Consider the following 225,285-nt stretch of genomic DNA (forward strand, 5'->3'; position numbering starts at 1 on the left):
CATCGCCCCTTCGCCCACTGACGTGTGTGGGCGAGACGAGATGACGCAGGCACAGCTCGCGCGGGGGACATCGCCCCTGCTCGCGGTTCGCGACGTCAGCGTCGTGTTCGGCGGCATCATCGCGCTCAACGGCGTGTCCTTTGACATGCACAAGGGCCAGATCCTCGGATTGATCGGCCCCAACGGTGCCGGCAAGACCACGCTCTTCAATTGCCTCTCGCGGCTCTATCAGCCGTCGTCGGGCGACATCCTGATGGAAGGCGTGAGCATCCTGTCGCGGCCTCCGCACCGGATCGCCGAGATCGGCATCGGCCGCACCTTCCAGAACGTGGCGCTGTTTCCGAACCTCTCGGTGATGGACAACGTCCGCGTCGGCGCCCATTCGAAGACCTCCAGCGACATCATCAGCGACTCCCTGAGGCTCGCCTGGGTCCGGCGCAGCGAGACCGAGGTCAACAAGAAGGTGCAGGAGATCCTCGCCTATCTCAAGCTCGAGGACGTCGCCCACACCATCGTGTCCGGCCTGCCCTTCGGCACGCAGAAACGCGTCGAGCTGGCGCGCGCGCTCGCGGCCGACCCGAAGATCCTGCTGCTCGACGAGCCGGCCGGCGGCCTCAACCACGAGGAAGTCTATCTGCTCGGCGACCTCATCCGCCGCATCCGCGACGACCGCCACATGACCGTGCTGCTGGTCGAGCACCACATGGGCCTCGTGATGTCGATCGCCGACCACGTCGTCGCGCTGAATTTCGGCAAGAAGCTCGCGGAAGGCACGCCGGCCCAGGTGCAGGCGGACCCCGACGTCATCAAGGCCTATCTCGGGAGCAAGGACCAATGACGACGCTGCTCAACGTCAAGGACCTGCGCGCCTATTACGGCCAGGTCCAGGCGCTCCATGGCCTGTCCTTCTCGCTCAACGAGGGATCGTTGACGACGCTGCTCGGCGCCAATGGCGCCGGCAAGACCACCACCCTGCGCGCGATCTGCAACATGGTGCGTTCCACCGGCGCGATCGAGTTCGAAGGCAAGCCGCTCAGCAACCGCTCCACCGAGAGCATCGTGCGGTTCGGCATCGCCCACGTGCCGCAGGGCCGCGGCACCTTCACGACCATGACGGTCGAGGAGAACCTCCAGCTCGGGGCCATCACCCGCAAGGACAGCGCCGGCATCGTTTCCGACATCGAGCGCATGTACGCGCATTTCCCGGTGCTGAAGCAGCGCCACACCCAGCAGGCCGGCACGCTCTCGGGCGGCGAGCAGCAGATGCTCGCGGTCGCCCGTGCGCTGATGCTGCGGCCGCGCCTGATGCTACTCGACGAGCCGTCCTTCGGACTGGCGCCGCTGGTCGTGCGCGACCTGTTCGGCATCCTCGGCAAGATCAATCGCGAGGACAAGGTGTCGATCCTGGTGGTCGAGCAGAACGCCCAGCTCGCGCTCGAGCTCGCCGACCAGGCCTATGTGATCGAGACCGGACGCATCGTGATGTCGGGCAATGCCAAGGACATCGCGAACAACGAAGAAATCCGCAAATCCTATCTGGGTTACTGAGGAGCCGGCACGATGGAGCTGTTCACCAACCAAGTGCTGGCCGGCATCGCCACGGGCGCGATCTACGCCTGCATGGCGCTCGCCGTGGTCATGATCTACCAGGCGATCGACCATCTCAACTTCGCGCAGGGCGAGATGGCGATGTTCTCGACCTTCATCTCGTGGCAGCTGATGCAGTGGGGCGTGCCTTACTGGGCCGCCTTCATCCTCACGCTGGCGCTCTCCTTCGTCGCCGGCATCGCGATCGAGCGCATCCTGTTCAAGCCGCTGGCGAAAGCGCCGGTGCTGACCAACGTCGCCGGCTTCATCGCCCTGTTTGCGATCATCAACTCCTCGGCCGGCCTGATCTGGGACTTCACCATCAAGCAGTACCCGACCCCGTTCGGCTCCGCGCCGTTCCTGGGAAGCCAGCTGATCTCGACCCACCAGGCCGGCATGATCGGCGTCACGGTGCTGCTGCTGCTCGGCCTCTACTTCTTCTTCCAGTACACGCGCATCGGCCTGGCCATGCGCGCGGCCGCCTCGGTGCCTGAATCGGCGCGCCTCGTCGGCATCAACACGTCCTGGATGATCGCGCTCGGCTGGGGCATGGCGACCGCGATCGGCGCAATCGCCGGCATGCTGATCGCCCCTGTCGTGTTCCTCGAGCCCAACATGATGGGCGGCGTGCTGATCTACGGCTTTGCCGCCGCGGTGCTCGGCGGTCTCACCAGCCCGTTCGGCGCCGTGGTCGGCGGCTTCCTGGTCGGGATCTTCGAGAACCTCGCCGGCACCTACATCCCCGGCGTCGGCAATGAGCTGAAGCTCCCGATCGCGCTCGCGCTGATCATCTCCGTCCTGGTCGTCAAACCCGCTGGCCTGTTCGGCCGGCACATCGTCAAGCGAGTTTGATCATGAGCGCTGCAGAAGAAGTCGTTGCAGAAGGCCACGAGGCGGTCGAGGCTGTTCCGAAGCGGGCCATGACGCTGGGCACCGGCACCTCGCTGGTGGTGCTCGCGGCACTGCTGATCGCACCCGTTTTCGTCAAGAACTTCATCATCTTCCAGATGACGATGCTCCTGATCTACGGGCTCGCGGTGCTGGCGCTGAACATCCTGACCGGCGGAAGCGGCCAGTTCTCGCTCGGCCAGAGCGCGTTCTACGCGGTCGGTGCCTATACGACAGCGGTGCTGATGGAGCACTTCAACGTCAATTACGCGCTGACGCTGCCGATCGCCGGCGTCGTCTGTTTCGGCTTCGGCTTCCTGTTCGGGCAGCCGGCGCTGCGGCTCTCCGGCGTCTACCTCGCGCTTGCGACCTTCGCGCTCGCCACCGCCATGCCGCAGCTCCTCAAGCTGAACTTCCTCGAGCACTGGACCGGCGGCGTGCAGGGCCTCGTCGTCACCAAGCCGGACGCGCCGTTCGGGCTGCCGATGTCGCAGGACATGTGGCTGTATTACTTCACGCTCGTGGTCGTGATTGCGATCTACATCTTCTCGGTGAACCTGCTGCGTTCCCGCTCGGGCCGCGCCTTCATGGCGATCCGCGACAACGAGATCGCGGCCTCCGCGATGGGCGTCGACGTCGCGCTGTACAAGACGCTGGCCTTCGGCGTCTCCGCCGCCATCACCGGCATCGCCGGCTCGCTCGGCGCCATCGCGGTGCAATTCGTCGCGCCCGACAGCTACACCATCACGCTCGCGATCTCGCTGTTCCTCGGCATGGTCGTCGGCGGCGTCGGCTGGCTGCCCGGCTCGATCGTCGGCGCTGCCTTCATCATCTTCGTGCCGAACATCGCGGAGGGCATCTCCAAGGGCCTCTCCGGCGCGGTGTTCGGCGTGCTCCTGTTCCTCGTCATCTACCTCGTGCCGCATGGCGCAAGGCAAGTCGCGATCCTGGGCCAGCAACTCGCCGGTCGGCTCAGGAAGAACTGAAACGTCCATCCAGACTGTTGTTTTAACCAAGGAGACCCAATTGCTTTTCGGAAGAATACTGCGAACCACCGCACTCGTAACGGCGGTCGCGACCCTCACCTCCGGCGCGGCACTTGCCCAGAAGAAATACGACACCGGCGCGTCCGATACCGAGATCAAGATCGGCAACATCATGCCGTACAGCGGTCCGGCGTCGGCCTATGGCATCATCGGCAAGACCGAAGAAGCCTATTTCAAGATGATCAACGACAAGGGCGGCATCAACGGCCGCAAGATCAACTTCGTCACCTATGACGACGCCTATTCGCCGCCGAAGGCCGTCGAGCAGGTCCGCAAGCTGGTCGAGAGCGACGAAGTCCTGGCCGTGTACAATCCGCTCGGCACGCCCTCGAACACCGCGATCCAGAAGTACCTGAACGCCAAGAAGATCCCGCAGCTGTTCGTCGCCACCGGCGCCACCAAGTGGAACGACGCGAAGAACTTCCCCTGGACCATCGGCTGGCAGCCCTCCTACCAGAGCGAAGCGCAGATCTACGCGAAATGGCTGATGAAGGAAAAGCCGAATGCCAAGGTCGCGATCCTCTACCAGAACGACGATTTCGGCAAAGACTACCTCAAGGGCACCAAGGACGGTCTCGGCGCCAAGGGCGCGTCCATGATCATCATGGAAGAGAGCTACGAGATCTCCGAGCCGTCGATCGACGGCCACATCGTCAAGATCAAGGCCGCCAATCCCGACGTGCTGCTGATCTACGCGACGCCGAAGTTCGCGGCCCAGACCATCAAGAAGACCGCCGAGCTCAGCTGGAAGCCGCTCCAGATCCTCACCAACGTGTCGATCTCGGTCGGCAGCGTGATGAAGCCGGCCGGCTTCGAGGCCTCGCAGGACGTGCTGTCGGCGGCCTATGCCAAGGATTCCACCGACCCGCAGTGGAACAACGATCCCGGCATGAAGAAGTGGAACGAGTTCGTCGACAAGTACATGCCTGGCGCCGACAAGACCGACACCGGCATGGTCTACGGCTATGGCGCGGCGTCGACCCTGGTCAAGACGCTGGAAATGTGCGGTGACGACCTCACCCGCGCCAACCTCATGAAGCAGGCCGCTTCCTTGAAGGATTTTGCACCGGACACGCTGCTGCCCGGCGTCAAGATCAACACCAGCGCCACCGACTTCGCCCCGATTTCGCAGCTCCAGATGCAGCGCTTCAAGGGCGAGAAGTGGGAACTGTTCGGCGAGATCATCAGCGGCGACGTCGCTTCCGAGTGACGCTGACGCAATAGTCCAAGCCTGGTCAGTTCAAGTCTAGTCAAATCTGACAAAGCCCCCGCGGGCGACCGCGGGGGCTTCTTGTTGACGTCAGGCGTCAATCTTGTTCAATGCGGCGCCGATCCATTCCGGGTGGAGAAAGATGACTGTCGTTCGATTTCAGGTTGCGGCCGTTTCGGCCGCGCTCGCGTTGTGCACTGCGGTGAGCAGCCCGGCACTGGCGCAAAAGAAATACGACAGCGGCGCTTCCGATACCGAGATCAAGATCGGCAACATCATGCCCTATAGCGGGCCGGCCTCCGCCTATGCCGCGATCGGCAAGGCCGAGGAAGCCTATTTCAACAAGATCAATGCCGAGGGCGGCATCAACGGCCGCAAGATCAAGTTCATCTCCTACGACGACGGCTATTCGCCGCCGAAGACGGTGGAGCAGGCGCGCAGGCTGGTCGAGAGCGACGGCGTGCTGCTGATCTTCGGCTCACTCGGCACCTCCACCAACGGCGCCATCCGCAAATACATGAACGAGAAAAAGGTGCCGCAGCTGTTCGTGGCGAGCGGCGCCTCCAAGTGGAACGATCCGAAGCAATATCCGTGGACCATGGGCTGGCAGCCGAGCTACGCCAGCGAGGCGCGCATCTACGCCAAATACATCATGAAGGAGAAGCCGGACGCGAAGATCGCCGTGCTCTACCAGAACGACGATTTCGGCAAGGACTATCTGAAGGGGCTGAAGGACGGCTTAGGGGCCAAGGCGTCGATGATCGTGCTCGAAGACGGCTACGACACGTCGGAGCCCGCGATCGACGAGCACGTCGTGAAGCTGAAGGCCTCGGGCGCCGACGTCTTTCTCAGCATCACCACGCCGAAATTCGCCGCGCAGGCGATCAAGAAGGCGGCCGAGATCAACTGGCATCCGATCCACATCATCTCCAACGTCTCGGCGTCGGTCGGCGGCGTGCTCGAGCCCGCGGGCCTGGAGATCTCGCAAGGCATCCTGTCGGCGAGCTACACCAAGGACGGCTCCGACCCGCAATGGAATGCCGATGACGGCATGAAGAAGTTCTATAATTTCCTCGCGCAGTACGACCCCAAGGCCAACAAGCTCGATGCCGGCGTGGTGTTCGGCTATGCCGCGGCCCAGACCATGGTGAAGGTGCTGCAGATGTGCGGCGACGAGCTCACCCATGAGAACGTCATGAAGCAGGCCGCTTCCTTGAAGGATTTCGAGCCCGACACGCTGCTGCCCGGCATCAAGATCAACACCTCCGCCGATAATTTCGCCCCGATCGAGCAGCTCCAGATGATGCGGTTCAAGGGCAGGAAATGGGAGCTGTTCGGCGACATCATCTCGAGCGAGCTCGGCCACTGAAGCCGCGCAACTCAAAATCGCCTCCGACTGGTTAATCAACTCAAGACAGCGGCACCGTCTCGCAGTCGCACACGAGCGCGCGCCGGTCCTTGACTACTAAAGGAGCAGCCCCTGCGACACAGCCGCGGGGGCTTTCTGTTGAAGGCTCCCGGTAAATCGTATTGAATTGCCTCCGCGCCGCCAAAAATCATCAAGCCAAGAAAAGGGACGCACACACACCAAGAAAATAGGGAGATAGGAATGCCCGCTGTCACCGGCAAACTTGCGGCCGCGTCACTGGCGCTTGCGCTCATTGCGGCCTCGGCCTCCACTGCATCGGCCCAGAAGAAATACGATACCGGCGCGACCGACACCGAAATCAAGATCGGCAACATCATGCCCTACAGCGGACCGGCCTCCGCCTACGGCATCATCGGGCGGACCGAAGCCGCCTATTTCAAGAAGATCAACGACGAGGGCGGCATCAACGGCCGCAAGATCAATTACATCTCCTATGACGACGCCTACTCGCCGCCGAAGACGGTGGAGCAGGCCCGCAAGCTGGTCGAGAGCGACGAGGTGCTGTTCATCTTCAACTCGCTCGGCACGCCGCCGAACTCGGCGATCCACAAATACATGAACTCGAAGAAGGTGCCGCAGCTGTTCGTCGCGACCGGCGCCACCAAGTGGAACGATCCGCAGAACTTCCCCTGGACGATGGGCTGGCAGCCCAATTACCAGAGCGAGACGCAGATCTATGCGAAGTGGCTGCTCAAGAACAAGCCGGACGCCAAGATCGCGGTGCTTTACCAGAACGACGATTACGGCAAGGACTATCTCAAGGGCCTCAAGGATGGCCTCGGCTCGAAAGCCGCCTCGATGATCGTCATCGAAGAGAGCTACGAGACCTCCGAGCCGACCATCGACAACCACATCGTCAAGCTGAAGTCGACCGGCGCCGATGTCTTCATGAACATCACGACGCCGAAATTTGCCGCGCAAGCGATCAAGAAGAATGCCGAGATCGGCTGGAAGCCGCTGCACTTCCTCAACAATGTCTCTGCTTCCGTCGGCAGCGTGATGAAGCCGGCCGGCTTCGAGAATGGCCAGGACATCATCTCGGCCGACTATCTCAAGGACGTGTCGGATCCCGCGTGGAACAACGATCCCGGCATGAAGGAGTTTCTGGCGTTCATGACCAAATACTTCCCCGAGGGCGACAAGCTCGATAAGGGCACGATCGTCGGCTATGCCGTGGCGCAGACACTGGTCCAGGTCTTGAAGCAGTGCGGTGACAATCTCACGCGCGAGAACATCATGAAGCAGGCGGCGAACGTGAAGGACTTCCGCACCGAGGCGCTGCTGCCGGGCGTGAAGGTCAACACCTCGCCGACCGATTTCGCGCCGATCAGCCAGCTTCAACTCGAGAAGTTCAAGGGCGAGAAGTGGGAGCTGTTCGGAGACGTGATCAGCGCCGACGTCGGCGGCTAACCCCAAACGACAGAGAGCCCCCTGCGCAGCCATCGCAGGGGGCTTTTGCTTGCGCGCGGATTATGATCACGCGATTGCACAATCGAATGATGGTAAAGCCCGCTTACGCTTTGGCGCCTGATGCGGTAGGCAGGGAGCCGGCGATTTTGTCGCCATCATTTCAGTTCGCTGAAGGCCTTCGCCATGACCGACCGACGTCCCCTGCTCCGCGCGCTTTACGACGCCGCCGTTGCCGCCGCCCATCCCAGCACGATTCTGGCGCCGCATTTGCGTCCCGCGCCGAAAGGGCGTGTGATCTGCCTCGCCGCCGGCAAGGGCGCGGCTGCGATGGCCGCGGCCGCCGAACGGCATTATCTCGACACGCTCAAGCTCGCGCCGGAGCGCCTCGTCGGCATCGCCACCACGCGCCACGGCTACGGCGTGCCGACGCGCCGCATCCGCGTGGTCGAGGCCGGTCATCCCGTTCCCGATGAAGCCGGCCTGAAGGGCGCCGCCGATACGCTCGCGCTCGCTGGCGAGGCCGGGCCCGACGATCTGCTGCTGGTGCTGCTCACCGGCGGCGGCTCGGCGAACTGGATCGCGCCGGTGGACGGCATCAGCTTCGCGCAGAAGCAGGCGGTCAACAAGGCGCTGCTCCGCTCGGGCGCGCCGATCGGCGAGATGAACACGGTCCGGAAACATTTGTCGCGGATCAAGGGCGGCCGGCTGGCGCGCGCCGGCAAGAATGCCGCCGAGATCGTGACGCTCGCGATTTCCGACGTGCCGCACGACGATCCGTCCGCCATTGCTTCCGGCCCCACCGTGCCCGATCCGACCACGCTGGCGGATGCGCGCGCGATCGTCGCGAAGTACAAGCTCGCCATCGACGACGCCGTCCGCCGCGCGCTCGACGATCCCGCCAACGAAAGCGCCAAACCGGGTGATGCCGCCTTTGCCCGCGCGCATTTCGAGCTGATCGCGCGGCCCAAGCAATCGCTCGACGCCGCGGTGAAGCTCGCCAAGGAAGCCGGCTACGAGACCATCGATCTCGGCGCCGATCTCGAAGGCGAGGCGCGCGAGGTCGCCGCCGATCACGCCAGGCTCGCGCTTGAAGCACGCGCGCAAGGCAAGCGCCTGGCGATCCTCTCCGGCGGCGAACTCACCGTTACCGTGCGCGGCAATGGGCGCGGCGGCCCCAACCAGGAATACGCGCTGGCGCTCGCCGGCCTGCTGAAGGACACGCCTGACATTTCCGCTCTCGCCGGCGACACCGACGGCGCCGATGGCGGCGCCGGCCATCCCACCGATCCCGCCGGCGCGCTGATTGATGCTGCGACGTTCGCGAAGATAAAGGCGCTGGCGCTTCAGCCGCAGGCGTATCTGGACAACAACGACGCGACGACGTTCTTCGAGGCGACCGGCGATCTGCTGATGCCGGGACCGACGCTGACGAACGTGAACGATATCAGGGTGATTTTGGTGGATTGAGGCGCCTGCCCAGGTCTCGCTGTCATTCCCCGCGACCCGGCTACGCCAAGGCTTCGCCGGGGTTGAGGTCCAGGGGCGCCGAAGCTTTAGCGTAGGCGGCAGGCGGGGAATCCAGTACGCCGCGGCCTATCGGTTCGATCACAAACGTCTCGGAGTACTGGATCGCCCGGTCAAGCCGGGCGATGACAGCCGGGCCTCAAAACTCGTTCGCGATCTTCGAGAGCATCCCGATCAGGGCTTCGCGGTTGGCCTGCCCGAGCAGCTCGTTCAGCCGGGACTCGTGCTTGGTGGCGACGAGCTTTTTCGCCCGGGTCAGCACGGCCTTGCCCTTGTCGGTCAGCACCAGGATGTGCGAGCGGCGGTCGTTGGTGGAGCGGATCCGCGCGCAAAGGTCGCGGCTCTCCAGATTGTCGAGCATCGCCACGAAGTTCGGGCGCAGGATGCCGAGGGTCGAGGCGATCTCGGTCTGGTTACGGCCCGGGTTCTTCTCGACCAGCAGCAGCACGGAGAACTGCGCGGGCGTGAGCTGGAGCGAGGCCATGCAGCGCAAAAAGTTCTCGAACACCTTGAGCTGCGCCCGCTTCAGCACGTAGCCGAGCTGTTCGGAGAGCTCGCCAAGCTGGAGGGCTTCAGGCTGGGCCTCGGCCGCGTCCTTGCGGCCCTTGGCCGCGTCGCCGGGCTTTTCAGAAGACTTTTCAGCGGTTTTGGAAACGGTCATCGCCTCGTGCTCGTGATCCCGCTAAATTCGGGGCGGGTCGTCCGCCCACCCTTGAAGTTATATTTGATAATTGTTATGGACCATATCAAATATCGTCAGCGTTTCAATGGCTGTGAGCGGACCGTCCACCGCAATTGCGGAGGCCGGTCCCGATCTTTGAGGGGGAGCGTCCGGTCTTGAATACCACCATCATGCTGTTCCTGGTACAGGACGGCATCACCAATGGCGCGATCTACGCGCTGCTCGGCCTGGCGCTGGTGCTGGTGTTCGCCGTCACGCGCGTCATCCTCATTCCCCAGGGCGAATTCGTCACCTACGGCGCGCTGACCTATGCCTCGCTGGCCGCGGGCCAGATGCCGGGCACGGCAAAACTCGCGCTGGCACTGGGCATCGGCGCCTTCGTGTTCGACCTGTTCGTGGCGCGCAAGGCGCTGCACGGCCGCTTGATTGTGCGCAGCTTGGTCACCAACGTCGTGCTGCCGGCCATCGTGCTGGCGCTGACCATCTACTTCGCCGCCCAGAAGCCGCCGGTGGCGGTCTGCATCGCGCTCTCGCTGGTGATCGTCGCGATGATCGGCCTCTACCTCTACCGCATCGCGTTCCAGCCGCTGGCGCACACCTCCGTGCTGGTGCTGCTGATCGCATCGGTGGGCGTCCACCTCGCGCTGCAGGGGCTGGGCCTGCTGTTCTTCGGCGCCGAAGGCCAGCGCGGGCCTGCCGTGCTATCAGGCTCCTTCACCGCCGGCGCACTGCGCTTCACCGGCCAGAGCATCACCGTCTACGGTATCACCATCGCCTTCATCGTCGGGCTCTGGCTGTTCTTCGGGCTGACGCTCTACGGCAAGGCGCTGCGCGCGACCGCCGTGAACCGGCTCGGCGCCCGCCTTGCCGGCATCCGCACCACGCTGTCCGGCCAGATCGCCTTCCTGCTGGCGTCCGTCATCGGCGCCCTGTCGGGCATCATGATCGTGCCGATCACGACGCTCTATTACGACTCCGGCTTCCTGATCGGCCTGAAAGGCTTTGTCGCCGCGATCATCGGCGGCCTCGTCAGCTACCCGCTTACCGCCGTCGCGGCGCTGGTCGTCGGCATCGTCGAGGCGTTCTCGTCCTTCTACGCCTCCAACTACAAGGAAGTGATCGTCTTCATGCTGCTGATCCCCGTGCTGCTGCTGCGCTCGCTCGCCGCGCCCGCGGTCGAGGAAGAGAAGGACTGACGCGCATGCAGAGCCGGCTTCCCATCCTCATCTTCGCGCTTCTCATGGCGGCGATCCCGCATCTCCCGGGCATGCCGCCGTTCTGGATCGTGCTGCTCGACAATATCGGCCTTGCCGCCCTCGTCGCGATGGGCCTCGTGCTGCTCACCGGCGTCGGCGGCCTGACCTCGTTTGGCCAGGCGGCTTTCGTCGGCTTCGGCGCCTACACCACCGCGGTGCTGTCGACGGCCTATGGCCTGTCGCCGTGGCTGACCTTGCCGCTGTCGCTGGTGGTCAGCGGATCGTTGGCGGTGCTGCTCGGGCTGGTGACCGTCCGTCTCTCCGGGCACTATCTGCCGCTCGGCACGCTCGCCTGGGGGCTCGGCCTGTTCTATCTCTTCAGCAAGCTGGAATTTTTGGGGAGAAACGACGGCATCTCGGCGATCCCGCCGCTGTCGATCGGCTCGTTCAAGATGCTCTCGCCCGGCTCGATCTATTACGCGATCTGGGTTGCCGTGATCCTCTCGGCTCTGCTCACCATGAACCTGCTGGATTCCCGCACCGGCCGCGCCATCCGCGCGCTGCGGCGCGGACACGTCGCAGCCGAAGCGTTCGGCGTGCACACGCCGCGCGCAAAGCTGCTGGTGTTTATCCATGCCGCCGTGCTCGCCGGCCTCTCCGGCTGGCTCTACGCGCATCTCCAGCGCGCGGTGAACCCGACGCCGTTCGGCGCGCAGGCCGGCATCGAATATCTCTTCATCGCGGTGGTCGGCGGCGCCGGCTATGTCTGGGGCGGCGTGCTGGGCGCGGCGATCGTCGTGGTCCTGAAGGAGGTGCTGCAAAGCTATTTGCCGCTGATCCTGCCCGGCTCCGGGCAGGTCGAGACCATCGTGTTCGGCATCATGCTGGTGGCGCTGCTTCAGCTTGCGCCCGGCGGCGTCTGGCCCTGGCTGATGTCGTTCCTGCCCGAGCCTACCCGCGGCAGGAAGCCGGACACCTCGCTGAAACTGGAGCAGCGCACCCGCGCGGCCGGCCAGTCCGGCGTCCTGCTTCAGGTCGAGAAGGCGCGAAAACAGTTCGGCGGCGTAATCGCGGTCAACAACGTCTCCTTCGACGTGCAGGCGAAAGAGATCGTCGCGTTGATCGGACCGAACGGCGCCGGCAAGAGCACGACATTCAACCTGATCACCGGCGTGCTGTCGGCAACGTCGGGCTCGATCTCGGTGCTCGGCAAGAAGGTCGACAGGGCGCCTCCGCAGGAGATCGTCAAGCTCGGCATCTCCCGCACCTTCCAGCATGTGAAGCTCGTCCCTGATATGACCGTGCTGGAGAATGTCGCGATCGGCGCGCATCTGCGCGGCCATTCGGGACCGATCTCCTCGATGCTGCGGCTCGACCGCGCCGATGAAGCGAAGCTGCTCGCGGAGGCCGCCCGCCAGATCGAGCGCGTGGGCCTCGCCGAGCAGATGCATCAGCTCGCAGGCTCGCTCTCGCTCGGCCAGCAGCGCATCGTCGAGATCGCGCGTGCGCTGTGCGTCGATCCGATGCTGCTGCTGCTCGACGAGCCGGCCGCCGGCCTGCGCCACATGGAGAAGCAGCGCCTTGCCACGCTGCTGCGCGAGCTGCGCGACGGCGGCATGAGCGTGCTTCTTGTCGAGCACGACATGGGCTTCGTGATGAACCTCGCCGACCGCATCGTGGTGCTCGATTTCGGCACCAAGATCGCGGAAGGCACGCCCGCCACGATCAAGACCAATCCCGAAGTGATCAAGGCCTATCTCGGAGTGGCGGCATGAGCGCGCTGTTGTCCGTCGCCGACGCACATGTCGCCTATGGCAAGGTCGAGGCCGTGCGTTCGGTCTCGCTCGAGGTCGGCGCCAACCAGATCGTCACCATCGTCGGGGCCAATGGCGCCGGCAAGACCACGCTGCTCTCCGCCATCATGGGCATCTTGCCGCTGAAGGGCCGCGTCGCCTTCGCCGGGCAGGATCTGTCACGGCTCGACATCGAGGACCGCGTCGCGATGGGGCTCGGCCTCGTCCCCGAGCACCGCGAATTGTTCGTGACCATGAATGTCGAGGACAATCTCGAGCTGGGGGCCTTCCGCATCGAGCGGAGCAAGGCGAAAACCTCGATGGAGCGCGTCTACACGCTGTTTCCGCGGCTGAAGGAGCGGCGCAAGCAGTTGGCGGGCACGCTCTCCGGCGGCGAACAGCAGATGCTCGCGATGGGCCGCGCGCTGATGGGCGAGCCGAAGCTCTTGATGCTGGACGAGCCGAGCCTCGGCCTCGCCCCGATCATCGTCGCCGACATCTTCCGCATCGTCACCGAGCTGCGCGCCAGCGGCGTCTCCGTGCTGCTGGTCGAGCAGAACGCACAGGCCGCGCTGAAGATCGCGGACCAGGCCTATGTCATGGAGCTCGGCGAGTTCGTGCTCAGCGGCAAGGCGAGCGATGTCGCGGCGAACGAGCGCGTCGCGGCCAGCTATCTCGGTTTCCAGCACGAAGGCGCGAGTGTGATCTGATTTCTTGGCTAGCTCCGCTTCCCTTCTCTCCTTGCGGGAGGAGGCGGCTTAGGCGGTCTTCGGCCGCCGTTCTTAAGAACGCCGATGCTTCGCATCGGCTATGGCGCTGGATGAGAGGTTCTCTCCGCGAATTGCGACGTGGGACCATCGCAGGCGGAGAGAAACCCCTCATCCGTCTCGCGGCTACGCCGCGAGCCACCCTCTCCCGCAGGGGGAGAGGGTGTACCGTGCGAGCTGCGCTAGCTTTCGCTTGAAGGCAGACTCGCTTTTCCCTTCAACGCCGCGACCTCCGCTTCCAGCTCTGCGATCCGCTGGTCCCTCGCCGCCAGCGCTGCCGCGACATCCGGCGCATCAAACTTCTGCGGAATGTGCTGCGGGCAGTTGGTGTCCCAGGCTGTGATCTTGAACAGGATCACCTGCTCCGGGCGCGCGCGGTACCCCTTCGGCATCAGCGACGTTGTCCGCGCCTCGTCGTCCTCGACGACGCGCGCCTCGCCCCAGATCTTCACACGGCGGCGATGGGCGTAGTCCATCACGAAGATATAGGCCTTGGGATTCTCGGACAGGTTTCCCTGGGTGACGTATTGCCGGTTGCCGGCGTAATCCGTGAAAGCCAGCGTCTGCTTGTCCAGCACCTTCAAAAACCCCTTCGGGCCGCCGCGGTGCTGGATGTAGGGCTGGCCATCGGCCGAGGCGGTGGCAAAATAAAAGCTATTGGCGTCAGCCAGGAACGCCGCGAGGTTCTCATCGACCTCGGTGCGCCAGCCGCGCTGCTCCGCATGCGCATAGCCTTCGCGCGATCCCTTTCGGGTCTGGATCGATTTCACCGCCGGCGTGAACGCCACGTCGCTGGCGTAGGTGTGAGTTGCCGTCATCGGAACATCTCCTGAAATCCCGGCGCATCCCTGCGTCTTTCGCGATTTAAAATGGACCTTTCGACAGCCAAAACAATCTGGCCGCTTGACACTTCATCATTGCAATATATGCAATAATAGCATGGACCGCCTCGAAGCCATGCACGTCTTCGTCACCGTCGCCGATCTGCGCGGCTTTGCGCCGGCGGCGCGCAAGCTGCAGCTGTCGCCATCGGCCGTGACGCGGCTGATCGCGGCGTTGGAGGACCATCTCGGCGCGCGGCTGCTGCAGCGCACCACTCGGCAGGTGAGATTGACCGATGTCGGCACGCGCTATCTGGAGCGCGCACGGCGCATCCTCGCCGATGTCGAGGAGGCCGACGGCTCCGCGCGCGAGGAGCGCAACCGGCCGAGCGGCCGTCTGGTGGTGTCGGCGCCCCTCGGCTTCGGGCGGCTGCATGTCTCGCCGGTCATGACCGATTATCTCAAGCGCTATCCGGAGGTCACGGCCGAGCTCAGGCTCTCGGACAACCTCGTCAATCTCGTCGAGGACGCGGTCGATGCCGCGGTGCGGATCGGCCATCTCGCCGATTCTTCGCTGGTCGCACGCCAGGTCGGCGAGATGCGGCGGATCACGGTGGCGACGCCGGGCTACCTGAAGCGCCACGGCGAGCCGAAGACGCCACAGGAATTGCTCGCGCACCAGACCATCGCGTTCGGCCCCTACGCCAATTGGCACTTCGTGCAGGACGGCCGCGATATCGAGTGGACGCCGACGCCACGTTTTACCAGCAACAGCGCCGACGCCGCCCTGCAATATGCAGAAGCTGGCGGGGGCATCACGCGGGTGCTGGCCTATCAGGCCGCGGAGGGCCTGAAGCGCGGGCGGCTCAAAATCGTGCTGGCGAAATACGAGCAGCCGGCGCTGCCGATCCATATCGTCTATCCGACCTCGCGTTTGCTGTCGGCCAAGGTGCGGGCGTTCGTCGATCTCGTGGTGGAGACGGCGGAGTGGAGGTTTGGGTGAGGTCTCCCTCTCCGTCATGGCCGGGCTTGTCCCGGCCATCCACGTTCTTTGACGCGGAAAGTCAGAACGTGGATGCCCGGGACAAGCCCGGGCATGACGACGGAAAGGGCGGGGGCTCACCCCTTCTTCGGCACCACGCGGAACGTCCCGCTCGCGCGCGCAATCACGGCGTCGTCGGCCTTTGCGAGACTCTGCGCGAAACAGATCGTCTTGCCGGTCCGGATCACGTCGCTCTCGATCGCGAGCCACTGACCGATCTCGGCGGAGCCGACGAAATCGACCGTGAGCGAGATCGTGACGAACGAGGTGGTCCAGTTCGTCATCTGCGCGCAGCTATAGCCCATGGCGTTGTCCGCGAGTGCGGCGATGAGGCCGCCATGGATCAGGCCGCGGCCGTTGGTGTGCGGCCTGGCAAGACGCAGGCCGATGATCACGGCCTTGTCGGTTTTCTTCGCGTAGAGCGGCTCCCACGGCTCGGTGAGCGGACTCTTGCGGGAAAGCGGCTCGAAGCCGTCAGGGATGTCGGTGTCGGTCATATCGTGTCTCGCGTTGCTGGCTGGCGCCATTGAACGCGATGTGGATGACAGTTTCACCGCCTACAAAGTTTTAAACGGAATTTGCGCGGGTGTTTGAAATGGGCACTCCCGTCATTGCGAGGAGCGAAGCGACGAAGCAATCCAGACTTTCTCCGCGGAAGCAGTCTGGATTGCTTCGCTTCGCTCGCAATGACGATGTGGAGAAAGCATGCGATGCCGTAGGGTGGGCAAAGGCGCATAGCGCCGTGCCCACCATCTCGTAGCAAACGCAAAAGCTGGTGGGCACGCTGCGCTTTGCCCACCCTACGGCACCCTCCTAAAACGGCAGCCCCACATAGTTCTCCGACAGCGACGTCATCGCGGCCTGCGACTGCGTGACGTAGTCGAGCTCGGCGAGCTGAATGCGCCCGCCGATGGTGCCGGTGTCGGGGAATTTGTGCAGCATCGAGGTCATCCACCAGGAGAAGCGCACCGCTTTCCAGACCCGCGCCAGCGCCGTGGTGGAATAGGCATCGATGCCGGCGTTGGATTTCTCGTCGTAGAATTCGCGAAGTGCGTTCGACAGATAATGCGCATCGCTGGCAGCTAAGTTCAGCCCCTTCGCGCCGGTCGGCGGCACGATGTGGGCGGCGTCGCCGCACAGGAACATCTTGCCGAACCGCATCGGCTCGGCGACGAAGCTGCGCAGCGGCGCAATGCTCTTCTCGATCGAGGGGCCCGTGACCAGACTGTCGGCCGCCTCCTGGTCGAGCCGGCGCTTCAATTCGTCCCAGAAGCGGTCGTCCGGCCATTGGTCGACATGGTCGTCGAGCGCGCACTGCACGTAGTAGCGGCTGCGCTTGGTCGAGCGCATGGTGCATAACGCAAAGCCGCGGGCATGGTTGGAATAGATCAGCTCGTGGCTGACAGGGGGCGTCTCCGAGAGGATGCCGAGCCAGCCGAACGGGTAGATCCGCTCGAACTCCTCGATTGCCGTGGCCGGGACGCTGGCGCGGCTGACGCCGTGAAAGCCATCGCACCCGGCGATGAAGTCGCAATCGATCGTGTGGGTGGCCCCGTCCTGGACATAGGTGACGCGCGGCCGACTGCCGTCGAAATCATGCGGCTGCACATCCCTGGCCTCGTAGACCGAGGTGAGACCCGCGGCCTTGCGCGCATTCATCAGGTCGAGCGTGACCTCGGTCTGGCCATAGATCATGACCGTCTTACCGGTCGCGGCCTTCATGTCGATGCGGTGACGGCGGCCGGAAAAGGCGAGCTCGATGCCTTCATGCACCAGGCCTTCGGCATGCGCCCGCGCGCTGGCGCCGATCTGGTCGAGCAGCGCGACGGTTCCCTCCTCGAGGAGGCCGGCACGGATGCGGCCGAGCACGTAGTCCGGGCTCTGCCGCTGCAGAATCACATTGTCGATGCCGTATTGGTGCAGAAGTTGCCCAAGCAACAATCCGGCCGGCCCGGCCCCGATGATTGCGACTTTTGTCCGCAATACTTGCTCCTCCCGATCCTGTAGGTTTTCGCCGCGGCTCGCTTGTCGCGTCGGTCCGCGCAAGATAATTATATCATATAATCGTTGGGCAAAAGGGGAGTGCGCCCGAGCAGCGACAAATCCATGCAACATGGCTGACGTAGATGACGCGGCGGCGCGCCGCGCCAGTTCCGGCTTGAACGCGCCGGCAAATTAGATAACATGTTAATTAATGAGACCGGGCCATCGAAGCCCGCCGTCGAAACAGGGAGAGACGACCGATGAGGAAAGCCTGTCTGGCGTTGCTGCTGGCAGCAAGCGTGAGCCCCGCGTTCGCGCAGGACAAGACCTTCGATTTGAAGGTCTCGCACTGGGTGCCGGCCTCGCATCCGCTGCAGAAGTCCCTGGAAGACTGGGTGGCCGCGGTGAATAAGGATTCCGGCGGCACCATCACGGGCAAGGTGTTTCCCGCCCAGCAGCTCGGCAAGGCGTTTGACCATTACGACATGGCGCGCGACGGCATCGCCGACGTCACCTACGTCAATCCCGGCTATCAGCCCGGCCGCTTCCCGATCGTCGGCGCCGGCGAATTGCCGTTCCTGATCTCGGACGCCAAGGGCGGCTCGATGGGCCTGGACGCCTGGTACCGCAAATATGCCGAGAAGGAGATGAAGGACGTCAAATACTGCCTCGCCTTCGTCCACTCGCCTTCGTCGTTCCATTCCAAGACGAAGAAGATCGTGATGCCGGAGGACGTGAAGGGCCTGAAGATCCGTCCCGCGCACGCCACCATGGCGAATTTCGTCACCTCGCTCGGCGGCACCAATGTGCAATCCTCTGCGCCTGAGGTCCGCGACATCATCGAGCGCGGCGTCGCCGACGGCGTCACCTTCCCCTGGGGCTCCCTCGTGCTGTTCGGCATCGACAAGGTGACCAAGTACGACATGGAGGCGCCGCTCTACACCACGACCTTCGTGTTCGTGATCAACAAGGACAAATACAACGCGATGTCCGACAAGCAGAAAGCCGCGATCGACAAGAACTGCTCGACCGAGATGGCCGGCGTGGTCGGCGAGCACTGGGGCAAGTTCGAGGATGCGGGCATTGACAAGGTGAAGGCCGAGACCGGTCACGAGGTCTACAAGCTGACGCCGGAGCAGACCGCCGCCTGGAAGAAGGCCGCCGATCCCTTGGTCAAGACCTGGGGCGAAGGCGCCAAGAAGGCCGGCGCCGATCCGGACGCGGCGCTTAGCGAGCTGAAGGCGTCGCTGAAGAAGTACAACGCGCTGGCGGAGTAGCGCCAAGCTGCGGCCGCGGCCGGCTCTCTTCTTCCCCCTCTCCCCGTTCTTACGGGGAGAGGGTTGGGGTGAGGGGCTGCTTCCGCAGAGACGGTGACAGCTCGATTCGCGGAGAGTCCTCTCACCGAGCGACGCTCGAATTCGACCTCTCCCCGCAAGCGGGGCGAGGTGAAGTGCGCGGCGAGACCGAGATCAAACAATGACAGCACACGACGTGACACCTCCCATGAAGCGCTCCTGGATGGACCGCATCATCGACACGATCGAATGGATCGCGGCTGGCTTCGTCGGCATCGTCGCGCTCGACATCTTCCTGTCGGTGCTGCTGCGCAACACGCTGAACTACTCGATCCCCGATTCGTTCGATATCGGCCGCATGCTGCTCGGCATTCTCATCTTCTGGGGCATCGCGGCGACGTCCTATCGCGGCACCCACATCACGGTCGACCTTGTCTGGGGCAATGTTGGGCCGCGCTATCAGCGCTGGATCGACGTGTTCGCAACGCTGGTGCTGCTGTTCGTCGTCACCGTGCAGACCTGGACGCTGTTCGACAAGGTGCGCGGCACCTACAACGACAACGTCCAGACCTTCGACATGCACATGCCGACCTGGCCGTTCTTCGCGGTCGCGTGGATCGGTGATGCCGCGGCCGTGCTGCTGATCGCGATCCGCACCTACCGCCTGATCTTCCATCCCGAAGACATGCACGATCCCAAATTGAAGGCGACGGAGTAATCATGAGCACCGATGCCGTCGCCTTAATCGGCTTCGTTTCCCTGTTCGTCCTGATGCTGCTGCGCGTGCCCGTCGGCATGGCCATGGGCCTCGTCGGCGTGACCGGCTTCGCCTATCTCGTCAACGGGACGGCGGCGCTGAAGCTGGTCGGCCAGACCTCGATGCGCACGGTCACCGACTACACCTTCGGCGTCATCCCGATGTTCCTGCTGATGGGCTCCTTCGTCAGCAATTCCGGCATGAGCCGCGAGCTGTTCCGCGCCGCCAACGGCTTCGTCGGGCATCTGCGCGGCGGGCTCGGCATCGCCACCGTCGGCGCCTGCGGCGGCTTTGCCGCGATCTGCGGCTCCTCCGTCGCGACCGCTGCGACCTTCTCCGCCGTCGCCTACCCCGAGATGCGCCGCTTCGGCTATCCGCAGTCGTTCGCCACAGGCGTGATCGCCGCCGGCGGCACGCTGGGCGCGATGCTGCCGCCGTCCACCGTGCTCGCGGTCTACGGCATCATCACCGAGCAGGACATCGGAAAGCTCTTCATCGCCGGCATCATCCCGGGCCTCCTGGCGATGACCATGTACATGATCACGATCTTCCTGATCGGTCATTTCCGCCCGGACTTCCTGCCCAAGGGCAAGGTGCTGCCGTGGCGCGAGCGCTTTGCGGGCCTGAAGGACATCTGGGCGCCGGTCTTGCTGTTCGTCTTCGTGATCGGCGGCCTCTACGGCCTGCCCTTCCTGCCACGCTTCACGCCGACCGAAGCCGGCGGCGTCGGCGCCGCGGGCGCCTTCATCATCGGCGTTGTCACCGGGCGGCTCGACCGCGAGAAGATCCTGGCCTCGCTGCTGCAGGCGACGCGCACCGCGGCCGCGGTGTTCACCGTGCTGATCGGCGCGCTGATCTTCGGCTACTTCCTCACGGTGACGCAGACGCCGCAGAAGGTCACCGAATTCCTCACCGGTCTCGGCCTCGGCCCCTACGGCGTGCTGGCGCTGATCATGGTGATGTATCTCGTGCTCGGCTGCCTGATGGACGCCATGGCGATGATCATCCTCACCGTGCCGATCATCTTCCCCGTGATCACGCATCTCGGGTTTGATCCGATCTGGTTCGGCGTCATCATCGTGATGACCGTCGAGCTCGGCCTGATCCACCCGCCGGTCGGGATGAACGTCTTCGTCATAAAAAGCGTGGTGAAGGACGTTTCCTTCTCCACGATCTTCAAGGGCGTGATCCCGTTCGTGGCGACGGATCTGGTGCGGCTGGTGATTTTGATCGCGTTCCCGCTGCTGGCAACCTGGCTGCCGACACGGATGATGGCGCACTAGTGAACGCCTACGGCGCGACGCGCTGTTGTCCCCTCTCCCCTTGTGGGAGAGGGTGGCTCGTCGCGATAGCGGCGAGACGGGTGAGGGGTATCTCTCCGCCCGCACACCTGCGTTTGCGGAGACAACCCCTCATCCGGCGCTTCGCGCCACCTTCTCCCACAAGGGGAGAAGGAAGAGCACTGCGCTTGGCGCAATAGATCGGAGAGAAGCGATGACCACACCGGCGCTCGAGACCAAATACGTCTTCACCGTCACCGCAAAAATCGGCGACGTCATCACGGCCGGCGAGACCGGCATCGGCGTCCGCCGCATCATCCCGATTATCGGCGGCGAGGTGACGGGCGCGATCACCGGCAAGGTGCTGCCGTTCGGCGCCGACTTCCAGACCATCCGTCCCAACGAGCTGATCGATCTCGAAGCCAAATACGCCTTCGAAACGGATGACGGCGCCATCGTCTATGTCGAGAACAAGGGCATGCGCTTCGGCCCGGTCGAGCTGCTGCAGAAGCTCAAGCGTGGTGAGCCGGTCGATCCGAAGCTGATTTACTTTCGCACGGTCCCGAAATTCGAGACGGGGCACGAAAAATATCGCTGGCTGATGCAGCACGTTTTTGTCGGCTCAGCCGCACGCCATGCGGATCGCGTGGTGATCGACGTGCATCAGGTGGTGTGACCACACACTCCGCCGTCGTCCCTGCGAAAGCAGGGACCCATACCGCGTGATCTATCAATTGCGATCGGCAGGAGTACCGAACGGCGAGTCTTCGCCAAACAACTCCCTAGGGTTATGGGTCCCTGCCTGCGCAGGGACGACACCGGGTTTGGGGTAGGGATCTTACCCACCTGACTTGCTACATCCTCAGGGACCGCACCGTCCCTCCTTGACTCCCCCAGAATTCGTTATACAACATAACTATTCTGACAAGGACGCAAATGACACAGGGAAACGCCGAGACCGCTAACGCGGGCGCCTCCGGGCTTTTGAGGATCGAGCGGGCGGACCGGGTTCTGACCGTGGGCCTGAACCGGCCGGCCAAGCGCAATGCGCTCAATGACGGCATTATCCTCGAAATCGGCGAGTGCTTTGCCTCCCTGCCCGAGGATATCGGCGCGGTCGTCATCCACGGCATCGGCGATCATTTCTCCTCCGGCCTCGACCTCTCCGAGCTTCAGGACCACGACGCCACGGGCGGCCTCCTCCATTCCCAGATGTGGCACCGGGTGTTCGACCGCATCCAGTACAGCCGCGTGCCCGTGATCGCTGCGCTCCGGGGCGCGGTGATCGGCGGCGGGCTGGAGCTTGCCTGCGCCGCCCATATCCGCGTCGCCGAGCCCTCGACCTATTTCGCCCTGCCGGAAGGGCAGCGCGGCATCTTCGTCGGCGGCGGCGGCTCGGTGCGGCTGCCGCGGCTGATCGGCGTTGCCAGGATGATGGACATGATGCTGACCGGCCGCGTCTACAGCGCGACCGAAGGCGCCTCCTACGGCTTTACGCAATATGTGACGGAGGCCGGCAACGGGCTCGGCAAGGCGCTGGAGCTTGCAACCAAAGTCGCCTCCAACGCGCCGCTGACGAACTTCGCCGTGCTCCAGGCACTGCCGATGATCGCGGAGGCCAATCCGCAGGCCGGCCTGTTGATGGAATCGCTGATGGCAACGGTTGCGCAGAGCGACAAAGAGGCAAAACGCAGGATCCGCGAATTCCTCGAACACAAGACCGCAAAGGTGAAGCCGAAGTCATGAGCGGACAGCCGTCCTCTTCCAGCATGGAGCGCGGCGCGAGCACTTCCCCGCTGCGGCCCATTTCGTTCGGCGATCCCGTCGTCAACATCGAGCGGCGCGACGACGGCACGATTTACCTGCGGCCCAAACAGCCGCTCGGCGACTATCCGGTCCGCCTCACCGACCGCCTGCATCATTGGGCGACGACGACGCCGGACCGCGTCTTCATGGCCGAGCGCGAAGGCGGCCGCGGCTGGCGCAAGATCACTTACGCCGAGCTGCTCGCCGCGAGCCGGCACATTGCCTCCGGCCTGATTGCGCGCGGTCTGTCGGCGGAGCGGCCGGTCGTCATCCTCTCAGGCAATTCGATCGACCACGCGCTGCTCGCGTTCGGCGCGTTCTATGCCGGAATTCCGTTCTGCCCGGTGTCGCCGGCCTATTCGCTGGTGTCGAAGGATTACGGCAAGCTCTCTTACCTGATGAAGCTGCTGACGCCCGGCCTCGTCTTCGCCGAGGACGCCGGCAAGTTCGCGGACGCGCTCACCGCCAATGTCTCTGATGGCACCGAGATCGCCGCGTCCTGGGGCAGCGTGCCGGGCCGCAACGTCACCCTGCTCGCCGACCTCATGGCGACGCCGCTCCACGGCGATCTCGACGCGATACACGACAAAATCGGCCCCGACACGATCGCGAAGTTTTTGCTGACGTCGGGCTCGACCGGCAACCCCAAGGCCGTCATCAACACCCAGTGCATGATCTGCGCCAACCAGGTGATGCTGCGCGAGACGCTCGCCTTCCTCAAGGACGAGCCGCCGGTCATCATCGACTGGCTGCCCTGGAATCATACCTTTGGCGGCAACCACAATATCGGGCTGACGCTCTACAATGGCGGCTCGATGTATCTCGACGCCGGCAAGCCGGTGCCGGGCGGCATCGAGGAGACCGTGCGCAATCTCCAGGAGATTTCGCCGACGGTCTATTTCAACGTTCCCAAGGGCTATGAATCGCTGCTGCCGTATTTGCGCGACGACCAGGGCCTGCGCGCAAAGTTCTTCGACCGGCTGCACGCGATGTTCTTCTCGGGCGCCGCGCTGTCGCCGTTCGTCTGGAACAGCCTCGACGAGCTCGCGGTGAAGGAGAAGGGCTACCGCGTGCCGATGCTGACCGGCCTTGGCGCCACCGAGACCGCGCCGTTCTTCATGTCGGTCAATCCGCGCACCAGCCGTTCCGGCCATGTCGGGCTGCCCGTGTCGGGCAATGACGCCAAGCTGGTGCCGAACAACGGCAAGATGGAAGTGCGCGCCAAGGGGCCGAACGTGATGCCCGGCTATTGGCGCCAGCCCGACATCACCGCAAAATCCTTCGACGAGGAAGGATTCTACAAGATGGGCGACGCGCTCAAGCCCGTCGATCCCGACGATCTCAACGCCGGCTTCGATTTCGACGGCCGCGTCAGCGAAGACTTCAAGCTCGGCAGCGGAACCTGGGTCAGCGTCGGCCCGCTGCGTGCGCGCTTCGTCGCGGCCTGCGCGCCGCTGGTGCGCGACGTCGTCATCGCCGGCATCAACCGCGACGAAATCTCCGCGCTGGTGCTGCTCGATCTCGACGGCTGCCGGCTGATCAACCCGACGCTGCCGGCCGACGATCTCACCGTCACCGCCCGGGACCGGCTGGTGCGTGAAGCCTTCCACGAGCGCCTGACGCGCTTTCTGGCTTCGGCCACCGGTTCCTCGACGCGGATCACGCGCGCGATCCTGCTGGATACGCCGCTTTCGATCGACAAGGGTGAAGTCACCGACAAGGGCTCGATCAACCAGCGCGCGGTGCTGGAACATCGCGACGCGCTGATCGAGGAGCTCTACGCTGCCAATCCATCGGACCGTGTGATATCGGTCGGCTAAGAAACCATCGCCAAAGGAGAACGCCATGTTGTTGAAGGATCAGGCAGTCATCGTTACCGGCGGTGCATCGGGACTGGGCGCGGCGACCGCGCGAAAGCTGGCGGCGCAGGGCGCCAAGGTCGCGGTGTTCGACCTCAATGCCAAGCTCGCGGAGACCGTCGCCGCCGAGCTCAAGGGCGTTGCCGTGACCTGCGACGTCTCCGATGCCGCCTCGGCTGAAGCTGCGATCACGCAGGCGACCAAGGCGCATGGACCCGCGCGCGTGCTGGTCAATTGCGCCGGCATCGGCGTCGCCAAGCGCGTGGTCGGCCGCGACGGGCCGATGGCGCTTGCCGATTTCGACAAGGTGATCAAGGTCAACCTCATCGGCACCTTCAACATGCTGCGCCTCGCCGCGACCGAGATGTCCAAGCTCGAGCCGCAGGCGACCGGCGAGCGCGGCGTTATCATCAATACGGCGTCCGTTGCCGCCTATGACGGCCAGATCGGCCAGTCGGCCTATTCGGCCTCCAAGGGCGGCATCGTCGGCATGACGCTGCCGATCGCGCGCGAGCTCGCGCAGTTCGGCGTCCGCGTGCTGACCATCGCGCCCGGCCTGTTCCTGACGCCGCTGCTGGCCAACCTGCCGCAGGAAGCCCAGGACTCGCTCGCCGCCGCGATCCCGTTCCCGCGCCGGCTCGGCCACGCCGACGAGTTCGCCGCGCTCGCGCTGCACATGGTCGAGAACTCGTACCTGAACGGCGAAGTGGTGCGCCTCGACGGCTCGCTGCGCATGGCGCCGAAGTAAGGCGCAACGAAAGCAGGGTCATCGCATGTTCGTGAACCGGCGCGACGTCCAGATCCAGTGGGGCGACTGCGACCCCGCCAACATCGTCTATTACCCGCGCTATTTCGCGATGTTCGACGATTCGACGTCGACCCTGTTCGAGGTCGCCGGATTCTCCAAGCAGGATTTGGTCCGCAAATACGGCCTGGTGGGCATCCCCATGGTCGACACGCGGTCCAAGTTCTACATCCCCTCGACCTATGGCGACTGGATCACCATCGAAACGAAGATCGAGAGCATCAAGCGCTCGAGCTTCGAGGTGAAGCACAACGTCTACAAGGGCGAGGCGCTGGCGATCGAGGGTTTTGAGACCCGCGTCCTGGTCCGCCGCGATCCCGTTAACCCCGACAAGCTGAAATCGGCACCGTTTCCGGCGGAAATGGTAGCCAAATTCACGGGGAGCTAGGTCTGGAGCTAAATCGCCGCATCACCAAAAGAGGGGGCTGAATTACCCCCCGATTTCTGCTTTCAAAGAAACACGTCAAGGGAGGAATAGATGAAACGCTTTTACCTGACCGCCGCCATCGCCGCGGCGACGCTTGCCCTGCCGGCTCTGCCTGCGCTGGCCCAGACCAGCGAAATCACCATCGGCATCACCACCACCACGACCGGCCCGGGCGCGGCGCTCGGCATTCCCGAGCGCAACGCGCTGGAATTCGTGCCGAAGGAGATCGGCGGCGTGCCGCTGAAGGTGATCGTGCTCGACGACGGCGGCGATCCCACCACGGCGACCACCAACGCCCGCCGCTTCGTGACCGAATCCAAGGCCGACATCATCATGGGCTCGGCGCTGACGCCGCCGACCATCGCCGTCTCCAACGTCGCCAACGAGGCCGGCATTCCGCATTTCGGCCTGGCGCCGTTCCCGATCACGCCTGAGCGCATGAAGTGGTCGGTGGCGATGCCGCAGCCGATCCCGATCGTGGGCAAGGTGCTGTACGACCACATGAAGTCGAAGGGCGTGAAGACCGTCGGCTATATCGGCTATTCCGACTCCTATGGCGACCTCTGGTTCAACGACCTGAAGGCCCAGGCCGTGCCGATGGGCATCACCATCGCCGATGAGGAGCGCTTCGCCCGCCCTGATACGTCAGTGACCGGACAGGTGCTAAAGCTTGTCGCCGCCAACCCCGATGCGATCCTGGTCGGCGCTTCCGGTACCGCGGCCGCGCTGCCGCAGACCGAACTGCGCGAGCGCGGCTATCAGGGCCTGATCTACCAGACCCATGGCGCCGCCAGCATGGACTTCATCCGCATCGCCGGCAAAGCAGCGGAAGGCGTGCTGATGGCCTCCGGTCCCGTCATGGACCCCGAGGACCAGCCCGACGAGGCCGCCACCAAGAAGCCGGGCCTCGCGCTCAACACCGCCTATGAGGCCAAGTACGGCCCGAACAGCCGCAGCCAGTTCGCCGGTCATTCCTATGATGCGTTCGAGATCCTCAAGCGCATCATTCCGACGGCGCTGAAAACCGCAAAACCCGGCACGCCGGAATTCCGCGAAGCGATCCGTCAGGCGCTGCTGTCGGAGAAGGAGCTGGCAGCGAGCCAGGGCGTCTACAACTTCACCGAAAAGGACCGCTACGGCCTCGACGAGCGCTCGCGCATCCTGCTCACGGTGAAGAACGGCAAGTACACGCTCGTGAGGTAAGGCGCGGCGAAAGTTCTGAGACGACGAGAGCCGGCCTGATGGCCGGCTCTTTTGTTTTTCTTCTGGGGCGAATTGCCTACCGAGGTCGTCATGCCCGGGCTTGTCCCGGGCATCCACGTTCTTTGCACCGTACCGCAAGGCGTGGATGGCCGGGACAAGCCCGGCCATGACGGTGTGGAGAGTTCAGCGCCTCGAGAACTACGGTCTTGCGAGCGCTAAGCCGCCTGCCGCAGCGGGGTCCAGGCGAACTCCGGATAATAATCGTCCATCATGCGGTCGACATAAGCGGTGAGGTTCGCAAATCCCTCGGCGCGCTGACGCAGGCCGGATTCGAAGAAGGGCGTCAGGATTCCGGCGAGCGCGCCGAAGGCGGTGGCATCGACACCGCAGGGCTTGTTGCCCATCAGATAGGACTTGTCGCCGAGCTGGACCGAGAGCGCAAACAGCGAACGCACCGCGAGATCGACGTCGTCATCCGGCGCGTGGCGGCCGAGGCCGGAGAGCAGATAGTTCTCGGCGACACGAAATTGCGCATCCTCGCGCAACTTTTCGCGATTGTGCTCCGGCGCGCCGTCGAAGAAATGCGAGGGCCCCTTGGCGAAGTTGACCGGATCGACCCAGCGCGCCCCGACCAGCGCCCAGTAGACGTGATGCTCGATCATGCGCTCGAACGCCCAGGCCTGCGCGCGCTCGGAGAGCGACAGCCCGGCGTCGAAATCGAAGCCATAGCGGCGCTCGATATGGGCGCGAATGAAGGTGGAATCGGCCACCGCCTCGCCGCCGTCGTCGATGAACGGCAGCTGCCCCTTGGGCGAGGCCGGCGGCATCGCCCGCTCCTTCCGGTAGGGCAGTCCCGCCATCTTGAGCTGCACCTCGGTCTTGGTGACGAAGGGGCTGATTTCCGGCAGGCCGAAGCCGGCGCCAAAGCCATAAAGCGTGATCATGCGAACTCTCTCCTGGACCTGCGAAATTTGGGCTTGCGAAATTTGGACTTGCGAAACTTTGAGGGAACCTAGTGACCGGCTGCTGCCACCATGGTGGCAGCAGCCGTGATATCTTCTGCGAAACGGGCCCCCCGCCAGGCGCGGGCCATGACACTACGAACGACATGGCGGGCCAGCGCGTCCGCAGCCTGGGTCAGCAAGCGTGCCATCACGCTTGCGAGAGCAAATCGGAGGTGGACGGCCATGAGATCGAGCGAAACGAGGCGGCCGAGCGCCCAGGCGGACCAGACCTGTGCCCGCAACATCGGAATCGCCGGGCCGAAATGGGTTGGAATGATCATGGACAAATCCTCTTCAGTCGATGTGTTGTCCCGGTATAGACACCCCCTGCTGCCAACATCCTGTCAGCAGCAGCGCGCCATTTTCTGATCCGTCACCCGATAAGAGAATTGCCATGAGACGCGCCGACCGGCTGTTTCAGATCATCCAGGTGCTGAGGCGCACGCGTAAGCCGCTGACCGCGGACGCGATCGCGGCCGAGCTCGAGACCTCGAAGCGCACCATCTATCGCGACATCGCAACCTTGATCGGCCAGCGCGTGCCGATCCGCGGCGAAGCCGGCATGGGCTACATCCTGGAGAAGGGTTTCGACCTGCCACCCTTGATGCTGACACCCGACGAGATCGAGGCCGCGGTGCTGGGCGCGCAATGGGTCGCGGGCCATGCCGATTCCGCGCTGGCACGCGCGGCCGAAGATTTGATGGCCAAGATCGCCGACACCGTGCCTGAGCGCTTGCGTCCCTTCGTGCTGGAGCCGGCAAGCCGCGCGCGGCCGAGCTGGAACAGGGAGCCGGATCGCCTCGACATGGCGCGCACGCGCACCCAGATCCACGAAGGCAAGAAGATCATGCTGCGCTATCGCGACGAGCAGGGCCGCCCCAGCGAGCGCATGATCTGGCCGATCTCGGTCGGCTATCTCGAAGCCGTGCGCCTGCTTGCGGCCTGGTGCGAGCTGCGCGGCGACTTCCGCAGCTTCCGCACCGATCGCGTCGTGGATGCGAACTATCTCGACGATAAATATCCGGAGCGGCGCGACGTGCTGCGCGCAAGATGGCGGCAGAGCCTGGTCTGGGGCCCGCCAAAGGACACGTGAGCGCGATGGAAGAGACCTCCCCCGTCGATCTGTCGAGCTGGTGCCAGAGCTGCGGCGCCTGCTGTGGCTATTCGGAGAACTGGCCGCGCTTCTCGATCGAGAGCGACGAGGAGCTTGCCGCAATTCCCGAGACGCTCGTCAACGCGCGCCAATCCGGCATGCGCTGCGAGGGCGATCGCTGTTCGGCGTTGCGGGGGGAGATCGGAAAGCAGACGGCCTGCGGCATCTACGAGGTGCGGCCGGAGGTGTGCCGCACCTGCATGCCGGGAGACGCCGAATGCGCGATGGCGCGGCGGAAATTCGGACTGCCGGTAATCGAGGTCGCTTAGGCCGGAACGGCTACAGCTGGAACGGCTTCGCTGACCTCGTCGTCGAACCCGTCCTCAAGCGGTGCAAGCACCGAGAGCGGCTTGGTCGACAGCGTGATCGGCTTGCGGCCCCCCGACAGTGACGGCGACGATTTGACCGTGCTTTCGCGCGACAGCGCGTAGAGCGTCGAGCCGACGCGGCCGCCATTGTCGATCAGGTCACGCTCGTTGCAGCTGGCTGCGATTGCGACCGCAAGCGAGTGCAGATGGCTGCGGCGATAGCAGAACAGCGCCAGCCTGGCGCGCGCGTCAGGGGAAACACTCTCAACCAGCCTCGGCAGGCCACTCTCGCTGGCGCGATACATCTCGCCAAGGAGCTCATCGCGGACCGGGCAGAAATCGCTTTCATATGCGTCGCGGCTTGAAAACATTGCGGTTCTCCTCGTTGCCGAAGATGCAGCGCAATTCTCTAATGAAAGGTTAACCACGCCGCCCGGTAGTCACCCGGGGTCCTTGCGCCCTGGTCGCGAATCGGAGGCGACCGAATGGGGGTCGGGCCACCACATCTGAGCCGATAAGTCGGGACGCCAATGCCTCCACGGCGTCATCGCCGGGCATAGCCGTCCGAAGGACGGCGTCGCTTCCGCTCGCCTTTGTCCCGGCCATCCACGGCTGGCCACGCGGCATGAAGAACGTGGATGCCTGGGCCTTCGCCGCGCCGAAGCGGCTTCGGCCGCGCAGGCGGGACAAGCCCGGGCATGACGACCTCTTGTGAATGCCGATCGACGACTATCCGCGGGCCCGCCGGCCTCAGTTCGCCGCCATGAAGATGGAAAGGCCAAAGCCAGTCAAATGATGCAGGGCCTGGTCGACGCCGATCAGGGTCCAGAACCAGGGATGCGCCAGGTCGACACCGAAATTGGCGGAGACGAACCCCTTGGCGCGGTCGATGGTGATGTGGATCGCGAAGTCGATGAACGCGACGAACCAGAATCGCGGCGCCACCAACAGGATCAGCGGCAGCGCAACCGCGAGGTGAATCAGGCAATGCACCAGAAGCGGCAAAGCCCAGCCGTGCTTCTGGTCCTTGCCGTGCGCCATCCAGGCGGTCTGGAGCACGAAATCGGCGATGATGTGCTTGAAGGTGAGCAGCAACATCCAGCCAATGAGCGCTTCGACCGGAACCGCCGATGACATGGGTGGAAACGACAAGCTGACGCCCTCATTGACGTGACAAGAAAGACCGGAGCGTTCAGCGCAACTTCTTTTTGGACCGGTCAAATCGCCGGGACGTGTGATTTATGACATCTCCCGCGACGGAATGCAGCCGGGGGGAACTGGAAAATCGCCAACTGTGGCTAACTGGTGATAGGATGACCAATCGCCGCGGCCAGATCGAGTAAGGTTACCTCCGGCTCGAATTTTGCATTCCGGTACCGGCGCGCTATCATTGTCGGCAGAGAATATCGTTCTTTTTTCAGACGTTTAGGAATTGCAGGGCGCCCGCCGCGATCGCATCCGCGAGCCGTCCGCCACTCAGGAATAGGGCCGGAGTGCTGCCATGAGTACTGAAGGCCCAACCTCGTCACCGACCGAACCGCCGCCGCGGCGCCCCAAGGTGATCAAGACCAATCAGCAGCAGGTCCTTCTCTACGTCGTGCTGACCCTGCTGCTGTCGCTCGCCACCGTCTGGGGCGGCCGCGCCATGCTGCACAATTCGGAGACGCTGACCTTTGCCGTCGGCACCCCCAACAGCGACGAAGCGCTGTTCGCCGCCAAGCTCGCCACCTTGCTGAAGAACAACGCCTCGCGCTTCCGGATCAAGATCGTCAACAACGCAGACAATGCCAAGGCGCTCGCACAATTCGACCGCAAGCAGGCCGACCTCGCCGTCCTTCGCACCGACGCCAAGGTGCCGCTGCGGGCGCGCACGCTCGCGATCCTCGAGCACGATCTGGTGCTGCTGCTCGGTCCCGGCAACAAGAAGATCAAATCGCTCGCCGATTTGAAGAAGAAGAAAGTTGCGGTCCTCGCCGAGAACGAATTCTCGCTCGCCTTCGTCCGTAGCATCCTCGACATCCCCGACGGTCCGGACGCCGCGAAGATCCAGATGGCGCCGCAGGGTGCAACGCTCGACAAGCTGTTCGCGCCGGCGAGCGGCTTTGGTGCGGTGATCGCCATCGTCCATGCCTCCAGGGCGGTGCGGGACAAGGCCTATGAGCAGGTCGCCAAGCGCGGCGGCTTCACGCTGAACGCGATCGACGAGGCCAAGGCGCTGGCGCGCAAGATTCCCGGCATTTCCAGCGAAACGCTGACTGCGGGCACGCTGTCTGCGTCGCCGGAAATTCCCGACGACGACCTCGACACGATCGGGCTCGAATGGCTGCTGGTCGCGCAATCCAGGATGTCGGCGAGCACGGCGGGCGAGCTCGCGCGCGTCGTCTATGAGAACAAATCCGCGCTCGGGCTCGACAATGGCTTCGCCAGCCGAATCGAGCCGGCCTCCGTCGAGAAGGATGCCTACGTGATGGCGCATCAGGGGGCGGCCGACTACATCAACGACGACACCAAGTCGTTCATGGATAAGTACAGCGACCTGATGTATCTGGGCGCCGCCGCGCTCAGCGTGATCGGCTCGATCTTCGCCGCGATCTACGCCAAGATCACCCGCATCGCGCCGGAGAAGGCTGGCGAGCTTTCCACCGCCGTCCTCGACATCGGCGAACGCATCGAGCACGCGCATTCGCTGGACCAGCTCGAATGTCTCCAGGACGAGCTGGAGGGCATTCTGCGCGGCGCGGTCATAGGTCTCAGGGACGGCACGATCAGTACCGACGGGCTCGACACCTTCAAGCTCGGCTACGAGTTCGTCCGCGACGAGATCGGCATGCGCCGCGACTATCTCAAACGCCACTGCGGCGAGGCCGACAAGGTCGCCCAGGATACGGCCCCTCCCCAGCAGGACGAGAGCAAGATCGTCGTGGTGAAGACAGCTCAGAGTGCCTGACCTATCGATTTGACGGGTCTCGCAGCGGCGCCTTGCCGCGAATCCCCGGGCTGAAACCGGGAACCGTCCCCCATCCACAACCGTTTGCTCCCGGATACAACCGGAGCACGCGCGATGCGTACACTCCTCGTCATAATCCTTCTGGGCATGCTGGTAGCGGCTGGATATTTCGCCTATTCCGCAATGGCGATCGAGGGCGAGCCGATCCCGACGGAAGGCTATGTGGCGTTGGCGCTGGGAGCGGGTTTCGCCATCGTCGTCGGCATCGGCCTGATGATGTTGCTTTTTTCAGCAGCCGCCGCGGCTACGACGAGCCGCCGCATTTCAGGTAGCGCCCCGGATCCACCACGGCACCGGGCTTGCCGCGTGCCTGTCCGACGATGCTGCGGGCAGCCCCCTGCCCGTCGTTGACGGCTCCTGCCCGGGCGGGCACTTTGGCGGCGGCGTCCCAGCCGGGACCGCAAGAGACACGACCGAGCCCGCCTTCCCGCATGTCCAAGCCGCTGATCCCCGCATTGGCCCAGTTCGTGGCCGCCACGGCCGGCCGCAACATGACCAAGGCGGCCTATGTGGCGGTCGGGCTCGGCGTGGTCAGCATGGTGCTGTTGACGGTCAACCCGGCCTATGAGACGGCGCACCGCTGGGTCGACGCCCTGCTGTGGGCCTGCCTCGTCTATTTCGTGTTCGAATGGGTGGTCCGGCTGCGCCACATGGCACAGACGGGGCGACTGTCGCTCTACATGACCTCCTCGGCCGGAGTGGTCGATGCTCTGGGCGCGCTGGCGGTGCCGGCCGCGCTCCTGATCGGCATCGAGCCGAAGACGGCGTGGCTGCTCAGCGTGCTCTGGGTGTTGAAGGTGGTGCCGGGCATTCCGGGCCTGCGGCAGCTGCGCCGGGTGCTGGTGCTGGAATCGGGCCCGCTGGTCAGCGTGCTCGTGATCTTCCTGATGGTGGTGTTCCTCGCGTCCGTCGCCGAATATTTCCTGGAGCGGGACGTGCAGCCGCAGACTTTCGGCAGCGTCCCCGCCGCGCTGTGGTGGGCTGTCGTCACGCTGACAACGACGGGCTATGGCGACGTCGTGCCGGTGACGCCGCTCGGGCGCATCGTGGCGGCGATGGTGATGATCTCCGGCCTCGGCGTGTTCGGACTGTGGACTGGTATTCTGGCGACCGGCTTTGCCGCCGAGACCCGGCGCGACAATTTCCTCAAGACCTGGGAATCCGTCAGCAAGGTGCCGTTCTTCGCAGCGCTCGGCCCTGCCGCCATCGCCGACGTCACCCACATGCTGCGCACCATGGAGCTGCCGGCGCGCACCATGATCATCCGCAAGGGCACGCAGGGCGACTGCATGTATTTCATCGCCGCCGGCGAGGTCGAGGTCGACCTGCCCGGCAAGAAGGTCCAGCTCGGCGAGGGCGCGTTCTTCGGCGAGATGGCGCTGCTCGGCAACAACAAGCGCGGCGCCAGTGTCTCGACCACGAAGGTGTCGCGGCTGCTGGTGCTCGACCTCGTCGACTTCCGCGTGCTGATGGCGCGGCATCCCGATCTCGCCGAGACCATCGATGCGGAAGCCAAGCGCCGCACACTCGAAAACAAATAAATGGAGACAAGAATGTCGGACACCGCCGACGCAGCCTCAGGCCCCGTGCTCGAACGTGACGGCGCACGCGCCACCATCCGCCTCAACCGGCCCAAACATCTCAACCGGCTCCAGGCCGAGGATCTCGGCGAGCTGGTCAGACTTTTCGACCGGATCGAGGCCGATCCTGATATCCGCGTGCTGGTGCTGACCGGCACGGGGCGGGCCTTCTCGGCGGGCTATGACCTCAACTCGGTTGCCGAGCGCGCGGTCAGCGCCAACGAGCAGCAGAGCGCGGGCTCGGCGTTCGAGGTCGTCGTCAACCGGCTGGAGGATCTCGGCGTGCCCACGATCTGCCGGCTCAATGGCGGCGTCTATGGCGGCTCGACCGACCTCGCGCTCGCCTGCGATTTCCGCATCGGCGTCGACACGGCCGAGATGTTCATGCCGGCGGCGCGGCTCGGGCTGCACTACTACAGAAGCGGCATCAAACGTTACGTGACGCGGCTCGGCGTCGACAACGCGAAGAAGCTCTTCCTCACCGCGCAGAAGATCAGCGCGCCGGAGATGCTGCGCATCGGGTATCTCACCGCCATGGTGCCGGTGGAATTCCTGGACGAGGAGGTCGACAAGCTCGCCACGGTTCTCGCCGGCAACGCGCCGCAGGCAATGGCCGGCATGAAGCGCGCCATCAACGAATTCGCCCGCGGCGAATTGGACGAAGCGGCCGCCGATCAGCGCCACCGCGACAGCATGCGCGGCGACGAGATCAAGGAGGGTATCAAGGCGTTTGGGGAAAAACGGCCGCCAAAATTCTGATCACGCCCGCTGCGACCGCATCGCGCGCACCTGCGTGAGCTTGGGATCGCGGACGAGCGCCTGGTAGCGTTTGCTGTCGACGGCGTAAATCGCGATCCGGCCCTCACTGTCGGCATGAACGCCCCAGCCGAAGCGCTTGCCCAGGCTCGACGCCCGCATGCACGCCTGGCCCCGGGAGAAAAACGCTTCACGGGCCGCATGCTTCTCCGTCTTCGTCGCCGTCACATCGAGCTCACGTCCCGGCGCAGACGTCGCGAAGATCACGTCGTCGGACGTGTGCTTGTAGGGCGCCTTGGCGATCATCTCGTATTGCAGGCATGCCACCGTCGACTTTCCCGCGCGCAGCGGCGGCTCCTCGCCAGTATGCGCGGGACAGTCTTCAGCGACCCGGATGAAGGTATTGAAGCAGTTGGTCGTGTGCATCGACTTTGTCATCTGCAACCCTGGATCATTCAACCACCTGCAGCCGCGGCATGCTGCGCCGCCATCTCATCGTCGGCGGCATTGATCCGCTGGAACGCAGGCCGCGAGGTCATGCGCTCAGCATAGCGAACGAATACATCTTTTTTCGGCACGATGCCGAACATCATGGTCCAGCTGAACGCGACGCCCCACAAGATATCGGCAGCCGTCATCCGCTCGCCGAGCAGATACGGTCCTTTCGAAAGCTGCGCCTCGAGCGCGCCCAGCATGGTGTCGTAATCGGCGTAGGGCGACTGCATGATCGGCGCCGGCTCGCGCTGCATGAACTTGTCGATCAAGGCCGGCTCGAAGGATGCGCCGTAATAGGCGATCCAGCGCAGGTAAGGACCGCGCAGCGGATCGTTCAGCGCGGGCGTCAGCCCCGCCTGCGGAAACAGATCGGCGAGATAGATGGTGATCGCGACCTGCTCGGTCACCAGCGCCTCGCCGTGGCGGACCGCCGGCACCTTGCCGAGCGGATTGATGGCGAGATAGGCGCCCTGGCGCTGCTCGCCGGCCTTCATGTTGAGGACGTGGAGATCGTAGGGCGCGCCCAGCTCCTCCAGTAGCACCCGCGTGCCGGTGGCGCGGCTTTGCGGCGAATAATACAGGGTGATGCGGTTTTGATCGGTCATAACAGGTCTCCATCTGGCCGGCTGGCGATGGCGCTTGTAGCGGACCATACCTGACATCCTGTGTCAGGTATGGTTTAAGGGATCATGCGCGCGAGCAGAATGCTGTCGATCCTCACCACCCTCCAGGCTAGGGGGCAGGTCACTGCGCCCGAGCTTGCGGAAGCCTGCGAGGTCTCGGTGCGCACGATCTATCGTGACATCGACGCACTCGCGGCGTCCGGCGTCCCTGTTTACGCCGACCGTGGCGCGGAGGGCGGCTATCGCCTGCTCGACGGTTATCGCGTGCGTTTGAACGGCCTGTCGCAGAACGAGGCGGAGGCTCTGTTCCTTGCAGGACTACCGGGGCCGGCCGCGGCGCTCGGGCTGGACGCGGCGATGATCGCCGCGCAGAACAAGCTGATGGCGGCACTCCCTGCCAACCTTCGCGAAGACGCCGGGCGGATGCAGGAGCGTTTTCACCTGGACGCGCTCGGCTGGTTCGGCGAGACGGAAGAGCCCAAACATCTGCGCACCATTGCCGGCGCCGCTCTGCGCGGGACGCTGATCAGGATCCGCTACCAGAGCTGGCGCGCGGAGAAGCAGCGCCGCGTCGCACCGCTCGGGCTCGTGCTGAAGGGCGGCAGCTGGTATCTCGCCGGTCACGTCGACGGCAGCACGCGCACCTATCGCATCGCGCGCGTGCTGGACTGTACCGCGCTCGACGATCGCTTCGATCGTCCCGCCGCGTTCGATCTCGCCGCCTATTGGCAGGCCGCGACGCTTCGCCTCGAAGCCGAGATGCATCCCAATGTCGCGATCGTGCGGCTGTCGCCGTTCGGCGTCAAACTGCTCGACGCGCTGAGCCAGCCTTACGTCAAGGCGCGCACCCAGCTTGAAGAGACCGCGGATGCGGACGGCTGGCGCATCGCGCGCGTTCCGACCGGCAAGACGTCATGGCACGCGGCATCCGAATTGTTGCGGCTGGGGTCCGAAGCCGAAGTGCTGGAGCCCGCCGATCTCCGCGAGAAGATGGCGGAGATGACGCAGGCGATGGCTGCGCGCTATCGCGCAGCGGCGCGAAAAGCCTGACAGCGGCGCATTTCACCGAAGCCCACGAAACATTCCTGAAACACGATTCCTGCCTCGCGCCCTGAACGCGTTCGCGTCTCAGCCCGACGGAGAAGCAGGGACACAACAACGGCCTTAGCGCCACACTGGAGAATGAAAATGTTTCGTAAGCTTGCTCTTGGTCTGATCGCCGCTGGTTCGCTTGGTGTTGCCGCTCTCGCGCCCACCGCGGCTTTGGCCCACGGCTTCCATCATCACTGGGGTCCCGGCTGGGGCTTTGGCGGCGTCTACGTCAACACCGGCGTCAGCAACTGCTACCAGGAGCGCGTCGTCCGGACCCGCCATGGCCTGCGCGTCCGCGTCGTGAATGTCTGCGCCTACGGGATCTACTGATATCTGATGCCCTCGACAAAGCTCCGGTCGCACTGCGGCCGGAGTTTTGCATTGGGTTAACCAATCTGCCGATGCCGGCGAAACCAGGCCCAGGTCTCGCGCGTCGTCCTGATATAGCCGCGGCCGCGATAGACGATCTCGTCGTCGACGATCTCGTTCAGCTTCGGCAGCGCGTGAAACGGGATCGAGGGATAGGCGTGGTGCTCGACGTGGTAGGGCATATTCCACGCGAACCATTTGACGATCGCGCTGGTGTAGGTGGTGCGCGTGTTCTGAAAAGCGCTGCGGGTACGGTCGCAGCCGGTGTGCTCGGCATAAAGATAGGGCCGCAGGAAGGACTGCCCGATGATCAGCGGGACAATCCAGACCCAGAGCAGCAACGCCGAGGAAAACCACAGCGAGAGCGTGAGCAACAGCGCATAGAGCCCGGCATAGGCGCGCGCCTCGCGCACGATAGTGGCGCGCTTGTTTTCGGGAATCCAGGGCACGGTGACCTTGCCGGTGACGGCGTGGCCGAGCATCAACCGGAGGCGGCCGGCGACCTGAAGCAGGCCGCTATAGGCGAGCGCAAGCTGCGTGTCGGATTTCGGCTTCACGCCGACGATCAGCTCCGGGTCCTTGTCCGGATCCTGGGTGTAGCGGTGATGGTCCCAGTGAAACAGGCAGTAATATTCGTAAGGTTGTCCGATGATGAAGGCCGAGGGATAGCCGACCGCAAGGTTGAGGCCACGGCTCCTGAACGCGGTCTTGTGCGCGGTCTCGTGCAGCGCCATGAACAGGAAGGCGACGAAATAGCCCTGCACCGCCATCAGCGGCAGCGCCCATAACACGCCCCAGGCTGAAGAGACCTTCCAGACCAGCGCGCCGAGCAGCACGACCAGGCCGTAATGGCTAAGACTTTTCGCGGCCCCCCTGAGATTGGAGCGCACCGACAATTCGCGCAGCATGGCCGGGCTCAGCGGCTTCAGGCGATGGCCGGGCTCTGAAACGGTCGCGTCGGTCATCATCGAAGGCTCGTCCTATTTGCTGAGAAGCTCTGCGACCTCGGCCTTGAGGAAGGCCTGGTCGCGCGGATTGTTGACGGGGTTGCCGGCGCGATGGCCGTGCAGCGACGGGATCGGATGCAGCACCGCCGATTTTGCGTTGACCAGCCTGCCGAGCTCGTCCTCATTGTCGCGGACATCGAAATAGCGGTCGGTCGCACCCGGCATCAGCAGCATATGCGCCTTGATCGCGGCCAGCGCCCGATCGAGGTCGCCATCGAATGAAGCGCAACGACTGATGTCACCGCGCTGCCAGATCCCGGCCTGCGCGAGGAGATCGTTGGCATCACGCCGGGCAAAGGTCGCGTCCCAGTTCCGGACCAGATAGTCCTCGAGCGAGGCGAAGCCCGCCTCGCGCCAGAGCTCGTCGCGATAGAAGCCGTGCGACATCGCCCAGCCGGCATAGACGCGCCCCATGGCGCGATAACCGGCAACGGGCTTCTCGACGAAGCGGCCGTCACGGAAGGCGGGATCACCGGTCAGCGCAGCCTTCACACTTTCGAGGAAGACGTAATTATAGGGCGCGCAGCGCGCACTGCCGCAGACCACCGCGGCCCGCGCGACCATGTCGGGATGCAGCGCCGCCCAATGATAGGTCTGCATGCCGCCCATCGACCAGCCATAGACCAGCGCCAGCTTTGTGATGCCGAAGCGCTCGGTCAGCAGCCGGTGCTGGACCGCGATGGCGTCGTGATAGGTGATTTGCGGGAATGGCGCCTCGCCGGAATTCGACGGCGAGGACGACAGGCCGTTGCCGAACAGGTTCGGGATGATGATGAAGTAGCGCGTAGGGTCGAGCACGCCATCGGGCCCGATCAGCCATTCCGTGTCGTAGTGTTGGGCGCTGAACGAGGTCGGGTAGAGGATAACGTTGTCCCTGGCCGGGCTGAGGGTGCCGTAGGTCTTGTAGGCGAGCTTCATCGCGGGGAAGACGGCGCCGGATTGAAGCATGACGTCGCCGGCCTCAAAGATCTCGTAGTCGCGCTGCCCGGTCATGCGTCCAACTCCCGCTCACGCGGCCGCAACATGCGCCCGCCGAGACAACGATGCATTGTTCGTGCCGGACCGGCAAACGCATCGTTGCGTCGCGCTTAATATCTGTACTTATAGTACAGTTATTAGATCAGAACAAGGGGGGTTTGGTCGTCGCGCGTCAGGCGATGGCCGCAATGTATCGCTGCACGGACGCCGCGAATGCGGCCTTGGCACCGGAGGCGATGTTGCGGCCCCACCAGGCGCCGTAGATGCGGTCAAAGGCGAGCGGCTCCACAGCGGCTGCGATCCGCCGCACCGGGGCGGCGTTGAGCGGCATGTAGTTCGGATAGGAGTACATGAAGCTGACGAAGCGCCGGTCCATCGTCACCTGCGCGATGTCGCCGGTGAGCAGCGCGCCCTTGCCCTCCGCACCGCGCGCATGGTGCAGCATGGTGGCGCCCGCGAAATGACCGCCGGTACGCAGCAGCAGCACATCGTCGGAGATGCGCTGCTGATCGCCGGTCCAGTGCACGATCGAGGGATGCGGACGCGTCACCCATTGGCGATCGTCGGCATGAAGATAGACCGGCACGCCGCCGAACGCCTCGCTCCAGTCGGCAAGCGCGCCATAGTAGTGTGGATGCGAGATCGCGATCGCCTTCAGCCCGCCGAGCGAGCGCACATGCGCGATGGCTTCCGGCGTCGCCAGCGGGACGCAGTCCCACATCAGACAGCCGTCGCCGAGCGGCACCAACAGCGCGCGCTGGCCGATGGCGAAGCTCGGCTCGGACCCGACGCCGGTGAGGCCGAGATCGTCCCGCCAGGCAAGGCGGTGCCGTTCCGCCAACGCTTCGCGTGTGAGGAAGGTTTGGCCCTTCCAGTTCACGAACTGCCGCTCGTCCTCGCAGATCGGACAGGATGCGGGCGGTTTTTCGCTTTCCGGAAATTGCGCGCCGCAGGTTTCGCAGGTCCAGAGGGGCATGGCCGTGATCCAGAAGAAGGAGGGGACACTCACGAGATGACGCCGTGGCCCTCCCACCGCAAGGGCGGAGGAACCAACCCGCTAGCACATGTTACTTTCCGGTCCGCCCCGGCGCCAGTTGGCCGGTCATGTCAGCCCGTCTTGTCAGCCCTGCTTGTGCAAGACCATTTCCGCCGGCAGTCGCTCAACGTCCCGATGGCATCGCGCTCTCCTCGCCGCCTCTGTCGGGCTATCTCGGCTACAAGTTCGGCTGTGTTGCCGTGTTCGCGCTGGCGGCCGTGTTCGGCGCCATCGCGATCGCCTGCGTGCTGATGATCCCCGCAAAGGCGATCGACGCGCCTCGCGCGGCTGCAAGGAGAATGACCCCGACAGCGCGCCGGATGCGTTCACCATGCTGCTCAAGCACCGGGCGCTGCTCGCACTCGCGCTTCTTCATCTCGGCACACCGGGCTGCGGCACCAGGTCGCGGTCACAGCGCGTCATTGCGAGTGGCTTATCACGCAATCCGGCGCTTTTGCGGTTGCGGAGCACCGGCCTGACGATACAACCTGCCGTAAATCGCCAACTAACCTGCCCTTCCCGATCGATGATCCAGCCTCAACTCTCATTCGATGGCGACCCGAATGGCCAGGCCTATGAAAGATGGCGCGAGCAGTTTTGCCGCCAGGTCGCCGACGTCGATTTCGTTCCGATCGGGGAAGGACGTGTTCACCGGACCATTTCGCCGGCCATCCTTCCGCGCCTCCGACTCTCGGCCTCGTTCGGCACGCCGATGTCCTTCGTATCGCTGGGGACGAACGACGAATTGGTGATCACGATGTCGCCGAATTCGGCGCTGAGCGGGGTCATGGGACGACGTCCGCTGGAGGTCGCCGCCGGCGACGTCACGATCGGCGACCCCTCGATCAAGGGCGCCCATATCACCCAGACGACGCACGGCAACTTCCAGACCGCGCTGCTGCCGCGCAAGGCGCTGCTGCGCGCGTGCCCGAATGCCGAGGACCTGATCGCGCAGTCGATCCCCGGCGCCAATCCGATCACGTCGATGTTCCTGCGATATTATGACCTCGCGCACACTTATGCCGACAAGCTCGCGCCCGCGGAGCTCGATGCGGTCTCGCAGCATTTGTTCGACCTCTCCGTGCTGATGATCGGAGCGCGCGGCGATGTCGCCGAGCAAGCTCGCATGCGCGGCCTTGCGGCGGCGCGTCTCGAAACCCTCAAATCCGACATCCTGGCCCAGCTCGACAACCCCGCGCTGTCGCTCACCGTCCTTTCAGCCGCGCACCGGATCAGCCCGCGCACGATTCAGTTGATGTTCGAGCAGGCCGGCATCACCTATAGCGGCTTCGTGCTGGAGCAGCGGCTGCTGCGCGCCGAGCGGCTGCTTCGAAATCCAAACCTGCGCGCGCGCAAGATCATCGAGATCGCGCACCTCGCCGGCTTTCACGACGTTTCCTACTTCCACCGCGCATTCCGCCGCCGCTTCGGACGGACGCCCGACGACGTCAGGAAGCTCTCCGGCGAGATGGGCTAAGGAAACTCAACCACGATCTTGCCGAAGTGACCGCCCTGCTGCATCAGCCGCAACGCGTCCGGCACGGCATCGAAGCCGAACGCACGGTCGATCACCGGCTTCATGCCGTTGCGGCCTATCGCGGCCGTCATCCCCTCGAACATCCGACGGCTGCCGACTGACAGGCCGATGACGTGCAGGTTCTTGGAGAACAGGCTCGGTATCGCGATCTGCTGCGAGACGCCGGTGAGCACGCCGATCACCAGAATGTTGCCACCGACCCTGATAGCCTCGAGCGACTGCGCAAAGGTATCCTTGCCGCCGACCTCGACGACGTGGTCGACGCCGCCGCCGGTCCAGTCGGCCGCCGCCTTGCCCCATTCCGGCACCGAACGATAGTTGATGGTGTGGTCGGCGCCGAGCGTTTTGGCACGTTCGAGCTTCTCGTCGCTCGACGACGTCACGATCACGCTCGCGCCGGCGAGCTTTGCGAATTGCAGCGCGAAGATCGAGACACCGCCGGTGCCCTGCACCAGCACGGTGTCACCGGGTTTCACCCTGGCCTCCTCGAACAGCGCGCGCCACGCCGTGAGCCCGGCGCAGGGCAGCGTCGCCGCTTCCAGGAATGAAAGGTGCGATGGAATGCGGCTGACGCCCTCGGCATCGAGCAGCATCACCTCCTGCAACACGCCCGGCCGCGTACCGCCGAGCGCATAGCGGCGGCTTGTCGCCGACACCTTTCCGTCGATCCAGGACTGGAAGAACATCGGACAGACGCGATCGCCAACCGCGACGCGGGCAACGCCGTCGCCGACCGCGATGACTTCGCCGGCACCATCCGAGAACGGGATCAGCGGCAATCGTGAGACGCCGCCCTTGCCCTGCACCGTGAGCAGATCACGGTAGTTGAGCGATGCCGCCTTCATCCGCACCGCGACCTGGCCCGGACCAGGCGCGGGCTCGGGCAGATCGGCCAGCTCCATCCCCTCGATCGACCAGTCGCGCGCGACCTGCCAGACCTTCATGGCGACCGCTCCATGCTTACGTCCCAAAATTCTTCTGGATCGCCTTGTCGAGCGTCTCGCCGCCGACGAAGCGCTGGCGCAGCTCGCGCTTGAGCAGCTTGCCGCTCGGGTTCTTCGGCAGGCTGTCGACGAAGATGACGCGCTTGGGCACCTTGAAATGCGCCATCTGGCCAGCGCAGTGCTTGATGACGGCGTCCTCATCCAGCGTCTCGCCGGTCTTGACCACGACGATCGCGGTCACCGCCTCGATCCAGCGCGGATCGGGCAGGCCAACCACGGCAACCTCGGAGACCGCAGGGATGCGGTAGACCATCTCCTCGACCTCGCGACTCGCGACATTCTCGCCACCGGTCTTGATCATGTCCTTGACGCGGTCGACCACAGTGATGTGGCCCTCGGCATCGACGGTGGCGAGATCGCCGGAGTGAAACCAGCCGCCCGTGAAGGCCGCCGCGGTCTTCACGGGGTCATTATAATATCCGGAGAGCAGATGCGGCGAGCGGTGCACGATCTCCCCGACCTCGCCGACTTTCACATCGTCCATCGCCGTGTTGACCACACGCGTCTCGACATTGAGCACGGGCTTGCCGGCCGAGCCGGCCTTGCGCAGCTGGTCCTCCGGCCGCAGCACGGTCGCCAGCGGCGCAATCTCGGTCTGGCCGTAGAAATTCCAGAATTTGACGTTGGGCAAGCGGCGCTGCAGCTCGAGCAGCACCTCCACGGGCATGATCGAGGCGCCGTAATAGCCCTTCTGAAGCGTCGACAGATCGGTCTTGTCGAAGTTCGGCGAGCGCAACATCGCGATCCAGATCGTCGGCGGCGCGAAGAACGAGGTGATCTTGTGCGCCTGGATCAGCGCTAGGATGTTGTCGGCGGTCGGTTTGCCCGTGATCACGCCGGAGGCGCCGAGATAGATCTGCGGCCCCAGGAAGACGTCGAGCTGGGCGCAATGATAGAGCGGCAGCGCGTGCAGGAACTTGTCGTCCGCGCTCATGCCGCCGTCGATGATGCAGCTGACGTACTGCCACATCACGGCTTCATGGGTCAGCATCGCGCCCTTGGGCAGCGATTCGGTGCCGCTGGTGTAGACGATCTGGGCGAGATCGCGGCTGTCGACCGAGGCCTCCAGGAACGAGCCATCGGGGCTGAGGAGATCGTCGAAAGTGGTGATGTCCGCGGGCGACGTGGCCGGATCCTCGCCCGGCAGCCAGATCATCTTCTCGACCGCGCAATCCCTGGCGCTTGCGGCCTTTGCCGGCTCGACGAAATCGGGGCCGGTCGCAAGCAGCTTCGCGCCGGAGCTTTTCAGGATGAAATTGATCTCATCCGGGTTGAGCATGAAGTTGATCGGCACCAGCACCGCACCGATCCGCGCCAGCGCGAAGCGCAACGCCGCAAACGCATGCGAATTGCGCGAGAGCACGGCAACGCGATCGCCCTTGCTGACGCCGAGACTGAGCAGGCCGCGTCCGAGCCGGTTGCAGATCGCGTCCATCTCGGCAAACGTCCAGCTCACATCGCCGCAGCTCACTGCAAGCTTGTTCGGCTCGCGCCCCGCCGAACGGCGCAAGAGGTCGCCGATGGAATGCTCGCGCGCTTTCGAGATGGTGGCCGCGATGTCGCCGGTCATGTGCTCCTCCGTGTGATGTCTTTATTTGTTGGATTTCTTGGCTGAAATCTTGCGTCTTCATCAGGCGCCTATCTGCGCCGGGCCGCCTGGGCGTGCTCCATGTACATGTGCTCGACCGACCGATCGAGCGAGGCGATTTTTTCGAAACCGCGCCGCCAGTCCTGCAAGTGCCGGCGCGTCCAGAGCACGCCCGCCTCGCGGTCGCGGCGGCGGATCGCGTCGATCAGATGGCGGTGCGCGGCGACGAGGCGTGGGCCGCCCTCGGCAACGCCGGTCACGATCATCTCTGTGGTCGGATAGAACAGCTGCGCCGCCGGCTCGCGTGCGAGCTGGAGCACGCGGTTCTGCGAGGCCTTGGCGACCAGCACGTGGAATTCGGCATCGCATTCGGCAAGTGTGGCGGGATCGCCGACCACGGCCTCGCTGCGCACGAGATTGTTGGTGAGCTCGGCGAGGTTCTCTTCGGTCGCGCGCTCCACCGCGCCTTCGATGCTCGCCACCTCCAGCGTCATCGAGGCCTCGTAGAGCTCGCGGAACGTCACCTCGTGCAGCACCAGTGCGCGGCTCAGGCGGCTTGCGAGCTTGGTGTAGCGCGGCAGGCAGGCGTGCAGACGGCGCGAGGAATCGCGGCTGATCAAGCCGCCCTCCTCCAGCACACGGATGCCTTCGCGAATGGTCGAGCGGTTGACGCCGAACTGGCGCACCAGATCATGCTCGGTGCCGATGGGATCGCCGGGCTTGATGCGCCCATTGACGATCTCGCGCTCGATGGCGTCGGCGACTTTCTGATAGGCCGGCGCGACATCGATCGGACGGAAGAGCGGCGAAATCGGCACGGTAGCCCCCAATGGCGATTGTCCGACAAACTATAGGATCGCCCCGAAGACGCGTCAAACTGCGTCATTCATGCCGCAGATGCAGCAAATTGACTCCTTGGGAACCTCGCTCTAACTTTGTCCGACAAAGGGACAGAATAGTCCCGTACAAGAGGAAACGTATCCATGAGACCTATCGCAGCACTCGTGTCTGCGGCCGGCTTGCTGTCGGCTGCCCTGATCGTCCCCGCCTCCGCCCAGCAGACCCCGCTCAAGATCGGCGTGCTCTCCGACTTCTCCTCGGTCTATTCCGACATCGGCGGCCAGGGGAATGTCGAAGCCACCAAGATGGCGATCGAGGATTTTGGCGGCCAGATGTTCGGCAAGCCGATCGAGATGGTCGCAGCCGACGTGCTCAACAAGCCCGACGTCGCCTCCACCATCGCGCGAAAGTGGTGGGAGACCGAGGGCGTCGACATGATCATCGACCTGCCCACTTCCGCCACCGCGCTCGCGGTGATGGAGTTGTCGAAGCAGTACGAGAAGGTGATGATCGTGACCGATGCGGCAAGCTCCGACATCACCGGCAAATCCTGCTCGCCCTACACCGCGCACTGGACCTACGACACCTATTCCAACGCCCACACCGTCGGCAGCGCCATCGTCAAGAACGGCGGCGACAGCTGGTTCTTCCTCACCGCGGACTACGTGTTCGGTCATTCGATCGAGCGCGACACCGGCGATGTGGTAAAGGCAGCCGGCGGCAAGGTGCTCGGCAGCGTCAAGCATCCGCTCAACACGGCCGATTTCTCGTCATTCCTGCTGCAGGCCCAGGCCTCCAAGGCCAAGATCATCGGGCTCGCCAATGGCGGCGGCGACACCATCAACGCGATCAAGCAGGCCAGCGAGTTCGGCATCGTCGCCGGCGGCCAGAACCTGGCTGCGATCGTGATGTTCATCTCCGACGTGCACAGCCTGGGCCTGAAGCTCGCGCAAGGCCTGATCATCACCGAGGCCTATTACTGGGACCTCAACGACAAGACCCGTGCCTTCGGCAAGCGTTTCCAGGAGCGCATCAAGCGCATGCCGACGATGAACCAGGCCGCGACCTACAGCGCCACGCTGCACTACCTCAAGGCCGTGCAGGCCGCCGGCACCAAGGACACCAAGACCGTGATGGCCAAGATGCGCGAGCTGCCGGTGAAGGATGCTTTCACCGACAACGGCATCCTGCGCGAGGACGGCCGCATGGTGCACAGCATGTTCCTGTTCCAGGTGAAGAAGCCCGAGGAATCCAAGGGCCCTTGGGACTATTACAAGCTGCTCGCGGAAGTGCCGGCCGACCAGGCCTTCCGGCCGCTGAAGGACGGCGGCTGCCCGCTGGTGAAGTAACGCTGACGATGACGGACCTGCATCGCCGCGCGCGGTGCAGGTTCTCTAGCGCCGTCGCAGGTCGGACGGGCTATGGCCGAACTTCCTGCGGAACACCGTGCTGAAATAGGACGAACTGCTGAAGCCCAGCTGATAGGCGACCTCGGTGATCGACAGCGAGCGCAACTCGGGACGCGTCAGCACGTCGTAGCAGCGCTGCAGCCGGCGATCCAAAATCCATTCGGACACCGAGACATCGGTCAGCCGAAAGAGATAATGCAGATGCCTGAGCGAGACGCCATTGCTCTTCGCAATCTTCTCCAGCGACAGATCCGCATCGGTGAGGTGCGCCTCGATCCAGGCCTTGACCGAGCGCAGGCGGGCCTGCGCAGCGCTCGCATCCTCGGAGAATTCGTCCCGCGCGCCCATGTCGAGCGCGAGCGCCAGCACGTCCATCAGCTCACCGCCCAATCGCGTTCTCGCGGTCTCGTCCAGCGGCGCGCCCTCCGCGGCGAGCGTCGCGCAGAACTCGGCGGCAATCCGGCCAAGTCCGCGGCTCGTCGCCATCGTCGTGACGACCGGCAGCCGTCCCTCGCTGAAGCGCGCCGAAAATTCCGCGCGCGGGATTTCCAGATAGAGCGATCGTACCTTGCCGACGCATTCGAGATCATAGGCCTCGGAGGCCGAGAAGATCGCGCTCACGCCGGGATTCGACAGCAGGGTCTGGCCGGCCTGAAGCACGTTGACCCGGCCCTGCTGGACGAATTCGACGTAGTAGCAATCCTTGTCGAGCTTTGCGATATGCCGTTCGCGGCGCGAGATGCGCTGCTCCGACAGCAGGACGTCGGTCATCGTCACGGCGCCGAACCGCGCCTCGCGAATGAAGCCGTGATAGTCGGACCGCTCCTCGGCGTTCACGTCGACATGGACGTAGACATCGCAGATCGCACCTTGCCACGCGGCGTAGCGTTTGGACGGCTCCAGATCGTCTGTCGAAAACACCAGGTTCATCGTCCGCCCATCCGTTGCGCCGCCATGATGAACGTCGTTTGTGCATCGCACAAGCTGGCCACGCGTCGAGATTCTAGAGGGCCGCCGCCTACACGCAAGACCGTTTGCGCGGAGAAGCAAAAGCTTTGCGCTCCGGAGCAAGCCGCGCTCCGGCATGTGGCCTATGAAGAACAAAAAGCAGTCCACAAAATAGGCGGGAAACGTTCGCTTGCGTCAGGTCCAGTCAACTGCTGCACAGCTTGCCGTGCCGCCCGAATGGCGATGCCCGTGAGCAGGGCCTTGTCATCGCAAATCACAACGCGGTTCACGCAGCCAGTCAAAACCATTGCCGATATCGAGGCGTTGGAGCAGCGGCCTTACGATTCGCTGGTCCCTTCCCGCAATCTGCTCGATCTCTTCGAAGCCACGGCGCACCTGCATCCCGATCGGCCCGCACTGACGGTGCTGACCAAAGGCTCGCGCGAGCCGGGCGACGCGACGCTGACGCACCGGCAATTGCTTGCGGAGATCATCCGCGCGGCCAATCTGTTCCGGTCGCACGGGATCGGCGAGAGCGGCGGGACCGCCGCGTTCCTCTGTCCGATCCTGCCGCCACTGTTCCCCGCATTGCTCGGCGCCCAGGTCGCGGGCGTCGCCAGCTCGATCAACTATCTCCTGAACGAAGACGCAATCGCCGACCTGCTCGAGGCGCAGAATGCGACTGTGCTGGTGATCCCGGCCGAAGCGGCCGATCGCGCGATCTGGACCAAGGCGGCCAACGTCGCGAAACGCGTCCCGTCGCTGAAGGCCATTTTTGTGATGGGCGCGACCGGTCCGCTGCCTGGAGGATTTCTAAACTTCAATGAGACGGCCGCGAGCCCGCGCGGCACACTGGACTTCGCACCTTCGACCGATCGCAATGCCATCTGCGCCCTCTTCCACACCGGCGGGACCACCGGACGACCTAAGCTGGTTCGGCTGACACATGGCAACCAGATCCATGCGGCCTGGAGCTTTGCGCAGGTCCACGGACTGGATGAGCTGGATGCCGCCGTGAACGGTTTTCCGCTGTTTCACGTCGGCGGCACCATGACGCTCGGCCTGTCGATTCTCGCTGCCGGCGGTCATGTGATCATTCCCTCCCCGTACAGCCTCAGAAGTCCCGAAGCGATCCGCGACTATTGGCACACCGTGGAGCGCTTCCGCGCGACCATCGTGAGCGGAGTGCCGACGTCGATTGCTGCTCTTGCCGAGGTGCCGATCGGGTCCTCCGATGTCAGCACCGTTCGCATGGCGCTCACCGGCGGGGCCGTGGCGCCCAAGGCTGTCAGCGACAGGTTTCAGGCGCGGACCGGGATTACCCTGTTCGAGACCTACGGGATGACAGAAACCGCGGCCGCGATCGCTTTCAATCCCGGCCGTGGCACTCCCGTGCAAGGCAGCGTCGGCTTCAGGGCGCCGTTCGCAAAGACCAAAATCGTCGCTCTGGCCGATGCCGAACTGAAGACAGAGTGTCCGCCTCTCACCAGCGGTCTTGTCCTCGTGAGGGGACCGCAGGTGTTTCCCGGATACGTCGATCCCCAGCACGACAAAGGCGTGCTCACCGACGACCACTGGATCGTCACCGGCGACGTCGGCTATCTCACCCCGGATCAACGCCTCGTGCTGACGGGGCGCGAGAAGGACCTCATCGTACGAAGCGGTCACAACATCGACCCTGCCGCAATCGAGGACGTCGCGAACGCCTTCCCCGGTGTCCAGATGAGCTCGGCCGTCGGCATGCCCGACGCCTACGCGGGAGAGGTTCCAGTTCTCTTCGTGGTGCCCTCCCCCGGACAGACAATCGATCTGGCGCAATTGCGCGAGCATCTCGAACACAACGTCAATGAGCCTCCTGCGAGGCCAAAGCGCGTCGTCCTGCTCGAAGCTCTTCCGGTTACCGCCGTCGGGAAGATCTTCAAGCCCACGCTTCGCGATCTCGCCGTCCGGGAAAAGGTCAGGACCGAGATCGATCGCATCTTCGGCCCCGACACCGCGGCAGATATCCTCGTCGAGAAAGACGAGAAGCTCAACACAGTCGTCAGCATCTCGGTCCATTCCGGTGATCTGGATCGAACAAAGATGCTCGTCGAAAGCCTTGCAACGCTTCCACAAACCTATCGCATCGAGAACCGATCGTCCTGACGGTCGCGCAACAGCCGGGTCGAAGAAAGGCAAGACGGGGATGAAGCGCTTTCGTTTCAATCAGCAAGAGATCGTCTTCGCAGTCTTTGCGCTGCTGTTCCTTGTGTTTTCGATCTTCCTGCGCGGCTTTCTGACGGCGGACAACATGCTGACGCTGCTCCAGAACGTGGCAGTGCTCGGCATCCTCGGCCTTGCCATGGCAATCGTCGTGATCGGACGCGGCATCGACATCTCGCTGATCGCGGCCCTTGCGGTGCCGCCCGGACTGGTGCTCCAGATGGTGCAGAACGGTCATTCGCTACCGGCCTCGCTGCTGACCGCCGTCCTGCTCACGATTGCCTTTGGCCTCGTCAACGGCTGGCTGATCGCCTATGCCGAAGTCCCTTCGCTGTTTGCGACGCTGGCAACGGGCCTGTTGCTGGCCGGGCTCGGGCAGACCGCGCTGTTCCAGCTCGACGTCGTGCAATGGAGCCCGGGCATGGACGGCTTCGAGCGGCTCGGACAAGGCACCATTCTCGGCATTCCGACGTCGATCTGGATGTTCGCAATCGCCTGCATCGTGGTCGCGTTCCTGCTGCGCCAGACGCGCTGGGGCGCCTATATCTATGCGATCGGTGACAACCCCTATGCCGCGCGTGTCACCGGCATTCCCTCTCGCCCGATCATCGTCCTGCAATATGTGATCACCGCCCTGATCGGCTGCTTTGCCGGCCTCGTGATGGCGGCATCCGTCAACTCGATGCCGACCCGCATCTTCAACTCGACGCTCATCTATGACGTCATCCTGGTCGTCGTGCTTGGCGGCATCGGGCTATCAGGCGGCCGTGGCGGCGTGCTCAACGTCGTCATCGGCACGCTCGTTATCGGAACGATGCTCAACGGCATGACCATCATGGACATCTCCTACGCCGGGCAGAATCTCATCAAGGGCGTGGTGCTGCTGCTCGCCGTCATCACGGATTCCTTCCTGAATCCGCGCAACGAGGAAACGGCACAACAGGGTGACATCTAAGCGATCCAACAATAACGACGACCACAACCAAGGAGGAAGCAATGAAGCATTTCGGCAGCCCGACAAAGACAATCGTTGCCGCACTGGGTCTTGCGGCAATGACCGCACCGGCCCTCGCCCAGCAGGGTCTGGATGAGCCGTTCCAGAAGCCGTTCAAGGAGGCGCTGGCCGGCAAGACCGTGGCCTATGTGCCGGTCGCCATGAATTTCGACCTCACGGAGGGCTGGTATGCCGGACTAAAGAAGGAGCTCGAGCCGTTCGGCGTCAAGTTCGTGATCCGCGACGCCAACTGGAACACCAATGCCGGCGCGCAGGCCGTCACCTCGCTGATCTCGGAGAAGCCGGCGGTGATGGTGGTTCATAATCCTGATGTGCAGACCTACGCCAAGCTGCTGCAGCGCGCCGAGAACGAAGGCATCTACGTCATCCAGATCAACATGGGCTCTGCCTATCGCAGTTCGGCCTTCGTCGGTGCCAATTGGGTCGAGATCGGCGAACGCCAAACCGAAGGCGTGGTCAAGGCCTGCGAGGGCAAGTCCAACAAGATCGCGATCATCCAGGGTGCGCTGTCGGCCGCCGCGAGCGCCTATACGCTGAAGGGCGTCGAGAACGTGCTCGCCAAGCATCCTGAAATCAAGGTGGTGTCGAGCCAGGCCGCCGATTGGGACGCCGCCAAGGCCAAGGCGATCACGCAGACGGTGCTGAAGCAGAATCCCGATCTCTGCGGCATCGTCGGCTTCTGGGACGGCATGGACATCGGCACGGCGGCGGCCGTCAAGGAGGCCGGCCTCACCGGCAAGGTGTTCGTGGCAACTTCCGGCGGCGGCGAGCGCAAGGGCGCGTGCGAACTGGTGAAGTCGGGCGCGTTCGATCTCAACATGAGCTACGACGTGCCGACCCAGGCCGCGCAGATGGCCGGCACCATCAAGTGGCTGCTGTCGTCGGGCATCAAGCCCGGCTCCGTCAAGGGCTCGGAATACACCACGCTGATTCCGATCACCAAGGAGAACGCCGATAGCCAGATGGCCTGTTGGAATCTCAGCGACCTCAAGAAATAATTGTCGCGACGCAAGACCCTGGCGTCCCGGACGATCTCACGTCCGGGACGTAATCTCGAAACTTGCAAGGTCCCGGAATGCCGATGCGCGACACTCTGACAAGCCTGCGTTACCGCTACTGGCCCGATCATCTCCTCGGTGAAATCCTGTCCAAGCGATGGACCGAGACAGCGATCCCGGTCATCCTCCTCCTGATCGTCGGCCTCGCGCTCAGCCGGTCCATCGACAATTTCCTGTCGCCGGCGAGCCTTGCCGACACCGCGCGCCAGGCTGGAGAGATCGGTTTCATCGCGCTCGGGCTGGCGCTGGTCGTCATCGTCGGCGGCATCGACCTCTCCGTCGGTTCGATCTTCGCACTGACCGATTTCTGTGCCCTCTATCTTCTCGACGTGCTGGGCTGGCCGGTCCCGGCGGTGGTGGCCGCCACCCTGCTCTGCGGCGCACTGCTCGGCGCCGTCAACGGCATCCTGATCGGATATTTGCGACTGCGGGCCTTCATCACCACGCTGATCACCCTGATCATCTACCGCTCGGCCTACGATCTCCTGATCCAGCGCTACTCCAACGCGATCGCGTCGGCCTTCCCCGACATCCCGTCCTGGGATTTCATCGGCAGCGGCAGCGTCTTCGGCATTCCGACCGTGGCGCTCGTCTATATCGTCATCGCCATCTTCGGTCATATCTTCATGACCCGGCTGCGCCCGGGCTGGCACATCACCGCGATCGGCGGCTCACGTCGTTCAGCTTACAATTCCGGCATTCCCGTCCGCCGCACCATCGCGCTCTGCTACGTCGCAAGCGGCGTGCTGACCAGTATCGGTGCGCTGTTCTTCGCGTCCCGGCTCGGCACCGTCGGCGGCGACATCGGCGTTGGCCTCGAGGTGATCGTGCTGACGGCGACGGTGCTGGGCGGCATCACGCTCGGCGGCGGCAAGGGCTCGGTCGCCAAATCGGCAGTCGGGGTGCTGATCGTGCTCCTGATCACCAATGGCCTGACGACCATGAATGCACGTGGCGGCGTCAACCGGATGGCGCTCGCCGGCATCCTGCTGGTCGCCGCGATGGTCGATATCCGCTGGCAGAAGAATCGGACGCGCATCATCAGCAAGGTCTACGTGGCCCCCACCTATCACGCGCTGCCGCCACCGCCGCCGACCGAGATCGGGCAAGGCGGCCCGTTCGAGCAGAACGACAAGCTGCGCAACGTCGAGTCGATCGGCCTCGGCCGCATCGAGGCGCCTGAGGACGTCATCCTCGATCGCCACGACAATCTCTATGCGGGTTCGCGCCATGGCGACATCATGCGCTTCCTCGCGCCCGACTATCAGAAGATGGAGGTGTTCGCCCATATCGGTGGCCAGCCGCTCGGCATGGCCTTCGACCGCGAGGACAATCTCTACGTCTGCATCGGCGGCATGGGGCTCTATCGCATCAAGCCTGACGGCACGGTGGAAAAGGCGACCGACGAGACCAATCGCAGCATGCGCTCGGTCAACGACGACAGCCGCCTGCGGCTCGCCGACGATCTCGACATCACCGACGACGGGCTGATCTTCTTCTCCGAGGCAACCGTGCGTTACGAGATGGACGAGTGGCCGATCGACGGCCTCGAGGCGCGCGGCAATGGCCGCATCATCTCCTACGACACCAAGACCGGCGTGACGCGCACCGAACTGCGCGGCCTCAAATTCCCCAACGGCATCTGCGTCGCCAGCGACGGCCAATCGATTCTATTCGCCGAAACCTTCGGCTGCTCGATCAAGCGCTATTGGTTCGCAGGATCGAAGAAGGGCAAGGTCGAGGTCGTCATGGACAATCTGCCGGGCTACCCCGACAACATCAATCTCGCCTCGGACGGAAATTACTGGCTGGCGCTGGTCGGCATGCGCAGCCCCTCGCTGGACCTCGCCTGGAAGATGCCCGGCTTCCGCCGCCGCATGGGCAAGCGCGTGCCTGTCGACGAATGGCTATTCCCCAACATCAACACCGGCTGCGTGGTCAAGTTCAACGAGCAGGGCAAGATCGTCGAATCCTTCTGGGACCTGCGCGGCGAAAACCATCCGATGATCACCTCGATGCGCGAGCATCGCGGCTATCTCTATCTCGGCGGCATCCTCAACAACCGGATCGGTCGTTACAAGCTCGACAATGCCGATCCGAACTTCGTCCAGTATGACAAAAGGTGGGGGAAGCCGTCGTGATCGCGGCCGTCAGGGAGTTCGCCAACCGCTTTCTCGGGCGCGGCGACGCCACCATCACCGTGCCGTCCTTCGACGGCGCGTTGAAGCCCAACCAGAAGCTGGAATCGGCCGAAACCTTGCTGACATGCGAGGCGCCGCAGGATCTCGCCACCGACGGAAGCAACCTCTTCATCGCGGACGGCCAGCGGCTGATGTCTCTGAATGACGGCACGGCATCGGAGATCCGCAGCTTCGAGCGGCCGATCTCGGCACTCTGCGCTCTCCCCGGCGGCGGCCTCGCCGTCGCGCTCGGGGGACGCGAGGTGCGGCTCTACGCAAGCCCCTCGGCAGAGCAGCCAAGCGTGACGTTAGCAGATAGTGCGTTCAATGCAGTCAACGCACTGACGCTCGCGAGCGACAACACGCTGATCGCGACGGACGGCTCGGCGACATGCGGCGTCGATGACTGGGCACGCGACCTGATGGAGCTCAACCGGAGCGGCCGGGTGTTCAGGCTCGATCCCGCCAGCAAGACCGTGACACCGCTGGCTCAGGGGCTCGGCCATGCCTTCGGTGCCTGCGCGCATGGCAACGGCGTGCTGGTCAGCGAGAGCTGGCGTCACCGCCTCGTTCTCGTGGCGCCGGGCGCAGCGCCGCGGACCGTGCTCGCTCACTTGCCCGTCTACCCCTCGCGGCTGTCGAAGGCCGCGGGCGGCGGCTACTGGCTCACCGCCTTCACCGCGCGCACCCAGCTGATCGAGTTCGTGTTGCGCGAGCCGGCCTACCGCAAGCGAATGATGGCCGAGATCGATCCGGCTTACTGGGTTGCGCCGCGCCTGCGCTCGGGCTTCTCGTTCAAGGAGCCGATGCAGGGTGCACACATCAAGACCATGGGCGTGGTCAAGCCGTGGGCGCCGCCGCGCTCCTACGGCCTCGTCATCCGACTCGATGCAGATGGCCAGCCGCTCTATTCGCTGCACAGCCGGGTCGACGGCGCCAATCACGGTATCGTCGCGGCGATCGAGATGGGCGGCGATCTCGTCCTGATCGCCAAGGGACCGGGTCGCGTGCTGCGACTGCCGCTGTCCGGTCTTGCCGAGGAGTTCCGCTCATGAGCGACATCGCACTCTCGCTGCGCAAGGCCACAAAACTTTACGCCGGCGTGCCCGCCATCGACGGGGTCGACTTCGACCTCCGCCGCGGCGAGATCCACGCGCTGGTCGGCGAGAACGGCGCCGGCAAATCGACACTGACCAAGGTGATGGCCGGCGTGGTGACGCTGACGTCCGGCACCATGACGGTCGACGGCGCCGACGTCGCGCCGCGGACGCCGCTGGAGGCGCGCAATCTCGGCATCGCCATGGTGTTCCAGGAAAACAGCCTGGTGCCGACCATGACTGTCGCGCAGAATCTGTTTCTCGGGCAGGAGAAATTCTATAACCGCCTGCGCGGCATCTACATCGCTGCGCAACAGTTCCTGCAATCGCTCAATTTCGACGTCACGCCGACCGCCACCGTCGGCGGCCTCGGCGCCGCCAAGAAGCAGATGGTGGAGATCGCGCGCGCGGTTTTGCACCGCGCCAAGGTGATCATCTTCGACGAGCCGACGGCGTCGCTGACGCCGGAAGAGAAGAAATACTTCTTTGACCTCGTCCGCGATCTCAAGAAGCGCGGCGTCTCGATCGTCTTCATCTCGCACGCCCTGGAAGAAGCTTTGCTGCTTGCCGACCGCATCACGGTTCTGCGCGACGGCAAGCACGTCGTCACCGACGATGCCACCAACTTCGACCGTGCGGCGATCGTGCAGGCCATGGTCGGGCGCGACCTCTCCAACACGCTCTACGGTGCGCGAAAGAGCAGCGTGCGGCCGCCCGGCGCGCGCGTGCTCACCGTGCAGAACCTGAAGATGGCGCCGATGGTGAAGAATAATTCCCTGTCGGTATTCGCGGGACAGATCACCGGCGTATTCGGCCTCGTCGGGGCCGGCCGCACCGAAACGTTCAAGATCGTCTCCGGCGTGCTGAAGCGCGACTTCTTCCATGGCGGCGAGATCCTGCTGCACGACAAGCCGGTGCGCTACCGGGTGCCGGCGCCGGCGGTGCAGGCCGGCATCGCCTATGTGACTGAAGACCGCAAGGTCGAAGGCTTCTTCGAGACGTCCTCAATCGCACGCAACATCTATCTCGGCCTTCTATCGAAATTTCCCAAGGGCCGCATGATGCTGTCGCGGCGAGAGAACGAGGCGATCGGCAGGACCTGGATCGAACGGCTCAAGGTTCGCGCGATCGGCAACGACGGCAAGGTGGTCGAGCTTTCCGGCGGTAATCAGCAGAAGGTCGTGATCGCCAAATCGCTGGTTCAGGAGCCCGATCTGATCATCTTCGACGAACCCACGCGCGGCGTCGACGTCGGCGCCATCGTCGAGATCCACGAGTTGATCAACCAACTCGCCGACGAGGGCAAGGCGGTCGTGGTCATCTCATCCTACCTGCCCGAGATCATGGCGCTCTCCGACCGCATCCTGGTCTCGCGCCAGGGCAAGGTCGTGGAGGAATTCTCCGCATTGGAGGCGACGGAGGAGAGGATCATGTACGCCGCGATTCACTGAGCATGACGGTCTACGGCTTGTGCGCTTTCTGGCGCAGCGCCTCGATGAGGCGCAGCTTTAATTCATCTGCGGCCTTCTGGCTGACGTCCTGGCCGATCTGCGCGCTCGCCTGCGCCAGCGCATCGGACTTTTCCATAAACTTCCGGCCAGCAGGCTGGGCATAGAACGCCTCGATCTGGCGCAGCTCGTCGACGGTGAAGTTTTGGGCATAGAGCGCGGCGATCTGGTCGATCATCGAGGCAAAGAACGGCGCGTAGATGTCGGAGCCCGGCGCCGTCATTGCGTCATAGTCGCGCTCGATCTCAGGCCGGTCCTGTGCGACCACGGGTCTCAGCTTGAGCAGGAGCTGCGGGAGCGCCGCGCGATACTGATCTGCGATCTTCAGCGTGGCGACGAGTTTTCGCGCAGCATCCATCGCCTCGGGCGACGGCCCTTGCGCCGACGCGTTGCAGACGAGGAGCAGGAGGGCGCCGGCAATCGTCAACAAAAATCTCGACATGCATCTCTCCCGAAAAATCGTCCCGGCGACGCGATGTGTTCTCAGCGGCGAGCCGGAGCCGCGCCGATGACCGTTACCGGCGCGCCTTCGGCGGCGGCCTCCCGCTCGTCGTCGACATCCGTCACCTTGACGAAGAGGCTGGGCACCCGCTCGGCGCGGTCGAGCAGCCACGCCGCCCCGAACATGATGACGAAGCCGGCGAACGAGACGGCGAGTTGCTCCCAGACGCCCCTGGTGAATTGCATCAGGATCCAATGCGCCGAGAACGACAGGAACACGCTGAGGCAAAAGATCGGCAGCGAATGCTGGCCGCAGAGGATGACCGGGTGCAGCCATTTCGAATGCAACGCCTTCCAGTGGCGCGGGATAAAATAGATCACCCAGACCGCCAGCGCCAGAAAGTGCGTGAAGCGCAGCATGTCGAGGTCGGTCTTGTCGATCGGGTAGATCGCCTTGATCATCCATTTCGGGATCAGCGCCTCGAGCGCAGGGATGTGCCAGGTCATCACGATCAGGAATGCGAAGGCGAGCCAGGCCGCCGCCAGCGTCATCGCCGCCTTCGACCACACCCATGTTGCGATCTTGTCGATCTGGCCGACGCCACACCAGGCGGCGAACACGAACATCAGCTGCCAGCAGAACGGGTTGAAGTACCAGGTCGTGCCCGGCGGATAGGAGGCGATGTTCCAGTCGAACCGGCGCGCCAACACATACAACACCACGGAGGCAGCCAGCGTCAGGTTCGGCCGGCGCACCAGGCCCCACACGATGAAGGGCGCGGCGAGCACCAGCGTGATGTAGAGCGGCAGCACGTCGAGATTGACCGGCTTGTAGCGCAGCGAGAGCGCCTGACCTATCAGGATGTCCGGATGGTCGAGAAAATTGTGAACGTTGAACTCGTCCGCATACATCGGGTTGTCGAACCTCCTGACCGTGCGCGCGATCTGCGCAGTGAACAGCAGGAACAGCATGATGTGGGCAACGTACATCTCGCCTGCGCGCCGCCACAGCCGCTTCAGCGCGGCGAGAAACCAGCCGCCGGCGACGATCGGCCCGTAGATCCAGCCGACCAGATAGCCGGAGATGAAGACGAAGAACTCGGCGGCGTCGCTGAAGCCGTAGTTGCGCAAGGTGAGCCAGGCCACGACGTCGTGCGGGATGTGATCGAGGAAGATCATCCACAACCCGACGCCGCGGAAGAGATCGAGCCGCAAATCGCGCTCGACCGGCGCCAACAAAGCTGACTGGTCCCGTGTGATCATGGCCCCGCCTCGTCCGGTGAGCGTCGCGCCGCCGCAGAATCGGATGCTAAAAACTGTAAATCAAAAGTCACCTGACCCTGCGGCTAGTGCCGACGGTAGCCGACCTTGGCGTCCGTGCAAGGGGCTTCGTCATCAGGGCGGGCAGACCGCGTCCTGCAAGTCATGAGACCTTGAACGGCGCCGGCGGGAGGTGGTGGTCATCCCTGCAAAATGTCGAAAACAACCCCATGCACAGTAGAGACGGTCTCTTAAGTCCTTGCTTTGCCTGCGAAACTCAAACGGCCCGTCGGGCAAAAAAACAGCCCGGCGGTACGATCGCACGCCAGGGAGGGAGCAGGGTCAGGTCAGCTCGCCGCCCCGCGCGAGCATCCCGGTCAGCATCGCCTCGGCCTTGTGCTGGAGCGGCAGCGCGCCGCTCTCGGAGGCGATCGCGATGGCCGCGCGCAAGGCGACGATGATCGCGGCCTTGTTCGCCGCATCCGTTGGCGGCGTCACCACGGCCTCGCCGAACAGCGCCTCGGCCTCGAGGCCGGAAAACCCCTGCTGGCGAGCGGTGTTGCGCGCCTCGCGCAGCATGTTCTGCGCGGCCTGGACGTCGCCGAGGCGGAAGGTTGCGAGCGCAAGGTAGATCGAGCTGCGCAGCACCGCCGAGGTATAGCCGACCGCCTTCGCCTCCTCGCGCGCCTCGGCCAGCATGCCGCGCGCCCGGTCGAACAGCCCCTGCTCCAGATAGGCGATGCCGAGGTGACAGGCGAGCACCGGCACGAACAGCCGGATGCCGTGCTTCTGCGCCAGCACAAACCCGTCTTCGAGAATGGCAGCGGCCGCGGCCGGCTCATTGCGGCCGAGCATCAGCCAGCCGCCGCTATAGGCGGCGGCAACGCGGTCGTAGGGGCGGTTGGTCTCTTCCGCGATCGCCGAAGCTTGTTGCTGGAACTGCTCGGCGGCGTCGAGTTCGCCCATGACGGTGTGGGTGAAGCTTTTCATCATGCAGCAGAGGAGCAGTGTGTATTTTGGGGGAGTGGCAAACGGCGCGCTCGCTTCGGGTCCCATGAGATTAGCGCGGCCTTGCGCCAACATCTGCTCCGCTTCGCGATATCGACCGGCGAGAAAATAGGCCTGTCCCAGATTGTATTGTGCAAGGTTGCGCCAACCCGGGTTGCCTGACTTCTCGGCGAGGCCAACGACCTCCTGGCCGAGCGCAACCGCTTCAGTTGGCGTTCCGTAGAAATTCTGTCCACCCGCCATGACGGTCATGGCGGCGACCTTTCTTCCGATGTCGTCAATTCCACTAGCCCGGCGTTCGGCCTCTTTTCCGAGATCGATCCACTCGGCAACCTGACCGGACCAGATGAATGCCATTCGCGCCTCCATCCGGAGGTCAATTGCATCTGCCTCCCGCGAGAGAGTCATCGGCATCTTGTCGAGCGAACTCATCGCGATCCCGAAATAGTCGACCGCATCGGCATACGCCGAGCGCACAAGACATTTCTGCGCGGCACCTCTCCCGTACCCGAACGCTTTCAGCCAATCCTTCGCGCGCATCGCGTGGTAGCAAAGCGTGTCAGGACCGTCGCTCCATGTCTCGTCGCTTTCGAAGGCCGCAAGTATTCGCCCATGTATGTTCTCGCGCACCTTTTCGACCATCGACTCGTAGGTCACTTGGCGGACCATCTCGTGCTGGAACTCGATCGAGTCCTCAAGTTCACTATCGATCCTGACGAGGATCTCGGCTCGGTCGAGCGCTCCGAGGCAATCCTGGAGAATGTCTTCGGGCAGCGCGGTGACGTTCCGCAGCATCATCACGCTTGAGCGCGGCCCCAGCGCCGCCGCTATTTGGAGAACCGAGCGCTCCTGCCTTGAGACACGATCGAGCCGCGCCGCAATCACCCCCTGAATGCTGGTAGGGATGCCGAGCTCGTCAATAGGTCGAACGAGCGCAAGGTCACCCCACTGACCGCGAAGCGTGCCACTATCTTTCAGTCCACGGCAGACTTCCTCGAGAAATAGAGGAACGTTGGCAGTATGAGAGATGATCCGGTTCTTCAAATCGGTGTTCATCGCCGACGGTCCGAGCATATCGGCCAACATGGCCAATCCCGAATCGTCATCCAGGGGGCGCATTGCAATCACTTCCGCATGGCAGCGTGCGATCCACTCGGGCATGCCGTTCGGCCTGCTCGTGAGAAAAACTATCAGGTTGGGACTCTGTAACGACGCGATTGCAGCAACAACCGCATCGCTGGCTCGGTCGATCCAGTGCAGGTCCTCGATGAGAAGAACCGTACGCTGTTGAAAGGCCAGGCTTTGCACGATGGCGCAACTTGCATCGGAAATGGCACGCGCGCGCGCGTAAGGCTCCAGCTCACTCCAGCGATGATCCGCGACCGGAATATCCAATATGGAATCGATCGCGAGCTGATGGATTGCCGGCAACTCCTTTCGGATGTCGACCAGACTATCCGAATCTCTGGCGGCAACTTCGAAGATCGAAAGTATGGTGCGCTTGAGCGCGCTGAACGGCACGCCCTGAAGGTTCGGACTACACTCGGCGTCAATCAGCCGCCAGCCATCGGCCTTGAGCTCCTGGGCGAACTCATGCGCGAGCCGCGATTTTCCGATGCCTGCATCGCCGATCAGCAGGACCGTCTGCCGGCTTGCACTGGACCTCTCCGCGGCACGTGCCAAAAGGGCCCGCTCAGTCGTGCGATCGACAAACCGCGAAACGCTCCGCGCTCGTCGCACCCGCCAGCTTGAAAGGTCGCTCGCTCCGACGACACGGTAGACCGGCAGCGGCTCGTTGAAACCGCGCAGCACCTTGCGACCCAAGGCTTCGAATCGGACATGTCCATCCGCGAGTTTCTGGCAGGCCTCCGACACGTAGATCCGATTGGCCTCGGCCGCGGCCTCCAGCCTCGCGGCAAGATGCTGAGCGGCTCCTCCGATCTCGTAGACCTTGGAAAATTCGCTGGCGACCATATAGGCGACGACGTGCCCCGAATGGAGGCCGACCCGAACCTGAAGTCCGGGATCGCCAAGACTGCCGACCCGCCGGACAAGCTCGATGGCCGCATGGCAGGCCAGCGGAGCATGGTTGTCGTCGGCGATCGGGGCACCAAAGACAGCGGCCAAGCCGTCCCCCAACTCCTTGCTGACGATGCCGCCAAACTGGCGTACCGCGCCCCTCATGGCCGCCAGCGCTGGCTCCAGGCGTGAGACGGCCTCCTCCGGCTCCAATTCGGCAACAAGCCCTGTGGAGTCGATGACGTCGGCTCGGAGAATTGTCACAAACCGCCGCTCGCTGTCGGGATCAGCACGCCGACGTACCGCCGCCCCACACTTGGAGCACCAGCTATCGTCCGAATCAATCGCCGACTGGCACGCGAAGCAATGCATTCCTGCGCCTTCAAGGATCGCGGCGTCGCTGTCGTCCAGCGCCCGCGAGCAACTCGTGGTAAGAATACCTATCAAGAACCGCTTAGCAATCGGACTTGCCCATCGCCGTTAGCGGAGCACGGTGCGGTTGGCGATCTGGACGAAACACAGTCCTGAGTGGTAGCCTATGCAAATCCCAGCAAAGATGGGGCATATATTCGGTGAAGCCGGGTTGGCAAAACTAACCGGCGTCGCGGAGCTGTATGTATTTTCACAAAGCCAAGGACATATTGAGGGAAAAGACGATGGGGTCGAGAACTTACACCGGGGCTTCATTCAAAGATTTGATGAACGACAATTATTTCCCCCAGGAAAACATGCAGAGGAGCGTGGACATCCTCAAGGCGTCGCCGGACATCCACGTGCCGACCCTGGAGTACGGCCAGTACCATCTGATCCTGACGCCGGCGGACAAATGGCCGGACGGGAGCGCGGCGTACTGGCACAAGGAGAAGGGACGGGCTCGCGTCGACCTCACCACGCAGTTGAATACGGTCCCGCTGTCCAAGGACGAGCCCGGCGTGATCCCGCTGACGCGATGCGCGCTGCTCGATGCCTGCGTGCGGAAGTGCTTCAATTCCGAGCCGCCGATCCCGATGAAGACGAACATCATCACCCACGCGGCGAGCGACGCCTATGCCGACCGGCACGAAATCCGGCTGGAGTGGGAGTACGACAACGGCGAGGACCAGGCGCCGACGCTGCTCCACCTAACGATGGTCTGTCCGTACCGTCCCTGATTCCGAGCGGGAGCAGCAGCGCGGAGGCTTCCGCACCAATCGAAGATGGTCCGTCGTCGCCACAGCATGCGTTGCACGACGGACCAATCATGCCCCGCCCTCTCCGCTCGAAGGCCGCGCTGCACTGTCTCGCGGCCGCGCCCCGTCACGGGCCTGTCGCACGAAGATGATCCGCTACCTGCCAGTGCGCGTGCGAGTCGCCTGCTTGAGGCGACCGCCGCGTTCGTTTGACAGGAGCGCCCGATGCCCGTTGGACTGCTGGAGGTCGTAGGCACCATCGATGTCGGCCAGTTCTGGCCGGAGGGCCGGTCGGACGCCGACACCACCAAGGTCGTGGTGAATGTCGCCCCTGACGCGATCCGCTTCCGCAAGAACGACCAGGTGCCGTTCCAGCCGACCCACGTCTTCGAGGGCGCCAAGGTCAAGGGCCGGACCGCGACGGCGCCGATCAAGAACGGCAGGCTCACCATTCGCCTTCAGGGCATCGACGCGCCGGAGCTGCATTCGCCGCTCTCGGCCGCCGAGAAGAAGGGCCTGAGCGACGCCAAGCGGCAGGCCTATCACGAGGTCACGCACCCCTACCGGCAGTTTCTTGGCGCGACGACGAGCAAGGCGCTGCATGACTTCCTCAGCAGCGCCGGCGGGCCGACGCTCGCCTGCCGCGTGTTCACCCATGTCGATGCGCCGAACGAGGTGTTCGACACCTATGGCCGGCTGGTCGGCGACATCGAGGTGACGGTCGCCGGCAAGACCATCGACATCAACCACTGGCTGGTCGAACAGGGCTTTGCCTATCCAACCTTCTACTCTTCGATGAACGACGACGAGATCAAGGCCTTCCTCGCGCTCGCGAAGCCCGCACGCGCGCAGAAGCTGCCGGTCTGGAAGCATCTCGCCAAGACGATTCCCGCCTTCGACTTCGACCTGCGCGAACCCAGGAAGAACGAGACCGACGTGCTCGCGACCGACAAGGGCCCGGTGATCCTGCCAAAGCTCTATCGCCGCTACACCAACTGGTCGGCGCGCAAGAAGGCGAAGGTGACGAGCCAGACCTTCCAGAAATTCTTGGGCGAAGGTTCCGGCGGCAAGCCCGACACCTGCTACGAGATCGACGACTTCCTGACCAACGGTGTGCACTCGGCCACGCCGCGCAATTTCGCCGACTTCGTCGAAGGCGGCAAGACGATCAAGTTTCAGCCGGAGGGGCTGGTGTTCGGCGAGGCGCCGTCGAGTCTCGTCGGGGCGGACGGCAAGCCGATCACGACGTTCTGAGGACGCGCGCGGCCGACCGGGATCAACGGCGTTTTGTCGCAGATTGTTGCCGGCCGTGAGCTCGTACGTTCATGCGCCGCTATTGTCCTGTCGTTGCAGGCATTTCCAGCGGCCGAGCCTGGCCGATCAAAGGCTGCTCGCGCTAACGGTTAGAATTCGCCACTACACAACCATAGATTTTTCGTCTATTTTCCTGGTCGCGGCGATTGCGGAGCGTCCTCGGTGAAGTCCGAGTGACCCAAGAGGCCGGCTCTCAAAGCGAGCTGGTGGATGAGAGGAAGATCAATCCGGCGGAGCCGCCTGCCCGTTCTCTCGGCGGGCCGGCGCCGCAGTCAAGCGAGAAGGAGAACGACATGCTTGTTCGACAGAACGTGTGGGAGCTTGGCGGCGACTGGGCAGATCCGATTCTCTGGTACGCGCGCGCGGTTGGCGCATTGAGGCCGAAGCCGCTCAACGATCGAACCAGCTGGCGCTTCTGGGCCGGCATGCACGGCTATCATCAGGGCCTGTGGGAGTTCTACGGCTACAAGGCGCCCGCCGAGCAAGTTCCTGCCCAGGCCGACTTCAACGAGTTCTGGCAGCAATGTCAGCACGGCAGCTGGTATTTTCTGCCGTGGCACCGCGGCTATCTCATTGGGTTTGAGAAGCTCATTCGCTCGACCGTCGTGACGCTCGGTGGGCCGCCTGACTGGACCTTGCCCTACTGGAACTACTTCAAACCCGGTCAGGATGGCTTGCCGCCGGCATTCGGCAGCCCGGACTGGCCGGACGGCACAGGCAACAATCCCCTCTTTATCGAACAGCGGTGGGGACCCGGCGATCCTTCGCAGCCCGGCAAGATCTTCGTCCCGCTCGATGCCGTGAACCTGGATGCGATGGACGTTCACGAGTTCACCGGTGTGGCAAGTGGCGGCGACCGCGGCTTCGGTGGCATCGACACCGGCTTCGAGCACGGCGGCACCAAGCATGGCGACATCGAAAGTCAACCGCACGACCAGGTTCACGGCCTTGTCGGCGGCGAGAAGATGTTCCCGGAGGCGAGCACGAGGCCATTGCCGGGACTGATGTCGTCACCGGTGACGGCCGGTCTGGATCCCATCTTCTGGCTGCACCACGCGAATATCGATCGGCTGTGGCAAAGCTGGAGGCAGGGCGATTCCCTAAACACGGATCCGGAAGAAGCCAGTTGGAAGAAGGGACCTGCCAGCCTCGGCCAGCACAAATTTGTCGTTCCTCTCCCCGACGGCTCGCCGTGGGAGTACACGCCGGAACAGATGTCGGACTTTGCCGGGGTGGGCTATACTTACAGCGATTTCTCGCCGGCAGGCGCGCCATTGGCGGCCGTCGCCGGCAGGACAGCGACACCACCCGGAGCGGTCGCGATGGCGAGATCGACTGGAGCAACAGTTGAGGTGCTTGGCGCCAATGCCCAATCGCTTCCCGTCGCAGGGAAAGGTGCCGAGACCTCCGTGCAACTCGATGCGCGTACGCATACGAAAGTTGCCGCCAGGCTGGCTGCCGGCCCTGCGCCCGGGGCACGCGCTGAGCAGGTCTTTCTCAATCTGGAGAATGTGCGCGGATATTCCGACGCCACCGTGCTGCAGGTCTATCTGCAGTTTGCGGGGAAGGACGGCGCGCCGTCCTTCGAGCGGCAGGTCGGGAGCATCGGGCTCTTCGGCGTCACCAAGGCGACGGAGAGCGATACCGGGCACGCGGGAGACGGCTTGTCGTACGCGCTGAACATTACCAAGCCCTATTCGGAGTTCGCCGGTTCGGGCAATGCCGATCCCGCAAAGGTCGGCGTTCGCCTCCAGGCCGTCGCGCCGGTGCAGCAGTCGGCCGACGTGAGTGTCGGCCGCATCAGCATCGTCCGACAGGGCGATTGACGGCCGCTCATGACGCCCGCGGCCTACGAGCGTCTGCAAATCCGTATTCCGCTCACCGTCGCGGCTGCCGCCGCGTGGGCCGCCGTCGTGGCGTTGTCGGACCAGCGCAGGCTCGTCGCCTTCTGCAACAGCGATGTCTGGCCGGCACTGTCACTCGATCAGCTCGCCCTTGCCATGACGTTCTATTCGCCGGCAACACTCGCCGGCGAATGGATGCTGATGGTCGCGGCGATGATGATGCCGATGCTCGCGGGCGCTCTTGGGCACGTGCGTGCGCGAAGCCTGCCGCGCCGACGCATGCGGTCGATGGCGCTCTTCATGATCGGATATTGCGCCATCTGGGCTGCCTGTGGCATTCCCATCGTGCTGGCCGTGCTGGCGCTGCAACTGATGCAATCATCATCGATCGTCACGATCGCATTGGCGGGATCGCTCGTCCTGGTCTGGCAATTCTCCCCCGGGAAACAGATTTGCCTGAACCACTGCCACGACCAGCCGCCGCTGGCGGCGTATGGGATCAGGGCCGACCTGGCTGCTCTCGGATATGGCGTCACCCAGGGTATCTGGTGTTGCGGAGCCTGCTGGGCGCTGATGCTCGTTCCGTTGGTGACGCAAGGCGGGCATTTGGCGGCGATGGCCGCGACCAGTGCATTCTTGATCGCCGAGCGCCTGGACAAACCGCGGCGCCCGGCCTGGGAGGTGCGATGGCCATCGACCGCTGCCAGGCTGCTATGGTTCAGGCTTGGCCTTTGGCGACGCTCGGAGAGCGCCGGAGTGAAGGCAACCTGATCGGTGCCGACGGCACGCGCGACGACGCGATTCCCGTAGGCGACCGGGCAAACTTTGCCGGCGACACCGCCGCACCGGCAATTTTTTCAAGCTGCCGATGAGCGCGTGCCCGGAAACATCGGGAAATCGAACGAAAAGATTTGGCACGTACGTTGCTTGCCCTTCGCGATCGTCTCGAGGGGCCGAACATGCAAGTCACGCCAGGAGCTTCAATCTTCGGCTACCAGCCTGCGAAAGCCGGCTCATCGACCGGTGCATCGAAGCCGTCGGTGACCGACAATAGTGGGCCCTCGCAAGCAAGCGAAGATGGCGCATCGGGCGACAGCAGCGTCGTGCAGGAGTTCCTGAAATACGCGAAGATGAATCCCTTCGACCGTATGCGGGCTGCCATTCTGAAGAGCATGAATCTCAGCGAGGCCGACCTCGCCAACATGACCCCGGACCAGAAAGCGGCGGTGGAGCAGAAGATCCGGGACGCCATCGAAAAGGAGCTGGAGAAGAAGGGCCAGCAGCCCGGCAGCCTGGTCGACCAGTCAGCGTAACGACCGCGCATCACCAGTGGAATGTCGCACCTTTTCCAATCTCGCAATCGAATGCCGTATCCTTGAGAACGGCGTCATTGACGGCATCCAGGACCATCGTGCGCGCCTCGATCCTGCCGTTTGGGTGCACCCTGAACGACAGGAATTCCCTGACCGCCTTGTCCGGTCTCACCGTGAAATGGGTCGTTGCGAAAGCGATCGTCCCGTCAGGCTGGATCATGTATCCGTCAAACCGCATGCTCGCCTTGACCGGAGGTCCCGCCGCGCCCGTGCCGTGAACTTGACAGGCTGAAAGGTCGACGAGCATGCGAAATTCCTTGCCGTCGACGATCGCCTTGTTCAGCGCCGCATAGTCGGCGTTTCCGGCTTCGTCCGCGATCGCGGGGTGCGTCCAGAAGCTTGCCACGATCGCCAGCGCGGCGGCGCAGCTGCGCAGATCATTCGACAAATGTGGCTCCCAGGGTTGGCGGCTCTAGCCGGCTCCCGACTCGAACTTCACCGCCTCATGATTGGTGATGACTTCTCGCACGACCAGGGCATGCAGCTTCCGGGTAAAATCCGGATCGAGCCCGCTCTGTGCGGCGAGGATGCGAAGCCGTTTCAATTGCGCCGCTTCACGTCGGGGATCCCGGGATTCCAGTCCATGCCTGGCCTTGAGCTCTCCGATCGCGTCCGTACAGCGAAAGCGCTCTGCGAGCAGGTGCACCATCGCCGCATCCAGATTGTCGATGCTGCGGCGCAGCCTGGCCAGATCGCCGGCAAACTCCTGGTCATCATCCGTCATCGATCGGCACCTACAGACAGCGCCGCGGCGGACAACCCGCCCTTCTGCAGAATGAAGCCCGCAATCTCATCGACACCTTGGCCACTCTTCAGATTGGAGAAGATGAACGGTCGCGCGCCTCGCATCCGCCGCGCGTCCGCTTCCATGATCTCCAGATTCGCGCCCACCATGGGAGCCAGATCGATCTTGTTGATCACCAGCAGATCGGATCGCATGATCCCCGGCCCTCCCTTGCGCGGGATCTTCTCTCCTGCGGCGACGTCGATCACGTAAACGGTCAGGTCCGCAAGCTCTGGGCTGAAGGTGGCGGCGAGATTGTCGCCGCCCGACTCGACGAAGCAAAGCTCCGCGTCCGGAAACCTCAGGTTCATGTCGTGGATCGCCGCCAGGTTCATCGAGGCGTCCTCCCGTATGGCCGTATGCGGACAGCCACCCGTCTCCACCCCCATGATGCGCTCCGCCGCCAATGCCTGCGCGCGGGTCAGAATGAGCTGATCCTCCTTGGTGTAGATGTCGTTGGTGATGACGTAGATCTCGTAGAAATCGCGCAGGCGCTTGCACAGCGCCTCGACCAGCGCCGTCTTTCCGGAACCGACAGGGCCGCCGATGCCGACGCGCAGTGGCCCGTTGGTTGCCGAAATGCCGGGTGTGCGGAGAGACCTGCTCTCGCGTTCAATCGTCTTCATGACCGGAACAACCTCGTATATTGGAGCTCGTGCGCGATGGACGCGAGCTCAACCATCAGGCCCGCCGAACCGAGATCGTCGACCGTCTCGCGGCTTGCGATTTCACTGCGCGACAGGATCGGCAGCTCGAGCGCCGCGATGGCGAGCTGACCATCGGTTTGACCGAGAGGCACCAACCGCACGCCCGCGCTCACCAGATTGGCGACATAGCTGTGCAGGAATGCCGGCAGCGCGACTTCGACGGCAATCCGTTCGCGCGCGGCTCGCGCTCCGAGCAGGACAGCCAGCACCGGCGGGCATTTCGGGTCGGAGAACATGTCCAGAATTCGATCCGGCCAGACACTGCGAAGGGTCGTAAGGCACGCAGACGATTGCTGTTCGGATTCGAGCACGAATTCGGATGTGCCGCGGGATGCGGCTGCGAGTTCGGCCAGTTCCGGGAGCTGGTCCTCGGCGCTCTCGGCTACGCATCGGTAGGCTTCGCTGAAGAAGATGGCTTCGTTCCGGCCGGAGCCGTAGCAAAGGTCGGCCTCGAGCCAATCGATCAGGCTGCGCCGATCGGAGACATAGCCGGCCTCCACCGCCCACTCCAGTCCGTGCGAGTAGCTGTAGGCCGCGTTCGGGAACGACGGCGAGAGCCAGCTCTGCAGCCTCAGGAACGCCAGCGCCGTATGTCCATAAGTCTGGTCTGTCATCGCACCACCATGCCGGCAACGCGTCAGTACATGAAATAGCGCTGCGCCATCGGGACCACATTCACCGGCGGACACGTGAGCAGCCGTCCGTCGGCTCGCACCTCGTAGGTCTCGGGGTCGACCTCCATGAGAGGCAGCGCGTCGTTGAGGATCATGGAATGCTTGCCGATCGATCGCGTGTTCGAGACCGGCAGGAGTTGCTTGGCCAGGCCCAGCTGCCTCGTCGTTTCGAGCGAGGCCTGACTGACGAAGGTCACCGAATTTCTGCCGGGAGAACGGCCGAAGGCACCGAACATCGGCCGGTAATATTCCGGCTGAGGCGTCGGTATCGATGCATTGGGGTCGCCCATGATCGCGGCGACGATCATGCCTGATTTCAGGACCATGTCGGGCTTGATCCCGAAGAACGCCGGATCCCAGACCACGATGTCCGCGAGCTTTCCGACCTCGACCGAACCGACATGGCGTGACATGCCCTGCACGATGGCCGGATTGATCGTGTATTTCGCGACGTAGCGCCGCGCCCTGAAATTGTCGTTCTGCCCGGTCTCCTCCGCCAACCGCCCGAACTGCTTCTTCATCTTGTCGGCGGTCTGCCAGGTCCGCGTGATCACCTCGCCGACGCGCCCCATCGCCTGGCTATCCGACGACACGATCGAGAACGCGCCGAGATCGTGCAGGATGTCCTCTGCGGCGATCGTCTCCTTTCGAATGCGGCTCTCCGCGAAGGCGACATCCTCCGGAATGCGGCGGTCCAGATGGTGGGTCACCATCAGCATGTCGAGTGCTTCGTCGAGCGTGTTCGCGGTGTAGGGGCGCGTGGGATTTGTCGAGGCTGGAATGACGTTGCTCTCGCCGCAGACCTTGATGATATCAGGCGCATGCCCGCCGCCGGCCCCTTCCGTATGGGCCGCATGGATCGTCCTGCCCTTGAACGCGGCGATCGTGCGCTCGACGAACCCGCCTTCGTTCAGGGAATCGGTGTGGATCATGACCTGCACGTCCATGTCGTCGGCAACAGAGAGACAGCAGTCGATCGATGCGGGCGTTGCGCCCCAGTCTTCGTGCAGCTTCAGGCCGCACGCGCCGGCTTCGATCTGCTCGACCAGGCCCGCGGGTACGCTCGCATTGCCTTTGCCGAAAATGCCGAAGTTCATCGGGAACCCATCCAGCGCCTCGAGCATCCGATGGATGTGCCATGGCCCCGGCGTACAGGTCGTCGCCGTCGTCCCAGCGGCTGGTCCGGTGCCGCCACCCATCATGGTCGTGACGCCCGAGAAGAGCGCCTCGTCGATCTGCTGCGGGCAGATGAAATGAATGTGCGTATCCATTCCGCCGGCGGTGATGATCTTGCCCTCGCCCGCGATGATTTCCGTCCCCGGCCCAATGATGATGGAGACACCCGGCTGGATGTCGGGGTTGCCCGCCTTGCCGATGGCGGCAATGAGCCCGTCCCTGATCGCGATGTCGGCCTTGACGATTCCCCAGTGATCGAGGATCAGCGCGTTGGTAATGACCGTATCGACCGCCCCCTGCGCGCGCGTGAGCTGCGATTGTCCCATGCCGTCGCGAATGACCTTGCCGCCGCCGAACTTGACCTCCTCGCCATAGATCGTGAGGTCCCTCTCGGGCTCGATGAACAGGTCGGTGTCCGCCAGGCGCACCCTGTCGCCGACCGTCGGGCCGAACATCTGCGCATAGGCCGCGCGGCTCATCGTGTGGGACATGTCTTCCTCACCTTATTCGTTGGCGCCGGACGCATCGGTCCCTGATTCCAGAGGTCCCATCACGCCGCCGCTGAAGCCGTAGATGCGCCGCGCTCCGGCAAACGGGATCAATGAGACCTCGCGCGACTGGCCCGGCTCGAACCGCACGGCCGTCCCGGCCGGGATATCGAGGCGGCACCCACGGGCAAGGGATCGATCGAACACGAGTGCGGCGTTCACTTCGGCGAAGTGATAATGGCTGCCCACCTGGACCGGCCGGTCGCCGGTGTTGGCTACGGCAATCGACAGTGCCGTCCTGTCCCCGTTCAGGACGATGTCGCCTTTGGCCGGAATGACCTCCCCGGGAATCATGCCACGCCTCCAAGCAGCAGCAGCCCCACAAGGCCGGCACAAACGCCCGCCGCGCGAAGCAAGCTTCTTCTGGCGGCGTTTCCTCCTGAGAACCCGATGACCATGCCGGTCAGGAGAAGTGCGGCGGTCGCCGTCGTGAAGCCGATCACGTAGGGAACAAGCATCGCGGCGGCTTCAGTTCCGTGGGCGTGACCATGGAAGAACGCGAACAGGCCGACGGCCGCCGCGCCCAGCATGACGGGCATCCTGAATTCGAACGCAACGAACGCTGCCAGCGCCACCACCGAGAGGCTGATCGCCGCCTCCACAAATCCCAGCTCAAGTCCTGCGCTTGCCGCGGCGAAGCCGCCCAGCATCGCGATCAGAAAGGTCAGCGGCCACACGGCTCTCGCGGATCCGCCCACGAGCGCGCTCCACGTTCCCACCAACGTGACCGCAATCAGATGATCGGCGCCGCTGAACGGATGGACGAGACCGGCGTCGAACGAACTGCCCGCGCCCGGAATGGGATGAGCGAAGGCCGGCGCCGCAAGCAGGCTCAACGCAGCGACGCAAATCGGGATGATGCGCATCATCGGCTCCTATCGGATCGGGTTGTGCACCGGGACAAGCTTGGTCCCGTCCGGAAACGTTGCCTCGACCTGGATCTCGCGGATCATTTCCGGGATGCCCTCCATGACCTGGTCGCGGCGCAGCAGCCGGCCACCTTCGGACATCAGATCCGCGACCGATCGTCCGTCGCGGGCGCCTTCCATGATGGCATCCGAAATCAATGCGATGCTTTCGGGATAATTCAGCTTGACGCCTCGCGCGAGCCGGCCACGCGCAACGATCGCGGCGAGGGCTATCATCAGCTTGTCTCGTTCCCGTGGCGTCAGATTCAAGATGCTCCTCCCACCTGGCCGCGCTGCTAACAGGACCACATCTTCGGCACTCCGAAGGGACCGGATCCGAGCTCATGGTCGAGTTGATCGAGGAAGCGGCGCAGACCTCGCCTGAGGTCCACGCTTGCAATCGCGGCGACCCGGACCACGATGATCGCGCCCACGATCGTGACGCCGCACGCGCATTCCAGCGAAGCACCGATCTCGCGCAATCTCTCGAGCCGGGCCTCGAGACCCGGACCGAAATAGATCATTGTCGCGATCGCCTTCCAGTTCGAGAGCAGCGCCGTCTTCCGAAGCTGCGGGAGCGCCTGGTCTGAGGCGAGGAAGCCATCCGCCCACACCAGACGGCCGTCGACCCTGACGCGCCAATTGTCCAGGATATGTCCGGCAAGAACCTCCTCGCCGCTTTCGATGCGGCCAAGAACCAGCCACTCGAGGGCAATCAATTCGGTACCCGAGTTCACATCGATCTCGGTCTGCCGCGCGATGCGCGCCTGGTTGAAGACGATCGTCTCTTGCGGAAGCCACGCAAGCCGGGCATTTCCCTCAGCCCTTAACCGCGTCCGGATTCGCGCAGGCCGATCCAGCGCCCGATAGACCTTCTCCGCGGCCTGCGTGGTCACCGCGACCGACGCATTCCCTTGAGCGACCACCTCGATCCTGATCTCGTCGCCGCCTGCGACACCGCCCGAGGTATTGATGAGGACCGCCTCCTTGCGCCGACGATCGTCGACATTCGGGAAGGCAACGGCCATCGGAAACTTCTGATAGACGTTGATGATCTCCGTGCCGTTTGCGGCGCCGGAGAACACCACGCGAGCTTCCCCGGCAGCGCGCTGCAGATCGAATTTTTCCGTGGCGCTCTGCCCTTCTCCCGGTTGGCCGGGATGAGCCGCGGATGTCCCGCGAGAGCGCTCGTGAATTGCTTCAAACATCCGTCTCGGGGCTCATGATTGACCGTGTGTGTCTCGCATATCGGCGAGGGAGAGGCCGGGCGTGGAACGGCAATGCCGACCACGCCCGGACCTCATGTCGCGAAACCGGGATCAGAAACCCGCAAGACCCTGGGAGCCGTTGTACGGGATCTTGACGCTGCCGATCTCCTTCAGCGAACCGTCCGGCTGGGTGCTGTAGCTGACCAGCTTCGAGGCGTTGCCGTAGATCTGATAGAGATAGGCGCCGTCCGGCGAGATCCAGCTATCGCTGGGACCGCTCGTCACGGTCCCGTTCAATCCCCTCGCGGTGCCGTCGCCGGGAACCTTCGGGCACGCCGGATCGCACGCAATCTCCAGGCCGCCACCATTGATGCGGTAGCTGCTGATGTTGCTGTAGCCGAAGTTCGTTGCGTAGATCGTGCGATCATCGGGAGCGACGGCCAGCCAGCACAGCTCGGACGGCAGGCCCGCGCTGGTGTCGATCTTGACGAGCGGGCCGATCTTGATCGAGCCGTTCTTCTCGATGGTGCAGATGGAGCATCCGTCGCCGACGGCATAGCCGATCACGAACGTATTCGGACGCTGATTCAGGAACGCGATGTAGAACGGAGAACCGCCCTTCGCATCGTAGAACCTGGCCGTGCCGAGCGAGCCGTCCTTTTGCAGGGCGAACACGGCAAGGCCGTCCGGATCCGGTGCATTCGACGCAATCGAGTGCAACGCGCCGCCGGCGCGCTGGACCCAGAGAATCGGCGAGCCGTCGGGATACAAGCCGGTGAGCGCGATCGGCTCATCGAAAGTGGTGCCGACAAGCACGAGCTCCTCGTTGGGCGAGACCACGACCATGGTGGAGACACGGTTCCGCTTGCTGTACGTATTCACCGTGTATCGCTCGGGCCGCGTCTTGAGCATGCCTTCGGCATCGACCGACATCAGCCGAAGATGATCCGGTCCGAACGCGTGCAGCACGAAGAGGGTGCGCGTCGACGGAGCGAAAGCCAGCGATTTGGCCGTGCCACTCCTGCCCTCGACCGGGTTGCCGGTCGACTTCACGTCGAGCAGCGTGAGACGACCGTCGCTCTCCAGGCGGAAGCTCGAAACGGAATTGTCTCCGCCATTGGTCGCAAACAGAAAGCGCCGATCGGATGTAATGATGACGCTTCCTGCACCCTCGTAAGAGTTGGGCGCGCTGTCCTGGCCGCTGATCGGCTTGAATTCACCGGAGCCGGCGCCGCCCGTCTTGATACGCGCGACCTCGGCCAGCTTGCCGTCCGCCTGCCGCGTGTAGTGAATAATGGCGTTATCGATCTCATTGGTCTGGATATAGAGATGGCCAGTCTGCCCCTTCGACATTCCCATCTCGCTCGCCGTCGCTTCTTTAGCCATCTCTCGCTCCTTTGATGATTGGCTTTGGTAAATCGAATGACTTTCGGTGACCTGCACCATTGCTATGGCTTCAGCGGAGGGTATCCATCGACGTAAACCCAGTCGGACGCCCGCACGGGTACATGGCACGCCTGGCATTGCGCCCTGTAATTCGTCGTCGTCGTTTTCGAGCGATCGCCCGCGTCGAACCAGGACCATCCCCAGCCGTCGCCCCACAACGCGCTCTCCGGGTGACGGTTCGCGGTGTCCTTCACCATGACGAACCATCCCTTCAAAGCATCGGCGCGGCTGACGGTACCGGTCGTCATTTCAGAGGTTGCCGCCTTGAACACTTCCTTGACCAGCACCGCACCGTCCGGGAAGCGCTTGTCCTTCCGATAGGCGTCGATCACTCCGGGCGAGGCGTACACGACGTGAAGCTCCTTCGAGCCGTGAGTGTCGTCTGCCGCAATCGCCCAGCTTCCGAGGAGCTGATAGGTCGTACGATAGTCATCGGGCACGTGCAGATGCCCGTCGCGGTCGGCGACACTCGCACCGGTCGAAACGCCATCCGCCGCGTTCGCCGGCAGCTGTGACTGCCTGACCGCGGCCGCGATCCCGAGGATCACGACGACGGCGACACAGGCGGCTTTGAGGATTTTCATGCCGATCTTCCGCCGATTACGCGGTCACCGCGCGTCCTTGTTGTCCAGCAGCGGATAGAACTGGGTCCAGACCTCATCCTTCTTGGCGTTGGCGATATGGCAGTAGGCGCACTCGTCCTTCGACTTCACCTTGGCCGTCGGCGCCTTCGGTTCGTGGTGATTGAAGTTGAAATAGCCCCACCCGTTGGTGTCGGCGAAGCGCTTCGAATCCTTGACGGTCACGTCGGCGCCGTTCCACTTGCCCGGGAAGTAGCCCCGTCCCGACGCTTCCGTTCGCGAGCCGTCGGCGTTCTCCTGCGGCAACGTCAGCTGCAGCTCCTTGAACAGGATCGTCCCTTCGGGGAATTCGCTGGTCTTCTTGTAGATCGCGTACGAGCCCGGCTCGATATAGACGTTGTGGAATTCCGGGAAGTTCGCCTGTCCGCCGTTGAGGGCGTTCGGCGTCAGCGGCGAGCCGACATAGACCCACTCGTGGAAATTCTTCGGCAGGAGCAACTGCCCGTCCGCGGTGTATTCCGGCAGATAGCGCGTATTGCTCTGGGCATTGCTATCCCTAAGCGATCCGAAGAACAGAATCGTTGCGACCGCACTGCCTACGATGACCGCCGCTGCTGCCTGGACTCTCACGCGCATTGTCTTCTCCCGCGACTGCGGCCGAACGCGCGAGGCGCCGGCACAATTGACCTGTCGAGAGATGACTTAGCCAGTCGCGGAGGATCCTGCGCGCTGGGGATTGCTTCCGCTTTGGCCATCTTGATGCATTCCGTGCCGAACCTGCGATCGGTGAAGAGGTTGACGCTGCGGAAGCAGGACGCGCGGCCCCAATCGGCGCCGCGATCGCGGCGCGGACGGCCATGGAAGCGACCGAGAGGGTGCAAGGTCAGCGGGTGAGGTCTGAAAGCGGGGCTGTTCTCAGGGGGCGCTCGCGGCAGATCCGGTAGTTGTCCTGCCAGGGACGAAGCCGCTCGAAAGCCGCGCTCGCCGCCAGCACGTCGAAGTCGGCGTTTCGCCGACCTATGATCTGCATCCCGACCGGAAGCCCGTCGGACAGACCTGCTGGAATTGAGGCTGCCGGATGGCCCGTAAAGTTGACGAAGTAGGTCAGGGCCCATCCGATCAGAGGATCTATCTCGACACCATTGATCGACTTCGGCCCAGCCGTGTTGCCGTCGCTGGCGTTGTCGACCGGCGGGCACGCGACGGTCGGCGTGACCAATAGATCGAATCTTTCAAGGACGTTCTGGAAGGCATCGTAGACCTCCGACCGGACAGCCTGGTCGCGGAAGAAATCGAGCCCCGACACGCGATTGGTCTTCTCGACCCAATCCATGTATTCAGGCGGAAAGTCGTCGCGATGCTTGCCGAACAGATCGATGCCGTCGCGCTTCATGTTCTCGATCGCCTGCAGGTTCAGAAGCATGTAGAGACGCGACCAGACGTCGCTCAGCTCCCGTTGCGAGCGAACGATGCCGAGCTTCACTTCCTCCACATGAGCGCCGGCTTCCTCGAACGCCTGTACCGCGCGGCGGACCGTCGCCGCGACTTTTCCGTCGACCGGAAAGACGTCCAGATCCGGACTATAGGCAATCTTGAGGCCACGGATCGAACGACGGGTCGCCGCGGTGAAGTCGACGGGCGGCTCGATCAGGCTGAAGGGATCTCGCGGATCAGGGCCGGCAAGTACGTTCAACGCAATTGCGGCATCTTCGACCGTCCGCGTGATGGGCCCTTCGAACAGGAACGGAGAGTCGGCCACGCCGAACGCGTTGGGACGCACGAGGAACGGCACGCGTCCGAACGACGCCTTGTAGCCATAGACCCCACACCAGGCCGATGGGATTCGTATCGAGCCGCCGGCATCCGTGCCTTCTGCAATGGGTAGCAGTCCATCGGCGACCGCCGCGGCGCTTCCTCCGGATGAGCCGCCCGTGTTCTTGGCAAGATTGAACGGGTTGCGCGTGGGACCAAACAGGTAGTTGTCGCAGGTGCCCCGGAATCCCATGAGAGGGCTGTTGGTCTTGCCGAGGAACACGGCACCCCCACGCTTCTCCATGCGCTCGCAGAACACGCAGTAACCGTTCACGACGTGGTGCTTGAGCGCGCGGATGCCGCCCAGGCTCGCAGGCCAGCCCGGCTTGAAGTCGAACAGATCCTTGAGCGCCGACGGAATGCCGTGCAGTGGGCCCCACGACTCGCCTGCGACCAACGCGCGCTCGGCCTCTTTCGCCCTCGTGCGGGCGCCGTCGAAATCGAGATAAACCAGCGCATTCAGGCTCGGGTTGCGCGCTTCGATGCGCCGGATGAACGCATCGACCACGTCAACCGGCGACAGATCACGTCGCCGGATGCGAGCTGCCAGTTCGTGCGCGGTGAGGTAAGCGAGTTCGTCGGAATGCAAGGACCGGCTCACGCTCGACATCGTCTCCTCCTTCTGAACCACTTCAGGACGAAGCCGCATTTGACATTGAAACAGTTCTTGCCTGCGCAGCCGTGATTGCTTCGTCTTTCGCAATCTTGATGCATTCACCGCGACGGCCATCGACAAGGCATCGATCAGGGTTCATGTGCGCTGACGTGGGCTGCAGGTTACGCCGACGCGCGTTGGCACATCCCGCGCGTCACCGCACAAGGGCACGCTTCCATGGACCGACCTCCCGTTTCTCGCGGCTTCAAATCCAGGCGACAGGCACCCGAAGCCGCCCGGCTGCCGCCGGGTCAGTATCTGACGACCGACTTCCCGGTGCTGTCCGCCGGACCCACGCCGGATATCCGTGTCGCCGACTGGAAGATTGCGCTTCAACTCGGCGGATCGTTGCTGGGGAAATGGACCTGGGACGAATTCGAGGCACTGCCCCAGACCACGATCGCGGTCGACATTCACTGCGTCACCAAATGGACCAAGCTCAGCACGGTCTGGCAGGGCGTCAGCTTCGACGACCTTCTCAAGGTGGTCGGGCTGAGCGAGCCGCCGAACGCCTATGTCATGGCGCATTGCGACGGCGGATACACGACGAACCTTCCGGTGACCGACCTGGTCGCGGGAAAGGCGATGATCGCGACCCGCTATGAGGGCCTGCCGCTCGCCCCGGCGCACGGCGGCCCCGCGCGACTCCTGGTGCCGCATCTCTACTTCTGGAAGAGCGCAAAGTGGCTGCGAAGGCTCCGCTTCATGCCCAAGGACGAGCCCGGGTTCTGGGAATCGCGTGGTTATCACAATTATGGCGATCCCTGGCGGGAGCAGCGCTATGACGGCGACTGATGCGCCTCTGCAGCAGCCCAGCATCGCGTGGCAGACCGGTCGCGTGCAGGCCATCGTGACTGAGACAAGCCGGGTGAAGAGCATCATCCTGCAGCCGGCCAACTGGTCCGGGCACTGGCCCGGCCAGCACGTCGACATCCGTCTCACCGCCGATGACGGCTATCAGGCCGAACGAAGTTACTCGATCGCATCGCCTCCGGAAGAGAAACTGCTCGCTCTCACGGTGGAACGGGTCGAGGACGGTGAGGTGTCCTCCTATCTCCTCGACGAATTGCGGGTTGGTGATGCTCTCGAATTTCGGGGGCCCATTGGGCTGCATTTCATCTGGAGTCAAACGCGCGGTGGACCGATTTGCCTGGTCGCGGGCGGTACCGGGATTACGCCTTTGATGGCCATGTTGCGCCACCGCAGGAGGTCGCTCGCACGCATACCGGCATCATTGATCTATTCGGCACGCAGCCTTGCCGACGTCGTGTATCGGGATGAACTCGCTACGATGGCTCGCGGCGATCGCGACCTCCGCCTGGTCTATGCGCTCACCCGCGAGCATCCGAGCGACTGGAACGGACATCGGGGACGGGTCAACGAGGCGCTGCTCGCAGAGAACAGCTTTACGCGCGAGCAGAATCCCACGTTCTTCATTTGCGGTCCCACCGGGTTTGTCGAGGGCATCTCGAGCATGCTCGTGAAGCTCGGCTTCGACCCTCTCGCCATAAGAACCGAGCGTTTCGGGCCAACAGGAGCATGATCGCCATGGCAGACAACATCGCCGACCTCATTCTTGGCGGTGACCCCGGCACACATTTGCTTCAAGAAGCCTTTGCCTTTGACATCACCCTGACGAAGATCCGGTGCGCGGCATGCAACACCGTGTCCTGCCTTGGCTCTCTCGCCGTCGACGGCGGGCCGCTGGAGGCGCTCGTCAAATGCGCCGATTGCGGAAGCGATCTGATGAAGGCGACGCGCACTCAGAGGGGATGTGTCCTTGAAATGCACGGTGCCCGGCACCTGTACTTCTGAATGCCGCGCCCGATCGCCCGCCAAGCCCCGAAATCAAAGACCCGCCATGCACGGTGAAGACATCCACCTCGCTGAAATCGAGCGCCAGATTGCCGCCACGGCGGCGAAGCTTCGCGAGCTGATTGAACAGTCGGCCTCACATGTCGCCGCGATGAGCGAAGAGCTCGTCGGCCAGCGAATTGACGATCAGGCCGCGCGGCTCGAGATTCTGATCAGGCGCCGCGACGAGCTCCTCAGAGCCAGATCTGGCGAAGACTGAAAAGGACGGCCGGGGCAGATCGGGAAGCGTCAGCCGTGAAATTTCAACCCGTCGACGATCTTGTCGATCACCTTGCGCTCGGCGCGCATCGAAATCCCAACCAGATTCAGGTCTGTGCGGGAAACGGCCTTCACGACCTCGCGGTTGGCGGCGTCGTGAGCGGTCCTGAACATGTCCTCGGTATAGAGCCCCGGCGTCACTCCGCGCGTCAGTGCGCGATCGAGCGCGCGAGATAGCGCCGCGCGGTCGGCGCCATAGATCAGGATGGGCTGGCCGATCAACGGCAGATATTTCGTCCCGGAGCCGTCTTCGTAGGGGTCGCCGATGCAGGCCGGAAAAGCCGCCGCGATCCCGCTGGCGAGGAAAGAGGCCACGTTCAGCTTCTGCCACGGCTCAAGGTCGGTGCGGACCACGACCGCGATCTTGGTGTCAAACTGCATGACGGTTTTGCCGCTATTCCTCAGCGCTCGCGAAGAGCGAAAGAGCCCTTACTCCATGCTTGCGCGCATCGAACGCTTTTGCAAGTGGGCCACTTCCGCGGACGGCCTTCGGGTGAAAACCGATTATATCGATTTCACCTCGCCGCCGTCCATCCGCAATGCCGAGCCGGTCATCCAGCGCGCGCCGGGCGATACGAGGAACGCCATCAACTCGGCAATCTCTTCCGGCTCACCGTAACGCGCGATCCCGGCGTCCTTGGGAAACTTCGCCGTGGCTTCCTCGACGGTCATGTTGTGCAGGGGCGCCCAGTGCTCGAGGTAGGAGCGGCGGCGGCCCGTCATCACCGGCCCCGGCAGGACGCTGTTGACCTGGACGCCATCGCTGATTCCCTTGTCGGAGAACGCCTTTGCCAAGGCGACGATTGCAGCGTTGATGGTGCCGACCGCGGCATAGGGCGCCTTGGGGAAAGAGGCCGAGTTTCCCGACATCAACACCACCGCCCCCTGCGCGGCCATGAGCGACGGCCAGGCGGCGATCGTGAGCCGCCGGGCGCCATGCAGCTTCAACGCCAGTCCGGCGTCCCACTGTGCTTCCGTCGTCTCGAACAGATCGACCTGAGGTACCGCGCCTGCGATATTGAGCAGGGCATCGATCCGGCCGAACGCCGCCAAGGTCTGGTCGACGACAGATTGAGCGGCACGAGGTTCGGCCAGATCGGCATCGATCACCAGCACCCCGGCGCCGGCGGCCCGGACCGCCCTTGCGGTGTCCTCGAGATTGGCGCGGTTTCGCGCGACCAGGGCAAGCGCCGAGAAATCGCGCGCCAGGCGTACCGCGGTCGCCCGGCCGATTCCCTGGCTCGCCCCCGTCACGATGGCGACTGATTTCGACATATGAACCCTCCCGAATACCAAGCTTGCAAATATCAGTCGCGAACAACGACCATCTTTCCGACTGCCTCGTTCGCCTCCATGACGCGATGCGCCTCGCGAATCTCGTCGAAGCGAAAGACCCGCGCCGGCTTGACGTCCAGCCGGCCGGCCGCCGCATCGGCGGCGATTTCCCGCAGCGGCACGTCGGAGAGCGGGAACCCGGGCGTGCCGAACACGAAGCTGCCGAAGAAGGTCAGGTAGACGCCGCTCGGCATCTGCAGCAGCGGGTTGAAATCCGGAATCGGATCAAGCCCGCCGAGCCAGCCGGCGAGACAGGAGCGGCCGCCGCGGCGAAGCATGGCGAGAGTGTCGAGCACGACGCTGTTGCCGACGAGGTCCAAGACTGCGTCGACCTGCTTCGCCTCGGGCAGATGCTTCGAGAGATCGCGCCGTTCGATTTCGCAGCGCGCGGCTCCGAGCTTCTCCAGCAAGGCAAAGCGTTCCCGGCTGCGCGTCGTCGCGATGACCCGCGCGCCGGCATTGACCGCAAGCTTGAGTGCGGCCTGACCGAACGAGGACGTCGCTCCGCGAATGACGAGAACCTGACCTTTCGCGAGATCGAGATTTCGGAAGAGACAGGTCCATGCCGTCGCGAAGGTTTCGGGGATCGCTGCGAGCTCGGCCCAGGGCAAATCCGCATCGATCGATGCGACATTCGAGACCGGCGCACGCGTGTATTCGGCGTAGCTGCCGTTGATGGTTCGACCGAGACCGCCCATCAATGCGGCCACCTTGGCGCCCACCGGAAATTCTCCGCCCGGGCACGACTTGCCGAATCCCTTGACCTCGATGACGGCATGACCGAGCTGCGGCTCCGGCTCCGGAACGTCTCGATAGACGAGGCTGTCCAAGCCACCGAATTTTTCAAGAACGATGGCGCGCATGATGGCTCTCCCGACGTTTCTCGCGGCGAGGGAAGCGGCGGTTACCCATTCGAATTCAGCTGGCCAAGAAAATCACCGATCGAAGCTGCGATCTCCCGCGCGTGAGTCTCGAGCGCAAAGTGCCCTGTGTCGAAGAAGCGCACTTCGGCGCCCGGCATGTCGCGCTGAAACGCCGTCGCGCCCGCCGGCAGGAAAAAGGGATCGTTCTTGCCCCAGACCGCCAGGAAGGGCGGCTTGTGCTTGCGGAAGTAGGCCTGGAATTCCGGATACATGGCGACGTTGGTCCTGTAGTCGCCGAAGAGATCGAGCTGGATCTCGTCCGCGCCTGGGCGCTCGAGATAATGGTTGTCCAGCGTGAAGCCATCAGGGGAGATCAGGGAGGTGTCAGGCACCCCGTAGGTGTATTGCCAGACCGTCGTCTCCGGCGAAAGGAATGATCGCAGCACCGCCCGATTCGCTTGCGATGCATCTTGCCAGTAAGCCCGGATCGGGCTCCAGCCATCGCTCAATCCCTCCTCATAGGCATTGCCATTCTGCGAGATGATGGAAACGATGCGCTCGGGATGCCGAAGAGCCATCCGAAAGCCCGTCGGCGCGCCATAGTCGAAGACGTAGAGCGAGAAACGGGCGAGTCCGATGACTTCTGTGAACCGTTCGATCACCTGCGCCAACGCGGCAAACGTATATGCAAAGCTTTCGCGAGCCGGCATGTCGGACTGGCCGAACCCGGGCAGATCCGGCGCCACCAGTCGGAAGCGATCCGAGAGTGCCGGGATCAACTCGCGGAACATGTGGCCGGCCGTCGGAAATCCGTGCAGCAGCAGCAAGGCGGGCGCGTCAGCCCGGCCAGCCTCCCGGTAAAATACGTTCAGTCCGTCCACGTCCGCCTTGCGGTATCGAATGCTCGTCATCTGCGGTCCCTCCCTCGACACCTGTTGCGCCCGGTGAAATCGATGTTCCGATGGCAGCCGATCCGAGGCGGTCTCACCTGGACATTTCGTGGCTCGGGGCGATCCGGTTACAGACTTCCCGGGGATTTCTGCCCGTACGAGGCTGCCTGTCGCCTGCTCTGCCCGATCTATCGTGCCTCGGATCTATTCATTCGAACCCCCTGCGATAGTCCGTAGGAGTCCAACCCGTCGCTTTGCGAAAGGCGGAGCTGAAGGAGCTCGTTTGCGCATAGCCCAGGCTGAGTGCGATGTCCGTAATCGATACCGCGCGATCCGCCAGCCGCAGCTTGGCGAACTCCATGCGTCGCTGCACCTGATACTGGTAGGCCGGGATTCCGAACGACTTCTTGAAAGCGCGGCAGAAGTGGTGAACGCTGAGCCTGACGAGCTCGGCGAGCTTGAGGAGGCAGACCTGTTCTCCCAGATGCCCCTCGACGTACTCGACCACGACACGCTTCTGCCAACCCGCGAGACCTCCACGACTGACCGCTGCCGGTTCGCGAACAACATCGTGATCAGACCTGGAAAGCTCGTGGGCGAGCACGCCGCAGAGCGCTTCGAGGTAGGGCGCGCAATTCGTCTCGGCGCTCTCGATCGCCTTCTTCAATTTGGAGGCGGTTTCCCAGACCAGCGGATCCTCGAAGTATATTCTCGGCGCGAGCCAGGCCGCGCTGTCGTCGGACTTGTGAAGCGCGGCGGGATCGAAGTAGAGGAAGGTCACCTGCGCAGACGAGGCAGTCTCATGCCATTCCCGATAGGCGCGTCCCGCCGGGACAAAGGTCAGCCTGTGCTCGGAGCCGCGCAGCTTCGACGAGCAGAGGCCATCGATGGAGGTCTCACCGCTTTTCCGCGCTCCCTCGTTGTACAACGCCAGGAGATGTCTCGACCCCTGAAAGCGAAATTCAATCCTGTTGCCGACCGGGAGGTGAACGCTCTCCGAAAACCACCAGCGCCAGCCTATCCCAAGGCGCTTCACCGGCTCGGAAGGCGTTATGCTGACCGTCGGATGAAGCGCTGCGTCGGACGGCCTAGAAGACAGCGTCTCGTCCACCGGCCGGATTGGCGAAGCGGAGACCGCCATCCGTGGCGTGCTCTCACTCGAATTTGATACGTACATCCCCATCGTCGTCGCCCTGTTCTGTGCTCCGGATGGCCGCGTCCAATCGTCAACGAATTTCTGCACGGAGGAGATGCCCTGGTCGCCTGGATACGGGCGTTGAAGCCGCAAGCTGCACGTGACGTTACCTCTCCGGTCAAGACGCGCTGCCAACGCCGGCTGACAGCACCGCACAGGGGCAACATGCTTTTCATCGCCCCCGCGGACAATCTCACGCTTGTGCTGTTCCGGCCCATACTTAGGTATGGGTCGCGTGCATTGAAGGCGCCGAGATGATTCAGCACGAGATGCCAGTCCCGAAGCTTCAGCCCTGGAGTTGGAGCGCTTCTGCCATTCGGACGAGCATTGCCGCGGTTTTTGCCCCGAGCTTCCGCATCACGCTGCCACGATGCATCTTGACTGTCGCTTCGCTGATCGAGAGCTCGCTGGCGACCTGCTTGTTCATCAGACCGGATGCCACCAGCGTCATCACTTGCCGCTCGCGCGCGGTCAGGAGTGCAAACTTCTCCTGCAACTGCGCCAGGTGCGCGCTGTCGTCGCGCCGATCGATGTCTTTTCGGATCGCGGCGGTGATCGCATCGAGAAGATCCTGATCCCGTATCGGCTTGGTGAGAAAATCGACCGCCCCCAGCTTCATGCCTCTTACCGACATGGGAATGTCGCCAAAGGCAGTCATCAGGATCACCGGGATTCCGACATTGATTTTCGTCAGGTACTCCTGCAGCTCCAAGCCGCTCGTGCCGGGCAATCTGACATCGAGCACCAGACACGCAGGGGCATCCGACAGTTCAACCTTGAGGAAATCCGAAGCAGATCCGTACAGGGCGACCTTGTAGTGCAGGGACTCGAGCAGGTCGCCAAGGGACTCGCGAACCGCGCGGTCATCGTCGACGATATGAACAACGCCGGAAGGGGGCATGTCTACCGGCTTTCCGACGTCTGAACCGCCTGGCGAAGCGGGAGAGCGAAGGTGAACTTCGCTCCGCACCTCCCGTTTTCTTCCACCCATAGCTGTCCTCCGTGGAGTTTCACTATCTTGCGGCAGATCGACAGTCCCAGACCGAGTCCCGCTCCCTTCGTCGTATAGAGCGTCTCGAAGACCCGCTCTCTATCGGCCGGGCTGATGCCGCCCCCCGTATCCGCGATTGCCACGGAAATCATACCATCGGCGACCCCCGAAGAGAGGGCCAAAATGCGGTTCCCGTCCTCGACCGCGGCCATGGCCTCGATCGCGTTGCGCACGAGGTTGAGGGCGACCTGCTGGACCTGAACACGGTCTGCTTCGACACGCGGCGATGATCGATCGAAGTCGGTACGGACGATGACCCCGGCCCGCTCGATTTCCCTGTTCGACAGAAGCAGAACCTCCGCAACCGCATCGTTGATATCGAACTCGGCAAAATGGACCTGCGTGCCCCGCACGAGAGAGCGGACACCGGTCACAACTTCCACAGCCCGACGTGCCTGCCTGATGATGCGCGCGACCGATTTCCGGGCCTCCCCGGCTTGAACGGGATCCCTGGCGAGCCACCGGAGGCAAGCTTCCGCGCTCATGATCATGCCCGTCAGCGGCTGATCGATTTCGTGAATGATCGAGCCGGCGAGCTCGCCGAGGGACGTCAGACCCGTCGCCCGCGCAAGCTCGTTTCGCGCGTCGGCGAGAGCCTGCTCCGCCGCCTTCCGTTGCGAGACATCCGTGATGATGCCTTCCAGCTCGAGGTCTCCCGTGGGCCCCTCATCGAATTGCCCGACGGCCACGACATGCAACGTCTTGCCGTCCCGGTGGACCACGCGGTACTCGTGCGTGAAGGGCGACTTCGTGCTGATCGCCTCGGTGAGGTCCTGCTCCAGCGCGGGATAATCCTCGGGATGGACCCGGCTCCTGAACACCTCGAATGGGACGGGGTTTACGTCCAGGTCGATATCCAGGATGCGGTAACATTCGCGCGATCCGCGGGAGAGCAGGGTCCGCGTGTTCCAGCGATAGCTGCCCATCCCGCCGATCTGCTGACCTCTGACCATCCACATATTGGTCTCGCGCAGCGCCTCGAACAGGCGGACGGATTCGAATGAGACGGCGGCCTGATTGGCCAGCATGGATGTCACCCAGACACATCGCGGCGTGAAGATCTCCGCATCTCCATCCGCTTCGAGATAGAGAACGCCGATCGCCCAGTGCTGGTGAATCAACGGCAGGCACAGCTGCGCTATCTTTCCAGACGGTGGGCTCGCGGGATCGATCAGTGCCGAGCTCTCCGCGCCGGCTTGCCTCACGACCGTTTGCTTTCGATCGAGCACCTGTTCGGCAAGGTCGCTCGGCAGGCGGAATTCGGCGTGCGGCGGGAAGGAGGCAAGGAAGTTCGCCCTCTCGCGCGGGAAGCTCGCATCGGCCTTGGCAAGCAGCTCTCGTTGCCCGCTGAGCAGGATCGCCCCTCGACTAGCCCCGGAATAACTCAGCGCCTCCATGAGAAGAGCCTTGGCCAATCCCTGATAGCTGATTTCTCTCGAGATAATCTGAAACGCCTTTGCGACCAGATCGAGTTCGTGCGTCTCGTTATCAAGCCTCATACCGAGATGTCTCGTCGTGAAAATCATTTCCAGACGTCTCGACGCATCACCCCGCCGCTTGCGTATCGAGGGGTGGGACGAGAGCGCGTCAGTACGCCGCAACATGTAACGGGACTTGCGAACGTTGCCAAGTTTGGTTGCGGAGAGCCACGGTTCACGAGCCCGCGCCATGCACGTCGTTGCGCATTGCCCCGATTTTTTTCGAAGCAGCTGTAACCGATGCGACGGTTGCTCCGAATGTCTACGAAAGTGCGGAGCAGCGGCAGTGCGCCCCGCTGGCCGTCGGCATGACTCGCCTGCTGTTCAGGCCCGATCGGGGCGTCGAGACACTGCCGCGCAGGCCTGCATCGGCAAGGAAACAGGAATGATGACCGCGGACTCTCCGAAGACAGAACGCCTGAATGCCCTCTCGGATGCGGTTTTTGCAGTCGTTATTACAATTCTCGCCCTGGACCTGCGCCCGCCACACGCTCCGAGCCTCGATGCTCTGTTCGAACTCTGGCCGACCGTCATCGGCTACGCAGTCAGCTATCTCTTCATCGCCATCGTCTGGGTGAACCATCACCACCTTCTGCACTATGCAAGCGCAGCGACGCCCCGATTGATCTGGGGAAACTTCGCTCATCTGTTTTCCGTATCGCTGCTGCCGTTCTCGACAGCCTGGATCGCGAGCTCAAAGCTGGCGCCGCTGCCCGTCACCGTCTATGCCGGCGTATTCGCCCTGGTGAACGCGACCTATCTGTTGCTGTGCTGGGAAGCCGTCGACCGGCCGGCGATCGAGGCGATCCCGGACAAGGCGCGCATGATGATGCGGATGCGATCCTTGACCACCCTGTTCGGCTTCCTCGCCGCGGCGGCCGTCTCGTTGCACTATCCCATTCTCGCGCTGGCCATGATCTGCATCTGCCTTGCCGTGTATCTCAAGCCTCAGGTCGCAGGACACGGGCCGCATCCTGCTTCAGCAGATACAACGATACCGCAAGCAGCACGACATCCTTCATCAGGAACGGAACGTTGCCCGTCATCGCCGGAAAGCCGCCTGCAGCAGCATCCCAACCGTCCGGCATAAACGGAATGATCGTGACTGTTGCGATGAAGGTGCCGGTCGATCCAAGGGCGCCCAGAATGCCGAGGCGCTTGCTCCAGAAGCCCGCGAATATCAAAGCACCAACGGTCCATTCGGCGACGCCGAGGAACCAACTGGCACCTTGATGGCCGAAAGCGGGATAGAGCCACCAGATCAGCGGACCGTTGCTGATGAAGGGGTCCAGGCGATCCGCCTCGTACGCCCACCATTTCTGATAACCGAAGAAGAAGAACAGGATCACCATCGACGCCCGGACGATGTGGTAATCCAGGTCTCCCGCAAGCAGCCCCGATATCGGCAGCCTGCTTGCGAATGATTTGCGCGGGGCACTCGCCAATGTACTCATGGTGTCGATCCTCCTGATCCTAACTGACAGCCCCTTGCGTGGTCAGCGCCTGACCGAGATCGATCAGAAGCCGGCAGACAAGACCGTCGGGTGCGAAGTCGAGATCGACCTGCGCGCCCGGCAGGGCCCTTGCGATCAGTTGCGTGCCAAAGCCTCTGCGTTCGGGCTTGGTCACAATCGGTCCGCCGCGCTCGCGCCACTGGATCGCAAGACCTTGTCCACCGAGATAGGGCGGGCTCTCCCAGATCACCTCGACGGCTCCTGCCGTCGATGTCAGCGCGCCGTACTTGCTCGCGTTGGTAGCCAGCTCGTGAATGATGACGTGCAGCGCCAACGCGATGTGCGGCTCCAGCGTGAGGTCCGGCCCCGCGAGCAGAATGCGGCCCCTGTGAAACATCGCGTGCGGCTTGAGCGTTCGCTCCAGCATCCCCGGGAGAGACACGCGCTGCTCTCCCGCAGATTCGATCATCCTGTAGGCATCGGACAGGGTCGCGATCCGTGCCGAGAGCGCCTCGCGAAAATCGGCGGTCGTATTCGCATCGGTATTGTTCACGAAGCACAGAACGATGCTGAGGATATTGCGCATGCGATGCTGCAATTCCCTGACGACAAGCTCGAGCTCGTCATCCCGGATCGAGGCGATCCGCTCAAAGTGCGCGCACCCGCTTCCGCCGTCGTGGAACGAACCGGTGACAGTGTGCCTCATGTGCAGACCTATCGCTGTTTGCTGAACCGGATTTCGATCAACACCCGCGGCAGATTTTCAGCTTCTTGTCGAGATCTGCGTCCAGACCTTCCAGTTTCCGGTTGAAGTCGGTAATGCGCTTCTGCAACGCATCCTCGGCGACTGAATTCGGCATGAATTCATTGCCGCGCGGCTGCACCTGGACGGTCTCAGCCGGGCTCGGCGCTTTCGGCGACGGCGCCGGGAGTGGATCTGCCAGGGCGGTTAGAGGAATGGCGGCGAAGCTCAGGATGAGGGATGAACGGAGTTGCATGGTCGCGCCTCAACGCAGTTGATTGCCATGATGACGCGCACATTATGCAGCATGTGTACGAGCCTCGCTGTTCGTGGATTGCGCCGATTGAGGCGATATTGTTGGAAATGATTCCGTCTGCGCCCCGATTCATCCTAGGGTGCCACCGGCGCGGGCCTTTGCTCCGCGAGAATGACCGAGAAGAGCCCGCTGTCGTCAGTCCAATCGGCGACGGGATTCCATCCGCCGGCCTGCAGCAGGACGAAGGCATCCCTCCGCCCGTATTTGAGGCTGTTCTCCGTGTGGATGGTCTCGCCCTTCGACAACGAGAAGACGCGACCGTCGACCTCGAAGCGGACGTCGCGCGTGGCTTCCAGATGCATCTCGATGCGCGCCTCCGCATCATTCCAGCGCGCCAAATGGCGAAACGCGCCTAGGGGAATCGAGCCGCCCAGCTCGCGGTTGATCCGGTGCAAGAGGTTGAGATTGAATGCGGCCGTCAGCCCTTGCGCGTCGTCATATGCTGGCAGGAGAACATCCTGATCCTTGATACGGTCGATGCCGATCAGCAGCATCGATCCGGCACCCAGGGTCACCGCCATCGCCCGCAACAGGTCGACCGCCGCAGGCACGGTCAGGTTTCCGATCGTCGACCCCGGAAAGAAGCCGAGGCGCGCAGTCGAGGCAATCTCTTCCGGCAGCGCAAATGGATAGGTGAAATCGGCTTCGGTTGGATAGATCGGCAGCCCCGGGAATGCATGCGACAAGCCTGCCGCAACCTCCCGGAGGAACTCGCCCGAGATGTCGATCGGCACATACGCAGAAGGCTCCGTCTCTGCCAGCAACAGTCGCGTCTTTGCCGACGAGCCTGAGCCGAATTCTATGACTACGCGGCCCGGCCCCGCGAGCGCGGCGATTTCCGATACTGCGGACGCAAGGATCGATCGCTCGGTTCGTGTCGGGTAGTATTCGGGCAGCAGCGTGATGGCTTCAAACAGCGCCGATCCGCGGCGGTCATAAAGCCATCTCGCCGGGATTGCCTTTGGCGCGAGGCTCAGCCCTTCCATGATGTCATAGCGGAACGCCGCCGTCAGGTCGGCCACCGTAGATCGCATTTCGTTCTGGAGTTGAAGCAATTTCGGCTTTCCTTCGCACGACATCTCGATCGGCCCGGCCGGCGGCCGCAATGACGTCAGGAGACCAATGTCGACAATTTCTTCAGGCCGCGGTGGATATTGATCTTGACCAAGGCCGCCGACTGTCCGGTCGCACCGGCCGCTCGCGCGATGCTCAGACCATTGAGCTTCACGAGGCGGATCACGCTCTCTTGCGCAGGCTTCAACCGGCCAAGCAGCTGGTCCAGCGCAGCAGCGCTGATCGCGGCACCTTCGTGATCCTCGATTGCGATGTCTTCGTCGAGCGCGAGCGCGCTGTAGCGAGACGCATCGCGCACACGATCGACCCATTTATAGCGGGCAATCGCCGTGACCCAGGCGCCAAAGGGCTTCGAGGCCGCGAACGTGTGGCGTTTCGCGTGAATGGCCAGGAGCACCTCCTGCCTCGCATCGTCGGCGGCGGGATAAGGAAGCCGGCGCGCGTAGTAGGCCCGAAGCCACAGATCCAACTCCCGCAGCAATCGCTCATATGCGTCTCCATCCCCTGCTCGCGCCGCAAGCAAGAGCCGGCCCCATCGCTCCGAACAATCGTTCCATCTCTCCCAACGGGCCGCCTTTCGGCGATCATGTCGCGGCGAATCCGTATCCCGCCGGGGTCGTGCACGCCCGGGCTCGTCGCCGGCAGACGATTGCGTCGCCATAGAGGACGTGATCTCGTCACCCGAGAGCGCTTTCATCTTCGAAGGCTCCTGTCGAGACACTCAAGCAGCGCGCTCGTTTCGAACGGCTTTCTGAGAAGGCAGAATGCGCCGATCGAAGCCGCTTCGGCGTCCAGCTGCTTGTGAGGAAGCGCGGTAATGAGAATCACCGGCGCTCCGACCTTCTGCTGCTGGAGCTCGCGAACGAGGTTCAGCCCGCCCATTCCTGGCATGTGAACGTCGGCAATGATGCAGTCGAAGCTGAACCGGCCGGCGTAGCTCAGCAGCGCTTCGGCCCTGTCAAACGGCTCCGAGCGGTAGCCGATCGATCGCATCAGATCCACCAAAGACAGGCACAGGGCCTCGTCGTCATCGACGACTCCTACGTAAGGGACCTTCACCTGACTTACCCTCGCAAGACGCGATCATCATCGAAACGCGATCGCAACACGGGCGATTGAAGCGCAAGCCGCTCTCCAGTTGACCAGGCGGCGGCTGTCGTAACGTTCGATGCTTGTTCGCGAGAGGCACATGTTCGGTCTCCCCAACTGAGGAAAATCCAGTAGCTGCGCCAGGATCGGTTGCGCATGTCGGCCTCGAGCATGCGTTCGGTGGGTGCCTCCGACAATCTCGCGATTGTGATGCACAGACCCATACTTTGGTATGGGTTTGCATCGCCAAGGGCGAGCCGCCGAGGGCGACGCGATGTCAGGCCACGCCGATCCCGGCCGCCTGCGGCCGAACAGCGCAAGTTTGAAAAATGCACGATAACCCGCGCACAGCGCGTCCTTCGAAGCTCGGCTACCGTTCAGATCACGACAGACGTCGACGCCGCCCTTGGCGCCAATCCGCGACCTCGAGGATGAGACGACATCCGATGGACCATCTCATAAAGAAACTGTCCGAGCTCGATCTGGTCAGAGGCGATTTTGACTACCATGCCACGCGTGTGGCGATGATCGTCGTCTTCTTCGTCTTCAGCTGCCAGAAATGGTTCGACTACGAAGCGCACGCGTTGATTCCGTTCATCAGCAATGGTCCGCTGATCTTCTGGCTGTATCCGGTGTTTGGCGTGCGCGGCGCGGCCTACTTCCTGGGTTCAGCGGAATTGCTGTTTGGATTGCTTCTGCTGCTCGGCTTCTGGAACAGAAGACTGGCGGTCCTGGGGTCGCTGGGTTCATGCGCGACCTATGTCGCCACCGTGACGATCATTCCGTTTTTCCCCGATGCCTGGGCCGCGCCGGCCGGCGGATTTCCTGCGGCCACGTTGCCGTTCCTCTTCCTCATAAAGGATGTCGTACTGCTTGCGGCTTCCGTCTATCTGCTCAAGCGTGACCTCCTCCGGGCAGCAGCCGACGTGTCGCCGGCTCAGAACGGGATTGTTCGACAGGAAGCGATGCAATAGTGCCGGTTGGCACTGGAAGAGCAGGATCAGCGTGCCGGGCCGCCTGATGAACGCAGCTTCCCAGCCGGCCGCCACGGCGCTGCGCGTATCCCAGGCGTGGCAGGCGATCATGCAGAGCTGCGAGGGGACGCCAAGTTCATTCTCCATTTGGGCGTAGGTTTGCGGCGACGGCTTACAGATCTTGACACTGTCCTCGCTGAATGACCTTTCGAAGAATCCCGCAATTCCCCCACGCTCAAAGCTGGAGGGTCTGAACTTCAGCCAGGTTATTCGCAGAGTGAACAGCCTGAAGCCAGCAGCGCGGAGCCGTCTTCCAGTTCACCGTGCCGATCGATGACGGCTTTGCGGTTGGTTGAGCCACGCCCCGAAATCCGAATGTGGCTCATGCCATGGCTCCGATCCCGGCTATTGTTGGGGATTGGCGTTGGGAGTACGTTCCCGGACGGGACAGGTGAACACCTTTCCCTCCTTTTCAATCGACTGGCCGGCTAGTTCCGGAGTCCGGCAGATGCACGTATCCTCGCGGGTATCCACGAATGGCAATGCCGGTCTCAAAGCGTCATGGGACGACGGCGAGCGCGTCTTTTGTCGCGAATGGCGCCGGGGCGCCGATGGCGATGTCAACAGTGTCCTGACCGTAAGGGCGGCTGCGGAACATCCGCCGGCCGCGGTCCTCGACCGGCTCGCCCATGAATACGCCTTGCGCGACGAGCTCGATGGGACCTGGGCCGTACGGCCGCTGGAGCTGATTCGCGACGGTGGTCGAACCTTGCTGATATTGGAAGATCCCGGCAGCGAGCCGCTCGAGCAGTTGCTCGGCGCGCCGATGAAGCTGGACCATTTCTTGCGATTGGCTCTCGGCATCACCACCGCCGTCGACCAGCTGCATCGGCAAGGCCTGGTCCACAAGGATTTGAAGCCGGCCAATCTTCTGGTGACCGGGGCAGACGAGGTCAGGATCACCGGATTTGGCCTCGCCTCTCGCCTGCCGCGCGAGCGACAGCAGCTCGAACCACCGGAGACCATGGCGGGCACGCTGGCCTACATGGCGCCCGAGCAGACCGGCCGCATGAACCGGTCCGTCGATTCCCGCAGCGATCTGTACGCACTCGGCGTGACGTTCTACCGGATGCTGACGGGCGCACTGCCGTTCACCGCGTCCAGTCCGATGGAGTGGGTGCACAGCCACATCGCGAGACGTGCCGTTCCGCCCGCCGAACGAGTCAGTGGCGTGCCTTACGCCGTGTCGGCGATCATCATGAAGCTCCTCGCCAAGACGGCCGAGGACCGCTACCAGACCGCCGCCGGTCTCAAGAGCGACCTCGAACGGTCGCTCGCCGAGTGGGAAGCGCAGGGACGGATCGATGATTTCGTCCTCGCACAAACCGATATACCGGACCGCCTGCTGATTCCCGAACGGCTCTACGGCAGGGAGCACGAGATCGAGGCGTTGCTCACCTCGTTCGATCGCGTCACCCGGAGCGGCACGCCCGAGTTGATCCTGGTTTCCGGCCCCTCCGGTATCGGCAAGTCCGCTTTCGTCGACGAAATGCAGAAGGCCTTGGTCCCGTTGGGAGGCTTCTTCGCCTCCGGCAAGTTCGATCAGCACAAGCGCGATATGCCTTACGCGACGCTCGCGCATGCGCTTCAAGGCCTTATCCGAGGCCTCCTCGCCAAGAGCGATGCCGATCTGGCACCCTGGCGTAGCGCACTGCACGAAGCGCTGGGCCAGCTCGGTCAGCTGATGGTGGATCTCGTACCGGAGCTGCGGCTGGTGATCGGGGATCAACCACCTGTCCCGGAGGCCCCCCCGCAAGACGCACAGCGACGCTTCCAACTCGTCGTTCGACGCTTCATTGGCATCTTCGCCAAGCCTCACCATCCGCTCGTGCTTTTCTTCGACGACCTGCAGTGGCTCGACGTGGCCACACTGGATCTGATCGCGTTTCTACTGAACAGATCCGACCTGCAAAATCTGCTTCTCATCGCCGCCTATCGACGCAAGGATGTCGACGTCAAACATCCGCTGGCACAACGGCTCGTCGAAATTCGCGCCTCCCGTAAACGGGTGCGGGAAATCGACCTGGCACCCCTCACCCGCGCTGCCGTCGAGGAATTCACCGCGGATGCACTTCACTGCGAGCCGACATACGCCATGCCCCTGGCGCAGCTGATATACGAGAAGACGAACGGGAATCCGTTCTTTCTCACGCAGTTTCTGCGGGCACTGGCCGAAGAAAACCTACTGACCTTCGATCATGACAAGCGACAGTGGCGCTGGGATCTCGAACGCATCAAGGAAAAAAGCTACGCCGAAAACGTCGCGCGTCTCATGGTCGGCAAGCTGAGCGGTTTGCGCGACGAGACACGTCGGGCCCTGCTGGAGCTGGCCTGCCTGGGCAACAGCGCCGAGATCGCAACGCTCTGCCTCGTGCACGGAGCATCGGAGCAGACGCTGCACGCGGATCTGCGAGACGCGACGCGTCTCGAACTGGTCCGACGCCTCAAGAGCTCTTACGCGTTCGTCCACGATCGTGTGCAAGAGGCCGCTTATGCGCTTCAACCGGACCAGGACAGGCGAACGACCCTGCACCTTCGGATCGGTCTGGTCCTGGCAGCGCAGCTGACGCCCGACGAAACCAACGAGCGCGTCTATATCGTTGCCAACCAGCTGAACCGCGGCATCGCCGCTCTGACGAACGGCGCTGAACGCGAACAGGTCATTGCCGTCAATCTCGCCGCGGGCCGGCGCGCGCGAAATGCAACGGCCTACCACGCGGCAGCAACCTACCTTGAAATCGCCCGCGAACTGCTCGGGGAGGAAGGGCATCCGCGGTGCAGCCGGGACGCCTTCGCGATCGGCCTGCTCCACGCCGAATGCAAATTCCTGCTCGGCGAGCTGAACACGGCGGAAGCGGAATTGACGGTCCTGTCGCAGAGCTGTTCGGACATTCAGGCGAGCGCCGAGGTCGCCAGACTCCAGGCGCAGCTATACACCACCGCGGGACAGCTCGAGCGCGCGGTCGACGTTTGCCTCGCATTTTTGCGCAGAACCGGGATTGACTGGTCTCCTCATCCCAGCCGCAGCGAGGTGGACGAGGATCGGCGACGCCTGCGGAGCTTGACCGAAAAGCTGTCCGACGAGCAGCTTCATGCGCTACCGCCGATGACCGATCCGGATCATCGTGCGACCATGGGCGTCCTGGCCGACCTCCTCACTCCTGCGTTTCTCACCGATCGCAACCTCTCCGACACCATGCTCTTGGAGGCCACTCGACTGACGCTCCAGCACGGGACCAGCCCTGAAGCGTGCTACCCGCTGACCGCCATATTCGGCGTGCTCGCGAGCAATTCAGCCGATGCCGAACTTGGATTCCGGCTATCGCAATTTGGCGCAGCCCTTGCTGACAGGCAGCCGCAGACAGGGCTGAGCGGTCGGGCGCTTTTGGTATTCGGCCTTCACGTGATCCCATGGATTCTCCCGATCCGATCGGGACGGCCGTTCATTCGGCGCGCTCTAGCAATCTGCTTGACGACTGGAGATCTGGCATTCGCGGCGTATTCGCATCGCGGACTGATATCGGTGGATCTCTTCTGCGGCGATTCGCTCATGGACGTCTGCTCGAACGCCGAGCAGTCCCTGGCATTCGCCGAGGGTCTGGGCGTCCGATTGGCTGCGCTGGGCCTCATCAGCCAACGGGATCTGGCGCTGAGCCTTATGGGGCGCGACGGGCGGAACGACTTCGAGAGCCCCGGGGCGCTCCAGCCCTTGGACGTGAGCGAACCGCTAGGCGCCTTCTTCTACTACGCGACGCAAATTCAGATCGAAGTCATTGCCGGACGTGACGATGTCGCGATTGCCCTCGCCGCACGCGCAGAAGCGCTCTCATGGTGCGTCCGCTCCTATTCGGATTTCACCGAGTACCGGTTCTACACGGCACTCGCTCATGCCGGGGCTTATCACGCATCACGCCCCGAGGATCGCGAGCGGCGCCTCAACGACCTCCGCGAACACCACCGCAAGCTGACAGTCTGGTCCAACCGCTGCCCTGCAAACTTCGCCGCCCGGCAGAAGCTCGTCACGGCGGAGCTTGCGCGCATCGAAGGCCGCGAACTCGAGGCGGAACAGCTGTACGAGGAATCGATCCGATTGGCGCAAGAATCCGGCTTCGCGCAGATCGAGGCGATCGCTGCGGAACGCGCGGCAGGGTTCTACGAGGCGCGCGGCATTCGAACGGTCGTCCTGTCCTACCTGACAAAAGCGCGCGATTGCTACGCGCGCTGGGGCGCCGAGGCGAAGGTGAGCCAGCTCGAGAAACTCCATCCGAATCTGCGGGAGCGGGGATCCGCGCTCAGCGCCGGAGGGACGATCGGAGCACCTGTCGAGCAGCTGGACCTTGCGACGGTCCTCAAGGTGTCGGAGGCTGTTTCAGGCGAGATCGTGCTGGAGAAGCTCACGGAGACCCTGCTTCGTTCAGCCATCGAGCACGCGGGTGCGGAACGCGGCGTGCTGATTTTGCCGAGGGGTTCCGAACTGAGAATTCGGGCGGACGCGGTGACAGGCGGCGGTTCGATCGTTCTCGATCTCGCCGATTCACCGATCTCCGCCGCCGAAGTGCCGATGTCGATCGTGCTTTACACGGCTCGCACCCAGGAAAGCGTCGTGCTCGACGATGCCTCGACGAGCAGCGCGTTCGGCGGCGACGAATACATCCAGAAGAAGCACGTCCGATCAGCCTTGTGCGTGCCGCTCGTCAAGCAAGGCAGGGCGGTGGCATTTCTGTATCTGGAGAACAATCTCGCCTCGCGCGTCTTCACGCCCGCCCGGATCGCGATCCTCAAATTTCTCGCATCCGAGGCTGCGACCTCGCTCGACAATGCCCGCCTGTACCGGGAGCTTCAGGAGCGGGAGTCGAGGATCCGCCGGCTGGTCGAGGCCAACATCATCGGGATCTTCATCTTCGATCACACCCCCGACATCCTCGATGCCAACGACGCGTTCCTGAAGACCATGGGATATGATCGCGAGGATCTCGCCGCAGGCCGGTTGCGCTGGGCAGATCTGACACCGCCCGAATGGCAGGAGCGCACCGACCGCGCGCGGGCCGAATTGAAGGCGACGCGGGTTGTCCACCCGTTCGAAAAGGCGTTCTTCCGCAAGGACGGCAGCCGGGTGCCGGTGCTGACCGGCGGAGCCTTGTTCGACGACGAGCAGGAGCAAGGCGTTGCCTTCGTGCTGGATCTCAGCGAGCGCAAGCGCGCCGAAACCGAGGCACGCGAGAACGAGCAGCGTTACCGCGAGGCCCAGATGGAGCTGGCCCACGCCAACCGCGTGGCGGTGATGGGACAGCTGACGGCGTCGATCGCCCACGAGGTCAATCAGCCGAACACCGCCGTCATCGCCAGCGCGCAAGCGGCCTTGAGCTGGCTCGATCGCCAGCCACCGGCACTGGAGCAGACGCGCAGGGCGCTGACACGCGCCATCGAAAACGGCATCCGCTCCAGCGAGGTCATCGAGCGAATCCGGGATCTCGTCAAGAAATCACCGCCAAAACGGGATTCCCTGGCGATCAACAACGTCATCGGCCAAGTCATCGAACTCACGCAGGCTGAGGCGGCCCGGAACGATGTCGCGATCCAAACGGTGTTCGCCGATCGTCTGCCCAAGGTCATCGGCGATCGCGTCGAGCTGCAGCAGGTCACGCTCAACCTGATCCTGAACGCCATCGAGGCGATGAGCGAGACAACGGAGGGCAAGCGTGAGCTGTTGATCCAGACCGCAAGAGCAGATGCCGAAAGCATACGCGTATCGATCACGGATTCGGGACCAGGCTTGTCTGCGGAGGGCCTCGCGCGGCTGTTCGAACCCTTCTACACGACCAAGTCGGGCGGCCTCGGTGTCGGACTGTCGATATGCCGCTCGATCATCGTGGCGCATGGCGGCAGACTGTGGGCGACTGCAAACGAACCGCGCGGAGCCGTCTTCCAGTTCACTGTTCCGATGGATGACGGCTTTACGGTTGGTTGAATCATCTCGGCTGGCGTCATCACACCGCAAAATTGGTGCGATGACCTGTAACCAAGGCCGGGCCGCGGACGAAATATAGCCATCGGATCGCGCCGGCGAAGCCAAGCACGGGCCGGAACAGGTTCGCCACCGACCGACGGTGCGCTGCAAGGAGAGATCAGTTGGGACTGTCCTGGCAACAAGGCCCGCTTTCAACGGGAGCAATCGGCCGCTTTCTCGTCCCCGAGCCGCTGCCCAAGCGACTCCTGTACGTCGAACCGTTACGCCGCCGCATCCGCGTGCGCTTTGGGGGAAGCTGGATCGCCGATAGCGAGCGGGTGCTCCTCCTTTTCGAACCGGGCCGTTATCCTGTGGCCTATTTCCCGGAGGCCGATGTTTCCCCTCATGTGCTGGAACGCACCGAGCACATCACTCAACACGCCGATCTTGGGCCGACGTCCTGGTACAGCGTCCGGGTCGACGAGCAACACATCGCGGCGCGAGGAGCGTGGCGGCACACCAACCTGCCCGCCCATGCAGGCGATTTGCAGGGTCTGATCGCGTTTGCCTGGCGGGCCATGGATGCCTTCTACGAGGAAGACGAACGCATCGTGGGCCATGCCGCCGATCCCTATCACCGCATCGACATCCGCCAGACCTCTCGTAACCTCGTGGTCAACCACCAGGGCCGGGTCATCGCCGATACAAAGCGGCCGCTGGTCCTTTACGAGTCCGGCTTTGCACCGCGTTGGTATGTTCCACGTGCCGACATCGATGAGGCTGCCCTCACTCCGGTCAAGCTCCAGACCTTCTGCCCGTACAAGGGCCTCTGCAGCTATTACTCCATCGGAGACGCGCGCCAGGCGGCATGGTCGTATCCCGACGCCTATCCCGAAGTCCGCCGCATCTCCAATTTTGTATCGTTCGAGCCGGACATCGTGACGGTCCATCTCGATGGCACGCAGATACGTCTCGAACCCGGCCAATTGGTGGTTCCACACGGCCCCGATCGTAATCTTGACATCGCCGAGGTGGTCGCCGAGCCAACGCCCGGTGGCCGACCCACTGAAGCTGCAACCAGTTCTCTCCATCGACGCTCGTGAGACGAACGAGCATATCTTCGAGATCGCGCAGCATTTAGCCTTTCGCGTCCACGACTATTGTGGCCCTCAACGGAGCCGCTCATCCCGAGCCTCCACTACGGGAGCGCCACAATGTCCCATCGTTCGAACCAGACACGCTCGATCCGTTCGGCTTTTGCGGGCCTTCTCCTGATCGGCTTGCTGTCGCCCGCACATGCCTCCGACCGGAACAGCTCTCTCGACGCCCTCCCCGATCTGCCGTCGCGGGCCGCCGCGCGTTTCGCCTCGGCCGAGCCGACGTCGCGCCTGCCCTGGCTCGCTCCGGTCGGCCACCGTCAGCCGAGCCGGGCCGATGCGCCTCGATCGGATTCTCTGTCGGCCTGGGAGCGTGAGCAGCAGCAGCGCGATCAGATGCTGGATCGCAAGCTCATCATCTGCCGCGGATGCTGAGCTAGCCCGGCCACCTCACGCTCGCCTGCCTAGGCATTCTCGCCAGCCGACGCCGTGTCTGCGCTCTTCGCCAGCTCCAGCTCGTCAATCGTCGCAGGCGTCTGCGCAAACTTTCGCCATTGCGCGGGGGTGATGCCCATGTGGCTCTTGAACGCCCGCTGGAACGCCGCCTCGGACAGATATCCGACCGCCTCGGCCACCGCTCCGGTCGAGAGCGAGGATTTCCTCAGTTCGTTCGTTGCCAGCGTCATGCGGATGTCGGTCAGCAGTTCGCTGGGCGAACGTCCGACCTTCTCCTGGAATTGACGAGCGAGTGTCGCACGCGACATGTTGGCGAGCTGCGCGAGCTCGGGCAGCGTCCATGCGCGCGCGGGCGCATTGAACATGGCCGCAACGACCGGCGCGAGGCGTGGGTGACCTGCGAGCGCAAGCAGCCCGCGCGGCGCGTCCCCGGTCTCGCTGGCGAGGCGCAGCACGAGCGCGAACATCGCCGTCGACAACGCGTTCAGCATCGCGCGGCCACCCAGCTGATCGTCTGCGGTCTCTCCGCGCATCAAGGCAACGAGACCTCCGAGCTGCCCCGCCGTGTCCCGCTCTCCGGCCTGCGCGCCGGCCCTCACGATCAGCACCGGCGGCAGATAGTTGCGCAGCAGCCGGTCGTGCGGCGGGGCGATCGAAAAATGTCCGCACAGCAGATCGAGCCGCGCGTCCGAGCCGGGATTCTCGCTGATCGTGAAGTTGAGTGACGCGCGGTTGCGGGCCTTCAGCGGCGCAGCTCCGCTGCCGTCGTGCATGACGTGCCGGGGGTTGCGCGGCAGCAGCAGAATGTCGCCGGCCTCCAGTAGCAACGGCCGGCCTCCCGCCGGATCGTCCAGCATCGCCGAGCCAGCGAGCACCGCGTGGTACGGGATCTCGTTGACCTCGCCCGGCCCCTGCTCGATCCGCCAGGGCGCGCCGTAGGAGCAGCGCAGGTCCAGACGGCCGCGCACCGGCATCATCTCGAACAGCCGGCTCAGCCAATCCATCGTATTCCTCTCTCGGCACGCCACTTGAGACGATCGAGCATATATACAAGCCGATCAAGCATTCAACATCTCAGATCGCGACCCTACTGTGACTCCGCAATCGTTCACCACCCCAACACGGAGTGCCATCATGTCCCGTCTTTCCGTCCCGAACCTCGAAACTGACGCCGGCCCCTCCGGCCAGGTCTATGCCCAGATCAAGAAGGCCATCGGCAGCGTGCCGAACACCTTTGCGGCCATCGCCGCCCATGGCCCCGCTGCGCTCAAGGCCGTGCTCGCTGCCGACACTGTGCTCGCCTCCGGCGGACTGACCAAGTCCGACAAGGAGATCATCAAGCTCGTCATCAGCGAAGCCGCCGGCTGTGACTATTGTGTCGCCGCCCACAGCCATCTCGCAAGGCTCGTCGGCCTTGCGCCGGAGGCCCTGAAGCAGATCCGCGAAGGCCGGCCCACCGGTGATGCCCAGCGCGATGCGCTGGTCGCTTTCGTCGACAAGCTTGCGCGCACCAGCGGCACCGTCAGCCACAAGGATTTCGTCGCGATCAAGGCCGCCGGCTACAGCGACGCGCAGCTCGTCGACATCAGCCTCGCCTTTGCCACCACCGTGTTCACCAACGTCTTCAACCGCATCAACGATACCGAGATCGACTTCCCGGCGGTCGCCTAACGCGACGGCCGCCACGTCGCTCATCTCACATCAGGGATCACGACCATGACCATGCTTGCCAACACCCACACCGCCCAAAATCCTCTCGTCCGCGCCCTGCAGGGATCCGGCCTGCTCGCGGAAGATCTCGACTACCATGTCGTCCGCGCCTCGATGGTGATCATGTTCTTCTTCTTCGGTTACCAGAAGTGGTTTCCGTACGAATTCGAACGGCTGGTCCCGTTCATCAGCAACGGCCCATTGATCTGGTGGCTCTATCCCGTGTTCGGCCATGCCGGCGCCAGCTATTTCCTCGGCGTCTCCGAATGGACCTTCGGCGGGCTGCTGCTCGCGGGCTTCTGGAGCCACCGGCTTGGTGTGCTCGGCGCGCTCGGCTCGACCGGCACCTTCATCGCGACCGTCACCATCATTCCCTTCATGCCGGAGGGTTGGGACCTCGCCGCGGGAGGCTTCCCCGCGATGACGGGCAACGTGCCCTTCCTGATGAAGGACGTCGTGCTGCTCGCAGTCTCCTTCTATCTGCTAAGGCAGGATCTGGTTCGCCTGACGCGGTGACGGGTGGCACTCTGCCCAGCGACGTGTCGTCGGCGAGCTTTCCCGCTCGCCGGCGATGGCACGTCGCGACGATCACGGCAGTGTGCCCGCGAGCAGCCGTTTTCGCAGAGCATCAATGAACGCTCTTACCCGGACGGGCATTTGCGCGCGAGTCAGGAAAACCGCCCATATCGCGAGCTCAACCGGCGCGGCATCCGCCAGGACGATACGCTTCAACTCTCCGCGTTCAATCTGCTCGTACACATCCCAATAGGTCATCATGGCGACCCCCACGCCCGCAAGACAAGCCGCTCGAACAGCGTCGACTGTGCTGGCCGACAGCGGGCCGGCGATCCGGATCTGCTCCAATTCGCCTCCACGTACGAACGGCCAGGTCTCCATCGCATGAAGCCTGATGCAGGGGTGACTCACCAGATCGCCCAGCGTTGCCGGTTCGCCGAAGCGAGCGATATAGGCTGGCGATGCGCAGAGTATGTAAGGATTGTCGGCGAGCCTTGTCGCGATCATGTCGGAAGGCTTCATCGGCGCAACGCGGATCGCAACGTCGAGACCCATCGAAGCGATGTCGACGCGATCGTCGCTCAGGACAAGATTGACCCGAAGCGCCGGGTTGTCCGCGATCAGCTTGGCCACGACGGGTACGATGACGGCATGGCCGATGACGTTCGGCGCTGTGACCTTGAGCACACCTGAGAGCCCCGAGCCGGCGGACGACACGGACTCGAATGCTGAATCGCGGGCGGCTATCAGGGCGGCGGCGTGAGGCAAAAAGGCCTCGCCCTCAGGGGTGAGCGACAGTGAGCGCGTGGTCCGATGAAACAGGCGCGCGCCGAGCTCAGCTTCAAGCGCTGCGAGCCTTCGACTGACCAACATTGGCGTGGTGCCCATCTCTCGCGCCGCAGCGGACAGGCTGCCGGCGGTCACGATGCTGCGAAACAGGGCTACATCCGCGAAATCCATTTTATAACGATAATCGATAAAGTGCTTAGCTTCCAGCCGGACTTCTGTCGGGTCACGGCAAGCTCTAAATCGCTCTCCAGCAAGGGAGGCCACTCCCGAAGGTAAAGACTCTGGAGATTTAATAATGATGGACAGCGAAGCGAAGGCGCTTTTCACGCCAATCGATATAAACGGCCGTGCCGCGAAGAACCGTCTTGCTGTTGCGCCAATGACGCGCATCACGGCGACCCAGGACGGCCGGGCCACCGAAACCATGACGCGATACTACGAGCGGTTCGCGCGAGGCGGGTTTGGAACGGTCATCACCGAAGGCATCTACACAGACCAGGCGTTCTCGCAGGGCTACGTCCATCAACCCGGCATGACCGACGAAGTGCAGGCCATGGCCTGGAAGCCGGTCGTCAACGGCATCAAGTCGCACGGAGCGGTGGCCATCGCCCAGATGATGCATGCCGGAGCGATCAGTCAAGGCAATCGCTTTCGCGACAGCACGGTGGGGCCGTCTGCCATTCAGCCCAAGGGCGAGCAGATGACATTCTATCACGGAAAGGACCGCTACGTGCTGCCGGCAGCCATCACGGAAGAGCAGATCGCCGACGCCATCGCCGGCTTCGCGGGCTCGGCTGCGCGAGCGATCCAGGTCGCCGGGTTCGACGCCATCGAGATTCACGGCGCCAACGGCTACTTGCTCGACCAGTTCCTGACCGACTACGCCAACAGCAGAACCGATCGCTGGGGCGGCGCCACGGAGAACCGCGTGCGGCTAATCGTGGAAACCTTCAAGGCGGTGCGCGCGAAGGTCGGGAGCGCGGTGCCGGTCGGCGTCCGCATCTCGCAAGGCAAGGTGAACGACTATCATCACAAATGGGCGGGTGCGGAGCGTGACGCCGAAATCATCTTCGGCAGCCTCGGCGATGCCGGCGCCGACTTCGTCCATGTGACCGAGTTTGAGGCGTGGAAGCCCGCTTTCGCCAAGGACGGCCCGTCATTGATGCGCCTCGCCAAGCGCTACGCCCCCAAAGCGACGATTTTCGCCAATGGCAGCCTGCATAACATCGAGCAGGCGGTGGCTGCGCTCGACGATGGCGCCGATGTCGTCACGATAGGCCGTGGGGCCTTGGCGAACCCCGACCTGCCCAAGCGTCTGTTGGACCGCAGCTCTCTGGATGAATTTGACCCTGCGATCCTCGGCCCCATCGCCGACATCAAGGACACGGAACTGATGATGTGAGCGCGTCCCGCGACGTCGATGCCGAGGGCCGATGCACTGAAGATCGTGCACGCATCGAAAGGAACGATCATGACGGACGCGATCTCCGATGCCTCGGTGGCGTTGTCGCTCATGCTGGAAGCATTGCGCATGCTCGATGGGCCCGAGCATTCGAAGGCTGCGGCCCACCTTCGAGCGGCCATCGAGGAGCTATCGCCTCACACCGCGCAACAGTTGCTTCCACCTCTCGGTAAGGCTCCGAGCAGGTCCTAAGTCGTCGTCGGGGGTGTGACCGCAACGATCTCATCATCGTTTCGGCACCGCTCATCTCACCGCACGACCCGTGAAGACGGCAAGGCCGTGATGGTCGAGACCACCGGTGATTTTATAAAAAGACTTCTGATATAGTTCTAATTAATTTTAAAATTCGTTCTGGATGACGACTCGCTATCGAAGATATGACTTGCAACAAATATCTGAAATTACACAGTTATATTATTTTCTTCGATCACGACAAAGCGAACCAATCCCACGCGTTCTTTGATGTGTTTTTATAAAAACGCATTTTATATAGAGACGCACAATAGTCGGATGCAACCGAAAGGATCAATGGCATGGCCAAGTTCGCCTTCTTCGTCGAGTTGAAAGCCAATCGGGGCAAGGAAGCGGAAGTCGAAGCTTTCCTGAAGCAGGGCGCCGCGATGGCGAAGGCAGAGGCCGGAATAGCGGCGTGGTACGGGCTCAAGGAAGAGGAGCCGGGACGCTACGGAATCATCGACACGTTCAATGACGAAGTTGGACGAGACGCGCATTTGAACGGCGAACTTGCAAAGGTGCTGTTCGCGAAGGCAGGCGAGCTGTTTTCCGAAGCTCCCAAGGTGCACCGGCTTCACGTCATCGCCCAGAAATAGAGCGTCTTACCGAGGCTCTTCGTTGCAAGGCAGATGATGAGCTTGGGCGGCGCGACTTAACGAGCACTTCAGCGAAGCGACCTCCTCCCTAATTCTCCCGAAAAGGACTCACGATGAACCAGGAATCGCCCAAGCCCACTGTCGTTCTTGTGCACGGGGCTTTCGAAGACGCGTCGATCTGGAATGGAGTGATTGAGAGGCTCCAGCGCGACGGCTACCCGGTCGTCGCCTTCGGCAATCCGCTGCTGGGCCCGGCAATCGACACCGCGTACCTGCGCAGCCTGTTGGACAAGATCCAGGGGCCCGTGATCCTGGCGGCCCACTCCTATGGCGGGGCCGTCATCACGCAGGCCGGGGACGACCCCAAGGTCAAGGGCCTTGTCTACGCGGCCTCCATCATGCCCGCGGTCGGGGAGGCCGCAACCCATTTGCTCGAACGGTTTCCCGGCAGCACATTCCCCACATCCGTCGAGCCGACCACGTACACCCTGCCCGACGGGACCAGCGGCACGTATCTCCTCTACCAGCCCGACAAGTTCCACAGCAACGTTGCCGCCGACGTGCCCGCGAGCGTGGCCGCCCTGATGCTCGCCGGCCAACGCCCCATGAACCTGGCGGCCCTGACCGAACCGCTGACATCCGCGGCTTGGACGAGCAAGCCGAGCTGGCAAGTCAGGCCCCTGCAGGATCGCGCCATTCCGGTCGACGAATACAAGTTCGAAGCCGATCGCGCCCACGCCACCGTCATCGAGGTGAACGCTTCGCACGCCGTCCCCGTCTCCAACCCTGAAGTCGTGGCCGACGCAATCGAACAGGCCGCCCGCGCAGCAGCGGAGTAACGGCGTCCGCAAAGCGTGGTCGCTTGGCATCATTCAAACAGGGAGGACCCATCCGATGACGCAGGACGGTGAGCAAGAAGCAACGCCGCCCTGGGATGCGGCTCGGGTGAAGCTCACATCGAACGAACTGGCCCCCGGCGTTTTCGCGGTCATGCCTGACGACGTGTTCGAGAAAGACCACGTCGCCACCACGGCCGGCTTCGTGATCGGCGAACGCAGCGTACTCGTCGTCGAGTCAATGCTGAATGGCGATCTCGCCTCGCAGCTTATCGGGCTCGTACGCCAAGTGACGTCGAAGCCGATCCGCTTCCTCGTCAACACCAGCTATCATGGCGACCACGCCTACGGGAATTACCTGTTTCCCGACAGCACTGTCGTTATTCAGCATCCGGCGACCAAGCGCTACATGGAAGGAAGCTTCGAGGACGATCGCCGTTTCATGATCAGCCTCATGGGTAAGGGGAAGGGCATTGAACGCGTGCAGGCACGCGCCGCTGACATCACCGTCCCCGACATGATCAGCGTCGATCTTGGCAGCCGCATCGTCGAGGTCCGTCACTTTGGGTTCGCGCAGACGCCAGGCGATTTGGTCATATGGGCGCCAGACGCGAAGGTGCTTTGGGTCGGCAACATGATCCAAGCACCGTCTCCGGCGCTTCCGTGGCTCCTCGAAGGGCGGCACAAGGAGACGATGACGACCCTTGCGCGCGTGCGCGACTTCCTGCCGGAAGACGCGACCATCATTCCCGGCCACGGGCGGCCGATGCGTCCCGCGGACATCGAATTCCCGCTTCGCTATCTTCGCGAGCTCGACAGCGCCGTGCGCACGGCGATCGCAGAAGGTCGATCGATCGAGGCCACGCTCGAGGCGGTCGCCATGGCGCACTACGGTGAGTACAGCCTGTTCGATTGGGCGCACAACTCCGTCAACGTGCCCGCCGCCTTCCGCCACCTGCAAGAGCCGGACGGCGGATTGGCCTAGGGGAACACGCATCGGAGTCGACCGCGAGCCTGGAATATCTCGTCGCGTTCGCAACCCTATCGATGTAGCTGATATTACGTCGATTTCTCCCTTGCGTCGCCGGGAGAACGTCGGTGCCGCCGAAGTGTGAACGCAGCAGCGATCGAAGCGCTTGCTGTGCGCGTCACCTCATTGTCGGCTCGCAAGGCAACCCCTTTCGCTGATAGACACAGGGTCGGAGGCAGCTTTCGCCATGGAGCAGTTCGACTCGCTCCGAATCTTCCGGACCGCAGGTCAGAAAGCGACTGCGGATTGGTCGGCGCAAGGAAGTCTGCCCCCGTTGTGGTCTTCGCCCTTTGGGCGATCAATTTGCGGGAGCGACCCTTGGCGAAAGGGTTACAGGAAGGGGAAATCAAGCAGGAGCTGCAAAATGGCGGGCACCTGCGCAATGTCCTCATCATCACCAAGACGATCGAGGGTATGGCCGAACACCTGGCCTATGTTCGGCCGAGTTGGCGACGCGAATTCCTGCCGCTCCGAACCTGGGGCGACAAGGAAGATCGTACCTACAAGGATCTGGATCGGCTGCTCGTGCTTCTCCGCGACGACTTCGGCTATCGGGGCTTCATTGGGCTCTACATGGATGGTGATCCCGATCTCGTGCGCTATCGCGCGCTTTCGGAAAGCGAAGAGGCGGACGACAAGCCGTAAAGCTCGGATCCGACGGTGCCGCTGGCTCACTGCGTGGCTCGCGGTGACATCAGGACGCTCACCCGCAGAATAAAAATGGCTCGCTTGATGCGAGCCATTTTCTCATCGGGACCGGTGAAGTCCGAACGTGGCTGCGGGATACACTACCGCGACCATGTTGGGACGACGCCGTTCAGCGATTTCGGGCCGCCAGGGCACGTCACGCGTCAGCGAAGACCGCCGGTGACGTGAAGTGTCTCGCCCGTGACGTAGGACGCTTCGTCCGAAGCGAAGAAGGCCACCGCGGCAGCGATCTCCTCAACCTTGCCGATGCGGCCAAGCGGGGTGGTGGATTCGATCCAGTTGCGCATATCGCCCTCGTGCAGGCCGGCAGACACGACGCCTTCGGTGGCGATCATGCCTGGATTGACGGCGTTGACGCGGATCTTGCGCGGCGCGAGCTCCTTCGACAGCACGGAGGAGATCGCATCCACCGATGCCTTCGTCGCGGTGTAGACGGCGGTGTTCGCCGGCGCGATGGTCGACACGCCCGAGCTGATGTTGATGATGCTGCCCCCATTGGGATTGAAGTGCTGCACCGCTTCCCCCGAGATCAAGAGAAGCCCGAGCACATTGAGGTCGAAATGCTTGTGGAAATGCTCAGGCGTGATGGCCTCGAGCGGCGCGAACTCGTAGATGCCCGCGTTGTTGACGAGGATATCGATCGCACCGAACGCCTTCACGGTCTCCGCGACGACGCTTTTCACGTTTTTGGCATCGGCCAGGTTGCCGTGCACGGCGACGGCTTTGCCACCCTTGGCGATGATGGCTGCGACCACGCGGTCGGCGGCCTCTTTGCTGGCGCTGTAATTGACGGCAACCGCCGCACCCTCAGCCGCAAGCCGGGCTGAGATTTCGGCGCCAATGCCTTTGGATGCGCCGGTTACGAGCGCAACTTTGCCTTCGAGTCTCTTGGTCATCGCATGTTTTCCGTTGTTCGGCGGGATGCCGATATTCAATAGTTCAATACTAGTGAACTATTGAATGAGTTCAAGGGACGTGCTATATTTTGGGCATGGTGCAGTTCGTTCACCCATCGCGGGACGAGATTACACTCGCCGGGGTGCTTGGAGCTCTCGCGGATCCAATGCGGCTGCGCATCGTCAAAAGCCTGGCCGCGCAAAACGATTGCATGTCGTGCACCGAGGCGGCGCCTTGCCCTGACATGGCGAAGTCGACTCTGTCGAACCATTTTCGGATCCTGCGGGAGGCCGGCCTGATCCGGACGTCAAAGCAAGGCGTCCAGCACCGCAACGTTTTGCGCGAAGAGGACATCAACGCGCGGTTTCCGAAACTGCTCAAAATGATCCTGAGCTTTCCGGACTGAGGGCATTCGCGCACGACAGATTTGTGGAGCGCGCAAGGGATCGGCTGATGTTGCCACCGGGCGTATCCCAAAACAAAAATGGCCCGAGCTTCCGTCCCGGCGCGGCGTGTTGCCCGGCGTTCGCGCCATGATCAATTTTCTGGCTACAGCGCCGAAGGCCCAGGTCTAGCGCGCCGTCTCTAAGCCGACCTGCTAGGGCTGCAAGACATGTTGCTCCGCGCGCGTGACGGAGCCTCCAAGCAGGCAACCCACGGGCCGGCTGTCAGCGAAGCCGAGCCGCACCCGAATCTCGGACAACGACCCCATCGCCCGGCCCTGCATGATGGTGATCCGCGCGCTGTTGCGCTCGACCAGGCCGTTCTTGAGCAGTCCGAACGCGAGCGCCGCGGCGGCAATGCCGGTGGCAGCATCTTCCGGGTAGCCTGATGACTTCGGAAACTGTCGCGCCTCGAAGCGCCGTTCGCCCTGATGTTCGATGGCGTAGGGGTAAAGTCCGGTGGACCCGATCCGCCCGCAGCACGCCTCGATCTGCGCCGGGTCCGGCACCAGCTCATTGAGCTCGCGGACGCCCTTGATCGGGATGAGCGTCTTCACGCGCGACGTGACGGCGTTCTGCACCGGCATATCCAGCAGATCGCGGCGCGACAGCTTGAGCGTCGACAGAACGTCCTCCTCTTCGGCACGCGAGAGATCGACGACCTTGCCGACAGGCTGGCTGATCTCGACGGACGGTTCACCGGAGCCCACACGATCGACATAGCCCGTCACCGATCCGCTGCGTGTCTCGATGCGGACCTGTTCGCCCGGCAAGCGCCCCTTGGTCGCGAGGACCCAGAGCGCGCCGATCGTCGCGTGACCGCACATCTCCATCTCGTGTCGCGGAACCCAGAACCGGAAGGCATAGTCGGCGTCGCCGCTGGGAGCCGGCAGGACGAAGCCCGACTCATGCCCGAAGCGCCGGGCCACCGACTGCATCCCCTCAGCAGTCAGGTTCGATGCATCGATGACAATTGGACAGGGGTTGCCGCCGCGCCCCGTGTGGGTGAACACGTTGACAAGGTCGATCTCGGTCATTGGACAGCTCACTTCATGGAGTGCGCGACGGTGTCAACGATCGCGTTGGCAACAGTTTGATGGACCATGGTCAGATTCGGATGGCTCTCGAATGCCTCGCTGGGCGGAAGCGACAACCTCTGCATGTCGAATCCAAACCTGGGAAGTCGTAACGCTATTCAAGTTTTAGTGACATGTCCGGCTAGATCATTTCTTACAAGCGTCGAAATATTTGCACCGCGCCGATGTTTCTTATGCTGATGACAGCAACACCAGGATCCCCGATGCCCCCGGCTGCGCTGGTCTCCCTGGCGACGTCGGTGCCTCCCCACGTGTTTTTGCAAGAGGACGTACTGACGGCGGCATGGGATGTCTTCGGCGCCCGCTTTCCCGAATTCGAACGGTTCTCAAGCATTTTCGCGAATGCCGGCATAGTCAAGCGTCACGGCGTCAAGCCGTTCGACTGGTATCTCGAACGACGAGGCTGGCCCGAACGCACCGAGGCCTTTCTCGAGGGAGCTGAAGCGCTATTTGTCGATGTCGCCGAGAAGGCGCTGGCGAGCGCGCAACTTGCTGGCGGCGATGTCGACACTGTCGTGACCGTCTCTTCCACGGGAATCGCGACACCAAGTCTCGAGGCGCGCGTTGCTCGCCGGATGGGCTTCCGGTCCGACACGATGCGTGTACCGGTGTTTGGTCTCGGCTGTGCGGGCGGGGTTTCGGGTCTATCGATTGCGTCGCGCCTCGCCCAAGCGCGCCCTGGCACCAACGTGCTGCTGGTCACGATCGAGCTCTGCTCACTCGCACTTCGCCTGGACGAACTTACCAAAGTCAACATCGTCGCCGTCAGCCTGTTTGGCGACGGCGCTGCTGCAATCGTGTTGCGCGCGGGCGATGGCGGTGCGACGCAGATCGAGGCTGCCGGCGAACACCTTTGGCCGGATACGCTCGGCATCATGGGATGGAGTGTCGATCCGGAAGGATTCGGCGTCATCTTTCGCCGCACCATACCTGACTTCGTCACGAGGCATCTCAACTCCGCCGTGACCGAAATTCTCTCCAGAATGCGTCTTTCGGTGGAAGACATTGACCGGTTCATCTGCCATCCCGGCGGCGCGAAGGTTATCTGTGCATTGGAAGGCGCGCTCGCGCTCGACCAAGGAACGCTTTCCCATGAACGGCAGATTATCGCCGACTTTGGTAACATGTCGTCACCCACTGTATTGTTCGTGCTTGAGCAGGCTCGCGCGAAAGGGCTGCCGGCGCGCTCACTGTTGACGGCGCTCGGACCCGGCTTCACCGCGAGCTGTGTCACGCTACGGCACACTTCGTGACGTTTGCTGAACTCATTCTCGGCGCCATCACGCTGCAGCGCGTCGGCGAGCTCGTCATTTCGCGTGCTAACACTCGAAAGCTCCTGGCCCGCGGCGCCGTCGAGGTGGCACCCCGGCATTATCCGTTGATCATCACGGTTCATGCCGCCTGGCTGTTGTCGCTGTGGGTGCTCGGCCGCGACCAACCGGTGAATGTCGTTGCCCTGGCCAGCTATCTTATCCTTCAGTGCCTTCGCTTCTGGGTCATCTGGACGCTCGGCTCACGATGGACGACGCGGATTATTGTTCTGCCCGAACAGCCGCTCGTGTCAGCGGGACCCTATCGATTTCTGTCGCATCCCAACTATGCCGTGGTTGCCGGCGAGATCGCCGTGCTCCCTTTGGTTCTGGATCTGCCGCTGCTGGCCATCGTCTTCACCATCCTCAACGCCGCGGTTCTCGCGATCCGCATACGGGCCGAAAACCTCGCCCTCGCCGCATCCCGTGAGACATTATGCGTGGCGCATAATGACTGAACGGGTTACCGAGCCGAGTGCAGCTACGTGGCTTGGCTTCGTCCTGATGTGCCTCGGCATGTTCATGGCGATCCTCGACATTCAGGTCGTCGCCACTTCGCTACCCACGATCCAGAGTACACTCGCCATATCGCGAGAGGCGATGAGCTGGATTCAAACCGCGTATCTGATCGCCGAGATCATCGCCATTCCACTGACCGGGTGGCTTACGCGCGTTCTAACGCTGCGATGGCTGTTTGTTATTGCGATCAGCCTCTTTACCCTTGCCTCCATCGGCTGCGCGTTCAGCAGCAGTTTTACGACGCTTGTCAGCTTCCGCGTGCTTCAGGGTTTCGCTGGCGGCGTGCTGATTCCGGCGGTTTTTTCCGCTGTCTTTCTGCTGTTTCCGATCCGTTTGCATCCCGTTGCCACCACCATGGCCGGCATTATGGCCGTGCTGGCGCCCACCTTCGGGCCGGTGGTCGGTGGCTGGATCACCGACACCTGGTCCTGGCATTGGCTGTTTCTGATCAATGTCGCTCCTGGGGTAGTCGCCGCACTCGCCACGCCAATGCTGCTGCCGCGCGAACGACCCCGGCTTTCTGATCTGGCTACACTCGACGTGCCGTCTCTCGGACTTCTTGCGGTTTCGCTTGCATGCCTGGAGATCGGTCTGAAGGAAGGCCCGCAACGCGGGTGGCTTTCTCCATTCTGTTCCATCCTGATCGTCTTGAGTGCTGCCGCGGCAACCGTCTTCGCCATCCGAACACTCAGGGCCGCGCATCCGGTGGTCGAACTGTCGACATTTAGATCGCGCTCGTTTGCGATCGGTTGCGCATTGAGCTTCTTCCTCGGAGTTGGATTGTTCGGCTCGGTCTATCTCATGCCGGTCTTCCTCGCCTATGTTCGACATCATGACGCATTTGAAATCGGCACGATCATGCTCGTCACCGGCGTTGCGCAGCTTGCCACCGCGCCGATTGCGGGCCTGCTGGAAAGCAGGTTTGATCCCCGCTGGTTGTCGGCGGCGGGGTTTGGTCTGTTCGCGATCGGGCTGGGTTGCAGCGCATTCGAGAGCCGTGTCGCCGACTTCCAAGAAATGTTCTGGCCGCAAGTCTTGCGCGGCGTTGCGATCATGTTTTGCCTGCTGCCTCCGACCCGGCTGGCGTTGGGTTCGCTGACCGCATCACGGGTACCCGACGCAAGCGGCCTGTTTAACCTGATGCGAAACCTCGGGGGCGCAATCGGCATCGCGCTGATCGATACGATCCTTTACGGGCGCACCGGCGGGCACGCCGACGCTTTGCGCGAGCGCCTGATTGCGGGCGATGTGACTGCGGCTCAGGCGATCGGGCTTGACGTCACGCTGTTTACCCACCGCCCTCCGCAGGTCTCCGATGCCACGGTTGAAGCCTATCTGCGTCCCATGGTCGAAAAGGCCGCGTTCGCGCTCAGCGCCAACGAAGCCTGGGCCCTCCTCGCTTGCGTGGCGCTGCTCGGACTGTTGCTCATTCCGTTCGCGGCCGGTCCCCTGGAAGGCACTGATGAGAATTCTGGTGATGGCGCACTCAATTGAGTGGCGAATAGAGATCGCAATTGCCGCGACGCGCCGCCCGACGGCGAAGTTCGGCGTGGTTCGCTTACCTATCTGAGGAAGGCCGCACTGACAGAGGGACTCGTCGTGACCTGAGACGGTAGGTGCCCGCCCCACCAAACAAAAATGGCCCGCGTGATGCGGGCCATTTTCGTATCGGAACCGGTAAAAGTCCGAACTTGGTTGCGGGGATAGGATTTGAACCTATGACCTTCAGGTTATGAGCCTGACGAGCTACCGGGCTGCTCCACCCCGCGTTAAACCGTCGCTTTGCCTTGGCCAAGATGCCGGGACGGTGAATGAAGTGGCCGGCGCTGTTCGCGTGGCTTGCTTCGTCCGTCCCAAAGGCTTCCTTGGAAGGCAACCCCGGGGCAAAGCCCCTCGGGTGCGAGGCGTATGTACCAACCCGGGCTGCCTTTGGAAAGGGCCGCGGGGACGTTTTTTTCGACTTTATGACAGTGAGTTGGGCCGATTTCCGGCCCGTTTGGCGCACTCTTGCCAGAAGTTCCACAAAGGGCCAGCTTGCGGCAACAAAACGTGGGGGGCCAACGCCATTTTCGGGAGGAACGCCATGGACCAGCCCCTGGATAAGTCCCCGGAGGGCGCCCCGCTTCGGGCCCTCAACGAGGCCTTCCATGCCATGGTCGCGCGGGCGCGCGCCGAGCCTGCACCTGATCTGGCCGAGCGGCTCGACCGGCTGGCGCGGCTGCGCACTGTGGTCGCCGACAACGAGGAGCGTTTCAGGCAGGCGATCTCGGCCGATTTCGGCCACCGCTCGGCCGTCGAGACCACCATCGCCGAGACGATGCTGGTGTTCTCCGAGATCCGGCATGCGACCAAACACCTGAAGAGCTGGATGGCGCCGCAGCGCGTGGCCACCGCGCTGCAATTCCTGCCCGCGCGCAACCGCCTGATCCCGCAGCCGCTCGGCGTCGTCGGCATCATCGCGCCCTGGAATTATCCGCTCCAGCTCACGCTTGCGCCGGCGATCGGCGCGATCGCTGCCGGCAACCGGGTCATCATCAAGCCGAGCGAACAGGTAGCCCACTTCTCGGCGCTGCTGAAGGAGACGATCGCGCAAAAGTTCGATGCCACCGAGGTGCTGATCACCGGCATCGAGGACGAGATCGCAAAAGCCTTCGCGAGCCTGCCGTTCGACCATCTCGTCTTCACCGGCTCGACCCGGATCGGCCGGCTGGTCGCTGAGGCCGCCGGGCGCAATCTCACGCCCGTGACGCTCGAGCTCGGCGGCAAGTCGCCGGCGATCATCGACGCCTCCGCCGATCTCGAGGAGGCGGCCGAGCGCATCGCCTACGGAAAGCTGCTCAATGCCGGGCAGACCTGCATCGCGCCGGACTATGTGCTGGTGCCCGAGCGCTCGTTGCAGGCCTTCGCCGAAAAAGTGCGCGCGCAGATGCGACGCATGTTCGGCACCGATCCGGCCAACAAGGACTACACCTCCGTCATCTCCGACCGGCACTATGCGCGGCTGGAAAATCTCGTCGCGGATGCCGCCCAGCGCGGCGCAAAAATCCTGCAACCGGCGAAAGCGGACGATCCGAACTGGAAAGCACACCGTAAATTCCCGCCGACACTGATCGTCGGCGCGACCGAGGCGATGGCGGTGATGCAGGAGGAGATTTTCGGCCCCGTTCTGCCGGTGCTGGGCTATCGCGATCCGGCGGAGGCGATCGCCTTCGTCAACGCCCGCGACCGGCCGCTGGCGCTCTACTGGTTCGGCAAGGATCGCGCCGCCCGCGACGAGGTGCTGTCGCGCACGATCTCCGGCGGCGTCACCGTCAACGACTGCCTGTTCCACTTCGCGCAAGCCAACCAGCCGATGGGCGGCGTCGGCGCGTCCGGCACCGGCGCCTATCACGGCGAATGGGGTTTTCGCACGTTCAGCAAACTGAAGCCGGTGTTTTATCGCTCCAAGTTCAACCGCCTCGCCGACCTCTATCCGCCCTATGGCGGCAAGATCGCGCGGCTGGAGAAGTTGATGCGGTTCATGTCGTAGCTTTCGGTCATTGCGAGCAAGCGCAGCAATCCAGACTGTCTCCGCGGCGGGATTCTGGATTGCTTCGCTACGCTCGCAATGACGAGAAGAAAAATGCAGAGGGGGGACACATCAGTGACTGACACATTCGATTTCGTCGTCGTGGGCGCGGGCTCCGGCGGCTGCGCGGTGGCCGGGCGGCTTTCGGAGGATGCGGCGACATCCGTGGCGCTGCTCGATGCCGGCGGACGGAACGACAATTGGCGGATCACCACGCCATTCGGGCTCGCTTTGCCATACAGGGCGGCCAACTGGGCCTTCGATACTGTGCCGCAGAAGGGATTGAACGGCCGTATCGGCTATCAACCGCGCGGCAAAGGCCTCGGCGGCTCCTCGGCGATCAACGCCATGGTCTACATCCGCGGCCACAAATCGGACTACGACCACTGGGCCTCGCTCGGCAATGCCGGCTGGTCGTACGCCGACGTGCTGCCCTATTTCAAGCGCTCGGAGAACAATTCCGATTTCGACGGCGAGTATCATGGCAAGGGCGGCCCGCTGCATGTCAACAGACTGCGCTCGGACAATCCGATCCACGACGTCTTCCACCAGGCCGCGCGCGAGGCGCAGTTCCGCATCCGCGAGGACTTCAACGGCGAGGACCATGAAGGGCTCGGCAGCTACCAGGTGACGCAGCACCATGGCGAGCGCTGGAGCGCGGCACGCGCCTATCTGAATCCTCACATGGACAAGCGCGCGAATCTGCGCGTCGAGACCCAGGCGCAGGCGACGAAAATCCTGTTCGAGGGCCGGCGCGCGGTCGGCATCGAATATGTGCAGGGCAAGCAGACGAAGCAGCTGCGCGCCCGCCGCGAGGTGATCCTCGCCGGCGGCGCATTCCAGTCGCCGCAGCTATTGATGCTGTCGGGCATCGGCGATGGCGAGGCGCTTGCCGCGCACGGCATTGGCGTCGCGCATCATTTGCCGGGCGTCGGGCGCAATCTGCAGGACCATCCGGATTTCGTGTTCGTCTACGCCTCCGACTATCCGCACTTCGTTCATTCATCGCTCGGCCGGTTGCCATCCCTGCTCCGCGCGATCCAGCGGTATCGCCGGGAGCGACGCGGCCTGATGACCACCAATTTCGCCGAGTGTGGCGGCTTCCTGAAGACCAGGCCCGACCTCGCCGTGCCAGACATCCAGCTGCACTTCGTCATCGCGATGCTCGACGACCACGGCCGCAAGAAGCACAAAGAGGCGGGCTTCTCGTGCCATGTCTGCCTGCTCAGACCGAAGAGCCGCGGCAGCGTATCGCTGAAAAGCGCCGATCCGCTCGCAGCGCCGATGATCGATCCGAACTTTCTGGGCGAGGCGGAAGATCTCGAGTCGATGGTCGCGGGCTTCAAGACCACGCGGCGGCTGATGGAGACGCCCGCGCTGCGCGCGTTGCAGAAGAAGGACATGTTCACGTCGGATGTGAGAACGGACGACGACATCCGCGCCATCCTGCGCAATCGCGTCGACACCGTCTATCACCCCGTCGGCACCTGCAAGATGGGCACCGATGCGATGGCCGTGGTCGATCCGAAGCTGAAGGTGCACGGCATCGAGGCCTTGCGCATCGTCGACGCCTCGATCATGCCGACGCTGATCGGTGGCAACACCAACGCGCCGACGATCATGATCGGGGAGAAGGCGGCGGATATGATCAGGGCGGAGATGCGTGCGAGTTAGCGCGACGCCGCCACCCAATTCTCCGCCGTCGTCCCCGCGACCGCGGGGACCCATAATCACAGGGAGATGTTGTGGGGCGAGATGGCAACTCCGAGTCTTCGCCAAACATCTCCCTGGGGTTATGGGTCCCGGGCTCGCGCTACGCGCGCCCCGGGACGACAGCGGTGGTTAGTTCAACAAGAACCCACCATCGACGGTGATGACACTCCCCGTCATGTACCGCGACGCCTTCGAGGCCAGCAGCAGGATCGCGCCATCGAGATCGGACTCGGCGCCGACGCGGCGCTGCGGGATGCGCTTGGTCAGGCGTTCGCCCGGCGGGGTGGACCAGAAGGCGTGATTCATTTCCGTGTCGATATAGCCGGGCGCCAGCGCGTTGATGCGGATGTTCTGGCCCGCGAGCTCCAGCGCCATCGCCCTGGTCGCCTGGAGGATGCCGGCCTTGGAGATCGCATAGGGCGACACCGCCTTCAGCACGCCGGTGCCGAGCACGGAAGCGATGTTGACGATGTTGCCTTCCTGCTTGCGCGCGATCATGCGGCGCGCGACTTCGGTCGCGAGGAAATAAGCGCCTTTCAAATTGGCGCCGATCACGGCGTCCCAATCGGATTCGGTCTGCTCGGTCGCGAGCTTCTCGATGGCGATGCCGGCATTGTTGATCAGCACCGTGATCGGACCGAGCGCGGCTTCCGTGGCATCCACGGCCTTGGCGATCGATGACATGTCCGTGACGTCGAGCGCGACCGCGGCAGCGCGGCCGCCCTTGCCGCGGATCTCCTCCTCCAGGCTCTTCAGCTTGTCGGTCTGCCGCGCGGCGAGCGCGACGGCCGCGCCATGGTCCGCCAGAACCCGGGCAAATTGCCGCCCCAGCCCCTGGCTCGCGCCCGTCACTAGGATGGTTTCTTGACTGACGTCGAATAAGTCTGACATGACGCTTGCCTTGAGTGTTTTCCCTGAGCTTTGGAGCCACCAATACAGACGATTTTAACGATCTGAAACCGGAATGATCGGTCCGGCGTTCATTCGTTCCAACGACGCAAGCGTTCCATCGAGGCAGGCCTGACGCTCATGAACAGTTTCGATCTCGCGATCTATGCGGCACTCGCCGTCGCGATCGGCTTCGGTTTCAGGACCGGCCTGCTCGGCAGCGCCATGACCATTCTCGCCTATCTCCTGGCCGCTCCCATCGCCGTCGCGCTGATGCCGTTGATCGTGCCGCAGGTCGCGACCAATCCGAACGCGCCACTGCTGCAAAACTGGATCTGGTTCTTCGGCATCTTCGTGGTCGTCGGCATGCTCCTTGGATATATCGGCCGCCTGGCGCTGAACGACACGATACGCGAAGCCGGGATCGGCGACCGGCTCGCCGGCGCCGCACTCGGCGCCGTCAGGGTCGGCCTCGTCGCTACCACGCTGGTGCTGGTGTTCGACCAGATCGTGCCGGCCAACCGGCAGCCGCCGTTCCTCGCCGGTTCGCATCTGCGGCCGCTGTTCTCGGCGACCGGCAAGATGGGCTTCAAGACATTGCCGCCGGAGGCCGCGGCCGCGATCGACCGCCTCAAGCAGGAACGGCGCATCTAGCTTATTGTCTGGGCATGATCTTTTCGGAAAACCGCCGCACACTTTTCCGGATCATGCCCGCACATTTGCATCGCCGCGCGACCGCGCCATGCATTTTGACGCGGCCCCCTCCCTTATCAGCGGCGCCACGATTGGCTAGAGTGCGGCCCGTCTAAAACCTGCCTGACATTACGGGAGTGAAACAGTGGATCTTGGGATCAAAGGTCGCCGCGCCATCGTCTGCGCATCCAGCAAGGGCCTCGGCCGCGCCTGCGCCATCTCGCTGGCGGAAGCCGGCGTTGACGTCACACTGACCGCGCGCGGCGCCGAAGCCCTGAAGAAGACGGCCGACGACATCCGCAAAGCCTATCCTGGCGTGAAGGTCACCGAGATCGTCGGCGACATCACGACGCCTGCGGGCCGCGAGGCCGTGCTGAAGGCCTGCCCAGAGCCGGACATCCTCATCAACAATGCCGGCGGCCCGCCGCCCGGCGATTTCCGCAACTGGACCCGCGACGACTGGATCAAGGCGATCGACGCCAACATGCTCACGCCGATCGAGCTGATCAAGTCGACCGTCGACGGCATGATGGCGCGCAAGTTCGGCCGCATCGTCAACATCACCTCGGCGGCGGTGAAGGCGCCGATCGACATCCTCGGTCTCTCCAACGGCGCGCGCGCCGGCCTCACCGGCTTCATCGCCGGCCTGTCGCGCAAGACCGTGATCAACAACGTCACCATCAACGGCCTGTTGCCGGGTCCGTTCGAGACCGACCGCCTGACCGGCACCGCGAAGGCCGAGGCCGACAAGCGCGGCACGACGCCGGAGCAGATCCTGGCCGAGCGCGCCAAGCTCAACCCCGCCGGCCGCTTCGGCCAGCCCGACGAGTTCGGCTATGCTTGCGCGTTCCTCTGCGGCGCCAAGGCCGGCTTCATCACGGGCCAGAACATTTTGCTCGACGGCGGCGCCTTCCCCGGAACGCTGTGAGAGCAGTCTGGTACGAGCAAACAGGACCGGCGGCGGATGTCCTCACCTATGGTGAGATGGCGACGCCGGTCGCTGGCCCAGGCGAAGTTCGCATTCGCCTGGAGGCCTCCGGCGTCAATCCGGCCGATGTCGGCCGGCGCGGCGGCAGCTATCGCGCGATGGAATTTTCGCGCGTCATTCCGAACAGCGACGGCGCGGGTTTCGTCGACCAGATCGGCGACGGCGTAACGCGCTTCAGGGTCGGCGACCGGGTCTGGCTGTTCAACGGCCAGCGCAACGGCCGCGCCTTCGGCACGGCGGCCGAATATATCGCGCTCGCCGAGCAGCTGGTGACGCCGCTGCCGGATCATCTTTCCTTTGCGGAAGGCGCAACGCTCGGCATCCCCGCGATGACAGCATGGTGCGGCCTGTTTGCGGATGGGCCGATCGTCGGCAAGACCGTGCTCGTCACCGGCGGCGCCGGCGCGGTTGGCCATTATGCCGTGCAGCTCGCCAAATGGGGCGGCGCGCAGGTGATCGCGACGGTCAGCTCGGCGATGAAGGGCGAGCAAGCCCGGCGCGCGGGCGCCGATCTCGTGGTCAATTACAGGGACGAGGACGTCGTTGCCAAGGCGATGGCGCTCACCGGCGGACGTGGTGTCGATCGCGTGGTCGATGTCGATTTCGGCGGCAACATCGCGACGACGTTGAAGCTGATGGCGCTCAATTCGACGATCGCCGTCTACGCCACCAACGGCAACCGCACACCCACGGTGCCGATGCGCGAACTGATGGAGAAGTGCATCACGCTCCGCTCGCTCGTCTTGTTCGCGCTACCGCCCGTGCTGCTTGCAGCGGCGCAGGCCGACATCACGAAATGGCTGGCGGCAGGGCCGCGCATTCACAACGTCGCGGCGCAGTTCGCGCTGTCGGACACAGCGCAAGCCCATCTCGCGGTCGAGAAGGGCGACAAGCTCGGCACCGTGATCGTCGACTGCGCGCGGTAGCGACTTAGGATACCGGCGTTGTCCGCTCGTCGGTCCAGTCGATGCCGAGCTCGTCCATGCCATCGGCGAGCAGATCGCCCAGCATCGGCTCGCCCAGCAGATATTGCACCGTTTCGCGACGCGGGTTCTTGTATTCACCGCGCGCCTCGGCGGCGCGGGCACGCAGATCGTCCCACTCCTCCACTTCGCCATCGCCGCGGCCAAGCCACATCAGCGTGACAAGGTCGAGCTGCTCGTCCTCGTTCAGCGCGCGGATGAAACCGGACAGCTCGGCCGCGACCGGGTCGGAATTGGTGTCCTCGAGCACGTCGATCTCGTCATCATCAGAGGGATTGGAGCCCGAGTCAGGGTCGGACGCCGCCTCCTTGACGTCGAATTCGCGGGCCTTCTCGATGATGAAGGCGACCTTCTCGGCGGAAATGGCAAGCTCTGGCATCGTCGCTCTCTCTGGCTGTCTCGGGGTTCCCCCGATAACGCAACATCGCGACAGATGATCCATTGCGTTCGACGGCGGAAGGCCGCATCTTTCGCGAAAGCAAGAAAATTGGGATCGCCGCATGCCGTGGACCGTGGGCAAGGTCAAAATCACCAAGATCGTGGAAATGGAGACGGTCGGCTCGACCCGCTTCATCCTGCCGGCCGCAACCAATGACGAGATCCAGAAGCTGCCCTGGCTGATCCCGCATTTCGCCACCGAGGAGGGCCGGCTGAAAATGTCGATCCACTCGTTGGTGGTGGAGACGCCGACGCACCGCATCGTGGTCGACACTGGCCTTGGCAACGACAAGCAGGGCCGCGGTGTCCCGGTCTGGAATAACCGCAGCACGCCGTTTCTGGAGACGATGACGGCAGCGGGCTTTCCCCCTGACAGCATCGACAACGTGGTATGCACGCATCTTCATGTCGATCATGTCGGCTGGAATACAAAGCTCGTCGATGGCAAATGGGTGCCGACTTTCCCCAGAGCGCGCTACCTGTTCGGCAAGACCGAGTACGAATATTGGCGCGACTATACGGCCGAGCCGGACAAGGTCGCGGTGTTCAACGATTCCGTGAAGCCGGTCGTCGATGCGGGCCTGGCCGAGTTGATCCCGAGCGATCACCGGCTCTGCGAGGAGATCAGCGTGATCCCGACCCCCGGCCACAGCCCCGGGCATATGAGCGTCCTGATCGAGTCCGGCGGCGAACAAGGGTTGCTCAGCGGCGACGTCGCCCATCACCCCTGCCAGATGGCGCATCTCGACTGGTGCTCGGTCGTCGACACCGACACCGCCCAATCGGCGGCGAGCCGGCACAAGGTGTTCTCGCGCTTTGCCGATACCCCGACGCTGGTGATCGGCGGCCATTTCTCGGCCGGGCACATCAAGCGGGACGGGGATGCGTTCAAGTTTGTGGCGCTGCAATCGTAGGGTGGGCAAAGCCACCGGGTCGCGCGAATGCGCGCCCGATGACAGGCTCCGCGTGCCCACCCTACCGGGCCATCAAAAAGAATTGGTGGGCACGGCGCTCCGCGCCTTTGCCCACCCTACAAAGGAAGGGCTGCAATGCGCCCCACTTTGAGCGGTTGAATTTCCCGCCGCCCTGTTCCATGAAGCTATTTAACCGATCGGTCCATCTCCAGGGAGAAACGAGAATGAAGCTTGTTCGTTATGGCGAAAAGGGTGCGGAAAAGCCCGGCCTGATCGACAAATCCGGCCAATTGCGCGACCTGTCGGCGCATGTGAAGGACCTGACCGGCGAGGCCTATTCGCCTGATATCCTGAAGAAGCTGGCGGGCCTTGACCCGGCCTCCCTGCCCGCCGTCTCCGGCAAGCCGCGCTTCGGCGCGCCCGTCACCGGCATCTCGAAATTCGTCGCCATCGGCCTCAACTACAGCGACCACGCCAAGGAAACCGGCGCCGCGATCCCGACCGAGCCGATCATCTTCATGAAGGCCAACACCTCGCTGTCCGGCCCGAACGACGCGGTCGAGAAGCCACGCGGCTCGACCAAGCTCGACTGGGAAGTCGAGATCGCCGCCATCATTGGTACCCGCGCAAAGTATGTCTCTGAAGCCGATGCGCTGAACTACGTCGCCGGCTATTGCGTCTGCAACGACGTCTCCGAGCGCGCCTTCCAGACCGAGCGCCTGGGTCAGTGGACCAAGGGCAAGTCACACGACACCTTCGGCCCGGTCGGCCCGTGGCTCGCCACCAAGGACGAGATCAAGGACGTGCAGAACCTGTCGATGTGGCTCGACGTCAACGGCCAGCGTCGCCAGACCGGCTCGACCCAGACCATGATCTTCTCCATGGCCAAATGCGTCTCCTACGTCTCGCAGTTCATGACCTTGCTGCCGGGCGACATCATCACCACCGGCACCCCGCCCGGCGTCGGTCTCGGCATGAAGCCGCCGACCTTCCTCAATGTCGGCGATGTCGTCACGCTCGGCATCGAAGGCCTCGGCGAGCAGCGCCAGGAGATCGTGGCGGCGTAAGCCTTTCGCCCTCATCCTGGGGAGCGCGCAACGCGCGCGTCTCGAAAGATGCGCCAAGAGTACAGTCACCCGACGTTCGCGCCGGGTGACGCAAGAACACCTCCCGTTGTCCATCCTTCGAGACGCGCGCCAAGCTGCGCGCTCCTCAGGATGCGGACCGCCTGTCTGGATAGAGGTTATTTCCCCATGAAACTCTCCTTCTCTGCCGCCTCGCCCTTCGCCCGCAAGGTGCGCATCGCCGCGATCGAGCTCGGGCTGATCGACAAGATCGAGCTGACGCCCGCGACCGTCGCGCCGGGCACGGTCAACGAGGACTATTCGCGCATCACGCCGCTGAAGAAGCTGCCGGTGCTGATCACCAATGACGGCGACGTCATTCTGGATTCCTACGTGATCGTCGAATATCTCAACGAGATGGCCGGCGGCAGCCTGATCCCCGATTACGGCCCGCGGCGCTGGAAGGCCAAGACCGATCACTCCCTGATCAACGGCATGCTCGATTCCATGCTGCTGTGCCGCTACGAGAAGATGGTGCGGCCGCAGGGCCTGCAATGGCAGGCGTGGTCGGACGACCATTGGAACCGGGCCTGGACCGGCATGGCGCGCTTCGAGAACATGCCCGAAGTCTTGAACGGCCCGTTCGACATCTCGCAGATCGGCCTCGTCTGCGTGCTCGGCTATGCCGACTTCCGCTTCGCCGATTGCGGCTGGCGCAAGGCCTACCCGAAACTCGACGCCTTCCACCAGAAGATGCTGGAGCGCCCCTCGGTCAAGATCTCGGTGCCGCCGGCGGCGTAAGCTAGGCTGCGGGGAGAAGGACGATGCGCGATCGCTTCCCCCTCAGCATTCTCGGCGCGAGCCTCGTGCTCGCGTTGACCGTCTCAGCCACTTCCGTGCAGGCCGACGGCATGGCGCCTGGACAACGAAATGTCGCCTGCGAATCGCCATCATCAATCGATGACGGCTGGACGACTGCATCGCCCGACAGCGTTGGCATGGACGGCGCGCGGCTCTGCGGCATCGCTGCACGGCTCGATCAACGCGCGACCTCGGTCCATTCGGTTGTCGTCGTGCGCCACGGTAAGCTCGTCTTCGAGCAGTATTTTCCCGGCTACGACCAACCCTGGGGACAACCGGACGGCCAGCACGAATTCACCGCGACGACGAAGCATGACATGCGTTCGGCATCGAAGAGTGTCGCTTCGCTGCTCGTCGGCATCGCGATCGATCGCAAGCTGATCGAAGGCGTCGACGAGCCCGTGCTCAAATTCTTCCCCGACCATCAGGCGGCGAAGCAGGCGGGCTGGGAGGCCATCACGCTGCTCCATCTGCTAACGATGTCCTCCGGCATTGAATGGGACGAGGCACGGTCCTGGACCGATCCGAAAAACGACGAGCCGCATCTCACATTTGAGGCCGATCCGATCGGCTATGTGCTCGCAAAGCCAGTCGCTGCGCCGCCCGACGTGCTGTGGACTTATAATGGCGGCGGGACTGAACTGCTCGGCAACATCCTCGAACGCGTCTCGGGCAAGCCGCTGGAGGCATTTGCTCGCGAGGTGCTGTTCCGGCCGCTCGGGATCAGCGATTTCGATTGGAAAGCCTATAAGAACGGCAAGATCGCAGCGGCCGCGGGCCTTCGCTTGCGGCCGCGCGATGCGGCGAAGATCGGCCAGCTCGTGCTCAATCGCGGCCAGTGGAACGGCCGGCAGATCGTCTCGGCCGACTGGATCGCACAATCGACCACGCCGCGCTTCCAGGCGATCGGCTATTTCGGCAGCACGATGTTCTACGGCTATCAATGGTGGATGGGCCGCTCGCTCGCCGGCGACAAGGAAATCAAATGGGTTGCTGCCTTCGGCTGGGGCGGCCAGCGCATCTTCATCGTGCCCGAGCTTGATCTCGTCATGATGACCACCGCTGCCCAATACGGCCAGCCGAAGGAAGGGCTGGCCGCGATCGACATCCTCTCCAACATCGTCATTCCATCCGTGCGCGACGCACGGTGAGTGCAAGGGAAGCGAGCATGAGCCTGAAATTCACGGTCGGCGATCTCACCATCCATCGCGTCATCGAGCAGGAAACCTCGTTCGTGCCGGCACTGGAAATGCTGCCGGGATTGACGGCCGAGGTGCTGGCCGAGAACCGGGCATGGATGCGGCAGGCCAAGGCGCTAGACGAGCAGGACGTACTGCTCCTGTGCTTCCAGTCCTATGTGGTGAAGACGCCGCACCACACCATCCTGATCGACAGCTGCATCGGCAACGACAAGCCGCGCCCGCAGCGGCCGAAATGGAACATGAAGACCGACGAAACGTACTTGCGCGGACTCAACGCAGCCGGGTTCGCGGTCGACGACATCGATTTCGTGATGTGCACGCATCTGCATGTCGACCACGTCGGCTGGAACACGCGGCTCGAGAACGGCCGCTGGGTGCCGACCTTCCCGAAGGCGCGCTACGTCTTCGCCAAGCAGGAATACGACCACTGGTTCGCGGAGAATGCGAAGGCGGAGATCCCGCCCTTCGCCGACAGCGTGCTGCCGGTGGTCGAGGCCGGGCGCCACGAGCTGGTCGGCAACGATCATCAGATCGGCGATCACGTCCGCATCCTGCCGACGCCGGGACATACGCCCGGCCATATCGCCATCACGATGGGCCGCGGCAAGGACGACGCCGTGTTCTCCGGCGACCTCATGCATTCGCCGCTGCAGACGCTCTATCCGGAGCTGTCGATCAAGTTCGACGTCGACCCGGCCGCGGCGGCGAAAACGCGCCGCAGCTTTCTGGAGCGCTATTGCGACACCGACACGCTGTGCTGCACCGCGCATTTCCCCTCGCCGTCGGTCGGGAAGATCAGGCGCAAGGGCAGCGCGTTCGTGTGTGCGGCGGTGTAGCGCGCGGCAATTGCCCGGCTTCCGTCATGCCCGGGCTTGTCCCGGGCATCCACGTTCTTACAATCAACGGCAACAAGAACGTGGATGGCCGGGACAAGCCCGGCCATGACGAGGAAACAAAAAATGGCCGACCTCCCCGACGTCCCTCTCCCCGCCGGCATCCGCTCGCGCTATGTCGACGGCATCAACGGCTTGCGCATGCACGTGCTCGAAGCCGGCTTCGAGACCAAGGGGCGGCCCTGCATCCTCTTGCTGCACGGCTTTCCTGAGCTCGCCTTCTCCTGGCGCAAGGTGATGCCGGCGCTGGCCGCGGCCGGTTATCACGTGATCGCGCCGGACCAGCGCGGCTATGGCCGCACCACGGGATGGACCGCGGATTACGATGGCGATCTCACGCCGTTCTCGCTGCTCAACCTCGTGCGTGACGCCCTCGCCCTGGTGTCGGCGTTCGGCTACAGGCAGGTCGATCTCGCCGGGCATGATTTCGGCAGCCCGGTCGCGGCCTGGTGCGCCCTGATCCGGCCCGACGTGTTTCGCTCGGTGACACTGATGAGCGCGCCGTTCGGCGGAGCGCCGCCGCTGCCGTTTGGCACCGTCGACAGTCCGGCAATGCCGCCAGCAGAAGACCCCGTGCATCGCGAGCTCGCCGCGCTGCCGCGCCCGCGTAAACACTATCAATGGTACTACGCGACGCGCCCGGCCAACGCCGACATGCAGCACGCGCCGCAGGGCGTGCACGATTTCCTGCGCGCTTACTATCACCACAAGAGTGCGGACTGGACCGACAACAAGCCATATCCGCTGAAGTCGTGGTCCGCGGGCGAACTCGCCAAGCTGCCGACCTACTACGTGATGGACGCCTGCGAGACCATGGCGGAGACGGTTGCGAAGGAGATGCCCTCGCCGGCCGCGATCGCCGCCAACCAATGGCTGCCGGACAGCGACCTCGCCTATTACAGCGCCGAATACGGCCGCACCGGATTCCAGGGGGGCTTGCAATGGTACCGCTACGGCACCTCGGGCATGCTCAACAGCGAGATGCAGCTGTTTGCGGGCCGCAGCATTGACGTGCCCTCCTGCTTCATCTCGGGCAAGCAGGATTGGGGCACCTATCAGCGCCCCGGCGTGTTCGAAGCGATGCAGGGGCGCGGCTGCACGAAGATGCTCGGCTGCCATCTCGTCGACGGCGCCGGCCATTGGGTGCAGCAGGAACAGCCGGCCGAGGTGAGCCGCTTGCTGCTCGAGTTCCTCGCAAAAGCCGCCTGATTTGACCCGGGAACCCCGGCGCCTTATATAGTTTAGAATAATTCTAAACTATCAAACAGGGCCGCCGTGAAGACTTTTGCCGAACTGACCGAGCGCGAGGTGCTTGCGGTCGCGATCTCCTCCGAGGAGGAGGACAGCCGCATTTACATGACCTTCGCCGAGGACTTGCGCGAGCGTTACCCGGACACGTCGAAGATTTTCGAGGAGATGGCCGAGGAGGAACGCGGCCACCGGCATCGGCTGCTGAAACTCTATGAGGAACGCTTCGGCCAGCACCTGCCGCCGATCCGCCGCGAGAACGTCAAAGGCTTTCTGCGCCGGCGGCCGATCTGGCTGACGAAAAACCTGCCGCTCGACACCATCCGGAAGGAGGTCGAGACCATGGAGCTCGAGGCCGAGCGCTTCTACGCGCGGGCCGCCGAGCAGGCCGAGGATGTCGGCGTGCGCCGCCTGCTCGGCGATCTCGCCGAGGAGGAAAAGCATCACGAGAACCGCGCCGTTGCGCTGACCGACGAAATCCTGAAGCCGGACGTGCGCGCCGAGGAAGATCGCACGCGACGGCGGATGTTCGTGCTGCAATATGTGCAGCCGGGCCTCGCCGGCCTGATGGACGGATCGGTCTCGACGCTGGCTCCGCTGTTCGCCGCAGCTTTCGCCACCCACCAGAACTGGCAGACGTTTCTGGTCGGCCTCGCCGCCTCGATCGGCGCCGGCATCAGCATGGGCTTTGCGGAGGCGCTGTCCGACGACGGCTCGCTCACCGGGCGCGGTTCGCCATGGCTGCGCGGCATCACCTGCGGCGCAATGACGACGCTCGGCGGGCTCGGCCACACCCTGCCTTATCTCGTCCCAGACAGCTGGCCGAACGCATTCTGGATCGCAACGGGAATCGCCGGCGTCGTCGTGTTCTTCGAATTGTGGGCAATCGCCTTCATCCGCGCGCGCTACATGGACACCCCGTTCCTCCAGGCCGTGTTCCAGATCGTGCTCGGCGGCGCGATCGTGCTGGCGGTGGGGATCTTGATCGGGGCGGCGTAGCGACCTCACACTCTCTGTCATGCCCCGGCTTGACCGGGGCATCCAGTACGCCGCGGCGGATATGGCGAGAGCAAATTCTCCAACGCGGGCCTCTGGAATACTGGATCGCCCGGTCAAGCCGGGCGATGACAGCTAGCCGCATATCAATCGCGATCAAACGGCGGTTGCGGCATTCGGTCAAACTGCGCATCATCCCATCAGGGAAGCGCAGGAGCATGTCGTGGCGAAATCGGAATGGAGTTACAAGAGCGCGGTCGAGCTGTCGGCCGCGTTGACCGCAAAGAAGGTCTCCGCGGTCGAGCTCACGCAGGATGCGATCGATCGCATCGAACGTCACGACGGCAAGGTCAACGCGATCTGCGTCCGGGATTTCGACCGCGCGCTCGATGCGGCGCGCGCTGCGGACGCAGCACTTGCCCGCGGCGAACGCAAGCCTTTGCTCGGCCTGCCGATGACGGTGAAGGAATCCTACAACATTGCCGGCCTGCCGACGACCTGGGGCATTCCCGCGCAAAAGGATTTTATTGCCAAGGAGGATTCGCTGCCGGTCACGCGGGTGAAGGACACCGGCACGATCATCGTCGGCAAGACCAACGTGCCGCTGGGGCTCGGCGACTGGCAGAGCTACAACGACATCTACGGCACCACCAACAACCCCTACGATCTCGGCCGCACGCCGGGCGGCTCGTCCGGCGGCTCCTCGGCTGCGCTCGCCGCGGGTTATGGCCCGCTGTCGATCGGCTCCGACATCGGCGGCTCGCTGCGTGTGCCGGCGTTCCATTGCGGCATCTATGCGCACAAGCCGACCTTCAGTCTCGTCGCCATGCGCGGCCACACGCCGCCGCCGCTGCCGCCTTTGCCGTTCGAGCGCGATCTCTCGGTGATCGGCCCGATGGCGCGCAGCGCCGCCGATCTTTCGCTTGTGCTCGACGTGATGGCCGGGCCCGATCCGATCGACGCTGGCCTCGCCTACCGGCTCGAGCTGCCGGCGGCGCGGCACACCGCATTTAGGGATTTCCGCGTGCTGGTGATCGACACCGATCCGGTGATGCCGACCGACACCGCCGTGCGCAGCACGATCAACCGGCTGGCCGACAATCTCGCCAAGGCTGGCGTCAAGATCGAGCGCAGCAGCCGGCTGCTGCCGGATTTCGCGGCCTCCTCGCGGCTCTATATGCGCATGCTGATGTCGTTTCTCGGCTCGACCTTCGCGCCGGATGTCTACGCCGGCGCCAAGGCAGCCGCAGCGGCGTTGCCAGAGGGCGACAACAGCTTGGCTGCGGAACGGCTGCGCGGTATCGCGCTCAACCATCGCGACTGGCAGGCGGCCAACGGCGGGCGCACCCGCCTGCGCGCGCAAATGGCGCGAGCTGTTCAAGACGTACGACGCCGTGATCTGCCCGGTGATGCCGACGGCAGCCTATCCGCACGACCATTCGCCCGAGCAGGAAAAGCGCCGGATCAAGATCGACGGCAAGGAGCACGTCTATCCCGACCAGCTCGCCTGGCCGGGCATCGCGACGCTCCCCGGTCTGCCCTCGACCGCGATTCCGACGGGCTTTGCGCCTGATGGACTGCCCATCGGCGTGCAGATCGTCGGCCCGTGGCTGGAAGACCGCACGCCGCTCAAGCTCGCCGAGCTGATCGAGCGCGAATTCGGCGGGTTCGTGCCGCCCCCTTTGTTCAATGACTAGGTGAGAACCTCATCCTGAGGAGACCGCGCAGCGGTCGTCTCGAAGGATGGCTGCAGGTAAGATCGGGGCCTTCATGGTTCGAGACGGCGCTAACGCGCCTCCTCACCATGAGGGATCATAGAGGGAGGACAATGCAATGAGCCAAGACCTCGACCAGCTCACCGCGCTCAACCACGACTATGTCGCCTCCGTACAGAACTGCGACGTCAAACGCTTCGACGAAATTCTGGCGCCGGAGTTCTATTGCTCCAATCCCGACAAGTCTCTGGTCGACCGCGCAGCCTTCCTGGAGCAGACGGCGCGGCCGATCGCAATCCGCAATCTGCATGCGCATGATATCATCATCCGCATCATGGGCGATTTTGCCATCATCCACGCCGCCACCAGCTACACCACCGCCGACGGCCAGCAGGCAACGGGGCGGTACACGGATTGCTGGACGAAGAAGAACGGGACGTGGCTCGCGGTGTCAGCGCACGTGTCGCGGTGAGTTGAGGTCAGCCATCCTCACACTCCGCTGTCATGCCCCGGCTTGACCGGGGCATCCAGTACGCCGCGGCAATAGTCGGTTCACACAGCTTCCGCCGCGGAGTACAGGATCGCCCGCTTTCGCGGGCGATGACACCGTCATTGCGGTTGCTAGCTGTCAAACACAATCACGCTACGCAGCGTCTTGCCGGCCTTCATGTTGGCAAAACCCTCGTTGATCTCCGACAGTTTCAGCTTGGCCGAGATCCAGTCCTCGAGGTGCAGCCGGCCGCGCAGGTAGAAATCGACCAGCCTCGGCATGTCCACGCGAAAATGGTTGGAGCCCATCGATGAGCCCTGGATCCTGCGCTCGCGCAGGAAGTCAAAGCCGTGCAGCTCGATCTTCTGGCCGAACGGGATCATGCCGACGATGGTGGCCGTGCCGCCGGAGGCGAGCATGCCGAAGGCCTGTTCGGCGGTTTCCTTGCGGCCGAGCACCTCGAAGGAATGATGCACGCCGCCATTGGTGAGGTCGCGCACCTGCTTCACGACGTCGCCGTCGGCGGGATTGACGATGTCGGTCGCGCCCAGCTTGGTCGCGAGCTGGAGCTTTGCCGGATTGGTGTCGATGGCGATGATGCGTCCGGCGCCGGCGATCTGCGCGCCGTTGATCGCGGCCATGCCGACGCCGCCACAGCCGATCACAGCCACGGTCTCGCCGGCCGTCACCTTCGCCGTGTTCACGACCGCGCCGTAGCCGGTGATGACGCCGCAGCCGATCAGCGCGGCGAGATCGAGCGGCATCTCCTTCCTGATTTTGACGATGGCGTTCTCGTGCACCAGCATCTGCTCGGCGAAGGACGAGAGGTTGAGGAACTGGTGCAGTTTTTCAGGCTTCGACCATTGCATCCGGTTCGAGGCGCCCGGCAGCATCTTCACCGTGGTGTCGGTGCAGAGCACGGTGCGGCCCGTGGTGCAATTGTCGCAGGTGCCGCAAAACACCGACAGGCACGTCACGACGTGATCGCCCGGCTTCACATAGGTGACGTCGGAGCCGACCTGCTCGACGATGCCGGCGGACTCGTGCCCGAGCACCGCGGGCAGCGGATGCGGATACAGGCCTTCCATGAAGTGCAGATCGGAGTGACAGAGGCCGGCGACCGCCGTGCGGATCAAAACCTCGCGTGGGCCCGGCTTCGGCAGGCTGACATCCTCGATGACCAGCGGCTGATTGACTTCATAAAGGACGGCGGCCTTCATCGAGCACTCCCTATCGCTTCTTTTGGTTTGAGCGTGGAGTGTAGCCTACGCTGCCAGAACCAGTTCGCCAACCTCGCTCATGCCGGCGTCGCGATCCCCGAGCAGCAGCGCTGCGATCTTCGCTTGCGCGGCATTTTCCGTCAGCCGGAACGGATCGCTCGGCGCCACGCGATGGTCGATCACCAGCCGCGACAGCAGGAGCCGGCGCGCATCGCCGCGCATCTCGTGGATGCGATGCGCTTCCCAGGCGAGCGCGACCGCGCTTGCGACGTGATAGAGCAGGCTGGTCGCGCGGCGCGCATCGGCCTCGTTCTCGGAATTGCCCGCGACCTCGCGCGCGAAGCCGACGGCGCGATCGACGAGACCGCGCAAATTGTCGCGCCAGGCCTGCGGGACCGACGCGCTATCATCGAGCCGCGCATGCAGATCGGCTGATAGCGCGGATTCAGCGCCGTGGCGGCCGACCGCGCGCCGGAGCGCATCGATCGCGACGATGTTGCCGGTGCCCTCCCAGACCGAGCCGAGATGCGCATCGCGCAGCAGGCGGGGCGTGGCGAATTCCTCGATATAACCGATGCCGCCGCGCATCTCGAGCGCGTCGCCGCAAACCTTGCGCGCATCGCGCGTCGCACGGAATTTCAGCGTCGGCGTGAGGATGCGCAGCAGCGCCGCAGCATCCTGACTGCCAGCCTCGGCGCGGTCGAGTGCGTCGGCGGTCACAAAACTCATCGACAGCGCCTGCTCGACCGGCAGCATGATCTTCAGCATCTGCCGCCGTCCCAGCGGCAGGTCGATGATGCGCTTGCCGAACACCACGCGGTTCTTGGCGACCGTCATCGCATCATGATAGGCGCGGCGCATCAGCGCGGTGGATTTGACGCCATTGGAGAGCCGCGACGAGTTCACCATCTCGGCCATTTGCACAAAGCCGCGGTCGAGCTTGCCGACCGCATAGGCGATCGCGCCTTCGAGCTTGATCTCGCCCGAGGCCATCGAGCGGGTGCCGAGCTTGTCCTTCAGGCGCACGATCCGGTAATGGTTCTGCGAACCGTCGTCGAGGAAGCGCGGCATTAGGAACAGGCCGACGCCGCGCGTGCCGGGGCCGGCGCCTTCGGGGCGCGCCAGCAGCATCACGACCTTGGCATCGGCATTCGAGCAGAACCATTTCTCGCCATGGAGGCGCCAATGGTCGCCCTCCTGCACGGCGCGCGTGGTCAGCGTACCGACATCGGAGCCGCCCTCCTTCTCGGTCATGAACTGGCCGCCCTGGGTCAGCTTGCTCATGTCGGTCTGGGTGAGACCGTCGAGATATTTCGCCTTCAGCGCCTCGCTGCCGAAATTCGCCAAGAGCTTTGCGCAGCCGTCGGTGACGTTGATCGGGCAGCCCATGCCGAATTCGGTCTGGTTGAACAGGAAGGTGAAGGCGTGCTTGGCCACGACGGGATATTTGTCCGGCCATCCCATGATGCCCTTGCGGATCGAAAGCGCGTGGATGCCGAACTCGCCGAAGGCCGCGCTCTCCAGTTCGCGATAGGCCGGGTGATATTCGATCCACTGCACGTCGCGGCCGAACTTGTCGCGCTGGTGCAGTACCGGCGTGTGCCGGTCGGCGAGCCGCGCGCATTCGTCGAGATGGCCGCCGGCGAGTTCGCCGAGGCGATCGAGATGCGGCTCGATGTGGCGGAACAGCGGGTCCGGCAGATGGATACGCAACAGATCCGTCAGCGCCGGATCGGCGCGATAGAAATTCATGCCTGATGTATCGGGCGCCAGCAGACCGGATGGTGCGGCCGCGACACTTTTTGGCTCACCTGTGACCCGCTTGTGCATGATCGTCCTCTTCGTTCCCGCCCGACGGCAATTCTTATCGCTTGCCGCTTGGGATGATGTCGATCATGCTCCAGTCGCAAAGGCGGATAAAGCCGCAAATTGTCAGGGAGGCATGATCGCCGTGAAGGAGCAATTCGCTCTGCGGAATTATGATCGACCCGGCTGGTTGTCCGCGCGGCGGATGCATAGATCAGCGGCTTCCCGTCTCCGAGAGATCACGCCATGGAACATCCGAAATACAAGATCGCCCTCATCGTTGGCGCCGGCGAAGGCCTGAGCGCCTCGCTCGCTCGGCTGCTGTCTGCGCAAGGCATCCGCGTCGCGCTGGCCGCGCGCAAGATCGAGAAATTAGGTGCGCTCTGTAGCGAGACCGGCGCCAAGGCCTATGCCTGCAACGCCACCGAACCTGAGGAGGTCGAGCGGCTGTTCGGCCTGATCGAACGCGAGATCGGCACGCCCGACCTCGTCGTCTACAACGCCAGCGGCCGCACGCGCGGGCCGTTCGTCGATCTCGTTCCGGCCGATATCGCGCAGGCGATCGCGATCAGCGCCTATGGCGGCTTCCTGGTGGCGCAGCAGGCGGCCAAGCGCATGCTGCCGAACAAGCACGGCGCGATCCTGTTCACCGGCGCCTCGGCGAGCGTCAAGGGCTATGCACAGTCGGCCTCGTTCGCGATGGGCAAATTCGCGCTGCGCGGGCTGGCGCAGAGCCTGGCGCGCGAGCTCTCGCCGCAGGGCATCCACATCGCGCATTTCGTGATCGACGGCGGCATCCGCAGCGCGGCGCGGACCGAACCCGCCGACAAGCCGGATTCGATGCTCGATCCCGACGCGATCGCGGAGAGCTACTGGAACGTGCTGCAGCAGCCGCGCAGCGCCTGGAGCTGGGAGCTGGAGCTGCGGCCGTGGGTGGAGAAGTTTTGAGTTGAGCTGTCGTAGGGTGGGCAAAGGCGCATAGCGCCGTGCCCACCGCCGTGAATGAACAAACAGATGGTGAGCACGCTGCGCCTTGCTCACCCTACAAGGGCGGGAATCATGACCACGGAAACCACCATCGATACCGGCACCAACGAACTCCTCTGCGTCATCCGCGACCGCGTCGCGGTGATCACGCTGAACCGGCCAGAGGCGCGCAACGCGCTGTCGGACACCTTGACGCCGGCACTGCGGACGATGATCCGCACCTGCGGCGAGAGCCCCGAAGTCGGCGCGCTTCTGATCACCGGCGCGGGCGCGGCCTTCTGCGCCGGCGGCAACGTCAAGGGCATGGGCGCGCATCGCGACCAAGCCAAGCTCGACATGTCCTTTGACGACAAGGTCGCCGATCTCCAGGAACGGCAGCGGCTGCTCACCGGCGCGCTGGTGTCGGTGCGCAAGCCGACCATCGCCGCCCTGCCCGGTCCCGCGGTCGGCGCCGGGCTCGCCATTGCCATGGCCTGCGACATCCGCATCGCCGCGCAATCGGCCTTCGTCGCCACCGGCTACGCCCGCATCGCGCTGAGCGGCGATTACGGCATCGCCTGGCTCCTGACCCGGCTGGTAGGCACCGCGCGGGCCCGTGAACTGCTGTTCACCGGCGATCGCGTCGACGCCGCGCGCGCCGAGACAATCGGCCTCGTCAACCGCGTCGTACCCGACGACAGACTGCAAGCCGAGGCCTTTGCGCTGGCCAAGTCGCTCGCCGAAGGCCCGCGTCAGGCGCTGCGCTACATGAAGGACAATCTCGACGAAGCCCTGCTGTTCGATTTCGAGACCGCTCGCGACCACGAAGCCGGACGGCTGATCCGCCTGACCACGACCGCTGATCACAAGGAAGCCGTGCAGGCCTTCATCGAGAAGCGGAAAGCAGTGTTCACGGGGAAGTAGGGGCTACGGTCCAAACCATTCGATCATTCCATATAGTAGGTACCCCATTTTCAGGAGGGCTGAATGGACTGGTCTGAGGTGGTGCGGAAAGCCGCCATCCTTGCGGAGAAAACGGGCTACGTTACTTTCGATCAACTGAACGAGTTGATGCCGTCCACAACGATCGAGCCGGAAGACATCGAAGCCGTACTCACCGCTCTCGGCGACCAGGGTATCTGGATCGCGGAGGAATAGGCCCGCACCGTCATTTCCTCGATTGGGAAGCACCAGTTTCGCCTCTCGCAAAATCCACGAACGCGCGCAGCGCTGCGGGCAATTGGCGGCGGCTTGGATAGTACAGGAAGAAGCCGGGATAGGCCGGGCACCAGTCGGCGAGCACGCGAGCCAGCTTACGCTTGGCGAGCAGCGCTTCGACCTGCGCCTCAAACACGTAGGCAAGCCCAGCGCCGTCGAGCGCCGCATCGACCATCAGATCCTGGTCGTTCATCGTCAGCGGTCCCGCGACGTCGATCGCGAGCTCGATGCCGCCGCGCTCGAATTCCCAATGATAGAGCGCGCCTGAGGTGAAACGGTAGCGGATGCAGGGCAGGCCTTTCAGGTCGCGCGGCGTGGTGGGCGGCTTGCGCGATTTGAAGAACCCGGGCGTGCCGACCACGGCAAAACGGTGCCGCGGGCCGATCGGGACCGCAATCATGTCGGCGGCAATGGTCTCGCCGAAACGCACGCCGGCATCGAAGCCGGCCGCGACCATGTCGATCAGGGCGTCGTTGATGACGATCTCGACGCTGACGTCGGGGAATGATTTCAGGAAACGCGTCACGATCGGCAGCAGTACCAGCTGCGCGGACTGGCGCGCAGCGGTGAAGCGCAGCGTGCCGGCGGGCTTGCCGCGGAAATTGTTGAGGTCCTCGAGCGCGTCGTCGATGTCGCGAAAGGCCGGCGTGATGCGGGCAAACAGCCGCTCGCCGGCCTCGGTGAGCGCGACGCTGCGGGTGGTGCGGTTGACGAGGCGCAGGCCGAGCCGCTCTTCGACATTGCGCAAAGCGTGGGACAGCGCCGATGGCGTGACGCCGAGCTCGGTCGCCGCCGCGCGAAAACTGCGGTGGCGGGCAATGGCGAGAAAGGTCGCGAGGTCGGACGGGTCGATCCGCATTGATGAATTTTTTTCAGCAGCTTGCAAAATATATAGCGGATTATCTCAGTTATGGCGAGCCGTTACACCTTGCCCATCGGCTCGGCACACCGCCGGACCAAAATGGAAAGGGCAACACCATGCGTGTCTGGTTCATCACAGGAGCATCCCGCGGATTTGGTGCTTTGATCGCCGAGGCCGCCTTGAAGGCCGGCGACGCCGTGGTCGCGACCGCGCGCGATCCGTCCACTGTCACCGCGCGCCTCGGCGCGCACGAGCGCCTGCTGGCCACCCGGCTCGACGTCACCAGCGAGGCCGAGGCGCATGAGGCCGCAGGTCAGGCCGTGAAGAAGTTCGGCCGCATCGATATCCTGGTCAACAATGCCGGCTACGGCCTGCTCGGCGCGATCGAGGAGGCCAGCGGCGCGGAGACGCAAAAGCTGTTCGGCACGAATGTGTTCGGCCTGCTCGGTGTCACCCGCGCGGTGCTGCCGCATATGCGCCGCCAGCGTTCCGGCCACGTCATCAACATCTCGTCGGTCGGCGGCTACACCGGTTATCCCGGCTGGGGCGTCTATGGCGCGACCAAGTTCGCGGTCGAGGGTCTAAGCGAAGCGCTGGCCGGCGAAGTCGCGCCACTCGGCATCAAGGTCACTGTGGTCGAGCCGGGCTTCTTCCGCACCGATTTCCTCGACGACACCTCGCTGTCGCGCACCGCGCAGGTGATCGACGACTATCACGAGAGCGTCGGCAAGACCCGCGCTCACGCCGTCGAATTCAACCACGGCCAGCGCGGCGATCCGCGCAAGCTGGCGCAGGCCTTCCTGACGCTGGTCGATGCCAAGAACCCGCCGCTGCGCCTGCCGCTCGGCAGCGACACCGTGGAGCGGATCGAGGCGAAGAACCTCTTCGTTGCACGGGAGCTGGCGGGATGGCGGTCGGTCGCGACCTCGACCGACTTCACCAATGACGGCGCTTGAGTGAAGGCAAAAAAAGGCCCGGCTCTGGACGACCAGGCCGGGCTCGCAGTGGTGTCAGGCCGAGGCTGAGGGGCTGTCGGCCTGACGGGAAAGGGCGGCGAGGCGCCAGCTCGCGCAGGGAATGTCTTTCGGTGCGACGTTGATCTCCTTGTCGAAGCGCACCAGCTTCCAGTCATCGGGATGATTGACGAAAGCGAAGCCGGATTTGCGGGCGAGCGAGATCATGGTCTCGTTGGAGCGCAGCGTGTCGCCGAACATGTGCTCGGCACCGAGCGCGGCCGCGCGGCATTCGAGATTCTTCATCAGCGCGGTGGCGATGCCGTGGCCCTGCCAGCGATCGTCGACCGACAGGCCGAACTCGAGTGTGGAAGTCTCGGCATGGAAGGCGTAGCGCGCTTCGGCAACGATGGTCTCGAAGCCGTCGACCATCTTGGTCGCGACAACGGTAAAGCGCTCGCGCGCTCCGACATCGAGGAATTCGCTCAGCAGGCCCTTCGGCAATTCGCTGATCGCACCGAAGAAGCGGTTGTAGCGGGAGCGGATCGAGAGCGATCGGAAATAGTGCTGAAGCTCCTCGGTGTCGCGCGGCTCGACGAAGCGGATGTTGATCGCCTCACCCTGCCGGGTGCGCAGCACGTCCGAATATTGCTTCAGATCTTCCAGTCGAAGAGTGCTCATGACACGAGCCCTGCGGAAAGAGGGACCGCCGGCGCCCCTGTGATCAGGCGGCGCCAGCCTGGCGGCCAATCAGGCCCGCCAGAAGGGTTTGTCAGCCTCGTAGGCGATGTCGGTCCAGGACAGGCCGACGTCGTGGAGATCGCGGGCCGTCCAATGGGTCAGTTCGCGGCGGGTCCGGTAGCGCTCGTGCCAGACGTGAAGCATTTCGCCGATCTGCTGGATGAGGCCGGGCGCATGATGATTTGTCATCGAATTGTGGGTCAAAGTAGACATTTTCAGCTCCTTGAGCTAACTTGACTGCTAATATCTGCTTGCTACTGCGCTGCGACAAACGACAATTTGTACCCCTTCGCATGAAATAACGTCATGCATCCTGCTGCCAGATGACTGCCAGATTGCCCTCCCTGAACGGATTGCGGGCCTTTGAGGCCGCCGCGCGCCATCTCAGCTTCACGCTGGCCGCGTCCGAGCTGAACGTGACCCAGACCGCGATCAGCCATCAGATCCGGCGGCTCGAGGAGGAGCTCGGCATCCGCCTGTTCGTCCGGCAGAACCGCGCGCTGGCGCTGACGCCGGAAGCGCGCGACTATTTGCCGGGCGTCCGCGCCGCCTTCAACGACCTCCGCCTTGCGACCGACCGGCTGCTGCGCAAGGACGACGACAAGGTGCTGACCGTCTCGACGCTGGCATCGCTCGCCGCGAAATGGCTGCTGCCGCGGCTGACCGATTTCCAGGAGCAGCACCCCGGCATCGACGTCCGCATCACCACCTCGACCAGCCTCGTCGATTTCCAGCGCGACAATGTCGATGCCGCGATTCGCTATGGCCGCGGTCAATGGCCGGGCCTGCGCGCCGACTGGCTGATGGCGGACGAGCTGTTTCCGGTGTGCAGTCCGTCGCTGCTGCGCGGCGACAAGCCGCTGCGCCAGCCTGAGGATCTCAAAGGCTATCCGCTGCTGCACACCTCCAATGCCAACAGCGATGACTGGCGGCTATGGCTGACGGCGGCCGGCCTTCCGGGCGACATCGCCAGGCAGCCCGGCATCACCTTCGACATGATCTTCATGACCATCCAGGCCGCAATCGACGGCATCGGCGTGGCGATGGGCCGGACCTCCTACGTCCAGGACGACATCGCCAAGGGCCGGCTCGTGGTGCCCTTCAAGATCGCGCTGCCGGCCGATGCCGGCTTCTACCTGGTCGCGCCGGAGGGCCGGCGCGAGGCGCCGAAGCTGGCCGCGTTCCGCGAGTGGATGATCACTGCAACGCAGAATAAAGCCTGAAAAATCATCAGCTTCCGCGGTGAAATCGATTGACTCGCCGCGCCCCGCGCGAGAGGGGTAGGACAGATTGTCGCAGCAGGCAATCTGCTGCCTTGCCGTGGAATGAGTTCCGGTCCGGCCGCGCCTTTCAGGGGAGTAACGTCATGGCTGGACCAGCAACCAATCCGCCCGAGATCAAGTCGCGCATCGGCGCAATCCTGCGCGCCACATCCGGCAATTTTCTCGAGCAGTTCGATTTCTTCCTGTTCGGCTTCTATGCCGCCGCGATCGGCAAGGCGTTTTTCCCCTCCACCAACGAGACGGCGTCGCTGCTCAACACTTTCGGGGTGTTCTGGCTCGGCGCGCTGATGCGCCCCGTCGGCGCGATCGTGCTCGGCGCCTACATCGACCGCATCGGCCGCCGCCAGGGCCTGATCGTCACGCTCGGCATCATGGCCATCGGCACCGTCGTGATCGCTTTCTGCCCGAGCTATGCGACCATCGGCATCGCGGCGCCCGTCATCGTGCTGATCGGCCGTTTGCTGCAGGGCTTCTCCGCCGGCGTCGAGCTCGGCGGCGTCTCGGTCTATCTCGCGGAAATCTCCACGCCCGGCAATCGCGGCTTCTACACCTCGTTCCAGTCGTCGAGCCAGCAGGTCGCGATCTTCGTGGCCTCGATCCTCGGCTTCATCCTGTCCGAGGTGATGCCGGCGGACGTCGTGACCGCCTGGGGCTGGCGCATTCCCTTCTTCGTCGGTTGCCTCATCATTCCCCTGATCTTCATGCTGCGGCGGACGCTCGAGGAAACGCCGGCCTTCCTCGCCATGAAGAAGCACCCGACGGCAAACGAGGTGTTCGCCTCCGCGCTCGCCAACTGGCGCATCGTCATCCTCGGCATGATGATCGCGGTCCTGACCACGACGACATTCTACTTCGTCACCGTGTACACGCCGACCTTCGGCAAGACGGTGCTGAAGCTCTCGACGCAGGACGCACTGCTCGTGACGCTGCTCGTCGCCGTGACCAACTTCTTCTGGAATCCCGTCGGCGGCGCGCTGTCCGATCGCATCGGCCGCAAGCCGGTACTGCTCGCCATCGCCGGCCTGGCGCTCGTCACCGCCTACCCGGCACTGTCCTGGCTGGTCGCCGCGCCGACTTTCGGCAAACTGCTCGCGGTCGAGATGTTGTTCTCGTTCTATTTCGGCATGTACAGCGGCACCATGCTCGGTGCTCTCGTCGAGATCGTGCCGGCGCATGTCCGCACCACCTGCTTCTCGCTGGCCTTCGCGCTCGCCGCTGCGCTGTTCGGCACGTTCACGCCATTCGCCTCGACCTTGCTGATCGACTACACCGGCAACAAAGCCTCACCCGGCTTCTGGCTGATGTTCGCCGCTGCGCTTGGCATCATTGCCGCATCGATCGTCTATCGCGGTGGCCGCCAAGCGGTGACGACGTACGATGCGACCGGTGAAGCGGCGCCGGCGGTGAGCCACTGATGGTCATTCCGGGGCGCCTCGAAGAGGCGAACCCGGAATCCATTTCTCCCAACATTCTTGCGGCACGATGGATTTCGGGCTCGATGCTTCGCATCGCCCCGGAATGACAGTGACCTAAAGCTCCACCACCACGTAATCGCTCTCGACCTTCACCGGGATGGTCTCGGCGACATACGGGCCCTTCACCACACTCGCACCCGGCTCGACATGCGCCGGATAGGCCTTCACGCGGAAGCGGCGGGGGTCGCAATAGGACTGGCCGGTGCGGATGTCGAACTCCCAACCGTGCCAGGGGCAGCGGATGATCTCGCCGAGCTTGGTGTATTCGATCTCGCCGGGATCCTTTGATTGCGCGAGCCCGATCAGCGGGCCCTCGCACAGCGCGGCGCCCTGATGCGGGCAGCGGTTCATCAGGCCGAAATACTCGCCCTTGATGTTGAAGACCGCGATCGGCCGTCCGTCGATCTCCAGAAATTTTCGCGTGCCCGGCGGAAGCTCATCCACCGCCGCAATCACGTGCCGCGCCATGCTTATGTCTTCCGCATGATCTGATCGGAAAACCGCTTCACACTTTTCCGGATCATGCGGCTATCCCATAGAGCTTGCGCGCATTGCCGAGATAGAACGCTTCGCGGTTGGCGTCGCTGACGCCCGCCGGCAGCACGCGCGACGGCTCGTCATAGTCCCAATGCGGATAGTCGGTCGCGAACAGCAGTCGGTCCCAGCCGATCCATTTGATGACGTCGAACAGGTCCTCGCGCCGCTCCGGGTCCTCCATCGGCTGCGTGGTCCACCACACCTGCTCGCGGATATATTCCGACGGCGGCCGCTTCACATGCGGCACTTCGCTGCGCAGCCGGTGCCAGACCTTGTCGAGCCGCCAGGCGAGCGACGGGGCCCAGCCGAAGCCGGCCTCGATCATCACCATCTTCAGCTTCGGAAAGCGCTCGAACACACCTTCCAAGACAAGGCTCGCCAGCGCCGATTGCTGGCACTGCGAGTGGCCCACCATCTCCTCGATGTAATAGGAAGGCCAGCCGGACGGCGTGATCGGATTGCCACCGAAGCCGAAAGCGTGCACGCCGACGGGAAGCCCTGCCTCTTCCGCGGCCTGGTAGATCGGCCAGTAACGGCGCTGGCCGAGCGGCTCGACATTGCGGCTGAGCAGCAGCACCTGCACGAAATTCTTGTCGCCGGCGCGCTCGCGGATCTCAGCGGCGGCCGACAGGCCGTCCTCATTGCCGACGACAATGGACGCCTTCAGACGCTTGTCCTTGCTGGTCCATTTGTCGATCTGCCAGTCGTTGATCGCCGAGCACAGCGCCGCCGAAAGCTCGTGATTGCGGATGCCCTGCCCGGTGTTGAGCGGATTGAGCACGCCGAGTTCCACGTTGTTGGGATCGAGCAGCTGCTTCTGCATGAAGGACAACGAAGAGCCCTGCGGCCCGCCTTCCGGCGGATAGGCGTCGCGACGCGATGCGTTGGGCTGGGCCTTCGGATAGGGCGGGCCTTCCATCATGCCCTGATAGGCATGGACGCCGTAGACTTCGAGATGATGCTGCCAGCGTTTCGCTAGATAAGGATAGAGCTCGGTGCGGGTGGCGCGTGCCGGATGGATGTCGCAGTCCGCGATTGCGGTTTTGACGGTCAGTGGGGAAGCGGCTTCGGTGCTCTCGCGGAATTGGACATTCATCGCCTTGCCTCCTTTGGCAGCGGGCTAAGTCAGGCGGGGATAGGTCGCATGCGGATTTTCGATCATGATCTTGCGCACGAGATCGGGGGTGAGGCCCTCGGGCAGCGCGTCCTGGCCGTCGAATTGCCAGTGCGGATAGTCCGTGGAGAATAGAACCAATTCGTCGGACTGCATATGATCAAACAGGCGAATTAATGTCTCAGGTTCCGGCGGCGCATCAAATGGCTGTAAAGAGAACCGGATGTTGCTGCGCACAATGTCGAGCGGCGCGCGATCGACCCATGGCGTCTCCATTCGCACCCCGCGCCAGAACTTGTGCAGGCGCCAGAGAAAAGGGGAGATCCAGGAGACGCCGGATTCGAGCATGACCATTTTCAGCCGCGGATATTTGGCGAACACGCCCTCGACGATCAGACTGGTGAGCTGAGTCTGGAACGCCTGGGCCTGACCGACATAATCCTCGATGTGATAGGAACCCCAGCCCACGGCAGTCGGCGGATTGTGATAGGCGGAACCGGCGTGAATCCCGATGGGCAGCTGGAGCCGTTCCGCCGCCTCGTAGATCGGCCACACCGCGCGCTTGCCGAGCGGCGTGTCGCCCATGACCAGCATCAGCACCTGCACGAAGCGGCGGTCCTGTGCGCAGCGCTCGATCTCGGCGACGGCTTTCTCGACACTTTGCGTGGGGATCACGATCGAACCACGCAGCCGTGAATCGCGATCGAGCCATTCCTTCACCAGCCACTCGTTCAACGCGCGGCAGAAGGCGGCCTGCAAATCTTCCGAAAACACCATCTGCACGCCGTAGAGTGGATTGCAGATGGCGTATGTGAGCTGGAAGGGATCGAGCAGATGGCGCTGCATGTCCTCCAGGCTTGCGCCGGGCTTGCCGGTTTCCGGCCGCCAATCGGGACGCGCCACGATCGGCGAGTTCTGCGGATAGGATTGCGAGACAAGGTCGACCATGCCGCGCGTCGTCACCTGATCGCGCCAATAGTCATTCAGGTACGGCAGCAGGCTGGTCAGATGCGGCACGGCCGGATGCACGTCGCAATCCACCCCGCCGGCGATCAGGGACGCCATCACGTCTCCTTCACGTTTCCTCGTCACGTTTTGTCTTGTCCACCATTCAAGCAGGCCTGCCCGTCGCCCGCAACTCGGCCAAGGCCGCTGTCATATGCTAGGAAGGCACAGCTCCGTTGCGAGGACTGAGAGGTTAAAGGGATGAAAGAGCTCGTCGGCATTGCGGAACAGGTTGCGGCCCGACTAATCGCGCGCAAACAGACCATTGCAGTGGCTGAATCCTCGACCGGCGGCCTGATCTCGGCCAGCCTGCTCGCGGTGCCCGGCGCCTCCGCCTATTTCCTCGGCGGCGCCGTGGTCTACACCCGCGATGCCAGGCGTGTGCTGATGGATATTTCGGACGAAGGAATGAAGGGCTTTCGCTCCTCGTCGGAGCCTTATGCAAAGCTGCTGGCCGAACAGATGCGCAGCCGCTTCGGCTGCGACTGGGGCCTGTCCGAAACCGGCGCCGCCGGCCCCACCGGCAACCGCTACGGCGATGCCGCCGGCCACAGCTGCATGGCGGTTTCGGGACCCGCGGCGGAGGTGATCACGCTGGAGACGGGCAACAACGACCGGTTTGCGAACATGCAGATGTTTGCTGCCACGGCGCTGAAGCTGTTGCTGAGGAAGCTGGAGGGGTGAACGCCCTCACATGGGAACCGCACGCGCTCCCCATCTCCAGCCGGACTGACCGTCGTGCCGGCGCATGAGCGAGCGCGTCACCGCCCAGGCGCGAGAGGAGCAATGATGCAATTGCCTGCGTTCGTCTTCGCCGCCCTGCTCGTCCTTGGGATAACGACGGCGCAAGCCGCCGGGGTCAGAAACTTCGACATTCCTGCCGGTCCGGCGGGACCGGCAATCCGATTGCTGGTCTGGACTCCGTGTGCAGAGCCACCTCGCGAGATGGATGCGCGTGGCGCCACCTTCTTCGCCGTGCCCGCATGTCCGATCACCGGAGAAAACCTTCCACTCATCGTGATGTCGCACGGCCGCCGAGGATGGTTCGGCGGTCACCATGACACGGCCGCGGCTTTGGCCGATGCCGGGTTCGTCGTGGCGGCGCTCAATCATCCCGGCGACACCATGCGTGACACCAGCCGCACCGACAGTCTTTCGGTTCTCGTCGAGCGCCCCACGGACATGAGCCGGCTGATCGACTATATGCTGGAGGGGTGGCCGGACGCATCCCGCATCGATCCTCAGCGCATCGGGCTCTACGGGTTTTCGTTTGGCGGTTACACCGGCCTCGTCGTCATCGGCGGCAATCCCGATCTGCGCAAGGGATTGCCGAATTGCGAGACGTCCAGCCTGAAGGCGTGCAAGCAACTCGAAAGCGGCGAGCTTCCTGATCAGCCGACGACCCATGATAAGCGCGTCAGGGCCGCGGTCATCATCGATCCCTATCCGGTGTTCGTCTTCCCGGAGGAGAATCTGAAAGCAATAGCAGTGCCGGTTCAATTGTGGAGTTCTGACCCTGCGCAGAATGCCGATGGTCTATCCGGATGCTGTGCGGCAGCGATCAATCAAAGGCTTCCGATCAAGCCGGACTACCATTTCGTGGACAATGCCCGGCATTTTTCCTTCCTCGCGACCTGCACCCCAAAGGACGCCCGGGAGGCCCCCGCCGTCTGCACCGATGCGCCGGATTTCGATCGCGTCGATTTCCACCGACGGCTTCACGCAGATGTCGTTGCGTTCTTTCGCAAGCATTTCGCCGAAAGCGCCAAGCCGTGACGCGGCCCTCGGCCCGGCGCCGCGCCGGCCTAAGAGCAGGACAAGCCGTTGCCGGGCTCGCGGCAGAGCTTCGCGCGAACCTCTACGATATCGATATCGTACTTCCCGGCTCTCCGCTTGCGCGAGGCGGAGGCCGAGTCGGCACTGTCCATTGAAAGCAGATTGAGCTGCTTCTTGGTCGCCGCGCTGCACATCAGAGCAGCGTTGCCGCCGAGGTATCTCGACTGGGCGCCAAGCTCCTGCCGGGTGAGCTCCGCGAATGGCCCCAGACGCAATTGCGTTTCGACCGCTGCGATTTCAGCGTCGCTCGCCTGCGTCCGGGCAACACCCTTCATCCTGCGTTCGAAGCCGTTTGCGATCGCCGCCCCATGTGCCGCACCAAGATCCGCAACCTCTTGCGCTGCGTCCGTAAACTCACCGCGCTGGGAACCGGCCAACAGATAGGACTTGCAAGCCAACGGGTTGCTCGCGAGCTTCAGGAGGGTCGCCAGCTCCGCCCGGTCCACGGCATTGATGTGCTCGTCGTCGGCATAGACTTCCATCTCGCTCGCCAGGATCATGTTGAGTGCACCATTGGCGGCGGGCCATCCGCCCTCGTTGAAGGCCTCTTCGGTCTCCCGAAGGAAGACCGCCCTGAGCGCGGGATCGCTGCGGGCAATCGACGCGGCCAAAGGGAAGCGCGCGATGTTCTGATCGAAATCGCGCGCAAACGCGCTTGGCCCGGAGAGGCTCGCATATGCCAGGTTTCCGGCCAGCAGGGCGACGACGAGGAGCAGCAGGATTGATCTTCTGGTCATGTGAGAGTTTTGGTGTGGGTTACCGCGAGAGATCATCTCACGCCGGGTCACCGCCATCCATTGCAACTACAGGCTGCCCTTAATGAATCCTTTCGCAGCCGTGGCGAGTTGCGCGGATGCCCTGCTATCTTGCCAGATGCCGCATGAAGATCCGCACCACATATCCCTGGACCCGCGGCGCCTCGTCATAGATATCCGACGCGAGCCGCTCGATGGTCTCACGCAGGGATAGGAACTGCGCCTGGCGCGCGCTGCTCTCGGTGCCCTGCATGCCCGCGAGCTCGTCCATCGCGGCATCGCTGATCTGGCAATGCACGACCTCATCCTCACGCATCATCGTGAAGCGAAAGGCCAACCGTTCGAGGTCGTGGCCGATGATCCTGTCGCGCGACAGCGGCATCCAATTGTCCCGTTCGCGCCCCCGAACGGGACAATGCTGAAAATCTGGCGCTTTGTCACCACCCGCGCCAGGAGGCATCGCTGTCATGCGATGTTCATCAACAGCGAGCTTCCGTCGGTCGGCCCGGCTCCGACGTCAGTAGGCGAGCGCCGTGCCGGTCGGCTTGTCGAGTGCCGCGGCCAGCGATCGATACTCCTCACAATCCGTCCCGCAGATGGCAGCGATCCGGCTGAGATGATAGAGCGCCTGCTCGCGGTTACCCCGCTCGAGCTGCCACAATCCGTAGTACTGCCACGTCAATACGTGGTTCGGATCTGCCTTCAACGCGCGCTCGTACCAGACCTGCGACTGCTCGTAGTCGCCGAGCTTGCGGTAGGAATAGCCGATGAGGTTGGCGACGTTCGGATGGTCGTCATGGCCGAGCGATTTTAATTCCGCGATCGCGGTCGCATAGTCGTTGCGCTCGTAGATGGTGTCATAAGCCACGCGGTAGCCGGCCGCGAAAGCGGGATCGCCGATACTGGACTGGTTGTTCGGCTTCCTGCCTTTGTGTGTCGCCTTGGTGCCCCAGCGTTTCGGGTAGACTGGCTGCGGCTGCAGCCTCTGATCCGCGTAGGCTCCGGCATAGGGATCAGTGGAGCTGATGCCGCCCCCGCCACCACCACCGCCACCGCCGCCGGCGGCAAAGGCCGGCGAGCTCAACAGTACTGCCGCAAATGTACCGAGCGTGACGAGCCTGATCATCGCTGTAATCATGTCTGCCTCCTGTCCTGTTCAAGCGGCCCCGGACGACGTGATAACCCTGCATCGGCAGCGATATTCCAGGACGCTGCGCTCACAGAGACGTCAGCGTTCGTACGACAGTCACGTTGTCCTTTACTGGAACGCGACCTCGGCGAAGCTTCGCAGCTTTCGCGAATGCAGCCGTTCCGATTCCTGCTGCTTGAGCCGCTCCAGCGCCTTCAGGCCGATCTCGAGATGTTGGCCGACGCGGCGGCGGTAGAATTCGCTGGCCATGCCCGCGAGCTTGATCTCGCCATGCAGCGGCTTGTCGGAGACGCAGAGCAGCGTACCGTAGGGAACGCGGAAGCGGTAGCCGTTGGCGGCGATCGCGGCCGATTCCATGTCGAGCGCGACCGCGCGCGACTGCGACATGCGGCGGATCACCTCGGGCCCCGAGATCTCCCAGTTGCGGTTGTCGACGCTCGCGACGGTGCCCGTGCGCATCAGGCGCTTTAGCTCGAAACCTTCGAGGCCGGTGACGTCCTCGACCGCCTGTTCGAGCGCGACCTGCATCTCGGCCAGTGCCGGGATCGGCACCCAGAGCGGCAGCTCGCGGTCGAGCACGTGGTCCTCACGTACATAGCCGTGGGCGAGCACGTAGTCGCCGAGCCGCTGCGTGTTGCGCAGGCCTGCGCAATGGCCGAGCATCAGCCAGGCATGCGGGCGCAGCACAGCAACGTGGTCGGTGACGTTGCGCGCGTTCGACGGGCCGGTGCCGATGTTGATCAGGGTGATGCCGCGATAGCCAGGCGCGACCAGATGGAAAGCCGGCATCTGCGGCGCGCGGGCAGGCGCCACCCCGCTGGTTGCGCCGCCGCTGCCCGTGATCACATTGCCGGGCGCGACGAAGGCTTCGAGGCCGGCTTCGCCGGACTGCAGCCGCTGCTGGCAGAGCTGCGCGAAGGCATCGACATAGAACTGGTAGTTGGTGAAGATCACGAAATTCTGGAAATGCTCGGGATCGGTGCCGGTGTAGTGATAGAGCCGCCGCAGCGAATAATCGACACGGGCAGCCCGGAACAGGGACAGCGGCTCGGGCGCGCCCGGCTGAAGCTCGAAGGTGCCGTCGGCGATCGCATCGTCCATGGTGGTGAGATCGGGCACGTCGAACGCATCGCGCAGCGATCGTGTCACAAGAGAATTCTCGCTGGTGGTGATTGCGGCTTCGATGTTGATGTCGCGGCGATAGGCGAAGTGAATCGGGATCGGCTCGGCTGATTCGCCGATCTCGACGGGAACGCCGTGGTTCTGGATCAACAGCCCGATCTGCTCGGTGAGATAGGCGCGGAATAGATCCGGCCGCGTGACGCTGGTCTCATGCACGCCGGGCCCGGCGACGAAGCCGTAGGCAAGACGCGAGTCCAGCCGCGCATACGTCGCGGTGGTGACGCGGACGAAGGGATAATAGGCTCGCACCCGCGTCGTGATCGCCTCGCCGTTGACATAGGCCTCGAACCGGTCGCGCAGGAATTTCGTGTTGCGCTCATAGATTTCCTCGAGGCGGGCGACGGCGAGGACGGCGTCGGTGAAGGATTTGGTGGCGATGGAGGGTGGGGACTGCATTGTTCGACCGCCGGGTTGCTGGGCTTGAGTCGAACTATAGCAAAGAACGATGGCAATCGTCAGCGAAGGGCGGCTTGCGGACCACACACTCCGCTGTCATGCCCCGGCTTGACCGGGGCATCCAGTACGCCGCGGCGTCCCGGTTCGATCACAGCCGCCTCTGGAATACTGGATCGCCCGGTCAAGCCGGGCGATGACAGCGAGTGTGCGGCGCGCTCCGGGACGACGCGCTTTCGCGCGTCACTTCTCGCGGAAGGCCCGCATCAGCTGGTCGTGCAGCGGCTTCATCAGATAGGACAGCATGGTGCGGTCGCCGGTCTGGACGAAGGCTTCCGCCGGCATGCCGGGGATCAGCTTGGAGTCGCCCAGCTTGGCGACCTCTTCCGGGGACATCGACACGCGGATGGTGTAGTAGCTCTGGCCGGTGCGCTGGTCGGTGGTGACGTCGGGCGAAACGCGGCTGACGACGCCGTTGAGCTCGGGCGTGGTGCGCTGGTTGAACGCGGACAGACGCAGCAGCGTCTTCTGGCCGATCTGGAGCTTGTCGATATCGACAGGATTGACCTTGGCTTCGACCTGGAGATCGTCCGCCTGCGGCACAATCAGCATGAGGGCATCGCCGGCGGTGACGACGCCGCCGACGGTATGCACGGTCGATTGCAGCACCATGCCGTCCTGCGGCGCGCGGATGTCGACACGGCGGAGCTGGTCTTCGGCGGCGACCTTGCGCTCGATCATTTCACCGATCTTGTCGTTGGTCTCGCGCAGATCCTTGGAGACCTCGCTCACCATGTCCTTGTCGACCTGGATGATCTGTAGCTCGGTCTCGGTGATCTTGCCCTTGGCCTGCGCGCGCGAGGCGATGTATTGCGCGCGCTCGCCGTTGAGGCGGGCGCTGTCGCGTTCCAGCGTGGTGAGGCGGGAAATCTGCACCAGGTGCTTCTCATAGAGATCGCGGACACCGACCAGTTCCTGCTGCACCAGGACGATCTCCCTGTCCTTGGCCTTTTCCTGCGCGGAGAGTCCTTCGATCTCCTCGTTGAGCTGCTGGACACGCTCGCGGAGCTGCGCCTTCTGCCCGGCGCGGCCATTGACGCGGACGTCGAACAACTTGGTTTCGGCGGAGAGCAGGTTCTTGACGTCGGGATCGTTGCCGCGATCGAGGAGCGATTGCGGAAACTCGATCTTGTCGACACCGCGCTGCTCGGCCTGGAGCCGCGCCGTGCGCGCCAGCGCGGCGTCGAGATTCTTGGTGACGATGGCGAGGTTCGCCTTGGTGACCGTGTCGTCGAGCCGCACCACGATATCGCCGGCCTTGACCACGTCGCCGTCGCGGGCACGCAGCTCGCCGACCACGCCGCCGGTCGGATGCTGCACCTTCTTGACGTTGGATTCGACCACGACCTGGCCCGGCGCGATCAGGGCCCCCGAGATCTGCACTGTCGACGCCCAGCCGCCGAGACCGATGACGAGGGCCAGCACGATGGCCAGCCCGAGCATCAGATGAAACCTGATGGAATCCCGCACGGTCCTCTTCGCGGCGGGCTTTCCGCCGCCGATAGCCATCGTGCTCATGACTTGGGCACTCCGCCTTCGCTAACGATCTTGATCGGTGCCGGCGGCGTCACGCGCGGCTGAAGCACCTGGGCAAGCACCTGCTCCTTCGGCCCGAACGCCTGCATGCGGCCGTCGCGCAGCACCAGGATCTGGTCGACCGCCTCGACGCCGATCGGGCGATGCGCCACCACGATGACGATGGCGCCGCGCTCGCGCGCGCTGCGGATCGCGCGGGTCAGCGCCTCGTCGCCCTCGGTGTCGAGATTGGAATTGGGCTCGTCGAGCACGATCAGGAACGGGCTGCCGTAGAGCGCGCGCGCCAGCGCCACGCGCTGCGCCTGGCCCGCGGAGAGCGCGGTGCCCTGCTCGCCGACCTGCGTGTTGTAGCCCTCGCGCATCTTGATGATCATCTCGTGCACGCCGGCTTCCTTCGCCGCGGAAATGATGCCGTCAGAGGTGGCCTCGGGATCGAAACGGCTGATGTTCTGCGCGATGGTGCCGCCGAACAATTCGACGTCCTGCGGCAGATAGCCGATGTGGCGGCCGAGCATGTCGGAGGCCCACTGGTCGAGCGCCGCGCCGTCGAGCCGCACCTTGCCACGGACCGGATGCCAGACGCCGACCAGCGCGCGGATCAGCGACGATTTGCCGGAGCCGCTCGGCCCGATCACGCCGAGGCCATTGCCGGCGGTGAGCGCGAAGGTGACGTCCTGCACGATGAGGCGCTGATCGCCCGGCGGCACCATGGCGATGCCTTCGACCGACAGACGACTGGTGGGCGCCTGCAACTGGGTCGGCATCGTCTGCGGCGGCATCTGCTCCAGCAGACGCGTGAGGCGCTGCCAGCTCTGACGTGCCGCGACAAAGGATTTCCAGTGCGCGATAGCGAGATCGACCGGCGCGAGCGCGCGGGCGGAGAGGATCGAGCCGGCGATGATGATGCCGGCGGTCGCTTCCTGGTGGATGACGAGATAGGCGCCGACCGCGAGCACGGCCGATTGCAGCATCATGCGCAGCACTTTCGCGACCGCACCGAGGCCGCCGGCGACGTCGCTCGCACGCTGGTTGCCGTCGAGGTACTTTTCGTTGGCCTCGCTCCAGCGCTGGTTCATCCGGCCGGTCATGCCCATCGAGACCATGACTTCGGCGTTGCGCCGGCTGGAGGCGGCGAGATCGTTGCGCTGGGCGGCGAGGCCCATCGCGTCCTTCGCCGGCTGGCGGGACAGGAACTCGGTGACCAGCGTCAGCCCGACTAGGATGATGGCGCCGGCCAAGGCGGTGAGGCCGATCATGACGTGGAAGGCGAAGCAGATGGCCAGGTACAGCGGCAGCCAGGGCAGGTCGAAGAACGCGCTCGGGCCCATGCCGCCGAGGAACGAGCGGACATTGTCGAGGTCGCGCAGGGGCTGCAGGCCCTCGTTGCGGCTGCCGACCAGGAGAGGCAGGCGCACGACGGTGTCGAACACGCGCTTGTTGAGGGCTTCATCGAGCGCCGTGCCGATCCGCCCCAGGATCCGGTTTCGGATCATGTCGAGCATGCCCTGCGCCATATAGAGGAAGCTGGCGATGATGATCAGGCCGACGAGAGTCGGAACGCTGCGGCTCGGCAGAACCCGGTCGTAGACCTCCAGCATGAAGATCGACCCAGTCAGATAGAGCAGGTTGATCATGCAGCTCATCAAGCCGACGCCGACGAACGCCGTGCGACAAGCACGCAAGGCGTCACCGAGCTCTGAACGGCGGACGCCGGGTACGGCTGCCATCAGTCTGATCTCTTTCGGGTAAGGGGCAACGCCCCTGATTTCCTAGGTCGTTCAGGGGTACGCGACCCGGATTAACATCGTATTCCCCCGCGACGAACGCGGTCGAATTAATCCAGGTCCCTGATAGGCCACCTCTACCCCTGACGGCCTCGCACGCAAGTCCGGTATTTCACAGTCTTTGCGGCTTTTTATAGCAGACATCGCGGCCTCTCCCCAGCGGGGGAGAGGCGAAAGTTCTGGCTCACCGAGCCAATGTGACGCTAGAGCCGGCCGCCGCCGCGCACCAGCCGCACCACCAGGAGCAGGATGATGGCGCCGATGGCGGAATAGATGATCTCGGACACGAGGCCGGTGCCGAGATGGATGCCGAGCTTCGGGAACAGGAAGCTTGCGACAAACGCGCCGGCGATGCCGATCACGATGTCGCCAATGATGCCGAACCCACTGCCGCGCACCACCTTGCCGGCGAGCCAGCCGGCGACGAGGCCGACGAACAGGATGACGATGAGGCCTTGGCCAGAAATGTACATAAGTTGAAGTCCCTCTCCATGAACGGGGGCATGGAACCGGAACCGGGATGAATGGGGTCTGAATGGTCGGTTCGGATAAAAATGTCGAAAACAACCCCATGCACAGTAGGAGTGCAGTTGGCCGGCGGTGCGAGGTGAACTGTGACAAGTCGGTGTTGTCGTAGAGGGATTCTGAAGAAGTGCGCGATTTGAAGTGAGGGAGGCGCCGCTCTCTCATTCCCTCCCCCCTTGCGGGGGAGGGGCAGGGAGAGGGGTGGCCACGGGCGAGGTCTGAGTTTGTGGCTACCCCTCTCCCCCGCCCTCCCCCGCAAGGAGGAGGGAGCGCAGTGTTGCGCGGGGATGTAGTACGGCTGGAGAACGAACTACGACGCCGTCACCGGCTCGGCCAGCACGCATCTCGCCGCCCTACCCGGCCCTACCTCCACATTCGCAGGCAATTGCTCCAGACACCGCGGCTGGGCGACCGTGCAGCGGGGGGCGAAAGAGCAGTTGTTCGGCTTTTCGGCCAGTGATGGCGGGGTGCCGGGGATCGTCTCCAGCCGGGCGCCGCGCTTGGCGCCGTGGATGGTGGAGGCGAGCAGGCCCTTGGCGTAGGGGTGAACCGGCGTGCGGACGATGTCGCGGAGCGTCCCCTGCTCCACGATCTGGCCGGCATACATCACCGCGACACGGTCGCAGATCTCGATCGCAACACCAATGTCGTGGGTGACGAAGATGACGGACATGCCGAACTCGCGCTGCAGCTCACGCAGCAGCAGCAGGATCTGGATCTGCACGGTGGCATCGAGCGCGGTGGTCGGCTCATCCGCCAGCAAGATCTTCGGACGGCAGGCGAGCGCGAGCGCGATCATCGCGCGCTGGCGCATGCCGCCGGACATCTCGTGCGGATAGGCATCGAGCCTGCGCTTTGCGGAGGGAATGCGCACGACCTCGAGCATTTCGAGCGCCCTCGCCCGCCCTTCCGCATAGGACTTGCCTTCGTGGCGCACGACGCTTTCGGCGATCTGCGCGCCGATGGTGTAGACCGGATCGAGCGCGAGCGCGGGCTCCTGAAAGATCATCGACACGGTCTGGCCGCGGAACGACGACAGCTCCTCGTCGTTCATGGCGAGCACGTCGCGGCCCATCACATTGACCTTGCCCGTGATCTGCGTGCGCTTCTTCGGCAGCAGCCGCATCAGCGCACGCAGGGTCACGCTCTTGCCGGAACCGGACTCGCCGAGCAGGCCCAGCACCTCGCCGTCACCGAGCGAGAGACTGAGATCGTTCACGGCATAGACCGTGCGTTCCCCGGTGAAGCGGATGTTGAGGCCTGAGATGTCGACGAGCTTTGTCATGACGGCAGTTTCGGCAACCTATCGTGATAGGCGGTGACGCGCTGGAAGGCGGCGCCGATGGTGAGCAGGGTCGCTTCATCGAAGGAGCGGCCGATCAGCTGCATGCCGATCGGCAGGCCGCTTTTGGTGAAGCCGGAGGGAATGGTGAGCGACGGCAGGCCGAGAAAATTCACCGGGCGGGTGAACAGTGTCAGCCGCTGCACCATCGCCGGCGCGTTCGGGCCGCCGCCGACGTCGCTCTCCTCGATCGTCGGCGCGGGCACCGGCGATGCCGGCGCGATGATCGCGTCAACACCAGCCGTGGCTGCATTGTGCGCGGCGAGTGCGGGGCCGCGCCAGCGCATCGCCTCCAGATAAGTGATGGCGGGAACGGCGAGACCGTTCTGAAGCCGCATCAGGACCTGCGGGCCATAGTCCTGCGGACGCTCGATCATCCAGCGCTTATGGAAGGCGGCCGCTTCGGCTGCGAGCACGAGCTGGCTTGCCGCCGACAATTGCCGCTGGTCCGGCAACTCGACCGTGACGATGTCGGCACCCTCGCGCTTGAGCACCGCGATGGTCTCGTCCAGCACGCGCGCGACCTCGCTATCGAGATCGTCGACATAGAAGGACGCGGGCACGCCGATTTTCAGGCCCTTGAGCGAACCCTTGGTGGCGCCGACATAGTCGGACAGCGGCTCGTGGCTGCAGGTCGAATCCGCGGGATCGGGACCGGCCATCAGCGCCAGCAGCAGCGCGCAATCCTCGGCGGTGCGGGCGAGCGGGCCGACCGTGTCGAGCGATTGCGACAGCGGCATCGCGCCGGCGCGGCTGACGCGGCCGACGGTGGTTTTCAATCCCGTGACGCCGCAGAAATGCGCGGGCATGCGGATCGAACCGCCGGTGTCCGAGCCGAGCGCCGCGAACGTCAGGCGCGCCGCGACTGACGAGCCGGAGCCGGAGGACGAGCCGCCGGTGATGTGCGCGACGTTCCAGGGATTGCGCACCGGACCGTAATGCGCGTTGTGGCCGGTCGGGCCATAGGCGAATTCGGCCAGATGCAGCGTGCCGAGGCGGACCTGCCCGGCATCCTTCAGCCGCTGCAAGGCAGTCGACGTGACGGTCGGTACGAAATCGCGGCGGATCAGCGAGCCGCAGGTCGAGACGTGGCCTGCGTCGTAATACATGTCCTTGTGCGCGAGCGGAACGCCGTGCAGCGGACCGCGGACGTTGCCCTTGGCGAGCTCGGCATCGGCGGCCGCGGCAGCCTTCAACGCGGGCTCGGCTTCAACCGACATGAAGGCGTTGAGATGCGGCTGCCATTGCGCGATACGATGCAAGAGCGCGCGCGTCACCTCGTGCGAGGACACCTGCTTCATCGCGATCGCACGCGCGACCTCGGTGAGCGTCATCAATGCAGGCTCACGGCTCATTTCGACACCTTCTGCGTCTGCGCGATCGGATAGAGCGCGGGCTCGAGATCGAACGGCAGCGTGCCGGCGATGACCGCAAAGCCTTCGAAGGCCGGTCCGATGGAATTGGAGATACGCGTCGCGATCTCGTCATCGACAGGAACGCCCGCGACTTGCGCGATCGGCTTGATCTCTTTGGGTGTCGGTCTTGTCATGCTGTTTCCTCTGCGGGCGCGCGGCTATGGCCTGATCCGGGTATCGCCATGTAGCACGCGGCTTCGTGGCCCATTGTATCGAGCGCGGTGAGCTTTGGTGCTGCATTTGCGCAGAGCGGCTCCGCAAACGCGCAGCGGGTGTGGAAGCGGCAACCCGGGGGCGGATCGATCGGATTAGGCGGGTCGCCGGTGATCGGCGGCTTCTCGGTGCGACGATCGGGGTCCGAGGACGGCATCGCGGCAAGGAGCGCACGCGTATAGGGATGCGCAGGGTTGTCCCAGACCTGGTCGACCGGGCCGAGCTCGACGACCTCGCCGAGATACATCACCAGCACGCGATCGCTGATGTAGCGGACGACGTTGAGGTCGTGGCTGATAAAGAGATAGGTCAGGCCGAACTCGCGCTTGAGATCGGCGAGCAAATTGAGCACCTGTGCCTCGACGGATTTGTCGAGCGCCGAGACGGCTTCGTCCAAAATCACCAGCCGCGGCGACAGCGCCAGCGCACGCGCAATGTTGACGCGCTGGCGCTGGCCGCCGGAGATCTCGTGCGGATAGCGGTTGGCGAAGTTTTCCGGCCGCAAGCCCACCTTGCCGAGCAGCTCGCGCGCGAGCGCACGGGCCGTTCCATCGGCCATGCCGTGCACTTTCGGGCCGAACGCGATTGATTCCTCGATCGTCAGGCGCGGATTGAGCGAGGCATAGGAATCCTGGAACACCATCTGCATGCCGCGGCGCAGCTCGCGCAACGACAGCGCCTGGCCGACGGTCATGCCGTCATAGATGATGTCCCCGGTATCGCGCGGCATCAGATGCATCAGCAGCCGCGCGGTGGTCGACTTGCCGCAGCCGGATTCGCCGACGATGCCGACGGTCTCGCCCTTCGCGACCGAGAAGGAGACGTTGTCGACCGCGCGCACGGTGCGTTTCGCGGCGAATAGCCCGCCGCGCACCGGGAAATGCTTGGTCAGGCCGTTGACCTGGAGCAGCGGTTGCGCGACGCCGCCAACGTCCTCGACCGGCTCCAGCATTTCAACGGATGTGTTGCTCTCGCTCATGGCCTAGTTCCTGATGTCCATGGCGCTGCGCAGGCCGTCCGAGAGCAGGTTGAAGCAGATCGAGACCGCAAAGATCATCGCGCCCGGCAATGCCGCGACCCAGGGATTGACGTAGATCGCGGTGCGGAGCGTGTTCAGCATCAGTCCCCATTCCGGCTCCGGCGGTTTTGTGCCGAGGCCGAGGAAGGAGAGACCTGCGGCCAGGATCATCGAGACCGAAATGAGACTGGTCGCATAGACGAAGATCGCGCCCAAGACGTTGCCGAGGATGTGCACACGCATGATGGTGAAGGGCCCCGCGCCGGACGCACGCGCCGCTTCGACGAAGTCCATGTTGCGCACGCCGGTGGTGACGCTTTCGGCAACCCGGGTGATCTGCGGCACGAACACGACGGTCAGCGACACGATGGAGTTGAGGATGCCGGCCCCGAGCGCGCCGGAGATCGCGATGGCGAGCAGCACGGAGGGAAAGGCGTAGAACACGTCGATCGTGCGCATGATCGCGGTGTTGAGCTTGCCGCCGACATAGCCGGCGACGAGACCGAGCGACGTGCCGATGCAGAACGCGAGGATGACAGGCAAAATGCCAATGACCAGCGACAGCCGCCCGCCATAGATCAGCCGCGCCAGCATGTCGCGGCCGAGCTCGTCGGTGCCGAGCGGGTAGCCTGCCGTGCCGATGTGGCGGAGGCGGCGGATCATCGAACCCTTGTAGGGATCTTCAAGCCCGAGCCACGGCGCGAGCACCGCGGACAGGAAGATCAGCAGCAGCACCAGCGCGCAGGCCATGCTGACCTTGTCGCGGGCGATACGGCGGCCGACGGTCGCCCAATAGCCGCGCGCCTTGGTCGCGGGCGCGGCCTGCAGCGCGGCGTCGGCGGTGGCGGACAACGGAAGCTCGCTCATCGGCTAGCCCCGCTTGATGCGCGGGTCGATCGCGGCTTGCGCGATATCGACCAGCAGATTGAGGAAGACGAAGAACAGCGCCAGGATCAGGATCGTGCCCTGCAGCAGCGGCAGGTCGCGCTGGAAGATCGCCGAGTTGAGCAGGAAGCCCGAGCCCGGCCAGGAGAACACGGTCTCGATCAGGATCGAGCCACCGAGCATGTAGCCGAGTTGAAGCCCCATCACCGCGAGCGCGGTGGGCGCGGCATTCTTTATGACGTGGCGGAACACGCCGGTTTCGTGCAGGCCCTTTGCGCGCAACGCCTCGACAAAGTCCTGCGAGAGGATGTCGCCGGTGAGCGCGCGCACGGTGCGGGTGACGATGCCCATCGGGATCACCGAGGTCGTGATCGCCGGCAGCACCAGGTATTTCAGATGCGCCCAGTCCCCGGCCCAGGAGTTGGAGCCGTTCGGCCCGGCGCCGACCGCGGGCAGCCAGTTCAGCTGCACCGAGAAGATGATGACGAGCACCATGCCGAGCCAGTAATGCGGCACCGAGACGCCGGCGATAGCGAAGGAGGTCGCGACCTTGTCGATCCAGGTCTCGCGGAAATAGCCGGCGATCAGGCCGAGCAGGATGCCCATCGTAAAGCCGATGATGGCGGCCGCAATCGCGAGCGTGACGGTGTTGCTGACCGCACGCATGACCTCGGCGAGCACCGGGCGCCCCGTGGCGATGGAATTGCCGAGATCGCCATGAAGGGCGCGCAGCAGCCACAGGCCGAACTGCACCGGCAGCGGGCGGTCGAAGCCGTAGGCGGCGCGGAGCTGCGCCGCGAGCTCCTGCGAGGCGTCGGCCGGCAGCACGGCAACCAGCGGATCGCCCGGCGTGATGTGCACGAGCAGAAAGCACACCAGCGCCACGCTGATGACGATCGGAATGACATAGACGATGCGGCGAGCGATATAGGCGAGCACTGGTCTTCTTTCTTCCTTCTCCCCTTGTGGGAGAAGGTGGCGCGCGATCAGCGCGCCGGATGAGGGGTATCTATCCGCAGATACAGCGTTATCGAATGAGAGAGAGGGTCGCTCGCGGAGCGAGACCCCTCACCCGGCTTCGCTGCCGCGAAGCCACCCTCTCCCACAAGGGGAGAGGGTGCACTGAGCGTGTGGCGCGAACTACTGCATCGACACCAGCGAGAAGTCGATGAACCAGCTCTTCGGCTGCACGACGCCCGTCACCTTCGGGCTGATGGCGCGGGGGCCGACGTCGTGGGCGACGTAGAGGAAGGCGGCATCGTCGACGGAGGCCGCGTGCAGCTCGGCGAGCGCGGCGTCGCGCGCGGCGGGGTCGAACGTCTGGCGCGCCTTCTTCACCAGCTCGTCGAACTTGGGCTCGTGGATGAAGCCCCAATTGTTCGAGACCGGCGGAGCCATGCCCGATTGCAGGAAGCGCACCAGCGCGAAGAACGGGTCCATCGCCGCATAGGTGACGTTGGTCGCGTTCGAGCCGTTGGCGCTGGGGTCCTTGGCGCCGCGGCGCCAGTTGGTGAACAGCGTGTTCCACTCGATGACGTCGAGCTTCACGTCGAAATAGCACTCGGCGAGCGCCTGCTGGAGATACTCGTTCATCGGCAGCGGCTGCATCTGGCCGGAGCCCGACGCCGAGGTCTGGATCTTCACCGTCAGCTTCTTGCTGGGACCGAAGCCGGCCTCCTGCATCAGCTTTTGCGCAGCGGCCTTGTCATACTTGATCTCGAAGGTCGGCTTACCGCGCCAGGGATGGCCGGGCTCGAAGGTGCCGGTCGCCGGCACCATCAGGCCCGCGAGCAGGCCGTCCTTGAGACCCTCGCGATCGACGCAGAGATTTGCCGCCTTGCGGACGCGGATGTCATTCCAGGGCGAGCCTTCGACGCGCGAGAACTGCCACGGCCAGACATGCGGCTGCTCGTTGGCGTAGAGCTTGAAACCGCGCTGCTTGAGCTCGGGCAGCGCATCCGGCGCCGGCGCCTCGACCCAATCGACCTGCCCGGAGAGCAGCGCCGCGGTGCGCGCGTTCGCCTCCGGCATCGGCAAGAGCACCATCTTGTCGACCTTGGGCACCCGCGCCTTGTCCCAATAGGCCGCATTCTTCACGAGCTCGAGCCGCTCGCGCGGCGTGAAGCTCGCCATCTTCCACGGGCCGGTACCCGCGGCGTCCTTGGCGAACGCGGTCCACGCGGCCTGCGACTTCGCCTTGGCGTCAGCGCCTTCCGCCTTGTCGTAGAAATGCTGCCATTTCGCCGGGCTCGCCATGAACAGGTTGGTGAGGTTGATCGGCAGGAAGCTGTCGGGCTCCTTGGTGGTGAGCTCGACCGTCATGTCGTCGATCTTCTTCGCGGAGGCCAGCGTCGGCATGCGTGACGCGGTGACGCCGACCTGGCTGGCGTCGAACTGCGGCGCATCCTGCTTCAGCACCTTCTCGACGTTCCACACCACGGCATCGGCATTGAACGGCGAGCCGTCATGGAAGGTGACGCCGGGGCGGAGCTTGAAGATCCACTTGGTCTTGTCGGCGTCGTCGACCTTCCACTCGGTCGCAAGGCCCGGGATTACCACGCTCGCCTTGTCGGCCGAGGACAGGTCCCAGCCCGTGAGCGCGTCATACATGGTGAGGCCGGTGAAGCGGTTGCCTTCAAAACCCTGATCGGGCTGGCCCAATGTGCGCGGAATATCGGCAGCGGTCATGCCGATGCGCAGCACGGTGTCGGCGCTTGCCACGCTCGGCCACGCGGCCGCAGTCGTCAGAGCCAGCGCAGCAATCAGCGCCGCGCGGGTGGTTGTCTTCATAAGCATCGTCTCAGTCCTCTTCCGGCTTTCAATGACTAATTTTGATGCAAACGTATGCAATGGCTATGCCAATGGGGAAACTTTTTCTGCAAATTGCCCCTGCGACGACAAGTCTGTGTGATCACGCGTCGGCAAAGGCACCGCCCTGCCTATTCTGGCATCAAGATTGCAAGTTTGGCCCTGAAATCTCCTGGGAGCCTTGGGCCATGCGTATCCGACTATCGACCTGTCTCGCCGTGCTTGCGCTGGCGCTATCCGCGATCACGGCGCGCGCCGAAACGGTGGTGCGCTACGGCATCTCGATGGCGGACATCCCGCTGACGACGGGCCAGCCCGATCGCGGCGCCGGCGCCTATCAGTTCACGGCGTACACCATCTACGATCCGCTGGTCGCCTGGGAGATGGACGTCGCCGACCGCCCCGGCAAGCTGGTGCCCGGGCTCGCCACCGAATGGAAGGTGGATGATGCCGACAAGACCAAATGGCGGTTTGCTTTGCGCAAGGGCGTGAAGTTTCACGACGGCAGCGAGTTCAACGCCGATGCGGTGATCTGGAATCTGGACAAGGTGCTCAACGACAAGGCGCCGCAATTCGACAAGCGGCAGAGCGCGCAGGTGAAGACCCGCCTGCCTTCGGTCGCGAGCTACGCCAAGATCGACGATTTCACGGTGGAGATCACGACCAAGACGGTCGATTCCTTCTTCCCCTATCAGATGCTGTGGTTCCTGGTCTCGAGCCCGGCGCAGTACGAGAAGCTCGGCAAGGATTGGGACAAGTTCGCGAGCCAGCCTTCCGGCACCGGTCCGTTCAAATTGACCAAGCTGGTGCCGCGCGAGCTTGCCGAGCTCACGAAGAATCCGGACTACTGGAACAAGAAGCGCATTCCAAAGGCCGACAAGATCGTGCTGGTGCCGATGCCGGAAGCGCTGACGCGCACCAATGCGCTGCTCGCAGGCCAAGTCGACCTGATCGAGACGCCGGCGCCGGACGCCGTACCGCAGCTGAAAGCCGCCGGCATGAAGATCGTCGACAACGTCACGCCGCACGTCTGGAACTATCACCTCAGCGTGCTGCCGGGCTCGCCCTGGACCGACATCCGCCTGCGCAAGGCGCTGAATCTCGCGATCAACCGTGACGAAGTCGTTGGTCTGATGAACGGGCTTGCAAAACCCGCCAAGGGCCAGGTCGACCCGTCGAGCCCGTGGTTCGGCAAACCGACCTTCGAGCTGAAATATGATCTGGCCGCGGCCAAGAAGCTGGTCGAAGAGGCCGGCTACTCCAAGGCGAAGCCGCTGAAGGCCACCTTCATCATCGCCCAGGGCGGCACCGGCCAGATGCTGTCCCTGCCGATGAACGAATTCCTGCAGCAAAGCTTCAAGGAAATCGGCATCGACATCGACTTCAAGGTGGTCGAGCTCGAGACATTATATACGCATTGGCGCAAGGGCGCGGCCGACGAGATGAACGCCGGCATCACCGCCAACAACATCGCCTATGTCACCTCGGACCCGCTCTACGCCATCGTCCGCTTCTTCGCCTCCGACCAGATCGCGCCGGTCGGCGTGAACTGGGGCGGCTACAAGAACCCGAAGGTTGACGCGCTGATCAGCGAGGCCAAGCAGACGTTCGACACCGCCAAGCAGGACGATCTGATCGCGCAGGCCCACGCGCTGATCGTCGACGATGCCGTGCTGGTCTGGGTCGTCCACGACACCAACCCGCACGCGCTGTCGCCGAAGATCAAGCAGTTCGTGCAGGCGCAGCACTGGTTCCAGGATCTGACGACGATCGGGACGGAGTGAAGGCGGCAAACGCCGGTGTCGTAGGGTGGGCAAAGCGTAAGCGTGCCCACCACCTCTATACGCGGAGTAAGATGGTGGGCACGGCGCTAGCGCGCCTTTGCCCACCCTACGGGAGTTGATGTTGGTGGCGAAGAGCAGACGGACGCTACCGCGCCAAACACCGCTGTCGTCCCGGGGCGCGACGTAGTCGCGAGCCCGGGACCCATAACCGCAGGGAGTGGTTTGGCGAAGACTCGGAGTTACCGGCTCGCGCGATAACATCTCCCTGGGGGTATGGGTCCCCGCGTACGCGGGGACGACACTTTCAGTGCAGCACCAGCGATGGCCACGCACTCACACCGCTACTTCGTCAGCAGCGCATACGCGCCGTTCCATCCTTCCGCCGGCGGATTGATCTGGAATTCCTTGATTCGCGCCTCGTACAGCTTGAACAGCTTTTCCAGCGTGTCGGCATCCTCGCTGCGGCGGCCGCGCTCGATCGCTTCCAGCGCGCCCTGCCAGTCGCGGCCGCGGTAGCAGCCGAGCATCTCGATGGTGACGTTGCGCAGGCGCTGGAAAGCGCCCGAATGCATCACGTCCTCGCGGCCGGCGATGGCGTAGATCACCTCGGGCTCGGTCTTGCCCTTGACCATGATGAAGTCGAGCTCGAGGATCGCGAACTTGTCCTTGGCGGCGAGCGCGGTCCTGGAGCCGACGATGATGGGAAAGCCGTATTCCTTCGACTGGCCTTCCAGGCGCGAGGCGAGGTTCACGCTGTCGCCGAGCACCGAATAGTTCTTCTTTAGGTCGGAGCCCATGTTGCCGACGACGCCGATGCCGGTGTTGAGGCCGATGCCGACATTGAGCGGGATGTAGACGTGACCGCCGTCGGCGGCCTCCTGCTCGCGCTCCTTGTTGACGGCGTCGATCTGCTCCAGCATCTGGATCGCGGCCTCGCAGGCGTTGACCTCGTGATCGGCATCGTCGAGCGGCGCGTTCCAGAACGCCATGATGGCGTCGCCCATGTACTTGTCGATGTAGCCCTTCTGATCGATGATGACGTCGGTCAGCGGCGTCAGGAAGCGGTTCATCAGCGCGATCAGGCCTTGCGGATCTTGCTTGTAGCTCTCCGAGATCGTGGTGAAGCCGCGCACGTCGGAGAACATGATCGTCATCTCGCGCTCCTCGCCGCCGAGCACGAGCTTTTCGGGTGACTGCGCGAGCTGCTCGACCAGGACGGGCGACATGTATTGCGCGAACATGCCGCGGATCTGCACGCGCTGACGCTGCTCGCGCACGAAGCTGGCGAAGATCAGTGTCAGATAGATCGCGGTGGTCGAGAGCAGCGGATAGGTGAAGTCGATGAGGTAGCGGTACTGCGCGTAGAAGAACCAGGACACGCCGACCAGGATGGCGGCGAACATCGCGCCCGCGAGCCCCAGACGGACAGGGCCGAGATTGGGCGTGAAGATGATGACGAGCAGGCCGATCACGAGCGCGGCGATCAGCTCGACGCCGAGCGCATAGTTCGGCTGCGAGATCACCGCGCCGCTGAGCACGCTCTCCAGCACCTGGGCATGAATCTCGACACCCGGCATGGTCGATGACACCGGCGTGGTCTTGATGTCGTTCAGCCCGACCGCCGAGGTGCCGACCAGCACCAGCTTGCCAGCGATCTTGTTCGGCGGCGCGGTGTTGTCGAGCACGTCGGCCGCCGAGATGTAGATCGAGGGATCCTGGCGGGCGTAGTGCACCCAGAGCTGGCCGTTCTTGTCGGTCGGAATCTCCACGCCCTTGAGGCGCACGGCGCGCACACCGGTCTTGTCGGTCCGGACCAGCAGCGTCGGCGTTGCCGTGACGACGCGCAAAATCTCGAGGCTGAGCGAGGGCATGATGTTACCCTGGGCGCGCATGATCAACGGCACGCGGCGGATCAGGCCGTCGCGCTCGGTCTTGATCGAGAACAGGCCGCGGCCGGCGGCGACCTTCTCGATGACGGGCACGTTGCGCAGCAGGCCCGGGAATTCGAACAGGAAACGTTCGGCATCCGCCTCGCCGACCGTCGCGACGCCGGTGAAGGGCAGCGACTTGTCGATCTCGGACGAGATAGCCGGCTGCCCGGTCTCGCCCAGAACCACGTGCGAGCGCTTGATCGCGTCGGCGAGGACCTGGTCATTGGTCGGCAGTTCGCGCAGCCTGGCGCGGGTGGCGTCGTCGAGATCGCGCATCTGGCTCGCGACCAGATCCGGGTTGAGCCGGTCGGCTTCGGAGAACACCATGTCGAAGCCGATCGTCACCGCGCCGTTACCGGTGAGGTTCTGGATCAGGTCCGCGATCCGCGTGCGCGGCCACGGCCACTGGCCGAGCTTGGCGAGGCTCTTGTCGTCGATGTCGACGATGGTGACCGGCCGCGCCGCCTTGTGGCGGGGATCGATCAGCTGGAACATGTCGAAGGTGCGCAGCCGCAATTCCTGGATCGGCGGCGGATCCCACAGCCGCGCGCCGGCGAACACGACCAGCAGCGCAAGGCACATCAGCCGCGCGAAGCCAAGCTTCCGCGCAAACCACCGCCGCAGGATCTTCAGACGTTTCATTTCAGTCGGACTTCCTGACCTGTATCGCGCCCGGCGCACCGATCATGGAGCGTCCGCGAGCGATTGGCTATTCCCCGGCGGTTGAGGATTATGGATTTTTTGCCGCGGTCAAGCTGCGAGCCGGCTGCCAGGAGGCCCGGGCGGCGATCAGGTGATGTGGAAGATGAAATCGCTGGCCTTCAGATTTGCCGCGATCACGTTCTTCAGCAGGATCGTCTCGTGGTTGTCCAGCGTGACCTGGGCGCCGCCCGATTGCGGAGCGATATTGACGTCGTCCAGCGAGCTGATGCTGCCGAACTGCCGCAGGTCGATCTTGTCGAGGCCAATCTCGAAATCGTCGACGCTGTGCTGGACCGTGGACTGCGACGACGTCGGCGCGAACACGAACTGGTCCTTGGCGCCGCCGCCGATGAGCGTGTCGCTCGACTCGGTGGCGAAGATCACGTCCTTGCCGCCGGTGCCCTCCAGGCGGACGCCCTGGCTGTTGGCGCCCTCGACGAAGATGAAGTTCACGGTGTCGGAATGGCCGGTCGAGTCGGCAACGGTCACCGTGATCTTGTCCGTTGCGGGCGGCTGCGGATACTGCTCGGTGCTGGCGCCTGTCGGGTCGTAGGTGATGCCGGCACCTTCTGCGAGGCCGGTGTTGATCTTCTCGAGCGAGCCCGTCGTCGGATAAACACTGACGCTGCTGGTATCCGGATGCGAGGTCGACACCGTGACGGTGAAGATGTCCGTCGCCGCGCCAGAATCGGTATCGGTGACCACCAGATCGGTGATGATATCGTTGCTGTTCTCGCGGATGTGCTCGACGTGGAAGTTCTCGGTCTTGATGACTGGGCCGATGGCAGGCGTCACGCTCGTGCCGATGGTGGTGATGTCGTGCGAGATCGGCGTGGTGCCGCCGGGGCCCGTCGCCGTGAGATCGATCGTCGCCGTCGAGCCAGCGGTGGTGATGGCGCCTGTATAGGTGTCGTCGAGAGCGTGGACGCCCAGCGCGCCAGGCTCGCCGCTGAATCCGTCGGCAGGCACAAACCGGATCAACGTAGCGGAGCTCAGCACAAGCGCATTCGCATCACCGACCGAGTCGACATCGACCCAGCAGCCGCCAACCTTGTACTGCCAGACGCCCTGGTCAGCGGTCGTGGCGTCCGACGTCACCGCGATGGCCTTGAAGGTCGCGCCAGTGTCGGCGTCATGGAACTTGTTCGTGAAGAGATCGCGGATCTTGCTGCCAGCCGGATCGCTGTCGTTGCCGGCGACGGCGGCCAGCGTCGCGCTGTCGAGCGTCGGCGCGTCGTTCTTGCCGGTGATCGTGATGGTGACGTCGGTCGTGGTGGTCTCGCCCCGGCCATCATCGAGCGTGATGGTGGACACGACCTTCGCCGTCTGGTCCTGGCCAAGGAAATCGAGCGCGTTGTCGGCGATCGAATAGTGCCAGGTGACGGTACCGTTGTTCTTGCCGGTCAGCTGATACGCCAGCGCGTTCTTCAACGCGGCGGTCTCGTCGGGCGTGAGCGACGCGGTGAGGTCGGTGGCGCCGTCGAGCCAGGTCACGTCCTGGTCGACCTTCGTCACCGTCGGACGGTCGGTCAGGTCGATGTCCTTGAAGTCGATCGAGCCGGTCGCGGCCGGCGACGGGTCGATCGTCGAGGACGAACCGGTGGTATCAGGCTGCTCGGAGAAGCTTGCAGTCAGCTGCGCCACATCCGTGGTGGTGAATGTCGGCGCATCGTCGTCCGCATGGATCGTGATTAGCGTATGGCCACCCTCATCACTGCCCGCGAAGTGCGCGTCGCGATAGTCTCCGATCAGGGTCAGGCTGATGCTCTTGCCATCGTCGCCGGTGACCGTCAGCACGCCGCCGCTCGCGGGGTGGTCGGCATCCGGGACATAAACCGCGCTGGTGCCAGGGCCCCACTTGATCATCGTCAGGTCGATCTTGTCGTTCGCGGACAGCTCCGCGATCGAGCCGCCGAAATCCTTCGTATCGATCTCCAGCTCGGCGCCGTCACCGGCAAGCGTGATCGTTTGCGATACCGCACCCTTGACCTCGAGCGTCGCGCCGGCATCGACGACGACCGCGCCCGTGGCCGAGCCCGACAGCGAGCCAAACAGCGTCAGCGTCCCGGTGTGAACCTCGATCGAGCCGGTGCCGGTGTTGGTGATGTCGCCCGTGATCGACGCAGTGCCCCAGCTGTCGATGTCGCCATAATTTTCGATGGTCAGATCGGCCCCGGAAATGGAGGCCCCGTGCAGATCGATGTCGCCGTGCAGATCGATGTCGCCGTGGTTGACGATCGAGGACGCATCGCCGAACACGCCGCTGCCGGCGACCGTCCAGGTGCCGCCGGCGTTGTTATTGAACGTGGCGGTGGCGACCGAAATGTTGCCGTTGATGTGGCCGGTGTTGTTGATCGTGATCTCGCCGCCAGTCTCGACGATGGCATAGATCGATGAGGTCACGCTGCCGGCATCGGCTGGCCCGATGGTGCCGGAATTGTCGATCGTCGCCGTGCCGGTGCCGCTCTCCTGGATGGAGATCGCAGCTACGCCATCGGCGCCGACCACGGAGCCGGTATTGGTGATGTGCGTCGAGCCGGTCGCGCCCGCATCGTCCTGGTCGATATTGATGCCGGACGAGGTCGTGCCGGAGATGTGCCCGTTGTTGGTGACGGTGACTGCGCCGTTGCCATGGGAGACGATGTCGAGACCGACCGCGCCGGAAACGCCGCCGCCGATGGTCGCCGTGATATCGCCTGCGCCGTTCGCGCCGTCATGCAGCACGATGCCGTTGCCGGTCTGGCCGGTGATGGCGCCTGATGTCGTCAGCGAGATGTCGCCGATGCCATTCTGAGTGACGACGATACCGTTGGTCGCGCCGGTCAGCGTACCGCTCGGGGTCAGTACGATGTTGCCGCGATGGCCGATCGTCCCGCCCGAAGCGGTGAAGCCGAGCGCGTCGCCCTTGCCCGAATTGATGTCGGCACCGCCGGTGACCGTGAAAGTACCGCCGGTCGTCGCCTGACCGGTGATGGTGCCGGTAAAGGCATGGCTCGTCTTGTCGATCTCGAGCGTATTGGTGCCGCCGGCGAAGGTGACGGTCTGCGCGTCCGCACCACCGAGCTCCAGCGTCGTGTTATCGTCGATGATCAGCGCGCCGGCGCCGGTGATGCCGCCGGACAGGTTGAGCGTGCCGCTCTGGACTTCGATGGTGCCGGTGTTGGTGACGCCGCCCGTGATCGTATTGAGGCCGGCGACGCTGTAGAGATTGCCGGCGTTGGTCAGGCTGCCGCCGTTGATCGAGACGTCGGTCAGATAGAGCTTTGACGCGCCGTCGACCGAGATGATGCCGCCGGCGTTGGCGATGGTGGCGGCCGTGAGCTTCAGCGTGCCGCCGGTCACTGCCTCGATCAGACTGTGATTGGTGATGGCGTGAAGAATGCCGGGATCGATCGTCAGCGTGCCGCTGGTGACCGAGATCGTGCCGATGTTGTCGACGTCGGCGTTGTCGATCGCGCACGCGCCGGTCGATTCCAGCGTGCCGGCGATGGTGAGCGTGCCGCCGGCCAGGCTCGCACCGTTCAACGTCGTGGTTTTGCTGGCATCGACCCTGACGGTGCCGTGATTGACGATCGCGGTGCCCAAAACGGTCGCGTCGTCGAGCGTCAGCGTGACGCCGCTCTCGACCGTCACCGCGCTGACGCTGAGCGTGGCTGCGCTGTCGATCTTGCTGGCGCCGGTGACGTCGATCGTGCCGGCACCCTTGATGGCGCCGCCGCTGATCGTGGCGTCGTCCAGCGTCAGGACCGCATTGCCGTCGACGATGACATTGCCGCTCGAATTGTCGACGGTCGAACCCTGATCGATCGCGAGCGCGCCGTTGGCGAGCACTTCGATGATGCCGGCATTGGTGACGATCTCATCGCTGAGCGCATTGCGCGCACCGCTCACCTTGAAGACGGTATTGTTTTTCAGAATGCCGCCGCTCAGGACGGCATCGCCGGTCAGATCAATCTCACCGTTGTTGGTAATCGTGCCGGCGCCGCGAATGCCGGCGTTGAGGACGGGGCCTCCCTCGTCATCACCGCCACCGGTGTCGATCACCGCACCAGCTCCGCCGATGGTCGCATTGCTGACGATCAGCTTGCCGCTGGCGTCGACCGTGATCTGGCCGGCATTGGTAACGCTGGAGCCCTGATGGATCGTCAGCCAGCCGTTGGCCAGCACCTCGATCACACCGGTCGCGGTGTTGGACACGGTCTCGTGGGCGAACTCGACCGTGCCCTTGACGTTGACTGTGCCGAAATTGTTCAGCGTGCCGTTCTCGATCAGGCTGGTGCCGTCGAGCTCCAGCGCGCCCAAAATGCTGACGGTGCCGCCATCGACCGTCGCGGTGTCGACGATCAGCGTCGCGCCGGCATCGGCCCTCAGCAAGCCGCCGGCGTTGTGGATCGTGGCGAGCGTCTTCAGCGTGCCGCCGGACAGCTCGATCGTGCCGGAATTGGTGATCTTGGTGCCGCTGGCGAAATCGCCGCCGCCCGCGAGCGTCAGATAGCCGGCGTTGGTGAGCACGCTCGTGCCCAGAATCTCGGCCTTGCCGCCGACCGACATCGTTCCGGTCGCGGCGGTCGTGAGGATCGAATCGGCGCCCATGTTGAGCGCGCCTGATATCGTCAGCGAGCTCTGGACGATCACCTTCGGCGGCGGGCCACCGAAATCGTTCATCGTCAGCGACTTGGCGTAGGCCGCGGTGTCGATCGTCACCGGATAGGACGGCGTCAGGCCGTGCAGCTGATCGGTGATGACGATGACATCGTCATTGATGGTCGGGACCGTACCGGTTGCCCAGTTCGCCGCGTCCTTCCAGAAGCCGCCGGAGGGAGCGCCGGCCTTGTCGGTCGCGATCCACACCACCGCGGGCGCGTCGGTGCCGGTGATGGTGACGGTGATGGTCTGCTTCGAGGTCGCGCCTTGCGAATCCGTCAGCGTCACGGTGTAGACCAGCGTCAGCACCTCACCCTTCGGGATGAAGTCGGCGAGATAGACCGGCAGATCGGCCAGCGACCAGTTGATGGTGCCGGTGCCGTCTCCGGTGCTGTCGGCGCCGGCCGCGATCGCGACCGACATCGCGCTCTGGAACGCCGCGAGCGGGCCCGGCGGAACGGTGCCGTCAGGCAGGGTCGCGCTGGTCAGCGCCACCGACACCGTATGCTTGTCGGTGAGATCGACGTCGTCGAAGTTCAGCGTGCCCGTCGTCGGCACATCGCTGGTGAGCGGGCCACCCGGCACGCTGGTGCCGCCTTCGAAGATGATGACCGGAACGCTGGTGGTGATCACCGGCTTGTCGTTGGTGCCGGTGATCGTGATCGTGATGGGGATGAAGGCGGTCTCGGGGCTGACCGAGAAATTGTTGTCGACGCGGACCATGTAGGTCAGCGTCAACGTTTCGCCGGCCGCGAGAAAGTCGAAGACGTGGTCGGGGATCGTGTAGGTCCAGACCGCCGAGCCGTTGTTGTTGTTGCCGCCGTCGGCGACGACGTTGATCTGGATCTGCGTCGCCGCGATGTCCTGCTTCTGGAGCGCGGTGAGCGAGCCGGTGACGTCCTGGCCGGCACTCTTGTAGACGTAGTTCGGCGCATCGGCGAGATTCACGCTCACCGTCGGCCTGTCGCCCAGGTTCTGGTCGACGAAGGTGATCCGGCCGGAGATCGTGTCGGAATGCGTCGTGTCGCCGGTCGTGTCCGCGCGCTCGGTCAGCGCGAACGCCGTCTTCACATTGCCGTTGAGATCAAGGCTTTGAGACAGAGGCTTGCCGGGGTAACGGTTGAAAGGCGTCGTGTGATCGCTGGGCCCCTGCGGTCCCTGCTGGCCGAGGTTGGTGAAGAGCGCGGTCGCGATGTAGCCGGCCGGAGTCTTGATCACCAGGCCGTCGCTGGTCTGCGTGATCGTGTCGGTGAAGTTCGTGGTCAGCTTGGTGTTGGTGTTGTTGTCGGTGAACTTCAGCGTGAACACGTCTGTGATCAGCCTCTGGACGTCCGGCGACAGCAGCCCGTTGGTGATCGAGACGTTGCCGCCGCTGATCTGGATCATCTGGCCGGCCTGGTTGACCGTCGCGATCGGCAGCAGCGTGACCTTGTCGAACAGGATGTAGGAGCCCGTCGTGCCGTTCGGCTCGACCAGCACCTGGAAGCTCGCCTGCGGCTGCGGATCGCCGCCGCCGGCAGGAACGACGAAGTTGATCTGGGTCAGCACCGCCGTGCCGCGGATGCCCATGGTGGCGACCGGCGTGTCGATCTTCATGTCGCCGTGCTTGGCGGTCTCGCCGGCGACGAAGGTGATGGTGCCCGCAACCAGGCTCAGCAGCGAGGAATTGCTCGACCCGTTGGGGTCGTAGACCATCTCGTTCAGCACCATCCGCGCATTGGAGGACAGGCCGAACACGGTGCCGTCGATGAAGGTGATGCCGAGCGTCGAATCCGCGCCGGTCGAGACCACATCGCCCTTCTCGACGTTATCGCCGTTGTTCAGCGTGACCGAGACGCCGTTGCGAACCGCGGTCGCGCTGCCGGAGAGTTTTGTGACGTGGCCGATGACCTGCGCGGCGGCGATGCCGGGCGCGGCCTGCGCAACCTGCACATGGCCCGTGAGCGCGTTGACGACGTCGCCGGTGAGATGGGCGCCATCGGGCGAGGCGATCGATGCGCGCTTGTCGCCCTTGAAATAATCGTGAACGACGAACTCATGCCCCTCGTGGGACAGCACGAGGTCGAGACCTGCGCGCTTGAACTCGCCATTGAAGATCAGGTTAGCATCGGGAACAACGAACGTTCCGTCGGGCACGTGACCGTGCGCCTTCGCGACAAAAGGCTTGGCGATAAAAGTCTTGGCCGTAAAGGAATCGATATGAACGTCCGCGGCCGAGCGGGAACCCTCGCCATCAAGGGGAATCGTGGCGTCAAATTTGCCAGCGTAATTCAACCGGGGGGCACCGCAAAAAGAGTTAAAATCTAAGTAAGTAACGACCGCCTAAGCTTGAATAGCATTACCAAGTCCTTAGCGAAACCATCTATTGCTTGTGTGATTCCCATCACTTGGCTGGAGGAGTCTCCAATAGCGGCGCCTTCACAGAGAAGTCGAAGTAATTCTTTAAATATTCCGAGGTCGGTTTTCGGCTTATTTTCACGCATTCCCAGTCATCCAAAGTAATCAGTCGCCCATATCGAACGACGGATACTTGTGTCATCTTTTGTTCGTAGTTCCCCGCAGCATCCTGCGGCAAATACGGGGCAGAATCTGTGACCCAACTAACAGAACCCGTGAAATAGCGGGCTGTTAGCCATAAGCGGTAGAATCAGCCCTCCCGCAGCTTCAGCCCGCAATTGGTTCCATTTCGCGGCGACGGAGCCCTCCTAGCCGGCGAATCGTAAAATTTTACGCAATTTGCACAGGCCCGTTTCAGCCTGTCCCACGGTTTTGGGAGCCCTGCCGGGCGCATTAAGCAGAACAAAACGGCCCGTCTCGCACTATCTCCGCGAAAGCAACAAAGCCCGGCACGACCAGGTCGAGGGGGACCTGGCGAAGCTGGAAGGGGATGTCAGATGGAGACCGCTGCTCGCTCGCGCGCTTGGCGCGCTGTCATTGTGCTGTGCGGATTGATCCTGCTTGGATCGGCCGCCGAGCTCCGCGCCGGCACGCTGCTGTCGCCTGGAGCCGGCGTCCTCGTGCGCAAATCCGCCGAGCCGTTCGGCGTGTTCGCCTTCGCCATCTCGTCCGGCAGCCTCCAGCAGAAATGGTTCGCGCTGAAACAGAAGCTCGACGACGACATGGTGCAGCTCGCGCTGTGCGACGGCGACCGGGACAATTGCGCGTCGCCGGCGGCGCTCAAACTGATCACCATCGTCGACCAGGCCCGCAGCCGTGACGGCCGCGCGAAGCTGGGCGAGACCAATCGCGCCATCAATCTTGCCATCCGGGCCGCCAATGACGGCGCCGACGACGTCTGGAGCTCGCCGCTCGCGACCTTCGCGCGGGGCGCTGGCGATTGCGAAGACTATGCCATCGCCAAGCTGGCCGCGCTGCGGCTCGCCGGCGTTGCCAATGAGGACCTCCGCATCGTCGTGGTGCGTGATGTCAGGGCCGGCGAAGAGCATGCGGTCGCCGCAGCAAGGCTCGACGGCCACTGGCTGATGCTCGACAACCGCCGCATGGCGATGGTCGAGGACGACGCGGCGCAGACCTACCAGCCGCTGTTCGTGCTCTACCAGTCCGCCGTGATGAAATATGTCGACGAACCCGTGCGGTTGTCGATGGCCGCGCCCGAGGCGCACTGACGAAGAAGATGTTCACCGCGTGCGTCGCCGCCAACCGCTCGGGGTCTCGCCGGTCAGCTTCCTGAATGCCGCAGCGAAGGCGGTCTGCGAGGAATAACCAAGCGCGGCTGCGATCGACACGATCGAGTCGTCGGTGTCGCGCAGCATGTTCATGGCCTGCTCGAGCTGGTGCTGGCGTAGCCAGGCATACGGCGACAGCCCGGTGCTTCCCTTGAAGGCGCGGCAGAAATGGAAGCGCGAAAGGCCGGCATCGGATGCCAGCGCCGCGAGCGAGACGTCCGCATTGCTGTCCGAACGCAAGCGTTCGATGGCGCGACACAGCACCTTGGGCGACAACCCGCCGGTGACCGGCTGGACCGTTACAGGCGAACCTGCGTGGGCAACCAGCAGGCGCGTCGCCAGAAGATCAGTCATCTGATGCCTGAACAGGGCATCCAAGGCCGCGCTGCCTTCCAGCACATCCGCAGCACTCAGGAGCAATCGGGATGTAACGGGGTCGGGATGGACCGTTCGCTCCACGAGATCACCAGGAGCGGCCGCGTCGGCTTCGTGGGCAACGCGCTGGAGCGTTGCGTGCGGCAGGTAGAGCTGAACGACATTCAGAGGTTGGTAAATGTCCCATCGTGAGCTCGAACCGGCCGGAATGACCGTCACGGTCCCGGGACGCGTCATTCCATTCACAAATGCTTTCCCGTTACGGCGCTCGAACCGCACCGACCCGGCGGGGAACGTCATGATGACGTGATCGTCCATGGGCTTGACGACGTCGTGCAGCGGATCATGCTTCCAAAATGTGATCGCGCCGCAGGACGATGATGCCATTTGAACGGGCTTCGTCTTGAGTACGCGCGTCATTTCCGCATCGGGACACTCGCCGATCGGCAACTGGGAAGTGTCTGGATTCTGCGAAATATCTCGCAAGCGAGGTTTGCTCATGGACCTGTTCTCGCCGTTGAGAGGGTCTGGTTTGAGCGTTCGAGGCGTTCTCAGGAATACGGATCTGGGGTCTCTTCCCAAAGTGACCCTGCTGCAAGTTTAGACGAAACGCGCGTTCAGATCGACCTGCATTCTCGGATAGTGCGGGACCATGGTGCCGCAGGGCAAGGTTTCGCAGGTTCCGCGGCAGCTCGGCCAATGACCAGCTGGTTTATGTTCTTCCGCCCGAAGGCGAAGTGCCGCGATGTCCGCTCCCGCGCCGCCGTTGGGGGAGAGGCAGACATCAGGTGGCCGACTCGCAGCAACCGACTTTATGAGTACGCACCCTAACCACTAGCAGCGGCCCCGGATTACGCGGAGCCTGTCATCGGGCGGCGCTTTGCGCCGACCCGTTGGCTCCATCCGGGCTACCGGTCTCACGTAAACCGTCACGCCACAAAGCCGTTTCGCCGCGCGATCCGGGGCGCTAGCATGGCGCCTTTGCGGGGGCGACTGGAATGCGGTTCATCGTGCTGTCTGTGCTTGCGCTGCTGGTATTGCCGGCGGCACCAGGCTCTGCGCAATCGGGCCCATCCGACCGCTCCATCGCCGACAGGCTGCCGCTATTTGCCCGAAACAACTGCCAGCAGATCCGCGATCCCGGCAATCAATTGATCTGCGGTGATGCCGAGCTGGCCGCCTCCGCCGAGAAGCTCAGTACGGCGATCGAGGCGCGGCTCGCCCGCCTGCCCGATCGCCTGCCCGCGATCGAGGAGAATGCGATCTGGATCCGCCAGCGCAACCTCGGCTGCGGCATCGTCGGCCAGACCGCGATCCGCACCGACGATTTCGACCGCGTGAAGGCGTGCCTTCTCAAGGTCACCGAAGAGCGCGCCGCAATCGTGCGTGATCCGGATTTCGACTGTCTCGCGGCCAACACCGCCGCGGGCGCGCTGATCTGCGCGGACCCGTCGCTGGCGCTCACCGAAACCGAGCTCAACAGCCAGGTGCTGGGCCTGATCGGCAGGCTGGATCCAACCGCGGCCCGCTTTGCCTTCGCCGAATACGGCCGATGGACGAGGGAGCGCGATCGCAAGTGCAATCTCGTTGGCAAGGAGAACGTGCCGCTTGCCGAGCTTTCGTTCGCGGAAGATTGTCTCGCCGAGCATCTGAAGCGCAAGACCGAGGAGATCGCCGCCGCCAAGGGCGATCCGAAGAAAGTGTTCGGCCGGCAGGTCGCGGCCCGCTCGCCCGACACCGATGCCGTCGATTTCTGCGCCGCGCGGATTCACGCCGCCAATTCGTGCGGCAATTTCCTCCGCATCAACCGCGTCTACGCGCTCGACAGCCAGGTGACCGACCAGGAGGCGCAGGTCACGGGCGAGATCGAGATGGTCGTGCTGGCGCCCTTCACCATGTGCAGCAAGGTCGCTTCCACCTGCACCGGCACCTGCTGGGACCCCAGGACGGGCCGTCCGCAGCCCGGCATCGGCAGCAAGGAGCGATCCGGCGAGGCCTTCAACGTCACGCGCCGCCTGAGAATCCAGCGGACGTTTGCTTTCGTGAAAGCCGCCGACGGCTGGCGCTGCCGGGAAGACGAGCTGGCGCCGGTGAATTCGGGGACGGCGGGCGGGGGATCGTAGGTTTTCCCCGCGTGTCGCTCCTTCTTCCTTCTCCCCTTGCGGGAGAAGGTGGCGCGAAGCGCCGGATGAGGGGTTCTCTCAGCTCGCTCGAGTATTCGTGAGGATAGAGACCCCTCACCCGGCTTCGCTTTCGCGAAGCCACCCTCTCCCGCAAGGGGAGAGGGTGCACCGTCAGCGCCGCGAGAGCGATCCGATCAAAACATCAGATTATCCTTCACCAGCACCCAGCGGCCGTTCTTCACCTGCTGCACCTGCGTGACGGTGGTGGCGAGATGGTTGGTCTTCGAGAACACCGTCGGCGGCGAATTAAAGATATCCTGGAACTTGTCGCCGGACTCCAGCGCGTCGAGCATCTTCTGGCCAGTGAGATCCTTGCCGGCCTTGTTGGCATAATGCGCGAACGTCATCACCGCATTGTAGCCGATGATCGCCTGGGTGTTGGCGTCGGCGTTGAACATCTTCTTGTAATTGACGAGCCAGTCCTTCACCTTTCCCTTCGCGGTGTCTTCGTAGGGAATTTCGAAGTTCGAGGCGGAATACAAGCCTTCCACCACTTCCTTGCCGAGCGCCGGCACTTCGAGCACGTTAACGGGCGTGGCGCCGAGGAAGGTGACGTCCCATCCGAGCTTCTTCGCTTCACCCATCGTGCCGATCGGCTCACGGAGGACCGCGCCGAGCACGACGAGGTCGCAACCGTCGGACTTCATCTTGGCGACCTGCGCGCTGAAATCGGAGGCGCCGCGCTTGTAGCTCGTGATCGAGGCCGGCTGCAGCTTCATGGCGATGAGCTGCTGGTTGAAGCCGTCGAGCACGTTTTTGCCGTACTCGTCGTCCTGATGCAGGATGCACGGCTTCTTGAAATTCTTTGCCTCTATCATGTATTTGAGCGCTGCGCGCGTGCTCTCGACATAGGGCAGGAGGTTGTTGAACTTCAGCCTCTCCTGCGGCTTGGCCGGATCGAACTTGAAGGTGAACTCGGCCGCCGTCAGCGGGAAGAGCTGAAGCACGCCGGCGTCGAGCAAGATATCCTGCGCAGCGAGCACGGTCGGCGATCCCATTGGTCCCACCATCGCGAAAATCTTGTCGCGCTCGATCAGCTTTTGCGAAGCCAGCACCGCTTTCTTCGGATCGTAGCCCGAGTCCTCGACGACCAGCTTGATCTTGCGGCCCTGGACACCGCCCGCCGCGTTGATCTCCTCGACCGCCATCTTCATGCCGTTGGAGACCGGGACGCCCCAGCCCTTGATCGGCCCCGACAGGTCCTGATGGGTGCCGATGACGATCTCGGATGCCGAGATGCCCTCGTTGGTGACCTTGGTTTGCGCCGCGGCCGGCAGACAGGTGAGCACCACGGCGCTCACAGCAAGGCCGAGCGTGCTGAACGATTTCGACATTGACGTCTCCTCTCCTTTGGGCCCGTATGGTGCGAAGGGCGGGGGCCACAGCTCCTTCGCTTTCTCGAACTGGCAGGCTCGTCACGCCACCGCGCGCTGGCGATACATCGCCTCGATCTCGGCAGCGTAGCGCTTGTTCACGAAGCCGCGCTTCAGCTTCATGGTCGGCGTCAGCTCCTCGTCCTCCGGGGTCAACTGGCGCTCGATCAGGTAAAATCTCTTGATGGTCTCGACGCGGGCGAAATTGCCGTTGACCCCTTCGATCTCGCGCCAGATCAGGTCCTGGATCTCCGCCGCGCGGCACAGGCTCGCATAATTGGTGAAGGGGATGTCGTGGTCCTGGGCGAATTTCTCGACATTCTCCTGGTCGATCATCACGAGGCAGGTCAGATAGGGCCGCTTGTCGCCGATCACCACGGCATCCGAGATGTAGGGCGAGAATTTGAGCTGGTTCTCGATCTCGGACGGCGTAACGTTCTTTCCGCCGGAGGTGATGATGATGTCCTTCATCCGGTCGGTGATGCGGACAAAACCTTCGTTGTCGATGGTGCCGACGTCGCCGGTGTGCAGCCAGCCGCGATGGTCGATGGTCTCGGCGGTCTTCTCGGGCTGATTCAGATAGCCCATGAACAGGAAGTCGCCCTTGATCAGGATCTCGCCATCGGGCGACAGCGCGACCTCGCCCCAGGACACGGCGGTGCCGACCGAGCCGAACTTGATGCGTTCCGCCGGCATCATGGTCGCGACGCCGCAATTCTCGGTCTGGCCATAGACCTCGTGCATGTCGATGCCGAGCGCGAGAAACCAGCGGATCAACTCCGGCGCGATCGGCGCAGCGCCGGTGAACGCGATGCGGCAGCGGTCGAGCCCGATCATGCGGCGGATGTTGCGGAACGCGAGCCGGTAGGCGATGCCGTTGGCGATGCGCAGCGAGAGCGGCGGCGCCCTGCCCTCGATCCGGCAATCGACCATGCGATAGCCGACCTTGATGGCGCGGCGATAGACCCATTGCTGCAGCGGCGTCGCGTCCTTCAGCGCGATGGTGATCGCGGAATAGAACTTCTCCCAGATGCGCGGCACCGCAAAGAAGACGGTCGGCTGCACCTCGCGCAGATTGTCCGGCACCGTCTCCGGGCTCTCGGCGAAATTCATCACCGAGCCGAGTGCGACCGAGATGTAGTAGCCGGCGACCCGCTCGGCGACGTGGCAGAGCGGAAGGAAGATCAGCCGGTCTTCGTCCTCCCGCGCCGAGATGAAATCGTTGGCATGCCGCATCTGGTGCGTGACGCTGCGGTTGGCGTGCATCGCGCCCTTGGGCGGACCGGTGGTGCCCGAGGTGTAGACGAGAATGGCAAGGTCATCCGCGCTGCGGCTGTCGATCATGTCCTGCCACAGCGCCTCGCGGCCGACCATGTGGTTGCGGCCGAGCGCACGGAACTCGTCGAGCGACATCACCATGTCGTCGAAGAAGCCGCTGAGGCCCTCCATGTCGAACACGATGATCTTTTGCAAGGACGGACAGCGCGCGCGGCAGGCGAGCACCTTGTCGAGTTGCTCCTCGTCCTCGGCGAAGATCACCTTGGTCCGGGAATCGTTGACCAGGTATTCGACCTGGGACGATGCATCGGTCGGATAGATTCCAGAGGAAACACCGCCGGCGCACAAAATGCCCATGTCGGCATGAACCCATTCCGGCACGGCATTGGCGATGACGGAGGCGACATCGCCGGGCAGAAAGCCGGAGGCGTGAAGCGCGTAGGCGATCTCCTTCGATATCTCCAGCCACTCGCGCCAGCTGGTCGGCTGCCAGATGCCGAATTTCTTCTCGCGGATGGCCGGCCTGTCGCCCCGCGTCTCGGCGGCGCGCAAGAAGCTCTTCGCGATCGTATCAGCGACCGTCAGCACCGCCGGTCGGGCCATGCGCGTCTCCTCCTTGTCGCTCTCCCCTCCGCTGCCCGCCTTGCCGGCGGTCTGTCGTTGCGGATGGGCCAATCCATTTAACGCCTTCCCCTAGCGCCAAGCCTTCAGGGCCAAATCTTCAGCGCCAGGTCTTCTTCTTTTTCCAGCGCAGCTCGCCTCGCGCGCCCGCCTCCTTGGCGCCAAGGTAGAATTCCTGAATGTCCTGGGAATGCATCAAGCGGTCGCAGGTGTCGTTCATCACGACGCGGCCGATCTCGAGCACGTAGCCGTAATGTGCCGTCTCCAGCGCCACCTTGGCATTCTGCTCGACCAGCAGGATCGACATGCCCTGCTCCTCGTTGACGCGGCGGATGATGGTGAAAATCTCCTTCACCAGCAGCGGCGACAGGCCGAGCGAGGGCTCGTCGAGCAGCAGCAAGGTCGGCCGGTTCATCAGCGCGCGTCCGATCGCGAGCATCTGCTGCTCGCCGCCGGAAAGCTGGCCGGCCGGCTGGTTGATGCGCTCCTTCAGACGCGGGAAATAGCCGTAGACGCGCTCCAGATCCTCCGCGACGCCATCACGGTCCCGGCGCGGATACGCCCCCATCATCAGGTTCTCGCGCACCGAGAGGAACGGGAACACCTCGCGCCCCTCCGGCACATGACTGAGGCCGAGCCGCACGATCCGGTCCGCCTCCATGCGCTGGATCGACTTGCCCATGAATTCGATCGTGCCCTTCTGCGGATCCAGAATGCCTGAGATCGTCTTCAGCACCGTGGTCTTGCCGGCGCCGTTGGCGCCGAGCAGGGTGACGATGCGGCCGCGCGGCACCTCCAGCGAGATGCCGCGGATCGCCATGATCGGCCCGTAATAGCTCTCGATGTTGGAGAGTTTTAAGATGATGTCAGGCGTGACGGCGGCGTCCATGCATCAGGCTCCCAGATACGCGGCGACGACATCGGGATGCTGCTGCACCTCGGCGGGCGAGCCCATCGCCAGGACGCGGCCATAGTTCAGCGCGATGACGCGATCGGAGACGCGGTTGACCAGCGACATGTCGTGCTCGACCATCAGCACGGTGACGCCGAGCTCGTTCTTCATGTCGCGGATCCAGAAAGACATGTCGCCGGTCTCCTCGACGTTGAGGCCGGAGGACGGCTCGTCGAGCAGGATCAGTTTCGGCTCCGAGCACAGCGCGCGCGCCAGCTCGATCACCTTGCGCACGCCGTAGGGCAGGCCGGAGATCAGCTTGTCGCGATAGGGCTCGAGATCGAGGAACTCGATCACCTGCTCGACCCTGCGGCGATGCACCTTTTCGTTCGCCCGCACGCTCGGCAGGAACAGCAGTTCCTGCCAGAGCTGGGTGGTCGAGTGACGGTGGCGGCCGACCAGGAGGTTGGAGAGCACGGTCGCGTTCTCGAACAGCTCGATGTTCTGGAAGGTGCGGGCGATGCCGAGCCTGGCGATGTCGTAGGGCGGCTGCTCGGTGATGTCCTGGTCTTCGAAGAAGATGCGGCCCGTGGTCGGCCGGTAGATCCGCGAGATCAGGTTGAAGATCGAGCTCTTGCCGGCACCGTTCGGTCCGATGATCGAGAGGATCTCGCCCTTCTCGACCGCGAAGGATACCGCATCGACCGCCTTCAGCCCTCCGAAATGCAGCGACAGGTTCTCCGCGCGAAAGTAGCTCATCGGTTGCGCTCCGACTTCACGTAGATCTTCTGACGCTTGAAGGTGGCGCGCTTGTAGAGCGGAAACAGCTGGAAGAAGAGCTTGATCTTGAGCCAGCGGCCGTAGAGCCCGAGCGGCTCGAACAGCACGAACAGCACGATGATGATGCCGTAGATCGCACCCTTCAATCCGTTGAGCGAGGCGAACGCCGCGACTTTCGACTGGATATTGCCCGCAGTCGCCGGACCCGCCCCGAACGTCGCGGCAATGCCGGCGATGATGCCGGGCAGGTCGTCCTTCAGATAGGTCAGGAACGGGTCGATCATCACGATGAAGATCGCGCCCAGCACCGCGCCGTGCAGGCTGAAGGTGCCGCCGATCAGGATCACGATGATGAACTCGATCGAGAGCTGGAGCGTGAACATCTCCGGCGAGATGAAGGAGAGCTTGTGCGCGAACAGCACGCCGGCAAAGCCGGTGATCGCCGCCGAGATCGCAAAGGACTTCACCTTGTACAGCGCGACGTTGACGCCCATGCTGCGCGCCGCGGTCTCGCTGTCGCGGATCGCGACGAAGGCGCGCCCCGTCGGCGAGCGCAGCAGATTGAGCGTGCCGACGATGGTCAACACCAGCACGGCCAGGCAGAGGAAATAGAAAGTCGGGCTGTCGCGCGGGACCGTGACGCCGAGCAGCGACAGGGTCTTGACCCGCATGCCCTCGTTGCCGTTGGTGACGCTCTCCCAGCGGGCCAGGATCTCCTCGACGATCAGGGCAAAGGAGATGGTGGCGATGACGAGGTAGATGCCGGTCAGACGCAGGGCGGGAAAGCCGACCATCGCGCCGATCAACCCGGTCAGGGCACCGGCAGCGAGGAAATAGACCGGGAACGGCACGTTATATTTCTGCAAGTATGCCGCCGTGTAAGCGCCGATCGCGAGGAACGCGGCGTGGCCGAGCGAGGCTTGCCCGGTAAAACCGGTCAGGATCAGAAGGCCGACGCCAACCGTCGCGTAGATGCAGACGAAGACGAGCTGGCTCATCAGATAGCTGGAGAGCACATAGGGCGCGATCAGCAGCAGCGCGAGCAGGATGCCGTAGGAGACGACGTAGCCGGAATGCGGGAACAGCTTGATGTCGTCCTCATAGTCGGTCTTGAACAGGAAGCGCATGGCGTTCAGACCTTCTTGCGGACGTGAAGGCCGAACAGGCCTTCAGGCTTCAAGAGAAGTACGGCGAGCAGCACGAGATAGGGCGCGACGTCCTTCCAGCCCTCCGCCAGATAGAAGCCGGCCATGCTCTCGATCACGCCGATCAGCACGCCGCCGACGACCGCGCCGGGGATCGAGCCGAAGCCGCCGAGGACTGCGGCGGGAAACGCCTTGAGGCCGAGCACGAGGCCGACATTGGAATGGATGAACGTGATCGGCGCCAGCAGCACGCCGGCGCAGGTCGCGACCGCCGCGCTGATCGCCCAGACGACCGACACCACGCGCTTGACCGGGATGCCCATGTAATAGGCCGCCAGCATGTTCTCGGAACTGGCGCGCATCGCGGTGCCGAGCGTGGTCTTGTTGAAAAACAGCCAGAGCAGCGCGCACAGGATCATCGTCGCGGCGATCACCGAGAGCTTGTCATAGGCCAGCACCAGCGAGCCGACGCGCAGCACGCCGTGGCTGAACGGCGTCTCGATCTTCAGATCGTCGGTACCCCAGATCATCCCGGCGACCGAGCGCAGGAAATAGCCGAGGCCGATGGTGGCCATGATGATGGAGAATTGCGGATAGCCGAGGATCGGCCGCACCACCACGCGCTCCGCCAGCATGCCGAACAGCGCCATGGCCGCCACCGCACCGGCAAAGCCGATCCAGTAGTTCAGTCCCATCATGCCGATGAAGGTGAAGGCGAAGAAGCCGCCCAGCATCATCAAATCGCCCTGGGCGAAATTGACGACCTCGGTGGCCTTGTAGACGAGCACGAAGCCGAGCGCGATCAGGCCGTAGACGCAGCCGAGCGCAACACCGCTGACCAGCTGCTGAACGAAATCCAGCATCGCCGCGCAACCTCCCGATACAACAGCGGCTCTTCGCGACCGCCTTGTTGCATCTTGTGTCCAGTCGCTACGCGGTCGTTTCGCCGCGTTAGCGCCATTTGTCCCGGCAGCAATTCAGCCTGAACCGTCCAGCGCTGTCAACAAACGGTGACTTGCCATTAGTAGCAACCGGATGGCGGAATTTGGGGGCCGTATATTCACGGTGCCGAAACATCTTGGGATCATGGTCGCGAGCGATGCAAAACCGGATGGTGTGGCCGTCATGAAGCCGGACAGATCGGCGCTGGAAGTCCTGGGGTTAACGAAGCGTTTTGACCGTCTGGCGGTCGACAGCCTCGATCTCACCATTCACGCCGGCGAATTCTATGCGCTGGTCGGCCCCAACGGCGCCGGCAAGACCACCACTTTGCGCATGGTTGCGGGCCTGTTGCGGCCCGATGCCGGCGCGGTCTCGATCTTCGGCATCGATGCGCTCGCAAATCCCGTCGCCGCCAAGCAGCTGATGGCGTGGGTCTCCGACGAGCCCATGATCTACGACAAGCTGACGCCGCTTGAGTACCTCGAATTCGTCGCCGGGCTCTGGGGCATCGCGCCGTCGGCCTCGGAACCGGTCGCGCAGGACCTACTGACCTCGCTCGGGCTCGAGCCGCACCGGCACGAACGCTGCGAAGGCTTTTCCAAGGGCATGCGCCAGAAGGTCGCTCTCGCCGGCGCGCTGGTGCACGATCCCCGCCTCATCATCCTCGACGAACCGCTGACCGGCCTCGACGCCGTTTCCGCCCGCCACGTGAAGGGGCTGCTGAGCGAGCGCGTCCGCGCCGGCTGCACGGTCATCATGACCACGCATATTCTCGAGGTGGCCGAACGCATGGCCGACCGCATCGGCGTGATCGCCTCGGGCCGTCTGGTCGCCGAGGGCACGCTGACCGAGCTGCGCCAGCAGAACGGCCATGCCGACACCAGCCTGGAAGATCTCTTCATCGCGCTGGTGACGCTTCCGGAAGCCGCATGAGCTCGGCAACCGCGCTCTCCTGGTTTGCCCGCCACGAGCTCCGGCTCGCCTGGCGCGAATGGTTCGCCATGATGACCGGCGGGCGGCGCAAGCGGGCGCGCGCTGCAATGATCGGCCTGCTGTTCTTCGCGGCCCTCCTACACGTACCGGCCTGGGCTGTGATCGGCCGCTTCGCCGACCTGCAGCTGCCGCTCGACAAATCCTCGCTGATCGTGATCTCGGCGACGATCTTTCTCGCCTGGACGCTGATGCTGTCGCAGGCGATCGAATCGGTGACGCGGGTGTTTTACGCCCGCGCCGATCTCGACCTGATCATGTCCTCGCCCGCGATGCTGGCCAATCTGTTCTCGGTGCGCATCGCCGCGATCGCACTGGCCGTCACCGTGATGGCGCTGCTGTTCTCGACGCCGTTCATCGACGTGCTGGTGATCGGCGGCGGCGCGCGCTGGCTCGCGGCGTTCGGCGTCGTCGTCGCCATGGGCCTCTCGGCCGCGGCGATCGCGATCGCCATCACCATCCTGCTGTTCCGCCTGATCGGCCCGGCGCGCACGCGCTTCGTCGCCCAGGTCCTCGCCGCGATGATCGGCGCCGGTTTCGTGATCGCGCTCCAGGTCGCCGCGATCATGTCCTATGGCACGCTGTCGCGCTTCACCATCCTGACCTCGGGCAGCTTCGCCGCCTACGCGCCCGACGTCGACAGCATCTGGTGGTGGCCGGCGCGGGCGACCATGGGCGACAGCGAGGCGCTGTTGCTGCTCCTCGCGCTCGGGCTCGTGCTGCTCGGCAGCGTGATGGCGGTCTTCTCGCACCGCTTTGCCGATACCGCAATCGATGCCGCCGCTTACGGCGCCTCCGGCGGCAAGGCCGCGAAGCAGCGCCCGTTCCGCGGCGGATCGCGGCAACAGGCGCTGCGGCGCAAGGAATTTTCGCTGCTCTGGCGCGATCCCTGGCTGATCTCGCAGACGCTGATGCAGCTGCTCTATTTGGTGCCGCCGGCGCTGCTGCTCTGGCGCAACTTTGCCGACAGCTCCGCAGCGCTGACGCTGATCACACCCGTCATCGTGATGGCGGCGGGACAGCTCGCGGGCGGGCTCGCCTGGCTGACGATCTCGGGCGAGGACGCGCCTGATCTGGTCGCGACCGCGCCGTTGACGCCGTCCAGCGTCATCCGCGCCAAGATCGAGGTGGTGCTGATCGCCATCGCCGCCATCTTCTGCCCGCTGATCGCGGCACTCGCTTTCGCTTCGCCGTTCCAGGCCGCGGTCAGTGCCGCCGCGGTCATCATCAGCGCGGCATCCGCGACTGCGATCCAGCTCTGGTTCCGGGTGCAGGCCCGGCGCAGCCAATTCCGCCGCCGCCAGACCTCGTCGCGGCTCGCGACCTTTGCCGAAGCCTTCTCCTCGATCGGCTGGGCCGCCAGCGCGGCGCTGCTGCTCGCCCTTCCCATTGCCGGCCTCATCAGCGGCCTGATCACCGCGGGCCTCATCGCCATCACCTGGAAGTTCAGCCCAAGGCGCAGCTAAGCGCCGGGAGTAGGGCTGCGACACTGACGCGCTGTTGATCGCGGCCTATTGGCCACGCGCTGCATTGCACGCTAAACTTCTTCCGAAGTCATCGGGGACGGATTCATGCGGCGACTGGTTTCAGCGGCTCTGGCGCTGTTCGGCGCATTCCTCTCTCCTGCTCTCGCCCAGCAGCCACCTCAGCGGAGCGAATGCCTGGCGATGGCAAACGCCATGCCCCGCGCAATGCCGGCCGCCTTCCGGCAGGCCGCAGGCTCGGCTGAAGTCCAGATCACCTATGCCGGCCATTCCACCTATTTCATCGACACGCCCGGCGGCTTGCGCATCGCGACCGACTACAGCGGCGCCTACCAGGTCGGACGTCTGCCCGATGTCGTCACCATGAACCGGGCGCACAGCACCCACTACTCTTTATTTCCCGACAAGCGCATTCCCCATGTGCTGCATGGCTGGGGCGAGGACGGCAAGCCGGCCGTCGTGTCGGAGCGCATCGGCGACACCTTCATCCGCAACGTCACGACCGACATCCGCCGCTATTTCGGCGACGATTCCGGCACCGATATGATCCGCGACGGCAATTCGATCTTCATCTTCGAAGTCGCCGGCCTCTGCATCGGCCATCTCGGCCATCTCCACCACAAGCTCGACGAAACCCATTTCGCCCAGATCGGGCGGCTCGACATCGTGATGGTGCCGATCGACGGCACCTACACCATGTCGCTCGACGGCGTCTCCGAGATCACCAAGCGGCTGCGTGCCTCTGTGGTGCTGCCGATGCACCGCTTCGCCACCCCGCTCGACGAGTTCATGCACCTCATCGGCCGGCAGTTCGAGATCGACCGGCGCAGCGAGCGTTCCTTCCGGATGTCGCGGGACGCGCTGCCGACGACGCCGACGGTCATCATCCTCGACGGCGTCTGACGCGCAATTTTCTCCAAGTCGGTTGGCGTTCGTTCGTGCTGATCTCCTCACGACAGGAGATCGACATGACCGACTTTGCCAGACTTTTGCACGCGGACGGACCGAACCCCGAGCACGCGGCGGCGCTCCAGCTTTACGGCCGCTTCGTCGGCGACTGGGATGCCGGGATCACCGCTCATGGCCCCGACGGAACCAAGCACACCGCGCCCGGCGAAATCCATTTCGGCTGGGTGCTGGAAGGCCGCGCCGTTCAGGATGTCTGGATCATCCCTCGCCCAGCGGCTGCGCCGGCGTTTGCGATCGCCGGCAATTGGTACGGCACGACGCTGCGGGTCTACGACCCCTCCATTTCCGCGTGGCGGATTTCCTGGTTCGATCCCGGTCGTAGCGTGTTCCGCCAGCAGATCGGCCACCCGCGCGGCGCGGACATCGTGCAGGAAGGCACGACCGATGCGGGCGACCTGACACGCTGGAGTTTCACGGAGATTACCGATGATTCCTTCCATTGGCTCGGCGAAGTGAAGCCGGCAGCCGCCGTCGATTGGCGGCTTGTGGTCGATGTGAGGGCGAAGCGGCGCAAGGGCTAACGACGGCGTCGCTGTGCTCGCGATGACGGGTGCGGTTGCGCAGCACGCGCAGCTGGATGCGGAGACGAGGTGCTAGGCTCCCCCCACAAAAAACTCAAGGGAGCGAATGCCGATGGCTGCAAGCGGTGTGCCCGCCAACACGAGCGGGCTATTCGTCGAGCCGCGCGAGGACTGGCTCGCGCAATATCAGGAGGAGATCATCGATCCCTTGCGGCCGATCGTCGATCCGCATCACCATCTCTGGAATCGCGGGCATCGCTATCTGATCGAGGAGATGGCGGCCGATATCGCCTCCGGGCACAACATCATCGCCACCGTCTATGTCGACTGCCGTTCGATGTATCGCGCGCACGGGCCCGAGGCATTCCGGCCGGTCGGCGAAGTCGAGTTCGCCAACGGCGTCGCCGCCATGAGCGCAAGCGGCGGCTATGGCACGGCCGCGATCTGCGCCGGCATCGTCAGCCACGTGAACCTGTTGCTCGGCGATGCCGCCAAGCCGGTGCTGGAAGCCGAGATCGCGGCGGGCAACGGCCGCTTCCGCGGCATCAGGCATTCCTCGGCCTGGGACGAAGACCCTGTCGTCGCCGGCATGTATGCCAATCGGCCGAAGGGGTTGTTGCGGGATCCGACTTTCCGCAAAGGCTTTGCCTGCCTCGCACCGCTGAATCTGAGCTTCGATGCCTGGCTGTTTCACCCGCAGATCGGCGAGCTGACCGAGCTCGCGCGCGCCTTTCCCGACACCAAAATCGTGCTCGACCATTGCGGCGGCCCGGCCGGCGTCGGTCGCTTTGCAGGGCGGCGCGAAGAGGTGTTTCCGCAATGGCGCGCCTCGATCCAGGAGATCGCGAAGTGCGAGAACGTCTCGGTGAAACTCGGCGGGCTCGCGATGTGCCTGCTCGGCTATGACTTCCATCTGCGCGCGAAGCCCCCGTCATCGGAGGAGCTTGCCGCGGCCTGGCGGCCCTATGTCGAGACTTGCATCGAGGCGTTCGGCCCCAAGCGCGCGATGTTCGAGAGCAATTTCCCGCCGGACAAGGGCCAGTGCAGCTACCAGGTGATCTTCAACGCGTTCAAGCGTATCGCCGCGCCCCTGAGCGAGGCCGAGAAGACGGCGCTGTTCTCGCAGACGGCGACCGATGTCTACCGGCTCGAACTGCCGTCATGACGAGAAGAGGGGCCGGGATGTTGGTCCCGGCCCCTCTTCCGTCGTGGCCGCTGGGAAGCGTCCTTGAAAATGCTTGAACTCTAGCCAGCCCCCAACAGCGAGGCGGGGCGGCGCTCGCCGGCGGAGACGAGCATCCGCTTGAGCTTGTTGACGACGCGGATCAGGAATCCGATCATCACGGGATTGGTCTTGCGGCAGAAGGCGATCTTCTTGACGTGGCCTTCGACATGCCATTTGGCATGCGCGCCGTCGCGGAAGAAGATGACGTCGCCGGGCCCATAGCGCTTCGGCGGCATGCCGTCGCTTTCGAGCACGATCGATCCTTCCATGATCATGATCGTCTCGTCGATGTCGTAGTACCAGTTGAAGCGGCCTTCGGTGCACTGCCAGATGATGGTCGAGGCGGTACCGTCGGCGCTGGTGGACAGGATGTGCGAGCGCGACACCGGATTGCCTTCGATAATCCAGGACGGCTCGATCGGCCGCAGCTCGAGATCCACGTTGCAACTACTGATTTCAATCAATGACGGCGACATCTGCTTCCCCAGGGAATAAAATATGTATGGCCGGGTCTGGGCCCGGATTGTTTCCAAAGATGTTGGAACGCTAGTAGCCGGTTTTTAATTCTTTCTTACGCAGGCGCCGACAATCAGCCGCAAGTTGCAGTGCGAAGAGGTTAACGTCGGGATTTGCCTGCAAATTCGCGCACATGAACCCATTTTTTCCGGGGTGCGACAAAGTGCGCGAAAGTGACCAGCGAAGGAGCCCACACCGATGCCCCTCACCCCGGAGGTTCTGACAGCCCAAGGCGAGGTCGTCGCCTGGCTTGGCAGCCTCGATGTTTCCTTCGCAGCCGAAGAAGAGCCCTGGTTCACCATCGATGGCGTCGAAAACCCCCGGCAGATCGGCAGCGACGGCTCCGGCGGCACCTTCGTCCTGCTGCCATCGCGGAATGTGCTCTACGTCTCATCGGAGGGCCGCGCAGGAATCATCGCCGGCACGTTCGAAGCCTTCATCCAGCTCGTTGTCGCCCACCCCTACTGGCTGGACATCCTCAAATTCTCCGCCGGCGGCGATCTCGCAGAGATGCGGCGCGCGGCGGATGCGCTTGAGGCGACACTCGACCAGGACGATGACGTCAACGCGGCCCGCGAGGAAATTCGCGGCGGCCTCGACCTGCCCGAGGCGGACGATCCCATCGGTGCGCTTTACGAGGCGGTCGCCACGTCCGACGCCATCGTGCGGGCCACCGACGGCAGCCCGTTCACGACGCTGTTCAACCGCTTCAGCATCGACAACAACCGGATGCTGCGCAACGCGGCGGCGTGAAAGAACGTGACGCCAGCGCTGGGGCTTGAACCTTCCACCATCATCGTCATGGCCGGGCTTGTCCCGGCCATCCACGCCTAGCGGCACAAAGAACGTGGATGCCCGGGACAAGCCCGGGCATGACGAGCCGCAGCGGACTACTTCGCCCACTCACCCTTGCGGAACACCGGCACCTTGCTGCCGTCGGCGAGAATGCCGTCGATGTCGGTCTCGGCAGAGCCGATCATCCAGTCGATATGGATCAGGCTCTGGTTGCCGCCTTGCGCGGCGATCTGCTGCGGCGTCAGCTGCGCGCCGTTGACGAAGCATTTCGAATAGCACTGGCCGAGCGCGATGTGCGAGGCCGCGTTCTCGTCGAACAGCGTGTTGTAGAACAACAGCCCGCTCTGTGAGATCGGCGAGGAATGCGGCACCAGCGCCACCTCGCCGAGACGCCGCGCGCCTTCGTCGGTGTCGAGCACCTTGTTCAGCACCTCCGCGCCGCGCGAGGCCTTTGCGTCGACGATCCTGCCGTCCTCGAAGCGCACCGCGATGTTGTCGATCAGCGTGCCCTGGTAGGACAGCGGCTTCGAGCTCACGACATGGCCAAAGACGCGCCGGCAATGCGGCGTGGTGAAAACCTCTTCGGTCGGGATATTGGCGTTGCAACTGATGCCGTTCTTGGACAGCGAGGCGCCGCCCTCCCACTCATGTCCGTCGGCCAGCCCGATGGAGAGGTCGATGCCGGGACCTGAATATTGCAGCGCGCGAAAACGCTGGCCGTTGAGCCAGTTGGTACGCTCGCGCAGCACCGCATTGTGGCTCGCCCAATTGCCCATCGCATCCTCGCGGTCGACGCGGGAGGCCGCGAAGATCGCGTCTGCCAGCTTGCCGATCGCAACGTCCTCGGGATCATCAGGGAAGACCTGTTTGGCCCATGACGGGCTCGGATAGGCGATGATGTTCCAGTTGGTGTCGAAATTGACGATTTTTTCCAGCGCCGGCTGATAGGCTATCGAATTGGCCTTGCTGGCGCGCGCCACCTTGGAAGGATCTTCGCCGGACAGCAGCATCGGATTGTCGCCGACGATGGCGAGCCGCGCGGTGTTGTCGGAGAACGCCTTGGCCATACCCTCATAGAGCCAGTTGGCGGCACGATCGAAGCTGTTGTCCTGGCCGTGGCGGTAGCGCGCCAGCGTCATCTCCTCATCCGACAGGATCGGCGTCACGATACCGGCGCCGGCCTTGTAGGCGTGCACGGCGATCCGCCGCACCAGCGGCAGCGCGATCGCGGGCGCCGTCAAGAGCAGATCCTGTCCCGGCCGCAAGCCCAGGCCCACCTTCACCGCCACCTCGGCCAGCCGGTCGAGTTTCACGGGATCGATGGGAACGGCGGAATTGCGGTGATCAATCATGCGGGGTCCTCTGCCGAAGCTCTCTCGTTCAATCTAAGTCTAGCATCGCAAGGCGCAAGTGCGCGAGCGCCTTGCGACACGGAGAGATACGGAGTTTCGCGCATTTTGGTTTTCAACGCGTTGCCGATTTCAGCACCCGGTCGACCATGGCAGGCGCAAGGCCGAGGTAATTTTTCGGTGAAGTCAGCGCTTCGATCGTGGCACGGTCGATCCTGACGGAGACGCGGGCGTCGGACGAGAGCGCGTCCGCCAATGTCAGACCCTTCTCATTGGCGAGCCGGCAGGCATCATAGACCACGTCATGCGCCTCCTGCCGCCCGATCTGCGGCGCCAGCCCCATCATGACCGCTTCGGCCACGATCAGGCCGCGGCTGATGGCGAGATTGTCGTTCATCTTCCTTTCATCGACGATGAGGCCTGCTAGCGCAAACTTCGCCTGGTGCAGCGCGCCGGCGGTCAGCACGAAGCTTTCCGGGATCGCCATCCATTCGGCATGCCAGGGCCCGGTGGCGCGCTCGAAATCCTGCACCATCGCATCCAGCATCAGACCGGCATGCTGGCGCACCGCCTTGGACGCCGCGAGCATCAGCTCCGAGGAAATCGGGTTGCGCTTCTGCGGCATGGTCGAGGAGGCGCCGCGGCCCTTGACGAAGGGCTCGTAGACCTCGGCGAACTCGGTCGAGGCCATGATCATGATGTCGAGTGCGATCTTGCCGAGCGAGCCTGTGACGAGCGCGAGGAAATTCACGGCCTCGGCAAAGCCGTCGCGCGCGACGTGCCAGGTCGAGGCGGGAACGCCGAGCTCGAGCTCGGCGCAGAGCGCCTCCTGCACCTCGAACCCCTTGCCGCCGAGCGAGGCCAGCGTTCCGGCGGCGCCGGCGAACTGTCCGACCAGCACGCGCGGCTTCAATTGCACGAGCCGCTCGGCGTGGCGGTCGAACATCGCGAGCCAGATCGCGGTCTTGTAGCCGAACGTCACCGGCAGCGCCTGCTGGAGATGGGTGCGGCCGGCCATCGGCGTGTCGCGGTAGCGCTTCGAGAGGTCCGCGAGGATGTTTCGCAGCTCGGCGATGTCGCGCTCGACGATCCCGAGCGCGGCGCGCAATTGCAGCACCACCGCGGTATCCATGATGTCCTGCGTGGTCGCGCCCCAATGCACATAGCGGCCGGCCTCGCCGCACTGCTTCACCATCTGATGCACCAGCGGCAGGATCGGATAGCCGACGATGTCGGTCTCCTGTCGCAGCAGATCGAAATCGAATGCGGCGACGTCGGTCCGCGCCGCGATCTGGTCGGCGGCTTCCTGCGGGATCACGCCGCACTTCGCCTCCGCCTTCGCCAGCGCCACCTCGACCTCGGCATAGCGTCCGACCAGCGCGACATCGGAAAACACCTCGCGCATCTCGGGCGTGCCGAAGGCGTCGCGGAACAGCATGGAATCGAGCACGGTCGTCGAGGCGGGAAAAGCGGGCATGGGCGTTTCTTTATGGTTTGCGTTTGTGTGAGAGCAGCTTACGCGGGCCGCGCTGTTCGGCAATGGACATTCATGGCTCGCCACACATTCGATGCCGTACGACGACATTACGACGGCGCATCGCTCCATCACCCCGTCATCCTGAGATGCGAAGCGTGCGACGCGCAGCGGCGCACGAAGCGCCTCGAAGTGATGAGCGGCCGCGATGCAGCCGGGCCGTCGCCCTTCGAGGGCCGTGACAAGGCGGCCACTTCAGGGGGACGGGATAAATTGTGCGCGCGGCAAGATCGGGCTATGTGCGCAGCCCGCGACAGTCCACCAGACCCGCCACATTCTCATTCAAGTTGCATTCCTATCCGAAAACGGCATAGCAGCCATCACGCGATCGTGGTGAACCCGGCAGGCCGCTCAGCGGACTCACAGTCTTAGAGTCGAAATCCATTCTGATTTCATCATTGCCTGATGTCATTGCGAGGGTTGAGTTTTCGACGTGCAGTTTATGTTCCGGGACCACCTTCTCGACACCGACCGGCGCGAGCTGAGCCGCGAGCAGGTTCCCGTGGCCGTGGAGCCGCAGGTCTTCGACCTCGTCGTCCACCTCATGGAGAACCGCGACCGGGTGGTCAGCAAGGATGAGCTGATCGACAAGATCTGGCACGGGCGCAGCGTCTCCGAATCCACCCTGACCAGCCGGATCAACGCGGCGCGCAAGGCGATCGGCGACAGCGGAGCCAACCAGGCGCTGATCCGCACCATCGCGCGCAAGGGCTTTCGTTTCGTCGGCGCTGTCCAGACGCAGCGCGGCGCGGCCTTGCCGGAGCCGGGCCGTGTCGCCCAGGCGCCGCAGGCGGCGCTCGCGCTGCCCGACCGTCCCGCGATCGCCGTGCTGCCCTTCACCAATATGAGCGGCGACCGCGAGCAGGACTATTTCTCCGACGGCATCAGCGAGGACATCATCACGGCGCTGTCGAAGCTGCGCTGGTTCTTCGTCGTCGCCCGCAACTCTTCCTTCGTCTACAAGGGCCGCGCCGTTCACATGCACGAAGTCGCGCGCGAGCTCGGCGTACGCTATGTGCTCGAAGGCAGCGTGCGGCGCAGCGGCGATCGCCTGCGCATCTCGGCGCAGCTCAACGACGTCTCGACCGGCAGCCATCTCTGGGCCGAGCGTTACGACCGCGAGCTTGCCGACATCTTCGCCGTGCAGGACGAGATCACCGAGGCGATCGTCGCCGCGATCGAGCCGCAGCTCTATACCGCCGAAAGCTTTCGTGCCCAGCAGAAGCCACCGGGCAGCCTCGACGCCTGGGACCTCGTGATGCGTGCGCTGTCGCATTACTGGCGCATCACGCGCGAGGACAACGCCGCCGCGCAAGGACTGCTGGAACAGGCGACCGCGATCGATCCCGCCTATGGCAAGGCGCTGGGCCTGCTCGCGACCAGCCATATCTTCGGCGCGCATATGGGCTGGGCCGACATGGCCATGACCGTGCCGGTCGCCGAACGCGCGGCGCTCGCGGCGGTGGAAGCCGATCGCGAGGACGCCTGGGCCCATCACGGTCTGGCTTACACTTATTTGTTCCGCCGCCGCTTCGACGACGCGCTGGCTGAGTTCGAGCTGACGCTGCAACTCAATCCGAATTTTGCGATGGCGCACGCTTTCTACGGCGTGACGCTGTGCTACGCCGGGAGATGGCGAGACGGCGATGCCGCCGCACGCCGCGCGCTGCGGCTGAGCCCGCGCGATCCGCTCGCGGCGATCTATTGCGGCGTAGCCGCCTATGCCCAGTTCATCGGCCGCAACTATGAGGGCGCCGTGCAGATGGCGCGGGAATCGATGCGGCAGCGCGCCGATTTCGTCGGCGCCCATCGCGTGCTGACGGCCGCCGCCGGCATGTTGGGCGATCCTCAACTCGCGGCGTACGCGCTGCGGGGCCTGCAACGCACCCAGCCCGGCATCTCGCTGGCCTGGCTCACGCGCGAGCTGCCGATGCGGCGGGCAGAGGATCGCGAGCACTATCTGCAGGGGTTTCGGCGCGCGGGAATGAGGTGATGCTGTTTACCCTCCCCTGGAGCGGTCCGGGACGAGCGTAGCTCGCCCGTGGGTCGGCTCGTATCTGAGCGCAGCGAAGATGAGAGACGGGGTGGGGTGACGGTCTCTCCACAACGAAGACTGCCTGTGTGAGAGATCACCCCACCCCGCTCGCGCTTCGCGCGATCGACCCTCCCCCTCCAGGGGAGGGTAAGAGCACCTCTACTCCTGCATCATCTCGCCGCTGCCGCCGAACTCGGCCGGAAAGTCCTTCAGCTTCGGCAGGCCGTCGCGCATCGGCAGCACCGTCTCGGCGTAGTTGACGTGGACGCCGGGCGTGAATCCGAGCGTGGGGATGGTGGCGGTGAAGACGTCGATCAGGTCGAGCGGCGGGTGGTTGGTCATGAGATGACCGCCGCACTTCTTGCAATATTTGCGCTGGCTGAGCGGCGTCTTGGCGAAAGTCTCGACGTTCTGGGCGCCTTCGGTGATGCGCACGGCTTCCGGCTTCCACAGGCTGAAGGCATTCACCGGTCCGCCCGACCACGAGCGACAGGAGCGGCAATGGCAATAGCCCATCGCCGCCGGCTCGCCCGTGACCTCGATCGTGACCGCGCCACAGAAGCAGTTTCCGACATGTTTCATTGGGTCGTCTCCGTTGGATGAAGGTTGAAATTCCTCTCCCCGCTCCGGCTCGCCGATAAACCGGCAAAGGCGGATGCGGGGAGAGGCGTCGGAGCGGAGGGAATCACCCCGAGGGACGTTGAAGGCTGGAGGCCGGCAACGTCCGTTACGCGCTTCGGTTCCGCCGCGCGTCCTCCTTTCGGTGGACGCGGCGGAAAGATGCTACGGCTATACCTATCTGCGCCAGGGAATAAGCATCGACACCCGTTGTTTGTACTGCCGGTATTCGTCGCCGAAGAGATCGACGAGGTCGTGCTCCTCCAGCGCGATGCCGACGAAGATGTAGAGCGTGGTCACGGCCGCGAACAGCAGATGGCCCGCTGTCATGACCGGCGCCGCCCAGAACGCGATGATGAAGCCGAGATAGATCGGATGACGAACGAACTTGTAGAACAACGGCGTCTTGAAGCGCGGCGGCGCCGCCTCATTGCCCACGAGATGGTTGGTCACCTGGTGCAATCCGAACAATTCGAAGTGATTGATGATGAAGGTCGAGGCGAACACCAGCACCCAGCCCGCGAGGGACAGCGTGACCAGCGTCACGGCGAGATCCGGGTTTCCGACATCCCATACGACCGTAGGCATCGGACGCCACTGCCAGAACAGGAGCAGCAATGACAGGCTCGCGAACAGCACGTAGGTCGAGCGCTCGACCGGCTTGGGGACGAACTGCGTCCACCACGCCTTGAACTGCTTGCGCGCCATCACGCTGTGCTGAACGGCGAACAGCGTCATCAGCAGTAGATTGATGATGACGGCTTCGGCCGTCGGCGTGTCGGTTCCGGTGTCGATGGTCTTCGGCACCACCAGCCCCATGACGAAGCCGATGGCGTAGAGAATGGTGACGAAAAACACGAGATATGCCGCAATTCCGTACAGAAAGCCGATGAATTTGAAAATGCGTGAGCCCGCAACCTCCGGGCCGATGGAATGAAGCTGGTGATCAAGTTGGGTCATAGAACGCTCCGTTGTGCCGAGGCATCGGCACTGTTTAGTGTTCGCACCATGCCGGATCGGACACCCCCTGACTTTCACGGACGGTTGATTTTCGCCTGAGACCACTTTGATTTTTGCTTGAGACGACAGAAACGTGCGATTTCTCTTTGAAAACAACGTGCTCGACGGCGACCTGCGGGAACTGACCTGCAGCGGCGCGGCCGTGCCGCTGCAGCCGCAAGTGTTCGATCTGCTGCTTTATCTGGTCGCGCAACGCGCCCGTGTGGTCAGCAAGGATGACCTGATCAGCCAGATCTGGAGCGACCGCATCGTCTCGGATTCCGCCCTGAACAGCCGAATCAATGCCGCGCGCAAGGCGCTTGGCGACGACGGCGCGACGCAGCGGCTGATCAAGACGATCCCGCGCAAGGGCTTTCGCTTCGTCGGCGAAGTCCGGGAAGATGTGGCAGCGACGCTTGCGCCGGTGGAACCCGGCCCTGCCCCGGTGCGCGCCGTGATGGACCGCCCGGCGATCGCGGTGCTCGCCTTCGAGAACATGAGCGGCGATCCCACGCAGGAATATTTCGGCGACGGGATCAGCGAGGACATTCTCACCGCGCTGTCGAAGCAGCGCTGGTTCATGGTGATCGCCCGCAATTCGTCCTTCACCTACAAGGGGCGCTCGGTTCATATCAGGCAGATCGCCGAGGAGCTCGGCGTCCGCTACATCGTCGAAGGCAGCGTGCGCAAGGTCGACAACCGTGTCCGCATCACCGCGCAGCTCAACGACGCCACCACCGGCAGCCATCTCTGGGCCGAGCGCTACGACCGCGAGCTTGTCGACGTCTTCGCCGTGCAGGACGACATCACCAACGCGATCGTCGCGGCGATCGAGCCGCAGATCCACGCGGCCGAGAATTTTCGCGCCGACCGCAAGCCGCCCGCGAGCCTCGATGCCTGGGACCTGTTGATGCGCGCGCTGTCGCATTACTGGCGAGTGACGCAGCAGGACCACAAGGCTGCGCAGGCATTGCTCGAACGCGCCATTTCGATCGACTCGAACTATGGCCAGGCGCTGTCCGTGCTCGCGGCAAGCCACATGTTCGGCGTCCATCTCGGCTGGGCGGAGCTTGCCACGACGGTGCCGATCGCGGAGGCCGCCGCGCTCGCCGCGGTGCGCCATGACCACGAGGATGCCTGGGCGCATGCCGCGCTCGGCAGCGTCTTCTTCTCGACGCGCAGGCTTTCCGACGCGCTGTCCGAGTTCGAGCAGGCGCTCGCGCTCAACCCGAACTTCTCGCTGGCGCAGGGCTATTACGCCCTGGCGCTGTCCTACGCCGGTCGTTCCGGGGAATCGTTCGATGCGGCGCAGAGGGCGATCCGGCTCTCGCCGCGCGATCCGTCGCTGGCGATCTATTACGGCATTGCCGGCTATGCGCGCTTCACCGAACGGCATTACGACGAGGCGATCGCGCTGGCGCGCGAGGCGATCCGCCATCGCGGCGACCTCACCGGCGCCTACCGCGTGCTCGCGGTGTCCGCCGGCATGACCGGCGACTGCGCGCTGGCCGAGATGGCGCTGGGCGAACTCCGCCGTACCCAGCCCAACATCTCGCTGCACTGGATCGCGACGCAGCTGCCATGGGCCAGTGACGCCGATCGCGAGCACTATCTGGAGGGATTCCGGCGCGCGGGGTTGGGGTAGAGAACTCCCTCTCCCCGCAAATGCGCAAAGGGCGGATGCAGATACGACGCGTCGTCTCAGGCTCCTCCGCACGCGGTCAGTGGATCGTAATCGGGCCGCATCAGCATCGCGTGGAGCTGGCGCCGCCGAATGCCCATGTTGCCACCGTCGAAGATCGGCAGCGCCAACGCGTCCTGCAACAAGCGGCCGAACGGCGCCGCGTGATCATAGCTGTCGATGCCGACCACGCGCATCAGGTCGGTGATGACCCGCACCGCGGCTTCGGAGCCGAAGATCTTGGCCTGGACCGCGAGCTCGTCGGCGCCCGGTGATTGCGTATCGAGCGCATGGCAGGCCCGCCAGCTCAGGTAGCGCGCGGCTTCGATAGTGGTCTTGGCATCGGCGAGTGCATAGCCGACCGCCTGATGCTCGATGATCGCCTGTGCCCCGCCGCGTTTCTCGGTGCGGGCAAAATGCAGTGCGAAGTCGAAGGCGGCCCGCATCAGGGCGACACCGAAGATGCCGACCAGCGCCGCCGTGCCGGTGAAGGCGGCGGACGCCAGCATCAAGCCGCCCCCCTCCTGCCCGAGCAGATTGCCGTGCGGCGCGGTGACGGCACGCAGGCTGAATTCCGGCACGAGGTGAGCGCGGTGGCCGATCGAATCAATGGCGCGTTCGAACACGATGCCATGCACCGGGCCTTCGACCGCAATGATGGAGACACCCTGCTCCGGTGGCGCGGCGGGATTGGTCCGGCACACCACGCACAGCACGTCGGCGCCATTGCGATCCCACCCGGTGGCGGACGACACCCATTTCTTGCGGCCGTTGATGATCCAATTGCCGAGCTCGCGTTTTGCGGTGGTGCGCACGCCCTCGCCCGGCGGCGGCGCGGCAGCATTGGCGCTGCCGCCGGGTTCCGAGGAGCAGAAGCCCGCAAGCGGAGCGCCGCTCGTCTTCAGGAACGGTGCAAGCAGGCGGGCGCATTGCTCCGCGGTGCCACCAAGCAGAATTGGCAGCAGACCGAGCACCGTGCCGAGCATGGTCAGCGTCACGCTCGGATTCACGGCGTTGAATTCTTCCGCCAGGATCGCCATGTCGATGAGTCCGGCATTGTCGCCGCCCGCCGGCGCCGGAATGCATTTGCGCAGATAACCGGCAGCGACCATCGCCTCATAGGTCGGCTTCGTCGCGAGGAAGCGCTCTTCCGGCGTCGCCAGCAACTCGGCCTTGCCGGCGCCGGCCAAGACCTCCGCCGCGAATTTTCGCGATTGAAGCTGCAACGCGCGCTGCGCAGGTGAAAGCGTGAAATCAATCGCCATCGAACATCTCCCTCGCTCCGGCAGGTCACCAGGGTGAGCCGAGCGAGGGCGGAAAATCTTGGTCGGCAGCGACCTAATTCTTGGCTGGAGGTGAACTACTCGCCCTTCCCCTTCGTCCTGCGAAATTCGCGCGGGGCGAGGCCGTGGCTGCGCTTGAAGAGGCGGTTGAAGTGCGAGATGTCGGAAAAGCCGGCCTCATACGCGATCGTGGAGATGGTCTTGTGACGATGCTGCGCGTCGAGCAGGTCGCGGGCGCAGATCAGGATCCGCCGATCGCCGACATGCTCGCCGACGGAGCGGCCGGTCGCGACGAACAACCGGTGCACATAGCGCTCCGAGCAGCGGAACTTCCGGGCAAGCAATTCGGCATCGAGACCGGGATCGTCGCTGTGGCGGTCGATATGGTCGAGCATCATCGACAGCAGCACGGGCGCATTCACGCGCGCAACCGGCATTTCACCCAGCATCTCCGGTGCATGCGCGATCAGCTCGACCACATGCGTGCCGCTGCTTGCCGCAACGGCGGGTGCTGCCAGGCAAAGCTCGGCATAGCCCGCGAGCGTGCGCGACAACGCGCGGCCATTTTCCGTCCTCGACAACGCAAGCCGCGGAGAATCCGTAAAGCTCTTTGGCAGGTGCCGCCGCGGCACGGCAAAGCAAAAGAGGCGGAAGTCGCGGCCGTTGGCAATCTCGAACGGCTCGGTCGTATCGGCGACCGCGAGGTCGCCGGGCGCACAGACCTGCTCGTGTCCCCGCTGCGTCGTGCGGCCCAGACCCTCGAGCTGGAGATTGACGAAGCAGAGATCGTCCGTGCTTCGCGCAATATGGGGCCGCAGCCGGAGAACGCAGTGCCCTGTGGCTTTCACCAGCGAAATCTGGACCGACGCAGCGTCGGTACGCGCGATCGAACCTTCGAAGGGACGGTCGGCGATTTTACGCGGCTCGAGCCGGACAAAGGCCGCAGCGAGATCGTCGGCCCAACTGCCGAAGGGCCGATCGGCACGAGAGGGCTTGGCTGACCATTCCATAGGTGCGCCCCCGGAACGAGGAATTCGCGCGTGCAAATTCAGATTGGACGACCCAGCGGGACGGAAGGATAGCTTTTGGCGAACAACCGGTCAAATCTCGAAGGCGCGCAATATGCGACCGCCATCACGTCGTCATTGCGAGTGCAGCCGTCGGCGTACCGGAAACCACGTGAATGGTTAGAGAAGCAATCCGCTACTTGGCTTTGGCCTGTATCGGCTTCGGTGCCGGCACGGCGGCCCATTCCTTGTCGGCGCGGGGGCCGTTGAGATCGCCGGTGAGGCCGACGAGCTGGCCGGGCAGCACGTCGAGGGTCTGCTGCCAGGTCTGGGTCTGGCACAGGAACTTGATCAGGCAACCCCTGAGCTTGAGGCGATCGGCGGAGTCGCGCCACAGCGAGACCGAATAGGATTTGCCGTCCTCGGCATTGTAGATCTCGCCGGCAAACTGTCCCTCCGGCGTCGCCTGCAAACCCATGATGAGCTGATGGCCGAGCAGCGCGCGGGCGCGTTTGTCGGGATCGGGATTCTCCTTGTCGCGATAGGGCTGGCCGCGCTTGTCGGCCGGTTCCTTCATCCAGACGATGAAGCCGCAGATGCGGTCGCGCGACGGCCCGCAGCGCTCGAGCCTGATGCGCGCGCGGCCGTCCTGGACGAGCCAGGTGCCGCTGGGGTCGGGCGGCGCCGCGGCGCCGGCGCGGCCGCCAAACACCATCATCAGGATCGTGATCGCAACGCGCAGCACGAAGCGAAGGACAATGTTCATCTGCGGCACCTTTCGTTGGATGGGTCGCGGCGTCAGTTCAATTGCGCCATCAGCGCGTCGGCGCCCTTGTCGAGGCCAGCGGTGGCGGCGGCGAGCGCGCCGGCGGTGGCCTTGATGTCGTAGGCAGCCGGGTATTGCTTGGTGACGTAGGCGGAGAGCAGGCGCGCGGTGGCGGCGTCGAAGATCTCGACGCCGTAGATGACCGAGCCGGTCATGGTGCCTTCGCCGTCGCGCGCGGCCTGCACGCCGTTGTAGACGGCGCCGGCGACGTCGAAGCGGGAGAGCGTGCCGAGCACCGGCGTGTTGGCGACGGCGCCGGTGAGTGTCAGCCTGATCCGCAGCGTCTCCGGCCCACGCTCGCGCACCAGCGCGAAGCGGCCGCGCAGACCCTCGGCGAAACGGTTCTGCATGTAGGCGGCAAGCGTCGCCTTGTCCTTGTCGGACATGTCGCCGAACTGGTGATCCCTGCCGCGATAGACCACGACCGGTTCGAGGATGACTTTGTTATAAGCGCGCCAGTCGACCGGCGTGGAATAGCGGTAGGGCACGCGGCCGGAGGCGTCCGACTTGTCCGGAGCCATGTAGGCTGAGGACGCCATCCCGGAATACGGCACGGGCGCGACGGTGGCGCAGCCCGCGACGGCTGCGCCGAGCAGCAGCGTTCCCAGACCGCGCAGGGCGATCGAGCGATTCATTCCAGACTCCTCTAGCGGCTTGCTGCCCAGGCAGTGGCGACCGCAGCCGCGTACGGGACCAGACGCGGCTGCGGCGCTCACCAGTGCCAACCCAAGGCTTCGTCCGGGGCCATCTCGGAAGCCTTGAGTCGTCTCAGTGTGTCGATTTATAAAACCGACTAGACGGTTTGTAAAGTTCAAAAACGCGGGCATGGCACATTTGGCCGCAGGCGCGGCTTTGGGCAGCGATCGGCGGGAAATCGTTAACGATGAATCAGGCGCGCTTGCGCGGCGTTGCGGCCTTTGCCGCCGAAGGCGCGCCGGATTTGGCGGTGCGCTTGGCGCCCGGCTGCGCGAGGCCGGTCCACTGCGCGTCGTCGAGCAGACGCGCGAACAGCCGCTGGTGCTCGTCCTTGCTGAGCGGTGACATGCCGAACAACGAGCTCAGCAGGAGTCCCATCGCGCCGGCCCAGCGCAGCATCGCGAGATCAGGATCAGTGGCCTCTTCCCTGATCGCCGCCATCCTCTCCATCTCGCGCTCGCGCGGCAGCGCCATCAGGCTCGGATTCTCGACCATGGCCGCAACCAGCGCCAGCGCGGCAGAATTCGGCGAGGTGGCCGCTTCGCGCACGGTCGCGAGCTGGGTCGCCAGATTGGGATTCGCGGAGGTCGCGCTCACCTTTGCCATGGTGCTGGTGGCGAACTCCTCGAAATGCGCCATCTGCCGGTCGAGCAACGCCTTCAGCACCGCTTCTTTGGTGCGGAACTGATGCATCACGCCGCCCTTGCTGAGTCCGCTCTCGCGCGCGATCGCATCCAGCGTCAGCCGGCCCGGCCCGGCGCGCGCGATGATCGCGATGGCCGCTTCGAGTGCGGCGTTACGGGATCGTTCGGAGCGGCTGGCATTGTCCATGGCCGACTTGTCTCCGTGACAAGACAATGAATCAAGTGAAAACAGGACGCGCTGTACATTTTTTGTGCGAACACTGTCGAGACTTTCATCTTGCGGCCCCGAATGAGACTGTGTGAGCCTCGATACCGGATGGGGACTGGGATGGGCCGGCCGGAGCTTTGCGCGCCATGACGTGCGAAGCGTTCTCGGCCGGTCTCGCTTGAGAAAGATACGACATGCCAAAACGAGTGTTGCTTGGTGCCCTCCTGGCTTGCGGCCTCACGGCCTCGGCGCTGGCGCAAGAGCCGAGGACGGGGGGCGTGATCAACGCCGTGATCCAGCCCGAGCCGCCCGGCCTGATGCTTGCGCAGGTCCAGAACGGCCCGACTCAAATGGTCTCGGGCAACATCTTCGAGGGCCTGCTGCGCTACAGCCCCAAGCTCGAGCCGCTGCCGGAGCTTGCCGAAAGCTGGAGCGTCAGCGAGGACGCCAAGACCTACACCTTCAAGCTCAAGAAGGGCGTGACCTGGCATGACGGCAAGCCCTTCACCGCCGCCGACGTCCTGTTCTCGATGGAGATGCTGAAGCAGACGCATGCGCGTGCCCGCACCAATCTGGCGCAGGTCGACAAGATCGAGACGCCGGACGACTATACGGTGGTGTTCACGCTGAAGCAGCCGTTCGGACCGTTCCTCGGCATCTTCGAGGTCGGCTCGATGCCGATGGTGCCGAAGCATCTCTATGAAGGCACCGACTGGAAGACCAACCCCTACAACAACGCGCCGGTCGGCACCGGCCCCTTCATGTTCAAGGAGTGGCAGAAGGGCTCGTTCATCCGCCTGGTCAAGAACCCGAACTACCACGAAAAGGGCAAGCCCTATCTCGACGAGATCTACTGGCAGATCATTCCCGACGCCGCCGCGCGCTCGGTGGCGTACGAGACCGGCAAGGTCGACGTGCTGCCCGGCGGCTCGGTCGAGAATTTCGACGTGCCGCGGCTGTCCAAGCTGAAGGACACCTGCGTCACCGGCGCCGGCTGGGAGTTCTTCTCGCCGCTCGCCTGGCTATGGCTCAACAACCGCCAGGGTCCGCTCGCCGACAAGCGGGTGCGGCAGGCGATCATGTTCGCGATCGACCGCGATTTCGCCAAGGACGTGATCTGGAACGGGCTCGGCAAGGTGGCGACAGGCCCGTCCGCCTCGACCATAAGGTTCTACACCGACGACGTGCCGAAATACCCTTACGATCCGGCCAAGGCCAAGGCGCTGCTGAAGGAAGCCGGCTACAAGGGCGAGAAGATCCGCCTGCTGCCGCTCGCCTATGGCGAGACCTGGCAGCGCTGGGGTGAAGCCGTGAAGCAGAACCTCCAGGACGTCGGCATGAACATCGAGACGATCGCCACCGACGTTGCCGGCGGCAACCAGAAGATCGGCGACTGGGACTACGACATCGCCTTCACCTATCTCTACCAGTATGGCGATCCCGCGCTCGGCGTCGGCCGCAATTATATCTCCAGCAACATCGCCAAGGGGCAGGTCTTCAACAACGTCGAGGGCTACTCCAACCCGGAGATCGACAAGCTGTTCGCCGACGGCGCGACCGCGACGCCGGACTCGAAGCGCAAGGAGATCTACGAGAAGGCGCAAAAAATCCTGGTCGAGGACGTGCCGGTGGCCTGGATGCTCGAACTGCAATTCCCGACCATCACCCGCTGCAAGGTCAAGAACCTGATCACCACGGGGATCGGCGTCAATGACGGCTTCAAGGACGCATGGCTGGACAAGTGATGACTGCCCTCTTCACCTCTCCCCGCTCGCGGGGAGAGGTCGAATGTGCGCATAGCGCACATTCGGGTGACGGGGAGTCTCCGCGAGTCCAACTATCACCGTCCCCGCGGAGAGTCCCCCTCACCCCAACCCTCTCCCCGCATCCGCCTTCGTCGAGGCTTCGGCGGACAAGAGCGGGGCGAGGGAGCCCAGTGTCTCCGTGGCTCCAGGTCACGCTACAAGAGATGACTCTCTAATATGCTCTCCTTCGTCGCTCAGCGTATCGTGAAGGGCGTGATCGTCCTGCTCGCGATCGTCGTTCTCAATTTCTTCCTGATCCGGCTTGCGCCCGGCGACCCCGCGGTCGTGATGGCGGGCGAGGCCGGTGCCAGTGACCAGGTCTTCGTCAAGCAGCTCCGGGAAAAGTTCGGCCTCGACAAGCCGCTGCCCGAGCAGCTCTTCATCTACGTCAAGGGCGTCGTCACGCTCGACCTCGGCTTCTCCTTCCGCCAGCAGGCGCCGGTCGTGAAGCTGATCGGCGAGCGGCTGCCGGCGACGCTGCTGCTGACACTGACCGCATTCGCGATCTCGCTCATGCTCGGCGTTCTCTTCGGCACCTTCGCCGCGCGCTTTGCCGGAACCTTCCTCGACACGGCCATCACCGTGTTCGCGCTGATCTTCTACGCCATGCCGATCTTCTGGGTGGCGCTGATGGGAATCCTCCTGTTCTCGGTCACCATGGATTGGCTGCCGAGCTTCGGCTACGAGACCGTCGGCGCCAACCTCACCGGCATTGCCCACGCAGCCGACGTCGCAAAGCACCTGATCATGCCGGCGATGACGCTCGGCCTGTTCTTCATGGCGACCTATACCCGCATGACGCGCGCTTCGATGCTGGAGGTGAAGCGCCTCGACTTCGTCAAGACCGCGCGCGCCAAGGGCCTTTCCGATGCCGTGATCCAGCGTCGCCACGTGCTGCGCAACGCACTGCTGCCGGTCGTGACGCTGGCCGGTGTGCATTCCGGCACGCTGATCGGCGGCGCCGTCATCACCGAGACCGTATTCGCCTGGCCCGGCATCGGGCGTCTGATGTACGACGCGCTGCTCCAGCGCGACTACAACCTCCTGCTCGGCGTCTTCGTGATCTGCTCCGCCATGGTGCTGATCTTCAACCTCATCACCGACCTCGTCTACCGCCTGGTCGACCCGCGCATCGAATTCGCTTCATGAAACAGTTCTGGAAATCGATGCTGAAGAGCCCGAGCGGCGTCGTCGGGCTCGTCATCCTTGTCCTTGCGATCTCGATCGCGGTGTTCGGGCCGATGCTGTTCCCGAATTCACCCTGGCGCATGGTGCAGCGGCCGTTCCTGCCGCCCTTCACGCTCTCGACCGTGCCACTCGGCACCGACGCGCTCGGCCGCGACGTGTTCGCCGGCATGATCTTTGGCGCGCGCGTCTCGCTGCTGGTGGGTCTCGTCTCAACGCTGGTCGCGCTGGTCGTCGGCGTTCCCATTGGCGCCATGGCCGGCTATTTCGGCGGCAAGGTCGACGACGCCCTGATGCGCTTCACCGAGTTCTTCCAGACCATTCCGAGCTTTGCGCTCGCGATCGTGCTGGTCGCGATCCTCCAGCCCTCGATCTATTCGATCGTGGCCTCGATCGCGGTGGTGAGCTGGCCGCCGGTCGCCCGCCTCGTGCGCGGCGAGGTGCTGTCGCTGCGCACGCGCGAATATGTCCAGGCCGCGGTGGTCACGGGCCAGAGCAACACCTGGATCATCCTGCGCGAGATCCTGCCCAACGCGCTGTCGCCGGTGATCGTGCTGGCCTCGCTGATGGTGGCGACCGCCATCCTGCTGGAATCCTCGCTGGCGTTCCTCGGGCTCGGCGATCCCAATCTGATTTCCTGGGGCTACATGGTCGGCGCCGGCCGCACCGTGATCCGCCAGGCCTGGTGGATCACCGTGTTTCCCGGCGTCGCCATTCTGATCTCGGTGCTCGGGCTGAACCTGATCGGCGAAGGCCTCAACGACGCGCTCAATCCGCGCCTGTCGCGGGAGGGCCGCTGATGATGACCGCCCCGCCCGCCGTCTCGATCAAGAATCTGCGGATCGCGCTGCCCAAGGGCGCCGAGCGTCCGTTCGCGGTCGACGGCGTTTCGCTGGATTTGCGGCCCGGCAAGATCGTCTGCGTCGTCGGCGAATCCGGCTCCGGCAAGTCGATGTGCGCGCATGCGCTGATGGGCCTTCTGCCTGATACGGTCACCGTCACCTCCGGCGAGATCCAGTTCGAAGGCCGCGACCTGCTCAAGCTCGACGACGACGGCTGGCGCGATCTGCGCGGCCGCCGCCTCGCGATGATTTTTCAGGAGCCGATGACCGCGCTCAATCCGTTGATGCGGATCGGCGACCAGATGGCGGAGATGTTCGAGGCCCACGGCCTGCTGACGCCGAAGGAGCGGCGCGCCAAGGCCCTATCGCTGGCGCGCGAGGTCGGCCTGCCCGACCCCGAGCGCATTGTCCGCGCCTATCCGCACCAACTCTCCGGCGGCCAGCGCCAGCGCGCCATGATCGCGATGGCGCTCGCGCTCGAGCCCGCAGTGCTGGTCGCGGACGAGCCCACCACCGCGCTCGACGTCACCACGCAGGCGCAGATCCTGAAACTGATCCGCAACCTCCAGCGCAACCGCAACATGGCGGTGATGTTCATCACCCATGATTTCGGCGTGGTCGCCGACATCGCCGACCAGGTCGTGGTGCTCAGGCATGGCAAGGTCGTCGAGGAAGGCCCCGCTAGCTCCGTCTTCAACAATCCGCAGCATGACTACACCAAGGCGCTGCTCGCCGCCGTGCCGTCGATGGACCCGCCGGCGCGCGAGCCGCTCGATGACCAGGCCAGGGCCGTCGAGGTGATCGGGCTGGACAAGACCTACGTCACATCAGGCGGTTGGTTTCGCGACGACCGCCGCGTCGATGCCGCGCGCGAAGTCAACTTCAACATCCTCAAGGGCGAGACGCTCGGCCTCGTCGGCGAATCCGGCTCCGGCAAATCGTCGGTAGCGCGTCTGGTGATGCGACTGATCGAAGCCGACCGCGGCACGGTGCGGATCGGCGAGACCGATCTCACCTCGCTGTCGGGCAAGGCGCTCCGCGCCGAGCGCCATCGCATCCAGATGATCTTTCAGGATCCGTTCGCCTCGCTCAATCCGCGCCGCAAGGTCGGGCACATCATCGCCGACGGTCCGATCGCAGCCGGCATCGATCCGAAAGTGGCGTTCGACCGCGCCCGCGATCTCCTCAAGATGGTCGGACTGGACGCCGGCGCGCTCGACCGCTACCCGCATGAATTCTCCGGCGGCCAGCGTCAGCGCATCGGCATTGCGCGCGCGCTCGCGCTCGAACCCGAGATCATCGTCGCCGACGAAGCCGTCTCCGCGCTCGACGTCTCCGTGCAGGCGCAGGTGTTGCGACTGCTCGAAGACCTCAAGGCGCGCCTTGGCCTCTCGATGCTGTTCATCACCCACGATCTGCGCGTCGCGGCGCAGATCTGCGACCGCATCGCGGTGATGCAGCGCGGCGCCATCGTCGAGCTGAAGCCGACCGCACAACTGTTCGCCGCGCCGGAGCACGCCTATACGCGCGAGCTGCTGGCGGCGGTGCCCGGGCAGAAGGAACGCGCGCCGGCGGCGTAAGTCGGCCGATCGTGGTTGCTACTTGGCCGGAGGGTTGGTGTTCTTCCAGGTCGGGACTGAGTTGGTCACGCCGACCGATGGTTGATTAGACGTTCCGACCGACGGCGCAGTGACGGTCCCGACGGTCTGTCCGGAGCTTCCATAAGTTGTGCCTTGCGTTGCTGGCGCTCCGGAAAGACCGCCCGTGTTGCTTTGGGTGCCCGCCGCAGACGTCTGCGCGCCTGCAGCGAATGGCGATGCCGTAAATCCGACCGCGATAAGTACCGCAATCGAGCGTCTCGTTCTTGTCATGGCTAATCCTTTCGGGCGGTCTCTCAGTCGCGTCGGCCGTTCGCTCGTCGAACCACTCGTGCACTGAGCAATCTTACAACTCCACGCGCGCGAAAATGTGCCGCAATACGATCACACTGCAGGGCCTGACGCTCCATCACGATGGCGCGACGAGCAGCTCCAACCGAACAGGGGCGCACTCCCAGCGCCTTGGCTCGCCGCCGCACCGGAGGATGCTCGCATGTGTGCCGTGCTTGCAGCGGTCCCGGCACGCAAGCAGCGCGCACTGGCAACGTCACGCCAGCTCATGGCTAAGGTATTCCGCTCCTCTTCGCGCGCCGGAACACTCACGGGCTTTTTATCCCCCGTGACCGTCCGCACAGATGCGAAACAGAGGCCGACACCCCAGATTCGCATGGAATGATTTCCATCATCTGATGATGGATTTCCGATCCATTGGAGCCGACATGGGCCAGGTTATTCAGTTTGTCTCGAAATCCGAGCGCGAGCGCGTTCGCCTCATTCAGGAGGCACGCGCGATCTACGACAGCATTTTTCCGCCGGCTGATCCGAGCGGCGAGCCGCAGGGCAAGGCGACGATCGGCCGCGCGGCCAACGGCGACGCAGGAAATCTGGCGTGATCAAGATCATCGCGGTGCTGTGCAGCCTCTCCTCCCCGGCAAATTGTCACGAGCAGATCGTCACCACCTCGGACTTCGCCAACGTCTCGATGCAGTCCTGCCTGATGGGCGCGCCGCAGCTCGCCGAATGGATGAACCAGCATCCGGCCGAACGCCTGGCTGGATGGCGCTGCGTGTTCGGTCAACAGACCGGCAGGGGCGCCTGAGGCCACAGGCCGTCTGGTCAAGGACGGCGCCATCCAGTTGAACCGTGACGAGCATGCATCGCCAGGCTAGAATGGCGACGCTGCTTGGCAGAGGGGGACGCCGGATGGAGGTCGCCAGCCTCGTTCTTCCCGTGTTCGCAATCATCGTCACCGGCTGGCTTGCCGGCGAACTCGGTTATCTCTCCCGCTCGCTTGCGGACGCGCTGGTGCATTTTGCCTACAACGTGGCAATGCCCGCGCTGCTGATCGTCACGATCGCCCAGGAGCCGGCGCGCAACCTGCTGGAATGGCGCTTCCTGCTCGCTTTCGGCGGCGGCTCCCTCCTCTGCTTCGCGCTGGTCTTCCTGGCGGTCCGCGCGGGCGGCAAGCACGACCTCGCCAGCAGCACGATCCATGGCATGGCGGCGGCCATGACCAATACCGGCTTCGTGGCGCTCCCGATCCTGCACGCGATCTACGGCCAGCCCGCCGTCTTGCCTGCCGCGGTGGCGACGGTGTTCGTCGCCGGCGTGATGTTTCCGCTCACGGTCATCCTGCTGGAAAGGGACGTGCGCGGCCCTTCGCATTCCACCGGGCTGGTGAAGCAGATCCTGCTCAATCCGATGGTGCTGTCGACGCTGATCGGTCTCGTCTGGGCGATCACGGGCTTGCCGATTCCGGCGCCGGTCGCGGCCTATCTGAACATCATTGCCGCCGCGCTCACGCCCTGCGCACTGTTTGCCATCGGGCTTGGCCTGTCGGTCGACGGCCTGCGATCCAACCTGAAAGCATCGTTCGCGCTCGCGACCGTGAAGCTGGTGGTGATGCCGCTGATCGTCTACGGACTTTGCGTGGTCACTGGCCTCAACCCGCTCTACACGGTCGCCGCCGTCATATGCGCGGCCGTGCCGACGGCGAAGACCGTCTATGTGCTGGCGCACGAGCACAAGGTCGAGGAGAAGCTGGTCGCGGCCACCGTCTCGGTCACGACGATGCTGTCGGTCGCGACATTGCTGGTCGCGCTCTACCTGCTCTCAGGCCTCGCGCCGGGTGTGCGTTGACAGTCGCCGGCGCGCCTGGCGGCGTGTTCTCTATCTCGTGGTGTTGCTCCAGGTCGGCACCGAATTGGTCACGCCGACCGACGGCCAATTGTACGATCCGATCGAGGGCGCCGTGACCGTCCCGACCGTCTGTCCGGACGACCCGTAAGAGGTCCTGGGCTGCGCGACCGGCAATGCGGCGGCGCCATAGGTCGGGGCGACCACGCCCGTGCTGTAGTGATGCCGGCTCGGCCGGGCCTTCTTCGCTTCGGCTGCGAAGGGCGCGGCAAGCAGTCCGACGGTGATGAGTGCGGCAATGGCGGGTTTGATGCTTGTCATGGCGGTTCCCTTCATTGGCTGCGAGCCCACTGTGCCATGTGTTCATTCAACGCGGAATTTCCATGGGCACCCGTTCATAACTTCGTGCACGCCCGAATGTGCCTGACCCAGGCACCGCTGCCGTGGTCATCGTCGCTTCGGACGACATGCCTTGCGGCCATGTCGCTCCTTGATTGTCGCGACAGAGTGCATCAGCGCCTTGAAGGCGGCGATCGCCGGATCGTCAGCGAGCGCGTGGTCGGGCCGCGACTCCAGATGCTCGACCACGGCCAGCAGCGCGTCCGCGATCTGTCCGATCTGTTTGCCGTAACCGGCGACATCCGACAGCACGTCCTTCTCGACATCTGGCGCCGAGGATTGCCCCACCGTGATGTTGACGAGGCCGAACTGGCCGCCGGTGGGGCTGAAGAACGACGGATAAATGGACTGGACGACATTCCCCGACAGGGGCAGCTTGAACACAGGCATGCGATTTCGCCTCGCTGATGCTCGACCGGCATGGACACACTATCACGACCACCCGCCTTCGGATGGACCCGAATCAGCGCTAGTGCATCGCCTTCAGTGACTTCCCTGGACGCAAGCAGCATGACCGGCCCCGAACTGAAGCAGCTCCGCAACGACCTTTCCGATGCCCTCGAGCGCAAGCTCACCGCGGCCGACATGGCCAAGCTTTGCGGACTGCCGGCGCAGGGCGGCGCCGATACCATCCGGCGCTGGGAGGTCCGTGGCCCGACGCCGTCCGCGACCAAGGTGCTGCGCGTGCTCGCGATGGCCAGCGAGCGCTATCCGATCATGGAGAAGTTCGACGTCTTCGATCGCCACGACGTACGCGAGGAAGACCGGCCTGCAAGGCGCGCGGCCTTCCGCGCGCAGATGCGCGATGAGGCGCGGCGGCGTCTTGGTTAACGAGAGACGCGCGCAAGTTACCCGAGACGTGCGACGTTAAGCCTTCCTTCACCACTTCTTAAGCCGCCATTAAGCACGAAAATCATTTACAGCCCAATAAGTTAGGTTGGCTGTCGCTGTGCCACGGATGTGACAGCATTTTCGTCAAAAGCGAGCTATCTGCAAAACCAACGACGGCGCGGACAGCGCGCCTGCCGGGGACCAAAGTGCTGGAGTTCAAGACGATGAAGAAGATTTTGTTTGCGACCGTTGGGCTGCTCGTGGTGGGCGCTGCCGCGCCGGCCGTCGGCGCCGATCTCGGCAACCGCAACTACTACAAGGCGCCCGCGCCGGCTTATGCCGCGCCGATCTACAACTGGACGGGCTTCTATGTCGGCGGCCATGTCGGCGGCGCGTTCTCCAGCGACAACAATTTCAACGGCCTCTCCACCGGCAACAACGGCAACGGCCGTTTCCTTGGCGGCGTGCAGGTCGGTGCTGACTGGCAGTTCAACCCGAACTTCTTGGTCGGCGTCGAAGGCCAGTATTCCTGGCTCTCCGGCAGCGTCGGCGCGGCGTTCCCGGGCGGCGTCGCCTACAGCAACGACCAGCGTGGCCTCGGCTCGATCACCGGCCGCGTCGGCTACACCTGGGGTCCGGGCCTGCTCTACGTGAAGGGCGGCTACGCCTATTCGGACAACAACGAGAAGGTGACGATTGGCGGCGTGCCGACGGGCTTCATCATCGATGGCGATCACCGCAACGGCTACACCGTCGGCGCCGGCCTCGAATACATGTTCGCCCCGAACTGGTCGGCCAAGGCCGAGTACCAGTACTACAATTTCGGCGACGCCCACTTCACCGCGGGCCCGCTGGTGGGCACCGGCAACTTCACGACCGACGACCACACCTTCAAGGCGGGCGTCAACTACCGCTTCAACTGGGCCAATTCGGCGGTCGCGCGCTACTGATCGCGCCTCAAAAATCTCTTCGCAATCAAGGGCCGGCAATTCTGCCGGCCCTTTCTTTTTTCGCTGTGCGGAACAGGCGCAACCGATTGTGCAACTTGCGATTTTTTAACCCGACCCAGGGATACTCCGCGGCGAAAATATAAAGATCACGCGTGGGGGAATTTCGATGGCGATCCGTCTGGGTGCTGGCCGTGTCCTTGGCCGTCTCAAGCCTCGTTTCAAGATGCCAAGGTGGGGCGTGCGCGGCAGCCTGTTCGCCGCCTTCGCATTGATCGCCGGCATGGGCCTCGTCATCGCAGCCGGCGCCGGCTTCGTGTTCAATCACCTCGGCGCGACCATGATGGATCTGAGCGGCCGCGACATCCCGCGCCTCTCCGCCAGCCTGCAGCTTGCCTCGCAAAGCGCGACGCTCGCGGCGCAAGGCCCGGGCCTGCTGGCATCGCCCTCCGACGAGGCGCTGAAGGAACGCACCAAGAGCGTGAAGGACATCCAGCAGCTCGCCATGGCCAAGCTCGGCGAGATCATCGAGCTCGGCGCCGACAAGCAGATCGCAACCGCGCTGCGCGACACCGCCAAGAGCATCGACGAGGCGACCCAGAGCCTGGTGTCGGCCGCGCGCGAGCGGCTCGAGACCGGCGCGCTGCATGACAAGCAGTATGAGGCGCTGCGCAACGCGCAGCTCACCTTCGTCGGCGCGGCCGGTCCTGCGATGCTGGACGCACAGACACGCTTGAACGCGATCCTCGGCGCGGCGGAAGTTTCCGCCGATGATGCGACTGAGGCCGCCCGCACCGTCTCCCAGGTCGCGACAATCTCCGCCAACGGCAATCTCATGGCCGCCGACATGATGGCGGCGCTGTCGGCCAACAATAGCGACACGCTGGAAGCGATCGAGAAGGAGTTCAAGGCGACGCGCGACCGCGTCAAGTCGAACCTCGAGGATCTCCCGAACATGCCCTCGATGCAGACGGTGCGCGACGCCGTGCAGAAGCTGTTCGCCTTCGGCGAGGGCAAGACCGGCGTGTTCAAGATCCGCCAGAAGGAGCTCGACGCCATCGACTACGGCCAGACCATTCTGGACGAGACCCGCAAGCTCAATGTCGGTCTCGGCATCAGCGTGCAGCAGCTCGTCGACGGCGTGCAGAAGGAGACCAACGCGTCGACCTTCCAGGCGCGCCAGGAGATCTCGCTCGCCACCACCGCGATGCTGGCGCTGGGCGCGCTGATGCTGGTCGGCTCGGCGCTGTTCGTCTGGCTCTATGTCGGCCGCAACATCCTGCGGCGGATCGGCGCGCTGCATCAGTCGATGCAGCTGCTCGCGAACGGCGACCTCGAGACCGAGATCTACCGCTCGAAGCACCACAATGACGAAATCTCGGTGATGGCGAACACGCTGCAGGTGTTCCGCGAGAGCATGATCGAGGCCCGCGCGATGTCGAGCGAGCAGGACAAGGACCGTGTCGCCAAGGCCGAGCGTGCCGCGCGCATGGAAGCGAAGATCGCCGAGTTCGAGGGCGCGGTACGCAACGCGCTCGACAATCTCGCGCAGTCGGCCAATTCGATGCAGTCCACCGCGCAGAGCATGTCGAACACCGCCGACCAGTCCAACGCGCTGGTGAACGCGGTTGCCTCCGCCGCGGAGGAAACCTCGGTCAACGTGCAGACCGTGTCATCAGGCACCGAGCAGCTGTCGTCCTCGATCGAGGAGATCAGCAAGCAGGTCGTCACCTCGGCCGCGATCGCCAGGAAGGCGGTCGACGAGGCCGGCGCCACCGACACCACGGTGCAGAGCCTTGCCGACAGCGCGAGCCGCATCAGCGTCGTGGTCGACCTGATCCAGACCATCGCCTCGCAAACCAACCTGCTCGCGCTCAACGCCACCATCGAGGCAGCGCGCGCGGGCGAAGCCGGCCGCGGCTTCGCAGTGGTCGCCTCCGAGGTGAAGAGCCTCGCGAGCCAGACCGCCAAGGCGACGGAAGAGATCCGCACCCAGATCGCCAGCATGCAGCAAGTCACCACCTCGGCGGTGGGCGCTATCCAGGGCATCGGCCGGATCATCGGCGAGATCAACGACGTGACGACGACGATCGCCGCCGCGGTCGAGGAACAGGGCGCAGCCACCCGCGAAATCGCCCGCAACATCCAGCATGCCGCCGGCGGCACCAGCGAGGTCTCCAGCAACATCATCGGCGTCTCCACGGCGTCCGCGGAAGCCGGCGCGGCGGCGAGCGAAGTGCTGGGCGCCTCCGACGCGCTCCGCCGCGAAGCCGACATGCTGCGCGGAGAGATCGACGCATTCCTCAACAATATGCGGGCGGCGTAAGCCGCCGGCCCGTGGCCCGGATGGAGCGCCGCGTAATCCGGGCTACGGAAAACTGCGGGGATGACCGCCATGCGGAGACCACGGCCCGGCCTTTTTCGGCTGGCGCCTCGCGCCCGGCGGGTTTAAGCCGGTAGCATGAACCCGAAAACCGACACCGTGCAGTCCTCGGCCGAGGCCCTGCGCTATCCCTGGGAACAGCATCCCGGCCCCGAAGAGGTCGTCGAGGTGCGTCCCGGCGTGTTGTGGGCGCGGCTGAAACTGCCGTTCCGCCTCAACCACGTGAACATCTACCTGCTCGCCGACGGCGACGGCTATGCGATGATCGATGCCGGCTTCGGCAACGAGGAAACGATCGAGGCCTGGACCAGACTGTTCGAGGGGCCGCTGAAGGGCGTCAACATCACGCGCCTGATCGTCACGCATTCGCACCCCGATCACGTCGGCCTTGCGGGCTGGATCGTCGAGCGGTTCAACTGCCCGCTGGTGATGACGCAGGTCGAATACCTGCAATCGGTCTACCACCAGAACCGCGGCACCGAGGAGCGGCGCGAAGCCCAGCGGCTGTTCTTCCGCCGCCACGGCATGGACGAGTCGCTCACCGAAAAGCTGCTCGGCCGCGGCCAGGATTATCTCAAGCGCGTCTCGGTGCTGCCGCCGTCCTACCGCCGCATCTCGCATGGCGACGAGGTCGTGATCGGCACCCGCCGCTTCAAGGTGATCACCGGCGGCGGGCACGCGCTCGACCAGGTGATGCTGTATTGCGCCGACGACAAGCTGTTCCTCTCCGCCGACCAGGTGCTGAGCAAGATCTCGCCCAATGTCAGCGTCTGGGCGGTCGAACCCGACCAGAATTCGCTCGGCGAATATCTGGCCTCGCTCGCGAGCCTGACCACCACCCTGCCCTACGATCTGCTGGTGCTGCCCGGCCACGGCGTGCCGTTCTATGGTCTGAAGACCCGCATCAAGCAGCTCGCCGATCACCACGAGGAGCGCTGCCGCCTGATCGCGGAAGCCTGCAGCGAGGTGCCGCAGACCTCGCGCGCCCTGGTGCCTGTCGTGTTCAACAAGCACGTGCTTGACGAGCACCAGATGGGCTTTGCCGCCGGCGAACTCGTTGCCCACGTCAATTACATGATCGTCGAGGGCCGTCTGACGGCGGAGACGAAAGACGGCGTGCTCCAGTTCCGGACGACTTGAGCCACGGCGTCATGGCCGGGCTTGTCCCGGCCATCCACGTTCTTTCAGGTCGAAACGAGTTCGTGGATGCCCGGGACAAGCCCGGGCATGACGAGTTTGTGGAAGCGGCTCACTTCATATTCGCGATCGCGTGCAGCGCCGCGACGTAGCCGAACGGGCCCAGCCCGCAGATCACACCGGTGGCCACGAACGAGATCTTGGAGTGGCGGTGATATTCGTCGCGGGCGTGGATGTTGGAGATATGGACCTCCAGCACCGGGCCTTCGAAGGTCTTGATCGCGTCCATGATCGAGACCGAGGTGAAGGAAAGACCGGCCGGATTGATGATGATGGCATCGGCGTCCTGCCGCGCCGACTGGATCAGATCGACCAGCACGCCTTCATGGTTGGACTGGTGGAAGGCCAACTTGAGCCCGAGCTTGGCAGCCGCTTCCTCGCAGCTTGCGTTGACCTGGTCGAGCGTGGTCGTGCCGTAGATGTGCGGCTCGCGGATGCCGAGCATGTTGAGGTTGGGACCGTTGAGGATCATCACGCGCTTCATGGACAGGTCCTTCTGGAAGTTAGCCACCGAACCACTTGGCCGGGCCGGTGACGAGAATGGGAAACAGCGTCAGCAAGGCTAGCACGACGAGCTGCGCGATCATGAAGGGCCAGACGCCGCGGATCAGATCATCCATCGAGACGCGGGCAACGCCACAGACGACGTTGAGCACGACGCCGACCGGCGGCGTGATCAGCCCGATCGCATTGTTGATGATGAAGAGCACGCCGAAATAGACGGGGTCGATGCCGGCCTGCTTGACGATCGGCATCAGGATCGGCGTCAGGATCAGGATCGTCGGCGTCATGTCCAGCGCGGTGCCGACGATGACGACGATGATCATCAGAACGAAGGTGAGGAGAGTCTTGTTGCCCGCGAACGGTTGCACGAGCGCAACGATCTGGTCGGAAATCTCGGCAACCGTGATCAGCCAGGACGATACCAGCGCCGCGGCGACGAGGAACATCACGACAGCCGTGGTCTGCGCCGTCGAGACCAGCAGTGCCGGCAGCTGTGCCGGCCTAAGCTCGCGATAGACGCCCATCGCCACCACCAGCGAGTAGACGGCGACGACGACGGCCGCTTCCGTCGGCGTGAAGATGCCGAAGCGAAGGCCGAAAATGATGATCATCGGCAGCATCAGGGCCCAGAAGCCGTCGATCAGCGCGCGCCAGATCTCGGCGATGCTCTTGCGTGGGAGGCGCGCCGGGTTCTCCTTGCGCACCACCCACCACCATGCAAAGCACAGGCCGACGCCGAGCAGCAGGCCCGGCACGATGCCGGCCAGAAACAGCTTCGAGATCGAGACATTGGCGGCGACGCCGAAAATGACGAAACCGATCGACGGAGGAATGACGGGCGCGATGATCCCGCCGGCAGCGACGAGGCCAGCCGCACTGGCGCGATTGTGGCCAGCCGCGGCCATCATCGGCACCAGGAGCGCACCGAGCGCCGCGGCGTCCGCGACCGCCGAGCCCGAGAGCGAGGCCAGGATGCATGACGTCAGGATCGCGACATAGCCGAGCCCGCCGCGGAAATGGCCGACCAGCGCGATCGCGAAGTTGAGGATGCGGCGTGCCAGCCCGCCGGTGTTCATGACTTCGCCGGCTAGGATGAAGAACGGCACCGCCATCAACGGAAAGGAATCGACGCCATTGATGACGTTCTGCGCGATGATCTGGGAGTCGAACATCGCGAGATAGGTCATCAGCGCGATGCCGCAGATGATCAGCGCAAACGCGATCGGCATGCCGATCGCCATGGCGCCGAGTAGCGAGAAGGTGAAGACGGCGACAGTCATGCCTGCTGCTTTCCGCTCGCGGCGCCGGGAGAATGCGGGAGCTCCTCGGACTCGCTGATGGCGATCAGATCGGCATCGGCGACCTGCCCGGTCACGAGCCGATAGAGCTCGTGCACGATGATCACGCAGGAGGAGGCGCCGAACACGATCCCGGCGGCGTAGAACAGGCCGACCGAGAGTCCGGAGGCGGGCGCCACCGTGTCCCAGTTCAACACCGTCTGCTTCCAGGAGCCTTCCGTCAGCAGCACGGAGGCATAGAGCATCAGCGCGTGGCTGAGGCCGTAGCAGACCTTGCGGCCGAGCGGCGACAGCACCTTGACGAGGCTGTCGACGCCGAGATGGGCATGCTCCTTCAGGCCGATGATCGCGCCCAGAAACACCATCCACACGAACAGCCAGCGCGACAGCTCTTCCGAGATCGCGATACCGGAATTGAAGCCGTAGCGCAGCACGACGTTGCCGAACACCAGCACCACCATGGCGGCGAGCAGCACCGCGATCACCGCGCGGAGCAGCCAGAAATAGGCGTTGACCATCGTTTTCATCATGTCCGGCCTGCTGCGCGTCGGCTTACGGCTTGAGCGCATGCACGCGGTCGAGCTCGCTGTTGAACAGCTTGACGATGGCGGGGTCGTAGTCGGCCGAGAATTTTTCCGCGATCGGCTTTGTCTTCTCGCGCATGCGATCGAGCTCGGCGGGTGCGATCTCGTTGACCGCCATGCCCTTGGCCTTGAGCTCGTCGATCGCGGCGTTGGCCTGCTCGCGGCTGACCTTGCGCTGGTAGTCGCGCGCCTCGATCGCCGCGTCCTGCAAGATCTTCTGCTCGTCAGGCGAAAGACCGTCCCAGAATTTCTTGCTGATCAGGATGATGTTGGTCGAATAGGTGTGGTTGGTGACGCTGAGATACTTTTGCACCTCGAAGAACTTGTTCGACAGGATCACCGAGAACGGGTTCTCCTGGCCGTCGACGGTGCCCGTCTCCAGCGCGCTATAGAGCTCCGAAAAACTCATCGGCACCGGGTTGGCGTTGAAGGCCTTGAAGGTCTCCAGATAGACCGGGTTCGGGATCACCCGGATCTTGATGCCGCCGAGGTCTTCGCCCCTGGTGATGGCACGCTTGCTGTTGGTGACGTTGCGGAAGCCGAGATCCCAATAAGCGAGACCAACCAGCCCCTTCTCAGGCAGCTTTGCCAGCAGCGCTGCGCCGAGCGGACCATCGAGCAGGGCATCGGCCTGCTGCGGCGTCGAGACGATGAAGGGGAAATCGATCAGGCCGTAATCCTTGACGATGCCGACCAGCGACGTCGTCGCCGGCGACTGCATCTCCTGGGTGCCGGCGCGCAGCGCCGATTGCTGCTGCATCTCGCTGCCCAGCTGGTTGGCCGGATATTCGCGCACCTTGAGCTTGCCGCCGCTCTTGGCCGCGACGATCTCGGCGAATTTCTGCACGCCTTTGCTGACGGGATGGTCGGTGTTGTTGAGGTGCCCCCAGCGGATGGTGCGCTCCTGAATGGCCTGCGCCGAGGCCGGCCCCATCGCGCCCAAGGCGACCGCGCCGATCGCCGCCACCAAAGCCAGACCTTTGAACCGAACGGGCATCGCCCCCTCCCCTGTTGATCTCGTTCTTAGGGGCGGGAACGTCTTATATGACGAATTATAAATCAACCTATATTTTTGATTTTGTCTGATATTATAAGAAACGCTTGATAAAGTTACGAAATTTGGCAAAACGCACGTCCAAAGCGCTAGGATGAGGCATGGACACCCTTCCCGACACGACAGCCGAGACGGTGGGCGACAGCGCCTATCGCCGCATCCGCACCGACCTGATCTTCGGCAAGCTGACGCCGGGGCAGAAGCTGAAGCTCGAGCGGATGAGCGGCGCCTACGGCACCAGCATCTCGACGCTGCGCGAGACGCTGAACCGGCTGTGCTCGGAAGGTTTTGTCGTCGCCGAAGGCCAGCGCGGCTTCGAGGTCGCGCCGATCTCGGCGACCGAATTCCAGGAGATCGCGGAGCTGCGCGAGCTGCTCGAGAGCCACATGATCGAGAAGTCGTTCGCGGCCGGCGATCTCGACTGGGAAGCGCACATCGTCTCGGCGCATCACAAGCTCGCGGCGATGGAGCGGATGCTGCTGTCAGGCGAGCGATCCGATGCGGAGAGCTGGAAACAGTGCGATTTCCAGTTTCACCGCGCGCTCGTCGCGGCCTGCGGCTCGAAGGTGCTGCTCGATGCGCATGCCGCGGTCTATGACCGCTATCTGCGCTACCAGATGATCGCCGTGGTGTTCCGTGGCGAGATGGCGGCGGCCGAGCATCGCGAGCTGAAAGAGCTGGCGCTGAAGCGCGACGCCAAGGGCGCGAACAAGGTGCTGCACACCCACATCCATGATTGCGTGGCGCATGCCTTGCGCAATTCGGATTGGTTAAAGCCGGTGGCCGCCGTCAAGGACGCGCGGAGCGAGCCGCGCAAGAAGGCCAAGGCCGGGTAGACGCGCACCGCCGCCAATGGTGCAAAGCAACATTGCCTCTCGCGCGAACTTGATCGGGATCAAGTTTCAAATCGCACGATAGGGCATTTTGCCTAAATGCTCCCATGCCCAAATGTGGGATAGCGCATAGACTCTAGAGCTGGAAAAGCTCTAAGAAGATGCGCCCTTTTTGGTCAGTTCCGTCTTAGGTTTTGCCGATGGATTACGCCCAGTTCTTCAATACCGCCCTCGATCGTCTCCACACCGAGCGGCGCTACCGCGTGTTCGCCGATCTCGAACGCATCGCCGGCCGGTTCCCGCATGCGCTCTGGCACTCGCCCAAGGGCAAACGCGACGTCGTGATCTGGTGCTCCAACGATTATCTCGGCATGGGCCAGCACCCGAAGGTGGTCGGCGCCATGGTCGAAACCGCGACCCGCGTCGGCACCGGCGCAGGCGGCACCCGCAACATCGCCGGCACCCATCATCCGCTGGTGCAGCTCGAGGCCGAGCTCGCCGATCTCCACGGCAAGGAAGCGTCGCTGCTGTTCACCTCGGGCTATGTCTCGAACCAGACCGGCATCGCGACCATCGCGAAGCTCATTCCGAACTGCCTGATCCTGTCGGACGAGCTCAACCACAATTCGATGATCGAGGGCATCCGCCAGTCCGGCTGCGAGCGCGTCGTGTTCCGCCACAACGACCTCGCCGACCTCGAAGAGAAGTTGAAGGCCGCAGGTCCGAACCGGCCGAAGCTGATCGCCTGCGAAAGCCTCTATTCGATGGACGGCGACGTCGCCCCGCTCGCCAAGATCTGCGATCTCGCCGAGAAATATGGCGCGATGACCTATGTCGACGAGGTCCATGCCGTCGGCATGTACGGCCCGCGCGGCGGCGGCATCGCCGAGCGTGACGGCGTCATGCATCGCATCGATATTCTCGAAGGCACGCTGGCCAAGGCGTTCGGCTGTCTCGGCGGCTACATCGCCGCCAACGGCCAGATCATCGACGCCGTGCGCTCCTACGCGCCGGGCTTCATCTTCACCACCGCGCTGCCGCCGGCGATCTGCTCGGCCGCGACCGCCGCGATCAAGCACCTGAAGACCTCGAACTGGGAGCGCGAGCGCCACCAGGACCGCGCCGCCCGCGTCAAGGCGATCCTCAACGCCGCCGGCCTGCCTGTGATGTCGAGCGACACCCATATCGTGCCGCTGTTCATCGGCGATGCCGAGAAGTGCAAGCAGGCGTCCGACCTGCTGCTGGAACAGCACGGCATCTACATTCAGCCGATCAACTATCCGACGGTGGCCAAGGGCACCGAACGCCTACGCATCACGCCCTCGCCCTATCACGACGACGGCTTGATCGATCAGCTCGCCGAAGCGCTCCTGCAGGTGTGGGACCGCCTCGGTCTGCCGCTCAAGCAAAAGTCGCTGGCGGCGGAGTAGGCGTTTCTCCACCCTCCCCTGGAGGGGGAGGGTCGGCTCACATTGAGCGCAGCGAAAATGGGAGACGGGGTGGGGTGACAGTCTCTCCACCTCTGACGCTGCTCGTGTGGAAAGATCACCCTTCGCGCGATCGACCCTCCCCCTCCAGGGAAGGGTAAGCGGGATCCGCGTCCGCCCGCACCTTAACGACAACCCCAATTCCCGCCCCGGTAGAGCATTTCGCTGTCGCTTGCGCCCGCCCAACGCGCTAGATTTGCAGGGAAAATGAGTTCGGGCGCCCTCGCGCCCAGGGAGAAGCGCGCTCGCCATGCTGCACGACTGGGGCGTGATCGCTGCCGCCTTCGGCTATATCGGTTTCCTGTTCCTGGTGGCGAGCCATGGCGACCGCCGCTCGCCGGCCGGGCGCGGCCGCGCGTCCGGGCTGATCTATCCGCTGTCGCTCGCGATTTATTGCACCTCCTGGACCTTCTTCGGCTCGGTCGGCTTCGCCACCCGCGCCTCGACCGACTTCCTCGCCATCTATGTCGGCCCGATCCTGATGATCGGGCTCGGCGCGGGCGTCCTGCGCCGCGTGATCCAGCTCGCGAAGGCGCACAACATCACCTCGATCGCCGACTTCATCGGCGCGCGCTACGGCAAGAGCCAGGCGGTGGCGGCGACGGTGGCGCTGATCGCGATCATCGGCTCGGTGCCCTACATCGCGCTCCAGCTCAAGGCGGTCGCCTCCTCGCTCGAAACGATCCTGAGCGAGGACCAGGCGTTCTCCCACATCCCGATCCTCGGCGACATGGCGCTGATGGTGACGCTGGCGATGGCCGCCTTCGCCGTGCTGTTCGGCACGCGGCAGACCGACGCCACCGAGCATCAGCACGGCCTGATGCTGGCGGTCGCAACCGAATCCATCATCAAGCTGATCGCCTTCCTTGCCGCCGGCATCTTCGTCACCTTCTGGATGTTCTCGCCACACGAATTGATCGAGCGCGCGATGAGGACGCCGGAGGCGGTGCGCGCCATCAACTATTCGCCGTCGATCGGCAACTTCCTCACCATGACGCTGCTGTCGCTCTGCGCGATCATGCTGCTGCCCCGCCAGTTCCACGTCAGCGTGGTCGAAAACTCCTCGGATGCCGAGGTCAGCCGCGCGCGCTGGCTGTTCCCGTTCTATCTCGTCGCCATCAATTTGTTCGTGATCCCGATCGCGCTCGCCGGCCTCGTCACCTTTCCGTTCGGCGCGGTCGATCCGGACATGTATGTGCTGGCGCTGCCAATGGAGGGCGGTGCGGGACTTCTCAGCGTCGCGGTCTTCGTCGGAGGGCTGTCGGCGGCGACCGCGATGGTGATCGTCGAATGCGTCGCGCTATCCATCATGGTCTCGAACGACCTCGTGGTGCCCCTGGTGCTGCAGCGGCGGCCGGAGGGGCGCACCGGCGGCGCCGATTTCAGCGACTTCCTGCTGCGCTCGCGCCGGCTTGCGATCTTCGCCATCATGGTGATGGCCTATTTCTACTACCGCGCGCTCGGCAACACCCAGCTTGCGGCGATCGGCCTGCTCTCCTTTGCCGCCATCGCCCAGCTCGCGCCGAGCTTCTTCGGCGGGCTGCTGTGGCGGCGCGCCACCGCGCGCGGCGCCATCGGCGGCATGCTGGTCGGCTTCGCGGTGTGGCTCTACACGCTGTTCATCCCGAGCTTCATGGATTCCTCGACGGCGGGCATCCTGCTGCTCCAGCACGGCCCGTTCGGCATCGAGGCACTGCGGCCGCAGGCGCTGTTCGGCGCCGACCTGCCGCCGCTGATGCACGGCGTAATCTGGTCGCTGTCGCTCAACATCCTGACCTATGTGCTGCTGTCGCTGGCGCGGCGGCCGTCCTCGATCGAGCTGGTGCAAGCCGATCTGTTCGTACCCAACACGCTCGCGCCGATCTCCCCGAACTTCCGCCGCTGGCGCACCACCGTCACGGTGCAGGACATCCAGACCACGGTCGCGCAATATCTCGGGCCCGACCGCGCCCGGCACTCCTTCGAGGCATTTTCGGTGCGGCGCAATGTGCGCCTGGAATCCGGTGCGCCCGCCGATTTCGAACTGCTGCAACACGCCGAGCACCTGATCGCCTCTTCGATCGGCGCAGCCTCCTCGCGGCTCGTGATGTCGCTGCTGCTGCGCAAGCGGACGGTCTCGGCGAAGGCGGCGCTGAAACTGCTCGACGATTCCCACGCCGCGCTGCATTTCAATCGCGAGATCCTCCAGACCGCGCTCAACCATGTCCGCCAGGGCATCGCCGTGTTCGACGCCGATCTGCAGCTGATCTGCTCCAACCGGCAGTTCGGCGATCTCCTGAACGTGCCGCCGCATTTCATCCAGTTCGGCACGCCATTGCGTGAAATCCTGGAATTCATGGGTGTGAGCGAGCCGGACAATCCGGTCGAGCGCGAAGCCATGCTGGAGCGGCGGCTCGCGGCTTACACCACCGACGGCGAGCCTTATCTCGAGCGCCTGCCCGACCGCCACATGGTGATCGAGATCTTGACCAACCGCATGCCCGGCGGCGGCTTCGTCATCACCTTCACCGATGTCACCCCCACGTTCGAGGCCGCCGAAGCGCTGGAGCGCGCCAACGCGACGCTCGAAAAGCGCGTGCGCGACCGCACCGAGGAGCTGACCCGGCTGAATTCCGAGCTGGCACTGGCCAAGAGCGCGGCCGAGGACGCCAGCATCTCCAAGACGCGATTCCTGGCGGCGGCCAGCCACGACATCCTTCAGCCCCTGAACGCGGCGCGGCTCTATGTCACCAGCCTGGTCGAGCGCCAGCACAGCGGCGAGGAGACGCGGCTGGTCGAGAACATCGACGAATCGCTCCAGGCGATCGAGGAGATCCTCGGCGCCCTGCTCGACATATCGCGGCTGGACGCCGGCGCGATGACGACCTCGATTTCGAGCTTCAAGATGGCCGATTTGATGCGCTCGCTGGAGATCGAGTTTGCACCGATCGCGCGCGCCAAGAACCTGGAGCTCGCCTTCGTGCCCTGCTCGCTGCCGGTCGAGTCCGACCGGCTCTTGCTGCGGCGCCTGCTCCAGAACCTGATCTCCAACGCGATCAAATACACCCCGCGCGGACGCGTGCTGGTCGGCTGCCGCCGCCAGGGCCCTTCACTGAAAATCTGCGTCTACGACACCGGCGTCGGCATCCCCCCGGTCAAGCGCGGCGAGATCTTCAAGGAGTTCCACCGCCTCGAACAGGGCGCGCGGATCGCCCGCGGCCTTGGACTCGGCCTCTCGATCGTCGAGCGTCTTGCACGCGTGCTCAAGCACGGCATCGCCATCGACGGCAACAAGAGCGGCGGCTCGGTCTTCTCCGTGACGGTGCCGACGGCGAAGGCGATCACCCACACCGCGGCCGTGACCAGCGCGACGCCGCTGGCGCGTAGGCCGATCTCTGGCGCCCTCATCGTCTGCATCGAGAACGACGCAGCGATCCTCGACGGCATGCGCACGCTGCTGAAGGCCTGGGACGCCGAGGTCATCGCGGTCGCCGACCCCGAGGGCGCGATCGCCGCGATCGAAGGCGCGGGCCGCCGCGTCACCGGCCTGCTGGTCGATTATCACCTCGACCGCGGCAACGGCATTGCCGCCATCCGCGACATTCGCCGCCGCTTTGGCGACAGCATCCCTGCGATCCTGATCACCGCCGACCGTAGCCCCGCAGTGCAGGTTGCCGCGCGCGAGGAAAACGTCGCGGTGCTCAACAAGCCGGTGAAGCCGGCCTCGCTCCGCGCCCTGCTGGGACAATGGCGCACGCAGCAGATGGTGGCGGCGGAGTGAGACGCGGTCAGTAGTCGGTCGAGACGCTGAGCGCGCGCCACTTCTCCAGTTCGTCGAGGCGTTGCCGGTCCGTCGCCGCGATGGCGTTCACGGCGTCGCTGCCGAGCGCGATCCGCAGCGGCGGGCTGTCCATGTCGACGAGCTCCAGCACGACGGCA

The 225,285-nt window shown here is 64.0% G+C and carries 210 protein-coding genes, 1 tRNA gene and 3 pseudogenes (1 of these 214 cut by a window edge); 110 read left to right on the forward strand and 104 right to left on the reverse strand.

Annotated elements, in window-relative coordinates:
* Window positions 1–40: 40 nt before the first annotated feature.
* From ABIB99_RS12410 to ABIB99_RS12445, 8 genes are all read left to right on the forward strand, one after another.
* Window positions 41–838, forward strand: a complete 798-nt coding sequence (locus ABIB99_RS12410; RefSeq protein WP_166345288.1) for an ABC transporter ATP-binding protein — start codon at window positions 41–43, stop codon at window positions 836–838.
* Complete coding sequence (locus ABIB99_RS12415) at window positions 835–1,548, forward strand: ABC transporter ATP-binding protein (protein WP_014498266.1); 714 nt, start codon at window positions 835–837, stop codon at window positions 1,546–1,548. Before ABIB99_RS12410 ends, ABIB99_RS12415 begins: the two co-directional genes overlap by 4 nt.
* Before the next feature lie 12 nt (window positions 1,549–1,560).
* Entirely contained in the window at window positions 1,561–2,439 is an 879-nt protein-coding gene (locus ABIB99_RS12420; protein WP_063980940.1) for a branched-chain amino acid ABC transporter permease, read from the forward strand.
* A gap of 2 nt (window positions 2,440–2,441) precedes the next feature.
* Window positions 2,442–3,461 carry a branched-chain amino acid ABC transporter permease gene (locus ABIB99_RS12425; protein WP_028151939.1) on the forward strand — a complete coding sequence of 340 codons (1,020 nt, stop codon included), beginning with the start codon at window positions 2,442–2,444 and terminating at the stop codon, window positions 3,459–3,461.
* 40 nt (window positions 3,462–3,501) lie between these two features.
* Window positions 3,502–4,731: an ABC transporter substrate-binding protein gene (locus ABIB99_RS12430; RefSeq protein ID WP_071916729.1), complete on the forward strand. Its 1,230-nt coding sequence runs from the start codon at window positions 3,502–3,504 to the stop codon at window positions 4,729–4,731.
* 142 nt (window positions 4,732–4,873) lie between these two features.
* Window positions 4,874–6,100 (forward strand): ABC transporter substrate-binding protein, encoded by a 1,227-nt coding sequence (locus tag ABIB99_RS12435; RefSeq protein WP_354175963.1) that lies wholly within the window; start codon window positions 4,874–4,876, stop codon window positions 6,098–6,100.
* A gap of 240 nt (window positions 6,101–6,340) precedes the next feature.
* Window positions 6,341–7,570: an ABC transporter substrate-binding protein gene (locus ABIB99_RS12440; protein WP_063980937.1), complete on the forward strand. Its 1,230-nt coding sequence runs from the start codon at window positions 6,341–6,343 to the stop codon at window positions 7,568–7,570.
* Between the two features lie 183 nt (window positions 7,571–7,753).
* Window positions 7,754–9,037, forward strand: a complete 1,284-nt coding sequence (locus tag ABIB99_RS12445) for a glycerate kinase type-2 family protein (protein WP_354175965.1) — start codon at window positions 7,754–7,756, stop codon at window positions 9,035–9,037.
* Between the two features lie 196 nt (window positions 9,038–9,233).
* Here ABIB99_RS12445 and ABIB99_RS12450 read toward each other — a convergent pair whose 3' ends face one another.
* Window positions 9,234–9,755 (reverse strand): MarR family winged helix-turn-helix transcriptional regulator, encoded by a 522-nt coding sequence (locus tag ABIB99_RS12450; protein WP_071916733.1) that lies wholly within the window; start codon window positions 9,753–9,755, stop codon window positions 9,234–9,236.
* Window positions 9,756–9,931: 176 nt separating this feature from the next.
* Between ABIB99_RS12450 and ABIB99_RS12455 the strand changes: the two genes are divergently transcribed.
* Genes ABIB99_RS12455 through ABIB99_RS12465 form a run of 3 tightly spaced genes read left to right on the forward strand, consistent with a single transcriptional unit; the run spans window position 9,932 to window position 13,475 of the window.
* The gene (locus tag ABIB99_RS12455) at window positions 9,932–10,972 is read left to right on the forward strand and encodes a branched-chain amino acid ABC transporter permease (RefSeq protein ID WP_085403557.1); all 1,041 of its coding nucleotides are present in this window, start codon (window positions 9,932–9,934) and stop codon (window positions 10,970–10,972) included.
* 5 nt (window positions 10,973–10,977) lie between these two features.
* Window positions 10,978–12,747, forward strand: a complete 1,770-nt coding sequence (locus tag ABIB99_RS12460) for a branched-chain amino acid ABC transporter ATP-binding protein/permease (protein ID WP_354175967.1) — start codon at window positions 10,978–10,980, stop codon at window positions 12,745–12,747.
* Entirely contained in the window at window positions 12,744–13,475 is a 732-nt protein-coding gene (locus ABIB99_RS12465) for an ABC transporter ATP-binding protein (RefSeq protein WP_063980934.1), read from the forward strand. The genes ABIB99_RS12460 and ABIB99_RS12465 overlap by 4 nt, the downstream gene beginning before the upstream one ends.
* A 239-nt stretch (window positions 13,476–13,714) precedes the next feature.
* Here ABIB99_RS12465 and ABIB99_RS12470 read toward each other — a convergent pair whose 3' ends face one another.
* On the reverse strand, window positions 13,715–14,350 hold the full coding sequence (locus ABIB99_RS12470; RefSeq protein WP_354175969.1) for a pyridoxamine 5'-phosphate oxidase family protein: 636 nt from the start codon (window positions 14,348–14,350) through the stop codon (window positions 13,715–13,717).
* 121 nt (window positions 14,351–14,471) lie between these two features.
* On the opposite strand from ABIB99_RS12470, the gene ABIB99_RS12475 reads away from it, so the two are divergent.
* Window positions 14,472–15,356, forward strand: a complete 885-nt coding sequence (locus ABIB99_RS12475; RefSeq protein WP_354175971.1) for a LysR family transcriptional regulator — start codon at window positions 14,472–14,474, stop codon at window positions 15,354–15,356.
* 116 nt (window positions 15,357–15,472) lie between these two features.
* On the opposite strand, the gene ABIB99_RS12480 is transcribed toward ABIB99_RS12475, so the two are convergent.
* Complete coding sequence (locus tag ABIB99_RS12480) at window positions 15,473–15,892, reverse strand: PaaI family thioesterase (protein WP_354175973.1); 420 nt, start codon at window positions 15,890–15,892, stop codon at window positions 15,473–15,475.
* Between the two features lie 316 nt (window positions 15,893–16,208).
* Window positions 16,209–17,378, reverse strand: coding sequence for a 4-hydroxybenzoate 3-monooxygenase (gene pobA, locus ABIB99_RS12485; protein WP_354175974.1), 1,170 nt, complete (start codon window positions 17,376–17,378; stop codon window positions 16,209–16,211).
* A 260-nt stretch (window positions 17,379–17,638) separates the two neighbouring features.
* Between pobA and ABIB99_RS12490 the strand changes: the two genes are divergently transcribed.
* The 9 genes from ABIB99_RS12490 to ABIB99_RS12530 all read left to right on the forward strand — a co-directional run bounded on the left by ABIB99_RS12490 (window position 17,639) and on the right by ABIB99_RS12530 (window position 26,810).
* Window positions 17,639–18,655 carry a TRAP transporter substrate-binding protein gene (locus tag ABIB99_RS12490; protein WP_071916739.1) on the forward strand — a complete coding sequence of 339 codons (1,017 nt, stop codon included), beginning with the start codon at window positions 17,639–17,641 and terminating at the stop codon, window positions 18,653–18,655.
* 226 nt (window positions 18,656–18,881) lie between these two features.
* Window positions 18,882–19,391, forward strand: a complete 510-nt coding sequence (locus tag ABIB99_RS12495; protein WP_014498282.1) for a TRAP transporter small permease — start codon at window positions 18,882–18,884, stop codon at window positions 19,389–19,391.
* 2 nt (window positions 19,392–19,393) lie between these two features.
* Window positions 19,394–20,713: a TRAP transporter large permease gene (locus tag ABIB99_RS12500; RefSeq protein WP_071916741.1), complete on the forward strand. Its 1,320-nt coding sequence runs from the start codon at window positions 19,394–19,396 to the stop codon at window positions 20,711–20,713.
* 211 nt (window positions 20,714–20,924) lie between these two features.
* Window positions 20,925–21,386: a DUF3237 domain-containing protein gene (locus ABIB99_RS12505; RefSeq protein ID WP_354175976.1), complete on the forward strand. Its 462-nt coding sequence runs from the start codon at window positions 20,925–20,927 to the stop codon at window positions 21,384–21,386.
* 260 nt (window positions 21,387–21,646) lie between these two features.
* Window positions 21,647–22,456: a crotonase/enoyl-CoA hydratase family protein gene (locus ABIB99_RS12510; protein WP_071916743.1), complete on the forward strand. Its 810-nt coding sequence runs from the start codon at window positions 21,647–21,649 to the stop codon at window positions 22,454–22,456.
* Window positions 22,453–24,336, forward strand: coding sequence for a feruloyl-CoA synthase (locus ABIB99_RS12515; RefSeq protein WP_354175977.1), 1,884 nt, complete (start codon window positions 22,453–22,455; stop codon window positions 24,334–24,336). The genes ABIB99_RS12510 and ABIB99_RS12515 overlap by 4 nt, the downstream gene beginning before the upstream one ends.
* A 25-nt stretch (window positions 24,337–24,361) precedes the next feature.
* Complete coding sequence (locus tag ABIB99_RS12520; protein WP_038933541.1) at window positions 24,362–25,123, forward strand: 3-hydroxyacyl-CoA dehydrogenase; 762 nt, start codon at window positions 24,362–24,364, stop codon at window positions 25,121–25,123.
* A gap of 25 nt (window positions 25,124–25,148) precedes the next feature.
* The gene (locus tag ABIB99_RS12525; protein WP_085403547.1) at window positions 25,149–25,568 is read left to right on the forward strand and encodes an acyl-CoA thioesterase; all 420 of its coding nucleotides are present in this window, start codon (window positions 25,149–25,151) and stop codon (window positions 25,566–25,568) included.
* 90 nt (window positions 25,569–25,658) lie between these two features.
* Window positions 25,659–26,810 carry an ABC transporter substrate-binding protein gene (locus ABIB99_RS12530; protein ID WP_028151958.1) on the forward strand — a complete coding sequence of 384 codons (1,152 nt, stop codon included), beginning with the start codon at window positions 25,659–25,661 and terminating at the stop codon, window positions 26,808–26,810.
* Window positions 26,811–27,025: 215 nt separating this feature from the next.
* Here the strand turns inward: ABIB99_RS12530 and ABIB99_RS12535 are convergent, their stop codons facing one another.
* The gene (locus ABIB99_RS12535; protein WP_354175979.1) at window positions 27,026–27,754 is read right to left on the reverse strand and encodes a glutathione S-transferase family protein; all 729 of its coding nucleotides are present in this window, start codon (window positions 27,752–27,754) and stop codon (window positions 27,026–27,028) included.
* Between the two features lie 68 nt (window positions 27,755–27,822).
* The gene (locus ABIB99_RS12540; protein WP_354175980.1) at window positions 27,823–28,095 is read right to left on the reverse strand and encodes a hypothetical protein; all 273 of its coding nucleotides are present in this window, start codon (window positions 28,093–28,095) and stop codon (window positions 27,823–27,825) included.
* A 113-nt stretch (window positions 28,096–28,208) separates the two neighbouring features.
* On the opposite strand from ABIB99_RS12540, the gene ABIB99_RS12545 reads away from it, so the two are divergent.
* Window positions 28,209–28,907, forward strand: a complete 699-nt coding sequence (locus tag ABIB99_RS12545; protein ID WP_135214676.1) for a helix-turn-helix transcriptional regulator — start codon at window positions 28,209–28,211, stop codon at window positions 28,905–28,907.
* Between the two features lie 5 nt (window positions 28,908–28,912).
* The gene (locus ABIB99_RS12550) at window positions 28,913–29,236 is read left to right on the forward strand and encodes a YkgJ family cysteine cluster protein (protein ID WP_028148856.1); all 324 of its coding nucleotides are present in this window, start codon (window positions 28,913–28,915) and stop codon (window positions 29,234–29,236) included.
* On the opposite strand, the gene ABIB99_RS12555 is transcribed toward ABIB99_RS12550, so the two are convergent.
* On the reverse strand, window positions 29,233–29,646 hold the full coding sequence (locus ABIB99_RS12555) for a hypothetical protein (RefSeq protein WP_028148857.1): 414 nt from the start codon (window positions 29,644–29,646) through the stop codon (window positions 29,233–29,235). The two genes, ABIB99_RS12550 and ABIB99_RS12555, sit on opposite strands and share 4 nt — an antisense overlap.
* 379 nt (window positions 29,647–30,025) lie before the next feature.
* Window positions 30,026–30,373: a DUF3307 domain-containing protein gene (locus ABIB99_RS12560; RefSeq protein ID WP_038933545.1), complete on the reverse strand. Its 348-nt coding sequence runs from the start codon at window positions 30,371–30,373 to the stop codon at window positions 30,026–30,028.
* 403 nt (window positions 30,374–30,776) lie between these two features.
* Here ABIB99_RS12560 and ABIB99_RS12565 point away from each other — a divergent pair, with 403 nt between their 5' ends.
* From ABIB99_RS12565 to ABIB99_RS12580, 4 genes and pseudogenes are all read left to right on the forward strand, one after another.
* The gene (locus ABIB99_RS12565; RefSeq protein ID WP_354175982.1) at window positions 30,777–32,222 is read left to right on the forward strand and encodes a TAXI family TRAP transporter solute-binding subunit; all 1,446 of its coding nucleotides are present in this window, start codon (window positions 30,777–30,779) and stop codon (window positions 32,220–32,222) included.
* A gap of 114 nt (window positions 32,223–32,336) precedes the next feature.
* A pseudogene (locus tag ABIB99_RS12570) lies at window positions 32,337–32,554 on the forward strand (hypothetical protein).
* Between the two features lie 159 nt (window positions 32,555–32,713).
* Complete coding sequence (locus tag ABIB99_RS12575) at window positions 32,714–33,823, forward strand: cyclic nucleotide-gated ion channel (protein WP_354175983.1); 1,110 nt, start codon at window positions 32,714–32,716, stop codon at window positions 33,821–33,823.
* Window positions 33,824–33,835: 12 nt separating this feature from the next.
* A complete protein-coding gene (locus ABIB99_RS12580) occupies window positions 33,836–34,621 on the forward strand; it encodes an enoyl-CoA hydratase/isomerase family protein (protein WP_354175985.1) in 786 nt (261 codons plus the stop codon).
* Here the strand turns inward: ABIB99_RS12580 and ABIB99_RS12585 are convergent, their stop codons facing one another.
* Complete coding sequence (locus ABIB99_RS12585; protein ID WP_354175987.1) at window positions 34,622–35,044, reverse strand: DUF6157 family protein; 423 nt, start codon at window positions 35,042–35,044, stop codon at window positions 34,622–34,624.
* A gap of 29 nt (window positions 35,045–35,073) precedes the next feature.
* Window positions 35,074–35,718 (reverse strand): glutathione S-transferase family protein, encoded by a 645-nt coding sequence (locus ABIB99_RS12590; protein ID WP_354175988.1) that lies wholly within the window; start codon window positions 35,716–35,718, stop codon window positions 35,074–35,076.
* 84 nt (window positions 35,719–35,802) lie between these two features.
* On the opposite strand from ABIB99_RS12590, the gene ABIB99_RS12595 reads away from it, so the two are divergent.
* Both ABIB99_RS12595 and ABIB99_RS12600 read left to right on the forward strand, forming a co-directional pair.
* A complete protein-coding gene (locus tag ABIB99_RS12595; protein ID WP_354175990.1) occupies window positions 35,803–36,786 on the forward strand; it encodes a helix-turn-helix transcriptional regulator in 984 nt (327 codons plus the stop codon).
* A 138-nt stretch (window positions 36,787–36,924) separates the two neighbouring features.
* Window positions 36,925–37,158, forward strand: a complete 234-nt coding sequence (locus ABIB99_RS12600; protein ID WP_354175991.1) for a hypothetical protein — start codon at window positions 36,925–36,927, stop codon at window positions 37,156–37,158.
* A gap of 56 nt (window positions 37,159–37,214) precedes the next feature.
* Here ABIB99_RS12600 and ABIB99_RS12605 read toward each other — a convergent pair whose 3' ends face one another.
* From ABIB99_RS12605 to ABIB99_RS12625, 5 genes are all read right to left on the reverse strand, one after another.
* Window positions 37,215–38,162, reverse strand: a complete 948-nt coding sequence (locus ABIB99_RS12605) for a fatty acid desaturase (RefSeq protein ID WP_354176202.1) — start codon at window positions 38,160–38,162, stop codon at window positions 37,215–37,217.
* 15 nt (window positions 38,163–38,177) lie between these two features.
* The gene (locus ABIB99_RS12610; RefSeq protein ID WP_354175992.1) at window positions 38,178–39,197 is read right to left on the reverse strand and encodes an alpha/beta fold hydrolase; all 1,020 of its coding nucleotides are present in this window, start codon (window positions 39,195–39,197) and stop codon (window positions 38,178–38,180) included.
* A 157-nt stretch (window positions 39,198–39,354) separates the two neighbouring features.
* Window positions 39,355–40,158, reverse strand: a complete 804-nt coding sequence (locus tag ABIB99_RS12615) for an MBL fold metallo-hydrolase (protein WP_354175994.1) — start codon at window positions 40,156–40,158, stop codon at window positions 39,355–39,357.
* Window positions 40,159–40,396: 238 nt separating this feature from the next.
* The gene (locus ABIB99_RS12620; RefSeq protein ID WP_354175995.1) at window positions 40,397–40,594 is read right to left on the reverse strand and encodes a hypothetical protein; all 198 of its coding nucleotides are present in this window, start codon (window positions 40,592–40,594) and stop codon (window positions 40,397–40,399) included.
* A gap of 272 nt (window positions 40,595–40,866) precedes the next feature.
* Window positions 40,867–41,007 (reverse strand): hypothetical protein, encoded by a 141-nt coding sequence (locus ABIB99_RS12625; RefSeq protein WP_244623153.1) that lies wholly within the window; start codon window positions 41,005–41,007, stop codon window positions 40,867–40,869.
* Between ABIB99_RS12625 and ABIB99_RS12630 the strand changes: the two genes are divergently transcribed.
* Entirely contained in the window at window positions 41,006–41,695 is a 690-nt protein-coding gene (locus ABIB99_RS12630) for a helix-turn-helix domain-containing protein (protein ID WP_245328533.1), read from the forward strand. The two genes, ABIB99_RS12625 and ABIB99_RS12630, sit on opposite strands and share 2 nt — an antisense overlap.
* Here ABIB99_RS12630 and ABIB99_RS12635 read toward each other — a convergent pair.
* The 3 genes from ABIB99_RS12635 to ABIB99_RS12645 all read right to left on the reverse strand — a co-directional run bounded on the left by ABIB99_RS12635 (window position 41,692) and on the right by ABIB99_RS12645 (window position 45,165).
* Window positions 41,692–42,699, reverse strand: a complete 1,008-nt coding sequence (locus ABIB99_RS12635; RefSeq protein WP_354175996.1) for a zinc-dependent alcohol dehydrogenase family protein — start codon at window positions 42,697–42,699, stop codon at window positions 41,692–41,694. The two genes, ABIB99_RS12630 and ABIB99_RS12635, sit on opposite strands and share 4 nt — an antisense overlap.
* Before the next feature lie 16 nt (window positions 42,700–42,715).
* Window positions 42,716–44,329, reverse strand: coding sequence for an acyl-CoA synthetase (locus tag ABIB99_RS12640; protein WP_354175998.1), 1,614 nt, complete (start codon window positions 44,327–44,329; stop codon window positions 42,716–42,718).
* Window positions 44,330–44,397: 68 nt separating this feature from the next.
* Window positions 44,398–45,165 carry a FadR/GntR family transcriptional regulator gene (locus tag ABIB99_RS12645; protein WP_071916762.1) on the reverse strand — a complete coding sequence of 256 codons (768 nt, stop codon included), beginning with the start codon at window positions 45,163–45,165 and terminating at the stop codon, window positions 44,398–44,400.
* A gap of 165 nt (window positions 45,166–45,330) precedes the next feature.
* On the opposite strand from ABIB99_RS12645, the gene ABIB99_RS12650 reads away from it, so the two are divergent.
* Window positions 45,331–46,536, forward strand: coding sequence for an ABC transporter substrate-binding protein (locus tag ABIB99_RS12650; RefSeq protein WP_354175999.1), 1,206 nt, complete (start codon window positions 45,331–45,333; stop codon window positions 46,534–46,536).
* Between the two features lie 45 nt (window positions 46,537–46,581).
* Here ABIB99_RS12650 and ABIB99_RS12655 read toward each other — a convergent pair whose 3' ends face one another.
* Window positions 46,582–47,526, reverse strand: a complete 945-nt coding sequence (locus ABIB99_RS12655; RefSeq protein WP_354176000.1) for a helix-turn-helix domain-containing protein — start codon at window positions 47,524–47,526, stop codon at window positions 46,582–46,584.
* A gap of 279 nt (window positions 47,527–47,805) precedes the next feature.
* Here ABIB99_RS12655 and ABIB99_RS12660 point away from each other — a divergent pair, with 279 nt between their 5' ends.
* The 6 genes from ABIB99_RS12660 (at window position 47,806) to ABIB99_RS12685 (ending at window position 56,547) form a co-directional block, all read left to right on the forward strand.
* Complete coding sequence (locus ABIB99_RS12660; RefSeq protein ID WP_354176002.1) at window positions 47,806–49,689, forward strand: AMP-binding protein; 1,884 nt, start codon at window positions 47,806–47,808, stop codon at window positions 49,687–49,689.
* A 40-nt stretch (window positions 49,690–49,729) separates the two neighbouring features.
* Window positions 49,730–50,701: an ABC transporter permease gene (locus ABIB99_RS12665; protein WP_166078254.1), complete on the forward strand. Its 972-nt coding sequence runs from the start codon at window positions 49,730–49,732 to the stop codon at window positions 50,699–50,701.
* A 41-nt stretch (window positions 50,702–50,742) separates the two neighbouring features.
* The gene (locus ABIB99_RS12670) at window positions 50,743–51,759 is read left to right on the forward strand and encodes a sugar ABC transporter substrate-binding protein (protein ID WP_354176003.1); all 1,017 of its coding nucleotides are present in this window, start codon (window positions 50,743–50,745) and stop codon (window positions 51,757–51,759) included.
* 77 nt (window positions 51,760–51,836) lie between these two features.
* The gene (locus ABIB99_RS12675; RefSeq protein WP_354176005.1) at window positions 51,837–53,960 is read left to right on the forward strand and encodes an ABC transporter permease subunit; all 2,124 of its coding nucleotides are present in this window, start codon (window positions 51,837–51,839) and stop codon (window positions 53,958–53,960) included.
* Window positions 53,957–55,054: a hypothetical protein gene (locus ABIB99_RS12680; RefSeq protein ID WP_354176006.1), complete on the forward strand. Its 1,098-nt coding sequence runs from the start codon at window positions 53,957–53,959 to the stop codon at window positions 55,052–55,054. The genes ABIB99_RS12675 and ABIB99_RS12680 overlap by 4 nt, the downstream gene beginning before the upstream one ends.
* The gene (locus ABIB99_RS12685; RefSeq protein ID WP_283017989.1) at window positions 55,051–56,547 is read left to right on the forward strand and encodes a sugar ABC transporter ATP-binding protein; all 1,497 of its coding nucleotides are present in this window, start codon (window positions 55,051–55,053) and stop codon (window positions 56,545–56,547) included. Before ABIB99_RS12680 ends, ABIB99_RS12685 begins: the two co-directional genes overlap by 4 nt.
* 10 nt (window positions 56,548–56,557) lie before the next feature.
* Here ABIB99_RS12685 and ABIB99_RS12690 read toward each other — a convergent pair whose 3' ends face one another.
* The 3 genes from ABIB99_RS12690 to ABIB99_RS12700 all read right to left on the reverse strand — a co-directional run bounded on the left by ABIB99_RS12690 (window position 56,558) and on the right by ABIB99_RS12700 (window position 61,704).
* Complete coding sequence (locus ABIB99_RS12690) at window positions 56,558–57,046, reverse strand: DUF2059 domain-containing protein (protein ID WP_208088978.1); 489 nt, start codon at window positions 57,044–57,046, stop codon at window positions 56,558–56,560.
* Window positions 57,047–57,087: 41 nt separating this feature from the next.
* Window positions 57,088–58,308 carry an OpgC domain-containing protein gene (locus tag ABIB99_RS12695; RefSeq protein WP_354176009.1) on the reverse strand — a complete coding sequence of 407 codons (1,221 nt, stop codon included), beginning with the start codon at window positions 58,306–58,308 and terminating at the stop codon, window positions 57,088–57,090.
* Between the two features lie 339 nt (window positions 58,309–58,647).
* Window positions 58,648–61,704 (reverse strand): ATP-binding protein, encoded by a 3,057-nt coding sequence (locus tag ABIB99_RS12700; RefSeq protein WP_354176203.1) that lies wholly within the window; start codon window positions 61,702–61,704, stop codon window positions 58,648–58,650.
* 284 nt (window positions 61,705–61,988) lie between these two features.
* Here ABIB99_RS12700 and ABIB99_RS12705 point away from each other — a divergent pair, with 284 nt between their 5' ends.
* The 5 genes from ABIB99_RS12705 to ABIB99_RS12725 all read left to right on the forward strand — a co-directional run bounded on the left by ABIB99_RS12705 (window position 61,989) and on the right by ABIB99_RS12725 (window position 66,972).
* A complete protein-coding gene (locus tag ABIB99_RS12705; protein ID WP_071917756.1) occupies window positions 61,989–62,483 on the forward strand; it encodes a hypothetical protein in 495 nt (164 codons plus the stop codon).
* 243 nt (window positions 62,484–62,726) lie between these two features.
* Complete coding sequence (locus ABIB99_RS12710) at window positions 62,727–63,755, forward strand: thermonuclease family protein (protein WP_354176010.1); 1,029 nt, start codon at window positions 62,727–62,729, stop codon at window positions 63,753–63,755.
* Window positions 63,756–64,108: 353 nt separating this feature from the next.
* Window positions 64,109–65,641 (forward strand): tyrosinase family protein, encoded by a 1,533-nt coding sequence (locus tag ABIB99_RS12715; RefSeq protein WP_354176011.1) that lies wholly within the window; start codon window positions 64,109–64,111, stop codon window positions 65,639–65,641.
* 9 nt (window positions 65,642–65,650) lie between these two features.
* Entirely contained in the window at window positions 65,651–66,430 is a 780-nt protein-coding gene (locus tag ABIB99_RS12720; RefSeq protein WP_354176013.1) for a copper chaperone, read from the forward strand.
* 188 nt (window positions 66,431–66,618) lie between these two features.
* Window positions 66,619–66,972, forward strand: a complete 354-nt coding sequence (locus ABIB99_RS12725; protein WP_231143848.1) for a hypothetical protein — start codon at window positions 66,619–66,621, stop codon at window positions 66,970–66,972.
* Window positions 66,973–66,982: 10 nt separating this feature from the next.
* Here the strand turns inward: ABIB99_RS12725 and ABIB99_RS12730 are convergent, their stop codons facing one another.
* From ABIB99_RS12730 to ABIB99_RS12790, 13 genes are all read right to left on the reverse strand, one after another.
* Entirely contained in the window at window positions 66,983–67,420 is a 438-nt protein-coding gene (locus ABIB99_RS12730; RefSeq protein ID WP_354176015.1) for a VirK family protein, read from the reverse strand.
* 24 nt (window positions 67,421–67,444) lie between these two features.
* Window positions 67,445–67,756, reverse strand: coding sequence for a chorismate mutase (locus ABIB99_RS12735; RefSeq protein WP_063980899.1), 312 nt, complete (start codon window positions 67,754–67,756; stop codon window positions 67,445–67,447).
* Entirely contained in the window at window positions 67,753–68,442 is a 690-nt protein-coding gene (gene ureG, locus ABIB99_RS12740; RefSeq protein ID WP_354176017.1) for an urease accessory protein UreG, read from the reverse strand. Before ureG ends, ABIB99_RS12735 begins: the two co-directional genes overlap by 4 nt.
* Window positions 68,439–69,137: an urease accessory protein UreF gene (locus ABIB99_RS12745; RefSeq protein WP_354176018.1), complete on the reverse strand. Its 699-nt coding sequence runs from the start codon at window positions 69,135–69,137 to the stop codon at window positions 68,439–68,441. Before ABIB99_RS12745 ends, ureG begins: the two co-directional genes overlap by 4 nt.
* 23 nt (window positions 69,138–69,160) lie before the next feature.
* Complete coding sequence (gene ureC, locus ABIB99_RS12750; RefSeq protein ID WP_354176019.1) at window positions 69,161–70,864, reverse strand: urease subunit alpha; 1,704 nt, start codon at window positions 70,862–70,864, stop codon at window positions 69,161–69,163.
* 12 nt (window positions 70,865–70,876) lie between these two features.
* Window positions 70,877–71,215, reverse strand: coding sequence for an urease subunit beta (locus ABIB99_RS12755; protein WP_354176021.1), 339 nt, complete (start codon window positions 71,213–71,215; stop codon window positions 70,877–70,879).
* Complete coding sequence (locus ABIB99_RS12760; RefSeq protein WP_354176023.1) at window positions 71,212–71,787, reverse strand: HupE/UreJ family protein; 576 nt, start codon at window positions 71,785–71,787, stop codon at window positions 71,212–71,214. Before ABIB99_RS12760 ends, ABIB99_RS12755 begins: the two co-directional genes overlap by 4 nt.
* Before the next feature lie 9 nt (window positions 71,788–71,796).
* Window positions 71,797–72,099, reverse strand: coding sequence for an urease subunit gamma (locus ABIB99_RS12765; protein WP_028148889.1), 303 nt, complete (start codon window positions 72,097–72,099; stop codon window positions 71,797–71,799).
* Window positions 72,100–72,125: 26 nt separating this feature from the next.
* Window positions 72,126–72,917, reverse strand: a complete 792-nt coding sequence (locus ABIB99_RS12770; RefSeq protein ID WP_354176025.1) for an urease accessory protein UreD — start codon at window positions 72,915–72,917, stop codon at window positions 72,126–72,128.
* A 231-nt stretch (window positions 72,918–73,148) separates the two neighbouring features.
* Window positions 73,149–74,423 carry a beta-propeller fold lactonase family protein gene (locus tag ABIB99_RS12775; RefSeq protein ID WP_063980893.1) on the reverse strand — a complete coding sequence of 425 codons (1,275 nt, stop codon included), beginning with the start codon at window positions 74,421–74,423 and terminating at the stop codon, window positions 73,149–73,151.
* Window positions 74,424–74,485: 62 nt separating this feature from the next.
* Complete coding sequence (locus ABIB99_RS12780) at window positions 74,486–75,067, reverse strand: cytochrome P460 family protein (protein WP_354131609.1); 582 nt, start codon at window positions 75,065–75,067, stop codon at window positions 74,486–74,488.
* A 24-nt stretch (window positions 75,068–75,091) separates the two neighbouring features.
* The gene (locus tag ABIB99_RS12785) at window positions 75,092–75,700 is read right to left on the reverse strand and encodes a cytochrome P460 family protein (RefSeq protein ID WP_354176026.1); all 609 of its coding nucleotides are present in this window, start codon (window positions 75,698–75,700) and stop codon (window positions 75,092–75,094) included.
* A 247-nt stretch (window positions 75,701–75,947) separates the two neighbouring features.
* Window positions 75,948–77,486: an amidase gene (locus ABIB99_RS12790; protein WP_063986067.1), complete on the reverse strand. Its 1,539-nt coding sequence runs from the start codon at window positions 77,484–77,486 to the stop codon at window positions 75,948–75,950.
* A gap of 222 nt (window positions 77,487–77,708) precedes the next feature.
* Here ABIB99_RS12790 and ABIB99_RS12795 point away from each other — a divergent pair, with 222 nt between their 5' ends.
* From ABIB99_RS12795 to ABIB99_RS12810, 4 genes are read left to right on the forward strand one after another with little or no spacing between them, the layout of a single operon-like run.
* Window positions 77,709–78,326 carry a sulfite oxidase-like oxidoreductase gene (locus ABIB99_RS12795; RefSeq protein WP_063980890.1) on the forward strand — a complete coding sequence of 206 codons (618 nt, stop codon included), beginning with the start codon at window positions 77,709–77,711 and terminating at the stop codon, window positions 78,324–78,326.
* On the forward strand, window positions 78,313–79,074 hold the full coding sequence (locus ABIB99_RS12800) for a ferredoxin reductase (RefSeq protein WP_354176028.1): 762 nt from the start codon (window positions 78,313–78,315) through the stop codon (window positions 79,072–79,074). Before ABIB99_RS12795 ends, ABIB99_RS12800 begins: the two co-directional genes overlap by 14 nt.
* A 5-nt stretch (window positions 79,075–79,079) precedes the next feature.
* Window positions 79,080–79,346, forward strand: a complete 267-nt coding sequence (locus ABIB99_RS12805) for a DUF6510 family protein (protein ID WP_224517587.1) — start codon at window positions 79,080–79,082, stop codon at window positions 79,344–79,346.
* Window positions 79,312–79,605, forward strand: a complete 294-nt coding sequence (locus tag ABIB99_RS12810; RefSeq protein WP_187387914.1) for a hypothetical protein — start codon at window positions 79,312–79,314, stop codon at window positions 79,603–79,605. Before ABIB99_RS12805 ends, ABIB99_RS12810 begins: the two co-directional genes overlap by 35 nt.
* Before the next feature lie 29 nt (window positions 79,606–79,634).
* Here ABIB99_RS12810 and ABIB99_RS12815 read toward each other — a convergent pair whose 3' ends face one another.
* The 7 genes from ABIB99_RS12815 to ABIB99_RS12845 all read right to left on the reverse strand — a co-directional run bounded on the left by ABIB99_RS12815 (window position 79,635) and on the right by ABIB99_RS12845 (window position 86,497).
* Complete coding sequence (locus tag ABIB99_RS12815; RefSeq protein ID WP_063980886.1) at window positions 79,635–80,045, reverse strand: DUF2000 family protein; 411 nt, start codon at window positions 80,043–80,045, stop codon at window positions 79,635–79,637.
* Window positions 80,046–80,168: 123 nt separating this feature from the next.
* Window positions 80,169–80,939: an SDR family oxidoreductase gene (locus ABIB99_RS12820; RefSeq protein ID WP_063980885.1), complete on the reverse strand. Its 771-nt coding sequence runs from the start codon at window positions 80,937–80,939 to the stop codon at window positions 80,169–80,171.
* Between the two features lie 32 nt (window positions 80,940–80,971).
* Window positions 80,972–81,862 (reverse strand): zinc-binding dehydrogenase, encoded by an 891-nt coding sequence (locus tag ABIB99_RS12825; RefSeq protein WP_063980884.1) that lies wholly within the window; start codon window positions 81,860–81,862, stop codon window positions 80,972–80,974.
* Between the two features lie 41 nt (window positions 81,863–81,903).
* Window positions 81,904–82,773: an alpha/beta fold hydrolase gene (locus ABIB99_RS12830; RefSeq protein WP_063980883.1), complete on the reverse strand. Its 870-nt coding sequence runs from the start codon at window positions 82,771–82,773 to the stop codon at window positions 81,904–81,906.
* Window positions 82,774–82,960: 187 nt separating this feature from the next.
* Window positions 82,961–83,680 (reverse strand): AraC family transcriptional regulator, encoded by a 720-nt coding sequence (locus tag ABIB99_RS12835; protein WP_354176030.1) that lies wholly within the window; start codon window positions 83,678–83,680, stop codon window positions 82,961–82,963.
* A 553-nt stretch (window positions 83,681–84,233) separates the two neighbouring features.
* Window positions 84,234–84,848 (reverse strand): response regulator transcription factor, encoded by a 615-nt coding sequence (locus tag ABIB99_RS12840; RefSeq protein WP_354176031.1) that lies wholly within the window; start codon window positions 84,846–84,848, stop codon window positions 84,234–84,236.
* A 2-nt stretch (window positions 84,849–84,850) separates the two neighbouring features.
* Complete coding sequence (locus ABIB99_RS12845; protein ID WP_354176033.1) at window positions 84,851–86,497, reverse strand: ATP-binding protein; 1,647 nt, start codon at window positions 86,495–86,497, stop codon at window positions 84,851–84,853.
* A 367-nt stretch (window positions 86,498–86,864) separates the two neighbouring features.
* On the opposite strand from ABIB99_RS12845, the pseudogene ABIB99_RS12850 reads away from it, so the two are divergent.
* Window positions 86,865–87,134: pseudogene (locus tag ABIB99_RS12850) on the forward strand (TMEM175 family protein); the annotation flags it as partial.
* A gap of 283 nt (window positions 87,135–87,417) precedes the next feature.
* Here ABIB99_RS12850 and ABIB99_RS12855 read toward each other — a convergent pair.
* The 6 genes from ABIB99_RS12855 to ABIB99_RS12880 form a co-directional block, all read right to left on the reverse strand.
* Entirely contained in the window at window positions 87,418–87,930 is a 513-nt protein-coding gene (locus tag ABIB99_RS12855; protein WP_085403497.1) for a YkgB family protein, read from the reverse strand.
* 19 nt (window positions 87,931–87,949) lie between these two features.
* Window positions 87,950–88,636 carry an HWE histidine kinase domain-containing protein gene (locus ABIB99_RS12860; protein WP_354176035.1) on the reverse strand — a complete coding sequence of 229 codons (687 nt, stop codon included), beginning with the start codon at window positions 88,634–88,636 and terminating at the stop codon, window positions 87,950–87,952.
* Between the two features lie 37 nt (window positions 88,637–88,673).
* Complete coding sequence (locus ABIB99_RS12865) at window positions 88,674–88,928, reverse strand: hypothetical protein (RefSeq protein WP_063980878.1); 255 nt, start codon at window positions 88,926–88,928, stop codon at window positions 88,674–88,676.
* 134 nt (window positions 88,929–89,062) lie between these two features.
* Window positions 89,063–90,022, reverse strand: a complete 960-nt coding sequence (egtD, locus tag ABIB99_RS12870) for an L-histidine N(alpha)-methyltransferase (protein WP_354176037.1) — start codon at window positions 90,020–90,022, stop codon at window positions 89,063–89,065.
* Window positions 90,023–90,099: 77 nt separating this feature from the next.
* Window positions 90,100–90,531: a sigma-70 family RNA polymerase sigma factor gene (locus ABIB99_RS12875; RefSeq protein ID WP_354176038.1), complete on the reverse strand. Its 432-nt coding sequence runs from the start codon at window positions 90,529–90,531 to the stop codon at window positions 90,100–90,102.
* Between the two features lie 224 nt (window positions 90,532–90,755).
* Window positions 90,756–91,121 (reverse strand): response regulator transcription factor, encoded by a 366-nt coding sequence (locus ABIB99_RS12880; protein ID WP_063980875.1) that lies wholly within the window; start codon window positions 91,119–91,121, stop codon window positions 90,756–90,758.
* A 476-nt stretch (window positions 91,122–91,597) separates the two neighbouring features.
* Between ABIB99_RS12880 and ABIB99_RS12885 the strand changes: the two genes are divergently transcribed.
* The 4 genes from ABIB99_RS12885 (at window position 91,598) to ABIB99_RS12900 (ending at window position 99,664) form a co-directional block, all read left to right on the forward strand.
* Window positions 91,598–92,125: a YkgB family protein gene (locus ABIB99_RS12885; RefSeq protein ID WP_354102384.1), complete on the forward strand. Its 528-nt coding sequence runs from the start codon at window positions 91,598–91,600 to the stop codon at window positions 92,123–92,125.
* A gap of 508 nt (window positions 92,126–92,633) precedes the next feature.
* Window positions 92,634–98,153 (forward strand): trifunctional serine/threonine-protein kinase/ATP-binding protein/sensor histidine kinase, encoded by a 5,520-nt coding sequence (locus ABIB99_RS12890; protein ID WP_354176039.1) that lies wholly within the window; start codon window positions 92,634–92,636, stop codon window positions 98,151–98,153.
* Window positions 98,154–98,314: 161 nt separating this feature from the next.
* Window positions 98,315–99,235 (forward strand): DUF427 domain-containing protein, encoded by a 921-nt coding sequence (locus ABIB99_RS12895; RefSeq protein ID WP_354176040.1) that lies wholly within the window; start codon window positions 98,315–98,317, stop codon window positions 99,233–99,235.
* A gap of 111 nt (window positions 99,236–99,346) precedes the next feature.
* On the forward strand, window positions 99,347–99,664 hold the full coding sequence (locus ABIB99_RS12900; RefSeq protein WP_354176042.1) for a hypothetical protein: 318 nt from the start codon (window positions 99,347–99,349) through the stop codon (window positions 99,662–99,664).
* A gap of 29 nt (window positions 99,665–99,693) precedes the next feature.
* On the opposite strand, the gene ABIB99_RS12905 is transcribed toward ABIB99_RS12900, so the two are convergent.
* A complete protein-coding gene (locus ABIB99_RS12905; RefSeq protein ID WP_354176043.1) occupies window positions 99,694–100,689 on the reverse strand; it encodes an AraC family transcriptional regulator in 996 nt (331 codons plus the stop codon).
* Between the two features lie 130 nt (window positions 100,690–100,819).
* On the opposite strand from ABIB99_RS12905, the gene ABIB99_RS12910 reads away from it, so the two are divergent.
* Both ABIB99_RS12910 and ABIB99_RS12915 read left to right on the forward strand, forming a co-directional pair.
* The gene (locus ABIB99_RS12910; RefSeq protein ID WP_354176045.1) at window positions 100,820–101,356 is read left to right on the forward strand and encodes a carboxymuconolactone decarboxylase family protein; all 537 of its coding nucleotides are present in this window, start codon (window positions 100,820–100,822) and stop codon (window positions 101,354–101,356) included.
* 45 nt (window positions 101,357–101,401) lie between these two features.
* Window positions 101,402–101,911 (forward strand): YkgB family protein, encoded by a 510-nt coding sequence (locus ABIB99_RS12915; RefSeq protein WP_028148915.1) that lies wholly within the window; start codon window positions 101,402–101,404, stop codon window positions 101,909–101,911.
* Window positions 101,912–101,983: 72 nt separating this feature from the next.
* On the opposite strand, the gene ABIB99_RS12920 is transcribed toward ABIB99_RS12915, so the two are convergent.
* The gene (locus tag ABIB99_RS12920; protein ID WP_354176047.1) at window positions 101,984–103,090 is read right to left on the reverse strand and encodes a LysR family transcriptional regulator; all 1,107 of its coding nucleotides are present in this window, start codon (window positions 103,088–103,090) and stop codon (window positions 101,984–101,986) included.
* Between ABIB99_RS12920 and ABIB99_RS12925 the strand changes: the two genes are divergently transcribed.
* The 6 genes from ABIB99_RS12925 to ABIB99_RS12950 all read left to right on the forward strand — a co-directional run bounded on the left by ABIB99_RS12925 (window position 102,999) and on the right by ABIB99_RS12950 (window position 107,503).
* A complete protein-coding gene (locus ABIB99_RS12925) occupies window positions 102,999–104,102 on the forward strand; it encodes an NADH:flavin oxidoreductase (RefSeq protein ID WP_225005567.1) in 1,104 nt (367 codons plus the stop codon). The genes ABIB99_RS12920 and ABIB99_RS12925 overlap by 92 nt on opposite strands.
* A 69-nt stretch (window positions 104,103–104,171) precedes the next feature.
* Window positions 104,172–104,354 (forward strand): hypothetical protein, encoded by a 183-nt coding sequence (locus ABIB99_RS12930; protein ID WP_354176049.1) that lies wholly within the window; start codon window positions 104,172–104,174, stop codon window positions 104,352–104,354.
* Window positions 104,355–104,695: 341 nt separating this feature from the next.
* Entirely contained in the window at window positions 104,696–104,992 is a 297-nt protein-coding gene (locus tag ABIB99_RS12935) for a putative quinol monooxygenase (protein ID WP_354176050.1), read from the forward strand.
* 113 nt (window positions 104,993–105,105) lie between these two features.
* Window positions 105,106–105,831 (forward strand): alpha/beta fold hydrolase, encoded by a 726-nt coding sequence (locus tag ABIB99_RS12940; protein WP_354176052.1) that lies wholly within the window; start codon window positions 105,106–105,108, stop codon window positions 105,829–105,831.
* A gap of 55 nt (window positions 105,832–105,886) precedes the next feature.
* Window positions 105,887–106,813 (forward strand): MBL fold metallo-hydrolase, encoded by a 927-nt coding sequence (locus tag ABIB99_RS12945; protein ID WP_354176054.1) that lies wholly within the window; start codon window positions 105,887–105,889, stop codon window positions 106,811–106,813.
* A 321-nt stretch (window positions 106,814–107,134) separates the two neighbouring features.
* On the forward strand, window positions 107,135–107,503 hold the full coding sequence (locus ABIB99_RS12950; protein ID WP_354176055.1) for a hypothetical protein: 369 nt from the start codon (window positions 107,135–107,137) through the stop codon (window positions 107,501–107,503).
* Between the two features lie 206 nt (window positions 107,504–107,709).
* Here the strand turns inward: ABIB99_RS12950 and ABIB99_RS12955 are convergent, their stop codons facing one another.
* Entirely contained in the window at window positions 107,710–108,462 is a 753-nt protein-coding gene (locus ABIB99_RS12955; RefSeq protein WP_063986064.1) for an SDR family NAD(P)-dependent oxidoreductase, read from the reverse strand.
* 95 nt (window positions 108,463–108,557) lie between these two features.
* Here ABIB99_RS12955 and ABIB99_RS12960 point away from each other — a divergent pair, with 95 nt between their 5' ends.
* Window positions 108,558–108,869, forward strand: a complete 312-nt coding sequence (locus tag ABIB99_RS12960) for an ArsR/SmtB family transcription factor (protein WP_028148917.1) — start codon at window positions 108,558–108,560, stop codon at window positions 108,867–108,869.
* A 192-nt stretch (window positions 108,870–109,061) separates the two neighbouring features.
* On the opposite strand, the gene ABIB99_RS12965 is transcribed toward ABIB99_RS12960, so the two are convergent.
* On the reverse strand, window positions 109,062–109,943 hold the full coding sequence (locus ABIB99_RS12965; protein WP_354176056.1) for a PhzF family phenazine biosynthesis protein: 882 nt from the start codon (window positions 109,941–109,943) through the stop codon (window positions 109,062–109,064).
* A 263-nt stretch (window positions 109,944–110,206) separates the two neighbouring features.
* Between ABIB99_RS12965 and ABIB99_RS12970 the strand changes: the two genes are divergently transcribed.
* From ABIB99_RS12970 to ABIB99_RS12980, 3 genes are read left to right on the forward strand one after another with little or no spacing between them, the layout of a single operon-like run.
* Window positions 110,207–111,256 (forward strand): type III polyketide synthase, encoded by a 1,050-nt coding sequence (locus tag ABIB99_RS12970; protein WP_354176057.1) that lies wholly within the window; start codon window positions 110,207–110,209, stop codon window positions 111,254–111,256.
* Window positions 111,253–111,771 carry an isoprenylcysteine carboxyl methyltransferase family protein gene (locus ABIB99_RS12975; RefSeq protein WP_354176059.1) on the forward strand — a complete coding sequence of 173 codons (519 nt, stop codon included), beginning with the start codon at window positions 111,253–111,255 and terminating at the stop codon, window positions 111,769–111,771. The genes ABIB99_RS12970 and ABIB99_RS12975 overlap by 4 nt, the downstream gene beginning before the upstream one ends.
* A complete protein-coding gene (locus ABIB99_RS12980; protein WP_354176061.1) occupies window positions 111,764–113,326 on the forward strand; it encodes a DHA2 family efflux MFS transporter permease subunit in 1,563 nt (520 codons plus the stop codon). The genes ABIB99_RS12975 and ABIB99_RS12980 overlap by 8 nt, the downstream gene beginning before the upstream one ends.
* A 198-nt stretch (window positions 113,327–113,524) precedes the next feature.
* On the opposite strand, the gene ABIB99_RS12985 is transcribed toward ABIB99_RS12980, so the two are convergent.
* Window positions 113,525–113,601: transfer RNA gene (locus ABIB99_RS12985), tRNA-Met, on the reverse strand.
* 314 nt (window positions 113,602–113,915) lie between these two features.
* On the opposite strand from ABIB99_RS12985, the gene ABIB99_RS12990 reads away from it, so the two are divergent.
* Window positions 113,916–115,361: a coniferyl aldehyde dehydrogenase gene (locus ABIB99_RS12990; protein ID WP_354176063.1), complete on the forward strand. Its 1,446-nt coding sequence runs from the start codon at window positions 113,916–113,918 to the stop codon at window positions 115,359–115,361.
* Window positions 115,362–115,475: 114 nt separating this feature from the next.
* Window positions 115,476–117,074 carry a GMC family oxidoreductase gene (locus tag ABIB99_RS12995; protein ID WP_354176064.1) on the forward strand — a complete coding sequence of 533 codons (1,599 nt, stop codon included), beginning with the start codon at window positions 115,476–115,478 and terminating at the stop codon, window positions 117,072–117,074.
* 168 nt (window positions 117,075–117,242) lie between these two features.
* On the opposite strand, the gene ABIB99_RS13000 is transcribed toward ABIB99_RS12995, so the two are convergent.
* A complete protein-coding gene (locus ABIB99_RS13000; RefSeq protein WP_354118770.1) occupies window positions 117,243–118,004 on the reverse strand; it encodes an SDR family oxidoreductase in 762 nt (253 codons plus the stop codon).
* A 138-nt stretch (window positions 118,005–118,142) separates the two neighbouring features.
* On the opposite strand from ABIB99_RS13000, the gene ABIB99_RS13005 reads away from it, so the two are divergent.
* The 3 genes from ABIB99_RS13005 to ABIB99_RS13015 all read left to right on the forward strand — a co-directional run bounded on the left by ABIB99_RS13005 (window position 118,143) and on the right by ABIB99_RS13015 (window position 120,608).
* Window positions 118,143–118,655, forward strand: coding sequence for a CvpA family protein (locus tag ABIB99_RS13005; protein ID WP_354176065.1), 513 nt, complete (start codon window positions 118,143–118,145; stop codon window positions 118,653–118,655).
* Between the two features lie 184 nt (window positions 118,656–118,839).
* Window positions 118,840–119,622, forward strand: a complete 783-nt coding sequence (locus tag ABIB99_RS13010) for an SDR family oxidoreductase (RefSeq protein ID WP_014498394.1) — start codon at window positions 118,840–118,842, stop codon at window positions 119,620–119,622.
* Complete coding sequence (locus ABIB99_RS13015) at window positions 119,619–120,608, forward strand: NADPH:quinone reductase (protein ID WP_354176066.1); 990 nt, start codon at window positions 119,619–119,621, stop codon at window positions 120,606–120,608. Before ABIB99_RS13010 ends, ABIB99_RS13015 begins: the two co-directional genes overlap by 4 nt.
* A 4-nt stretch (window positions 120,609–120,612) precedes the next feature.
* Here the strand turns inward: ABIB99_RS13015 and ABIB99_RS13020 are convergent, their stop codons facing one another.
* Window positions 120,613–121,044, reverse strand: a complete 432-nt coding sequence (locus tag ABIB99_RS13020; protein ID WP_038933620.1) for a DUF3775 domain-containing protein — start codon at window positions 121,042–121,044, stop codon at window positions 120,613–120,615.
* Between the two features lie 121 nt (window positions 121,045–121,165).
* Between ABIB99_RS13020 and ABIB99_RS13025 the strand changes: the two genes are divergently transcribed.
* From ABIB99_RS13025 to ABIB99_RS13065, 9 genes and pseudogenes are all read left to right on the forward strand, one after another.
* Entirely contained in the window at window positions 121,166–122,017 is an 852-nt protein-coding gene (locus ABIB99_RS13025; RefSeq protein ID WP_354176068.1) for an MBL fold metallo-hydrolase, read from the forward strand.
* 224 nt (window positions 122,018–122,241) lie between these two features.
* Entirely contained in the window at window positions 122,242–123,084 is an 843-nt protein-coding gene (locus ABIB99_RS13030; RefSeq protein WP_166078056.1) for a fumarylacetoacetate hydrolase family protein, read from the forward strand.
* A gap of 186 nt (window positions 123,085–123,270) precedes the next feature.
* Window positions 123,271–123,882, forward strand: coding sequence for a glutathione S-transferase family protein (locus ABIB99_RS13035; RefSeq protein WP_063980851.1), 612 nt, complete (start codon window positions 123,271–123,273; stop codon window positions 123,880–123,882).
* Window positions 123,883–123,905: 23 nt separating this feature from the next.
* Window positions 123,906–125,093 (forward strand): serine hydrolase domain-containing protein, encoded by a 1,188-nt coding sequence (locus tag ABIB99_RS13040; protein ID WP_354176069.1) that lies wholly within the window; start codon window positions 123,906–123,908, stop codon window positions 125,091–125,093.
* Window positions 125,094–125,110: 17 nt separating this feature from the next.
* Window positions 125,111–125,980: an MBL fold metallo-hydrolase gene (locus ABIB99_RS13045; protein WP_354176071.1), complete on the forward strand. Its 870-nt coding sequence runs from the start codon at window positions 125,111–125,113 to the stop codon at window positions 125,978–125,980.
* A gap of 123 nt (window positions 125,981–126,103) precedes the next feature.
* Entirely contained in the window at window positions 126,104–127,246 is a 1,143-nt protein-coding gene (locus tag ABIB99_RS13050; protein ID WP_354176072.1) for an alpha/beta hydrolase, read from the forward strand.
* Window positions 127,247–127,312: 66 nt separating this feature from the next.
* Window positions 127,313–128,284 (forward strand): iron exporter MbfA, encoded by a 972-nt coding sequence (mbfA, locus tag ABIB99_RS13055; protein ID WP_085403465.1) that lies wholly within the window; start codon window positions 127,313–127,315, stop codon window positions 128,282–128,284.
* 220 nt (window positions 128,285–128,504) lie between these two features.
* A pseudogene (locus tag ABIB99_RS13060) lies at window positions 128,505–129,978 on the forward strand (amidase).
* A gap of 136 nt (window positions 129,979–130,114) precedes the next feature.
* Window positions 130,115–130,468 (forward strand): nuclear transport factor 2 family protein, encoded by a 354-nt coding sequence (locus ABIB99_RS13065; protein ID WP_354176075.1) that lies wholly within the window; start codon window positions 130,115–130,117, stop codon window positions 130,466–130,468.
* 149 nt (window positions 130,469–130,617) lie between these two features.
* On the opposite strand, the gene ABIB99_RS13070 is transcribed toward ABIB99_RS13065, so the two are convergent.
* Both ABIB99_RS13070 and ABIB99_RS13075 read right to left on the reverse strand, forming a co-directional pair.
* Window positions 130,618–131,706: a Zn-dependent alcohol dehydrogenase gene (locus tag ABIB99_RS13070; RefSeq protein WP_354176076.1), complete on the reverse strand. Its 1,089-nt coding sequence runs from the start codon at window positions 131,704–131,706 to the stop codon at window positions 130,618–130,620.
* A 45-nt stretch (window positions 131,707–131,751) separates the two neighbouring features.
* Window positions 131,752–133,536 carry an acyl-CoA dehydrogenase family protein gene (locus tag ABIB99_RS13075; protein ID WP_354176078.1) on the reverse strand — a complete coding sequence of 595 codons (1,785 nt, stop codon included), beginning with the start codon at window positions 133,534–133,536 and terminating at the stop codon, window positions 131,752–131,754.
* Window positions 133,537–133,758: 222 nt separating this feature from the next.
* Between ABIB99_RS13075 and ABIB99_RS13080 the strand changes: the two genes are divergently transcribed.
* The 3 genes from ABIB99_RS13080 to ABIB99_RS13090 all read left to right on the forward strand — a co-directional run bounded on the left by ABIB99_RS13080 (window position 133,759) and on the right by ABIB99_RS13090 (window position 135,636).
* Window positions 133,759–134,460, forward strand: a complete 702-nt coding sequence (locus ABIB99_RS13080; RefSeq protein WP_354176080.1) for an SDR family NAD(P)-dependent oxidoreductase — start codon at window positions 133,759–133,761, stop codon at window positions 134,458–134,460.
* Between the two features lie 111 nt (window positions 134,461–134,571).
* Window positions 134,572–135,402, forward strand: coding sequence for an enoyl-CoA hydratase (locus tag ABIB99_RS13085; protein WP_354176081.1), 831 nt, complete (start codon window positions 134,572–134,574; stop codon window positions 135,400–135,402).
* Window positions 135,403–135,465: 63 nt separating this feature from the next.
* Complete coding sequence (locus ABIB99_RS13090) at window positions 135,466–135,636, forward strand: RNA polymerase sigma factor region1.1 domain-containing protein (RefSeq protein WP_354176083.1); 171 nt, start codon at window positions 135,466–135,468, stop codon at window positions 135,634–135,636.
* Between the two features lie 10 nt (window positions 135,637–135,646).
* On the opposite strand, the gene ABIB99_RS13095 is transcribed toward ABIB99_RS13090, so the two are convergent.
* On the reverse strand, window positions 135,647–136,555 hold the full coding sequence (locus tag ABIB99_RS13095) for a LysR family transcriptional regulator (RefSeq protein WP_354176084.1): 909 nt from the start codon (window positions 136,553–136,555) through the stop codon (window positions 135,647–135,649).
* 119 nt (window positions 136,556–136,674) lie between these two features.
* On the opposite strand from ABIB99_RS13095, the gene ABIB99_RS13100 reads away from it, so the two are divergent.
* Complete coding sequence (locus tag ABIB99_RS13100) at window positions 136,675–137,514, forward strand: oxidoreductase (protein ID WP_354176086.1); 840 nt, start codon at window positions 136,675–136,677, stop codon at window positions 137,512–137,514.
* A 54-nt stretch (window positions 137,515–137,568) separates the two neighbouring features.
* On the opposite strand, the gene ABIB99_RS13105 is transcribed toward ABIB99_RS13100, so the two are convergent.
* Window positions 137,569–138,192: a GNAT family N-acetyltransferase gene (locus ABIB99_RS13105; RefSeq protein WP_354176088.1), complete on the reverse strand. Its 624-nt coding sequence runs from the start codon at window positions 138,190–138,192 to the stop codon at window positions 137,569–137,571.
* Window positions 138,193–138,261: 69 nt separating this feature from the next.
* Entirely contained in the window at window positions 138,262–138,465 is a 204-nt protein-coding gene (locus ABIB99_RS13110) for a DUF1127 domain-containing protein (RefSeq protein ID WP_354176090.1), read from the reverse strand.
* 110 nt (window positions 138,466–138,575) lie between these two features.
* Between ABIB99_RS13110 and ABIB99_RS13115 the strand changes: the two genes are divergently transcribed.
* The gene (locus ABIB99_RS13115) at window positions 138,576–139,475 is read left to right on the forward strand and encodes a transcriptional regulator GcvA (RefSeq protein ID WP_354176091.1); all 900 of its coding nucleotides are present in this window, start codon (window positions 138,576–138,578) and stop codon (window positions 139,473–139,475) included.
* Between the two features lie 143 nt (window positions 139,476–139,618).
* Window positions 139,619–140,950 carry an MFS transporter gene (locus ABIB99_RS13120; RefSeq protein WP_063980833.1) on the forward strand — a complete coding sequence of 444 codons (1,332 nt, stop codon included), beginning with the start codon at window positions 139,619–139,621 and terminating at the stop codon, window positions 140,948–140,950.
* Between the two features lie 114 nt (window positions 140,951–141,064).
* Here ABIB99_RS13120 and ABIB99_RS13125 read toward each other — a convergent pair whose 3' ends face one another.
* Genes ABIB99_RS13125 through ABIB99_RS13135 form a run of 3 tightly spaced genes read right to left on the reverse strand, consistent with a single transcriptional unit; the run spans window position 141,065 to window position 143,726 of the window.
* Complete coding sequence (locus ABIB99_RS13125; protein ID WP_028149261.1) at window positions 141,065–141,478, reverse strand: Rieske (2Fe-2S) protein; 414 nt, start codon at window positions 141,476–141,478, stop codon at window positions 141,065–141,067.
* Window positions 141,479–141,530: 52 nt separating this feature from the next.
* Window positions 141,531–142,643 (reverse strand): amidohydrolase family protein, encoded by a 1,113-nt coding sequence (locus ABIB99_RS13130; RefSeq protein ID WP_028149262.1) that lies wholly within the window; start codon window positions 142,641–142,643, stop codon window positions 141,531–141,533.
* A gap of 24 nt (window positions 142,644–142,667) precedes the next feature.
* A complete protein-coding gene (locus ABIB99_RS13135; RefSeq protein WP_354176094.1) occupies window positions 142,668–143,726 on the reverse strand; it encodes an amidohydrolase family protein in 1,059 nt (352 codons plus the stop codon).
* A 141-nt stretch (window positions 143,727–143,867) separates the two neighbouring features.
* Between ABIB99_RS13135 and ABIB99_RS13140 the strand changes: the two genes are divergently transcribed.
* Together ABIB99_RS13140 and ABIB99_RS13145 are read left to right on the forward strand one after the other, a co-directional pair.
* Window positions 143,868–144,350, forward strand: coding sequence for a CinA family protein (locus ABIB99_RS13140; RefSeq protein WP_063980829.1), 483 nt, complete (start codon window positions 143,868–143,870; stop codon window positions 144,348–144,350).
* Between the two features lie 102 nt (window positions 144,351–144,452).
* Window positions 144,453–145,442, forward strand: coding sequence for an alpha/beta hydrolase family protein (locus ABIB99_RS13145; RefSeq protein ID WP_354176096.1), 990 nt, complete (start codon window positions 144,453–144,455; stop codon window positions 145,440–145,442).
* A gap of 29 nt (window positions 145,443–145,471) precedes the next feature.
* On the opposite strand, the gene ABIB99_RS13150 is transcribed toward ABIB99_RS13145, so the two are convergent.
* The 14 genes from ABIB99_RS13150 to ABIB99_RS13215 all read right to left on the reverse strand — a co-directional run bounded on the left by ABIB99_RS13150 (window position 145,472) and on the right by ABIB99_RS13215 (window position 160,556).
* Window positions 145,472–146,296 carry a hypothetical protein gene (locus ABIB99_RS13150; protein ID WP_354176097.1) on the reverse strand — a complete coding sequence of 275 codons (825 nt, stop codon included), beginning with the start codon at window positions 146,294–146,296 and terminating at the stop codon, window positions 145,472–145,474.
* 67 nt (window positions 146,297–146,363) lie between these two features.
* Window positions 146,364–146,639 carry a DUF1488 family protein gene (locus ABIB99_RS13155; protein ID WP_063980827.1) on the reverse strand — a complete coding sequence of 92 codons (276 nt, stop codon included), beginning with the start codon at window positions 146,637–146,639 and terminating at the stop codon, window positions 146,364–146,366.
* A 135-nt stretch (window positions 146,640–146,774) separates the two neighbouring features.
* On the reverse strand, window positions 146,775–147,395 hold the full coding sequence (locus ABIB99_RS13160) for a tetratricopeptide repeat protein (protein ID WP_166345570.1): 621 nt from the start codon (window positions 147,393–147,395) through the stop codon (window positions 146,775–146,777).
* Between the two features lie 120 nt (window positions 147,396–147,515).
* The gene (locus ABIB99_RS13165) at window positions 147,516–148,985 is read right to left on the reverse strand and encodes an AMP nucleosidase (protein ID WP_259259338.1); all 1,470 of its coding nucleotides are present in this window, start codon (window positions 148,983–148,985) and stop codon (window positions 147,516–147,518) included.
* Window positions 148,986–149,225: 240 nt separating this feature from the next.
* On the reverse strand, window positions 149,226–150,560 hold the full coding sequence (locus tag ABIB99_RS13170; protein WP_354176100.1) for an HlyD family type I secretion periplasmic adaptor subunit: 1,335 nt from the start codon (window positions 150,558–150,560) through the stop codon (window positions 149,226–149,228).
* Window positions 150,557–152,305: a type I secretion system permease/ATPase gene (locus ABIB99_RS13175; protein WP_354176101.1), complete on the reverse strand. Its 1,749-nt coding sequence runs from the start codon at window positions 152,303–152,305 to the stop codon at window positions 150,557–150,559. The genes ABIB99_RS13170 and ABIB99_RS13175 overlap by 4 nt, the downstream gene beginning before the upstream one ends.
* A 260-nt stretch (window positions 152,306–152,565) precedes the next feature.
* On the reverse strand, window positions 152,566–152,835 hold the full coding sequence (locus ABIB99_RS13180; RefSeq protein WP_063980822.1) for a GlsB/YeaQ/YmgE family stress response membrane protein: 270 nt from the start codon (window positions 152,833–152,835) through the stop codon (window positions 152,566–152,568).
* Between the two features lie 362 nt (window positions 152,836–153,197).
* Window positions 153,198–154,172 (reverse strand): ABC transporter ATP-binding protein, encoded by a 975-nt coding sequence (locus ABIB99_RS13185; RefSeq protein ID WP_354176102.1) that lies wholly within the window; start codon window positions 154,170–154,172, stop codon window positions 153,198–153,200.
* Window positions 154,169–155,584: an amidase gene (locus ABIB99_RS13190; protein ID WP_354176104.1), complete on the reverse strand. Its 1,416-nt coding sequence runs from the start codon at window positions 155,582–155,584 to the stop codon at window positions 154,169–154,171. The genes ABIB99_RS13185 and ABIB99_RS13190 overlap by 4 nt, the downstream gene beginning before the upstream one ends.
* The gene (locus ABIB99_RS13195; protein WP_208089046.1) at window positions 155,581–155,778 is read right to left on the reverse strand and encodes a hypothetical protein; all 198 of its coding nucleotides are present in this window, start codon (window positions 155,776–155,778) and stop codon (window positions 155,581–155,583) included. Before ABIB99_RS13195 ends, ABIB99_RS13190 begins: the two co-directional genes overlap by 4 nt.
* Window positions 155,775–156,836, reverse strand: a complete 1,062-nt coding sequence (locus ABIB99_RS13200; RefSeq protein WP_354176105.1) for an ABC transporter ATP-binding protein — start codon at window positions 156,834–156,836, stop codon at window positions 155,775–155,777. Before ABIB99_RS13200 ends, ABIB99_RS13195 begins: the two co-directional genes overlap by 4 nt.
* A 3-nt stretch (window positions 156,837–156,839) precedes the next feature.
* Window positions 156,840–157,742 (reverse strand): ABC transporter permease, encoded by a 903-nt coding sequence (locus tag ABIB99_RS13205; RefSeq protein ID WP_014498429.1) that lies wholly within the window; start codon window positions 157,740–157,742, stop codon window positions 156,840–156,842.
* Window positions 157,743–157,745: 3 nt separating this feature from the next.
* Window positions 157,746–158,699, reverse strand: coding sequence for an ABC transporter permease (locus ABIB99_RS13210; protein WP_354176106.1), 954 nt, complete (start codon window positions 158,697–158,699; stop codon window positions 157,746–157,748).
* Between the two features lie 201 nt (window positions 158,700–158,900).
* Window positions 158,901–160,556 carry an ABC transporter substrate-binding protein gene (locus ABIB99_RS13215; protein WP_354176107.1) on the reverse strand — a complete coding sequence of 552 codons (1,656 nt, stop codon included), beginning with the start codon at window positions 160,554–160,556 and terminating at the stop codon, window positions 158,901–158,903.
* A gap of 200 nt (window positions 160,557–160,756) precedes the next feature.
* On the opposite strand from ABIB99_RS13215, the gene ABIB99_RS13220 reads away from it, so the two are divergent.
* Complete coding sequence (locus ABIB99_RS13220; RefSeq protein ID WP_063980817.1) at window positions 160,757–162,352, forward strand: ABC transporter substrate-binding protein; 1,596 nt, start codon at window positions 160,757–160,759, stop codon at window positions 162,350–162,352.
* A 341-nt stretch (window positions 162,353–162,693) separates the two neighbouring features.
* Here the strand turns inward: ABIB99_RS13220 and ABIB99_RS13225 are convergent, their stop codons facing one another.
* Together ABIB99_RS13225 and ABIB99_RS13230 are read right to left on the reverse strand one after the other, a co-directional pair.
* A complete protein-coding gene (locus ABIB99_RS13225) occupies window positions 162,694–164,925 on the reverse strand; it encodes a CHASE2 domain-containing protein (protein ID WP_354176109.1) in 2,232 nt (743 codons plus the stop codon).
* A gap of 147 nt (window positions 164,926–165,072) precedes the next feature.
* Window positions 165,073–171,903 (reverse strand): VCBS domain-containing protein, encoded by a 6,831-nt coding sequence (locus ABIB99_RS13230; protein WP_502917496.1) that lies wholly within the window; start codon window positions 171,901–171,903, stop codon window positions 165,073–165,075.
* Window positions 171,904–172,523: 620 nt separating this feature from the next.
* Between ABIB99_RS13230 and ABIB99_RS13235 the strand changes: the two genes are divergently transcribed.
* Window positions 172,524–173,255, forward strand: coding sequence for a transglutaminase-like cysteine peptidase (locus tag ABIB99_RS13235; RefSeq protein WP_354176111.1), 732 nt, complete (start codon window positions 172,524–172,526; stop codon window positions 173,253–173,255).
* Window positions 173,256–173,267: 12 nt separating this feature from the next.
* On the opposite strand, the gene ABIB99_RS13240 is transcribed toward ABIB99_RS13235, so the two are convergent.
* Entirely contained in the window at window positions 173,268–174,191 is a 924-nt protein-coding gene (locus tag ABIB99_RS13240; protein ID WP_354113423.1) for a helix-turn-helix domain-containing protein, read from the reverse strand.
* A gap of 497 nt (window positions 174,192–174,688) precedes the next feature.
* Between ABIB99_RS13240 and ABIB99_RS13245 the strand changes: the two genes are divergently transcribed.
* Window positions 174,689–175,813 (forward strand): lysozyme inhibitor LprI family protein, encoded by a 1,125-nt coding sequence (locus ABIB99_RS13245; RefSeq protein WP_354176113.1) that lies wholly within the window; start codon window positions 174,689–174,691, stop codon window positions 175,811–175,813.
* A 194-nt stretch (window positions 175,814–176,007) separates the two neighbouring features.
* On the opposite strand, the gene ABIB99_RS13250 is transcribed toward ABIB99_RS13245, so the two are convergent.
* The 6 genes from ABIB99_RS13250 to ABIB99_RS13275 form a co-directional block, all read right to left on the reverse strand.
* On the reverse strand, window positions 176,008–177,207 hold the full coding sequence (locus tag ABIB99_RS13250; protein WP_354176115.1) for an ABC transporter substrate-binding protein: 1,200 nt from the start codon (window positions 177,205–177,207) through the stop codon (window positions 176,008–176,010).
* An 81-nt stretch (window positions 177,208–177,288) separates the two neighbouring features.
* Window positions 177,289–179,127, reverse strand: a complete 1,839-nt coding sequence (locus ABIB99_RS13255) for an AMP-dependent synthetase/ligase (RefSeq protein WP_354176117.1) — start codon at window positions 179,125–179,127, stop codon at window positions 177,289–177,291.
* 118 nt (window positions 179,128–179,245) lie between these two features.
* Window positions 179,246–180,034, reverse strand: a complete 789-nt coding sequence (locus ABIB99_RS13260) for an ABC transporter ATP-binding protein (RefSeq protein ID WP_354176119.1) — start codon at window positions 180,032–180,034, stop codon at window positions 179,246–179,248.
* 3 nt (window positions 180,035–180,037) lie between these two features.
* Window positions 180,038–180,796, reverse strand: coding sequence for an ABC transporter ATP-binding protein (locus ABIB99_RS13265; RefSeq protein ID WP_071916857.1), 759 nt, complete (start codon window positions 180,794–180,796; stop codon window positions 180,038–180,040).
* Window positions 180,793–181,944: a branched-chain amino acid ABC transporter permease gene (locus ABIB99_RS13270; protein WP_028148665.1), complete on the reverse strand. Its 1,152-nt coding sequence runs from the start codon at window positions 181,942–181,944 to the stop codon at window positions 180,793–180,795. The genes ABIB99_RS13265 and ABIB99_RS13270 overlap by 4 nt, the downstream gene beginning before the upstream one ends.
* Before the next feature lie 5 nt (window positions 181,945–181,949).
* On the reverse strand, window positions 181,950–182,825 hold the full coding sequence (locus ABIB99_RS13275) for a branched-chain amino acid ABC transporter permease (protein WP_014498442.1): 876 nt from the start codon (window positions 182,823–182,825) through the stop codon (window positions 181,950–181,952).
* A gap of 262 nt (window positions 182,826–183,087) precedes the next feature.
* Between ABIB99_RS13275 and ABIB99_RS13280 the strand changes: the two genes are divergently transcribed.
* The 5 genes from ABIB99_RS13280 (at window position 183,088) to ABIB99_RS13300 (ending at window position 188,033) form a co-directional block, all read left to right on the forward strand.
* Complete coding sequence (locus ABIB99_RS13280) at window positions 183,088–183,837, forward strand: ABC transporter ATP-binding protein (protein WP_063986060.1); 750 nt, start codon at window positions 183,088–183,090, stop codon at window positions 183,835–183,837.
* Window positions 183,834–185,360: a permease gene (locus tag ABIB99_RS13285; protein ID WP_354176121.1), complete on the forward strand. Its 1,527-nt coding sequence runs from the start codon at window positions 183,834–183,836 to the stop codon at window positions 185,358–185,360. Before ABIB99_RS13280 ends, ABIB99_RS13285 begins: the two co-directional genes overlap by 4 nt.
* Before the next feature lie 105 nt (window positions 185,361–185,465).
* Window positions 185,466–186,281, forward strand: a complete 816-nt coding sequence (locus tag ABIB99_RS13290; protein ID WP_071916860.1) for an MBL fold metallo-hydrolase — start codon at window positions 185,466–185,468, stop codon at window positions 186,279–186,281.
* Window positions 186,282–186,346: 65 nt separating this feature from the next.
* Window positions 186,347–186,868 carry a hypothetical protein gene (locus ABIB99_RS13295; protein WP_354176122.1) on the forward strand — a complete coding sequence of 174 codons (522 nt, stop codon included), beginning with the start codon at window positions 186,347–186,349 and terminating at the stop codon, window positions 186,866–186,868.
* 112 nt (window positions 186,869–186,980) lie between these two features.
* The gene (locus tag ABIB99_RS13300; protein ID WP_354176123.1) at window positions 186,981–188,033 is read left to right on the forward strand and encodes an amidohydrolase family protein; all 1,053 of its coding nucleotides are present in this window, start codon (window positions 186,981–186,983) and stop codon (window positions 188,031–188,033) included.
* A gap of 80 nt (window positions 188,034–188,113) precedes the next feature.
* On the opposite strand, the gene ABIB99_RS13305 is transcribed toward ABIB99_RS13300, so the two are convergent.
* Window positions 188,114–188,569 carry a cupin domain-containing protein gene (locus ABIB99_RS13305; protein ID WP_354176124.1) on the reverse strand — a complete coding sequence of 152 codons (456 nt, stop codon included), beginning with the start codon at window positions 188,567–188,569 and terminating at the stop codon, window positions 188,114–188,116.
* A gap of 238 nt (window positions 188,570–188,807) precedes the next feature.
* Between ABIB99_RS13305 and ABIB99_RS13310 the strand changes: the two genes are divergently transcribed.
* On the forward strand, window positions 188,808–189,362 hold the full coding sequence (locus ABIB99_RS13310) for a hypothetical protein (RefSeq protein WP_354176125.1): 555 nt from the start codon (window positions 188,808–188,810) through the stop codon (window positions 189,360–189,362).
* Window positions 189,363–189,499: 137 nt separating this feature from the next.
* Here the strand turns inward: ABIB99_RS13310 and ABIB99_RS13315 are convergent, their stop codons facing one another.
* Window positions 189,500–190,756 (reverse strand): aminopeptidase, encoded by a 1,257-nt coding sequence (locus tag ABIB99_RS13315; RefSeq protein ID WP_166077245.1) that lies wholly within the window; start codon window positions 190,754–190,756, stop codon window positions 189,500–189,502.
* A gap of 112 nt (window positions 190,757–190,868) precedes the next feature.
* On the reverse strand, window positions 190,869–192,230 hold the full coding sequence (gene pcaB / locus ABIB99_RS13320) for a 3-carboxy-cis,cis-muconate cycloisomerase (protein WP_354176126.1): 1,362 nt from the start codon (window positions 192,228–192,230) through the stop codon (window positions 190,869–190,871).
* 490 nt (window positions 192,231–192,720) lie between these two features.
* Here pcaB and ABIB99_RS13325 point away from each other — a divergent pair, with 490 nt between their 5' ends.
* The gene (locus ABIB99_RS13325; RefSeq protein ID WP_063980802.1) at window positions 192,721–194,280 is read left to right on the forward strand and encodes a winged helix-turn-helix domain-containing protein; all 1,560 of its coding nucleotides are present in this window, start codon (window positions 192,721–192,723) and stop codon (window positions 194,278–194,280) included.
* A 201-nt stretch (window positions 194,281–194,481) separates the two neighbouring features.
* Here ABIB99_RS13325 and ABIB99_RS13330 read toward each other — a convergent pair whose 3' ends face one another.
* The gene (locus ABIB99_RS13330) at window positions 194,482–194,904 is read right to left on the reverse strand and encodes a GFA family protein (RefSeq protein WP_354113410.1); all 423 of its coding nucleotides are present in this window, start codon (window positions 194,902–194,904) and stop codon (window positions 194,482–194,484) included.
* A 213-nt stretch (window positions 194,905–195,117) separates the two neighbouring features.
* The gene (gene mddA / locus ABIB99_RS13335) at window positions 195,118–195,900 is read right to left on the reverse strand and encodes a methanethiol S-methyltransferase (RefSeq protein WP_354176128.1); all 783 of its coding nucleotides are present in this window, start codon (window positions 195,898–195,900) and stop codon (window positions 195,118–195,120) included.
* A 133-nt stretch (window positions 195,901–196,033) separates the two neighbouring features.
* On the opposite strand from mddA, the gene ABIB99_RS13340 reads away from it, so the two are divergent.
* Window positions 196,034–197,584 carry a winged helix-turn-helix domain-containing protein gene (locus ABIB99_RS13340; protein ID WP_354176129.1) on the forward strand — a complete coding sequence of 517 codons (1,551 nt, stop codon included), beginning with the start codon at window positions 196,034–196,036 and terminating at the stop codon, window positions 197,582–197,584.
* Window positions 197,585–197,640: 56 nt separating this feature from the next.
* Here the strand turns inward: ABIB99_RS13340 and ABIB99_RS13345 are convergent, their stop codons facing one another.
* From ABIB99_RS13345 to ABIB99_RS13365, 5 genes are all read right to left on the reverse strand, one after another.
* Entirely contained in the window at window positions 197,641–198,885 is a 1,245-nt protein-coding gene (locus tag ABIB99_RS13345; RefSeq protein WP_354176130.1) for an acyl-CoA dehydrogenase family protein, read from the reverse strand.
* A 95-nt stretch (window positions 198,886–198,980) separates the two neighbouring features.
* Window positions 198,981–199,913, reverse strand: coding sequence for a helix-turn-helix domain-containing protein (locus ABIB99_RS13350; protein ID WP_063980799.1), 933 nt, complete (start codon window positions 199,911–199,913; stop codon window positions 198,981–198,983).
* Between the two features lie 193 nt (window positions 199,914–200,106).
* A complete protein-coding gene (locus ABIB99_RS13355) occupies window positions 200,107–200,676 on the reverse strand; it encodes a DUF2147 domain-containing protein (RefSeq protein ID WP_063986058.1) in 570 nt (189 codons plus the stop codon).
* Between the two features lie 32 nt (window positions 200,677–200,708).
* Complete coding sequence (locus ABIB99_RS13360; RefSeq protein ID WP_166345642.1) at window positions 200,709–201,371, reverse strand: DUF3313 domain-containing protein; 663 nt, start codon at window positions 201,369–201,371, stop codon at window positions 200,709–200,711.
* Window positions 201,372–201,624: 253 nt separating this feature from the next.
* A complete protein-coding gene (locus tag ABIB99_RS13365) occupies window positions 201,625–202,263 on the reverse strand; it encodes a TetR/AcrR family transcriptional regulator (RefSeq protein ID WP_063980797.1) in 639 nt (212 codons plus the stop codon).
* Between the two features lie 215 nt (window positions 202,264–202,478).
* Between ABIB99_RS13365 and ABIB99_RS13370 the strand changes: the two genes are divergently transcribed.
* The 4 genes from ABIB99_RS13370 to ABIB99_RS13385 all read left to right on the forward strand — a co-directional run bounded on the left by ABIB99_RS13370 (window position 202,479) and on the right by ABIB99_RS13385 (window position 207,696).
* Entirely contained in the window at window positions 202,479–204,029 is a 1,551-nt protein-coding gene (locus ABIB99_RS13370; protein ID WP_063980796.1) for an ABC transporter substrate-binding protein, read from the forward strand.
* A 237-nt stretch (window positions 204,030–204,266) separates the two neighbouring features.
* Window positions 204,267–205,238 carry an ABC transporter permease gene (locus tag ABIB99_RS13375; RefSeq protein ID WP_354176131.1) on the forward strand — a complete coding sequence of 324 codons (972 nt, stop codon included), beginning with the start codon at window positions 204,267–204,269 and terminating at the stop codon, window positions 205,236–205,238.
* Entirely contained in the window at window positions 205,235–206,074 is an 840-nt protein-coding gene (locus ABIB99_RS13380; protein WP_028148686.1) for an ABC transporter permease, read from the forward strand. The genes ABIB99_RS13375 and ABIB99_RS13380 overlap by 4 nt, the downstream gene beginning before the upstream one ends.
* 2 nt (window positions 206,075–206,076) lie before the next feature.
* Window positions 206,077–207,696, forward strand: a complete 1,620-nt coding sequence (locus ABIB99_RS13385; protein WP_354176205.1) for an ABC transporter ATP-binding protein — start codon at window positions 206,077–206,079, stop codon at window positions 207,694–207,696.
* Window positions 207,697–207,714: 18 nt separating this feature from the next.
* Here ABIB99_RS13385 and ABIB99_RS44500 read toward each other — a convergent pair whose 3' ends face one another.
* On the reverse strand, window positions 207,715–207,987 hold the full coding sequence (locus ABIB99_RS44500; protein ID WP_502917497.1) for a hypothetical protein: 273 nt from the start codon (window positions 207,985–207,987) through the stop codon (window positions 207,715–207,717).
* 446 nt (window positions 207,988–208,433) lie between these two features.
* Between ABIB99_RS44500 and ABIB99_RS13390 the strand changes: the two genes are divergently transcribed.
* The 3 genes from ABIB99_RS13390 (at window position 208,434) to ABIB99_RS13400 (ending at window position 209,853) form a co-directional block, all read left to right on the forward strand.
* A complete protein-coding gene (locus tag ABIB99_RS13390; protein ID WP_167768152.1) occupies window positions 208,434–208,607 on the forward strand; it encodes a hypothetical protein in 174 nt (57 codons plus the stop codon).
* Window positions 208,604–208,813: a hypothetical protein gene (locus tag ABIB99_RS13395; protein ID WP_028148688.1), complete on the forward strand. Its 210-nt coding sequence runs from the start codon at window positions 208,604–208,606 to the stop codon at window positions 208,811–208,813. The genes ABIB99_RS13390 and ABIB99_RS13395 overlap by 4 nt, the downstream gene beginning before the upstream one ends.
* 104 nt (window positions 208,814–208,917) lie before the next feature.
* A complete protein-coding gene (locus ABIB99_RS13400) occupies window positions 208,918–209,853 on the forward strand; it encodes an AEC family transporter (RefSeq protein WP_071916872.1) in 936 nt (311 codons plus the stop codon).
* Between the two features lie 30 nt (window positions 209,854–209,883).
* Here the strand turns inward: ABIB99_RS13400 and ABIB99_RS13405 are convergent, their stop codons facing one another.
* Window positions 209,884–210,171 (reverse strand): hypothetical protein, encoded by a 288-nt coding sequence (locus ABIB99_RS13405; RefSeq protein ID WP_071917770.1) that lies wholly within the window; start codon window positions 210,169–210,171, stop codon window positions 209,884–209,886.
* Between the two features lie 126 nt (window positions 210,172–210,297).
* Window positions 210,298–210,639 carry a hypothetical protein gene (locus ABIB99_RS13410; RefSeq protein WP_354176133.1) on the reverse strand — a complete coding sequence of 114 codons (342 nt, stop codon included), beginning with the start codon at window positions 210,637–210,639 and terminating at the stop codon, window positions 210,298–210,300.
* A 120-nt stretch (window positions 210,640–210,759) separates the two neighbouring features.
* On the opposite strand from ABIB99_RS13410, the gene ABIB99_RS13415 reads away from it, so the two are divergent.
* The 4 genes from ABIB99_RS13415 (at window position 210,760) to ABIB99_RS13430 (ending at window position 215,550) form a co-directional block, all read left to right on the forward strand.
* The gene (locus ABIB99_RS13415) at window positions 210,760–211,080 is read left to right on the forward strand and encodes a hypothetical protein (RefSeq protein ID WP_354176134.1); all 321 of its coding nucleotides are present in this window, start codon (window positions 210,760–210,762) and stop codon (window positions 211,078–211,080) included.
* 224 nt (window positions 211,081–211,304) lie between these two features.
* Window positions 211,305–212,030: an outer membrane protein gene (locus ABIB99_RS13420; protein WP_063986055.1), complete on the forward strand. Its 726-nt coding sequence runs from the start codon at window positions 211,305–211,307 to the stop codon at window positions 212,028–212,030.
* Between the two features lie 166 nt (window positions 212,031–212,196).
* Complete coding sequence (locus ABIB99_RS13425; protein ID WP_354176135.1) at window positions 212,197–214,353, forward strand: methyl-accepting chemotaxis protein; 2,157 nt, start codon at window positions 212,197–212,199, stop codon at window positions 214,351–214,353.
* Window positions 214,354–214,488: 135 nt separating this feature from the next.
* A complete protein-coding gene (locus ABIB99_RS13430) occupies window positions 214,489–215,550 on the forward strand; it encodes an MBL fold metallo-hydrolase (protein WP_354176136.1) in 1,062 nt (353 codons plus the stop codon).
* A gap of 109 nt (window positions 215,551–215,659) precedes the next feature.
* Here ABIB99_RS13430 and aroQ read toward each other — a convergent pair whose 3' ends face one another.
* Genes aroQ through ABIB99_RS13450 form a run of 4 tightly spaced genes read right to left on the reverse strand, consistent with a single transcriptional unit; the run spans window position 215,660 to window position 218,990 of the window.
* Window positions 215,660–216,091, reverse strand: coding sequence for a type II 3-dehydroquinate dehydratase (gene aroQ / locus ABIB99_RS13435; RefSeq protein WP_247316300.1), 432 nt, complete (start codon window positions 216,089–216,091; stop codon window positions 215,660–215,662).
* Window positions 216,092–216,110: 19 nt separating this feature from the next.
* On the reverse strand, window positions 216,111–217,391 hold the full coding sequence (locus ABIB99_RS13440; protein ID WP_354176138.1) for a TRAP transporter large permease: 1,281 nt from the start codon (window positions 217,389–217,391) through the stop codon (window positions 216,111–216,113).
* Window positions 217,388–217,936, reverse strand: coding sequence for a TRAP transporter small permease (locus ABIB99_RS13445; protein WP_502917499.1), 549 nt, complete (start codon window positions 217,934–217,936; stop codon window positions 217,388–217,390). Before ABIB99_RS13445 ends, ABIB99_RS13440 begins: the two co-directional genes overlap by 4 nt.
* 25 nt (window positions 217,937–217,961) lie before the next feature.
* On the reverse strand, window positions 217,962–218,990 hold the full coding sequence (locus ABIB99_RS13450) for a TRAP transporter substrate-binding protein (RefSeq protein WP_354176142.1): 1,029 nt from the start codon (window positions 218,988–218,990) through the stop codon (window positions 217,962–217,964).
* Window positions 218,991–219,148: 158 nt separating this feature from the next.
* Here ABIB99_RS13450 and ABIB99_RS13455 point away from each other — a divergent pair, with 158 nt between their 5' ends.
* The 3 genes from ABIB99_RS13455 (at window position 219,149) to ABIB99_RS13465 (ending at window position 225,127) form a co-directional block, all read left to right on the forward strand.
* Entirely contained in the window at window positions 219,149–219,883 is a 735-nt protein-coding gene (locus ABIB99_RS13455) for a GntR family transcriptional regulator (protein WP_354176143.1), read from the forward strand.
* 197 nt (window positions 219,884–220,080) lie between these two features.
* The gene (gene hemA / locus ABIB99_RS13460; protein WP_028148697.1) at window positions 220,081–221,310 is read left to right on the forward strand and encodes a 5-aminolevulinate synthase; all 1,230 of its coding nucleotides are present in this window, start codon (window positions 220,081–220,083) and stop codon (window positions 221,308–221,310) included.
* Window positions 221,311–221,617: 307 nt separating this feature from the next.
* Complete coding sequence (locus ABIB99_RS13465; RefSeq protein WP_354176145.1) at window positions 221,618–225,127, forward strand: PAS domain-containing hybrid sensor histidine kinase/response regulator; 3,510 nt, start codon at window positions 221,618–221,620, stop codon at window positions 225,125–225,127.
* Between the two features lie 7 nt (window positions 225,128–225,134).
* Here the strand turns inward: ABIB99_RS13465 and ABIB99_RS13470 are convergent, their stop codons facing one another.
* A protein-coding gene (locus ABIB99_RS13470) for an SDR family NAD(P)-dependent oxidoreductase (protein ID WP_354176146.1) crosses the window boundary here: on the reverse strand, window positions 225,135–225,285 show its 3' end. The gene runs 674 nt beyond the window's last position; only the last 151 of its 825 coding nucleotides appear in the window; its start codon lies beyond the right edge, outside the window — the gene reads right to left on this strand; it ends in the stop codon at window positions 225,135–225,137.

The sequence above is a fragment of the Bradyrhizobium sp. LA6.1 genome, assembly GCF_040547805.1.
In the GTDB taxonomy this organism is placed as follows: domain Bacteria; phylum Pseudomonadota; class Alphaproteobacteria; order Rhizobiales; family Xanthobacteraceae; genus Bradyrhizobium; species Bradyrhizobium barranii.

What these genes read in the sequence shown, in the direction of transcription:
- ABIB99_RS12410 (WP_166345288.1), top strand. Translation starts at nt 41, where the DNA reads ATGACGCAGGCACAGCTCGCGCGGGGGACATCGCCCCTGCTCGCGGTT.
- ABIB99_RS12415 (WP_014498266.1), top strand. Translation starts at nt 835, where the DNA reads ATGACGACGCTGCTCAACGTCAAGGACCTGCGCGCCTATTACGGCCAG.
- ABIB99_RS12420 (WP_063980940.1), top strand. Translation starts at nt 1,561, where the DNA reads ATGGAGCTGTTCACCAACCAAGTGCTGGCCGGCATCGCCACGGGCGCG.
- ABIB99_RS12425 (WP_028151939.1), top strand. Translation starts at nt 2,442, where the DNA reads ATGAGCGCTGCAGAAGAAGTCGTTGCAGAAGGCCACGAGGCGGTCGAG.
- ABIB99_RS12435 (WP_354175963.1), top strand. Translation starts at nt 4,874, where the DNA reads ATGACTGTCGTTCGATTTCAGGTTGCGGCCGTTTCGGCCGCGCTCGCG.
- ABIB99_RS12440 (WP_063980937.1), top strand. Translation starts at nt 6,341, where the DNA reads ATGCCCGCTGTCACCGGCAAACTTGCGGCCGCGTCACTGGCGCTTGCG.
- ABIB99_RS12445 (WP_354175965.1), top strand. Translation starts at nt 7,754, where the DNA reads ATGACCGACCGACGTCCCCTGCTCCGCGCGCTTTACGACGCCGCCGTT.
- ABIB99_RS12450 (WP_071916733.1), bottom strand. Translation starts at nt 9,755, where the DNA reads ATGACCGTTTCCAAAACCGCTGAAAAGTCTTCTGAAAAGCCCGGCGAC.
- ABIB99_RS12460 (WP_354175967.1), top strand. Translation starts at nt 10,978, where the DNA reads ATGCAGAGCCGGCTTCCCATCCTCATCTTCGCGCTTCTCATGGCGGCG.
- ABIB99_RS12465 (WP_063980934.1), top strand. Translation starts at nt 12,744, where the DNA reads ATGAGCGCGCTGTTGTCCGTCGCCGACGCACATGTCGCCTATGGCAAG.
- ABIB99_RS12470 (WP_354175969.1), bottom strand. Translation starts at nt 14,350, where the DNA reads ATGACGGCAACTCACACCTACGCCAGCGACGTGGCGTTCACGCCGGCG.
- ABIB99_RS12475 (WP_354175971.1), top strand. Translation starts at nt 14,472, where the DNA reads ATGGACCGCCTCGAAGCCATGCACGTCTTCGTCACCGTCGCCGATCTG.
- ABIB99_RS12480 (WP_354175973.1), bottom strand. Translation starts at nt 15,892, where the DNA reads ATGACCGACACCGACATCCCTGACGGCTTCGAGCCGCTTTCCCGCAAG.
- ABIB99_RS12490 (WP_071916739.1), top strand. Translation starts at nt 17,639, where the DNA reads ATGAGGAAAGCCTGTCTGGCGTTGCTGCTGGCAGCAAGCGTGAGCCCC.
- ABIB99_RS12495 (WP_014498282.1), top strand. Translation starts at nt 18,882, where the DNA reads ATGAAGCGCTCCTGGATGGACCGCATCATCGACACGATCGAATGGATC.
- ABIB99_RS12500 (WP_071916741.1), top strand. Translation starts at nt 19,394, where the DNA reads ATGAGCACCGATGCCGTCGCCTTAATCGGCTTCGTTTCCCTGTTCGTC.
- ABIB99_RS12505 (WP_354175976.1), top strand. Translation starts at nt 20,925, where the DNA reads ATGACCACACCGGCGCTCGAGACCAAATACGTCTTCACCGTCACCGCA.
- ABIB99_RS12510 (WP_071916743.1), top strand. Translation starts at nt 21,647, where the DNA reads ATGACACAGGGAAACGCCGAGACCGCTAACGCGGGCGCCTCCGGGCTT.
- ABIB99_RS12515 (WP_354175977.1), top strand. Translation starts at nt 22,453, where the DNA reads ATGAGCGGACAGCCGTCCTCTTCCAGCATGGAGCGCGGCGCGAGCACT.
- ABIB99_RS12520 (WP_038933541.1), top strand. Translation starts at nt 24,362, where the DNA reads ATGTTGTTGAAGGATCAGGCAGTCATCGTTACCGGCGGTGCATCGGGA.
- ABIB99_RS12525 (WP_085403547.1), top strand. Translation starts at nt 25,149, where the DNA reads ATGTTCGTGAACCGGCGCGACGTCCAGATCCAGTGGGGCGACTGCGAC.
- ABIB99_RS12530 (WP_028151958.1), top strand. Translation starts at nt 25,659, where the DNA reads ATGAAACGCTTTTACCTGACCGCCGCCATCGCCGCGGCGACGCTTGCC.
- ABIB99_RS12535 (WP_354175979.1), bottom strand. Translation starts at nt 27,754, where the DNA reads ATGATCACGCTTTATGGCTTTGGCGCCGGCTTCGGCCTGCCGGAAATC.
- ABIB99_RS12540 (WP_354175980.1), bottom strand. Translation starts at nt 28,095, where the DNA reads ATGATCATTCCAACCCATTTCGGCCCGGCGATTCCGATGTTGCGGGCA.
- ABIB99_RS12545 (WP_135214676.1), top strand. Translation starts at nt 28,209, where the DNA reads ATGAGACGCGCCGACCGGCTGTTTCAGATCATCCAGGTGCTGAGGCGC.
- ABIB99_RS12550 (WP_028148856.1), top strand. Translation starts at nt 28,913, where the DNA reads ATGGAAGAGACCTCCCCCGTCGATCTGTCGAGCTGGTGCCAGAGCTGC.
- ABIB99_RS12555 (WP_028148857.1), bottom strand. Translation starts at nt 29,646, where the DNA reads ATGTTTTCAAGCCGCGACGCATATGAAAGCGATTTCTGCCCGGTCCGC.
- ABIB99_RS12560 (WP_038933545.1), bottom strand. Translation starts at nt 30,373, where the DNA reads ATGTTGCTGCTCACCTTCAAGCACATCATCGCCGATTTCGTGCTCCAG.
- ABIB99_RS12565 (WP_354175982.1), top strand. Translation starts at nt 30,777, where the DNA reads ATGAGTACTGAAGGCCCAACCTCGTCACCGACCGAACCGCCGCCGCGG.
- ABIB99_RS12575 (WP_354175983.1), top strand. Translation starts at nt 32,714, where the DNA reads ATGTCCAAGCCGCTGATCCCCGCATTGGCCCAGTTCGTGGCCGCCACG.
- ABIB99_RS12580 (WP_354175985.1), top strand. Translation starts at nt 33,836, where the DNA reads ATGTCGGACACCGCCGACGCAGCCTCAGGCCCCGTGCTCGAACGTGAC.
- ABIB99_RS12585 (WP_354175987.1), bottom strand. Translation starts at nt 35,044, where the DNA reads ATGCACACGACCAACTGCTTCAATACCTTCATCCGGGTCGCTGAAGAC.
- ABIB99_RS12590 (WP_354175988.1), bottom strand. Translation starts at nt 35,718, where the DNA reads ATGACCGATCAAAACCGCATCACCCTGTATTATTCGCCGCAAAGCCGC.
- ABIB99_RS12595 (WP_354175990.1), top strand. Translation starts at nt 35,803, where the DNA reads ATGCGCGCGAGCAGAATGCTGTCGATCCTCACCACCCTCCAGGCTAGG.
- ABIB99_RS12600 (WP_354175991.1), top strand. Translation starts at nt 36,925, where the DNA reads ATGTTTCGTAAGCTTGCTCTTGGTCTGATCGCCGCTGGTTCGCTTGGT.
- ABIB99_RS12605 (WP_354176202.1), bottom strand. Translation starts at nt 38,162, where the DNA reads ATGACCGACGCGACCGTTTCAGAGCCCGGCCATCGCCTGAAGCCGCTG.
- ABIB99_RS12610 (WP_354175992.1), bottom strand. Translation starts at nt 39,197, where the DNA reads ATGACCGGGCAGCGCGACTACGAGATCTTTGAGGCCGGCGACGTCATG.
- ABIB99_RS12615 (WP_354175994.1), bottom strand. Translation starts at nt 40,158, where the DNA reads ATGCCCCTCTGGACCTGCGAAACCTGCGGCGCGCAATTTCCGGAAAGC.
- ABIB99_RS12620 (WP_354175995.1), bottom strand. Translation starts at nt 40,594, where the DNA reads ATGAAGAAGCGCGAGTGCGAGCAGCGCCCGGTGCTTGAGCAGCATGGT.
- ABIB99_RS12630 (WP_245328533.1), top strand. Translation starts at nt 41,006, where the DNA reads ATGGGACGACGTCCGCTGGAGGTCGCCGCCGGCGACGTCACGATCGGC.
- ABIB99_RS12625 (WP_244623153.1), bottom strand. Translation starts at nt 41,007, where the DNA reads ATGACCCCGCTCAGCGCCGAATTCGGCGACATCGTGATCACCAATTCG.
- ABIB99_RS12635 (WP_354175996.1), bottom strand. Translation starts at nt 42,699, where the DNA reads ATGAAGGTCTGGCAGGTCGCGCGCGACTGGTCGATCGAGGGGATGGAG.
- ABIB99_RS12640 (WP_354175998.1), bottom strand. Translation starts at nt 44,329, where the DNA reads ATGACCGGCGACATCGCGGCCACCATCTCGAAAGCGCGCGAGCATTCC.
- ABIB99_RS12650 (WP_354175999.1), top strand. Translation starts at nt 45,331, where the DNA reads ATGAGACCTATCGCAGCACTCGTGTCTGCGGCCGGCTTGCTGTCGGCT.
- ABIB99_RS12655 (WP_354176000.1), bottom strand. Translation starts at nt 47,526, where the DNA reads ATGAACCTGGTGTTTTCGACAGACGATCTGGAGCCGTCCAAACGCTAC.
- ABIB99_RS12665 (WP_166078254.1), top strand. Translation starts at nt 49,730, where the DNA reads ATGAAGCGCTTTCGTTTCAATCAGCAAGAGATCGTCTTCGCAGTCTTT.
- ABIB99_RS12670 (WP_354176003.1), top strand. Translation starts at nt 50,743, where the DNA reads ATGAAGCATTTCGGCAGCCCGACAAAGACAATCGTTGCCGCACTGGGT.
- ABIB99_RS12675 (WP_354176005.1), top strand. Translation starts at nt 51,837, where the DNA reads ATGCCGATGCGCGACACTCTGACAAGCCTGCGTTACCGCTACTGGCCC.
- ABIB99_RS12685 (WP_283017989.1), top strand. Translation starts at nt 55,051, where the DNA reads ATGAGCGACATCGCACTCTCGCTGCGCAAGGCCACAAAACTTTACGCC.
- ABIB99_RS12690 (WP_208088978.1), bottom strand. Translation starts at nt 57,046, where the DNA reads ATGTCGAGATTTTTGTTGACGATTGCCGGCGCCCTCCTGCTCCTCGTC.
- ABIB99_RS12695 (WP_354176009.1), bottom strand. Translation starts at nt 58,308, where the DNA reads ATGATCACACGGGACCAGTCAGCTTTGTTGGCGCCGGTCGAGCGCGAT.
- ABIB99_RS12700 (WP_354176203.1), bottom strand. Translation starts at nt 61,704, where the DNA reads ATGCATTGCTTCGCGTGCCAGTCGGCGATTGATTCGGACGATAGCTGG.
- ABIB99_RS12705 (WP_071917756.1), top strand. Translation starts at nt 61,989, where the DNA reads ATGGGGTCGAGAACTTACACCGGGGCTTCATTCAAAGATTTGATGAAC.
- ABIB99_RS12710 (WP_354176010.1), top strand. Translation starts at nt 62,727, where the DNA reads ATGCCCGTTGGACTGCTGGAGGTCGTAGGCACCATCGATGTCGGCCAG.
- ABIB99_RS12715 (WP_354176011.1), top strand. Translation starts at nt 64,109, where the DNA reads ATGCTTGTTCGACAGAACGTGTGGGAGCTTGGCGGCGACTGGGCAGAT.
- ABIB99_RS12720 (WP_354176013.1), top strand. Translation starts at nt 65,651, where the DNA reads ATGACGCCCGCGGCCTACGAGCGTCTGCAAATCCGTATTCCGCTCACC.
- ABIB99_RS12725 (WP_231143848.1), top strand. Translation starts at nt 66,619, where the DNA reads ATGCAAGTCACGCCAGGAGCTTCAATCTTCGGCTACCAGCCTGCGAAA.
- ABIB99_RS12735 (WP_063980899.1), bottom strand. Translation starts at nt 67,756, where the DNA reads ATGACGGATGATGACCAGGAGTTTGCCGGCGATCTGGCCAGGCTGCGC.
- ureG (WP_354176017.1), bottom strand. Translation starts at nt 68,442, where the DNA reads ATGAAGACGATTGAACGCGAGAGCAGGTCTCTCCGCACACCCGGCATT.
- ABIB99_RS12745 (WP_354176018.1), bottom strand. Translation starts at nt 69,137, where the DNA reads ATGACAGACCAGACTTATGGACATACGGCGCTGGCGTTCCTGAGGCTG.
- ureC (WP_354176019.1), bottom strand. Translation starts at nt 70,864, where the DNA reads ATGTCCCACACGATGAGCCGCGCGGCCTATGCGCAGATGTTCGGCCCG.
- ABIB99_RS12755 (WP_354176021.1), bottom strand. Translation starts at nt 71,215, where the DNA reads ATGATTCCCGGGGAGGTCATTCCGGCCAAAGGCGACATCGTCCTGAAC.
- ABIB99_RS12760 (WP_354176023.1), bottom strand. Translation starts at nt 71,787, where the DNA reads ATGCGCATCATCCCGATTTGCGTCGCTGCGTTGAGCCTGCTTGCGGCG.
- ABIB99_RS12775 (WP_063980893.1), bottom strand. Translation starts at nt 74,423, where the DNA reads ATGGCTAAAGAAGCGACGGCGAGCGAGATGGGAATGTCGAAGGGGCAG.
- ABIB99_RS12780 (WP_354131609.1), bottom strand. Translation starts at nt 75,067, where the DNA reads ATGAAAATCCTCAAAGCCGCCTGTGTCGCCGTCGTCGTGATCCTCGGG.
- ABIB99_RS12785 (WP_354176026.1), bottom strand. Translation starts at nt 75,700, where the DNA reads ATGCGCGTGAGAGTCCAGGCAGCAGCGGCGGTCATCGTAGGCAGTGCG.
- ABIB99_RS12790 (WP_063986067.1), bottom strand. Translation starts at nt 77,486, where the DNA reads ATGTCGAGCGTGAGCCGGTCCTTGCATTCCGACGAACTCGCTTACCTC.
- ABIB99_RS12795 (WP_063980890.1), top strand. Translation starts at nt 77,709, where the DNA reads ATGGACCGACCTCCCGTTTCTCGCGGCTTCAAATCCAGGCGACAGGCA.
- ABIB99_RS12800 (WP_354176028.1), top strand. Translation starts at nt 78,313, where the DNA reads ATGACGGCGACTGATGCGCCTCTGCAGCAGCCCAGCATCGCGTGGCAG.
- ABIB99_RS12805 (WP_224517587.1), top strand. Translation starts at nt 79,080, where the DNA reads ATGGCAGACAACATCGCCGACCTCATTCTTGGCGGTGACCCCGGCACA.
- ABIB99_RS12815 (WP_063980886.1), bottom strand. Translation starts at nt 80,045, where the DNA reads ATGCAGTTTGACACCAAGATCGCGGTCGTGGTCCGCACCGACCTTGAG.
- ABIB99_RS12820 (WP_063980885.1), bottom strand. Translation starts at nt 80,939, where the DNA reads ATGTCGAAATCAGTCGCCATCGTGACGGGGGCGAGCCAGGGAATCGGC.
- ABIB99_RS12825 (WP_063980884.1), bottom strand. Translation starts at nt 81,862, where the DNA reads ATGCGCGCCATCGTTCTTGAAAAATTCGGTGGCTTGGACAGCCTCGTC.
- ABIB99_RS12830 (WP_063980883.1), bottom strand. Translation starts at nt 82,773, where the DNA reads ATGACGAGCATTCGATACCGCAAGGCGGACGTGGACGGACTGAACGTA.
- ABIB99_RS12840 (WP_354176031.1), bottom strand. Translation starts at nt 84,848, where the DNA reads ATGCCCCCTTCCGGCGTTGTTCATATCGTCGACGATGACCGCGCGGTT.
- ABIB99_RS12845 (WP_354176033.1), bottom strand. Translation starts at nt 86,497, where the DNA reads ATGAGGCTTGATAACGAGACGCACGAACTCGATCTGGTCGCAAAGGCG.
- ABIB99_RS12855 (WP_085403497.1), bottom strand. Translation starts at nt 87,930, where the DNA reads ATGAGTACATTGGCGAGTGCCCCGCGCAAATCATTCGCAAGCAGGCTG.
- ABIB99_RS12860 (WP_354176035.1), bottom strand. Translation starts at nt 88,636, where the DNA reads ATGAGGCACACTGTCACCGGTTCGTTCCACGACGGCGGAAGCGGGTGC.
- ABIB99_RS12865 (WP_063980878.1), bottom strand. Translation starts at nt 88,928, where the DNA reads ATGCAACTCCGTTCATCCCTCATCCTGAGCTTCGCCGCCATTCCTCTA.
- egtD (WP_354176037.1), bottom strand. Translation starts at nt 90,022, where the DNA reads ATGCGATCTACGGTGGCCGACCTGACGGCGGCGTTCCGCTATGACATC.
- ABIB99_RS12885 (WP_354102384.1), top strand. Translation starts at nt 91,598, where the DNA reads ATGGACCATCTCATAAAGAAACTGTCCGAGCTCGATCTGGTCAGAGGC.
- ABIB99_RS12890 (WP_354176039.1), top strand. Translation starts at nt 92,634, where the DNA reads ATGCACGTATCCTCGCGGGTATCCACGAATGGCAATGCCGGTCTCAAA.
- ABIB99_RS12900 (WP_354176042.1), top strand. Translation starts at nt 99,347, where the DNA reads ATGTCCCATCGTTCGAACCAGACACGCTCGATCCGTTCGGCTTTTGCG.
- ABIB99_RS12905 (WP_354176043.1), bottom strand. Translation starts at nt 100,689, where the DNA reads ATGGATTGGCTGAGCCGGCTGTTCGAGATGATGCCGGTGCGCGGCCGT.
- ABIB99_RS12910 (WP_354176045.1), top strand. Translation starts at nt 100,820, where the DNA reads ATGTCCCGTCTTTCCGTCCCGAACCTCGAAACTGACGCCGGCCCCTCC.
- ABIB99_RS12915 (WP_028148915.1), top strand. Translation starts at nt 101,402, where the DNA reads ATGACCATGCTTGCCAACACCCACACCGCCCAAAATCCTCTCGTCCGC.
- ABIB99_RS12925 (WP_225005567.1), top strand. Translation starts at nt 102,999, where the DNA reads ATGGACAGCGAAGCGAAGGCGCTTTTCACGCCAATCGATATAAACGGC.
- ABIB99_RS12920 (WP_354176047.1), bottom strand. Translation starts at nt 103,090, where the DNA reads ATGCGCGTCATTGGCGCAACAGCAAGACGGTTCTTCGCGGCACGGCCG.
- ABIB99_RS12930 (WP_354176049.1), top strand. Translation starts at nt 104,172, where the DNA reads ATGACGGACGCGATCTCCGATGCCTCGGTGGCGTTGTCGCTCATGCTG.
- ABIB99_RS12935 (WP_354176050.1), top strand. Translation starts at nt 104,696, where the DNA reads ATGGCCAAGTTCGCCTTCTTCGTCGAGTTGAAAGCCAATCGGGGCAAG.
- ABIB99_RS12940 (WP_354176052.1), top strand. Translation starts at nt 105,106, where the DNA reads ATGAACCAGGAATCGCCCAAGCCCACTGTCGTTCTTGTGCACGGGGCT.
- ABIB99_RS12945 (WP_354176054.1), top strand. Translation starts at nt 105,887, where the DNA reads ATGACGCAGGACGGTGAGCAAGAAGCAACGCCGCCCTGGGATGCGGCT.
- ABIB99_RS12955 (WP_063986064.1), bottom strand. Translation starts at nt 108,462, where the DNA reads ATGACCAAGAGACTCGAAGGCAAAGTTGCGCTCGTAACCGGCGCATCC.
- ABIB99_RS12960 (WP_028148917.1), top strand. Translation starts at nt 108,558, where the DNA reads ATGGTGCAGTTCGTTCACCCATCGCGGGACGAGATTACACTCGCCGGG.
- ABIB99_RS12965 (WP_354176056.1), bottom strand. Translation starts at nt 109,943, where the DNA reads ATGACCGAGATCGACCTTGTCAACGTGTTCACCCACACGGGGCGCGGC.
- ABIB99_RS12970 (WP_354176057.1), top strand. Translation starts at nt 110,207, where the DNA reads ATGCCCCCGGCTGCGCTGGTCTCCCTGGCGACGTCGGTGCCTCCCCAC.
- ABIB99_RS12980 (WP_354176061.1), top strand. Translation starts at nt 111,764, where the DNA reads ATGACTGAACGGGTTACCGAGCCGAGTGCAGCTACGTGGCTTGGCTTC.
- ABIB99_RS12990 (WP_354176063.1), top strand. Translation starts at nt 113,916, where the DNA reads ATGGACCAGCCCCTGGATAAGTCCCCGGAGGGCGCCCCGCTTCGGGCC.
- ABIB99_RS13000 (WP_354118770.1), bottom strand. Translation starts at nt 118,004, where the DNA reads ATGTCAGACTTATTCGACGTCAGTCAAGAAACCATCCTAGTGACGGGC.
- ABIB99_RS13005 (WP_354176065.1), top strand. Translation starts at nt 118,143, where the DNA reads ATGAACAGTTTCGATCTCGCGATCTATGCGGCACTCGCCGTCGCGATC.
- ABIB99_RS13020 (WP_038933620.1), bottom strand. Translation starts at nt 121,044, where the DNA reads ATGCCAGAGCTTGCCATTTCCGCCGAGAAGGTCGCCTTCATCATCGAG.
- ABIB99_RS13025 (WP_354176068.1), top strand. Translation starts at nt 121,166, where the DNA reads ATGCCGTGGACCGTGGGCAAGGTCAAAATCACCAAGATCGTGGAAATG.
- ABIB99_RS13030 (WP_166078056.1), top strand. Translation starts at nt 122,242, where the DNA reads ATGAAGCTTGTTCGTTATGGCGAAAAGGGTGCGGAAAAGCCCGGCCTG.
- ABIB99_RS13035 (WP_063980851.1), top strand. Translation starts at nt 123,271, where the DNA reads ATGAAACTCTCCTTCTCTGCCGCCTCGCCCTTCGCCCGCAAGGTGCGC.
- ABIB99_RS13040 (WP_354176069.1), top strand. Translation starts at nt 123,906, where the DNA reads ATGCGCGATCGCTTCCCCCTCAGCATTCTCGGCGCGAGCCTCGTGCTC.
- ABIB99_RS13045 (WP_354176071.1), top strand. Translation starts at nt 125,111, where the DNA reads ATGAGCCTGAAATTCACGGTCGGCGATCTCACCATCCATCGCGTCATC.
- ABIB99_RS13050 (WP_354176072.1), top strand. Translation starts at nt 126,104, where the DNA reads ATGGCCGACCTCCCCGACGTCCCTCTCCCCGCCGGCATCCGCTCGCGC.
- ABIB99_RS13065 (WP_354176075.1), top strand. Translation starts at nt 130,115, where the DNA reads ATGAGCCAAGACCTCGACCAGCTCACCGCGCTCAACCACGACTATGTC.
- ABIB99_RS13070 (WP_354176076.1), bottom strand. Translation starts at nt 131,706, where the DNA reads ATGAAGGCCGCCGTCCTTTATGAAGTCAATCAGCCGCTGGTCATCGAG.
- ABIB99_RS13075 (WP_354176078.1), bottom strand. Translation starts at nt 133,536, where the DNA reads ATGCACAAGCGGGTCACAGGTGAGCCAAAAAGTGTCGCGGCCGCACCA.
- ABIB99_RS13080 (WP_354176080.1), top strand. Translation starts at nt 133,759, where the DNA reads ATGGAACATCCGAAATACAAGATCGCCCTCATCGTTGGCGCCGGCGAA.
- ABIB99_RS13085 (WP_354176081.1), top strand. Translation starts at nt 134,572, where the DNA reads ATGACCACGGAAACCACCATCGATACCGGCACCAACGAACTCCTCTGC.
- ABIB99_RS13090 (WP_354176083.1), top strand. Translation starts at nt 135,466, where the DNA reads ATGGACTGGTCTGAGGTGGTGCGGAAAGCCGCCATCCTTGCGGAGAAA.
- ABIB99_RS13095 (WP_354176084.1), bottom strand. Translation starts at nt 136,555, where the DNA reads ATGCGGATCGACCCGTCCGACCTCGCGACCTTTCTCGCCATTGCCCGC.
- ABIB99_RS13100 (WP_354176086.1), top strand. Translation starts at nt 136,675, where the DNA reads ATGCGTGTCTGGTTCATCACAGGAGCATCCCGCGGATTTGGTGCTTTG.
- ABIB99_RS13105 (WP_354176088.1), bottom strand. Translation starts at nt 138,192, where the DNA reads ATGAGCACTCTTCGACTGGAAGATCTGAAGCAATATTCGGACGTGCTG.
- ABIB99_RS13110 (WP_354176090.1), bottom strand. Translation starts at nt 138,465, where the DNA reads ATGTCTACTTTGACCCACAATTCGATGACAAATCATCATGCGCCCGGC.
- ABIB99_RS13115 (WP_354176091.1), top strand. Translation starts at nt 138,576, where the DNA reads ATGACTGCCAGATTGCCCTCCCTGAACGGATTGCGGGCCTTTGAGGCC.
- ABIB99_RS13120 (WP_063980833.1), top strand. Translation starts at nt 139,619, where the DNA reads ATGGCTGGACCAGCAACCAATCCGCCCGAGATCAAGTCGCGCATCGGC.
- ABIB99_RS13125 (WP_028149261.1), bottom strand. Translation starts at nt 141,478, where the DNA reads ATGGCGCGGCACGTGATTGCGGCGGTGGATGAGCTTCCGCCGGGCACG.
- ABIB99_RS13130 (WP_028149262.1), bottom strand. Translation starts at nt 142,643, where the DNA reads ATGAATGTCCAATTCCGCGAGAGCACCGAAGCCGCTTCCCCACTGACC.
- ABIB99_RS13135 (WP_354176094.1), bottom strand. Translation starts at nt 143,726, where the DNA reads ATGGCGTCCCTGATCGCCGGCGGGGTGGATTGCGACGTGCATCCGGCC.
- ABIB99_RS13140 (WP_063980829.1), top strand. Translation starts at nt 143,868, where the DNA reads ATGAAAGAGCTCGTCGGCATTGCGGAACAGGTTGCGGCCCGACTAATC.
- ABIB99_RS13145 (WP_354176096.1), top strand. Translation starts at nt 144,453, where the DNA reads ATGATGCAATTGCCTGCGTTCGTCTTCGCCGCCCTGCTCGTCCTTGGG.
- ABIB99_RS13150 (WP_354176097.1), bottom strand. Translation starts at nt 146,296, where the DNA reads ATGGCGGTGACCCGGCGTGAGATGATCTCTCGCGGTAACCCACACCAA.
- ABIB99_RS13155 (WP_063980827.1), bottom strand. Translation starts at nt 146,639, where the DNA reads ATGCCGCTGTCGCGCGACAGGATCATCGGCCACGACCTCGAACGGTTG.
- ABIB99_RS13160 (WP_166345570.1), bottom strand. Translation starts at nt 147,395, where the DNA reads ATGATTACAGCGATGATCAGGCTCGTCACGCTCGGTACATTTGCGGCA.
- ABIB99_RS13165 (WP_259259338.1), bottom strand. Translation starts at nt 148,985, where the DNA reads ATGCAGTCCCCACCCTCCATCGCCACCAAATCCTTCACCGACGCCGTC.
- ABIB99_RS13170 (WP_354176100.1), bottom strand. Translation starts at nt 150,560, where the DNA reads ATGAGCACGATGGCTATCGGCGGCGGAAAGCCCGCCGCGAAGAGGACC.
- ABIB99_RS13175 (WP_354176101.1), bottom strand. Translation starts at nt 152,305, where the DNA reads ATGGCAGCCGTACCCGGCGTCCGCCGTTCAGAGCTCGGTGACGCCTTG.
- ABIB99_RS13180 (WP_063980822.1), bottom strand. Translation starts at nt 152,835, where the DNA reads ATGTACATTTCTGGCCAAGGCCTCATCGTCATCCTGTTCGTCGGCCTC.
- ABIB99_RS13185 (WP_354176102.1), bottom strand. Translation starts at nt 154,172, where the DNA reads ATGACAAAGCTCGTCGACATCTCAGGCCTCAACATCCGCTTCACCGGG.
- ABIB99_RS13190 (WP_354176104.1), bottom strand. Translation starts at nt 155,584, where the DNA reads ATGAGCCGTGAGCCTGCATTGATGACGCTCACCGAGGTCGCGCGTGCG.
- ABIB99_RS13195 (WP_208089046.1), bottom strand. Translation starts at nt 155,778, where the DNA reads ATGACAAGACCGACACCCAAAGAGATCAAGCCGATCGCGCAAGTCGCG.
- ABIB99_RS13200 (WP_354176105.1), bottom strand. Translation starts at nt 156,836, where the DNA reads ATGAGCGAGAGCAACACATCCGTTGAAATGCTGGAGCCGGTCGAGGAC.
- ABIB99_RS13205 (WP_014498429.1), bottom strand. Translation starts at nt 157,742, where the DNA reads ATGAGCGAGCTTCCGTTGTCCGCCACCGCCGACGCCGCGCTGCAGGCC.
- ABIB99_RS13215 (WP_354176107.1), bottom strand. Translation starts at nt 160,556, where the DNA reads ATGCTTATGAAGACAACCACCCGCGCGGCGCTGATTGCTGCGCTGGCT.
- ABIB99_RS13220 (WP_063980817.1), top strand. Translation starts at nt 160,757, where the DNA reads ATGCGTATCCGACTATCGACCTGTCTCGCCGTGCTTGCGCTGGCGCTA.
- ABIB99_RS13225 (WP_354176109.1), bottom strand. Translation starts at nt 164,925, where the DNA reads ATGAAACGTCTGAAGATCCTGCGGCGGTGGTTTGCGCGGAAGCTTGGC.
- ABIB99_RS13235 (WP_354176111.1), top strand. Translation starts at nt 172,524, where the DNA reads ATGGAGACCGCTGCTCGCTCGCGCGCTTGGCGCGCTGTCATTGTGCTG.
- ABIB99_RS13240 (WP_354113423.1), bottom strand. Translation starts at nt 174,191, where the DNA reads ATGAGCAAACCTCGCTTGCGAGATATTTCGCAGAATCCAGACACTTCC.
- ABIB99_RS13245 (WP_354176113.1), top strand. Translation starts at nt 174,689, where the DNA reads ATGCGGTTCATCGTGCTGTCTGTGCTTGCGCTGCTGGTATTGCCGGCG.
- ABIB99_RS13250 (WP_354176115.1), bottom strand. Translation starts at nt 177,207, where the DNA reads ATGTCGAAATCGTTCAGCACGCTCGGCCTTGCTGTGAGCGCCGTGGTG.
- ABIB99_RS13255 (WP_354176117.1), bottom strand. Translation starts at nt 179,127, where the DNA reads ATGGCCCGACCGGCGGTGCTGACGGTCGCTGATACGATCGCGAAGAGC.
- ABIB99_RS13260 (WP_354176119.1), bottom strand. Translation starts at nt 180,034, where the DNA reads ATGGACGCCGCCGTCACGCCTGACATCATCTTAAAACTCTCCAACATC.
- ABIB99_RS13265 (WP_071916857.1), bottom strand. Translation starts at nt 180,796, where the DNA reads ATGAGCTACTTTCGCGCGGAGAACCTGTCGCTGCATTTCGGAGGGCTG.
- ABIB99_RS13270 (WP_028148665.1), bottom strand. Translation starts at nt 181,944, where the DNA reads ATGCGCTTCCTGTTCAAGACCGACTATGAGGACGACATCAAGCTGTTC.
- ABIB99_RS13275 (WP_014498442.1), bottom strand. Translation starts at nt 182,825, where the DNA reads ATGCTGGATTTCGTTCAGCAGCTGGTCAGCGGTGTTGCGCTCGGCTGC.
- ABIB99_RS13280 (WP_063986060.1), top strand. Translation starts at nt 183,088, where the DNA reads ATGAAGCCGGACAGATCGGCGCTGGAAGTCCTGGGGTTAACGAAGCGT.
- ABIB99_RS13285 (WP_354176121.1), top strand. Translation starts at nt 183,834, where the DNA reads ATGAGCTCGGCAACCGCGCTCTCCTGGTTTGCCCGCCACGAGCTCCGG.
- ABIB99_RS13290 (WP_071916860.1), top strand. Translation starts at nt 185,466, where the DNA reads ATGCGGCGACTGGTTTCAGCGGCTCTGGCGCTGTTCGGCGCATTCCTC.
- ABIB99_RS13295 (WP_354176122.1), top strand. Translation starts at nt 186,347, where the DNA reads ATGACCGACTTTGCCAGACTTTTGCACGCGGACGGACCGAACCCCGAG.
- ABIB99_RS13300 (WP_354176123.1), top strand. Translation starts at nt 186,981, where the DNA reads ATGGCTGCAAGCGGTGTGCCCGCCAACACGAGCGGGCTATTCGTCGAG.
- ABIB99_RS13305 (WP_354176124.1), bottom strand. Translation starts at nt 188,569, where the DNA reads ATGTCGCCGTCATTGATTGAAATCAGTAGTTGCAACGTGGATCTCGAG.
- ABIB99_RS13310 (WP_354176125.1), top strand. Translation starts at nt 188,808, where the DNA reads ATGCCCCTCACCCCGGAGGTTCTGACAGCCCAAGGCGAGGTCGTCGCC.
- ABIB99_RS13315 (WP_166077245.1), bottom strand. Translation starts at nt 190,756, where the DNA reads ATGATTGATCACCGCAATTCCGCCGTTCCCATCGATCCCGTGAAACTC.
- pcaB (WP_354176126.1), bottom strand. Translation starts at nt 192,230, where the DNA reads ATGCCCGCTTTTCCCGCCTCGACGACCGTGCTCGATTCCATGCTGTTC.
- ABIB99_RS13330 (WP_354113410.1), bottom strand. Translation starts at nt 194,904, where the DNA reads ATGAAACATGTCGGAAACTGCTTCTGTGGCGCGGTCACGATCGAGGTC.
- mddA (WP_354176128.1), bottom strand. Translation starts at nt 195,900, where the DNA reads ATGACCCAACTTGATCACCAGCTTCATTCCATCGGCCCGGAGGTTGCG.
- ABIB99_RS13345 (WP_354176130.1), bottom strand. Translation starts at nt 198,885, where the DNA reads ATGGCGATTGATTTCACGCTTTCACCTGCGCAGCGCGCGTTGCAGCTT.
- ABIB99_RS13350 (WP_063980799.1), bottom strand. Translation starts at nt 199,913, where the DNA reads ATGGAATGGTCAGCCAAGCCCTCTCGTGCCGATCGGCCCTTCGGCAGT.
- ABIB99_RS13355 (WP_063986058.1), bottom strand. Translation starts at nt 200,676, where the DNA reads ATGAACATTGTCCTTCGCTTCGTGCTGCGCGTTGCGATCACGATCCTG.
- ABIB99_RS13360 (WP_166345642.1), bottom strand. Translation starts at nt 201,371, where the DNA reads ATGAATCGCTCGATCGCCCTGCGCGGTCTGGGAACGCTGCTGCTCGGC.
- ABIB99_RS13365 (WP_063980797.1), bottom strand. Translation starts at nt 202,263, where the DNA reads ATGGACAATGCCAGCCGCTCCGAACGATCCCGTAACGCCGCACTCGAA.
- ABIB99_RS13370 (WP_063980796.1), top strand. Translation starts at nt 202,479, where the DNA reads ATGCCAAAACGAGTGTTGCTTGGTGCCCTCCTGGCTTGCGGCCTCACG.
- ABIB99_RS13375 (WP_354176131.1), top strand. Translation starts at nt 204,267, where the DNA reads ATGCTCTCCTTCGTCGCTCAGCGTATCGTGAAGGGCGTGATCGTCCTG.
- ABIB99_RS13380 (WP_028148686.1), top strand. Translation starts at nt 205,235, where the DNA reads ATGAAACAGTTCTGGAAATCGATGCTGAAGAGCCCGAGCGGCGTCGTC.
- ABIB99_RS13385 (WP_354176205.1), top strand. Translation starts at nt 206,077, where the DNA reads ATGACCGCCCCGCCCGCCGTCTCGATCAAGAATCTGCGGATCGCGCTG.
- ABIB99_RS44500 (WP_502917497.1), bottom strand. Translation starts at nt 207,987, where the DNA reads ATGACAAGAACGAGACGCTCGATTGCGGTACTTATCGCGGTCGGATTT.
- ABIB99_RS13390 (WP_167768152.1), top strand. Translation starts at nt 208,434, where the DNA reads ATGGGCCAGGTTATTCAGTTTGTCTCGAAATCCGAGCGCGAGCGCGTT.
- ABIB99_RS13400 (WP_071916872.1), top strand. Translation starts at nt 208,918, where the DNA reads ATGGAGGTCGCCAGCCTCGTTCTTCCCGTGTTCGCAATCATCGTCACC.
- ABIB99_RS13405 (WP_071917770.1), bottom strand. Translation starts at nt 210,171, where the DNA reads ATGACAAGCATCAAACCCGCCATTGCCGCACTCATCACCGTCGGACTG.
- ABIB99_RS13410 (WP_354176133.1), bottom strand. Translation starts at nt 210,639, where the DNA reads ATGCCTGTGTTCAAGCTGCCCCTGTCGGGGAATGTCGTCCAGTCCATT.
- ABIB99_RS13415 (WP_354176134.1), top strand. Translation starts at nt 210,760, where the DNA reads ATGACCGGCCCCGAACTGAAGCAGCTCCGCAACGACCTTTCCGATGCC.
- ABIB99_RS13420 (WP_063986055.1), top strand. Translation starts at nt 211,305, where the DNA reads ATGAAGAAGATTTTGTTTGCGACCGTTGGGCTGCTCGTGGTGGGCGCT.
- ABIB99_RS13425 (WP_354176135.1), top strand. Translation starts at nt 212,197, where the DNA reads ATGGCGATCCGTCTGGGTGCTGGCCGTGTCCTTGGCCGTCTCAAGCCT.
- ABIB99_RS13430 (WP_354176136.1), top strand. Translation starts at nt 214,489, where the DNA reads ATGAACCCGAAAACCGACACCGTGCAGTCCTCGGCCGAGGCCCTGCGC.
- aroQ (WP_247316300.1), bottom strand. Translation starts at nt 216,091, where the DNA reads ATGAAGCGCGTGATGATCCTCAACGGTCCCAACCTCAACATGCTCGGC.
- ABIB99_RS13440 (WP_354176138.1), bottom strand. Translation starts at nt 217,391, where the DNA reads ATGACTGTCGCCGTCTTCACCTTCTCGCTACTCGGCGCCATGGCGATC.
- ABIB99_RS13445 (WP_502917499.1), bottom strand. Translation starts at nt 217,936, where the DNA reads ATGAAAACGATGGTCAACGCCTATTTCTGGCTGCTCCGCGCGGTGATC.
- ABIB99_RS13450 (WP_354176142.1), bottom strand. Translation starts at nt 218,990, where the DNA reads ATGCCCGTTCGGTTCAAAGGTCTGGCTTTGGTGGCGGCGATCGGCGCG.
- ABIB99_RS13455 (WP_354176143.1), top strand. Translation starts at nt 219,149, where the DNA reads ATGGACACCCTTCCCGACACGACAGCCGAGACGGTGGGCGACAGCGCC.
- hemA (WP_028148697.1), top strand. Translation starts at nt 220,081, where the DNA reads ATGGATTACGCCCAGTTCTTCAATACCGCCCTCGATCGTCTCCACACC.
- ABIB99_RS13465 (WP_354176145.1), top strand. Translation starts at nt 221,618, where the DNA reads ATGCTGCACGACTGGGGCGTGATCGCTGCCGCCTTCGGCTATATCGGT.